Origin of the sequence: Pseudomonas sp. 2725 (assembly GCF_050434585.1) — a bacterium.
In the GTDB taxonomy this organism is placed as follows: domain Bacteria; phylum Pseudomonadota; class Gammaproteobacteria; order Pseudomonadales; family Pseudomonadaceae; genus Aquipseudomonas; species Aquipseudomonas jessenii.
On the sequence record NZ_JBNDIV010000007.1, the window covers coordinates 171,518 to 402,203 of the forward strand.

The following is a 230,686-nucleotide window of genomic DNA, read 5'->3' on the forward strand; positions in this document are numbered from 1 at the left end:
GTCCCCCGCCGTCATCGACCAATGCCTGACTCAGCGCCCGACCCGGGCCATCAACCTGCTGCAAGGCGCATTCGCCCTACGGGGCAAGCGTCTGCCCTGGCGTGCCGGCGGGTGGGCGCTGTTGATGCTGGCGCTGTTGACCTGGGGTGCCAGCGAAACGCGGATTCGCTTCCTCGACAGCGAAGCCAGCCGCCTCGCAATCCAGAATGAACTGCGATTCAAGACGCTCTACCCGGAGCAAAGCCGCATCGTCGACATGGCCGCGCAACTCAAGGCCCTGCAAAGCCAGCCTGTCGAATCGCAAAACACCCGCATTGCAGGGCTGGTCCAGTTGATCGAACAGGTGATCGGCGCCAGTCCGGTCGAGGTCCGACGCATTGAGTTTCGAGCAGGCGAAGGCTGGAAAATCCAGCTGACCGCCAGCGGCTTTACCGAGCTGGAGCAGTTGCGGGAACGCGGGCGACAACAAGGCACGCCCGTGAGGCTCGACAGCGCGAACAAAGCCGCTGACCGGGTGCACGCCACCCTCACCGTGGAGGACGAGGCATGAAGCAGGCATGGCGGCGCATTTCCGTGCGAGAACAGCGGCTGTTGCAGGTATCGGGGGCTTTTTTGTTGGCGGTTGTGGCTTTCAGCCTGATCTGGCAACCGACCCGGCAGCGGTTGGAAACAGTCGAGCGACAGTATCAACAGCAGGCGGTGCTGGCCGCGCAACTGCAACGGGCGTTACCGCGCAGCCATGTCCCCGTCGACAGCGAAAAACCGCTATCGCTGCGCATCAGCGAAAGTGCCACGGCGGCGGGGCTGGAAATCCGTCAGATGGAGAGTGAAATCGATCTGCTTCGCGTGACCCTCAATGGCAACGCGCAACCCTTGATGCAGTGGCTCGATGGGATCGAGCGCGATGGCGTCGCGCTACAAACCCTGACGCTGGAGAAGCGTGACGATGCCCTGGAGGCGCGGGTGGTGCTCAAGTAGCCGAGGTGTTCTGCGGCAACAACGGTAACTTCGCCAGCTTCAACGCGATCAGCAGCGCAATCACCAGCAGCGTGCCGATGAACAACCCGATCCCGTTCCAGCCGCCCAGGTGCCAGAACACGCCACCCACCGTACCGGCGATGCTTCCCCCGGCGTAGTAGCTGAACAGGTACAAGGACGATGCTTGCCCCTTGGCCCTGGTGGCGCGGCGACCGATCCAGCTGCTGGCCACCGAGTGGGCGCCGAAGAAGCCGAAGGTAAAGATCAGCATGCCGATGATCACCAGCGGCAATGGCGTAAACATCGTCAGGGCGAGACCACCGATCATCAGCGCGATGGTGCTCCAGAGCACTTTGCGGCGGCCGAGTTGGTCGGCCAGCGAGCCGATTTTCGCTGAACTGTAGATGCCGGACAGGTACACCACCGACAGCAACCCGACGAAGGCCTGTTCCATGTGGTACGGCGCGGCCAGCAGGCGGTAGCCGATGTAGTTGAACAGCGTGACGAACGCGCCCATCAGCACAAAGGCTTCTAGAAACAGTAGCGGCAGGCCAGCGTCGCGAAAGTGCATGGTGAAACCGTCGAGCAGGCTGCGCGGATGCAGCGAGCGGGCGCGGAAGTTGCGCGATTCGGGGAGGATTTTCCAGAACACCGCCGCGGCAATCAGCGCCAGGCCACCGATCACCAGCATCGCCGTGTGCCAGCTGACGAAGTCGATCAATACCCCGGTGATCAAGCGTCCGCTCATCCCGCCAATCGCGTTGCCACCGATGTACAAACCCATGGCAAGGCCGATGTGCTGTGGGTGGATCTCTTCGCTCAGGTAGGTCATGGCGACCGCCGCCAGACCGCTCAACGACAATCCAATCAGCGCACGCATCAGCAGCACACCGTGCCAGCTCGGCATCATTGCACTGGCCATGGTGCACAGCGCAGCGGCGAACAGTGCTGCCACCATCACCGGTTTACGTCCGATACGGTCGGAAATCGGGCCAGTGATCAGCAGGCCGATGGCAAGCATGCCGGTGGCGATAGACAGGATCAGGCTGCTTTGCGCCGCGTTGATGGAGTACTCGTCGGACAGCAGCGGCATCATCGGCTGCACGCAGTAGAGCAGGGCGAAAGTCGCGAAGCCGCCGCAGAACAACGCCAGCACCGTGCGCATGAACGCCGGGGTGCCTTTTTCGATGTAGATCTCCGCCAGCTCAGCGGCGATAGCGTCCGGCGCTGAAGGTGAAACTTCATGGGCGAGTGGGGCGACAGCAGTTTTCACGTGGGACCTCGGAGGGCGCAGCCGGTCAGGCAGTGAAAAAAGCATATAGCTGGCTAATGATTCAATCCAATATATTGTTCGACCTGTTTGATAGCTTTTACGACCTAATGGGGTTTCCATGGAATTGCGTCATCTGCGCTACTTCATCGCCGTCGCCGAAGAACTGCATTTCGGCCGCGCCGCACAAGTGCTGGGTATCTCCCAGCCACCGCTGAGCCAGCAAATTCAGGCGCTGGAACAGGAAGTCGGCGCCCGGTTGTTCGAGCGAACCAATCGTCGGGTCGAGCTGAGCGAGGCCGGTCGGCTGTTCCTGGAAGAGGCGCGGCTGGTGCTGGCGCAGGTCGACAAAGCGGCGGATGTCGCGCGACGGGCGCAACTGGGCGAGTTGGGTGAGCTGAAAATCGGCTTCACCTCGTCGGCACCCTTCAACTCGACCATTCCCCAAGCGATTTTCTCTTTCCGCCAGCGCTTCCCGGCGGTGCACCTGAACCTGCGGGAAATGAGCAGCACCCAGGTGGCCGATGCGCTGGTGGACGAGTCGATTGAAGTCGGGATCATGCGCCCGCTCGGGCTGCCGGATTGCCTCAGCGTGGTCGAACTGATGCGCGAGCCGCTGGTCGCGGTGCTCAGTTCCAAGCATCCGCTGGTCGAGGGCAGCGAGGAGGGCTTGTTCCTGTCTGCCCTGGCGCTTGAGCCCTTTGTGTTTTTTCCACGCAGCTACGGCAGTGGCCTGTATGCGCAGCTGCTCAGCCTGGCCCGGGACTCCGGCTTCAGCCCGCACTTCGCCCAGGAGGCCGGCGAGGCGATGACCATCATCGGGCTGGTGGCGGCGGGGCTTGGTGTGTCGGTGCTGCCGGCGTCTTATCAGCGGATGCGCATTGATGGCGTGGTCTATCGACCGCTGCTGGATCCGGCGGCGGTGTCAGCGGTGTGGCTGGTGCAGCGCAAGGATCAGAAGTCGGCGATGGCCAAGGCGTTTGTGGAGTTGTTGACGCGGAAAGTTGAGCCGTTGGAGGTGTGACTGCTTTGCAGTGAATTGATTTGTCTGCCGGGCGTCGACACATCAGAAAGACTGGTTGAGCGGGTGTAGCTCAACGGCTACACTCGGTGCATGACGGAGATCCTTCGAAGTTCAACATTCTCTGGCTGGCTGTTAAAGCTGGCCGATAGTCGCGCCAGGATGCGTATTCAGGTGCGAATTGACCGCATGGCCGATGGGAATTTCGGTGATGTAAAAGCCATCGGAGAAGGGTTGAGTGAAGCACGTATCGACTATGGTCCCGGTTATCGGATCTATTTCATGCAGCAAGGCAGCCAGTTGGTCATTCTCCTTTGTGGCGGAGACAAAAGCAGCCAACCCCGTGACATCAAACAAGCCAGGCTCATTGCGAAATCCTGGCAGGAGCAAAACCCATGACCGAACAATTCACTCGCTGGGACTCTGCCGAGTACCTCAAGACCGAAGAGGACATGGCTAATTACCTGGATGCTTGCATGGAAGAGGCGGGAGATGACCCTGCGTTCATCGCCAAAGCACTAGGGACTATTGCACGTGCTCGCGGCATGACTCAGGTCGCACGGGATGCGGGGCTTTCTCGGGAAAGTCTTTATCGTGCATTGTCAGGTGAGGGGAATCCGGAGTTCGGCACCATCCTGAAAGTCGTTAAGGCATTGGGCTTGAAATTACACGCCAGCACCTGAATTACTGCCAATGTTCCCGAAAGGGGCTTGTGAGACTCTGAGGATCCTGGGCAACCAGCTATCGCAGAGCCAGGCAGGTACAGGGCGATGACAAGCCGACCTGTCTGTGAAGGGGCGCCGAAAGGCGCCCTTTGTCGTTTCTGGGTTTTTGACTGTAGGAGCGAGCCTGCTCGCGATGAACTAAAGAACGCCGCGTTAATCCAGGAAACACGCGTCATCGTTAACGACCATCGCGAGCAGGCTCGCTCCTACAGAAGATCAGAAGCTTCACCACTGTTTGTGGGACTTTTCTGAAGTGCTTCCGACAGGCTACAGCGCCTTGCGGCGTTACCTACAACTACTCCAGAATCCGCCGGCTTGTGCGCTTTGAGGGGCATCGCTAACTTGATTCGCGTCACTGATTGTCAGTGGTCGGGTTTAGTAGCCCGCTTTCCATATCTAGCGCATTGGCGCTCCTGATAGGCAGGTATCTCTATACCTGCCCTTGACGGTAGCTGTGCGCAGGGCGCCTTCGGGTGCGCCGGATTGATGTGGACCGGTCTACTAACCTGCGTACAGCTGCCACCCTTCTTTTTCAGGACGCTGAATCATGACCCATACGCCAAAGCCACCGGATACCGATCCAGACGCGCCACGCCAACCCGGCACGATCTTCCTCATTGCCCCCGACATCGACAACCACACCTTGCTGGAATACGCCTGTATGTCGCTGGCATCAGCCAATGTCATGGCCAGTGACTTCGCCAGAGGCCTGAAGGGATCACAGGGCCACACACTGTTGGGGATTCAGCAGTCGATCATGTTGGGGGAGCTGGCGGTGAATCGGGTGCTGGATAACCTCGACCCACCGTAAACCTCTGTAGGAGCGAGCCTGCTCGCGATGGACGTCAACGATAACGCGGGCAGCCTGAATGAACGCGTTGCCCGGACGTTTTTCGCGAGCAAGCTCGCTCCCACAGGGAAAATATTTCAGGTTATGGCCAGCGCTTGAAGATCAGCGACGTATTCACCCCGCCAAACGCAAAGTTATTGTTCATCACGTACTGGTTGCTCATCTGCCGAAACTCGCCGCGCAGGTAATCGAGCTTGCCGCAGTGCGGGTCGACTTCGTCGAGGTTGAAGGTGTGGGCGTACAGGTCGCGGTTCATCATTTCGATGCTGAACCACGATTCCAGCGCACCACAGGCGCCGAGGGTGTGGCCGAGAAAGCTTTTCTGCGAGCTGATCGGCATGTGTTCGCCGAACAGGCTGCTGGTGGCCAGGGTTTCGGCGATGTCGCCCTGTTCGGTGGCGGTGCCGTGGCCGTTGACGTAGCCGATGTCCGAAGGTTCCAGCCCGGCGTCCTCCAGGGCCAATTCCATGGCCCGGCGCATGGTGATTTGTTCGGGACGGGTGGTGTGCTGGCCGTCGGCGTTGCTGCCGAAACCGACGATCTCGGCATGGATGCGGGCGCCACGGGCCAGGGCGTGTTCCAGTTCCTCGAGCACCAGCATGCCGCCGCCTTCGCCGATCACCAGGCCGTCGCGTGCGGTGTCGTAAGGGCGCGGGCTGCGTTGTGGGGTGTCGTTTTTCAGGCTGGTGGCGTAGAGCGCGTCGAAGACCATGGCTTCGGTCGGGCACAGTTCCTCGGCACCGCCGGCGAGCATCAGCGGCAGGCGCCCGAACTTGATCGCCTCGTAGGCATAGCCGATGCCCTGGCTGCCGCTGGTGCAGGCGCTGGACGTCGGGATCAAGCGACCGGTGAGGCCGAAGAAGATGCTGATATTGGCCGCGGTGGTGTGCGGCATCATCCGCACGTAGGAGTTGGCGTTCAGGCCTTCGGCCACTGAGTTGAGCAGCATGTTGCCGAACGCCTTGATCTCGTCGGTGCTGCCGGTGGAGGAGCCGCAGGCGACGCCCATGCGCCCGTCCTTGATCGATTCGTCGCCCAACAGCCCGGCGTCGGCCAGCGCCATCTCCGCCGCACCCACGGCAAGCCGCGAAACCCGGCCCATGCTGCGCAGTTGCTTGCGGGTCCAGTGGCTTGGCACCTTGAAGTCATCGATGGGGCCAGCCAGGCGCGTGTTGAGTTCGGTAAAACGATCCCACTCGTCCATCCGGCGGATGCCGCTGCGGTTGGCCGCGAAGTTGCCGGCGATGGTGTCCCAGTCGCTGCCCAGTGAGGTGATACCGGCCATGCCGGTGACGACGACGCGCTTCATCAGCACAGGCCTCCGTTGACGGCCAGAACCTGCCGGGTGATGTACGAGGCTTCCGCCGACATCAGGAAATTCACCGCGCCGGCCACCTCTTCAGGGGTGCCCATGCGTTGTGCGGGGATCATTTTCATCAGTTCTTCCACCGGCACATTCTCGTCGAGCATGGCTGTGTCGATCAGGCCGGGTGCGACACAGTTAACGGTGATTTTGCGCTTGCCCAACTCGATCGCCAATGCCTTGGCCGCGCCGATCAACCCGGCCTTGGAGGCACTGTAGTTGACCTGGCCACGGTTGCCGATCAAACCCGACACCGAGGTGATGCAGACAATCCGCCCGGCGGCGCGACGACGGATCATCGGCATCATCACCGGGTGCAGCACGTTGTAGAAACCGTCGAGATTGGTGCGCATCACCACATCCCAATCCTCCTCGCTAAGGGCCGGAAAGGCACCGTCACGGGTCAGGCCGGCATTGAGTACCACACCGTAATAGGCGCCGTGGGCCTCCACGTCGGCTTCGAGAATTTCCTTGCAACGGGCGCGGTCGGCCACGTCGAACTGCAGGATGCGCGCACGACGGCCCAAGGCCTCGACTTCGGCCTTGACGGCTTCGGCGTCCGCCAGGCCGCTGCGGCAATGCAACACGATGTCGTGCCCGGCCTGGGCCAGGCGCAAGGCGATGGCGCGGCCGATGCCACGGCTGGAACCGGTGACCAGTACGGATTCAGTCATCACTGGACTCCTTCGGGTTCATGGAGATATTGAGCGGCCTGGGGTGGGCGGAATACATTCAGACGGGCGGTAACGTGAATGCCGGGGGCGTTGATGTGGCATTCGAACACGCCCATGCCGTTATCGTCTTCCAGGGAGCGAATGCCGTGGATGGTCAACTCGGTGCCGGCCGGAAAGCTTTCGACGTTGCATTCGAATTTTCGGCTGCCGAGCAGGAAGCCCAATTCCACCTCATCACCGCGCTGGCGCGCATGGCAACCGGCGAAGGCGGCCACGCTCTGGGCCATCAGTTCGATGCCGACCCAGGCCGGCAGGCTGCCGTCGGGGAGATTGAACAGGCCATCGGGCTTGACGGTCAGGCGCGTGTGAATCTGCTCTTCATCGAACGCCAGGATCTGATCGATAAGAATCATGTCACCCGCGTGGGGCAGCAGTTCGGCGATCGGCCAGTCAATCATGGGGCGTCTCCGATAATCAGGCTGACGTTGTTGCCACCGAAGGCAAAGGAGTTGCTCATCAGGTAGCGGGGTGCAATGGACGTCAGGCGAGTGGCCGGGGTCACCCATTGCAGCGGCGGCAATTCGGGATCGGGCTGTCCGTCCCAGACGTGGGGCGGCAGGGCATGCTCGCGATTGTCCGGGCTCAGGCTCAACCAGCAGAACGCCGCCTCCAGCGCCCCGGCGGCACCGAGGGTGTGACCGGTCATGGGTTTGCTCGATGAACAGGGTACGCCAGCCGGGAACAGGGTCGCCACGGCCTGGCTTTCCATGGCGTCGTTGTGCTGGGTGGCGGTGCCGTGCAGGTTCAGATAAGCGATCTGCTCCGGTTGCAGGTTGGCGCGGCCCAGGGCTTTGCGCATCGCTTGCAGGGCGCCACGACCAGTCGGCTCTGGGGCGGAGATGTGATGCGCATCGGAACTGGCGCCGCTGCCGAGCAAGGCAATCGCCTGGCTGTCGGCTGCACGTCTGGTCATCAGGAACAGCACCGCCGCTTCGCCAATGTTGATGCCATTGCGGTTCACCGAAAACGGATTGCAGCGTTGTTCCGAGACCGCTTCGAGCGCCGAGAAACCGTTGAGTGTCAGCTTGCACAAGGTGTCGACACCGCCACACAGCACCGCGTCGCACATGCCCAGGTCCAACAGGCGCTGGGCGCTCATCAAGGCCCGGGCGCTGGAGGTGCAGGCCGTGGAAATGACATAGGTCGGCCCGCTCAATTGCAGCCACTCGGCGAGGAAGTTCGCCGGCGCCCCGAGTTCCTGTTGCTGATAGTCGTACTCGGCAGGGAACTGCTTTTCACGCAGGTAATGCGCCAGGCCCTGGCTGGCCTCGTCGATACCCGAGGTGCTGGTGCCCAGCACGACACCGATGCGGTCGCGGCCGTAGGTCTGGATCGCGCTGTCGATGTCCGCGCGGATTTGCAGCGTGGCCTCCAGCAACAACTGATTGTTGCGACTGTGATGGCGCGACATGTCGGCCGGAATGCTTGCCAGTTTGCCCAGGACCGCACCGACCGGCAGTGTGCGTTGCGGCACCCACCCGGTTTGTTCGCGCATGCCGCCGCAGTCGCCGGCAAACAGGTTGCGGGCGACTTCCTGCCTGTCACGGCCCAGCGCGCAGACCAATCCTAGGGCATTGAGGTAAGCCGTCATGGCGTTTCACCGCTCAGGGGCGTGACTTGATAGCTCGGACCATGCGGTAGCTTCAATTCAAAATTCTGCGGTTGTGCGTAGCGAATGTCCCAGCGCTCGGGCAGGGACCGTTGTCTGCCGTACTGCCAGGCGCCGGGATAGTTGGCCGCCAGTTCCTCTTGCGGCGTCAGCGCAAACAGCAGCGCCGCGAACAGTTCCCGGGCTTGCGGATTGGGCGGCAGGAAACCATCGGACTCCCAGGTTTTATCGATCAATTTCTGGCGGGCCTGGGGAATGCCCAACAGGTCCATCATCGACCAGCGAATACCCGTCTCTTCACGCTGGATCACCAGCACCCAGTCCTGGCGTTCTTCGGCCAGCCCGCGCTGGATGTGCAATTGCAGCGGCAACGGCAGATCCGGATTGTGCTCGGGCAGCGGCGCCCGGCCGGCGCAGGCGCTCAGCAGCAGGGCTACGGCAAGCAACAGAAATCGCATAACGCCGGTTACCCCTGTGGGAGCGAGCTTGCTCGCGATGGCGGCGATACATTCAACATTGATATTGACTGACCCACCGCTATCGCGAGCGATCTCGCTCCCACAGGTTTGGTGTTTCAAGCGGTTGGCAATGAACATCACACAGTTCCTTCAAACGGTTTGCGCGCCACCACATTGACCAGGGTTTCTTCCCGTTGGCCAAAGGGTTTTGGCTTGCACACACCCAAGTATTCGAGCAGGCCGAAATCCTTGGCGCGACTCCACCACAGGTACGGATAAGACACGTTTTGCGCGGTAAATTCGAAGCCCTGCTGGCGAATCATTTGCAGGTACTGCGCAGCGCTTTTCTGCACGTGCATGGGGTGGCGAAACAACCAGCGGATCACCCAAGTATCAATGTAAGCCTCGGTGGATTCGGCGAACAGCAGATAACCGCCGGGTTTGAGTACGCGGTAGAACTCGGCCAGTGCCTGTTCCTGCTCCACCAGGTGATGGAAGGTCTGGTGACAGAACAGCAGGTCGATACTGGCGTCCGGCAGGTTCAGGCTGGCGCAGTCGCCGCCGATCAACTCCACTTCCATGCCCTGGCGGGCCGCTTCTTCGCGGCTCTGGATCAGGCTTTGTGGATCAGCATCGACGCCAATCAGACGACCGGGCGCAAAGGCCTGGCGCAGCAGCGGGAATGACTTGCCCTGGCCGCAACCGGCATCCAGCAGCACCGGGCTGACAGGCAGCGCTTCGCTGAACAGGTTGTGCAAGTCGTTGATCGCCAACCGCAGCACATAGTGTTGCCAGATCTGGCTGCGCAGGAACCACAAACCGAAACGGGTTTCTTCGACGTAGTTGTCGCTCAAGTAGTTCATGACGCATCCCTTGCACAGAACTCCGAAATCGCCTTCAACCGGCGCCTGGCTGCGCTGACGAACGGATTGCGTCGGTCCCAGGCATATCCGGCAAGAATGGAACTGATCATCCCGCGGATTTCCGGTGAGCTGCTCTCATGGAAAATCACGTCCTGGAATGTCCCCGCGTACCAGCCTTCGACATAGCAGCGGAACGTGTCGACGCCGCGCTTGAGCGGTTCGGCGAACTCGGTTTGCCAGTCGACGGCTTCGCCTTGCAGCTGACGGTGCAATACCCCAGCGGCCATGCTCGCCGAACGCATGGCGATGGTCACGCCGGAGGAAAACACCGGGTCGAGGAATTCCGCGGCATTGCCCAGCAGCGCGAAGCCCGGGCCGTGCAGGGTTTTGACGTTGGCCGAGTAACCGCCGATGGTTCGGGCCTCGGTGTCCCACTGCGCATTTTGCAACACGCGGGCCAGGCTTGGCGTCTCGGCGATAAAGCCGCGCAGGCACTCGTCCAGATTGTCGCTGCGGCCTGCGAAACGCTCCTCTGCGGCGACCACGCCGACCGAGCAGCGCCCGTTGCTGAACGGGATGGTCCAGAACCACACATCGCGCTGGGTCGGATGAGTGGTCACCAGGATCTTGCTGCGGTCGAAGGCCGGGAGGTCGATACGGTCTTCGACGTGAGTGAACACGGCTCGGCGCACCGGGAAGTTCGACGGCGCCTCGAGGTCGAGCAAGCGCGGCAGCACGCGGCCGTAACCGCTCGCATCGAGCAGGAAGTCAGCCTCGATGCGGTACTCGCTACCGTCTTCGCGGCGCACGCCGAGCTGCGGTTTCCCCGGGGCAACGTCGACGCTGACGATGGTTTCGCCATAGCGGATCTCCACGCCTTGCAGCACGGCCTGATCGGCCAGCAGCTTATCGAAATCGGCGCGCTGGACCTGAAACGTCGTCGATTTGCCGTGGCTGAACGTCTCGCCGAAATCGAAGGCGCTGTAGCGCTCGCCCCAGGCAAACGCGGCACCGGTTTTCAGCTGGAAGCCGGCGGCGTTGACGGCGTCGAGCATGCCCGCTTCTTCGACGAAATCCAGGCAATGGGCCAACAGGCTTTCGCCGATGGAAAACCGTGGAAAATGCTGCCGCTCGATCACCAGCACATCGTGTCCCTTGCGCGTGAGCAACGCGGCGGCGATGGCGCCGGAAGGTCCGGCGCCGATGATCACGACCTGGCGGCATTCCATCTCAACGGTTGGCATGGGGGCTCCTTGCGGGGACAGCGGCTTTCAGGGGGATTCGGTGCATACCGGTCAGGGCTGGCAGCAGTGTAGCGATCAGGCCCATCAGCATCAGGGCAAAGTACAGCGGCGGGCTGATGAGTTGCTGTTGCAGCAGCAGGTTGAGAAAAACGATCTCGCTCAAGCCACGGATGTTCAGCAGCACACTTTCCCGCCAGCGGCTGGCACCCTGGAACGAGGCCCCGGCCCAGCCGAGGCCGAGCCAGTTGCCCAGCAGTTTGCTCAGCATCGGCAACAGCAGCAGGGCGACCAGTTGCATCCAGCCGAGGCTGTCCATTGCGCTGTGCACGTTGATCTGCACGATGCCGAACGTGAGGATCAGCGGGATGGCGATGTACGTCTGCAAGCGGCTCATCCACATGGCCGGCAACGGCAGGACCAGCGGGGCTTTCAGCGCGGCCATGATCAACACATAGCCGATACCGAAAATCAGCGCATTGAGCTTGAAGTGTTCGGCGACGACCAGCAGGGCGAAAAAGCTCAGGCTGTAGAGCCACGTCTGGCGCAGGCCCAGCAGCCGCAGCAGCACCGGGAGGCACGCGCCGGCCAGGGGCAGCAACAGGCTGCTCAGGTGCAGGCTGCCCTGGGCGATACCGAACAGGGTCCAGCAGGCGAGGTCGATGAGGATCGCGGTTTGCACCAGTCGCCGGGTGGCGGCGGGCGGGTAATCGATGTGCCGCAGGTACAGGTACAACACCGGAATCGCGGTGATGGCGAACAACAGGCCGACGGCCAGCGAGCTGATCCACGGTTGCGGCGGCAACAGCCAGATGGCCGTGGCCAGACCGCAGGCAAACGGAATGCAAAAGCTGGGAAGGGCGATTTTCAGGCTTTGGCGATCCAGTTGCAGGTCGATCACATCGCTGAGGATGTAGCCCAGCAACAGGGCAAAGCTCAGGCTGTAGAGGTTCTTCAGCCAGCCCGGCGACACCAGCTGCGCACCGCTCAATTGCCATTGGGGCTCGATCCAGAAATACATCAACAGCGGCAAGCCGAGGGTCGCCAGCAACAACTGGCTGACGATGGGGATCAGGCCGAAATGCCGGCCGACACGGGTCGCCAAGGCGAACAACACCAGTGCCATCGCCCAGAACAGAACGACCATCATGTTGCCCGCTCCACGGCCGTGGGCTCATGCACCTGGCGACCGGCCCACGGTGCGAGCAGGAAGCTGAAGATCAGGCCCAGGCTCACCGACAGTCCGAAGTTGCTCACCGCCGGGGTGCTCGATACCGCCAGCAGGCCGAACGACAGCCAGGTGGTCAATGCCGCCAGCAGGGTGCCCAGCAGGCTCACGGCTGCGCCGCCGACCTGTTCGCGCATCAGGATCGCGTAATCGACGCTGATCGCCGTCACCAGCAGCAGGCCGAACAGGCTGAACAGGGTCAGCGGCTGCCCTAGCCAGCCGAGGCTGGCCAGGCTGCACAACGCCGCGAGCAGGGGCAGGGACACGATGCGCAACGCACCGCCCAGGCCGAATGGCAGGATCAGCACCAGCACGATCAACACGCAGGAGGCGAGTTTCAGTTCCGCGGCACTGATTTGGGTGGCCGCGAAGACGTTGTTCAACTCACCCAGTCGATCCACCAGTGTCACGCCGGGCAGATCCTCGCCCTGGAGCCGCAGCAGGGCCGTGTTGTTGATGCCTTGCAGGCTGACCATTGCCGCCACGCCGTCTTCGGTCGGCCCCAGCCACAGGGCTCGGTAGGGTTCTGCCAACGGGCCGCTGAGCGCTGCTTCGATGTCCACGGTCGGCAATGCCTGAAGCTTCGTCAGCTCGGCTTGCAGCGCCTCGACCGGTACGCCGACTTCGAGCAAGGGTTGCCAGAACGAAGACAGTTTGCTCAACGCTGCGCGCACCTGTTGCTGTTCGTTCGGCGGGCTGACCAGTTGATTGAGCGACAGATAACCCTGGAGCTTTTCCAGGCCTGTCAATTGATCCAGTCGTTCGCGCAGTGCGTTCTGGCGTTCGAGCAGTTGCTGCTGATTGGCGGCGCGTATCAGGAAGAACTGGCTGGTGGGTTGATAGCCGGTGATTCGGGCAATGGCCTGGGCTTCGTCGGTCAATTGTTGCGGTGCGCTGATCCACTGGCGGATGTCGTTTTTGCTGCTCAGCTGCAACAGGCCGCCCACGCAAAAGGCGACCAGCAGCGCCAGCAAGACTGGCGTTTTCAGCTGTTTGAGCAGCGCTTCACGGCAACCCAGCAAAAACTCGCAAACGCGCAATGGCCAGTGCGCCGGGCGCAGGTCTACGCCCTTGAGCAATGCCGGCAGCAGGCACACGGCGGACAAATAGGCGCCGAGCAACCCTGCGGCAGAGAACGCGGCAATCTGGGTCAGCGCCGGGAAGGGTGTCCAGGCCAGGGCCAGGTAACCGATGCCGCTGGTGATCAGGCTCAGGGTCAAGCCCGGCAGGGTCAGGCGCAGGGCTGGCCAGCTGCGCCAGGGTTTGAGGCTCCAGCTCTTGGACAGGTAATGCAGGGGGTAGTCGACCGCGACACCAATCAGGCTCGAACCCAGCACCAGGGTCATCACGTGCATATGGCCGAACAACGCAACGCAGGCCACCGCACCGAAGAGCATGCCCACCAGCACCGGCACGAAGGCCAGCAAAACGCGCCAGCGCCGGAAGGCCAACAGCAGCAGCAACAAAATCCCCACGGTGGCACCGCCGCCGACCCAGGTCATCTCCCGGGCGGCCTGCTGCTGCCCGCTGGCTGCGTACAACAGGCCGCTGGCGGCGAGCAGTTGCACGTCGTGCCGGGCGGCTTCTTCGCGGCTGTGCTTGAGCAGGTCGGCCACTTGCAGCGGCAGGTTCATGTCGAAGGCGTTGCCGGTGGTGCGCGCGCGCAGCAGCACCCAGCTCTTGCCATCGGCATCGGCGACCAGAGCGCCGCTGCCGATGTCCAGTTGCACCGAACCACGTTGCGGCTGGCTGTTCTGGATGCGCCCGGTCAGGCCCAGCCAGTCGTCCTGGCTCGGCACCAGGCTGTAACCGTTGAACGGGTCGAACAACGCCTGCACCCGCTGCTGGATAAAAGTGTCGGGGTGCTCGATCAGAAGTTGTCGGTCCGCCGCCTGGAGCATCGCCAGGCGACCTTGCAGCAACTGCGTGCGCAGCGCCGGCAAGTCGGCTTGCAGGGTCCATTGGACCTTTTCGAACAAGCCGCTGGCCTGCCATTGTTCGCCGAGTGTCTGCGCCATGGCGACGGCCCGCTGGCGATCGCTGTGGCCGACCAGCACCAGCATTTCGCGGTTCAGCGGTTCTTGCATGCGTTGTTCGGCGCGCAGTTCCAGGGCATCGGGCGCTGTGCCGGGCACCAGATCCATCAGGTTGGCCGACAGCGGCGCGCCGTCACGCCATTGCCAACCGGCGAGCGCCAGTACTGCCAGCAGCAGGATCAGAAACAGCCGTGGCAACCACCGTTCACTCGGCAAAGTCATGCTGCTCCGCGTCGCTCAACGGTTGGGTGCTGGTGCTGTCCTGCATGCGCAACAACGTGCTGTCGCCCTGAGTCTCGAGCAGTTCGATGCTGTGTACCAGTTCCGCGCCGGTAATGTTGATCTGGTTGAACACCTGCTTGAGCAGCATCGAGCGTGGCAGCAGCGTGAGCTTCCAGTTCTGCGCGTCGCCGCTCAGGGAAAGCTCGAAATCCCGTTGCAAGCCACTGCTATCGCCTTGCAGCACGGCGAGGAACAAACGGTTCTGCTCGGCACCGGCGCTTTTGCCCGGCAGCATTTGCCAAACACTGCCGTCACGTCGGGCAATGCCTTTGGCGGTGATGCGGTAGTCCTGTTGCAAGGGCGTTTTCAACAGCCATAACAGGCCGTGGTTTTTTGCCAGCACGAACGTGCCCTTGCTGGTCAGCGGCTGGGGCAGGGCGCGCAGGTGTTTTTCCTGGATGAAACTGCCGTGGATCACCTCGGGTCTGGCCAGTTGATCGCTGAGCTGTTGCAGATCGAAGGCGCTGGCCAGCCCAGGAATACCCAGTAACACGCAGAACACTGTAGGAGCGAGCTTGCTCGCGAAAAACCTGAGAGCGCCACGGTGTGTCAGATACCCGGCGTTATCGTTAACGACCATCGCGAGCAGGCTCGCTCCTACAGGGGAACGGGGATGGCAGAACATCATGGCAGGGCCTTCTCAACAGCATCGGTGAAGACCTTCGGCGAGGCCAGTTGCATCTCGCGGCTGGCAATGTCGACGGCGACCTGTACCGACATGGCCCGGGTCAGGCGCTCACCGGTTTGCAGGTCGCTGATCAGGTAGTTGATCTTCAAGCGGTTCTCCCACTCCACCAGGTTGGCGCGCACGTTGAGTTTCTGACCGAACACCGCCCCGCGCACGTAGCGCAATTGCAGGTCGATCACCGGCCACGCATAGCCGGATTCGTTCATCGCCGTGTAGTTGTGGCCGATCTTGTCCAGCAGCGCACAGCGGGCGACTTCCAGGTATTTGACGTAATGGCCGTGCCAGACCACGTGCATGCTGTCGACGTCAAAGAACGGTACGACGATTTCCGTGTCGGTGTAGAGAAATCCCTTGCTACGCATGCAGCCTCCAGTGTTGTTCGGCGATGCGTTGCAGGCACAGGCGCAATTCGCCTTCCAGTGCGCGGTCTTCGATGACCGGTGGGAAGTCCTTGGCCAAGGCTTCATGCATGGCGGCCAACGCGGGTGGCAGGGGGCGTGCATCTTCGACCTGGCCGCGCAGCCAGACGCCCTGATTGGCCGCCAGCAGCGTAGCGGCCGCCACCTGTTCGGTGAGTTCCAGCACGCGGATCGCATCCCGGGCGGCGATGGTGCCCATGCTCACTTTGTCCTGGTTGTGGCATTCGGTGGAACGCGAGAAGACGCTGGCCGGCATGGTGTTCTTCAGCGCTTCGGCGGTCCAGGCGCTGGTGCCGATTTGCACCGCCTTGAAGCCGTGGTTGAGCATGGCGCGGTCGGCCGTGGCGCCCGACAGGTTGCTCGGCAAGCCATGGTTGTAGCGCTCGTCCACCAGCAGCGCGAGTTGCCGATCCAGCAGGTCGGCGACGTTGGCCACGAGGTTTTTCAGGCTGTCCATGGCGAAGGCGATGTGCCCGCCGTAGAAGTGCCCACCGTGCAGTACGCGCTCGGCCTCGGCGTCGATGATCGGGTTGTCGTTGGCGCTGTTGAGCTCGATCTCGATGAACGAGCGCAGCCAGTTCAGGCTGTCGGCCAGTACGCCCAGCACATGGGGCGCGCAGCGCAGGGAATAACGGTCTTGCAGGCGATGCAGTGGTGCGGTTGGCGCGTCGATGGCCAGGTCCTGGCGCAACCACGCGGCGACCTGCATCTGCCCCGGGTGTGGCTTGGTCGCGAACAGGCGCTCGTCGAAGTGCTCCGGGTTGCCTTGCAGGGCGACCACGTTCAGCGCGGTGATGCGCGTGGCCAGATGCAGCAGGTAATCGGCGCGGGCGTACGCCAGGCAGGCCAGACCGGTCATCACCGCGGTGCCGTTCATCAGCGCCAGGGCTTCTTTCGGACGCAACACCAGTGGCTGCCAGCCGAGTTCGCGGTGCACATCGGCAGCCTGCCGGCGCTCGCCGCGGAACATCACTTCGCGTTCGCCGGACAGCGTGGCGGCAACGTACGAAAGCGGCGTCAGGTCACCACTGGCGCCCACCGAACCTTCCTCCGGAATCAGCGGCAGGATGTCGTGTTCAAGGAACGCCTGCAGGCGCTCCAGCAGCTCCACGCGCACCCCGGAAACACCGTGGCACAACGACTGCAAACGCGCCGCCAGTACCGCGCGGGTGGCCTGGGCGTCGAGCAGTTTGCCCAGGCCGCAGCCGTGGAAGGTGTACAGGTGACGGGGCAGCGCCTCGACGTGATGCAGCGGCACCGCGACCACGCAGGAATCGCCATAGCCGGTGGTTACGCCGTAGATCACGCCTTCCTTGTCCAGCAGAGAGTCCAGAAAACGCGCGCCCTTGGCGATGCGCTCGCGGTAGGCAGGGTCGCTTTGCAACTGCGTCGGCACCTTGCGGTTGGCCAGTGCCAGCACATCTTCAATGCGCAAAGGGCGTTCGCCGAAGGTTACCGGCTCAAGCGTTGGCGTCGTCATCGGTCTTCCAGAAAGGGTAAAAGTTGAACCATTGTTGGGGCGCTTCGAGGCAATAGTGACCCAAGCGTTCGGCGTAGCGGGAGGCCCACTGATGAATGACCTGTTCACGGTCGCTGCGCTTCCAGGTGATTGCGTCAGCGAAGGGTTCAATGGTCAGTCGATAGTCGCCGTCGGGCTTTTTCAAACACAGCAGCAGGTTGACCGGGCATTTCAGCAGGCCGGCCAGCAGCCACGGGCCCTGGGGGAACCTGGCCGGATGATCGAGGAAGTCCACGGTCACGCAGCGCCCGCCATGCAGCGGCACTCGGTCGCCGGCAATCGCCAGCCACTCGCCGCGTTCCAGGCGCTCGCTCAGTTGCAGCATGATCCCGGGGTCCAGTTCGCTGACCTGGATCAGGCGCAAATTGGTCGCCCCGGCTTCGCCCAGCAAACGGTTGAACTGTTCGGCGTGCTTGGTGTGCACCAGCACGTTCATCGTGACTTTCTCGCCGAGCTCCGCCAGTGCGCGGCAGACTTCCAGATTACCCAGGTGCGCGCCCACCAGCATTTGCCCGCGGGCGCCGCGCAACTGGTCGCGCAGCAGCGCCGGGTCGATGATTTCGATCTGTTCGATGCTCAGCTTGCCGTTCCATACGTCGAGTTTGTCGAGCATGGAATCGGCGAAAGCCATGAACTGGCCGAACACTCGCCAGTGGCTCGGGCGCAGTTCGCTGCGACCGCTCCAGTCGGCCAGGCGTTGCTGGTATTGCCAGGCGCTGTGTCGGGCGCTGCGGCCGAACAGGAAAAAGTACAACACGATGCCGTACAACACTGGGCTCAGTACTCGACGGCCCAGCACTTTGGCACCGAACGCGGTGAGCTTCATCAGCCAGAAACTGCCCCGTTCTTCGCGGTCGGCCCAATGCTGCTTGTCTGAACTCATGCCCGCCACCGTCGCCAGAGGATCACTGGCGCGCGCAGCAACATGCCGAAGAACAGCCGCGTGTGCATGCTGGAAATCAGGACGTTGTCGTGGAACATCCGAAAATGCGAAACGCCGTCCAGCGGGTAATGGACTTTGGTTTGCAGCCATTGCATCGGCTGATTGCGCCAGGTCAGGCGCACCAGGATGTCCGAGTCGAAGTCCATGCGCTTGCCGATTTTCGCTGACTCGATCACCGCCAGGACCGGCGGCAATGGGTAAACCCGGAAACCGCACATGGAGTCGCGAATCTGCAATGACAGGGTGTTGATCCAGACCATGACGTGAGTCAGGTAGCGCGCATACAAACGGCCTTTCGGCACGCTGGCGTCATATTGCGGATAGCCGCAAATCAACGCTCGTGGGTAGCGGCGTGATTGTTCGATGAAACGCCTGACGTCCTGCAAATCGTGCTGGCCATCTGCATCCACCTGCAAGGCATGGCTGAAACCCAGGCGCGAAGCTTCGCGCAAACCGGTCATGACCGCGCCACCCTTGCCCTGGTTTTCGGCCAGCCGGATCAGGTAAACCATTTCACGCTGGGCCAGGCGATCCAGCACCCGGGCGCAGCTCGGGCTGCTGGCATCGTCCACCAGAATGCACGGCAGGTTGCTGGCGATCAGGGCATCGACCACCGTGGTGATGGCGCTTTCGTGGTTGTACACGGGGACGACGGCGCAGGGGCTATGCATGCTCCGCCTCCAGCAAGATCCGCCCGCTGGAACACGTGGCGGTTTCGTTGCGATAGGCGAAATACAATTTGCCGCGCGCCGGGTCGTAGCGCAGGTGCAGCTGGATTTCGTCGCCCGGGCGCACCAGTTGCTGGAACTTCAAGACTTCCATGCCGGCGAATTTTTTCGGCAGGTTCATCAGTTGCCGGCCCAGGCTCAGCGCCCAGTCCACCTGCACCACGCCAGGCAACACAGGCGCCTTGGGGAAATGACCGCTGAAATAGGCCAGGTCCGGTGGCACGGCCAGTTGCAGGCTCCACTCGCCATTGCTTTCGACTTGCTCCAGCACCTCGGGCGCTTTGGGGCGTGGCGCCAACAGCAGGGCGTCGACGTCGGCCTGGGGCAGTTTGCCCTGAGCGTTCAGTGGCAGTTGTCGCAGCAGGCGCCAGCGTCTTGGCAGGGCCAGGGCTTCGCAGTGTTGGCTCAGGTGCTGGCGCAATTGCTCGGTGAGGCTGCGTCGACCGTGATTGCGCAGCACATGCAAACCGGCCTCGCTCAGCACCAACAGCGCCCCCAGGGAGGCGCGGTTTTCCTGAACGACGCCGAGCCGAGCTTCGATGACCCATTCATGGGTCGTCAGCGCCTGTTCCAGCATCGGCAGCGAGATGCGTTTTTCTTCCAGTTTGACGATCCGGTCCAGTCGCCCGAGCAATTCGAAGCGACCATCGATGGCGATGCGTGCTGAATCGGCCGTGTGTTCGATTTGACCGACGGGTAAGTAGGGCGAAGCGATCAGCAGCGCACCTTCACTGTCTTGTGTCAGCGTGACATCGGCAAAGGGGCGCCACAGTTCCGCGCCCTGACGCCAGGCGATGCCGCCGGTTTCCGAGCTGCCGAAGATTTCCGTTGGCCATTGCCCCAGACGCTCATGCAGGCTCTGTGCGGCCTCGACCGGCAATGCGCCGCCGGAGGAAAACACCCGGCGTACGGCGCTCAAGGCCGGCCAGTCGAGGTTGTCGCCCATGCGCTTGAGCAGCGCCGGGCTGGCCACCCAGGTGAAGGCCGGGTATTCGCGGCTGGCGCGTTGCAGGTCTTCCGGAAAGGCCAACTGCCGACGCAGGAACGGGCGCCCGGCGCACAGTGGCCAAAGCACCCGAAACAGCAGGCCGTAGATGTGCTGGGTGGCGACGCTGCCAATGATGCACGCCGGGCCCAGGTCGGCGCCCCACAGCTGCTCCAGGGCTTCGACTTCATTGGCCAGTTGGCGCAGGTTTTTTTCGATGCGCTTGGGTTCGCCGCTGGAGCCGGATGTGCACAGGCTGAGTCGGCAGTTATCCAGGTCCAGCGCGGCGGCACTAAGCGGCGGCTGTTGGAGGTCGCCAAGGTGCGCATCGTCGGGCTGATCGCTCAGCCACAGATCAACATCACCCGACCAGCGTTGGCGGGTCTGCGGTTGCAGGTCGGACGGCAGCAGCACACTGACCCCGGCACGCCAGGCGCCGAACAGGGCAATCGCCAGGTCGGCGGCATCCTCAAGGTGCACTGCCATCTGCCGGACACCCCGGGCTTGCAGGCCGGCGGCCAGGCGCAGCGCCTGTTCGCACAGTCGGGCGTGATCCAGTGCCGGAGCGGTGGTTACGGCGCGCTCCGGCTGAGCCTTGAGCAGCAGGTGCTCAAGTTTTATCCAAATCATGGGTGGCCTCGTACCCTTATTCGTATGAGCCATTCAATGGCAAACATCAGGCCTATCAATCCGTAGGAAATCAGGCCGGTGTACAACGTCCACCAGCTCAGCGGCGCCCAGAGGGTCAGGGCGGCGGCACACAAACCGTTGCAAAGAAAAAAAACGCTCCAGGCGATGGTCACCTGACGGGTATAGCGAATGCCCTCGGCCGGCAATTGCGGCTCGCGTACCCGGGCCAGGCGTTCAACGATCGGTGGGCCGAATGTCAGGCTCGATCCGAACAGCACCAGCATGAAGCTGCTGATCAACACCGGATACCAGCGCAACAGCGCCGGGCTGTCGAACAGTGCCAGCAACAGGCAGAACACAATGGCCACCGTGGCCATCCACAGGCTGCCAGGCCGTCGTTTGCCGGTCAGCGCCCGGGCCAGCCACAGCCCGCCCAGCAGCAGCCCGAACTGCCACGGGGCGAAATGCTCCATGCCGAAATACACCGCAAAGGGATACAAAAGGCCTGCCAGCAGCAGGCCGAGGCCAATCAGTCGATTCATGCGGCGGGTTGAACCAGACGGTAGACCGCCTCGACCACGTCACTGACGGTACGCACCGATTTGAATTCTTCGGCGGCGATTTTCTTGCCGGTCTGACGTTTGATGTGATCAATCAGGTCGACCGCGTCGATGCTGTCGATTTCCAGGTCCTGATACAGGTTGGATTCCAGGCTCACACGCTCAGGGTCCAGTTCGAAAAGCTCGACCAAGGCATCGCGCAGGGTGTTGAAAATGTCGTCACGAGTTTGCATGGTCCGGTCTCAAGCTGCCTGTTTTGCGCTGACGAACGCCGCAAGGCTCGCCACGTTACTGAAGTGGTTGCGTGTGTCCTTGGCATCGGCGTCGATTTTGATGCCGTACTTTTTCTGGATGGCCAGGCCCAGTTCCAGGGCGTCCACCGAGTCCAGGCCCAGGCCTTCGCCGAACAGCGTCTGCTCGTTGCCGATGTCTTGGGCGCTGATGTCTTCGAGGCCCAGGGCGTCGATGATCAGTTCTTTGATTTCCAGCACCAGGCTAGGGGTGTTCAGATCGCTCATCTTCGGCGAGCTCCTTGATGAAGTAAGAATGCAAATAATCGTTGAGCTTGCGCGAGGCCTGCGGAGCCGGCCCCTGCGTGGCGAAGGTCTTTGGGTCTATATCGGCCCCGACCCGGAAACTGAAGTGCACGCGCCGCTTGGGGATGCGATACCAGGGTTCGGCCTTGGTCAATGTGGTCGGGCTGACCTTGATAATGACCGGGGTGAGGATTTTCGCACCACGCAGGGCGATTGCCGCGCCGCCCCGATGAAAGGCCGGCGGCTGGCCGGGCTGAGTGCGCGTACCTTCCGGGAAAATGATCAGGGTCTGACCGTCTTTCAGCGCGTCGGCAGCCGCGTCGAGCATGTCCATGCTGCCGTCGTTGCTGATGTATTCGGTGCAGCGCAGCGGCCCGCGGGTGAAAGGGTTTTCCCAGAGGCTTTGCTTGACCACGCAGTTGGCGTGACGCACCAGGCCGATCAGAAACACCACGTCGATCAGCGATGGGTGATTGGCAATGATCATTTGCCCGGGGCGACCGAGTTTTTCCGCACCCTCGATGTTATAGGTCAGTACCCCGGTACGGGCCATGAAACGCACAAAAATCCAGAAACAGCGGCTGACCGTTTGCCGGGCCCGCAGCCGATGGGTTCGGGCGTCGCCCGGCAGCCAGTTCAGTACAGGGAAAATCACCAGGCGCAGGCACAGCCCGCCCAGCCCGAACAGGGCGAAGCTCGCGGCGGTGGCCAGCAAACGCCAGTAATAGGCGTCGCGGTTTTTCTCGGTCATGGGTTGCGTTGCCAGGTCCATACACGATTTTTCCAGGCATGTTGGCAGGTGGTTTGCTGGCCGAGCAGCGCACACAGCAGATTCAGCGCGTGAGGCCAGCGGGGTTTGGACAACGCATCCGAGGGGCTGTTCAGGGACAACTGCCAGTCGGTACCGGGTGTGATCAGCAATCCGACGGCATAAGGGAACGGCACGTCGTCGATCCAGGTCGAGTAAGCCTCGGGTGGCTTCTCTTCGGTGACCACCAGCAGTACCGCGCGAGCGCCTTCAGCCAGCAGCGCGGCAGCTTCAAGCATGCCGTGTTCCAGGCCATCGCCTGCGGCGGCCAGGGCGGTCATTTCGCTGGTTTCACCCCGCATGATCGACCACAAGCCAATGATCGCGTTATGCACCGACAAGCTGAACCGGGTCGGCGACAGCGGCTGGTCGGCGGCCAGATCACTGAGAATATCGACGGTGCGGGGCGTTTCGCCGTGACGGGAAACAAAGACCAATGGCAGATCCTGCCGACCTTCGGCCAAAGGCCAGCCGACACTGAATGCCATGCGCGCCAGACGGCTGAGCCGTCGACGCTGCATGGCCGGCAGAAAGGAAACGTCGGGAGCGGCATCGCTGTCCGGCAGCACGACCGGTTGTCGGCACCAGGCCTGCCAATCGGACACGCTATCAAGCCCCGGGGCCCAGGCGCGCCATTGGGCGATGTTGAAGTTGATCACAGACATTCATCCCACCCTCACGGGCTTACTTGACGCGGGGGAGTGGCCGAGGGCCGAGACTTACCCTGCGTGGCGTTTGGCGCCGAGTGGCGCGCATTATCCCGGTGCCGGGAACGTGTAGCAAATGCTGGTTACATTTTGCTCAGAAGATGAAGCGGCTGGTTCGCAAAAATTGAATGATTGGCAACTATTCACAGAATTATTACCCCGTCTGTCGGTTCTGGCGTCGAACCGCCGGGCCGCTCAGGGCTTTTCATGCAAGAGAAGGCAACTGACTGTGTAGTCCTTGCACTGGTGAGGTAGCGTAGCCATACCGTGGACCACTACACTCGGTCATTCTTTGATACACGGAGGTTTTGACATGCGGCGCGTGGTGTTCAATCAGAAAGGTGGCGTTGGCAAATCCAGCATTGCCTGCAATCTGGCGGCAGTCAGTGCCAGCGAGGGTTTTCGCACCTTGTTGGTGGACCTCGATGCCCAGGCCAACTCCACTCAGTACCTGACGGGGCTCACCGGTAGCGATATCCCGATGGGCATCGCCGATTTCTTCAAGCAGACGCTGTCTTCCGGGCCGTTCTCCAAAAAGAATCAGGTCGACATCTACGAAACCCCGTTCGATAACCTCCATGTCATTACCGCCACCGCCGAGCTGGCGGACTTGCAGCCAAAGCTTGAAGCCAAGCACAAGATCAACAAGCTGCGTAAGTTGCTTGAAGAGCTGAGCGAAGACTACGACCGGATTTACCTCGATACCCCGCCCGCACTGAATTTTTATGCGGTTTCAGCGTTGATTGCCGCCGATCGTGTGTTGATCCCCTTCGATTGCGACAGTTTTTCACGCCAGGCACTGTACGGCCTGATGGCGGAAATCGAAGAGTTGAAGGACGACCATAACGAAGGCCTGGAAGTCGAAGGCATCGTCGTCAACCAGTTCCAGGCCCGCGCCAGCCTGCCCCAGCAAATTCTCGATGAGCTGATCGCCGAAGGCCTGCCGGTGCTGCCGGTGTACCTGGCCAGCTCGGTACGCATGCGTGAATCCCACCAGGCCAATACGCCGCTGATCCATCTCGACCCGCGGCACAAGCTGACCCAGCAGTTTGTCGAGCTGCACAACCTGCTGGAAAACGCCTGATTCTGGCGGATAACACAGAACCCCTGTGGGAGCGGGCTTGCTCGCGAAAGCGGTGTATCAGGCGACACCTCTTTTGAATGTCAGCCCGCCTTCGCGAGCAAGCTCGCTCCCACATGGTTCCGTGTTGTTTCAGATGCCTTGACTACGCAACCAGCTCATCAGTTGCTGTAACGGGAACGCCCCGCTCTGCCGGGCGACTTCCCGGCCGTTCTTGAACAGGATCAGGCTCGGAATCGAGCGAATCCCCAACTGCGCCGACAACTGCTGGTTCGCCTCGCTGTCCAGCTTGGCCAGGCGACACTTGCCCGCCAGTTGCCCGGCTGCCTGCTCGAACACCGGTGCGAACGACTTGCACGGCCCGCACCAGTCCGCCCACACATCCACCAGCAGCGGCAGATCGCCCTTGATCTGGCTGGTGTAGTCGCCTTGCTTCAATTCAAACGGTTTGCTCAACAGGACTTCGGCCTTGCAGCGCCCGCATTTCGGGTGGTCGTTGAGGCGCTCGGCCGGGATGCGGTTGAGGCCGTTGCAGTGAGGGCAGGGGATGAGGAGTGGGTCGGTCATGACAAATCGTCCAATCGAAAGCGAATGATCCATATCTGGAGACATGACTCCAGATTTTCAATCGTGCAGTGCCTCACGACGAACAACTGATCTCCAGATGCTTGCCCCATTCCGGCGGCCGCTCGGCGTAGCTTTCCATCCCCGGTTGTTCCTCGAACGGATTGCTCAGCACCGAGTGCAGTCGACGGACTTCCGAGTAGTCGCCGTTCTGCGCTGCATCGATGGCGTTTTGCGCCAGGTAGTTGCGCAGGATGTACAACGGGTTGACCGCGTGCATCCGCTGGCGGCGCTGCTCTTGATCAAGCGTGCCTTCACGGGAAACCCTGGCGACGTAGAGCTCGCCCCAGGCGTCAAAGCCCTTGAGGTCGACGAAGTCATCACGCAAGCGGGTGATGGCCTGTTCCGGCGTTTGATCACCCAAACGGCGGAAAAACAGGCTGTAGTCGACGCCGCTGTTTTGCATCAGTTGTAGCAGGTTCTCCAGCAGTTTCTGGTCGTCATCCTCGGCGGTGGTCAGGCCGAGGCGGCGGCGCATCAGGTCCAGGTAATGGGCCTGGAACAGTGGCAGGTACAGGCCGAGGGTTTCGCGCAGGGCCTCGACGCTGATGAACGGTGTCAGGGCCTGGGCCAGGGCGCTGAGGTTCCACTGGCCAATCGGCACCTGGTTGCTGAAGGAGTAACGGCCCTGGTCATCTGAGTGATTGCAGATGAAATTGGCGTCGAAGTCATCGAGGAACGCGAATGGGCCGAAATCGAAGGTGATGCCCAGGATCGACATGTTGTCGGTGTTCATCACCCCGTGGCAGAAGCCATAGGCCTGCCATTTGGCGATCAGTTCGGCGTTGCGCTCCACCACTTCGCGGAACATCGCCAGGTACGGCTCCGGTTGTTCCAGGCACTGCGGGAAGTGCATGGCCAACACGTGATCACCCAACTCTTTCTGTTGCTCGGGGCGCTTGGTGTAGTAGAAATATTCGAAGTGGCCGAAGCGCACATGGCTCGGCGCCAGGCGCAGGATCATGGCTGCGCGTTCCTGCTTTTCGCGCCACACCGGGGTGTCGGAGCCGATTACGCACAAGGCGCGGGTGGTCGGGATATTCAGTGCGTTCAGGGCTTCGGAGGCGAGGAATTCGCGGATCGACGAGCGCAGTACCGCCCGGCCATCACCCATGCGTGAAAATGGCGTCTGGCCGGCACCCTTGAGGTGCAGGTCCCAGTGTTCGCCGGCCTCGTTGTACACCTCGCCGAGCAACAGGCCGCGACCGTCGCCCAATTGCGGGTTGTAGGAACCGAACTGATGCCCGGAATAGACCATCGCCCTTGGGATTGCGTCGGCCCAGAGCTTGTGGCCGCTGAACAGTTCGGCGAACTCCGGGGTTTCGGCCACGCTCGGGTCGAGGTCCAGCAGCGCCATGGCGGCGGGGCTGGCCACGACCAGGCGTGGATTATCGATGGGCTCGGGCAGCACATGGGCGGAAAACGCATCGCCCAGGCGGTCGAAGCGGTTATCGAAGGTGAGTTCGTCGAGGGCTTTCAAGGGCCGGCTCCAGCAGAATGTCCGAGCATTCTGCTGGGGAAAGGCCGGTTAGTCGAGTTTGGCGGCGGGCGGTTCTTGCGCGGGCCTGCCGTCGACGATCGGCACGATGGTTTTCGCTTCCGGCTCGATCGGCACCATCTTGTATTCCTGGCCGTGCAGGTTCTTGAGGTAGACCTCCATCTGCCGGAACGAGATGTTGATGTGCTGCTTCTTGAACTCGCGGTTGATGAAGCGGTTGACCTCGTCGAGCACCGGGTTGCGGTCGCCGAGGTCGCGCACGTGCATGCGCAACTCGTGGTCGAGGGTGCTTTCGCCGAAATTCAGGAAGTACACGTGGGGCTCCGGGTCTTTCAGCACGCGCGGGTTTTCGCGCGCGGCCTTGAGCAACAGCTCTTTCACCAGGTCCAGGTCCGAGCCGTAGTCGACGCCGAGCTTGAGGGTCACCCGGGTGATGGTGTCGGTCAGCGACCAGTTGATCAGTTGCCCGGTAATGAACGTCTTGTTCGGGACGATGATGTCCTTGCGATCGAAGTCGGTGATGGTCGTGGCGCGGATGCGGATCTTGCTCACGGTGCCCGACAGGTTGCCGATGGTGATGGTGTCACCGATCCGCACCGGACGTTCGAACAGGATCATGATGCCGGAAATGAAGTTGGCGAAGATCTCCTGCATGCCGAAACCGAGGCCGACCGACAGCGCCGCCACCAGCCATTGCAACTTGTCCCAGCTCACGCCGAGGGTCGATAGCGTCGAGACGAAACCGACGCCGGCGATCACGTAGGACAGCAACGTGGTGGTCGCGTAGGCGCTGCCCTGGGCAAGGTTGAGCTTCGACAGCACGAACACTTCGAGCAAGCCCGGCAGGTTGCGCGCCAGGGCGAAGGTGATGCCGATGATGATCAGTGCGCCGAGCATGTCGCCGATGCTGATCGGCACCATGCTCATGTTGGCGCCGGTACCGCTGGTGTATTCGTAGAGGGTGACGTTGTCCAGATACGAGAACACCGTGATCAGGTCGGCCCAGACCCAATACAGTGCCGCCATGAAGCCGCCGAGCAGCGCCAGGCGGATCAGGCGCAGGGACTGTTCGTTGACCTTCTCGATGTCCATGCTCGGCTCTTCGATCACCGCTTCGCCGTCTCCGGCCTCTTTGGCGGCCAGCCGTTTGGCCAGGGCGCGCTGGTAGGCCAGGCGCCGGGCCGCCACACTGAGGCCGCGCACGAAGGTGGCTTCGATTACCAGCCAGAACATCAGCAGGTACAGGGTGTTGATCAAACGGTCGCTGAGTTTCAGCGCGGTGTAGTAGTAGCCGAAGCACACCGCCACGAACAACGCGATGGGCAGGGCGGTGAACAGGATCCCCACCAGTTTGCGGAACAGCGAAGCGTTTTCGTGGGTCGGGCTGCTGATGAGCAGGCGGCTGAGCAGCAAGGTCATCAAGGCGTAGCAGATCAGCACCACCGGCATGCCGAGCACGTCATCGGCCAGTGCCGCCGGTTGCAGTTCGGCAACGGCGACTACGGTCACCAGTGCCATGACCACGATGCCGAGGCGGCGGATCCATCTGCGCAGGAATTCCACCTGGGGCTTTTCCCAGCGGAAATGCAGTTCTGCCACGCCACCCGGCGCGAGGATCCGGTACGCGGTGTAGAACACCAGCCAGGCCCCGGCCATTTGCAGCAGCGCCGCGCCCATATTGGCGTTCTGCCCACGGGCGTCGATTTGCAGGGCCAGCCCGCACAATGCGAGGCCCAGTGAAACCGGCATCGCCAGGAGAATGTTGATCAGAATTGCCTGCGGCGTATGCCACTGGCTGTCGCGTTTGAAGTGACCGATGTCCTGGTGAACCTTGTTCAGTCGCGCGTATAGACTCTTGCGCCGCCACAGCAGTGCGCCGATCAGCAAGGCCAGTGGCAGGAACAGCAGCGGGCGCTGGGTCAGGCCGTCGGTCAGTTCGCTCAGGCTTGAAAGTACCGGCAGCGTATCGAGTTGCCGCTGGAGACGGTCCGGCACACTGTGAATCCACTCCAGGTCCAGCGGCTTGTTGCTGGGAATCCAGAACATCTGTTCATCGAGGGTCGCCCGCAGGCTTTGCGCGGTGCTGAGCAATTGCTTCTGGTTCAGTTGCAGGGTGATGGATTCATTGAGCACCGCGCTCAGTTCGCGGTTCAGTCGCTCCAGCAGGTCGGCGCGGGTGATGGCCAGTTCCATCAGGCTTTTGCGCAGCTGCGCCGTGACTTGCTCGGGGGGTTGGGTCGACAGCAGGTTTTCGACGTAGGTGGTCGGATTGCTCAGCAATTCCCGTTGCTGGCTGACTTCGAACTGATAAAGGCGAATGTCGGCGATCTGATCGGCCAGGTTGCGGTCGAGCCGCAGGCGCGGCAGCGCCTGTTTCTGTTTGTAGAGAATCTTCGAGAGCAGCAGGCTGCCTTTGAGCACGTTGATTTGCTCGTCCAGGGCCGCATCGCTCTGGGTCAGGCTGTCCAGCTGCTGCTTGGTCTGCAGGTTCTGCTGGGTGACTTCGTTGAGGCGGTCGGTGCTTTTGAGCAGGTAGTCCGAGAGCTTCAGGTTGGCCGCGCTTTCGGTGGCCAAAAGGCTGCTGCCGCCGGCCTTCTGCGCTTCGATGGATTGCTGGGTGACCGTTTCCTGGGACAGCGCCAGACGCTTCTGGTTGATCAGGGTTTGCAGTTCCTGGATTTCCTTATCCAGGCGGTCGGATCGCTCCGACAACAGGTCATGCTGGCTGTTGCCGAGGTCTTGCAATTGGGTATTGCCGGCCAGTTCCTGGCGCCGCAGCGGGATCAGGGCGTTCAGCGCCGCCAACTCGGCATTGAGCTGGTCGCGCTGCTCGGCGCTCAGGGTCTTGCCAGCGTCCTTGCCGTTCTTGAGGGTGGTATTTATCTGCTGAATGCGCGTCTGGCTGCTGGATATCTCCGCCTGGGCGCGCTCGGGGCGGGTCTGGGCGGTGATGATCAGGCTGTTGGCATCGGCCAGGGCCTTTTGCAGGTCGCTTTGCTGGGTGGAGCGCTCGGTGAGCAATTGTTCAAGCTGCTGGATCGGTTCCTTGGCGAAACGCTGCGCCACCGGCACCACGGCACTGGCCTTGAGGCGGGTCAGTTCACGCTGGTTCTCGATGGTCTGTTTGGGCGCATTGCTCAATTGCTGCTTGAGCGCGACCAGCTTCTGCTCGTAGTCACGCTTGTTGTTGAGCTGGCTCAGCGTACCTTGCAGGACCGATTGCAGGGCCTTCAGATCGGCTTCCGGCAGTTTGCGGTCGGCGATCTTGTCCAGGCTCGCTTGCACGGCTTCGCTGGAAGGCGGTTCGGCCGCTTGCGCCGCTTGCGATAAACCAAGGGTGCTGACAGAGAGACTCAAGCCCAGGAGGGCGACGGCGAAAATGGAGCGCAGATTAGGCATAAAGACCGGTCAAGCAAGTGATAGTGGAAGCAGTTTAGAGGAAGAGTCCGGGACCCGGGCGACTTCCTTCGGGGAATCTGACGCCCACTTTACCGATCTTGTTCCCGTCCATGACGGCCACGGTCCAAATGGTGTTGTTCCATTCCACCTGGTCACCCACCACCGGCGCGCCGCCAACCTTCTGGGCAATGAAGTGGCCCAGGGACATGTCCGGATCGATGCCTTCGACCTTCAGGCCATAGAGGGCCGCAACCGCGGCCAGCTGGGCGTCTCCTTCAAGTACGAAGTCGCCGAAGAAGCGCAGATCGAGGCCCCGTTGTGGCGCCTGGCTGAAGAGTTTTCCGAGGGCCGGCAGGTTGTGTTCATGGCCGATAACACACAACAAATCATCGACTTCCAGCACTGTACTACCCGACGGATGGAGCAATTGCTGGCCACGAAACAGGGCGGCGATACGGGTGCCTTCGGGCATATTCAGCTCGCGAAGGGGCGAACCGATGCACCATTTTTCCGCGCCCAGGCGATAGACGAACAGTTCCCACTCGCTGGTGACGTGCACTTCCAAGGCCGAGCGGGAGATGGGTGCAGGCTCCGGGGGCACCGTCACCTTCAGCAGCTTGGCGACCCACGGCAGGCTCGTGCCCTGAACCAGCAGCGACACCAGCACGATAAAGAACGCGAGGTTGAAGTAGAGCTGAGCGTTGGGCAGGCCGGCCATCAGCGGGAACACCGCGAGAATGATCGGAACCGCGCCGCGCAAGCCGACCCAGGAGATGAATGCCTTCTCGCGACCATGGAACGCCTTGAACGGCAGCAGGCCAACTATCACCGACAGTGGCCGGGCAAACAGAATCATCCACAGCGCCAGGGCCAGTGCCGGCAAGGCGATAGGCAGCAGGTCGTGGGGCGTCACCAGCAGCCCCAGCACCAGGAACATGCCGATCTGCGCCAGCCAGGCCATGCCGTCGAGCATGTGCAGGATGCCGTGGCGGCTGCGCACCGGACGGTTGCCGATCACCAGGCCGCAGATGTATACCGCCAGGAAGCCACTGCCGTGCAGGGCGTTGGTCAGCGCAAACACCACCAGGCCGCCGGCAATCACCAGGATCGGATACAGGCCGGTGGCCAGGTTGATGCGATTGACCAGTTGCAGCATGAGCCAGCCACCGCCCAGGCCGATGACTCCGCCGATGCCGAATTCGCGCAGCAAGTGGGTCAGCAGGCTCCAGTGCAGGCCGGTCTGGCCGCTGGCAAGCATGTCGATCAGGGTGACGGTGAGAAACACTGCCATCGGGTCGTTGCTGCCGGATTCGATCTCGAGGCTGGCGGTTACCCGTTCGTTCAGGCCCTTGCCGCCAAGCAGCGAGAACACTGCGGCGGCGTCGGTAGAACCGACGATGGCGCCGATCAGCAGGCCTTGAATCAGGTTCAAGTCGAACAGCCACGCGGCCGCCATGCCGGTCAGCCCGGTGGTAATCAACACCCCGACCGTCGCCAGCGACAGCGCCGGCCATAACGCCACGCGGAAACTCGACACCCGGGTGCGCAGGCCGCCGTCGAGCAGGATCACCGCCAACGCGAGGTTGCCCACCAGATAAGCCGTGGGGTAGTTATCAAAAAGAATGCCGGCGCCATCGACACCGGCCGCCATGCCGACGGCCAGGATGATCACCAGAATCGGGATGCCGAGACGGGACGAAAGTGAGCTCACCAGAATGCTCGCACCTACCAGCAACGCGCCGATCAAGAACAGGCTGTTGATGGTCGTCGCATTCAAAGGCAGTACTCCAGAAAGCTGAAAGGCGGGCGCAAACTGACCATGCAGTCTGCGTGCCAGCGATTCTAACCTGTTGAAATGTGATGCTGTCAAAAAGCTTTTTGCAGGCGATTCTTCACGCCGGGTGAAATCATTGTGGCGAAGGGGCTTGCCCCCGTTCGGCTGCGAAGCAGTCGTAAATCCGGTAGATGCTATTTAATGGATGTACGCGGTTAACAGGGAAGGGGCCGCTGCGCAGCCCAACGGGGGCAAGCCCCCTCGCCACAGAGTCAGCGGTGCTCGTTAAAGGCTAAACCGCCCAACCAGGGTGTTCAGGTCTACCGCCAGGCGCGACAGTTCATTGCTCGCCGCACTCGTCTGATTCGCCCCGGTGGCCGACTGCACCGACAGGTCACGGATGTTAACCAGGTTGCGATCCACTTCACGGGCCACCTGTGCCTGTTCTTCAGCGGCGCTGGCGATCACGAGGTTGCGTTCGTTGATTTCGACGATGGCGCTGTTGATGGTGTCCAGCGACATCCCGGCGCCGCGGGCGATGTTCAGGGTCGATTCGGCGCGTTCGGTGCTGTTGCGCATCGAATCCACCGCGTGCTCGGTGCCGCTCTGGATGCTGCCGATCATGCGTTCGATCTCGCTGGTCGACTGCTGGGTGCGGTGAGCCAGGGCTCGTACCTCGTCGGCCACCACCGCAAAACCACGACCGGCCTCACCGGCGCGCGCGGCCTCGATGGCGGCGTTCAAGGCCAGCAGGTTGGTCTGGTCGGCCAGGCCACGGATCACATCCAGCACCTTGCCGATGTCACGGGACTCGTTGGCCAGGTCGCCGATCAGGGTCGCGGTGCTCTGCACGTCGGCGCTCATGCGTTCGATGGCGCTGACGGTTTCCTGCACCAGGTCACGGCCGTCACCGGCAGATGTGGTGGCGTTCTTCGAGGCCTCGGATGTGCTGACCGCGTTACGCGCGACTTCTTCCACGGCGCTGGTCATTTCGTTGACTGCGGTGGCAGCCTGTTCGATTTCGTTGTTCTGCCGGGTCAGGCCACGGGCGCTTTCGTCGGTGACGCTGTTGAGTTCTTCGGCAGCGGATGCAAGTTGCGTGGCCGAGCCGGAAATGCGCTGCAGTGTGTCGCGCAGTTTTTCCTGCATCTTCGACATGGCCAGCAGCAAACGGCCGGCTTCATCCTGGCCGTCAACGGTGATCGGGCGCGTCAGGTTGCCTTCGGCAATCTGTTCGGCGGCGCCCAGGGCATTGGCGATCGGTTGGGTGATGCTGTTGGTCAGCAACCAGGCGAGCAGCAGCGTCAAGGCGGTGGCGATCACCAACAGGGTGATTACCAGGTTGAACGCCGAATCGTATTGATCCGCCGACTGCTGGTTGGTGTCGTGGCTCTGCTGGGTGTTGATCTCCAGCAGGCGGTTCAACACGGTGTTGACCGCTTCGGAGTTGTTGAGCAAATCGGTGTTGAGCAGGCTGCGCAATTCATCGACCTGATTGTTGCGCGACAGGGTCTTCATCCGGTCTTCGATCTGGCGGTATTGACCCAGCAGCTGTACGTATTGATCGTAGGCCGCACGTTCCTGCGGGCTGGCGATCAGCTTTTCGTAGGTTGCCTGGGCGGTGCGAATCTGCTGGTTGCGCGTCTCCAGCAGCTCCATGGTTTTCTGCTGCACATCAGGCTCGCGGTTCACCAGCAAGCGATAGGACAGCACGCGCAGGCGCAAGGTGAGCTGTGTGAAGTCGTCCAGGCTCTTGATGCTCGGCACACTGTTGTTGGTGATGTTCTCGGCCGCGCCGCGGATCTTGCTCATCTGATTCAAGGCAAACACCCCCAGAACCATCATCAAGCCGCCAATCAGGGCAAAGCTGAGGAACGCCCGAGGGGCGATATTCATATTACGAAGGGACATGGCAATCACCGAAAAGAGCGCATCCGCGCCGGGCTGAGGCTGCTGTATGGATGGCTTATCGGTCGCCTGGCTGAAGTCTTGAGTCCTTGCGCGTTTTTACTGCGACCGGGTGGTTACCTTGTAGGAGTGAGCCCGCTCGCGAAAAACGCATGGACAACGCAATCATTCAGACAGGGCGCGATATCGTTCGCGTCCATCGCGAACAAGCTCGCTCCTGCATAGGCGGGCGACGAAGTGCAGGAACCAGATCGGGGTATCACAGTCTCTACAGTTTGCGAGAAAGGTCACTCGTCAGCAAAATCAAGGCTTTGCGCCTGTATAACCCTGGCATCCAGGGTGACTTTTCTTTATCGTACGCGCCCTTTGAAAAAGCCCGGAAAATCAAAATGTTGGAAGCATCCCTAAGCCAATTGGAACAACTGGTCAGTGACCTGGTGCAACAGAACCAGACGTTGCTCGGCACCAACCAGACCCTGACCGCAGAACTGGCCCAGGCCAAGGATGAAAACGAAAGCCTGCAACTGAACCTGATGGAGCAGGAAGAGAAGCAAGGCGCCACGGCGGCTCGCATCCAGGCCCTGGTTGAGCGCGTCAGCGCAGGCCCTGTCAGCGCATGAGTTACAACGCCGCAGGGGTAAAAGTCGTCTCGATCCTGGGGGAGGACTATTCGATCAAGGCACCGGCCGGGGAAGAACAGACCCTGCTGGACGCCGCGATGATGTTGAAGGCAGCCCTGGCCGAAACCAAGAGGAAGTACCCGACGCTGATCGGTGACCGACTGCTGGTGCTGGCGGCGATGAATCTGTGTTCCCAGCAGATCGAAATGCAGAAGCAGCACAAGCTCGACCTTGACCGTTACCAAGAGCAAGTCAGCGCCACGGTTGAAGTGATTTCCAAGACGATCAATCAGGCCTGATCGGCTTTGCGCACAACCAAAGAATAGATTGTCGGTTGGCTTGTATACAATCGGCACGGCTGTTGCAGTGTTTCAGCCTCTTATTCTTTGGGGGTGCTCCATGCAGTTCTGGCGACGCAGTATTCAATGGCAGTTGATCCTGAGCATGGGCACCGCCCTGCTGGTCAGTATCCTGATCGTGGTTGGCATTTATACCCTGGTGGTCAACCGCCTCGCCCAGAGCTATCTGGTCGAGCAAGCCTTGCCGTCGAGCATCGAAGCGATGCGCAACGACATCGAGCGGATCCTCGTCCAACCCCTTACCGCCGCCAAGGACATCGCCAGCAACAGCATGGTGCGCGACTGGCTGGCCGGGGGTGAGGACAGCGCCAAGACCGCCAGCTTCGCGCAGTATCTGGAAGGCATTCGCGCCGAGCACAAAGCCTTTACCGCGCTGATCATCGGCACCGCGTCCAGCCATTACATTACCGAAAAAGGCCTGGACCGCACCCTCAGTCGTTCCAATCCCAAAGACGCCTGGTTCTACTCGTTCCTCGACAGCAACCAGCCGCGCACCCTCAATATCGACATCGACACGGCCACCGGAGAATTGGCGCTGTTCATCGACCTCAAGGTCGAGCAGGCCGGTAAAGTCGTGGGCGTTGCCGGGCTTGGCCTGAGCATGAAAGAGCTGTCGGAGCTGATCCACAACTTCAGCTTCGGTGAGCGCGGCAAGGTCTATCTCGTGCGTTCCGACGGTTTGATCCAGGTTCACCCAGAGGCGCAATTCAGCGGTAAGCGCACCTTGGCCGAACAGATTGGCGAGTCAGCCGCGCAAGCGGTCATGGGTCAAAAAACTGCCACCAACAGCAGCTTCCAGCGTGATGGCGAAGACTTTCTCGCGTTGAGTCTGCCTTTGCGCGATCTCGGCTGGACGCTGGTGGCCGAAGTGCCGCAATCGCAGATCTACGCCGAAGCCCGGCGCGCCATGTGGATGAGCAGCGGTATCGGCCTGGCGGTGGCGATTGTGTGTCTGTTGCTGGTGGTGCTGCTGGCCCGTGGGTTGGTGCGGCCGATTCGTCAGGTAACAGCGGCACTGGTTGCCATCGGTAGCGGTGGTGGAGATTTGACCCAGCGGTTAGATTCCAGTCGCGCCGATGAGCTGGGCGATCTGGCGCGTGGCTTCAATCGCTTTCTCGACAGCCAGCGCGACATGATCGGTGAAGTGCTTACCACCAGCGAACAGTTGCGCGCTGCTGTCGGGCAGGTGGCGCGGGTGGTGGACAACACCGCCGAACGCTCCGGGCGCCAGCAGGAAATGACCGACATGGTCGCCACCGCGGTGCATGAAATGGGCCTGACTGTGCAGGACATCGCGCAGAACGCCGGCAACGCGGCATTCGCTTCACAAACCGCCCGTGACGAAGCGCTGCAGGCGCGGGATGTGGTGGGTGGTTCGATCCGCCACATTGAAAGCATGTCCCGGGAAATCGGCGTCGCGGCCACAGCGGTGGGTGAACTGGCCCATCAAGTGGCGTCGATCGACCAGGTGCTGGCGGTGATTCGGGGGATTTCCGAGCAGACCAACCTGCTGGCGCTCAACGCCGCTATCGAAGCTGCGCGAGCCGGGGACATGGGGCGCGGGTTTGCCGTGGTGGCCGATGAAGTGCGGACTTTGGCGCGGCGTACGCAGGCATCTACCGATGAAATCCAGCAGATGATCGGCAGCCTCAAGCAGGGTGCGGAGAATGCGGTGTCGTCGATGCATTCCGGGCAAGCCGCGACCGGCACGGGTGTCGAGTCCAGCCAGCGTACCGGGGCTTCGTTGACCGCGATTACCGGGCAAGTGGAGCGCATCAGCGACATGAACCATCAGGTGGCGACGGCGACGGAAGAGCAATCGGCGGTGACCGAGGAGATCAACCGGAACGTTCAGGGCATCTCCGACCTGGCGCGGGCGACGGCGGGGGAGGTCAGGGCCTGTCGGGAGGATTGTCAGACGTTGCAGCGGTTGGCGGATGATTTGGCGCGGCAGATGGGGGGGTTCAAGCTGAGTTGATGTATTGATAGTGCTGACGCCATCGCGAGCAAGCTCGCTCCCACAGGGTTTGTGTGTTGAACACAAGATTTGTGGCCAACAGGGATTCCTGTGGGAGCGAGCTTGCTCGCGATTGGTTTTCAGCTACACCACAAAGGTTGGATCAGAACCACTCATCCTGCATGCCCAGGCACACATCATCCCGAGCCTCAAGAATCGCCAGCTCATGGTGGCAGCCCGGCACTTCCCATGTCAGGAAATAACGCGCCGCCTGCAGCTTGCCTTTATAGAAGGCCACATCCGCCGCATTACCCTTGGCCAAACCTTCCTCGGCACGGATCGCCTGTTCCAGCCAGCGCCAGCCGATCACCGTGTGACCAAACACTTTCAGGTACAGCGCCGAGTTCGCCAGGCTGCTGTTGACCTTGCCTTGGGCCAGATCAGTCAGGAGGCCGATGGTCACGGTTTGCAGGCGTGCCACCAGTTTTTCCAGCGGCTCGCGCAGCGGCGTCAATGAATCAAACGCCTGTGCTCGCTCGCCAGTGTCGGCGATCAGGCGGATCAGTTGCTTGAGCCCCGCGCCACCGTTCTGCGCCAGTTTGCGGCCCAAAAGGTCTAGCGACTGAATACCGTGGGTGCCTTCGTGGATCGGGTTCAGGCGGTTGTCGCGGTAGTACTGCTCCACCGGGTACTCACGGGTATAACCGTGGCCGCCGAGGATCTGGATCGCCAGTTCGTTGGCCTTCAGGCAGAACTCCGATGGCCAGGATTTGACGATCGGTGTCAGTAAATCCAGCAGTTCATGGGCCTGTTTGCGTTCGGCTTCGGTCGCAAGCGTGGTGGTGTCATCGAACAGTCGCGCCGCATACAGACCCAAGTCAAACGAACCTTCGACGTAAGCCTTTTGCGTCAACAGCATGCGTTTGACGTCGGCGTGCTGAATGATCGCCACCGGCGCGGTGTTCGGGTCCTTGCTGTCCGGCACGCGTCCCTGCGGACGTTCGCGGGCGTATTTTAGCGAGTACAGATAGCCGGCGTAACCAAGCATCACCGCACCCATGCCGACGCCGATCCGGGCCTCGTTCATCATCTGGAACATGTAACTCAAGCCATGGTGCGGCTTGCCCACCAGATAGCCGACGCACTCGCCGTTATCGCCGAAATTCAGTGCGGTGGAGGTGGTGCCGCGCCAGCCCATCTTGTGGAACAGCCCGGCCAGCAACACGTCGTTGCGTTGGCCGAGGCTGCCATCGTCGTTGACCAGGAACTTGGGCACGATAAACAGCGAAATGCCCTTCACCCCGGCCGGTGCGTCCGGCAGCTTGGCCAGCACCATGTGCACGATGTTTTCCGACAGCGGGTGATCGCCACCGGAGATGAAAATCTTGTTGCCCTTGAGGCGATAGGTGCCGTCAGACGCAGGTTCTGCGCGTGTACGAATATCCGACAGCGACGAACCCGCGTGGGGTTCGGTCAGGGCCATGGTGCCGAAGAAACGGCCATCGATCATCGGTTGCAGGAAGCGGCGCTTCTGCTCTTCAGTGCCGAAGCTCTCGATCAGGTTCGCCGCGCCCATGGTCAGGAACGGATAGGACGTCGAAGCAGCATTGGCCGATTGAAAGTGCGCGAAGCAGGCCTGGGACAGCAGCGTAGGAAGCTGCATGCCGCCAGCGTCGAAACTGCGCGCGGCGTTGAGGAAGCCGGCTTCGAGGAAGGCGTCTACCGCCGGTTTCACTTCCGGAATCAGAATCGCCTGACCGTTCTCGTAGCGCGGCTCGTTCTCGTCGCCCTTGCGGTTGTGCGGGGCGAAGAACTTCTCGGCGATGCTGCGGGCGGTGCCAATGGCGGCATCGAAGGTTTCGCGGTTGTGCTCGGCGAAACGCTCACGCTGGGTCAGGCCCTCGGCATCAAGGACTTCATACAGCTCGAAAGCCAGATTACGGGAACTGAGCAACGTCTCGGACATGGCGGCCTACCTTTTGTTGGAGTGGGCCGAGTCTAGGCTTGTGAATTTATGCTGAATAGCATGATTGATGAGCGTGATGGTGGGGCAGAGCAGAGCCTTAGCAGGAACTACAAAACAACTGTGGGAGCGAGCTTGCTCGCGATGGCGGCAGATCAGTCAATATGGAAGGTGACTGATGGATCGCTATCGCGAGCAAGCTCGCTCCCACAGGGGGATTGCATACCGGGCGGCCAATGCGGCAGCCCGGCTTATCGGTTTTAGCCGATGGTCATCAAACTGGCATTACCACCCGCAGCAGCGGTGTTGACGCTCAACGCACGCTCGATCACCAGACGCTCCAGCGCAATGTTGGTTTCGCCCTGGGACAGACCCTGCACACCGACGATGGCGCCGGCACGCTTGGCAACCTGCTGGCACACCGCACGCAACTGGTCGGAATGGCCGTGATGCAGAACCGCATCAAACACCACTTCGTCCTTGTTCCAGTCGGAAACCAGCTTGATGCGCGCCTGAATGTCCTTCGGCAGGCGTGCGAACAAGGCTTTGGTCATGTCAGCTTCCGGCCATACCGCCGAACCGCCGACAGCCAATACCGCCGCCAGTTGCGTCAGCAGGTCGCCTTCGACTTCCGCCAGGCACAGCACGTGTTCCCGTGGCAGGATCGCATAGCTGTTGCGTTCGCCGGTCGGGCCGGCCAGGAGGCGGGTGATACCGCTTTGCGATTGCGCGGCGAACTGCACGCACAGGGTGCTCAGGTCGGCGAACTTGTGGTTGTCGGCCCAGGCTTTCAAGGCGGTCAGCGGCTTGCTCATGGCATCGCGCAGACGAACGTCCGGTGCCGCGGCAGCATCGCCACGAGCGAAGGATTGTTCGATCGCATCCGCAGGGCGCGTCGACAGCAGGCGGTACAGGTACAGCGGGCCGCCGGCTTTCGGGCCGGTACCCGACAGGCCTTCGCCGCCGAATGGCTGCACGCCTACTACTGCACCAACAATGTTGCGGTTGACGTAGACGTTACCGGCGTTGACGTTGTCGATCACCTTGGCAATGGTCTCGTCGATGCGGGTGTGCACGCCCAGGGTCAGGCCGTAACCGGAAGCGTTGATCTGGCCGATCAGTTGATCGATGTCCTTGCGCTTGTAGCGAACCACGTGCAGCACCGGGCCGAAGATCTCCCGCTGCAGTTCGTCGAAGCTTTCCAGTTCGATCAGTGTCGGCATCACGAAGGTGCCGCGTTTGACTTCTTCGGCGTCGGCGATGGCCACCTGGTACACGCTGCGACCTTTGTCGCGCATGGCCTGGATGTGCTTCTCGATGCCAGCCTTGGCTTCGGCGTCGATCACCGGGCCGATGTCCACGGACAGACGCTCAGGGTTGCCGAGACGGCTTTCAGCCATGGCACCTTTGAGCATTTCGATGACGCGGTCGGCGGAATCTTCCTGCAAGCACAGTACACGCAGAGCCGAGCAACGCTGACCGGCGCTGTCGAAGGCCGAGGACACCACGTCGATCACAACCTGTTCGGTCAGTGCCGAGGAGTCGACGATCATCGCGTTCTGGCCACCGGTTTCGGCGATCAGCGGGATTGGACGACCCTGGCTGTCCAGGCGGCCGGCGATGTTGCGTTGCAGCAAGCGAGCGACTTCGGTGGAACCGGTGAACATCACGCCTTTGACGCGATCGTCGCCGACCAGGCCGGCACCGACGGTTTCACCGCGACCCGGCAGCAGTTGCAGCACGCCTTCCGGGATGCCGGCTTCGAGCATCAGGCGCACGGCCTGAGCGGCGACCAGCGGCGTTTGTTCCGCAGGCTTGGCCAATACCGGGTTACCAGCGGCCAATGCAGCAGCCACCTGACCACTGAAGATCGCCAGCGGGAAGTTCCACGGGCTGATGCATACGACTGGGCCCAACGGACGGTGAGCGTCATTGGTGAAATCGTTGCGTGCCTGCACCGCGTAATAACGCAGGAAATCCACGGCTTCACGCACTTCGGCGATGGCGTTGGCGAAGGTCTTGCCGGCTTCGCGGGCCAGCAGGCCCATCAGCGGCTGGATTTCGGCTTCCATCAGATCGGCGGCACGTTCCAGGATCGCGGCGCGCTCGGCGGGCGGCGTGGCCTGCCAGATCGGTGCAGCGTTGAGGGCGCACTGGATCGCGTTGTCGACGTCTTCGACGGTCGCTTCCTGTACATGGCCGACCACGTCACGCAGATCGGACGGGTTCAAGACCGGTGCCGGGGCTTCGCTGCTGGAAGCGCAACCGAGCATCGGCGCCGCTTTCCAGTGGTTGTGTGCGGTAGCGAGAAGCGCGCAGGACAGGGATGCCAAACGATGTTCGTTGGCCATGTCGATGCCGCTGGAGTTGGCGCGCTCGGAACCATACAGGTCACGCGGCAGCGGAATGCGCGGGTGCGGCAGGCCGAAACCACCTTCCACGGTCGCCATTTGCTCGATGCTGGCTACCGGATCGGCCACCAGTTCCTGGATCGAAATCGACTGGTCGGCAATACGGTTGACGAACGAAGTGTTCGCGCCGTTTTCCAGCAGGCGACGCACCAGGTAGGCCAGCAGGGTTTCGTGGGTGCCGACTGGAGCGTACACGCGGCACGGACGGTTCAGCTTGCCTTCGGAAACTTTGCCTACAACCTGTTCGTACAGCGGTTCACCCATGCCGTGCAGGCACTGGAATTCGTACTGGCCCGGGTAATAGTTCTGACCGGCGATGTGATAAATGGCCGACAGGGTGTGGGCGTTGTGCGTGGCGAACTGCGGGTAGATGACTTCCGGCACCGACAGCAGCTTGCGGGCGCAAGCGATGTAGGACACGTCGGTGTACACCTTGCGGGTGTAGACCGGGTAGCCTTCCAGGCCTTCGACCTGGGCGCGCTTGATTTCGCTGTCCCAGTACGCGCCTTTTACCAGGCGGATCATCAGGCGATGACGGCTGCGGCGAGCCAGGTCGATCACGTAGTCGATCACGTACGGGCAACGCTTCTGGTAAGCCTGGATCACGAAACCGATGCCGTTCCAGCCAGTCAGTTGCGGCTCGAAGCACAGGCGCTCGAGCAGATCCAGTGACAGCTCCAGGCGATCGGCCTCTTCGGCGTCGATGTTCAGGCCGATGTCATATTGCTTGGCCAGCAGGGTCAGCGACAGCAGGCGCGGGTACAGCTCGTCCATCACGCGCTCGTACTGGGCGCGGCTGTAACGCGGGTGCAGGGCGGACAGCTTGATCGAGATGCCCGGGCCTTCATAAATCCCGCGACCGTGGGAGGCTTTGCCGATCGAGTGGATGGCTTGTTCGTACGAGGCCAGGTACTTCTGTGCGTCGTGCTCGGTGAGTGCGGCTTCACCCAGCATGTCGTAGGAATAGCGGAAACCTTTGGTTTCGAACTTGCTGGCGTTGGCCAGGGCTTCGGCGATGGTTTCGCCGGTCACGAACTGCTCGCCCATCAGGCGCATGGCCATGTCGACGCCCTTGCGGATCATCGGCTCGCCGCTCTTGCCGATGATGCGGCTCAGGGACGAAGTCAGGCCGGCTTCGTTGTGGGTCGACACCAGTTTGCCGGTCAGCAGCAAACCCCAGGTGGCGGCGTTGACGAACAGCGACGGGCTGTTGCCCAGGTGCGGCTGCCAGTTGCCGGTGCTGATCTTGTCGCGGATCAGGGCGTCGCGGGTGCCTTTGTCCGGGATGCGCAGCAGCGCTTCGGCCAGGCACATCAGCGCCACGCCTTCCTGGGACGACAGGGAGAACTCCTGCAACAGGCCTTGGACGATGCCGGCACGGCCGCCGGCGCTCTTCTGGTTGCGCAGTTTTTCAGCAATCGAGGCGGCGAGTTTGTTGGTGGCTTCGGCCATCGGTGCCGGCAGGCGAGCCTGCTCGATCAGCATCGGCACGACTTCCGGCTCAGGGCGACGGTAGGCGGCGGTGATCGACGCGCGCAGTACCGATTGCGGCAGGATGCTTTCGGCGAATTCGAGGAAACACTGGTGGGCGTGATCCAGAGGCGCGTCGACGGAGTCGTCGGAATCCTTGGTCGAACCGTTCAGCTCGGACAGGGTTGCACCACCCTCGAGTTTTTCCAGGTAATTGAAGATTGCCTGCTTGATCAGCCAGTGCGGCGTGCGATCAATCGAGGTCGCGGCGGCCTTGAGGCGTTCGCGGGTCGGGTCGTCAAGTTTGACCCCAAGGGTGGTGGTAGCCATGTTTTTATCCTCATGTTTGCCACGACTGCGTGGCATCAGCTGGCGGCAAGATTAGCCGTGCGACTGTTGAGGTGCAACCGGGTGCAACCCTTTTTTTGTCGGAATATTACGCAGCTCGTCAGGAAATAAATTCTGGTACGGCGGTGCTGCCTTTGCTTGGTGCTTTTTAGGGTGGTTGGCCCGAGTTCTTGCTCCGAAAAGGAGCAAAAAACCGGGTTTGAAATTTATTTCCGACTGGGTGCAACTTATTCTCAAGAAACTGGTTGCACCTTATTTGCTTTGTTGAATAGCATTCGCGCCCAAGGTGCAACCCGGTCGAAACCCGGGTGCTCCGGCTGATGGCTTTCCTGGGGAAACATCAGTCATAAATGCGCGGGAATCCGGATCGTCTGTCAAACGTATGCGTTTGCGAGCGGTTCACCAGCCGCAGCTACATAAAAACAAAGCCAGGGCGTAACTTAATGAGCGTAAGCAATCCAACCCTGATCACGTTCGTGATCTACATCGCAGCAATGGTGCTGATCGGCTTGATGGCCTATCGCTCCACCAACAACCTTTCCGACTACATTCTGGGCGGTCGTAGCCTGGGCAGCGTCGTGACCGCACTGTCCGCCGGTGCCTCCGACATGAGCGGCTGGTTGTTGATGGGCTTGCCCGGCGCGATCTACATGTCCGGTCTGTCCGAAAGCTGGATCGCCATCGGCCTGATCGTCGGCGCCTACCTGAACTGGCTGTTCGTCGCCGGCCGTCTGCGTGTGCAGACCGAGCACAACGGTGATGCACTGACCCTGCCGGACTACTTCGCCAGCCGTTTCGAAGACAAAAGCGGCCTGCTGCGGATCATCTCCGCGGTCGTGATCCTGGTGTTCTTCACCATCTACTGTGCTTCCGGCATCGTGGCCGGCGCCCGTCTGTTCGAAAGCACCTTCGGCATGTCCTACGAGACTGCGCTGTGGGCCGGTGCTGCGGCGACGATTGCCTACACCTTTATCGGTGGTTTCCTGGCCGTGAGCTGGACCGATACCGTACAAGCCACCCTGATGATCTTCGCGTTGATCCTGACGCCGGTTATCGTGTTGCTGGCCACCGGCGGCGTCGACACCACTTTCCTGGCCATCGAAGCGCAAGATCCAAGCAACTTCGACATGCTCAAGGGCACCACTTTCATCGGCATCATCTCGCTGATGGGCTGGGGTCTGGGCTACTTCGGCCAGCCGCATATCCTGGCGCGTTTCATGGCTGCCGATTCGGTTAAATCGATCGCCAACGCCCGCCGCATTTCCATGACCTGGATGATCCTGTGCCTGGGCGGCACCGTGGCAGTCGGCTTCTTCGGTATCGCCTACTTCTCGGCGCACCCGGACGTGGCTGGCGCAGTCACCGAGAACCACGAGCGTGTGTTCATCGAACTGGCCAAGATCCTGTTCAACCCATGGATCGCGGGTATCCTGCTGTCGGCCATTCTGGCTGCCGTCATGAGCACCCTGAGCTGCCAGTTGCTGGTGTGCTCGAGCGCCCTGACCGAAGACTTCTACAAGACCTTCCTGCGTAAATCCGCTTCGCAGCTGGAACTGGTGTGGGTCGGCCGTGCCATGGTGTTGTTGGTTGCCCTGGTGGCGATCGCCCTGGCGTCCAACCCGGAAAACCGTGTACTGGGTCTGGTGAGCTACGCCTGGGCCGGTTTCGGTGCCGCATTCGGTCCGGTGGTGCTGATCTCCGTGATCTGGAAAGACATGACCCGCAACGGCGCACTGGCCGGTATCCTGGTCGGCGCGATCACCGTGATCGTCTGGAAGCACTTCGAACTGCTGGGCCTGTACGAAATCATCCCTGGTTTCATCTTCGCCAGCCTGGCGATCTACTTCGTCAGCAAAATGGGCACGCCGACTGCCGGCATGTTCCAGCGTTTTGCTGCTGCTGAGGCGGACTATCGTTTGAACAAGTGATGAGTGATGGGTTGAACTCTTCCCGTCCCTGATAAAAGAACGGCTCGCAGCTTTAACAGTGCGGGCCGTTTTTTTTGCTTCTCCGATATCCGTGGTGCGAATTTTCCGGGCAGGGTCCTCGGACGTTTCCTTCAAAACGTAGCGGTTTTCATGAACTGGTACGACGCGAGTTCCGTCGATAGTCTTTGGCGGTCACTGACAATTCAGTGGTGGGGTGTAGGAACCTGTTAAGACCATGAGACACGCTTGGCATCGACACCTGATTTGCGGCCACTAACTTGCGCCCGTAAGATCTGTTTCGGCGGCTGTGCGCGGGCACGCTTCGGCGTGGTCGAGTTCTCTGGTCTCGATATTCCTACCCCGCGTATGGCTGCCACCCAAGCCTGTAGGAAGGCCGATGGTAGCCCCACTTCTACCAGAGGTTAAAAAGTGAAAACAATTCACCCCGACCCACCCTACGTAAAGCCAATCCCCCATCCCGACAACCGCTTCATGGCATTGACCAGCAACTGCACCGATACGCCCACCCTGTTCGTCGACACCCACGCGCCACTCGACATCCTCACCGACGCCGCCAACTACAGACTCCGCGCAGTAACCCAAGTGCTTGAGAACCTGTCCATGCGCGGTTCTATCGAGTGTGAGTCCTTCATCCTCAGCGATTTCGCCTTGCTCTGCGCAATTACGTTGCGCGATGGCTGTGATGTGCTGGATGTGGTTGGGCGGCGGTTGCGGGCACGGCCTTCGGCGTAGCGCCGGGTGGCTTTTGTGGTGAGGGGGGCTTGCCCCCGTTGGGTTGCGCAGCAACCCTGAGTTCAGCGACCCGGTGTTATCAGGCACACCGCAGTACTTGGGGTTGGCGACTGCTTTGCAGTCGAACGGGGGCAAGCCCCCTCGCCACAGGGCTTCGTAGTGCCTCACCGGCCGCTTGGCTGCCAACTCCTGACTTGCCGCCCGGTAAAAGGTAAACTTCCCGGCCTTCGCAGGAGCAGCCATGAATTATCGTCACGCCTTCCATGCCGGCAATCACGCCGATGTGTTCAAACACCTGACCTTGACCCGCCTCATCGCCCTGATGTCGCGCAAGGAGCAGCCGTTTGCCTATCTCGATACCCACGCCGGCATCGGTCTGTATGACCTTCAGGGTGATCAGGCCAATCGTACCGGTGAGTACCTGGAAGGCATTGCGCGTTTGTGGGATCAGCCGGATCTGCCGATCCTGACCGCTGATTACATGCAGGTGCTGCACGAGATGAACCCGGATGGCCAGTTGCGCTATTACCCGGGGTCGCCGGAGTTGGCGCGGCGTCTGACCCGCCCTCAGGACCGTGTGTTGCTCAACGAGAAACATCCGGAAGACGGCGTTTTGCTCAAGGACAACATGGCCGGTGATCGTCGGGTCAAGGTTCACTTGGGTGAGGGCTGGCATGTGTCGCGGGCCTTGCTGCCGGTGCCGGAGAAGCGTGCGGTGATGTTGATCGATCCGCCGTTCGAGAAGCTCGACGAGATGCAGCGCTGTGCCGCGTCATTGAAGGAAGCGATTGGCCGGATGCGTCAGACCGTGGCGGCAATCTGGTACCCGGTGAAGGATCAGCGCGCGCTGCGCCGCTTCTATCAGGACCTGGCCGGTACCGGTGCGCCGAAGTTGTTGCGGGTGGAGTTGCTGGTGCATCCATTGGATACGCCCAACAGCCTGAACGGTTCCGGGCTGGCGATCGCCAATCCGCCGTGGGGGCTGGAAGAGGAATTGCGTGAGCTGCTGCCGTGGTTGTCCGAGAAGCTTGGGCAGACCCAGGGTGGGTGGCGGATGGACTGGTTGATTGCCGAGAGTTGATCTGTAGGAGCGAGCTTGCTCGCGAAGGTCGTGAACGTTAACGCGTAAAACCGGATGCCCAGCGGCGTCCTTTGGTTTTTCGCGAGCGGGCTCGCTTCTACAGTCAGTTGTCAGATCGGGCAGGTCACGCCGGTACCGCCGATGCCGCAATAGCCTTCCGGGTTTTTCGCCAGGTACTGCTGGTGATACGTCTCGGCAAAGTAGACGGTTGGGGCCTGGTCGATTTCGGTGCTGATTTCACCGAGACCGGCCTTGGACAGCTCGGCCTGGTAGGTTTCCTTGCTCTTGAGCGCCGCGTCCAGTTGTTCCGGGCTAGTGGCGTAGATCACCGAACGGTATTGGGTGCCGATGTCGTTGCCCTGGCGCATGCCCTGCGTCGGGTTGTGCAGTTCCCAGAACATCGCCAGCAGTCCTTCGTAGCTGACCTTGGCCTTGTCATACACCACCAGCACCACTTCGGCGTGACCGGTCAGGCCCGAGCAGACTTCTTCGTAGGTCGGGTTCGGCGTGAAACCGCCGGCGTAGCCGACCACGGTGCTGACCACGCCTTCACGCTGCCAGAAGCGGCGTTCCGCGCCCCAGAAGCAGCCGAGGCCGAAGATCGCGAAGTCGACATCTTCGAAGAACGGGCCGAGCAAGGGGGTGTCTTTAAACACAAAGTGCTTTTCAGGCAGGGTCATCGCGGTTTCGCGGCCAGGCAGAGCTTGTTCTTTAGTAGGGAGCACGTTTTTGTTCACCAGAATTTCCGAGCGCAGAACCATGATCAGTCCTCTCAGTCAGGTTGGGTTGTAAATAAACAGACTGTCAGTGTGCCCAATACCTGCCCGATACGCACTACCCCTGTAGGGGTGAGCCTGCTCCTGATAGCGGTGTGTCGGTGTCATGGGTGCTGACTGGTCCACCGCTATCGCGAGCAAGCTCGCTCCCACAGGTTTTTTGCCTGCCACAGAGTTTATGTCTGCCACAGGTTCTGTGTTTGTCAGGCGATTGGGCCACGCGGGTAGCGTTTGAGCTTGTCGATCAGCTCATTGCCCGGGATCGGACGGTCGAACAGGTAGCCCTGGCCGACGTCGCAGCGGTGACGGCGCAGGAACGACAACTGCTCGGCGGTTTCGATGCCTTCAGCCACGACCTTGAGTTTCAGGTTGTGGGCCATGGCGATCACCGCGGAGGTGATTTCCATGTCGTCCTGGTTGTCCGGGATTTCGTGGATAAAGCTTCGATCGATCTTGATGATGTCGATGGGGAATTTTTTCAAGTAACTGAGCGACGAGTAACCGGTGCCGAAGTCGTCCATGGCCAGGGTCAGGCCCAGGCGCTTGAGCTGGTCGAGCTGCAAGTGGGTGTCTTCGGTAGCCTCCAGCAGCAGGCCTTCGGTCAGCTCCAGCTCCAGTAAATGCGCCGGCAGGGCTTCTTCCTTGAGGATGTTGGCAATGGAGGCCACCAGGTCTGGGTCGGAAAACTGCTTGGGCGACAGGTTGATCGCCACTTGCAGGTTGCCCAGGCCGGCGGCGGTCAGCGCTTTGCTCATGCGGCAGGCCTGGCGGGCGATCCATTTTCCGATCGGAATGATCAGCCCGGTTTCCTCGGCGACGCTGATGAACTGATCCGGGCGGATCATGCCTTTTTCCGGATGGTCCCAGCGCAGCAGGGCTTCCATCCCCAGCAGGCGACCGCTGCGCAGGCACAGCTTGGGCTGGTAGAACACGTCGAGTTCGTTCTGGGTCAGGGCGCGGCGCAGGTTGTTTTCGACGAACAGCTTGTAGCTGGCCTCGGCGTTCAGCGCTTCGGTGAACACCTGCACCTGATGTTTGCCGTTGGCCTTGGCCTTGTGCAGCGCCAGCCCGGCATTGCGCATCAGGGTTTGCGGGTCGCGCCCGTGCAGTGGCGCACAGGCCAGGCCCACGGAGCCGGTGACGCTGATCAACTGGTTGTCGACGAACATCGGTTTGTCGAGGGTCGCCAGCAACTGGTTGGCCACTTGCTGGCCCGTCGTGAGGTCGCTGTTGTCCAGCAACACGGCGAATTCGTTACTGGCGAATCGCGCCAGGCTGCCGCTCGGGATCAGGCTGTTGCGCAGGCGCCGGGCCAGGCTGATCAGCAGTTTGTCGCCGGTCTGGTGGCCGAGGCTGTCGTTGATCCGCTTGAAGTTGTCGATGTCCACCAGCAACAGGCTGATCGGCGCGTCGCTGTCCCGGGCGAAGCGTTCATCGAGGTTGCGGATGAACGCCGGGCGGTTGCCAAGGTTGGTCAGGTTGTCGGTGTAGGCCAGGCGCTCGATACGTTGTTGGGCGAGCTTGGTCTGGGTGATGTCTTCGTAGATGCCGATGTAGTGGGTCAGCTCGCGGTTGTCGCCGTAAACCTTGGAGATCGACAATTGGCCCCAGTAGGGTTCGAGGTTTTTCCGGCGGCTCTTGAATTCACCTTGCCAACTGTTGCTCTTGGCCAGCGCCGAAGGTGCATCGAACAGCAGTTCGCTGAGGTTCTCCAGGGCCGGTAGTTCTGACAGCCGCTGACCGTGCACTTCTTCGGTGGAATATTGGGTGATCGCGGTGAAGCTCGGGTTGACGTATTCCACCACGCCATCGCAGTTGACCAGCAAAAAGGCGTTGGCACTTTGTTCGACCGCGCGCTGGAACAGGTGCAGGGCGCTGGTGGCGGTTCGCCGGTTGTGGTTGCTGATGACCTGGGCAAACTGGTCCGCCAGTTCTCCGGCGAACGCGATTTCATCCGACTGCCAGGCGCGGGTTGCCCCGGTTTGCTCCAGGCACAAAACGCCGACCACCTGGCCATCGACGCGGATACTGGCGTCGAGCATTGCGTTGACATCCCGCGGGCGCAGGCTTTCGGCCATCTCCCGGGTGCGTGGGTCGCGCATGGCGTTATGGGCGTCGATGGCACGGCCGGTGTGCAGGGCGTCGAGGTAATCGGGGAAAAGACTGACGTCGATCGGTTGCGGCAGCAGGTATTCCTGATTCGTGCGGTGATAGGCCGAGATCGGCACCAGCATCGAGCCTTCGAGGTGCCACAGGCTGGCACTGTCGATTTCGTAGATGTCGCAGGCACTGCGGGTGATCAGCTCGGCGGCTTCGCGCAAGGAGTTGCTGCTGCTGTAGCGTTGACGGGTGAGCAGCAGGATCAGATCCTGCTGGGCTCGCACCCGCTCCAGATGCAGCAGTTGCTCCTGCTGGGTACGTTGATTGAGTTCCAGGGCGATTTGCAGGCGCGAGTTCTGGGTTTCAAGGTCCATGGCCGGTTGCAGCGGGTCATCCTCGAACAGGCCGTCGATGACCAGCAGGTAGCCGCGCAACAGGTGTCGATTGTGTTGTTTGTAGGCTTCGCCCAGCTCCAGCAGAGTCAGGGAGCCAGCGGCGGTATGCAGGGTATAGCGGATCAGGTAGTGCGGGCTTTCAGTCAGCTGTTGCTGGACTGCGTCGTGCAGTTGATAGCGTGCTAGCGGCTCCATCAGGCTGGCGTAGGGCGAGCCCACCAGCGCACACAGTTCCACGGCTGGCAGGCCGAACTGGCGTTCGCAATTGGGATCGAGAAACAGCAGCGCCCAGCTGGGTTCATTAAGCCGTTCGAAACGCAGCATGCCGAGCCGCGAGGGCACAGGCAACTGCGTCACTACCTCGGCCACCATACGGCTGGCGGCATCGGGCTGGCTTTTCATGGAGGGAAACTCGCTTCGAATATGCTGAACGCGCTGGGCTCTCGCCCTCTTTACTGTTGCCTGCGGCAAGGTTGCATCATTGCGACACCGACTGACAAGAGAGATGAAGGCCAAGTGCTATAAGAATATGTCGGCAGACGACAAGTTTTCTTCAGTCGGTGGCAAAAAGTATTGCCAGTCACTGAAAAATCGCAGTTTTGCAAGTATTGCCAGTGACTGCGATCTGTTTCCGGGTCAGCGAATCGGGATGCCAATGGACTGCAAATGCTTGCCCTCCCGGTCGTGGAAATTCACCTGAAGCTGCCCGGCATCGACGACCAGGTGTGCAAAATTATCCTGGCTGATCACCTTGCTGCTCAGTTCATGTCGATAGTCGCCTGCGGTGGTGCGGACCAGGGGGTGATCGAGGACGAATGTGGCGGTCGTGGCATAGGGCAGCATTTTGCTGTTGCACAGCGGTGACGAGACGATGGTGTGGACCTCGAAGTCCGCATCCTCGCTGTGGCTCAGCCGACTGGTCAGCGAGCCGTGGACATCGCCGGAAATGAAGAAGACATTCTTGATGCGGTGTGTGCGGATGGTCTCCAGCAACCGTAGCCGTTGCTCTGGAAAGGCCTGCCAGGCGTCATCATCCGTGCGTTTGCGGTCAGGGTAGAACATGACACTGGTGACCACGAATTTGACCCGTGCCGGGCTGTGGATCAGCCAGTCGCACAAGGCTTGTTCCTGGGCTGCGTCGAGAATGCGTCGGTCAGTGGCCGACAGATTGCGTCGGGTCCGACTGTCGGTAACAAACCATTCGATATCACCTTCAGTAAATTGATACCAGTATTTGTCCAGTCGTTTATTTGTCAGTCCATCATCAGTTAGTGCATGGGCAGGACTATGACTGGCCTGATACAACTCATAGGCCCTGATTGCGTTTGCATATAAGTACTCATCGGACTTGCTCTTGTTGGCGGGCCAGTTGTCCTCTATTTCATGGTCGTCAAGGATCATGTAAGTGGGCAGATTGGACATTAACCTTGCGATATTTATCTGCGAAAACGCCACGCGATATTTATGGAGGATTTCCTTGAGTTCCCGATCAGGGGCAATAATGTTCAAGTCATCGACATAGATTTGGTCTCCCGTCATCACCAGCGCGCTGACGGGAGGATTGGCTTGCTCCACCAAACGTGAAATCGAAGCAAAGACTCTGTCGCCCAGGTGAGGGGCGGATGCTATGCCTGCGGTCATGCGCAGGTATCGGCAAGAGCCGACAATGTAGGCCCTTGGCAGGCTGGACTGGCTGGAACGGGTACGCAAGTGATAAACCTGCCGTGACCATTGCAGCGGCAGTTCCTTCACCGTGTCGACGGTGTGCGCCGGGCTGGTCAGGCTGAACCACCCGGCCTGATATTCATAGTCGGAGTCGGCGGACAGGTTGTTCAGCACGATGACTTCGCACATGTCGTGCTCGGGTTCGAGTTTCGCAAAGTTACCTTTTGACCAGTGATCTTCACCTTGTCGTCTATAGCGAATGCCAGCAAATACCAAGGTGTCTTTATTGTGTTCGCCGCGTAAGAAAATACGGGCGTGATTAGTTGTGGTGTGACCAATAATCGGGCCGACAGTTGGTTTGAACATGTTTGAGTCCATTCGGCTGCTAATGAATTAGTCTGATGGTTGTTTCGGATGTAATAAGTAGTCTTCCAGCCAAGACTAGTTATTTGACCCGAAAAAATATCTGGCAGAAATGGACTCGAGTTGTGGGCGGTATCAGCCACAAATGTAGGAAGACGTTTTAAGTAATAACTTCAGGCAAAAAAAAGCCCCGCCAAATTGGCGGGGTTGAGGTACGAGCGTGGCGCTCGGAAACGTGGAACGCAACAGGCCCTCCGGAGAAGGAGGGCCGGTCGGTATTACAGGAGCATGGTGCGGATGTCGCCCAGCAGATCGCTCAGACGCTTGGTGAAGCGTGCAGCAGCGGCGCCGTTGATCACACGGTGATCGTAGGACAGCGACAGCGGCAGCATCAGTTTCGGCTGGAAGGCTTTGCCGTCCCAGACTGGCTGGATGGTTGCCTTGGAAACACCGAGGATCGCCACTTCCGGCGCGTTGACGATCGGCGTGAAGCCGGTGCCGCCAATGTGGCCGAGGCTGGAAATGGTGAAGCAGGCGCCTTGCATCTCGTCCGACGAGAGCTTCTTGGTCCGGGCTTTTTCAGCCAGGGAAGCAGCCTCGGCGGCCAATTGCAGCAGGCTCTTCTGGTCGACGTTCTTGATGACCGGTACCAGCAGGCCATCCGGGGTGTCGACGGCGAAGCCGATGTTCACGTATTTCTTGCGGATGATCGCTTTGCCGCTTGGCGCCAGCGAGCTGTTGAAGTCCGGCAGTTCCTTGAGCAGGTGCGCGCAGGTCTTGAGCAGCAACGGCAGGATGGTCAGCTTGACGCCGGCCTTCTCTGCAACGGCCTTCTGGGCAACACGGAACGCTTCGAGCTCGGTGATATCCGCCGAGTCGAATTGCGTCACGTGCGGTACGTTCAGCCAGCTGCGGTGCAGGTTGGCGGCGCCGACCTGCATCAGGCGGGTCATCGGCACTTCTTCGATTTCACCGAAGCGGCTGAAGTCCACGACCGGAATCGGCGGGATGCCCGCGCCACCGGTTGCGCCAGCCGCAGCGGCCGGTGCTTCCTTGGCCTTCTGCATCATGGCTTTGACGTAGACCTGCACGTCTTCTTTCAGGATGCGACCGTGCGGACCGCTGGCGCCTACAGCGCTCAGCTCGACGCCGAATTCGCGGGCCAGTTGACGCACGGCAGGGCCGGCGTGAACTTTGGCGCCTGGCTTGGCTGGAGCAGCAACCGGGGCAGCAGGAGCAGCGGCAGCCGGAGCAGCAGCGGCTGGAGCTGGAGCGCTCGGAGCAGCAGCGGCAGGTGCGGTCGCAGCAACAGGTGCAGCAGGAGCGGCGCCTTTGACTTTCAGTTTCAGGATCAGGTCGCCGGTTCCGACTTCGTCGTCGAGCTTGATGGAAACGCTTTCCACCACGCCAGCGGCTGGCGACGGGATTTCCATGCTCGCCTTGTCGGATTCCAGGGTGATCAGCGACTGGTCGGCCACAACGGTGTCGCCTGCCTTGACCAGGACTTCGATGATCTTGGCCTTGCCCGCCGAACCGATGTCCGGAACATGGATGTCCTGAACGCTGTCGGCCACTGGAGCGGCCGGGGCTGCGGCAGCAGCAGGTGCAGCGGCGGGTGCCGGAGCGGCAGCCTGGGCCGGAGCAGCAGCCGGAGCAGCAGCACCCGCCACTTCCAGATCCAGGATCAGGTCGCCGGTGCCGACTTCGTCGTTGAGCTTGACGCTGATGGCCTTGACCACGCCAGCGGCAGGCGACGGGATTTCCATGCTCGCCTTGTCGGACTCCAGGGTGATCAGCGACTGATCAGCCGTAACGGTGTCGCCGACCTTGACCTGGATCTCGATGATCTGGGCCTTGCCCGACGAACCGATGTCCGGCACATGCACTTGCTGAACGCTGGCAGCAGCCGGCGCAGCAGGAGCAGGAGCGGCGGCAGGTGCAGCAGCCGGTTTGGCTTCAGCCTTGGCCGCCGGTGCGGCAGCCGCAGGAGCCGCAGCAGCGGCACCTTCGACTTCCAGCTCCAGCAGTTCGTCACCTTCTTTCAGGCGATCGCCCAGCTTCACTTTCAGGCTCTTGATGATACCGGCCTTCGGCGCAGGCACTTCCATGCTCGCCTTGTCCGACTCAAGTGTCAGGATGCTCTGGTCGGCTTCGATACGGTCGCCGACCTTCACAAACAGTTCAATTACTTCACCTTCACCGCTGCCGATGTCAGGTACGCGAATGAGTTCGCTCACAGAATCTCTCCTCAGCAGTCCAGTGGGTTGCGTTTTTCCGGGTCGATCCCGAACTTGGCGATGGCTTCAGCCACCACTTTAGGTTCGATATCGCCACGGTCAGCCAGTGCTTCCAGGGCTGCCAACACCACGAAATGACGGTCGACTTCGAAGAAATGACGCAGTTTCTTGCGGCTGTCGCTGCGGCCGAAACCGTCGGTGCCCAGGACTTTGAATTCCTTGGACGGTACCCACTGACGGATCTGCTCGGCGAACAGTTTCATGTAGTCGGTAGAGGCAATGACCGGACCTTGACGGCCGTTCAGGCACTCTTCCACATAGCTCAGCTTAGGCTTCTGGCCAGGGTGCAGACGGTTGGTGCGCTCAACGGCCAGGCCGTCGCGACGCAGTTCATTGAAGCTGGTAACGCTCCACACGTCGGCGCCGACGTTGAACTGTTCACGCAGGATCTTCGCTGCTTCACGGACTTCACGCAGGATGGTGCCGGAGCCCATCAGCTGAACGTGGTGCGCCGCTTCGCGGTTGTCTTCTTCGAGCAGGTACATGCCTTTCTTGATGCCTTCTTCGGCACCGGCCGGCATGGCTGGCTGCTGGTACGACTCGTTCATCACGGTGATGTAGTAGAAGACGTCCTGTTGCTCTTCGGTCATCTTCTTCATGCCGTCCTGAATGATCACCGCCAGCTCGTAGCCGTAGGTTGGATCGTAGGTGCGGCAGTTCGGGATGGTCGCGGCCAGCAGGTGGCTGTGACCGTCTTCGTGTTGCAGGCCTTCACCGTTCAGGGTGGTACGGCCGGCGGTGCCGCCGATCAGGAAGCCACGGGTGCGGCTGTCGCCAGCGGCCCAGGCCAGGTCGCCGATACGCTGGAAGCCGAACATCGAGTAGAAGATGTAGAACGGCAGCATCGGCTGGTTGTGGCTGGAGTACGAAGTACCGGCAGCGATGAAGGAGCTCATGGCGCCCGCTTCGTTGATGCCTTCTTCGAGGATCTGGCCCTTCTGGTCTTCCTTGTAGAACATCACCTGGTCTTTATCGACTGGCTCGTAGAGCTGGCCGACGGAGGAGTAGATGCCCAGCTGACGGAACATGCCTTCCATACCGAAGGTACGGGCTTCGTCCGGGATGATCGGTACGATGCGTGGACCGATTTCCTTGTCCTTGACCAGTTGCGCGAGGATCCGCACGAAGGCCATGGTGGTGGAGATTTCGCGGTCGCCCGAGCCGTCCAGGATCGCCTTGAGGGTTTCCAGTGGCGGGGTCGGGATGTTGAAGCTCTTGGCGCGACGCTGAGGTACGAAGCCGCCCAGTGCGGTACGGCGCTCGCTCAGGTAACGGGCTTCGGCGCTGCCTTCTTCCGGTTTGAAGAATGGCAGGTTTTCCAGTTCATCGTCCTTGACCGGGATGTCGAAGCGGTCGCGGAACAACTTCAGGCTGTCGACGTCGACTTTCTTGGTGTTGTGCGCAGTGTTCTTCGCTTCGCCGGCACCGGTGCCATAACCCTTGATGGTCTTGGCCAGGATGACGGTCGGTTGTTCTTTGTGGTTGACCGCTTCGTGGTACGCCGCGTAGACCTTGTACGGGTCGTGGCCGCCACGGTTGAGTTTCCAGATCTCGTCGTCGGACAGATCTTCGACCATCGCCTTGAGTTCTGGCGTGTTGAAGAAGTGTTCACGTACGAACGCGCCGTCTTTGGCTTTGTAGTTCTGGTACTCGCCGTCGATGACTTCGTCCATGCGGCGTTGCAGGATGCCGTCGACGTCCTTGGCCAGCAGTGGGTCCCAGAAACGGCCCCAGATGACTTTGGTCACGTTCCACTGAGCACCGCGGAACACGCCTTCGAGTTCCTGAATGATCTTGCCGTTGCCGCGAACCGGGCCGTCGAGGCGCTGCAGGTTGCAGTTGATGACGAAGATCAGGTTGTCCAGCTTCTCGCGGCCGGCCAGGGAGATAGCGCCCAGGGATTCCGGCTCGTCGCACTCGCCGTCGCCCAGGAAGCACCAGACTTTCTGTTTGCCTGGCTGGATGAAACCACGGTGTTCCAGGTACTTCATGAAGCGTGCCTGGTAGATCGCCTGGATCGGGCCCAGACCCATGGATACGGTCGGGAACTGCCAGAAGTCAGGCATCAGCCAAGGGTGCGGGTAGGACGACAGGCCCTGACCGTCGACTTCCTGGCGGAAGTTGTTCATCTGGTCTTCGGTGATGCGGCCTTCCATGAATGCGCGGGCGTAAACGCCTGGCGAGGTGTGGCCCTGGAAGTAGATCAGGTCGCCGCCGTGTTCTTCGGTCGGGGCCTGGAAGAAGTAGTTGAAGCCGATGTCATACAGGGTCGCACTGGAGGCGAAGCTGGAGATGTGACCGCCGAGGTCAGAATCCTTCAGGTTCGTACGCATTACCATGGCCATCGCGTTCCAGCGTACCAGCGAGCGAATGCGGCGTTCCATGAACAGGTCGCCAGGCATGCGTGCTTCGTGGGTTACCGGGATGGTGTTGCGGTAAGGCGTGGTGATGGCGTAAGGCAACTGCGAACCGCTGCGGGTCGCCAGTTCACCCATACGGGTCATCAAATAGTGAGCACGGTCTTCGCCTTCTTTGTCGAGAACCGATTCCAGGGCGTCCAGCCATTCCTGGGTTTCGACGGGATCGAGGTCTTGCATGGCTTGCTCCAGGGCGGAAAGGCTACCAGAATCGGTTGCCTGAGTTAGCGACTGGCCTTGTGGGCAGACGTTATGAATTCTTGGATTGCCGACAGGTTGTTCCGGCGGCGTGTAGTTTTACTACAAATCATCCGGCATTTCAGCCCGTCTAATGTATATACGAGTAGTAAAACTACAGAAGAGCGGCTTGTGGCCCCCGGCTGCGTTGTGAGAATAATCGTTAAGGTTGGTCTTTTTCCAACTACAAAAGGTAAAAGCTTGATGCTGGCTGCCAAAATAAAAGAAATTTCAGCTATTTCTAACTTTTGTTCGACACTCCCTCAGGTAGTGGGTTTTCGAAAACCACTACATGCAGCCCGTTGCACGCCGATCAAGGATAGACCATGAGCCTCCCCTCGCTTGCCGAACTGCCCGCCATTCTCCTGCCGTTTGTCACCCGTGCCGAGCAGTCGTTCCGGGCTGCCGTCGCCGCTCTGGACGATGACCACGGGCTGTCTGCCTGGACGCCGGAACGCTGGGCGCAATTTGCCCGCGTCACCGCCGCCAGCGATTTCGTGATTGAACAGTGTGTTCGTGACCCTTTGATGTTGCTGGGGTTGGTGCAGTCCGGCGAACTGGACCGCGGCTTCGCTCCCGGTGAGTTGTGCGGGCAGATCGCGGCCGCCGCGAACGTGGCCGAGACCGATGATCAGCTTGGCCGCGCCTTGCGCCGCCAGCGTGCACGCCATCAGGTGCGGATCATCTGGCGCGACCTGACCCGCCAGGCCGATTTGATCCAGACCTGCCGCGACCTTTCGGACATGGCCGATGCCAGCATCGATCAGGCCTATCAATGGTTGTACGTGCGGCATTGCCAGCAGTTCGGCGTGCCGACCGGGCGGCGCAGCGGCGAACCGCAGCAGATGGTCATTCTCGGCATGGGCAAGCTCGGTGCCGTGGAGCTGAACCTGTCATCGGACATCGACCTGATATTTGCCTATCCCGAGGGTGGCGAAACAGTTGGCGTCAAACGCCCGCTGGATAACCAGGAGTTTTTCATCCGTCTGGGCCAGCGGCTGATCAAGGCTCTGGACCCGATGACCGTCGACGGCTTTGTATTTCGCGTCGACATGCGTTTGCGTCCCTACGGTTCGGCGGGCGCGCTGGTGCTGAGCTTCAACGCGCTGGAGCAGTATTACCAGGACCAGGGGCGCGACTGGGAACGCTACGCGATGATCAAGTCGCGGGTGGTGGCCGGGGATCAAGTAGCCGGCGCGCAACTGCAAGAGATGCTGCGGCCATTCGTTTACCGGCGTTACCTCGACTTTTCCGCCATCGAAGCGCTGCGCACCATGAAGCAGCTGATCCAGCAGGAAGTGCGGCGCAAGGGCATGGCCGACAACATCAAGCTCGGTTCCGGCGGTATTCGCGAAGTCGAGTTTATTGCCCAGGCGTTCCAGTTGATCCACGGCGGCCGCGATCTGAGCTTGCAGCAGCGCCCACTATTAAAGGTGCTGAGCACGCTGGAAGGTCAGGGGTACCTGCCGCCGAACGTGATCAGCGAGCTGCGTGAAGGTTACGAATTCCTGCGTTACACCGAACACGCGATTCAGGCGATTGCCGATCGCCAGACGCAAATGTTGCCCGATGGCGAGCAGGATCAGGCGCGCATTGCCTTTATGCTGGGCTTCGCGAACTGGACGGCGTTCCACGAACAACTGATGTATTGGCGCGGCCGAGTGGCCTGGCACTTCGGGCAGGTGATCGCCGATCCCGATGAAGAACAGGGCGCCGAAAGCGAAGTGGTGGTCGGCGGTGAGTGGTTGCCGCTGTGGGAGGAGGCCCAGGACGATGAGGCCGCCTGCCGTCAACTGGAAGAGGGTGGTTTCAAGGATGCCCCAAAAGCCTTGAAAGCCCTGGCTGGCTTGCGCGGCAGCCCGCAATTGAGGGCGATGCAGCGTCTGGGTCGCGAACGTCTCGATGCTTTTATTCCGCGTTTGCTGGCACAGGCCGTGGAACATGACAATCCGGACTTGGTACTGGAACGGGTGCTGCCGCTGGTCGAAGCCGTGGCTCGTCGTTCCGCGTACTTGGTGCTGTTGACCGAGAACCCCAGTGCGTTGCGGCGTTTGCTGACGCTGTGCGCGGCGAGCCCGTGGATCGCCGAGCAAATCACCCGCTTCCCGCTGCTGCTCGACGAATTGCTCAACGAAGGCCGGCTGTTCAAGCCGCCACTGGCGCCAGAACTGGCGGCAGAGTTGCGCGAGCGCCTGACGCGGATTCCCGAGGACGACCTCGAACAGCAAATGGAAGCTCTGCGCCATTTCAAGCTGGCGCACCGCTTGCGAGTGGCCGCCTCGGAAATCGCCGGCAGCCTGCCGCTGATGAAAGTCAGCGATTACCTGACCTGGCTCGCCGAGGCAATCCTGGAGCAAGTGCTGGCACTGGCCTGGCGGCAAACCGTGGCCAAGTACGGCACGCCGCTGCGCACCGATGGCACCTTGTGCGATCCCGGCTTCATCATTGTCGGTTATGGGAAAGTCGGCGGCCTGGAACTAGGGCATGGTTCGGACCTGGACCTGGTATTCATCCACGATGGCGATCCACAGGCTGAAACCGATGGAGCCAAACCCATCGATGGCGCGCAATTTTTCACCCGATTGGGGCAGCGGATCATTCACTTGCTGACGGCGCAGACCAACTCCGGGCAGTTGTATGAAGTGGACATGCGTCTGCGACCGTCCGGGGCGTCGGGCTTGCTGGTGAGTTCCCTGGGCGCGTTTGCCCGCTATCAGGAAAACGAGGCCTGGACCTGGGAGCATCAGGCATTGGTGCGCGCGCGGGTGTTGGTGGGCAGTCAGGATGTCGGCCAGGCCTTCGAGAAAGTCCGTGCCGCGATATTGGGTAAAACACGTGATCTGCCGACCCTGCGCCAGGAAGTCAGCGAGATGCGTGCCAAGATGCGCGATAACCTCGGCAGCAAGAGCACCGCGGCCGGCACCGGGGCAAATGCCTTCGAAGCCACGGCGCCGTTCGATATCAAGCAGGACGCCGGAGGTATCGTCGATATTGAATTTATGGTGCAATACGCGGCCCTGGCGTGGTCCGAAACACACCCGCCATTGCTACGCTGGACGGACAACATCCGCATTCTGGAAGAGCTGGAGCATGAAGGGCTGATGCCCGTCGAAGATGCCAGCCTGTTGCGTGAAGCGTATAAAGCGTACCGTTCCGCCGCCCACCGGCAGGCCTTGCAGAAGGACCCCGGGGTGATTCCGGGCGATCAGTTCGCGGACGAACGGCGGCAGGTCATGCGGATCTGGCGTGAGCTGGGGCTAAGCTGAAACGGGATATTTGATACGCCAATATTCCCTGTAGGAGCGAGCTTGCTCGCGATGGTCGTTAACGATAACGCGGCGAGCCTGACACCCCGCGGAGTTTTCAGGTTCATCGCGAGCAAGCTCGCTCCTACAGTAGTAGATTTGCGTTGTTCTGTAGAATTTTCGAGGCGGGGAGGCGTAGGCCTCCCCGGTTCGTTTATGGAAACCACATGAAAATTCTGATCGTTGGGCCCAGTTGGGTCGGTGACATGGTGATGGCGCAGACACTTTTCCAGTGTCTGAAACAACGCCACCCGCAATGCGAAATCGACGTGCTGGCCCCCGAGTGGAGCCGGCCGATTCTTGAGCGCATGCCCGAAGTTCGCCAGGCCTTGAGCTTTCCGCTCGGTCACGGTGTCCTGGAACTGGCAACGCGTCGGCGCATCGGCAAATCCCTGGCTGGCCAGTACGACCAGGCGATCCTGTTACCCAATTCCCTGAAGTCGGCGCTGGTGCCGTTCTTTGCCGGCATCCCGAAGCGCACCGGCTGGCGTGGCGAGTTTCGCTATGGCCTGCTCAATGACGTGCGCACGCTGGACAAGGATCGTTATCCGCTGATGATCGAGCGCTTCATGGCCCTGGCTTACGAGCCGGGCTTTGAGTTGCCAAAGCCGTATCCACGTCCGAGCCTGCAGATCGACCCGGTTACCCGCGAAGCGGCGCTTGCCAAGTTCGGCCTGACCCTCGACCGCCCAGTGTTGGCCCTGTGCCCCGGCGCCGAGTTTGGTGAGTCCAAGCGTTGGCCGTCCGAGCATTACGCCAAGGTTGCCGAAGCGAAGATCCGCGAAGGCTGGCAAGTCTGGCTGTTCGGTTCGAAAAACGACCACGCCGTGGGCGAAGACATCCGCGCGCGGCTGATTCCCGGCCTGCGTGAAGAATCGGTCAACCTCAGCGGCGGCACCTCGCTGGCCGAAGCCATCGACCTGATGTCCTGCTCCGATGCGGTGGTGTCCAACGACTCCGGCCTGATGCACGTTGCCGCCGCCCTGAATCGCCCATTGGTGGCGGTCTACGGCTCGACGTCGCCAGGTTTCACGCCACCGTTGGCCGAGCACGTCGAAGTCGTTCGTCTGGGCATCGAGTGCAGCCCATGCTTCGACCGCACCTGCCGTTTCGGCCATTACAACTGCTTGCGCCAACTCATGCCGCAAGCGGTGAACGAAGCCCTGCAGCGGTTGCAAGGCACTCCGGTCGAGGTCAAATAGCTTGCGGGTTCTGTTGATCAAGACTTCTTCGCTGGGGGACGTCATTCATGCGTTGCCGGCGTTGACCGACGCGGCGCGGGCGATCCCCGGCATCAAATTCGACTGGGTGGTGGAAGAAGGCTTTGCCGAGATCCCGAGCTGGCATCCGGCGGTGGGCAAGGTGATTCCGGTGGCGATACGTCGCTGGCGCAAAAACATCTGGCAGACCATCAAGAGCGGTGAGTGGAAGCGCTTCAAGCAAAGCGTTCGCGCCACGAAATATGACTTGGTGATCGACGCCCAGGGCCTGCTGAAAAGCGCCTGGCTGACCCGTTACGTCAAGGCGCCGGTGGCCGGCCTCGATAAAAACTCTGCACGCGAACCCATCGCTGCGCGCTTTTACGATCGACGCCTGGCCGTTGCCCGTGGGCAGCACGCGGTGGAGCGAGTGCGTCAGTTGTTCGCCATCGCGTTGGGCTATGACTTGCCCAAAGGCCTGGGTGACTACGGCCTGAATATCGAGCGCCTGGTGGAATTGCCGCGCAAGAATCCGTACGTGGTGTTTCTGCACGGCACCACCTGGGACACCAAGCACTGGCCCGAAGCCTATTGGCGTGAGCTGACCGAGCGGGTCGGCTACCTGGGCGTAGGGGTGAAACTGCCGTGGGGCAATGCGCTGGAGAAAGCCCGGGCCGAGCGCATCGCAGCCGGTTTCAAACACGCCGAAGTGTTGCCCAAACTGAACCTGGCCGGTGTCGGCAAGGTACTGGCGGGCGCACAGGCCTGCGTGGCGGTGGACACCGGTCTGGGTCATCTGGCCGCCGCGCTGGATGTGCCGACGCTGTCGCTGTTCGGCCCGACCAATCCGGGCCTGACCGGCGCCTATGGCAAGGTGCAGATTCACCTGGCCAGCGACTTCCCTTGTGCGCCGTGCCTGCAAAAGAAATGCACTTATCAACCGACGGCTGAAGATGCCCGTCAGTTTGACCTGAAACGCGAGTGGCCGTTGTGCTTCACGCGTCTGAATCCCGAGCGTGTCGCGAGCCGACTGAGCACGTTGTTAATGGCTGAGGAGCTGCGCTGATGCAATTGGCATTTGTCTTGTACAAGTATTTTCCATTTGGCGGCTTGCAGCGCGATTTCATGCGAATCGCCCTGGAGTGCCAGAAGCGCGGCCATCAGATTCGCGTCTACACGCTGATTTGGGAAGGCGACGTACCGCCGGGTTTCGAAGTGCTGGTGGCGCCGGTCAAGGCGTTCTTCAACCATCGGCGCAACGAAAAGCTCAGCGAATGGATGGAAGCGGACTTGGCCAAGCGCCCGGTCGACCGCCTGATCGGCTTCAACAAGATGCCGGGCCTGGACGTCTACTACGCCGCCGACGGCTGTTTCGAAGACAAGGCGCAGAACCTGCGTAACTCGCTGTATCGCCGTTGGGGCCGCTATCGCCACTTCGCCGAATACGAGCGGGCGGTGTTTGCCAAAGAGGCGAAGACCGAAGTGCTGATGATTTCCGAGGTCCAGCAACCGCTGTTCATCAAGCATTACGACACGCCGCTGGAGCGCTTTCACCTGCTGCCACCGGGTATCGCCCAGGATCGTCGTCGGCCGGCCGATGCCGATGAAATTCGTGCCGGGTTCCGCGCTGAATTCAATCTCAAGGACGATGAACTGCTGCTGGTGCAGATCGGCTCCGGGTTCAAGACCAAGGGTGTCGATCGCAGCCTCAAGGCACTGGCGGCATTACCTGCCGATTTGAGGAAGCGCACCCGGCTGTTTGTAATTGGCCAGGATGACCCCAAGTTATTCCAGATGCAGAGCGCGACCTTGGGGCTGAGTGACAACGTCACGTTCCTCAAAGGGCGCAGTGACATTCCGCGTTTCCTGTTGGGTGCCGATCTGTTGATCCACCCGGCGTACAACGAAAATACCGGCACCGTGCTGCTCGAAGCCCTGGTGGCCGGCTTGCCGGTGCTGGTGAGCGCGGTGTGCGGTTACGCCCATTACATCGCCGAGGCCGATGCTGGCCTGGTGCTGGACGAACCTTTCGATCAGGCACAGCTGACGCAGTACCTGACCGGCATGTTGAACGACGCTCAAGCAAGGGCGGCCTGGAGCCGCAATGGTCTGGCCTTCGCCGAAACGGCCGACCTCTACAGCATGCCGCAGCACGCGGCGGATGTGATTCTGGCGGAGCACGCTTAAATGAAGTTGATGCTGGCTGAACCGTTCAAGAGCCTCTGGGCCGGACGCGACCCGTTCGTCGAAGTCGAGGGGCTCAAGGGCGAGGTGTACCGCGAGCTGGAAGCACGCCGGACATTACGCACGGAAGTCGACGGCAACGGGTTTTTCGTGAAAATCCACCGTGGCATCGGCTGGGGCGAAATATTCAAGAACCTGCTGACTGCCAAGCTTCCTGTACTGGGTGCCGGTCAGGAGTGGAAGGCGATTCAGCGCCTGCAGGAAGTCGGCGTGCCGACCATGACCGCTGTCGCGTATGGCGAGAAGGGCCGTAACCCGGCCGATCAACATTCGTTCATCGTCACCGAAGAGCTGGCGCCGACGGTCAGCCTGGAAGATTTCAGCATCAACTGGACCCGGCAGCCACCGGAGCCAAAACTCAAGCGCGCACTGATCGCCGAAGTTGCGCGCATGACCGGCATGATGCACCGCGCCGGGGTCAACCACCGCGACTGCTACATCTGCCATTTCCTGCTGCACACCGACAAACCGGTGACCGCCGACGACTTCAAGCTTTCGGTGATCGACCTGCACCGTGCCCAGACTCGCCCGGCGATCACCTTGCGCTGGCGCAACAAGGACCTGGCTGCCCTGTACTTTTCCGCGCTGGACATCGGCCTGACCCGCCGCGACAAGCTGCGTTTCCTCAAAGGCTATTTCCAGCAGCCGCTACGACAGATCCTGTGTGACGAGGCAGCTTTGCTGGCATGGCTCGATGGCAAGGCCAACAAGCTCTACGAGCGTAAACAGCGATACGGGGATGCGCTCTGATGTCGGGTTGGAAGCTGGAACCGGCCTACAGCGAGCTGGCCGATGACTTCGGCAGCCTCGAGGCTGTGTTTGCGCTGCAAGGCGAGCGTTTGACCCGTGACGCGCTCTCGGAGGTCATCCGTGTCGAGCGCAATGGCGTCAACTATTACGTCAAACGGTATGTGGGCGCCGGCAAAGGCTTGCGGCGTTACCTGGGCAAGCCTCGGGTGAAGATGGAATGGCAGAACCTCAAGCGCTTTGCCAAGTGGGGTATCCCCACTGCCGAAGTGGTGGCCTGGGGGCTGGAGCGGCGCGGTGCGGCCTACGCTCGCGGCGCGATGATTACCCGGGAGCTGCCGGGTACCGAGGACTTGTCGGCACTGGCCGAGCGCCGCGACCCGAAGCTGTCGGACCGCGCCTGGGTCGATGCCGTCAGTCGTCAGCTGGCCCAATACACCCGGACCATGCACGACCACCGCTTCACCCATAATGATTTGAAGTGGCGCAACCTGCTGATCGACGATCAGGCTCGAGTGTTTTTGATCGATTGCCCCAACGGCGATTTCTGGCGCGGTTTCTGGCTCAAGTACCGTATTACCAAGGATCTGGCGTGCCTGGACAAGGTCGCCAAATATCAATTGTCGGCTACACAGCGCCTGCGCTTTTACCTGCAATACCGCAACCGGACCCGGCTCAACGCTGCGGACAAAAAACGCATCCGGCACGTGGTGAGATTTTTCGAGGGACGCGAATGACTGACTTTCTGGCCGCTGAAGACCGTGCGCTGCTTGAGCGCCATGGCCTCGGCACGTTCGAGGCACTCTGGACCAAACAGCTCGATGCGGTGGACGAACCCAACACCGGTGGCGGCGGCTGGAGCAGCGTGTTTCGGCTGGACCTGGAAGGTCATGGTTTCTACCTCAAGCGTCAAAGCAACTACCTGACCCGCACCTTGCGCGCACCGTTCGGCGAGCCGAGTTTCGCTCGCGAGTTTCGCAACATCTCCCGTTACCGGAAGATGGGCATTCCGGCGCTCGAAGCGGTGTTCTACGGGGAGCGCAAGGTCAATGGCGAGGTCCGTGCGATCCTGCTGACCCGTGCGCTGGACGGTTGGGACGACCTCGACTCGCTGTTGCAGCGCTGGACTCAATTGAGCCCTGAGCAGCACTCGGAAATCCTCAAGGCCAGTGGCGAACTGGCCCGGCAGCTGCACGCCGCACGCCAGGTGCATGGGTGCTTCTATCCCAAGCACATTTTCATGCGCGCCACCGGCAACGGCTATCAGGCTCAATTGATCGACCTGGAAAAGACCCGGCCGCTGCTGTACGGGCAGCGTGACCGAATCAAGGATCTGGAGCCGCTGACGCGCCGTGCGCCCGAGTGGGGCGAGTCGCAACTGCGGCAATTGCTGGCCGCCTATCTGGATCAGCCGCAGGACAGCTCGCTGATCGATAGCTGGCTGCAGCGATTGACTGCGCGGCGTAGCCAAAAGAGGCCGCGCTGATGCGTTTATCCGAACTGAAGACCGCAGGCCGCACTCCCGTTTTGCCGCTGAGCGTTTCGCTGGCCGACGCCGCCGGCCCCGCCGAACTGCAACTGCTGAGCCTGTTGCGGGTGTTGCCGGGGCAGCGTTATGTCGGTGCCGGCGTCTGGCGTGGCCGGCCGGTGTTGGCCAAATTGCTGGTCGGCAGCAAGGCTGCACGGCATTTTCAGCGTGAACTGGATGGCGTGCGCCTGCTCTCTGCCCAGGGGCTGACCACGCCGCAGCTGTTGGCCGATGGCCTGAAGGACGGCGAGGGTGGCTGGCTGCTGTTTGATTTCCTTGAGCATGCCGAAAGCCTGGGCGACATCTGGAAGCAGGTGGAGCAGCAGCCCGTACTGTCCGATGGGCAAGGGGCGGTGCTGGCCGAGGCGTTGGGCGCGATCGGCCAGATGCATCGCAAGGGCCTGTGGCAGGAAGACCTGCACCTGGACAATTTGCTGCGTCAGGGCGGTCGCCTGTACCTGATCGATGGCGCAGGTATCTGCTGCGAGACACCTGGCCAGCCGCTGTCCCGGCAGAAGGTCCTGGAAAACCTCGGGGTGTTCTTCGCCCAGTTGCCGAAGTCGATTGAACCCTTCATTGAAGAGTTGCTGGTGTATTACCTGCTTAGCAACGGCGAACACGCCTTACCCATGGAGGCGTTGCAGAAGCAGATCGACAAGGTCCGCAGTTGGCGCCTCAAGGACTTCCTGATCAAGGTCGGCCGCGAGTGCACGCTGTTCAGCGTCCAGCGCGGAGCCTTCGGGTTACGGGCGATTCGCCGCGAGGAAGTGCCGTCGATGGTGCCTGTGCTGGAGCAGGCCGATGCCTTGCTCGATCAGGGGCACCTGTACAAGACCGGCGGTGCGGCGAGCGTCGGCAAGGTCGAGGTGGATGGCCGCACGCTGGTGATCAAACGCTACAACATCAAGGGTTTTGCCCACTGGCTCAAGCGCTTCTGGCGCCCGAGCCGGGCCTGGCATTCATGGCGCGAAGGCAACCGCCTGGCGTTCCTCGGGATTGCCACGCCCAAGCCGCTGGCGTTGCTGGAAAAGCGTTTCCTGTGGCTGCGTAGCCGGGCTTACCTGATCACCGAGTACCTGCCGGGGCCGGACATCATCGAGCGTTTTGCGCCGTATGTGGAGCGTGGTGATGCGCCGGAAGCCGAGCTGGCGGCACTGGATCATCTGTTCGCCGAGTTGATTCGTCTACGCATCAGCCATGGCGACTTCAAGGGGCATAACCTGTTCTGGCAGCAGGATCGCTGGGCGTTGATCGACCTCGATTCGATGTGCCAGCACGGCTCCCTCGGCAGTTTCTCCCCGGCGTATGCAAGGGATCGCGCGCGGTTCATGCGCAATTGGCCTGAAGGCAGTGCCCTTTATCAGGTCATCGATCAGCGTCTTCCCAAAGACATCTCCAGCGCTGCTTAAACCGCTATCGCGAGCAAGCTCGCTCCCACACTGAATCTTTGTCGGGCACATATTTTGTGTGCGGCCGAGAACCACTGTGGGAGCGAGCTTGCTCGCGATGAGGCCGGTACTGCCACCGAGAAAGCAGACAAGTTCTTGTGAACCGTCCTACGCGATCTTGGGAAGTCATGAACTGTGGCCCAAATCGCCCGGATGCTAGTTTGCCTGACGTTCTCGGAGGGCAGGCAGTGACGATCAAAATGGCAGTTTCAGCGGGTGTTTTATCAGTGTCGCTAACGGGGTGCGGGACCGCCGCCACCGTCCTGCAGGATGAAGCCCAAGCCGCGCAGGGGCTGCGTCGGCAAAAGACCTATTGCCAATCCATTCCACGGGTCTACAGCGGCCTTGCCTACGACTTCTGTGTCTTGAATGCACCGCCAGACCCTACGGGTATCCTTGTGCCGCTCGTATTGGTGGACCTGGCCGTGTCTGGCGCGCTGGATACCGTTGTCTTGCCGTACACGATTTACCGGCAAAGCGTGGACGGCAGTATCTCCATCTATTGGCGGCCTGCGCGCGGATAAAAAATGCCGTGAGGTCCCGGCCGTGGTTGCATGCCGCTTGCTGCTAGAGGTTTGCCGCCGCTTTTACGCTATAATCCCGCCCTTTAGCTGTCTCTCGCTCATTGCGAGGGCACATTAATTTTTGAGGCGCTTGCGCCTGCATGCAGACTAAAGAGGCTAGACCCCTGTGGCATTGACGATTCTTGGCCTGTCCGGCGCCCTTAGCCATGATCCTTCCGCAGCCCTGTATATCGACGGCAAGCTGGTCGCGGCGGCTGAAGAGGAGCGCTTCGTACGCGATAAACATGCAAAGAACCGCATGCCCTACGAATCGGCGAAATTCTGCCTGGAACAGGCCGGTATCAAGCCGTCCGACGTTGACGTGGTCGCGATCCCATTCGCACCGATCAGTCTGTTCGGCAAGGCCCGCTGGCAGTACGCCAAGCGTTACTGGTACGCCCCGGACCGTGCACTCGACGCGATCCTGATGGGCAATCGTCGCTACAAGCGCTATCGCAACAAGATCGTCTGGTGCCTGGAACAGCTGGGTTTTGATCCGAAGAAGATCAAGATCGAGCCGGTCGAGCACCACCTTGCCCACGCCTCCAGCGCTTATCACTGTTCCGGTTTCAAAGAGAAAACCGCGATCCTGGGCATCGACGGCAAGGGCGAGTACGCCACGACCTTCTTCGGTTACGGCGAAAACGGCAAGATCCACAAGATCAAGGAATTCTTCGATCCGGACTCCCTCGGCGGCCTGTATGGCGCGATCACCGAGTTCCTCGGTTTCGATATGCTCGACGGTGAGTTCAAGGTCATGGGCATGGCGCCGTACGGCGACGCCAGCAAATACGATTTCTCGCGCCTGGCTTCGTTCGAAAACGGCGAACTGGTGATCAACACCGACTACGCCAACGTCATCGGCCTGCGTCGCTACAAAGAGAAGGGCAAGGGTTACTACTTCTCGCCGAAGCTGATCGAGTGGCTGGGTCCCAAGCGCGAAGGCGACATCGCCGACGAGCCTTACATCCACTACGCCGCCAGCATTCAAGCGCTGTTCGAAAAGATTGCGCTGCAGATGATCGACCATTACCTGGGCGACGTGCTCAAGGAAACCGGCAAACTGGCCTATGCCGGTGGCTGTGCGTTGAACGTCAAGCTGAACCAGAAAATCATCGCCCGCGACGACGTCAAAGAGCTGTTCGTACAGCCGGCGTCCGGTGATGCCGGTACCGCAGTCGGCGCGGCAGCCTATGTGTCCCACGCCCGCGGCGTGCCGGTCGAGAAGATGGAACACGTCTACCTCGGCCCGTCGTACAGCAACGAAGACGTGATCGCAGCCTGCGCCCGTCACGCCGACAAGCCAACGTGGCGCAAGCTCGACAACATGCCGGAGCAGATCGCCAAAATCATGGTCGATGGCAACCCGGTGGCCTGGTTCCAGGGCCGCATGGAGTTCGGTCCGCGTGCACTGGGCGGGCGTTCGATCATCGGTTGCCCAAGCGTGCCGGGCGTGGCCGATCGCATCAACCACCAGATCAAGTTCCGCGAGCGCTGGAGGCCTTTCTGCCCGTCGATGCTCGACACTGTGGCGCCGCAGATGATCAAGATCGATCACCCGGCTCCGTTCATGACCTTCACCTTCGAAGTGGCTGAAGAGTGGAAAACCCGCGTGCCGGAAGTCGTCCACGAAGACGGCACCTCCCGCGCCCAGGTGCTCAAGCGCGAATACAACCCGCGCTACTACGACATGATGAAAGCGCTGGAAGTGCTCACCGGCAACGGCGTGTCGCTCAACACTTCGCTCAACCGTCGCGGCGAACCGATGATCTGCTCGCCGACCGATGCATTGAATATGTTCTTCGGCTCCGATCTGCAGTACCTGATCATGGAAGACATCCTGGTGGTCAAAGAGGGCGCAAACGCTTATGACTCGCTCGGCTGAACGCCATGTGCTGCAGTTCTGCCACGGCTATGACGGGCCGTTCCTGGACTGCGCACGGCAGTACGCCAGCCTGTTCGCGGGCACCGGTTATCGGGTGACCACGGTCTTTCTGACCGGGGCTGCCGATAGCGAGGTGGCCGCAGCGTGTGCTTCCGATGAAGTGTTGTTCATGGAATACAGCTCCAAGGCCATTCGTGGCCTGAAGCTGGGTGCCATCGGCGATCTGCGCAAGATCGCCGCGTCGCGCAACTTCAGTTTCTGTATCGCCCATCGCTTCAAGCCGATCTACATCGCCTTGCTCGGCACTTCGTTGCCGGTGATTGGCGTGCACCACGCGTTTGACGATTACAAGCGCGGCACGCGCAAACTGTTCGCGCATATTTTCCGCAAGCGTCTGAGCCTGCTCGGGGTGTCCGATGCGGTGCGCGACGACATGCGCCAATGCCTGCCGAAATGGCCGGCGACGCGTATTCAAACCCTTTACAACCGCATTGACGTGCCTGCGCTGCAAGCCAGTCAGGTTTCCGCTCGAGAAGCTCGGGAAACCCTCGGTCTCTCGGCTGATGCGTGGATTGTCGGCAACGTTGGCCGACTGCACCCGGACAAGGATCAGGCTACGCTGCTGCACGGTTTTGCTGCGGCGTTACCGAGGCTTCCGGGCAACAGCCAACTGGTGATTCTCGGCAAGGGGCGTCTGGAGCAGGATCTCAAGGAGCTGGCTCGGGAGCTGGGTATCGGTGATCGGGTGCTGTTCCTCGGTCAGGTGCCGGACGCGCGCAATTATTTCCGCGCCTTTGATGTATTTGCCCTGAGTTCCGATCACGAACCGTTCGGCATGGTGCTGCTGGAGGCAATGGCCGCTGGCGTACCCTTGCTCGCCACAGCGTGTGGCGGGGCGAAGGAAGTGGTCGAAGGCGTGGGCATTCTGTTCCCGCTCGGCGATGCTGAACACCTTGCACAAGGCCTGCAACATTTGGCGGGTATGGATGATCAACAGCGCCGTCAATGCGCCGAGATGATGCTCGATCGCTTGCGTGAGCGTTTCTCCGACCGTGCGGTGCGCGACACCTTCTGGCGTCTGCCGCAAGTTACCGATCTGGCACCGAGGGGCTGATGCTCAACCGATTCCAAGGCTGGCGTGAACGTGGCTGGTCGCCCGTTGACGCCTCTACCTACGCAAAAGCCTGGCAGCAATTTGGCGGAAGCGTCGCGACTCACCCTCTGGTGGTCGAACGACTGGCGGATCTTGCCGGCATCCCGGTGCGATACCTGGCCTGGGAGCAACAGGGCGAAGTCAAGGCCGCGATCCCGACCTGGGGCCGCGATGTGGCGCTGTCCAAGGATGTGCTCAAGCGCAACGGCAAAAAAGGCCTGTTCGATCTCGGCAATGCCGAGCTGATTTTGCCGGCCGCCGCTGATGTTCAGGCTCCTCTGCGCCATCGTGCACGCTACTTGTCGGCACTCAACGAAACCCGCTTCAGCGGCATGAAGTTGCAGACAGAACAACTGGCCATGGCCCGTACCCCGGAAGAACTGTCGAAGAAGTTTCGCTACAACCAGCGCCGCGAATTGCGTCTGCTGGAAGAGGCGGGCGGTGTGGTGCGTCCGGTCGGCGAATTTTCCAGCGCTGAATTGGCGGCGATCTACTGTGATCTGTTCCAGCGTCGTTGGGGGTTCCCGGCCACCGGCGCTGCGCGCATGGCCGAAGTCCTCGAACTGCTGCGCGAGTTGCTGATCGGTTCGGTGATCTTCCTCAACGATGCGCCGATTGCGATTCAACTGGTGTACCGCGTCGAAGCGCCGGAATGGATCAGCGTCGAGTACATCAACGGCGGCGTTGATCCCGAAACCCGCGAATTCAGCCCCGGTAGCGTATTGAGCTTCATCAATACGCAAAGCGCCTGGGAGCATGCCCGGGCGCAGGACAAACCGTTGCGCTTTTCCTTCGGTCGCGCCGACCGTGAATACAAGGATCGCTGGTGCAACCCCGTGCCGGTCTTCACCGTATGAGCCAAACCATGAGCCGCAAACAGCAACTGCTCAAGCGCCATCGGCGCAATAAACGTATCGGCCTGCTGATTGCGCTGGTGCTGTTGATCGTCATGGGTGTACTGGTGGCCTGGTGGTTGCCGCTGGTGCTGGCGGTTCTGGGTTGGGTTGCCCACGAAGCCTGGTTTGCCGACCACCTGTTCTACTCACCGAAAGACGATTACCAGTACAGCTTTCCCCCCTACACGCCCCAGCCCAAGGTGCACCTGAACGGTGAACATTTGCGGCTGGACGAGGGCGTGATGCTGGTCGACGATGCGACGCTGGTGCTGGCCCTGCGGGTGAAAAGCACCTGGCTGGGACGTTTTATCGATCCAGTGGTCGAGTTGGCGGGGGGCGAAAACCCTGACCGACAAACCTTCGAACGAGGCGTAAACGGCCTGCGTTACCTCAATCTCAGTGGTCAGGCTCAGGCGCTGTCGCGTGGTGAGCTGCGCTTGCGCGGGCGTTTCTGTCGTGTGTTCGGTGAGCCTGTGCTGTGGGCACTGGAGCATCCGGATTATCGGCGTCAACGGGTGATGGTCATCGCGCCCCACGCCGATGATGCCGAGCTGGCAGCCTACGGTTTGTACAGCCAGGCTGACGAAACCTGGATCGTCACGCTGACAGCGGGCGAAATCGAAGCCGAACACTACCGGCAGATGGGACTGAACAAGGTCGATGCGGCCCGCTTGAAAGGCCGCCTGCGCACCTGGGACAGCATCACCGTGCCACGTTGGGCCGGTGTACCCGAGGCCCGCTGCGTACAACTGGGTTATTTCTGTCTGCAACTGGCGAGCATGCAGGCCGCGCCTGCGGTGGCCGCGGGATCGCGGGAAGCGGACCTGGGCGATACCCGGCTGTTCCGTCAGTTGAATCCTTTCACGCTGCCGGGCGATGCCGATGGCGCGCCGACCTGGAACAATCTGCTGGCGGATCTGCGTGAGTTGCTGCTGCGGGCCCGCCCCGAGGTCATCGTCCTGCCGCATCCGACCCTCGATCCGCATCCCGACCATGTCTGCGCCCAGGCGGCAGTTCTCGAAGCCTTGCAAGGCCTGGACTGGCAGCCGACCACGCTATTGGGCTATGCCAATCACCTGCACGACAACGACCGCTGGCCGATGGGCGATACCGGTGATGGCATCGCCTTGCCGCCTGCCTTCGATCCGGCCCTGCCGATGCAGCCTTATTGCCTGCCCTTGCCGCTGGAGCAGCAGCGAGACAAGGCCATGGCGTTGGGCATGATGCACGACCTGCAATCGGCGATGCCGTTCAAGCGTCGCTTGCGTCGGTTGATACAACGTTTGTTGGCCGGCCGGTTGCCGTCCACCTATGGCCAGAACGAATTCTTTCGCAAGGCCGTCCGGCGCCACGAGCTTTTGTGGTCCATCAAGCACACACCAGGCAATGTTTCTCAGCGGGGAGAGTTATGAGTCAGCGGTCAAAGGTCCTGCAGCTGCAGCCTGACTACAACGTCAAAGCCCATGATTTCGCCGACCTCGCGGAGCAAATCGTCAAGGCCCTACCCGGTGATCGCTATGAAGTGACCGCCGCGTTTCTGCGCGGCAAACCCGGGCCGGGCGAAGCAGTGAGCCGAGCCGACCGTTCGGTGTACTTCGAATTTTCCGACAAATCCCTCAAGGGCATGCGCCTGCGGGCCATGTGGCAGCTGTACAAGTTCTGCCGTCGGGAAAAATTCGATGTAGTGATCTGCAACCGCTTCAAGCCGGTGAACATGATGCTGGCGCTCAACCGCTGGTTGAAAGTGCCGTTGTGCATCGGCATTTCCCACGGCTTTGGCGAGTACGACCGTTTTTACCGGCGCCGCCAGACCCAGCGCCTGATCGATCGTCACTGGCGCTTCGTCGGTGTGTCGCCAGCGGTGAAACAGTATCTGCTGGACTGTGACTGCGGCTTCACCGATCAGAATACCTATGCCATCACCAATGCCATCGACATCGAGCAGGCCGAAGGTCTGCAACACAGTCGTGAAAAGGCCCGTGAAATGCTGGGCATCGATCCGTCGGTGCGGCTGATCGGTGCGTTGGGGCGACTGGTGCCGGTCAAGGGCCATATCTATTTGCTGCAGGCCTTCGCGGCACTCAAGGACAAATACCCCAATACCCAATTGGCGATCATTGGTGCCGGCCGCGAAGAGTCGCGCCTGGCCGCGGAAATCGACCGCCTCGGCCTCAGCGGTCGCGCCCATTTGCTGGGGTTCAAGGAAATTGCCCTGCAGTACATTCGAGCTTTCGACATCTGGACCATGCCTTCCTTGGCCGAAGGCCTCGGGCTGGCGCTGCTCGAAGGCATGAGCGGGCATTTGCCGGTGATCGCCTCGAACGTGCCGGCCATGTTGCCGCTCATCGAGGGGGCCGGTGGCCTGGCGATTACGCCGAAGGATGTGCCGACGCTGCAGGCGGCGCTGGACACTTACCTTGGCCTTTCGGATGACGAGCTCAGGGCCAAGGGCGAGCAATCCTTCCGTTATCTGCAGCAACACCATGACATTGAGGAGTTCCGTCGCGAATACCTCAATCTGATCGATTCCGGCCTGGAACAGGCCCGCAAGGAGCAGCCATGAACGACGCGCAACCCATCGTCACGGTCATCATCGCGTCGTACAACCACGCTCCTTACATCGAGGAAAGCATTCTCAGCGTCCTCAACCAGACCTATCGGAACATCGAGTTGCTGGTGGTCGACGACGGCTCGAAGGATGACAGCGTCGCGCGGATCAAGGCATTGCAGGCCATCCATGGCTTCGACTTCCGGGTTCAGGAAAACCAGGGGCTGACCAACACCCTCAACGGTGCAATTGCCCGGGCCAAGGGCAGCCTGATCGTGCCGTTCGGTTCGGATGACATCATGCTGCCGGAGCGAATCGCCACTCAGGTCGCGCATATGGAGGGCAAGCCCGAGGTCGGCATTTGCGCCGGTAACATCGAACTGATCGATGCCGACGGCAATCTCTACCCCGAGAAGCGCCAGCGTCGGGATGTGCCGTTCCGTCGTCTGGATTTCGACGACATGTTCCTCGAGCGCAAGCCCTATCCTCCGGCACCCACCCTGATGATCCGCCGCGAAGCGCTGGATAAGGTGGGCGGTTTCGACCCGACCATTCGCCTGGAAGACTTGCTGATCGAGCTGAAGGTGACCCATGCCGGTTACTTCATCGATGGTCTGAATGTGTTGATGGCGCGCTATCGCAAGCACGCCACCAACTCCTACAAGAACCACCGCTTCATGATCGACAGTATCCTGCGCACCTACGCGCTCTTCAGCGATCACCCGCTGTATGACGAGGTGCGCTACAAGTTTCTCAATTCCATGTTCCTCAAGACCGCCAACCGTGATCGCAAGCTGGCGCGGGAGTTGCTGGCGCAGATTCCATTCAAGGCCTGGAACAAGAAAACCTGGCGTGGGCTGGGCCGGATGTATTTCTCACGGCTGGAGAAAGACTGAGCCAGAGGCTGGATTCAAGGAGGGGAAGGCGGGCATTGTCCTCGGTGACATGCCCTGGCAATGGCTCAACGTTGTTGAGCCGTTTCCTCCGGAAGTTCTTTCCTCGGCTTCCTGTTCTGGCGCAACCAGTGCAGGGTTTTCTTGCCGGCATTGATACCGGGCTTTTCGATGTACAGGTAAGTCAGGCTGCTGATGATGATCAGCAGGCAACTGCACACGGCCAGCAACGGCAGGAAGACCCAGGCTTGCCGGACGTCAAGGTGCAATATCGGCGGCAGCCGCTGCACCAGTACCCAGAGCACGAAACCGTGCAGCAGATACGTGCTGTAGCTGATTTCCCCCAGCCAGCGGATGCTGCGTGGTCTCAGGGCGCCGAACAAGGTATTGCCGGACGCCACGATCACAAAGAACAGTGAAAGCAGCAGCAGCGCTCCCAGGTTGAATGCCCGGTTGAACGCCGTAAAGGCGATCGCCAATGCGAGCAGGGCGATGATGCCCGCCAGCGGAGACAGGCTCCAGGCGACGCATTGTGGACGGCGAATCCAGTACGCCGCAGCGATGCCGCCGAGGAAGCTGGCCAGGAAGTGCTTCTTCAGCGAGTGTTCCCAGCCGACCACCTGGTACAGGGTATAGATGCCGATCAGGCACAGCACCGTCTGCATCCAGCCGCCGCGATAAATGAACACCATGGCGGCCAGTGGCAGGGCCAGATAGAAAAACAACTCGTATCCCAGCGTCCAGGTGACGTTGGAGATCAGCATGCCGGTCTGGTGGTACTGGTTGACGTCTGGCCGGTCGAAGATCAGCCAGGCCAGGGTCTGGCCAATGAGTTGGGTGCCGGAGTCCTTGAGTTCCCAGTCCTGCAAATAGAACACACAGACAAACACGATCAACATCAGCGGCAGGTAGAGCGGGTAGAGGCGAAACAGCCTGGATACCGCAAATGCCAGCCAGTCGTGTTGCCGTCCGTGGGTGAGCAAGCGGTTCCAGAACAGAAAGCCGGTGATCATGAAAAAGAGGGCGACGCTACCCTGGCCGAGCTGCGAGTAGAAGTTGCTCGGTGGAAAATCCATCACGCCGGTTTGCAGAAAGATCCAGGTAATGATCGAGTGGTGCACGAACACGCCGAAGGCCAGATACCCGCGTAAGCCGTCGATGCCGGCAAAGCGGCTTTCGCCGCAATGCTCCAGCTCTCGGGGGATTCTCGGCACGCTGCGCAACAGTAGCGCAGCGGTCGCGATGGCGAGCAGGTAGGCCGTCATCGCGATAAGCGGGTTGGTTTCTGTCATCAGTGAGCCTGGGCCGGAGGACTCCCGGCCAGCACGTGCCTGTGCAAATTATCCACGTCGGCTTTCGAGGCCGTCGCGGCGTATCCCAGCAGCAGTGCTTCGAAGTGATCCTCGAACAACCAATGCCGATCAGATGCGTAGCGCTGCATGTGGCGCAGATTACGCCGACGCAGGGAAGGGCTCAATGCCGAGGGGTAAATTCGCAGGTCGGCCAGGTCGATCAGGCCGAACTCGCCGTCCTCCAGCACCAGCACATTGCCCAGGTGCAGGGAGCGGAAGTAGACCCCTTGCTGGTGCAGTTGAGCCATGAATTTGCCGAAGCGCTCCACCAGTGCCTGGCGCACTGCCGGGGCGGTGATGCCTTGCAGGATCTGGCGCAGCGTGTTGCCCGGCAACGGGGAGTAATGCACGGCGGTGCTGCCGTCTTCGAACCGGTAAAGGTCGAGGATGTGCGGTGTCGGGATGCCCATGCCGCGCAGTTGCACGCTATTGACGGCAAAACGATCGGAGTAGGGCGTGAAACTGCCCGAGGTATACCAGCGACGGCGACGGAACAGCTTGAGAAAACTGCCATCGGTCAGGCGCAGGACCTTGGGGCCCAGACCATCCTCTTCAATGACCCTGGCATCGGCAGTCAGCTGTTGCAGGGCGCTTGGTGTCACCGTCTTGATCGGTGTGTCCAGCAGGCGCCGGGCCCGCTGATTGATGCTCAATGCGGCAATCAACGCCAAGGGGATCCACAGCAGGAACCAGTGTTCCTTGGGGCGAGAGATGATCCCGCCACCCTCGGTCAGGCCTGCACCGATACCGAAGGCCAGCCAGGCTGAGGCAATGATGAACAGCGGTTGCACGCGATGACGTCGGCTGCTGATGAAGCCCCATGCGAGAAAGAACAGCCATGGCAGCAGGCCGATAATGCCGACGTAGTAGAGCACGCCCAGGGCAAAGCTATGGGGTTCTTGAAGGCTGTAGCCGACGCCGGGGTCCAGTCTCAGTGCGGCGTTGTAGCCGTGCCCGATCCATGGGTGCTCAGCGATCCTGTTCAGGGTCAATTGCCAGAGCTCGATGCGGAAGGAACTGCCTCTTTCGAAGATTTTGTCCGCAAACAACGCGAAAGTCGCCGTACCGGCGAAGAACATGGCGCCAAGCATGAAGACCGAGCGTCGATTCCAGCAGATGAAACACAGCCAAAGCGCAGCCAGCGTCAGTGCAACCAGTGGGGTCCTGGAACCGGTGGCCAGCACTGCGGCGAACATGATCGCCATCGCCGGTACGCTCAGCCAAAGTACCTGGCGTCGCTTGCACGTCATGCTCAGGCTCAGCCAATAGGTACAAAAAAAGCCGAAAACGTGGGAGCTGAGCAGTGGATTGTCAAATGCGCCTACACCGATCAGGCGCATTTCCGGTTGGTAGATCTGGTCGAACCTGTACAGGTTGTAGGCAGAGATGACCAGTGCCACCGTCGCGGCGCAGAACAGCAGGGGCTGGATGATTTCACTGCGAAAGCGCACCAGCAGGTAGCAGCCAACGAACAGTAACAAGGTGTGCAATGGCGGTTTGAACTGGCCAAAGTCGATGTCGTCGTCTGGCCTCCAGCTCAGGCTGAGCAGTGCCCACGCCATAAATAGCAGGACTGCAATGACGATCGGCTCGCGCAGCAACTCTTTGCCGAGCCGCGGCCGCAGGCACAGTGCAAAGAGTGCCGGAATGCTGAACAGGCCATAATAAAGCTTGTGATGCACACTGCGCCCCGGCAGGAAAAACAGCGCACAAAGCAGCAACAAATAACCGAGCGGAAGGATCCACAAACAAATGAAATCGAAGATTCTGTTGGACGTGCTGTTCAAAACGTTTAATTGCATGCTGGGTAACTTATTCCTGAATTGAGCGACCATACCAAGGCAGGGACATCTGGTGGCTATGTGACGCGCCACAATACACAGACTGTATGCGATTGCCAGAACCCTGGGGAAGCTGTGGTAAAGTCAGCGTCCTTTTCATCGACATTCGCGTGATATGACCGACTCCAGTCTCTGCGCAAGCCCATCGAGCTTGAAAATCTACTTCCGCCTGCTCGGCTATGTCCGGCCGTATATCAGCCTGTTTCTGATCAGCATCGTCGGTTTTCTGATTTTCGCTTCGACACAGCCAATGCTGGGCTACATTCTCAAGTACTTCGTCGACGGTCTATCCAATCCTGAAGCGGTTCTGTTTCCAACAGTGCCCTACCTGCGGGATCTGCAACTGCTGCAGGCGGTGCCATTGTTGATCATCCTGATCGCCGCGTGGCAGGGGTTGGGGTCGTACCTGGGCAACTACTTCCTGGCCAAGGTTTCCCTGGGCCTGGTCCATGACTTGCGGGTCCAGTTGTTCAACAACCTGCTGGTGTTGCCAAACCGGTATTTCGACAAGCATAACTCGGGGCACCTGATTTCACGTATCACCTTCAACGTGACCATGGTCACGGGGGCGGCAACAGATGCGATCAAGGTCGTAATCCGTGAAGGCATGACGGTGATCTTCCTGTTTGCCTCGCTGTTGTACATGAACTGGCGCCTGACGCTGGTCATGGTCGCCATCCTGCCGTTGATCGCCCTGATGGTGCGCACGGCCAGCAAGAAATTCCGCAAGCAGAGCAAGAAAATCCAGCTGGCAATGGGGGACGTGACGCATGTGGCGTCCGAAACAATCCAGGGTTATCGCGTGGTGCGCAGCTTCGGCGGTGAAAAGTACGAAGAGAAACGCTTCTTCGATGCCAGCCAGGGCAACACCGACAAGCAATTGCGCATGACCCGCACCGGCGCCATCTACACGCCGTTGCTGCAACTGGTGATCTACACCGCCATGGCCGTGCTGATGTTCCTGGTGCTGTTCCTGCGGGGCGATGCGTCGGCCGGCGACATGGTGGCCTACATCACCCTGGCTGGCCTGCTGCCCAAGCCGATTCGCCAGCTGTCCGAAGTCAGCTCGACCATCCAGAAGGGCGTGGCCGGCGCTGAAAGTATCTTCGAGCAACTGGATGTCCAGCCTGAAGTCGATACCGGCACCGTCGAGCGTGATGTGGTCAGCGGTCGCCTGGATGTGCGCAACCTCAGCTTTACCTACCCTGACACCGAGCGTCAGGTGCTCAATGACATCAGTTTCTCGGTCGAGCCCGGGCAAATGGTGGCGTTGGTGGGACGTTCGGGCAGCGGCAAGTCGACCCTGGCCAACCTGATTCCGCGTTTCTATCACCACGACAAGGGCGAAATCCTGATCGATGGCGTCGAAGTGGAGCAGTACAAGCTGTTGAACCTGCGTCGGCATATCGCCCAGGTGACTCAGCACGTGACCCTGTTCAGCGATACCGTGGCCAACAACATCGCCTATGGCGACCTGGCTGGCGCACCCCGTGAAGACATTGAAAAGGCGGCCAAGGATGCCTACGCGATGGACTTCATCGCTCAATTGCCTGAAGGCCTGGACACCCAGGTCGGGGAAAACGGCGTGCTGCTGTCCGGTGGCCAGCGCCAGCGCCTGGCGATTGCCCGGGCACTGTTGAAGAACGCTCCGCTGCTGATCCTCGATGAGGCGACTTCGGCGCTCGATACCGAGTCCGAGCGGCATATTCAGGCAGCCCTGGACCAGGTCATGAAAGGTCGCACCACGCTGGTGATCGCTCACCGCCTGTCGACCATCGAGAAGGCCGATCTGATCCTGGTCATGGATCAGGGGAAAATCGTCGAGCGCGGCACCCATGAACAACTGCTGGCGCAAAACGGCTACTACTCGCGCCTCAACGCGATGGGCCTCGACGCCCCGGCCGAAGACATCGCCTGACCCCGAAAGGGCGAGCCTGGCTCGCCCTTTCGCACTCCCGTCGAAACCGGCCAGCCACTACCGTGACTTTGATGATTTCGCCTAGCGGGTTTATTGCTCAAAAAATGAGCAAAAAATGCTGGTGAATCATCCCGTTGCAGCCACCGCACTAGCCGACACCAACCCTGTGTTAATATCGCGCCCCTGTTCATTCTGTATGTGGGTTGCACCATGAAGTTGTCCATGCCGCGATTCGATCAAGCCCCTGTCTTGGTAGTCGGCGATGTCATGCTCGACCGTTACTGGCATGGTGGTACCTCACGGATTTCTCCTGAGGCACCGGTGCCGGTGGTCAAGGTCGATCACATCGAAGACCGCCCGGGCGGTGCTGCCAACGTTGCCTTGAACATTGCCGCCCTGGGGGCTCCGGCTTCGCTGGTCGGTGTCACCGGCGACGATGAAGCCGCCAACAGCCTGGTCAACAGCCTCAAGGGCGCCGGCGTGCGGGCTATCTTCCAGCGCATTGCGCACCAGCCGACCATCGTCAAGCTGCGGGTCATGAGCCGTCACCAGCAATTGCTGCGTATCGACTTCGAAGAACCCTTCGCCACCGACGCACTGGCGCTGGCCGCGCAGGTCGATGAGTTGCTCGAAGGCATCAAGGTGCTGGTGCTGTCCGACTACGGCAAAGGCGCGCTGAAAAACCATCAGACGCTGATCCAGGCTGCCCGTGCCCGAGGCATTCCGGTGCTGGCCGATCCCAAGGGCAAGGATTTCTCGATCTACCGTGGTGCGAGCCTGATCACGCCAAACCTCAACGAATTCGAAACCATCGTCGGTGGTTGCGCCGATGAGCACGAATTGGTGAGCAAGGGCGCGCAACTGATGCACGACCTGGACCTCGGTGCCTTGCTGGTGACCCGTGGCGAGCACGGCATGACCTTGCTGCGCCCGGATCATCCAGCGCTGCACTTGCCGGCCCGGGCCCGTGAAGTGTTTGACGTGACCGGTGCCGGCGACACAGTAATTTCCACCCTGGCGGCCGCGATTGCTGCGGGTGAGGAGTTGCCCCACGCGGTGGCCCTGGCCAACCTGGCGGCCGGAATTGTGGTCGGCAAGCTCGGTACGGCGGCCATCAGTGCGCCTGAACTGCGTCGTGCAATTCAGCGTGAGGAAGGTTCCGAGCGTGGAGTGCTGGGTCTTGAGCAGTTGTTGCTGGCGGTCGATGATGCCCGCGCGCACAACGAGCGGATCGTGTTCACCAACGGTTGCTTCGACATCCTGCACGCCGGTCATGTGACCTATCTGGAGCAGGCGCGGGCCCAGGGCGATCGCCTGATCGTGGCGATCAACGACGATGCATCGGTCAGCCGTCTGAAAGGGCCTGGCCGTCCGATCAACAGTGTCGACCGGCGCATGGCCGTACTGGCCGGCCTGGGTGCGGTGGACTGGGTGATCAGCTTCTCGGAAGGCACCCCGGAAAACCTGCTGAGCGCGGTCAAGCCGGACGTGCTGGTCAAGGGCGGCGACTACGGCATCGACCAGGTGGTCGGCGCGGACATCGTGACGGCCTATGGCGGTACCGTGAAAGTGCTGGGGCTGGTGGAAAACAGCTCGACCACCGCGATTGTCGAGAAGATCCGCAAGTCTGAATAATCTGCGGCCACCTGTGGCGAGGGGGCTTGCCCCCGTTGGGTTGCGAAGCGACCCTAAAACCTGCAACTGCGGGGTATCAGGTACACCGCATGCACGGGTTCTCCGACTGCTTCGCAGCCGAACGGGGGCAAGCCCCCTCGCCACAAGAATCCACGTGATCTTCCTATCGTGCCGCTTTACGCGGCACTATTTTCTTCAGCAACAGCTTGGCCTTCCCGCGTAACCGCGCCAGACCTGAATCCTTCCCCGGCGGGGTCAGGCCCTGCTGCCTCACCCAGTCCTTCCAGCGAATTCGCTCGTCGCGAACCAGCCAGCCTTCCTGTCGGGCAAAACTCTCGGCCAAGTACAGTCCGCGCGTGCTGGCGGGACACAGCTGATCCTTTTTCAAGGTGTAGAGCTCAGCCATCGGGTGGCCGTCCTGCAGGGGCATCAAGTACAGATCGGGGCGCTTGCGATCGAGGCGGGCGACGAGTTGATCGCCTTCCAGTCGTTCATCGACATGGAACAGGCTCAGGGATTTGGCTTCCTTGGGAACGTCCAGGCGCAAGTCGTAGATCAGTTGCAGTGACGCCGTTGGCAAATGCACGTAAGCCCGCGGACGCTCCATCAGCATCAGGTTGGCGCAACGTACCGGTCGCGCCGAGCCAGACAGTGGCGACAAGCGAAACGGCAGGGCTTCACGGTAATGCAGGGCGGCCGAGTAGGGCGCTGGCAGCCAGGTGTCGTTGAACCGCCCACCGAGCCAGCCTTCCGGGGTTTCCAGCAGGCATTCTTCGGCTATCTCCTGGATCGCCGTGTGCAAGGGCAGATTCAGTTCATGGGCGGGCACGTAACCGGAGATCAGCTTGAGCACCACATCGCCACGGTCCTGCCGGCGTTGGCGCACCAGCACCCAATAGTCGCGATTCTGCCAATGCAGGGTCAGGCGCACCGAAACCCCGAGGTTGGCCAGCTCCAGGGCAAACCGTTCGCTGTCGCCAACCGTCACCGGCCGACGACGTTGCAGAGTCTGGGAAAAATTCAGCGGCCTGCCGACACTCTGATAAGCCAGGCCTTCGGGGGTCGCTTCGACGAATAACGGCAGGGTCTTGAAGTTGCTCGGGTTCTTTCTGATGAGCGTACGCGACATGTCGGCTCCTGCTTAAGGCCGCGTGGGCGGCGTCAGTGGCTACGTAGGACCTGGGCAACGGTCGCGACATTGTGGGCGAGGTGCAGCGGATTGATGGTCCCGACAATAGCACTGGCAACACCCGGATGTTCAAACAACAACTCGAAACTGGCGCGCACCGGATCCACGCCCGGACTCAGGCAGACATGACCACTGGCGAGGGCTTTCTTGACCAGAATGGCTTTGCCGTGTGCAGCAGCATAGTCAATGACGGCCTTCTCGTTTTGTTCGTTCAGATTGTAGGTGACCATCGCGCAATCGCCTTGCTCCAGTGCCTTGAGGCCACCGTCGACGGTTTTGCCGGAAAACCCGAAACCGCGAATCTTGCCTTCGGCCTTGAGCGCGGCGAGGGTGTCGTAGACTTCGCAGTCATTGAGGATCGCCAGGTCATTACCATCGGAGTGCACCAGCACCAGGTCGATGAAGTCCGTTTCCAGGCGGTGCAGGCTGCGTTCCACCGACATTCGAGTGTGTGCGGCGCTGAAATCGTGACGGGACTGGCCGTCGGCAAACTCCTCGCCGACCTTGCTGACAATCACCCAATCCTGACGCTGACCGCGCAGCAACGGGCCGAGGCGTTCTTCGCTGCGACCATAGGCCGGGGCGGTGTCGATCAGGTTGATGCCCAGGTCGCGGGCGAGTTTGAGCAGCCTGCGTGCTTCATCGTCATCGGGAATCTGAAAGCCGTTGGGGTACTTCACCCCTTGGTCGCGGCCCAGTTTCACGGTGCCCAGGCCCAGGGGTGAAACCAGCAGGCCGGTGCTGCCCAACGGGCGATGCAGGTCGTGCAGGGTCGGTTGGCTCATGGCAGCAGTTGCTCCCAGGCCGGTACGCCCATCGGCGGCTTCGGCAGTTCAGGCAGTGCTGCCGGGTGGCTTGGCTGGATACCGTCGCGGGTCAGGCTGGCGATCACCCGGTCGGCGAAGTCCGGCGCCAGGGCGAGTTTGGTCGGCCAGCCCACCAGCAGTCGGCCTTCCTCGGCCACAAAGGCGTTGTCGGGACGGGTCAGGCCTGATTGCAGCGGTTCGGCGCGATCCACGCGCAAGGTGGCCCATTGCACTGTGCTCAGGTCGATCCATGGCAGCAATTGACCTAGTTCTTTCTGTGCGGTGGCGATCTGCTCGGCGGGCTCACGGGTCACGCCTTCGGATTCCGCGATATCGCCGCCCAGGTACCAGACCCATTGGCCATCCGCCGCCGGGTGCGTGGTCACGGTGATGCGCGGTTTGGTGCCACCACCCAGGCAGTGGGCGTACAGCGGTTTGAGGCTTGGCCCCTTGGCGATGATCATGTGCAACGGGCGGCGCTGCATGGCGGGCTGGCTCAGGCCCAGCGTTTCAAGCAATGCCGCGGTTCCGGCGCCGGCGCTCAGGACGATGCGTTGGGCACGGATCTCGCGCTCGTCCACCTTCAGGCCGACCAGCACGCCGCCTTCGAGCAGCGGCTCGATCTTCTTCCCGGCGAGCAAGCCATCTCCGGCCAGGTCGGCCAGGCGCTGGATCAGGCTTGGCACGTCGACCACCAGTTCCGCCAGGCGATAGACCTTGCCCTTGAAACGTTTGTCTTGCAGGGCTGGCGGCAATTGCTCGCCCTTGACCTGATCGACGCGGCCGCGCACGGCTTTGCTGGCGAAGAAACTGGTGAGGTTGCCGGCGAGGGTGCCAGGGGACCAGAGGTAATGGGCTTCGGACAACAGGCGCACCCCGGACAGGTCCAGTTCGCCGTCGCCAGCCAAGGCTTCACGCCAGCGGCGCGGCATGTCGGCGATGGCTTCCGAGGCACCGGTCAGGGCGCCATGCAGCGCGTATTTGGCGCCCCCGTGGATGATGCCCTGGGACTTTACACTCTGCCCGCCGCCGAGGCTGGCGCTTTCCACCAGCACGGTCGAAAAACCCTGGCGACGCAGGCGCGCATTCAGCCAGAGGCCGGCGACACCAGCGCCGACAATCAGCACGTCGGTGGAAATAACGGATGGCATTCGGCGACCTCTGTGTTCAAGACGAGGGCGCAGTATACAGACTCGAAGATTGGAGGGGCTGACGCCAGTACTCTCGAGTCAACGAGTAACCCTGTGGGAGCGAGCTTGCTCGCGATAGCGGTGGGTCAGTCAACATTGATGCTGAATGCCATGCCGTCATCGCGAGCAAGCTCGCTCCCACAGGGGGTCGTGTTTCGAGCTCTAGTGCCCGGCAGTCTTGGAGAAGAGCTGGATGACCACAACACCCAGCACAATCAGCGCCATCCCCATCATCGCCGGCACGTCCAGCTTCTGCCCATAGATAAACAGCGCTGCGATGCTGACCATCACGATCCCCATGCCGGCCCACACGGCGTACGCCACGCCCACCGGAACGCTGCGCACCACCAGGGTCAGCATCCAGAAGGCGATCCCGTACCCGACGATGACCAGCACCAGTGGCAGCGGGGTGCTGAAGCCTTTGACCGCTTTCATCGAAACAGTGGCAATCACTTCGGCGCAGATGGCAATGGCCAGGAAGTAGTAAGCGGTCATGGGTCAATCCTCGTGTGAAGTGTTGCTCTCTGAGGTCGGCATTCTAGAGATTCGCCAGATGCGGTAAAGTCATTACCTATCTGTTTGAGAGATGGGTTGAGCCATGAGCATGCAATGGAATCTGGAGCAGCTGCGGTTGTTTGTGAGCGTAGCGGAGCAGCGTTCGTTTTCTGCGGTGGCGCGCGATCAGCGCAAGGCGCAGTCGGCGGTCAGCAGTTCGATAGCGTTGCTGGAAGAAGACCTGGGCGTCAGCCTGTTCGACCGCAGCAGCGGCCGTCAGCCGAAACTCACTGAAGCCGGCACGGCTTTGCTGGACGAAGCGCGGGAAGTGTTGCGCCAGTGCGAACGGCTCAATGGCCGGGCGCTGGCGATGATGCGCGGGCAGGAAGCTCGACTGCGTGTGGCGCAGGATGAGGCGATGCCTTATCAGCCGATCATCGAAAGCTTCGAAGCCCTGGCGGAAAAATTCCCCAGCCTTGAAGTGCAACTGACCAGCGCCGCCCAAGGCGATGTCGCGCGCAAGCTGGTGGAGCGGCGCGCCGATCTGGGGCTGCTGTTCTTTCACGATCAGATTCCCGAGGCACTTGAGCGGCGGGTGCTGGGCAGCGTGGAAATGGTCACGGTGTGCGGCAAGGATCATCCGTTGGCGCGCAAGGGCGTAGTGGACGGCCAGCAACTGGCGCAACATCGGCAGTTGCTGATGTCCACAGAGTCGAGCATTTATCCCGGCAGTGATCCGGCCAGCCCGCAGGTCTGGCGCGCCGACAGCTTCTATGTGATGGCCGAATGGCTGGTGCGCGGCCTCGGCTGGGCCTGGTTGCCACGCCACGTGGTGCAGTACCCGACCTATCAGAACCAGATGGTCGAACTGGTCAGCGAATGGACCCCGCCGGCCCTGGTGGTGGAACTGGTATGGCGCCGGGATGAACCGCTCGGTCCGGCCGCGCGCTGGCTCGCCGAACGTTTTGCCGTGCACTTGCAGACGATAGGCGAAAAAAGCCGATAAACTCCGCCGCCATGAATAGAACTCTCTACACCGCGCTGTTTTATCTGGGGCTGCCATTGGTAGCGATTCGGCTTTGGCTGCGCGCGCGCAAGGCGCCGGCGTATGCTAGGCGCATCGGCGAGCGCTTTTCCTACGGGATGCCGACGATGAAACCGGGCGGCATCTGGGTGCACGCCGTGTCGGTGGGCGAAAGCATTGCGGCCGCACCGATGATTCGCGCCTTGCTGGCGCGTTATCCGAATCTGCCGATCACCGTGACCTGCATGACCCCGACCGGTTCGGAACGCATCCATGCACTGTTCGCCAATGAGCCGCGCATCCAGCACTGCTATCTGCCCTATGACCTGCCTTGCGCTGCCCGGCGCTTCCTTGATCGGGTCCAGCCGAAACTGGCGGTGATCATGGAAACCGAGCTGTGGCCCAACCACATCCATCAATGTGCCAAACGCGGGATCCCCGTCGCGTTGGCCAATGCGCGGCTGTCCGAGCGTTCGGCCAGAGGTTACGGCCGGTTCCCCAGGCTGACCCAGCCGATGCTGGCCGAGATGAGTCTGTTCGCGGTGCAGACCGAAGCCGAGGCCCAGCGCTTGCGCGACCTGGGCGCGCGGACGGAAACCGTCGAAGTGACCGGTTCGATCAAGTTCGACCTGACCATCGACCCGCAACTGCTGGAGCGCGCCGTTGAGTTGCGCGGGCAATGGCAGGCGCTGGAACGACCGGTGTGGATCGCGGCCAGTACCCATGACGGCGAAGACGAGGTGGTGCTGGCGGCTCACCGTCAGTTGTTGGCCAGTCACCCCGATGCCCTGCTGATTTTGGTGCCGCGTCATCCTGAGCGCTTCAATTCGGTGTTCGGGTTGTGCCAGCAACAAGGGTTTGCCACGGTCCGGCGCTCCAGCGGCGATGCGGTCAGTGCGAATACTTCAGTGCTGCTGGGCGACACCATGGGCGAGTTGCTGTTTCTCTACGCTCTGGCGGACAGCGCATTTGTCGGTGGCAGCCTGGTGCCGAATGGCGGGCATAACCTGCTGGAGCCGGCGGCCCTGGCTAAACCGGTGTTGAGCGGTCCGCATCTTTTCAACTTCCTCGAAATCGCCGCGCAGTTGCGCAGTGCCGGGGCGTTGCAGGAAGTGGAAGATGCCGAAGGGCTGGCGGTGGCGGTGCAGCGACTGTTCGAACTGCCGCGAGATGCGCAGCGCATGGCTAAGGCCGGGTTGACGGTGATGCGCACCAATCAGGGGGCGTTGCAGCGGTTGCTGGATGGGTTGGGGCGGTTGATCGACAAGTCTTCAATTCGCCGCTGATCCTGTGGGAGCGAGCTTGCTCGCGATGGCGGCTGTACATCCAACACCTAAGTTGCCTGTCAGTCAGCTATCGCGAGCAAGCTCGCTCCCACAAGGTTTGTGCTGCCTTGAACTCTGATGGTCAAGGTCGCGCTTTCAACTGCTCCTCTGCCGCCTTGGCCAGATCCGGAGGCAGGAAGTCCTTGTCCGGGTTGTAGTTCGGGTTGAGCCAGCGAGCCAGGGTTTGCAGGTCCCCCGGATTCAACGTACCGGCCTGTTGCTTCAAGCGCAGGTTGTCGAGGATGTAGTCGTAGCGGGTGTTGTTGTAGTCGCGCACCGAGGTGTAGAGCGAGCGCTGCGCATCCAGCACGTCGACGATGTTTCGCGTACCCACCTGATAGCCGATTTCAGTCGCTTCCACCGCGCTCTGGTTGGAGATGATCGATTGCTTGCGCGCCTGTACCTGCTCGACATCGGTGTTCACCGCGCGGTGCAGGTCGCGGGTGTTTTCCACGATGCTGCGGCGCAGGGATTCGCGTTGCTGTTCGGTCTGGTCCAGTTGTGCATAGGACTGACGCACCTGGGAGTTGATCAGGCCACCGCTGTAGATCGGGATGTTCAGTTGCAGGCCCACGGTCGTTTGCTCGACGTTGCCGCCATACGCCTGGGGCAGGTTGTTCGGGTTGCTGAAGCCCAGTGCGTCGTTGTCGCCTTTCTCGTACTTGGCGATCGCGTCAACCGTTGGCAAGTGCCCGGACCTGCGTTGCTTGAGGGTTTGCTCGGCGGCGCTGACGGCATAGTTGCTGGCCAACAGATTGAGGTTCTGCCTGCCCGCGGTTTCGACCCAGGCCTTGGCGTCGTTCGGTACTGGCGGCAGGATCGGCAAGTCATGCCTGATGCCCCAGATCGAGTTGTACTGACGGTTGGTCAGGGTAATCAATGCTTCAAAGGCGTCGTCCACCTGGCGCTGCGCAACGATGCGGTTGGCGCGAGCGGTGTCGTAGCTGGCCTGTGAGTTCAATACGTCGGTCTTGTCCGAGAGGCCGACATCGAAACGCTCATTGGATTGATCGAGCTGGCGTTTGAACGCCGCTTCTTCGGCCTTGGTCGAAGCCAGGTTGTCCTGGCTGCGCAGCACGTTGAAATAGCTGTCAGCGGTTTGCAGGATCAGGTTTTGCTCGGTCGCCGAGAGTTGCAGGGCGGCCTGTTCGTTGACTTCCTTGGCGGCCTGGAACTGGAACCAGCGATCGGCGCGGAACAACGGCTGCGCCAAAGTGGCCTGGTAGGAATGAGCGTCGCGGTTGGTCGTGCCCGAAGGTTGATCGAGCGACGTACGCACCTCGGAAACATTGGCGCCGCCCGAGAGGTTCGGCAGCAGCCCGGCGCGAGCCTGGGGCACGACTTCTTTCTGCGCGCCATATTGGGCGATGGCAGCCGCCAGGTCGGCGTTGTTGTTGACGGCTTCTTGATAAACGCTGACCAGGTCCGTCTTGGCCGATAAGGGCACATCTGCTGCCCAGGCCATTCCGTTGGACGCACAAGACACGGCGAGGGCCAGTGAGAGTTTGCGCAGCATAGACGATCCCTAGAATTGATATTACAGAGGTAATTTGAGCGCCAAGGCTAAGGCCCTGCTTTGACAGCGTCAATGCGCGGCTCAGCGTAGCGAGTGTAGTTGTGCATTCGGACGGCAACAATCCTGATACTGCGTGTAATTACGCCATTCATCATGGTGTTTGCCGTGGGGTTGGCGTTCTTTGCCAGTTGTGTCTAGACTGGCCGGGTTCTTGTCGGGGTGCCTTGCTTTGAGGCTGAGATCGAATAATTTCGGATCCCGTTGAACCTGATCAGGTTAGCGCCTGCGTAGGGAACAAGATTTCTCGTCACCCGGCGAGTCCTCTTGTGCTTCGTCCGGGATGTTGTTCGACAATCGAACACCCCTCGAGCACTGAGCACAGCACAGCTGGTTTTCCCAGCGCCCGTGCGTCCATTCGTTTACAGGTTCGCTCCGACAAAAATCCACTGCCTGGATGTGTGTCTGGAGAGCCCGTGATGACTACAAAAGCAAAAATCGCCACCAACCTGAGTGATTCGGCCAAGGTCGATCAGCAATCGGTTCAGCCGTTTACCCGCTCGCAAAAAATCTATGTTCAGGGCACTCGCCCGGACATCCTCGTGCCGATGCGCGAAATCAGCCTGGACGTGACGCCGACCGACTTCGGTGGCGAGGTCAACGCACCGGTGGTGGTGTATGACACCTCGGGTCCGTACACCGACCCCAATGTCATCATCGATGTGCGCAAAGGCCTGGCCGATGTGCGTTCGCCGTGGATCGAATCCCGTGGCGACACCGAGCGCCTGAGCGGTCTGAGTTCGAATTTTGGCCAGGAGCGACTTGCCGATCCGGAGCTGACCAAGCTGCGCTTCGCCCACGTCAACAACCCGCGCCGCGCCAAGCCGGGCGCCAACGTCAGCCAGATGCACTATGCGCGCAAAGGCATCATCACCGCCGAGATGGAATACGTCGCCATCCGCGAAAACATGAAGCTGGAAGTGGCCCGTGCCGCCGGCCTGCTGGACCAGCAACACGCCGGCCACAGCTTCGGCGCCAGTGTGCCGAAAATCATCACCCCGGAATTCGTCCGTGACGAAATTGCCCGTGGCCGCGCGATCATTCCGGCCAACATCAACCACACCGAACTGGAACCGATGATCATCGGCCGTAACTTCCTGGTGAAGATCAACGGCAACATCGGCAACAGTGCACTGGGTTCGTCCATCGAAGAAGAAGTGGCGAAACTGACCTGGGGCATTCGCTGGGGTTCGGACACGGTCATGGACCTGTCCACGGGCAAGCACATCCACGAAACCCGCGAGTGGATCATCCGTAACTCGCCGGTGCCGATCGGTACGGTGCCGATCTACCAGGCCCTGGAAAAAGTCGGCGGCGTGGCCGAAGACCTGACCTGGGAGCTGTTCCGCGACACGCTGATCGAGCAGGCCGAGCAGGGCGTCGACTACTTCACCATCCACGCCGGCGTGCTGTTGCGCTACGTGCCGATGACCGCCAAGCGCGTGACCGGCATCGTCTCCCGTGGCGGTTCGATCATGGCCAAGTGGTGCCTGGCGCACCACAAAGAGAACTTCCTCTACACCCATTTCGAAGACATCTGCGAAATCATGAAGGCCTACGACGTCAGCTTCTCGCTGGGCGATGGCCTGCGTCCGGGCTCGATTGCCGACGCTAACGACGAAGCGCAGTTCGGCGAACTGGAGACCCTCGGCGAGCTGACCAAGATTGCCTGGAAACACGACGTGCAGTGCATGATCGAAGGCCCGGGCCACGTGCCGATGCAGTTGATCAAAGAGAACATGGACAAGCAGCTCGAATGCTGCGACGAGGCGCCGTTCTACACCCTAGGCCCGCTGACCACCGACATTGCGCCGGGCTACGACCACATCACCTCCGGTATCGGTGCGGCGATGATCGGCTGGTTTGGTTGCGCGATGCTCTGCTACGTGACGCCGAAGGAGCACCTGGGCCTGCCGAACAAGGATGACGTGAAGACCGGGATCATCACCTATAAGATCGCCGCGCATGCCGCCGATCTGGCGAAGGGGCATCCGGGCGCACAGATCCGCGACAATGCCTTGAGCAAGGCGCGCTTCGAATTCCGTTGGGAGGACCAGTTCAACCTGGGGCTCGATCCGGACACCGCGCGTTCGTATCACGATGAAACCCTGCCGAAGGATTCGGCCAAGGTGGCGCACTTCTGCTCCATGTGCGGGCCAAAATTCTGCTCGATGAAGATCACCCAGGAAGTCCGCGAGTATGCGGCCAACCAGCGGATCGAAGCGGTCGACGTGGACGTCGCCCAAGGCATGGCCGAACAGGCCGAGCGCTTCAAGCAGGAAGGCAGTCAGCTGTATCAGAAAGTTTGATCTGAGCTGAGGTCGGCGGTGTTTTCACCGCCGCCATCGCGAGCAAGCTCGCTCCCACAAGGGATTTGTGAGCGCCGCAAGTCCCCTGTGGGAGCGAGCTTGCTCGCGATGACGATCATACAAACAACAAATGTCCCTCTGAGATAACACCCTTGAGCATTCAACCCAGCACTTACTCCCCCGATATCGCGGTGCCGACCGACAAACGTGTATTCGGCGGCCGCGATCTGTTTTCCCTGTGGTTCTCCCTCGGCATCGGCCTGATGGTGTTGCAGACCGGTGCCTTGCTTGCCCCAGGCCTTGGCCTGTCCGGTTCGTTGCTGGCGATTTTTCTCGGCACCCTGGTCGGCGTTCTGCTGCTGGCGGCGGTCGGCGTGATCGGTAGCGACACCGGCCTGTCGTCGATGGCTGCGCTCAAGCTCAGCCTCGGCGCCAAAGGCGCAAGCCTGCCGGCGGTACTGAACCTGCTGCAATTGATCGGCTGGGGTTCGTTCGAAATCATCGTCATGCGCGATGCTGCCAGCCTGCTGGGCGCGAAGGCCTTCAACGAAGGTAGCCTGCTGTCCAATCCCGTGCTGTGGACGCTGTTCTTCGGCGCACTGGCGACCTTGCTCGCGGTCAGTGGTCCATTGACGTTCGTGCGCCAGATCCTGCGCAAATGGGGTATCTGGCTGCTACTGGCCGCGTGTGTCTGGCTGACCTGGAACCTGTTCGCCAAGGCTGACCTGGCCGCGTTGTGGGCGCAGGCCGGTGACGGTTCGATGCCGTTCGCCGTGGGTTTCGACATCGCCATTGCCATGCCGCTCTCTTGGTTGCCGCTGATCGCCGACTACTCGCGCTTCGGCAAACGGGCGAAAAACGTCTTCGGCGGCACCGCCATCGGTTTCTTCATCGGCAATTTCTGGCTGATGAGCCTGGGCGTGGCCTACACCCTGGCGTTCGCGCCGAGCGGTGAAGTCAATGCCTTGCTGCTGGCGCTGGCCGGCGCCGGCCTGGGGATTCCGCTGTTGCTGATTCTGCTGGATGAATCGGAAAACGCCTTTGCCGATATTCACTCGGCGGCGGTGTCCAGCGGGATTCTGTTGCGCGCCAAAGTCGAGCACCTGGCGTTGGCCATCGGCGTTATCTGCACGCTGATTGCCCTGCTGGCGCCGTTGGCCCAGTACCAGAACTTCCTGCTGCTGATCGGTTCGGTGTTTGCGCCGTTGTTCGGCGTGGTGCTGGTGGATCACTTCATCCTGCGCAAACGCAGTGGCCAGGTGGCGTCAGCCGCGTTGCGCTGGCCGGCGCTGCTCGCCTGGCTGGGCGGGGTCAGCACCTATCACTTGTTGGCCAACCTGTATCCGGATGTCGGCGCAACCCTGCCGGCACTGGTAGTGGCAGGGTTGCTCCAGCTAGTACTGGGCCGGGCCTTCAGTTACGGCCGGGAAACAGCTCGGGCTTGATGATGCCGTTCAGGCGAGGGTAGGGGATCTTCAGCTCGACATGGCCCAGCGCGTAAGGCGCGATGGTGCTGGTTTCGTATTTGAGGATTACCCCGCCGTAGGTCAGCGCCACGTTCTGGGTTTTCTGGAACGGCCAGCTCTTCACGAACTCCGGTTCCTGATCGAGCTTGGTGCTGATCAGCCAGCTGTTGTGCGCCACTTGCGCGGCTTTCCAGAACGCGTCTTCCTGCCCAGGCACCAGCATGTCCGACAGCGTCAGCACTTTATGCTGTTGGCGTGAATAGTTGATGAAACCTCGACCTGGGGTGCCATGGGCACCGCCGGTGTCCAGGTAGCTGGACAATTCGACGATCACCAAGCCGTCATGCTGCTCACGTACCTTTGCCTGCAGATAGCTGCTGAAGCGCGGGCCGGCGGTGCGCAAAAACTCTTCGCGATAGGCCGCCAGGGTCGGGGCGACCGGCGCGTCGGGCGAGGTGCGGGTCATTTGCAGCAGGCGCTTTTCGATGATGCCGTCCAGTGCAGGCTCGTCCGGGAAGTGCAGGGTGTCGATGTTGACCAGCGGGCAATCCGGGTTGCTGCAACCGGGCTTGAGTTGCTCGGAGGCGTCGCGGGTGGTTTCCAGCGGCGTCCGGTAGTTGGGCTGGAACAGGCTCGCGCAAGCGCCCAGGGTCAGGGCGATAGCGGCCACGGAGGCGATTTTGAAAAGCGACATGAGCGTCCTTTCTGAAACAGGGAAGGCAAAAAGTTACCGGCTTCGACTCTCAACAAAGCAGTCAGTTCGCCACTAAGCTAATTAGAGTGGGTTTCGCCCTCACCGTCCATCCCGCTGACGGGAAAGGGGCTGCATCAAACGTCACGGGCGCGTTAGGATGGCGCGAAGTCGAGGCCCAGGAAAAAAGCAGCCTCGAACAGGATTTGCAGTAAAAGAGGATAGTCATGACGGATTTTGCCAACGCCATTCCGACCGCCGTTGATATCGTGCGGCGCGAAAAGTGCTACGAGGGCTTCTACAAACTCGAACGCGTGCACTTGCGCCACGAATTGTTCGCCGGGGGCATGAGTCGCGAGATCAATCGTGAAGTGTTCGTTCGCCATGACGCGGTATGCATGCTGCCTTACGATCCACAACGCGATGAAGTGGTGCTGATCGAGCAGTTTCGCGTCGGCGCCATGGGCAAGACCGACAACCCGTGGCTGATCGAACTGGTCGCTGGTCTGATCGACAAGGATGAAGTGCCGGAAGCAGTTGCTCACCGCGAAGCGCAGGAGGAAGCTGGGCTTGAAATCGGGGCGCTCTGGCCGATGACCAAATACTTTCCATCGCCGGGCGGCAGCAACGAATTCGTGCATCTGTACCTGGGGCGTTGCGACACTACCGGGGTTGGCGGCCTGCATGGGCTGGAGGAAGAGGCAGAAGACATCCGCGTCACGGTCTGGGCTTTCGAAGATGCCCTGCAAGCCGTGCGCGACGGGCGTATTGCCAACGCGGCGAGCATCATTGCCTTGCAATGGCTGGCTTTGAACCGCGTTGAAGTGAGGGGGTTATGGTCGTAAACAAGCTGCGCGATCGCTATCGGGTGGACCTGGTGGGGCTGCAAGCGTCCTGCGAGGCGAACTACGCGCGCTTGATGCGACTGCTGCCGGACATGCGCAGCGAGCCCGCCGCGCGGCGCATCGCCGTGACCCATGGCGACCAGATGCTCGGTGTGCTGGCCCTGGAAGTCCTGCTGACCTGCCCCTACACCACGACCCTGCAAGTGCGTCAGGAACACAGCCTGCCCTGGCTGCCGGTGCCGCAACTGGAAGTGCAGGTCTATCACGACGCGCGCATGGCCGAAGTGGTCAGCGCCGAACATGCACGACGCTTTCGCGGCATCTATCCTTACCCGAACGCCTCGATGCACCAGCCGGACGAAAAGGCCCAGCTGAACATGTTTCTGGGCGAGTGGCTGAGCCATTGTCTGGCGCTGGGGCATGAGTACGAAGTTGTCCGTTAAACGAGCAACGCAGTTGTGAACTGTGTCAGGTTCAACAGTTTCCCCTTTCGGTCATCCCCCAGCATAATTGCGGCACTTACCAATCCCCGTGATCACGCCCTGGGAGAACGCCTTGCCGAGCGTATCCACATTGACCACCGCCGATCCGGCGTTGCTGGTGCAACTCTCCGACAGTCACCTGTTTGCCGAAGCGGACCGCGCGTTGCTGGGCATGAACACCCGCGACAGCCTGCAAAAGGTCATCGAACTGGTGCGCGCGCAACAGCCGCGGATTGACTTGATCCTGGCCACGGGTGATCTGTCCCAGGACGGGACGCTGGAGTCCTACCAACAATTTCGCGACATGACGCGTCAGCTCGATGCGCCGGCGCGCTGGATTCCCGGCAATCACGATGAGCCGCAGATCATGGCCGAGGCGGCGGTGCAGAGCGCTTTGCTCGAACCGGTGGTGGATATCGGCAACTGGCGGGTCACGTTGCTCGATTCGGCGGTGCCAGGCTCGGTGCCTGGTTATTTGCAGGATGAACAGCTGCAGTTGCTCGCCCGCTCGTTGAGTGAAGCACCGGAACGCCATCATCTGGTGTGCTTCCACCATCACCCGGTGTCCATCGGTTGTGCATGGATGGAGCCGATAGGCTTGCGCAATCCCGAGGCGCTGTTCGCCGTGCTGGATCGCTTCGAGCAGGTACGTGCGGTGTTGTGGGGGCATGTGCACCAGGAAATCGACCGGATGCGCAACGGCGTACGTTTGATCGCCTCGCCCTCGACCTGCATCCAGTTCGAGCCCGGCAGTGAGGATTTCAAGGTCGGGGAACAGGCCCCCGGATATCGCTGGCTGCGGTTGCTGCCCGATGGGCGGCTGGAAACGGGTGTCGAGCGGGTCACCGGGTTTGATTTCACCGTGGATTACGGTTCCAACGGCTACTGATTTTTTCTTTTTTTCTGGAAAACCTAGTCGCGCCCTTCGCGAGCAAGCCCGCTCCCACAGGGGGAGCTTGTGACCGACGCAGGTCCAGTGTGGGAGCGGGCTTGCTCGCGAAGGCGTCTACACAGACACCGTGGATTCTGTGGATATCCCCGATTCCCCGAGTCCCTGTAAACTCCGCCTCTTTAGCCGACGCACAGGGAGCTCAAATGTCCGGTTCGATCCTTTATATCCACGGCTTCAACAGCTCGCCGTTGTCGAAGAAGGCCTGTCAGTTGGTCGAGGTGATGGAGCGTCTGGGCCTGAGCGAACACTTGCGCGTTCCGGCATTGCACCATCACCCGCGCCAGGCTATCGAGCAGCTGGAGCAGGCGATTGCCGAGCTGGGGCGGCCACTGCTGGTCGGCAGCTCGCTCGGCGGCTACTATGCCACTCACCTGGCCGAGCGCCATGGCTTGAAAGCCCTGTTGATCAACCCTGCCGTCAGCCCGCACCGGATGTTCGACGGCTATCTGGGGACGCAGAAAAACCTGTATACCGAAGAGACCTGGGAAATGACCCACGACCACGTGGTAGTCCTGGCCGAACTGGAAGTGCCGGCGCCCCGGGATCCACAGCGTTATCAGGTATGGTTGCAGACGGCTGACGAAACGCTGGACTATCGCCTCGCCCAGCAGTATTACCGGGCATGCGCCTTGCGTATCCAGGCCGGCGGCGACCACAGTTTCCAGGGTTTTGCCACGCAACTGCCGGCCATGTTGAGTTTTGCCGGCATTGGCGCCGATTTGTATCAGGCGATCGATTTCACCGCACTGTGAGCGATAGCCCCATGAATTCTTTTTTCACCGAACACTGACGACGAGACCCCATGGCCACTCCCAGCGCTAGCTCTTATAACGCAGACGCCATCGAAGTCCTCTCGGGCCTCGACCCGGTGCGCAAACGCCCCGGCATGTACACCGACACCAGTCGGCCGAACCACCTTGCCCAGGAAGTCATCGACAACAGTGTCGACGAAGCCTTGGCCGGGCATGCCACATCGGTGCAGGTGATCCTGCATGCCGACCATTCCCTGGAGGTCAGCGATGACGGCCGAGGCATGCCGGTGGACATTCACCCCGAGGAAGGTGTTTCGGGCGTCGAGTTGATCCTCACCAAGCTGCATGCCGGTGGCAAGTTTTCCAACAAGAACTACCAGTTCTCCGGCGGCTTGCACGGGGTGGGTATTTCCGTGGTCAACGCTTTGTCCACCGAAGTGCGGGTGCGTGTAAAACGTGACGGCAACGAATACCAGATGACCTTCAAGGATGGCTACAAGGCCACCGAGCTTGAAGTCGTCGGTACTGTCGGCAAGCGCAATACCGGGACCAGCGTGTTCTTTGCGCCGGACCCGAAATACTTCGACTCACCAAAATTCTCCATCAGCCGCCTCAAGCACGTGCTCAAGGCCAAGGCCGTTCTGTGCCCGGGCCTGCTGGTCAGTTTTGAAGACAAGGCCACCGGCGAAAAAGTCGAATGGCATTACGAAGACGGCCTGCGTTCCTATCTGGTGGACGCGGTCAGCGAATTCGAGCGCCTGCCGAACGAACCGTTCTGCGGCGCTTTTGCCGGTAACAAGGAAGCCGTGGATTGGGCGCTGCTGTGGCTGCCGGAAGGCGGCGATGCGGTGCAGGAAAGCTACGTCAACCTGATCCCGACGGCCCAGGGCGGTACCCATGTCAACGGTCTGCGTCAGGGCCTGCTCGACGCCATGCGCGAGTTCTGCGAATTCCGCAGCCTGCTGCCGCGCGGCGTGAAGCTGGCACCGGAAGACGTCTGGGAACGCATCGCCTTTGTTCTGTCGATGAAGATGCAGGAACCGCAATTCTCCGGGCAGACCAAGGAGCGCCTGTCGTCCCGTGAAGCGGCGGCGTTCGTCTCCGGTGTGGTCAAGGATGCGTTCAGCCTGTGGCTCAATGCCAACCCGGAAACCGGCATGTTGCTGGCGGAACTGGCGATCAACAACGCCGGCCGTCGCCTCAAGGCCAGCAAGAAGGTCGAGCGCAAACGCGTTACCCAAGGCCCGGCGCTGCCGGGCAAACTGGCCGACTGTGCCGGACAGGACCCGATGCGTTCCGAGCTGTTCCTGGTCGAAGGTGATTCCGCCGGCGGTTCGGCCAAGCAGGCGCGGGACAAGGAGTTCCAGGCGATCCTGCCGTTGCGCGGCAAGATCCTCAATACCTGGGAAGTCGACGGCAGCGAAGTGCTGGCCAGCCAGGAAGTGCACAACATCGCCGTGGCCATCGGTGTCGATCCGGGCGCGGCGGACATGAGCCAGCTGCGCTACGGCAAGATCTGCATCCTCGCCGACGCCGACTCCGACGGTCTGCACATCGCGACCTTGCTGTGCGCCTTGTTCGTCCAGCATTTCCGCCCGTTGGTCGATGCCGGTCACGTCTACGTCGCGATGCCGCCGTTGTACCGCATCGACCTGGGCAAAGAGATCTACTACGCCCTCGATGAAGCCGAGCGCGACGGGATTCTCGATCGCCTGGTAGCCGAGAAGAAGCGCGGCAAGCCGCAGGTCACCCGATTCAAGGGTCTGGGCGAAATGAACCCGCCGCAGTTGCGCGAGACCACCATGGACCCGAACACCCGGCGTCTGGTGCAGTTGACCCTGGAGGATTTCGAGGCTACCTCGGAAATGATGGACATGCTGCTGGCGAAGAAGCGTGCCGGTGACCGCAAGACCTGGCTGGAGTCCAAGGGCAACCTGGCCGAGGTGCTGGGCTGATGCGCTTGGGCTTTGCCCTGGCGTGTGCGTTGCTGCTGACCTCAATGACGGTGTCTGGCGAACCGACACCGCAACTGCGTCTGTTGTCCGAGCATGCCGTCGATGGCATGCGCGGCGGCAACCTGTCCGGGCTGGCCCAGTGCGGCAAGGAGCTGTGGACGGTCTCCGACCGTGACGATGATCAGATCTATCGTCTCGATACCCGGGCCAACGTCTGGCGCGCAGAGGCCGTGGGCATCGGCGTACCTGAAGTACCTGACAGCGGGTTGCCCTGGGGATTGCGTTCGCGGACCTGGGCCGCTTCGTTCGTGCGTGGCGGCAATCTGGATTTCGAAGGCATCACCTGTGACCGCGCCGGCAATCGTTACGTGGTCAGCGAATCCCATGCAGCGGTGTTGCAAATACCGCCAACCGGGCCGACGTCCTGGCTGAAGATTTCGCCGCTCATGGCGCGTGAAGCCCGGGCCAGCGGCATGTTGTTGCGTTTCAATGCACTGTTCGAAGGCTTGGCGATCAATCCTGAAGGTGACCAGTTGTGGTTGGCTGCCGAGCGCGAGAGCCGCGGGTTGCTGCTGATCAAGCGCAAGCAATTGGTGTGGGACTGCGATGGTGGATGCGTGCTGCTGAGTGAAGCCGGGAAAGAAATGCAACCCGCACAGTTTCCCAACGCCAGAGCGATGCCTCGGGATTTTGCCGATCTGTCATTGTTCAACGGCAAGCTGTTTACCCTGGAGCGCAATGCGTTCGAGGTCTGCCGCCGAGATGCGCTGACCGCCAAAGTCGAGCGTTGCTGGTCGTTTGCCGAAGAGGCATTGCAGGAAAATCGGCGTTATCCACAGGATTATGGCCTCGCGGAAGCGCTGGTAGTGGACGCTGACGGTGCCTGGATCGGTATCGACAACAACAACGGTGCTCGCGCCGATGGCGAAGTCCGTCCGGTAGTCTGGCGTTTTGCTGCACCGGAAGGTGGCTGGAGTGCCAAGTCATGAGACAACGAAGCCCGGGGCAGCGCATCGGCCGGGTGTTTATGGTACTGGCCTGGTGTGCCGCGTTGTTTCTGGCCACGCGTTTTTTCGGCCAGTGGGAAGCGCGTCAGCAAAATCCGAACGTGGTGGTCAGCTCGGAGCTGGGCGAGGGTTTCATTGAGGTGAAACTGGTGAGCAATGCGCAGGGGCATTTTGTCGCCAGCGGTCAGATCAACGGCCATCCGGTGGACTTCATGCTCGATACCGGGGCGACCGATGTGTCGATTCCGGCGGACCTGGCCAAGCGTTTGAAGCTCGAAGAAGGATTCGGCGTGACCCTGAGCACGGCCAATGGCCTGAGCCAGGGCTATCGCACCCGTATCGAGCGCCTGCAGCTGGGCGACATCGTGCTGCGGGATGTACGCGCACTGGTGGCCCCGGGGCTGCATGGCGATCAAGTGTTGCTCGGCATGAGCGCACTGAACAAACTTGAATTTACCCAGCGCGGTGGCACCATGCTGCTGCGCCAGACAACGAACCGATGAGGCCCGCATGAGCGACTCCCTTGATCTCAGCCTGGACGGTGTAGAACGCCGGTCACTGGCTGACTTCACCGAAAATGCCTACCTCAACTACTCCATGTACGTGATCATGGACCGTGCCCTGCCGCATATCGGCGACGGCCTGAAACCGGTACAGCGGCGTATCGTCTATGCCATGAGCGAGCTGGGGCTGGACGCTGATTCCAAGCACAAGAAGTCGGCACGTACCGTCGGTGACGTGCTCGGTAAATTCCACCCCCACGGCGACTCGGCCTGCTACGAAGCCATGGTGCTGATGGCCCAGCCGTTCAGCTATCGCTATACGCTGGTCGACGGCCAGGGCAACTGGGGTGCGCCGGATGATCCCAAGTCCTTCGCCGCCATGCGTTACACCGAAGCGCGGCTGTCGCGTTATTCCGAAGTGCTGCTCAGCGAACTGGGCCAGGGCACGGCGGATTGGGGCCCGAACTTCGACGGTACGCTGGACGAGCCGCTGGTGTTGCCGGCCCGCCTGCCGAACATCCTGCTCAACGGCACCACCGGTATCGCTGTGGGCATGGCCACCGACGTGCCGCCGCATAACCTGCGGGAAGTCGCCACGGCGTGCGTGCGTTTGCTCGATGAGCCCAAGGCCACGGTCGAACAGCTCTGTGAACACATCCAGGGCCCGGACTACCCGACCGAAGCGGAAATCATCACCCCGCGCGCCGACCTGCTGAAAATCTACGAAACCGGTCGCGGTTCTGTGCGCATGCGCGCCGTGTATCACATCGAAGACGGCGACATCATCGTCACCGCGCTGCCGCATCAGGTCTCGGGCGCCAAGGTGCTGGAACAGATCGCCGCGATGATGCAGGCCAAGCCGTCCAAGGCGCCGCAAATTGCCGACCTGCGTGACGAATCCGACCATGAAAACCCGTGCCGGATCGTGATCATTCCGGGCGCACGGAAAAACTTCGACCACGATGCGCTGATGCAGCACCTGTTCGCCAGCACCGAGCTGGAGTCGAGCTACCGGGTCAACATCAACATCATCGGCCTGGACGGCAAGCCGCAGCTGAAAAACCTGCGGGCGCTGCTGGTCGAATGGCTGGAGTTCCGGGTGCAGACCGTGCGTCGTCGCCTGCAATTCCGCCTCGACAAGGTCGAGCGTCGCCTGCATCTGTTGGACGGTTTGCTGATTGCCTACCTCAACCTGGATGAAGTGATCCACATCATCCGCACCGAGGAGCAGCCACGGGCCAGGCTGATCGAACGCTTCGCCCTGAGCGAAATCCAGGCCGACTACATCCTCGACACCCGTCTGCGTCAGTTGGCGCGACTGGAAGAGATGAAACTGCGTGCCGAGCAGGATGAACTGCTCAAGGAACAAGCCAAGCTGCAAGCCCTGCTGAGCAGCGAAGCCAAGTTGAAAAAACTGGTGCGCAGCGAACTGATCAAGGACGCTGAAACCTACGGTGATGACCGCCGGTCGCCTATTGTCGAGCGCGCCGAAGCCAAGGCCCTGACCGAGCACGATCTGCTGCCGAACGAGAAAGTGACGGTCGTGCTGTCGGAAAAAGGCTGGATTCGCTCCGCCAAAGGCCACGAAATCGACGCCACCGGGCTTTCCTACAAGGCCGGGGACGGCTTCAAGGCACTGGCAGCCGGGCGCTCCAACCAGTTTGCCGTGTTTATCGACTCCACGGGCCGCAGTTATTCGGTGGCCGCCCATACCTTGCCGTCGGCCCGTGGCCAGGGCGAGCCGCTGACGGGTCGCCTGACGCCGCCGCCAGGGGCGAGTTTCGAGTGCGTGCTGATGCCGGAAGACGATGCGCTGTACGTGATCGCCTCCGACGCCGGCTACGGCTTCGTGGTCAAGGGTGAAGACCTGCAGGCCAAGAACAAGGCGGGCAAGGCCCTGTTGAGCCTGCCGAACAACGCCAAGGTCATGCTGCCGCGCCCTGTGGCCGATCGTGAACAGAACTGGCTGGCGTCGGTGACGACCGAAGGTCGCCTGCTGATCTTCAAAATCAGCGACCTGCCACAATTAGGTAAAGGCAAAGGCAACAAGATCATCGGGATTCCCGGTGAGCGAGTGGCCAGTCGCGAAGAGTATGTGACGGACATCGCCGTATTGCCGGACGGTGCAACACTGGTGTTGCAGGCCGGGAAACGTACCTTGTCACTGAAAGCGGACGATCTTGAACACTACAAGGGTGAACGTGGTCGTCGTGGCAACAAGTTGCCGCGTGGCTTCCAGAGGGTCGATGCGCTGCTCGTCGAAAACCTCAATTAGGCGACTTAGAAGCGCCGAACTACGAATTAACCCGTAGTTCGGCGCTTTACGCTGGAGTCGGAACGCATATTCACGGATGATATGGCCTTTCAAGCGCCGGCGTTGCCGCGCGTTCTTCATATTTATTGAGTATTTTCACTGTGGTCAGCCTTTTAGCGACCACCTGGATGGGACGATGACTGCTCTGCGCCTTCCTTTTATTCTTTTGCTCGCCGGCGTTCTTGGCCTGGCGGGTTGCAGCGTTCACCAGCCGGTGTCGTTGTATCAACTGGACGCTGGTAGTCCGGTTCAGCCCGCACAGAACGCGGGCATGGCGGTATTGTTGGGGCCGGTCACCGTGGCCGACTACCTGCAACGCGAAACCCTGTTGCAGCGTCAGCCCGATGGCAGCCTGCAAGCCTCGACCGACGGTCGTTGGGCTGGCAGCCTTTCGTCGGATATCGATCAGCTGCTGCTGCGCCAGGTCGCAGGTCGCCTGGACAGCCAGCGCGTTGTGCTGGCCCCGGCGACATTGGGCTTCACCCCGGACGTTCAGGTGCTGCTGACCATCACGCGCCTGGATTCGGGTGAAAAACAACCGGCGATCCTCGACGCGCAATGGCGCCTGATCGACCGTCGCGGGCAGGTCCGCGACAACCGCATCATCCATTTGCAGGAACAGCATGCCGGTACCACGGCGGCTCAGGTCCAGGCACAGGGTGTGTTGTTGCAGCGCCTGGCCGAACAACTGTCGGTGGCGCTCAAGCCCCTGGCCAATCAGCCTCCGATCGCCGAAGCCCCACGCAAGCCGGCAGCCAAGGCGGCAGCACCTGCGGTAGAACAGGAAAAGCAGCCGAAGATCCCGATGGCCGCGCCTATTCGTACGGATATGGAAGTGTTCCGCTTCTAAGTCTGGACTGAATCCATACAAAGCCCGCATTGATGCGGGCTTTGTTGTTTTTACAGGTTGGAGATATCTAGCGCCTGTTCTGGCCTCTTCGCGAGCAAGCTCGCTCCCACAGGGGATCTGAAGTGAGCACACCCTTGGGCTAACCCGGATCAAGTGTGGGAGCGAGCTTGCTCGCGATGAGGCCAGAACAGGCAACAAAAAAGCCCGCAGACGATCACTCATCTGCGGGCTTCTTCATATCGAGGTTAAGGCTTAAGCGCGACGCTCATGCATCCGTGCCAGTTGCCGTTCCAGCATCGACGGATATGGCTCCATCAACCGCTCTACGCAGCACGCGCCCTCAGGGCTGGCGATCGGGCGGATCCGTGCACGTTGGCGGATCAACGCGTCGTCACTGATCTTGCGCTCCACCAGCAGCAGGTTGCGGCTGTGTTGCGACAGGGCCAGGGCGTCCTGGGCAGGGTCGGTCAGCAGCAAGTCGATCTGGCTCAGGCCAAACAGTTCGTCGCCCAGGGTCAGCCCCAGCTGCAATTGCAGGGTGATGCCACTGTCCGCGACTTCGATCTGCAACTGGTGGCCCAGGGCCCGCAGCAGCTCGCCACAGCAAATGGCGTTGGTCAGGTAATCGTCGCCGCTGTCTTCGGTGTGGAACAGCATCAGCGTGCTGCCATCGTTCAAGGTCTCTACTTCGCCCTGATACAGGGAAGCTGCCTGGTCGAGGCAATCGCGATAGCGCTCGAGCAGTTCTTCAAGACGCGCCCGCGGCAGGCGTCGCAGTTGCTCCTGGGAGCCCAGTTGCACCGCCAGCACCGCGCTGTGTTGCGGCACGCTCGGCGTGGCTTTGCGAATCACCGGTTGAGGGGTGCTGTCCAGCGACTCGTCGCGCAGATCGGCGAACGGGTCTTCGTCATCGTCGTCTTCAACGGTGCTGACGATCTGTCGTGGCGCTGGTTTGAGCGCCGCTACCGGGCGGCTCTCGTCGAAACTCGGATCGCGCAGGTTACGGACTTCGAAGGCCGCGTCGGCCTCGTCATCCATGTCGTCGAACTCCGGTTCCGGTTCTGGCACAGGGGCGGGCTCCGGGGCGAAGTTGGCGTGCAGCTGACGCGCCAGGTCGCCGATTTCGTCCTGGCGGTCGGTGGCCGGGGTGAATTCATCGATATTGCGCAGCCACACCCGCAATTGCAGCAGCGGCGTGGAGAGATAACGCCCCATGCGCAGGCTCAGGGCCAAAGACAGGGCGAGCAGGATTGCACTCAGAATGCCCATGCTTTGCAGGCTGATGGTCATCGGCTGCTGGAACTGGTCCATGTCCAGGCTGATGCGCAATTGCCCGGCAGTCACGTCCTGGAAGGTGATCTTGCTTTGGTACATGCCCTCGGCTTCGCCCAGCAGGCCATGCTTGGGGCGCTGGCCGGATTCGGCGAGGATGCGGTTGTCCGGGCTGTAGATGGCGGCGTGGGCCACCAGCTTGTTCTTGGTCAGGTTGTTGAGCAGCACGTTCAGGCTGAGGATGTCGTTGGACACCAACAGCTCGGTGGCCGAGGTGGCCGTCTGCGTAGTCAGGCTTTCGCCCAGCGCATCCGCCTGCTCGTGCATGGCCTGCTTGAACTGCAGGCCCATCACACCGGCATAGATGACCAGGGCCAGGGCGACCAGGATCACGTTATGGCTGGCGATGCGCAATGCAATCGGTACACGGCGGTGGCGCAGTGCCCGGAAGATCAGCAGGAAGAAGTTGTCGGTTTTTACTGGCGTGGGCCGGTTCACTTGAGCTCGGCTCTTTTGTCCGTGAAGTTGACGCGCAGTATAGCGACAGGCCCTAGACCGTCAAAGCGCTCACGGTGCCCGATGGTCACTGAAAGTGGGTAGAATGCGGTTTTTTTCCACTTGCGGGGGTGCGCCTTGCGCGAAATCGTCCTGATAAACATCACGGGAGTCGACCGTCCGGGTCTGACTGCGGCCATTACCGGCGTTCTGGCCCAGGGTGGTGTGAACATTCTCGACATCGGTCAGGCGGTGATCCACGACACTTTGTCGTTCGGCATCCTGGTTGAAATTCCCGACACCGAGCAAGGCAAGTCCGTGCTCAAGGACATCTTGTTCAAGGGCTATGAACTCGATCAACAAGTGCGTTTCACGCCGGTGTCCGAACAGGATTACCAGCAGTGGGTCGGCAATCAGGGCAAAAAGCGCCACATTGTGACCCTGTTGACCCGCAAGGTGACAGCCGGGCAGTTGCAGGCCGTGAGCTCGATCACTGCCAAATATGGCCTGAACATCGACCACATCGATCGCCTGTCCGGGCGCATGCCGCTGGACACCCCGGCCGACAAGGGCAAGGGCTGCATCGAGTTTTCCGTGCGTGGCGAGGCGGCTGATCCGCAGGCGCTGCGTGCCGAATTCCTCAGCGTCGCCCAGGAACTGAACGTCGACATCGCCTTCCAGGAAGATTCGCTGTTCCGTCGCAACCGTCGCCTGGCGGTGTTCGACATGGATTCAACGCTGATCGAAGCCGAAGTGATCGATGAGCTGGCCAAGGCGGCCGGCGTCGGCGACAAAGTGTCGGAAATCACCGAGCGGGCAATGGCCGGTGAGCTGGATTTCCGCGCCAGCTTCAAGGAGCGCCTGGCCTTGCTCAAAGGTCTGGACGTCAATGTGCTGGACTCCATCGGTGCCTCGCTGCGCCTGACCGAAGGCGCCGAAACCCTGTTCGCCGAACTCAAGCGCCTGGGCTACAAGACCGCGATTCTGTCGGGCGGCTTCACCTACTTCGCCAAGCAATTGCAGGCCAAACTGGGTATCGACTACGTGTTCGCCAACGAACTTGAAGTGGTCGACGGCAAAGTCACCGGCGTGGCGGTCGAGCCGATTGTCGATGCACAGCGCAAGGCGGATTTGCTGAAGGAACTGGCACACAAGGAAGGCTTGCGCCTGGAGCAGACCATTGCGGTCGGCGATGGTGCGAATGACTTGCCGATGCTGGCGATTGCCGGGTTGGGCGTGGCGTTCCGGGCCAAGCCGCTGGTCAAACAGTCGGCCAAGCAGGCGATTTCCACCTTGGGGCTGGATGGTGTGCTCTACCTGCTGGGTTTCCGCGATCGCGACGGCCAGCTGTAACACCGCAAAACAACTGTAGGAGCGAGCTCGCTCGCGATGAGCGGCGAGGCGACGCGGGCATTCAGATTGCCCGCGTCATCGTTAACGCCCATCGCGAGCAGGCTCGCTCCTACACGTATGTGCGTTGATCAGGCCTTCGGTGCGCCCATGCCCTGACCCATCTGCACCGCTGTGCCAGCGGTCATTTCTTCAGCCCACTTCACCTGATCCGGCCCGAACAGCACGATGGCGGTCGAACCCAGTTTGAAGCGACCCAGTTCCGCACCTTTTTCCAGGTGGATCGGCGCGCGTGCGGCTTCGTCGTAACGGAAGGTTTTCAGCTCGCGCTTCGGCGGTGTCACCAGACCGGCCCACACGGTTTCAATCGAAGCCACAATCATCGCACCCACCAGTACCACAGCCATCGGGCCGCGTTCGGTGTCGAAAATGCACGCCACGCGCTCGTTGCGGGCAAACAATTCCGGAACGTTTTCAGCAGTGGTCTGGTTGACCGAGAACAGACGGCCCGGGATGTAGACCATCTCGCGCAGGGTGCCGGCCAGCGGCATGTGCACGCGGTGGTAGTCCTTCGGCGACAGGTAGATGGTCGCGAAGTCGCCACCCATGAACGGCGCAGCGTTTGCCGCATCGCCACCCAACAGTTCCAGCACGCTGAAGCTGTGGCCCTTGGCCTGGAACACGCGGCCGTGCTCGATCGGGCCGAGCTGGCTGATCGCGCCGTCGGCGGGGCTGAGGATCGCGCCCGGGGTTTCGTCCAGCGGACGGGCACCGTCTTTCAGTGCGCGGGTAAAGAACGCGTTGAAGTGCTCGTAGGCGGTCAGGTCTTCGACCAGCGCCTGGGACATGTCCACCTGATAACGCTTGGCGAACCAGGCGGTGAAGGCATTCTTGAACCAGCGCACGCGGCATTCGGCGATGCAGCCGGCCAGACGCGAGAGCAAGTTGTGGGGCAGCAGGTACTGGCCGAGGAGAAACAGACGCTTGTTCATTAACGGTCCTTAAAAATCTTAAATTTCTACCGGGGTATCGGGATGATTGCCCCATTCGCCCCAGGAGCCGGCGTAGCCTTTGACCCGCGGATAACCGAGAGCCTTGGCCACCAGATAGGTGAAACCAGAACGATGATGTGTCTGGCAGTGGGTAATCACTTCTTTGTCTTTGCTGATCCCGAGTTGCTCGAGGATCTGCGGCATGTCGGTGCGGATGCGCAGCTGGCGTGCCCGATCCATGCCAGCGGTCCATTCGAAATTGATCGCGCCGGGAATGTGTCCGCCCTTGGCTGCCAGGACTTTCTCGCCGGAGTACTCCAGCGGCCCGCGCGCATCCCAGATTGCCAGGTCGGCGGCGCCGAGACGGCTTTGCAGGTATTCGCGGGTGGCGGTGGGTTCATCGTGCAAGGTCAGTGGAACCGGGCCGCCCACCGGTGGCGGGACCTGGATCGACATGGGCGAACCTTCCGCCAGCCAGGCCGGCAGGCCGCCATCTATATAGTGGTACTTGCTGTGGCCGATGACATCCAGCAGCCAGATGAAGCGTCCGGCCCAACCGCCGCCTTCGTCGTCATACACCACGTAGACCGCATCGGGGTTGTGCCCCAGCTCACCAAACAGCGTTTCGAGTGCTGCCTGCGGGGGCATCAGCCCCGGGGCGGGGGCCTGGCCGAGCTGCGTACGCTTTGGATCGACAAAGCGCGCGCCGGGAATGTGCCCTTCGGTGTAGCGGGCGGCACTGGTCAAGTCCACCAGAATCAGTTCGCGGGCGTCGAGGCGAGGGAGCAAGTCGCTCGGCTCGATCACCAGCGGCAAGCCAGAGAAGTCAGACATGTGAGGTCTCCAGAGCACAAAAGGGAGGATTGTAACGCAGCTTATTGGCCACGGTGGCTAAAGCTGTGCAGGGCTTTCTCGATGCACTGTGCGGTTTTGCCGAAGGCCTGTACGGAAATTTCCGAAAACGGCCCGCCGCCTTGATCCGCCACGACGATCATGATCACCCGGCCATTGTTGATCAGCGAACGCAGCAGCAAGTGTTCACCGCTGAACTGCGAGCGCAGGCTATTGGGCAACATGGCCGAGAATTGCGCGTTGTTGGCAGGCGTCAGGCGCACCTGGGCCTGCTGCGCGAGCAGGCGTTGCAACACGTTGCTCTGGCTGACCACGAAATTCAACCCGGCCGCTTCCTTCGGCAGGCCAGCCGTCTGGTGCACTCGCAGGTTGGCGTGGGTGCGATCGGCCATCAGGATCATCACCCGGCGCATGCCGCAGGCCACGAGGGCGTCACGGGCGGCGATGGTCAGGTGCATGGCGTTGGTGAAACGGCTCGGCTCGACCAGCAACTCGGCGCATTGCTTGCGCCACTTCGCCAGGTCTTCGGCGGTAGGTGCCGCTGCCGGCAGCAAGCCTGCGTGGACACGGTTCATGCCCCACGGCCAGATCAGCGACTCGGCAGGGTGCCAGAGGTCGGGCATGGCGTGTTGGCGTGCGCTGTTGGCGGCTTGCTGGTGCAATTGCTGCTGCAGTTCGTCCATCGGCATTTGCAGGTAAAGGCTGGTCAGGTACTGCCAGCGCTCGCTGTGGGGGCTGTCCCAGGCGTGTTGCGCCGACAGCGCCAGCCCATTGGCCAGCAGCACTGTATTGGCCGGTTGATTGAGCCAGCGGCGCAGGGTCGGATCGTCGTCAAGGCGATTCTGCTGGCGCAGTGGATGGTCGCTGTCACGGGCGATGCGCAGGACTTTCACCAGTTCCCGCTGCTCGGTGAGCAGCAATCGATAGCCTTGCTGCACCCAGATCGGCAAGCGCCAGACCTCCACCAGCGCCTGGCCGATATCCAGCAGGCGTACGCCAAACAGTTGCTGCTCGACTTTGCGTGCCGACTCGCCTTTATGGATGACCCGCAGCTCCCACTCTTCGAGCAGTTTCGGATGGGTCAGTGCCAGCGGCCACAGGGGCGAAAGAAACAGCAGGCTGCCCCAGTGGATGTCCTGCCACAGGCGCGCCAGGCGACTGGCAAAAAAACCGTTGGCCTGTTGCGTGGCGTGCTGGCTGATCATCTGCAACTGACGCAGGGCTTTGGGAATCTCGAGCTCGGGTTCGGCGGGTAGCCGCGCGAGCAGCTCCTCGGTGCGCTTCAAGCCGAGGCGGTTGATTGCAATTTCAAGGTTTTCCGCAGGCTCGGTCATGCTGCCATGGGTATGCCGGTTGGCTTCGCGAATCACGCTCAAGGCCAGGGCCGGGCTGCCTTGCATGAGGTCGGCGATGTCGCGCAGCGAGCTGCGATTATCGCGGATGGCCTTGCAGACACGGTCATGGCTGGCTTGCGGGACGGGAAGACGTACGCCATCGAGCAGCTTGACCCAGCCTTCGAGGGTCGTTGGTTTTGGCGTTGGAACGTTCGTTTCGTTAACCATGGTGGGAGGCGATCATCGTCAACATTACCTGTGCCCGGATGGGGTCAAATTAGCTTTTCGCCTGAACGGGCTATAGTCTGGCGCAGTTTTGCCGATAAGTAGAAGAAGAGATTTTTTAACTTCCGAATATGACCTTGAACCCGACTCAGTAAGTGCTCTCCTAACCTATGGCTAAAATTATCGGCATCATCGTCGTATTCGCGAGCGTGCTCGGCGGATACGTGCTTTCCCACGGCAAGATTGCCGCCCTGATACAACCTTTCGAGGTCATGATCATTGGCGGTGCTGCCCTCGGCGCCTTCTTGCAGGCCAACCCCGGCTACATGACGATGCACGTGCTCAAGAAGTCCCTGAGCATGTTCAGTTCGCGCTTCAACCACGGCTTCTATCTTGAAGTACTGGGTCTGATCTACGAGATCCTCAACAAGAGCCGCCGCGAAGGCATGATGGCCATCGAAGGCGATATCGAAGATGCCGCTGCGAGTCCGATCTTCGCGAAGTACCCGACGGTACTCAAGGACGAGCGCATGACCGCGTTCATCTGCGATTACCTGCGCATCATGTCTTCCGGCAACATGGCTCCCCACGAGCTGGAAGGCCTGTTCGACATGGAGCTGTTCAGCCTCAAGGAAGACCTCGAACACCCATCCCACGCGGTCAACGGCATCGCCGACGCCATGCCCGGTTTCGGTATCGTCGCGGCGGTACTGGGTATCGTGGTGACCATGGCTTCGCTGGGTGAAGGCGACCAGAAGTCCATCGGCCTGCACGTAGGTGCGGCACTGGTGGGTACCTTCTTCGGTATTCTCGCCGCCTACGGCTTCTTCGGCCCGCTGGCCCATTCCCTGGCCCATGATGCCAAGGAAGAGCTGAACGTCTACGAGGCCATCAAGGCCTCGCTGGTGGCTTCGGCTTCCGGCATGCCGCCATCGCTGGCCGTGGAGTTCGGGCGCAAGGTCCTGTATCCGGCGCACCGTCCAAGCTTCGCCGAGCTGGAACAAGCGGTTCGCGGTCGTTAAGCCATGGAAAATAACCAGCCGATAATCATCAAGCGCGTCAAGCGCATCGCCGGCGGGCATCACGGGGGCGCGTGGAAAATCGCCTTCGCCGACTTCGCCACGGCGATGATGGCGTTCTTCCTGGTGTTGTGGCTGCTGTCCACCGCCACGCCGGAACAGAAAATTGCCATCGCCGGTTACTTCAAGGATCCGATCGGCTTTTCCGAAAGTGGCACGCCCTACATCATCGATCTGGGCGGCACGCCGACCCTGGCACCGGAAAACACTCTCAACCCCGAGGTGAAGTCCCAGCCGCAGCCGGACAAGGTCACCATCGATACCGATCAGGTCGAAGGCATGGCCGAGCAGGTCGAAAAAGAGCGCCTCGAGCTGTTGCTGCAAGAACTGCAGAACAAGGTCGAAGAAAACCCGCAGATGCAGAAGTTCAAGGATCAGATCCTGTTCGAAATCACGCCGGACGGCCTGCGAATCCAGATCATGGACGCGGAAAACCGCCCGATGTTCGATTCAGGTTCAGCACGCTTGAAGCCGTATTTCGAAGACATCCTGCTGGCCATGGCCGACACCATCAAGGCGGTGCCGAACAAGATCAGTATCAGCGGCCACACCGATGCCAAGCCATACACCGGCACCGGTGATTTCGGTAACTGGGAACTGTCTGCCAACCGTGCCAACGCCGCACGGCGTGCGCTGGTGGCGGGCAGCTATCCGGATGCGCAGGTGGCGCGCGTGGTCGGTTATGCCTCGTCGGCCCTGTTCGATCGCGAGCATCCGTTCAACCCGGTCAACCGCCGTATCGACATCGTGGTGCTGACCAAGAAAGCCCAGCGTGCCATCGAAGGTTCGCAAGGTGCTGAACCTGCTCCCGATGCACCGCAAGGTTCGACTGCGCCGGGAGCCGCACCGGCTGCACCGGTTGACCCGAACGCGTTGCCGGCGGACAAGGAACCGCTGCCGGCGCACGAACTGCGCGAGCGTCTGAATCTGTTCGATGATCCGGCACCGAAGCCGGGTGAGCCAGCCAAACCGGCTGAACCGCCCAAGCAGTGACCGACAAAAAAGCCGACAGCGATGTCGGCTTTTTTGTGTCTCGTGCCAGTGCTTCCGAGTTTTGTGTTTGCTTAGTAGTTGTAGGAATGATCTGAAATTTCGTACCAAGGTTTTCAGTCGTGCACGCATCTATTTATAGTTCAGCCGTTGCTGCTCACGTGGTGACCGATCTTAGCCGGTCGAAACAAAGATGGAACCTCACCCACATGATCGGAGTTAGACCTATGGCTAAGTACCACCCTCTACAAGGCAACTTCAGTGTCGGCACGACGTTGTACATCGACACCGAAGCCAAAGTTTCGGATCTTCTCGAAACCGCCACTCACCGCATCAAAGCCGCACGTAATCTGCTCAATAGCGTCACCTGCCTATGCGTCAAAGAAGCAGAAGGACATGACCTGGAGCATTTTGCCAACGCTGCGCATATGTTGATCCAGGACGGCTGTGACGCCTTGGATGTGCTGGGGTGGAAGCTGGAAAAAGCAGCAAATGGTATTTAGTCCTGGACTAGAGACCCCCGATCATCTTCGTGACGTCACGAAGATGATCGGGGGCTGTGAGTCGATTTCAGGACTAGACACGACAAAAAATCTGCTTACCGCAGTCCTGTAGGAGCCAGCAATTCGGCTCCTACAGATGTTGTGTGAGAGAAAACCCGGCCGGTCAAGAGGATGGATCTGGGAGCGAAGTGGCGTCAGAAACCGCGGATGATTCGCGACTTGAGGTCGGCGTGAAAGCGATCCGCATTGGATTTGTTAACTCTGCGCACCGACTCGCTACCGGTCACCGAATCCAGTGACATCGAGCGCTTGAGCATCGACTCGTTGCGATAGGCATCGATGAAGAACTCGATGTCCCGGTCGCTGGTCAGCTTCGGCCATTTGTCGAGGTACAGCGGCAGCTCTGTCGGGCCGGTCTTGAACGAGCAGATGCGCCGGTTGGTGATGGTCGCTTCGCCGATTTCGAACGGCACCCACCAGGACAGTGCGGTTTTCTCCGACACCACCGCCAGCAGGTGTGTGCATTCGCTGATGTTGCGGGTGATCACCCCGGTGATGTCGTCGGTGGTCTGGGATTCGGCATCCAGTACGTCGAGGTAGGTCTTGATGTTGGCCTGCATCAGGCGCGTGTTGATGTTGATCGCGTGGGCGCGGTCCATGTGGCGGTAGCTGATAAACACTGGCATCAGAAATGTCCCTTGATCGCGAGTTCGCGGTAATAGGCGCCGAGGGCGGTGAGGCGGCAGCCGGTGGAGTGGATGGCGGCGTAATACATGTGTTCGGCGTCCACCGGTTCGACCAGGCTGTGGCGGTTGCACTTTTGCAACTGGGCGAAGACCTCGCCCTGTTCCGGGTTGAACTCGGGCTCGGTGGGCTCAAAGCTGGGGGCGAGGGGGTACACCGACTCGGCTTCGGCAAACCATTCGGGGAGTTTGCGCAGGATTTCCTTGGGGATCAGCGGGGACACTTCGCGCAGGGAAATGAACTGCGAGACATTGGTCTTGAACACCGGACGCTGTTCCCAGGCATCAAGGGCATTGTCGACAAACGAATAGAGGCTGCCGGGGGTGATCTTGCCCAGGATGTTCGCGGCTCCGCCGTGCAGGGCCTGGAGCAGCAACCCGGTGAACACGCCGTGCTGCATGCCCTCCATCGCCGGCTCTTCCTTTTTACAGGCGGTCAGAATGGTCATGCCTTCGCCGACCACGCTGCCTTCGCTGCGCAAGGCGCGCAGTTCGCCGGCCGAGCCGCTCTGGCAACAATCGAGAATGATCACTTTGTTTTTGATCTTGGTGGCCTTGCTCGCCCAGTTGAGGATGTCGCTGAGGCGAATCCCGTCCTTGGCGCTTTTGTAATCCTGCGGGATCAACATGCCTTCGTCGGTGTCGGTATCGAAGCTGCCGTGGCCGGCGAAGTACAGCAGCGCGACGTTGCAGTCACCGGAAAACAGCTCGCGGATCTGGTCTTCGAGTTTTTCCCTGCTCAGGAAGTCCTCGGCGGAAGTCAGCACGATGTTCTTGAAGTTCGGATCGCCATTGGCGTCGGTTTTCAGCACGGAGGCCATGGCCATGGCGTCATTGCTGCAACCGCTCAGGCGCGACACATGGGTGTAGTCGTTGATGCCGATAAACAGTCCCTTGCGCATGGTTACACCGCCGTATGCTGGCGAATCGCGCTGATGATGCTGTTGGTGTTCCACGCACATTCGGCATGTGCCGCGTCACGTACCACCGTGGAAATGCGCTCGGCACCGAACGGCTTGATCGCAATGATCACCTTGCCCATGCGCTTGGCGATTTCGATTTCCTTGTTGATCCACTTGCTGTAGGTGGAGTACATCCCGGCCATGATCAATACCGCCGAACACGGGCGAATCTTGTTTTCGATGGCCTCCTCAAGTTGTTTGTCGGTTTTCGCGCCGACAATCGGGTTGTCCGGTGGAACCGAAAAATTCTTGTACGTGAAACCAGGCTTGGCGTTGAGCAGGCGCACGAGATTGTCGTGGGCGTCGGAGTAGTTCCACGAGTGGCTGATGAACAGGTGGTAGGTTTGCATAGGTGTCCCTCGGAGTCGCTGGAGTGCGAAGAGGGCTAGAACTTAGGCGAATACAGGGCGGCTACAAGGGGATGGTGCGGAAAGAGAAATGCCCTACAAGCGAGCGTGCACAGGTCTTACAGAAAGGTCTGATGTTTAAGCGGGGGGAAGATCCAGCCGCCGGCCACCCCGCTGAGGGCAGGGTGGTCGGCACGTCTGTTTAGTAGCCGTTTTCCGGCAGACTGGCGATGATCGAGCGGTAGCTGTTCATCCGCTGTTGCTGCACGCGGCCGTCTTCAAGGGCCTTGAGCAGGGCGCAACCGGGTTCGCGGTCATGCTTGCAATCACGGAAACGGCAGGTGCCAAGCAGGTCGTTGAACTCGATGAAGCCGGCTTCGACGTCGGCACGGCTGACGTGGCCCAGGCCGAATTCGCGGATACCCGGGGAGTCGATCAACTCACCGCCACCGGGGAAGTGGAACAACCGCGCGGTAGTGGTGGTGTGGGTGCCCTGGCCGGACAGTTCGGACAACGGGCCGACGCGGGTTTCGACATCCGGCAGCAGGCTGTTGACCAGCGACGACTTGCCGACGCCGGACTGGCCGACGAATACGCTGATGCGTCCGTCCAGCTGTGTCTGCAATTGCTCCATGCCGTTGCCGTGGTGCGCCGACACTTCCAGCACCGGATAGCCCAGGGTGCGGTATACGGCGAGCAAGGCATTCAGTGCCGGAGCGTTGTTTTCGTCGATCAGGTCGAATTTGTTCAGCAGCAACAGTGGCTTGATGCCTGCATGCTCGGCCGCCACCAGGTAGCGGTCGATCAGGTTGGCATGGGGCTCGGGCAGCGGTGCAAACACGATGACGATCATGTCGACGTTGGCCGCAACCGGCTTGAGCTGACCACGGCTGTCCGGGCGACACAGCTCGGTGTTGCGCGGCAGTTGCGCCACGATCACGCCGATACCCTGGTTGCCGGCACGCCAGACCACCTGATCGCCGGTCACCAGCGCCGGCAGGTTGGCGCGCAGGTGGCAACGGAATACCTGGCCGGCCAGTTCGCCGTCGCGGGCCTCGACCTCGACCTGCACACCGAAGTGCGCGATCACCAGGCCGTGCTGTTCCGGGCCCAGATCGCCGCCCTCAAGTGCCTCGACGGCCGAGGACTCGCGTTTGGCGGCGCGGGCAGCGCGTTCGCCCTGAATCTTTTCGATGCGCCAGTTTTGACGACGATTGAGTTGGCGTTTGGCCATGGGTGTTCCGTATCAAGAATGCAGCGATTAGGTAAAACGGCCGCGAGTTTAGCACGCCCGGCCACCGGCCTAGGCTAAACTGCGCAGCATTGCCTAGGAGCCGACACATGCAAAACCCACAGAACCTGATCTGGATCGACCTGGAAATGACCGGTCTGAACCCGGACACCGACGTCATCATCGAAATGGCCACCATCGTCACCGACAGTGACCTGAACACCCTGGCCGAAGGCCCGGTGATCGCCATTCACCACAGCGACGAAATCCTTGCCGGCATGGACGAGTGGAACACCCGTCAGCATGGCGGTTCCGGGCTGACCCAGCGGGTTCGCGACAGCCGCATCAGCATGGCCGAAGCCGAAGCCGAAACCATCGCCTTCCTGGAGAAGTGGGTGCCGAAGGGCAAGTCGCCGATCTGCGGCAACAGCATCTGCCAGGATCGTCGCTTCCTTTATACCCACATGAAATCCCTGGAAAGCTTCTTCCACTACCGCAACCTCGACGTGTCGACCCTCAAAGAGCTGGCTGCGCGCTGGGCACCGGATGTGCGTGACAGCTTCAAGAAGGGCAGCACGCACCTGGCCCTGGACGACATCCGCGAATCGATCGCTGAGCTGCAGCACTACCGCAAGCATTTCATCAAATTCTGATTCACGGTCGTCCGTTCCGGCCCCATCGCGAGCAAGCTCGCTCCCACAGGTGCAACGCCGCCCCTGTGGGAGCGAGCTTGCTCGCGATGGCGTCAGTTCAGTCACCTTAGATGGTTGGAGCGAATCTCAGGCGCCCTCTTTTGGTGCCAGGGTGAACTGAGTAGACTGCGCGCCTTTCTGCAAGGACCGCCACTATGCTGCTGATGCTCTACCTGATCGCCATCACCGCCGAAGCCATGACTGGCGCCCTCTCTGCCGGCCGACGGGGCATGGACTGGTTTGGTGTGGTGCTGATCGCTTGCGTCACGGCGCTGGGTGGCGGGTCGGTGCGCGATGTGCTGCTCGGGCATTACCCTCTGACGTGGGTCAAACACCCGGAATATCTGGTGCTGACCACGGCAGCCGCGATGATCACAGTGTTTACGGCCCGCTGGATGCGGCATTTGCGCTCATTGTTCCTGGTGCTCGACGCCATGGGCCTGGTGGCGTTCACCCTGATCGGCTGCATCACCGCCCTGGAAATGGGCCATGGCATGTTGGTCGCCTCCGTTAGCGGCGTGATCACCGGCGTCTTCGGCGGCATCCTGCGGGACATTTTCTGCAACGATATTCCGCTGATCTTCCGGCGTGAGCTTTATGCCAGCGTTTCGTTCGCCGCGGCGTGGTGCTACATGCTCTGCATCTATCTGCAATTACCCGACGAACAATCGATTCTGATCACCTTGTTCGGCGGTTTTCTGCTGCGCTTGCTGGCGATCCGTTTTCATTGGGAAATGCCCAAGTTCGTCTATAACGACGAAGCCTGACGTTCGGCGTGTTGCCGCAACGCCCACGCGACATGTTCACGTACCAGTTCCGAAGGATGTTCCCGTCGCGCCTTCAGCGCCTCCAGCACGGGGATCGTTGAAGGCGCATTGCCCAGGCCTACCGCCAGGTTGCGCAACCAGTTTTCATAGCCCGTCCGGCGCAGCGGCGAGCCTTCGGTGCTGCTCAGGAATTTCTCTTCATCCCACATGAACAGTTCCGCCAGCCCGGCATTGTCCAGATTGTGCCGCGGCTTGAAGTCGCTTTCACCGGAGGGGCGGGCGAAGCGGTTCCACGGGCAGACAATCTGGCAGTCATCGCAACCGAACACCCGGTTGCCGATCAGTGGCCGCAGGTCTTCAGGGATCGCGCCTTTGAGTTCGATGGTCAGGTAGGAAATGCAGCGTCGGGCATCCAGCACATAGGGGCCGACGAAGGCGTTGGTCGGGCAGATGTCGAGGCAGGCACTGCAGCGCCCGCAGTGTTCGGTGGCATGGGGCGGGTCGACCGGCAGCGGCAGGTCGACGAACAGTTCGGCGAGAAAAAAGTAACTGCCGGCCTTGCGGTTCAAGACCAGGGTATTTTTGCCGATCCATCCAAGCCCCGCCTGTTCGGCGATGGCTTTTTCCAGCACCGGGGCACTGTCGACGAAGGCGCGGTAGCCAAACGGGCCGATCTGCGCCTGAATTTTTTCCGCCAGTTGTTGCACGCGTTTGCGGATCAGCTTGTGGTAATCGCGACCCAGGGCATAACGCGAGACGTAGGCTTTTTCCGGTTGGGCGAGCATTTTTGCCATCTGCGTGTCGCCGGACAAGTAATCCATGCGCAGGGACACCACGCGCAAAGTGCCCGGCACCAGCTCTTCGGGGTGCGAGCGTTTGCTGCCGTGGGCGCCCATGTAATCCATTTCGCCGTGGTAGCCGGCTTCGAGCCAGCGCTCCAGGTGCTGCTCATGCTCGGCCAGGTCGAGGCCGCTGATGCCGACTTGCTGAAAGCCCAGCTCGCGGCCCCAGTCCTTGATGGATTGGGCGAGGGCGGGCAGATCTGTGGTAATAGCGGGCATGAGACGAGAGAAACCGGGGCTGAGATGCGTATAATTCTGCCAGACATCGGAGCCCGAAGACGCATGCCGCACACTAAAGATGAATTACCCGACGCGCTGTATAGCGCCGCCCAGGTGCGAGCACTCGACGCGAGCCTGATCGCCGCCGGCACGGCGGGCTTCGAATTGATGCAGCGCGCGGCGCGGGCGACGTGGCGGGCGCTGGTGCGGCAGTGGCCGACAGCAAACGAGCTGAGCGTGCTGGCCGGACATGGCAACAACGCAGGCGACGGGTACCTGGTGGCCGTACTGGCCCAGCGTGCCGGTTGGTCGGTGCGGGTGCTGGCGGTGGGCGATCCGCAGCGCTTGCAGGGTGATGCGGCGTCGGCCCATGCCAAGGCGGTGTCTGAACAGGTGCTCATCGAGCCCTGGACGGCACAATCCGGATTGCGCGGCATTGTACTGGATGCTTTGCTTGGCACCGGTCTGAGCGGTGACGTGCGTGATCCCTATGTCAGCGCCATCGCCGCGATCAATGCCAGCGGACTGCCGGTAGTGGCGGTGGATATTCCGTCAGGGTTGTGCGCGGATACGGGCCGTTTCCTTGGTCATGCAGTGCATGCCGACCTGACGGTCACGTTCATTGGCTTGAAGGTGGGGTTGTTCACCGGTGATGCCGCGGATGTGACGGGTGAGTTGGTGTTCAACGATCTGCAGGCTGATCCGCAGTTGCTGAACGGTACTGCGTTCACGGCTCGGCGCTTGTGTATCGCTAACCTGCCGCGTCTGGTGTCCCGGGCACCGGCATCCCACAAAGGCAAGTTCGGCCATGTGCTGCTCATTGGCGGTGATCGCGGTTACGGTGGGGCAATTTTGCTGAGTGCACAAAGTGCTCTGCGCAGCGGTGCGGGCATGGTTTCGCTGTCCACCCGTCCGGAACATGTTTCGCCAGCGCTTTCTCGAATTCCGGAAGCCATGGTGCTGGGCACGTCGTCGGCCAATCAACTGATGGGGTTGCTTGAGAAGGTATCGGTGCTGGTGGTCGGGCCGGGCCTGGGTCAGGCAGGGTGGGGGCGCAGCCTGCTGTCGGCTGCGGCCAATGCGCCTTTGCCGCAAGTCTGGGATGCCGATGCCTTGAATCTGTTGGCGGGTGGACAGGTCGATCTGCCCAGGGGTTGCGTGATCACCCCGCATCCAGGAGAGGCTGCGCGACTGCTTGGGGTGAGCACTGCCGACGTTCAGTCTGACCGTCCCGCCGCAGCCCATGCATTGAGTAAAAAATATACAGCTGTCGTCGTCCTGAAAGGTGCCGGCAGCCTGATCGCCCATCCCGATGGACGTCTGGCGCTGTGTCATCAGGGGCACCCCGCCATGGCCACCGCCGGTTTGGGCGACGTGCTGGCCGGTTTGCTCGGCGCATTGCTGGCCCAGGGCATGGAGCCGTTCGACGCGGCCTGCCTGGCGGTCTGGCTGCACGCCAATGCCGGCGAGCAACAAGGAAAATTGGGCCGTGGGCTGGCGGCCAGTGATCTGATCCCAGCCATTCGTCAGTTGTTGGAGGAGCAAGCACCGTGTCTGAAGTAACCCTGTACCTGGCCGATGAACAGGCCATGAGCGACTTTGGCGCACGCATTGCCCGAATCACCCAAGGCCATGGCCTGATCTTCCTTGAGGGCAACCTGGGGATGGGCAAAACCACGTTGTCCCGAGGCATCATTCGCGGTCTGGGACATGTCGGGGCAGTCAAAAGCCCGACCTTCACCCTGGTCGAACCCTACGAGATCGGCGACATTCGCGCCTTCCATTTTGATTTGTACCGTCTGGTCGATCCGGAAGAGCTAGAGTTCCTCGGTATCCGCGACTACTTCGAAGACGATGCCCTGTGTCTGATCGAATGGCCCGATAAAGGTGCAGGCTTTTTGCCAAAGCCTGACCTGACCATTACCATTAGCCCGCAAGACAGCGGGCGTTCGCTGAAAATTTTATCCCAGGGCTCGCGTGGCAAGGCCTGGTGTGCCGCTTTGGCATTGGAATCCAAATAGATGATGGGGTTAGGTATGCGCTTTCGCGCGTTGGTGGCTGCCGTAGGGGTGTTGTTCTTGGCGGTGACCGTCGACGCTGTGGCCGATTCGAAGGTCAACAGTGTTCGTCTGTGGCGGGCACCGGACAACACGCGACTGGTGTTTGACCTGACCGGCCCGGTGCAACACAGCGTCTTTACCCTGACGGCTCCGGACCGCCTGGTCATCGACATCAATGGCGCGACCCTCGGTGCGCCACTCAACGTCAACACCTCGAACACCCCGATTACCGCCATGCGCTCGGCCCAGCGCACGCCGACGGACCTGCGGGTGGTCATCGACCTGAAAAAGGCCGTGACGCCGAAAAGCTTCTCCCTGGCGCCGAACGCTCAGTACGGTAACCGATTGGTGGTCGACCTGTTCGATAACGCCGCCGACGCCGCGCCACCGCCTGCGCCGACACCGTCGGTCGCCACGGTGCCTGCCGTGCCGGTCACGCCTGCGGAACCGGCGATCAAGCTGCCACCGGCTCCGGCCGGCAAACGCGACATCATTGTGGTGATCGACGCCGGTCACGGTGGCGAAGATCCGGGGGCTTCCGGCTCCCGAGGCCAGCGCGAGAAAGACGTGGTGCTGCAGATTGCCCGCGAAACCCAACGCCAGGTCAACGGCATGAAAGGCTTCCGTGCCGAACTGACCCGTACCGGTGACTACTTCATTCCGTTGCGCGGCCGTACCGAAATCGCCCGCAAGAAAGGCGCCGACCTGTTCGTCTCAATCCACGCCGACGCCGCGCCTTCTGCCGCCGCTTTCGGTGCCTCGGTATTTGCCCTGTCCGATCGCGGCGCAACTTCCGAGACCGCCCGTTGGCTGGCCGACAGCGAAAACCGCTCCGACCTGATCGGTGGTGCCGGCAACGTCAGCCTCGATGACAAAGACCGCATGCTCGCCGGCGTGCTGCTCGACTTGTCGATGACGGCATCCCTGACCTCCAGTCTGAACGTTGGCCAGAAAGTCTTGAGCAACATCGGTCGGGTCACGCCACTGCACAAGCAGCGGGTTGAGCAGGCCGGGTTCATGGTACTGAAGTCGCCGGATATTCCGTCGATCCTGGTGGAAACCGGGTTCATCTCCAACGCCAACGAAGCCTCGAAGCTTGCAGCATCGAGCCACCAGCAGGCGCTGGCGCGTTCGATCAGCAGCGGCGTGCGCCAGTTCTTCCAGCAGAACCCGCCGCCAGGCACTTACATTGCCTGGCTGCGTGATTCCGGAAAAATCGCCCAAGGTCCACGTGACCATCGGGTAAACCCTGGCGAGACGCTGGCGATGATCGCCGTTCGTTATCAGGTTACGCCGGCCACCCTGCGCAGCGCCAACAACCTGTCGAGCGATGAACTCAAGGTTGGTCAACACTTGACCATTCCGGGCACTGAACTGGCGGCCAAAGAATGAATCAGGTTGTGAACAACAGCGCTCGCATCGAGCTGCTCAGCCCGCGGCTGGCGAACCAGATTGCCGCGGGTGAGGTGGTCGAGCGCCCGGCTTCGGTGATCAAGGAACTGCTGGAAAACAGCCTCGACTCCGGCGCCAAACGCATCGACGTCGATGTGGAGCAGGGCGGCGTCAAGCTGCTGCGGGTGCGCGACGATGGCAGTGGCATTTCCGCCGATGACCTGCCGTTGGCCCTGGCCCGTCACGCCACCAGCAAGATCCGCAACCTGGAAGACCTCGAGCAGGTCATGAGCCTGGGGTTTCGCGGCGAGGCCCTGGCATCGATCAGCTCCGTCGCGCGCCTGACCTTGACCTCCCGCACCCGCGACGCCGATCAGGCGTGGCAGGTCGAGACCGAGGGCCGTGACATGGCGCCCCGTGTGCAACCTGCGGCCCACCCGGTGGGCACTTCGGTTGAAGTGCGCGACCTGTTCTTCAACACGCCGGCGCGGCGCAAGTTTCTCAAGACCGAAAAAACCGAATTCGATCACCTGCAAGAAGTGATCAGGCGCTTGGCCCTGGCGCGCTTCGATGTGGCGTTCCATCTGCGCCATAACGGCAAGACCATCCTCAGCCTGCACGAGGCCCATGATGATGCGGCCCGTGCCCGGCGCGTGGCGGCGATCTGCGGGCCGGGTTTCCTGGAGCAGGCACTGCCGATCGAAATCGAGCGCAACGGCCTGCATCTATGGGGCTGGGTCGGCCTGCCGACCTTCAACCGCAGCCAGGCCGACTTGCAGTATTTCTTCGTCAATGGCCGTGCCGTGCGCGACAAACTGGTGGCCCACGCGGTACGCCAGGCCTATCGCGACGTGCTGTTCAATGGTCGGCACCCGACCTTCGTGCTGTTTTTCGAAGTCGATCCGACCGGCGTCGATGTCAACGTGCACCCGACCAAGCACGAAGTGCGCTTCCGTGAAGGGCGCATGGTCCACGATTTCCTCTACGGCACCTTGCACCGCGCCTTGGGCGATGTGCGCCCCGACGATCAACTGGCGGCGCCGGTTGCCACGGCCATCGTCCGGCCTACCGGCCTCGAAGCCGGTGAATTCGGACCCCAGGGCGAAATGCGCCTGGCCGCCAATGCGCTGCTGGAACAGCCTCAGGCTCAGCCGTCGTTCAATGCGCCGGCGGGTTCGGGGGCTGGCGCGGGTTATCAATATCAATACACACCGCGACCGCAGTCCGGTGCACCTGTCGCCGAAGCGCAGGCCGCCTATCGCGAGTTTTTTGCACCGCTGCCCGAGGCCAATGCCGTCGCGCTGCCGGCCGGGCAGGACGACATCCCTCCGCTCGGTTATGCGCTGGCACAACTCAAGGGCATCTACATTCTTTCGGAAAACGCTCAGGGCCTGGTGCTGGTGGACATGCACGCCGCCCACGAGCGGATCATGTATGAGCGTCTGAAGGTGGCGATGGCCAGTGAGGGCCTGAGCGGCCAGCCGTTGCTGGTGCCGGAGTCCCTGGCCGTCAGTCAGCGTGAAGCCGATTGCGCCGAGGAGCATGTCGCCTGGTTCCAGCGCCTGGGTTTTGAATTGCAGCGTCTGGGCCCGGAAACCCTGGTGATACGGCAGATTCCGGCACTGCTCAAGCAGGCCGAAGCCAACCGGCTGGTCGCTGACGTCCTGGCTGATCTGATGGAGTTCGGCACCAGCGACCGCATTCAGGCGCACCTGAACGAATTGCTCGGGACCATGGCCTGCCACGGCGCGGTTCGTGCGAATCGGCGGTTGGCCCTGCCGGAAATGAACGGTCTTCTGCGTGACATGGAAAACACCGAGCGCAGTGGTCAATGCAACCATGGCCGACCGACCTGGACCCAACTGGGCCTGGACGATCTGGACAAACTGTTCTTGCGCGGTCGTTGATGAGCCAGTTCCCACCTGCGATTTTCCTGATGGGCCCGACCGCCGCCGGCAAGACCGACCTGGCCATCGAGCTCACCAAGGTCCTGCCTTGCGAGTTGATCAGTGTCGATTCGGCGCTGGTCTACCGTGGCATGGACATTGGCACCGCCAAGCCTTCCAAAGAGCTGCTGGCGCAATTTCCGCATCGTCTGATCGATATTCTCGACCCGGCCGAGAGCTATTCGGCTGCGGATTTCCGCCGTGACGCCCTGGAAGCCATGGCCGATATCACCGCACGGGGAAAAATTCCGCTGCTGGTGGGCGGCACCATGCTCTATTACAAGGCTTTGGTTGAAGGTCTGGCAGATATGCCGGCCGCCGATCCCGAGGTCCGTGCGCAAATCGAAGAAGAGGCTGCGCGCCTTGGCTGGCAAGCCTTGCACGAACAATTGGCGGTGATCGATCCGGAGTCCGCGGCGCGAATACATCCGAACGATCCCCAGCGATTGAGTCGAGCGCTGGAAGTTTATCGTGTCAGCGGTCAAAGCATGACCGCCCTGCGTTTGCAACAATCTGCGCAAAGTACTGAAGCAGCCGCTTCGGGACTGCAACAATTGCCCTATACTGTCGCGAACTTGGCCATTGCTCCGGCAAATCGCCAGGTACTGCACGAGCGAATTAAACAAAGATTCACTTTAATGTTGGAACAGGGATTCATTGACGAGGTCGTAGCCCTGCGTAATAGAGGAGACCTGCATACCGGGTTGCCGTCTATACGTGCAGTAGGCTATCGCCAAGTCTGGGACTACCTGGATGGCAAGCTGACGTCAGCCGAGATGCAGGAGCGTGGGATCATTGCCACGCGCCAATTGGCGAAACGCCAGTTCACCTGGCTGCGCAGTTGGACTGATCTGCATTGGCTGGACAGTCTGGATTGCGACAATCTGCCGCGCGCCTTGAAATACCTTGGGACCATCTCCATATTGAGCTGAGTCCTTGCAATTGCCGTCTATCCTTGGGGGTGTGACGGCCAAAGCCATCTGATTACCTATTTTTTATATTGAATCCTTAAAGGAGTGCGGCACATGTCAAAAGGGCATTCGCTACAAGACCCTTACTTGAATACTTTACGTAAAGAGAAAGTTGGGGTGTCCATCTACCTGGTCAACGGTATCAAGCTGCAAGGCACGATCGAGTCTTTCGACCAGTTCGTTATCCTGCTGAAAAACACCGTCAGCCAGATGGTCTACAAACACGCCATCTCTACAGTGGTGCCGGTTCGTCCAATTCGTCTGCCTAGCGCAACCGAATCCGATGCAGGTGATGCTGAGCCAGGTAACGCCTGATAGGAGTCTCCTTTGTTCTTTGAGCGCCACGGTGGTGGTGAACGAGCCATTCTCGTTCACTTGGATGGTCAGGACCCTGAGGCGCGCGAAGATCCGCAGGAGTTTCAGGAGTTGGCAATTTCGGCTGGCGCCGAGACCGTCGCGTTCTTCAACGTGCCGCGTCATCGGCCAACCGCCAAAACCCTGATCAGCAGCGGCAAGGTCGAAGAGTTGCGCGACCTGGTCCAGGCCGAACAGGTCGATCTGGTGATTTTCAATCACATCCTCACGCCCAGTCAGGAACGTAACCTCGAACGTATTTTCGAGTGTCGCGTGATCGACCGCACGGGTTTGATTCTCGATATTTTCGCCCAACGCGCCCGCACCCATGAAGGCAAGCTCCAGGTCGAACTGGCCCAGCTTGAGCACATGAGTACGCGGCTGGTTCGCGGCTGGACTCACCTTGAACGGCAGAAAGGCGGTATCGGCCTGCGCGGTCCGGGTGAAACCCAGCTGGAAACCGACCGGCGCCTGTTGCGGGTTCGCCTGCGGCAGATCAAGGGGCGCCTGGAAAAGGTCCGCAGCCAGCGTGAGCAATCGCGCCGTGGCCGCAAACGGGCTGACATTCCGACGGTTTCGCTGGTGGGTTATACCAACGCCGGCAAATCGACGCTGTTCAACTCGGTGACCGACTCCGACGTCTTTGCGGCTGACCAGTTGTTCGCCACCCTCGACCCGACCTTGCGCCGGCTCGAGCTCGATGACCTCGGCCCGATCGTGCTGGCTGACACCGTGGGCTTCATTCGTCACTTGCCGCACAAGCTGGTCGAGGCATTTCGGGCTACGCTCGAAGAGTCGAGCAACTCCGATCTGTTGCTGCACGTGATCGACTCCCATGAGCCTGAGCGCATGGCCCAGATTGAACAGGTCATGGTGGTGCTCGGAGAGATCGGGGCTCAAGACTTGCCGATCCTGGAGGTCTATAACAAACTCGATTTGCTCGAGGGCGTGGAGCCGCAGATCCAGCGCGATGCCGATGGCAAACCGCAGCGGGTCTGGCTTTCGGCGAAAGATGGCACAGGTCTTGATCTGCTCAAGCAGGCCGTGGCCGAGTTGCTTGGCGATGAATTGTTTGTTGGCACCTTGCGCTTGCCGAACCGATTTGCTCGACTGCGTGCGCAGTTTTTCGAACTCGGTGCGGTACAAAAGGAAGAACACGATGACGAAGGCATCAGCTTGCTGGCCGTTCGTTTGCCACGGGCCGAATTGAATCGGCTGGTGAGTCGCGAAGGTTTGCAACCGATGGAGTTCATCGAGCAACACACTTTGCAATAAAAGCCTGAGAAAGCGGTTGTGCCGTGGTGACAGGCATTCTGTAGCATTGGTCGGCGCGCCGTGGGTGCGTCTTTGCTTTATCAGATGGAGAGCGCTATGGCTTGGAATGAGCCGGGTGGCAACTCGAATAATCAGGATCCTTGGGGTGGCAAGCGTCGTAACAACGGCGACCGCAAGGGGCCACCGGATCTCGACGAGGCCTTCCGAAAGCTGCAGGAAAGCCTGAACGGTTTGTTCGGTGGTGGTAAGAAACGTGGTGGCGACGACGGCGGTGGTCCGGGCAAGAGTGGCGGCTTTGGCGGCCTGCTCGGCATCGGTCTGGTCGTGTTGGCGGCCGTTTGGCTGTACAGCGCGGTCTATGTCGTCGACGAGCAGGAGCAAGCTGTGGTGCTGCGCTTCGGCAAGTACTACGAGACCGTGGGTCCGGGCCTGAACATCTACTTCCCGCCGATCGACAAGAAGTACATGGAGAACGTCACGCGTGAGCGTGCCTACACCAAGCAGGGCCAGATGCTGACCGAAGACGAGAACATCGTCGAAGTGCCGCTGACCGTGCAGTACAAGATCAGCAACCTGCAGGATTTCGTGCTGAGCGTCGATCAGCCGGAAATCAGCCTGCAGCACGCGACCGACAGCGCCTTGCGCCATGTGGTGGGTTCCACCGCGATGGACCAGGTACTGACCGAAGGTCGTGAGTTGATGGCCAGCGAGATCAAGGAGCGTCTGCAACGCTTCATGGACACGTATCGCACCGGTATCACCGTCACCCAGGTCAACGTTCAGAGCGCAGCGGCACCGCGCGAAGTCCAGGAAGCCTTCGATGACGTGATCCGTGCCCGGGAAGACGAGCAGCGTTCGCGCAACCAGGCCGAAACCTATGCCAACGGCGTCGTGCCGGAAGCTCGTGGTCAGGCCCAGCGCATCCTTGAGGATGCCAATGGTTACCGTGACGAGACCGTCTCGCGCGCCAAGGGTGAGGCCGATCGCTTCACCAAGCTGGTCGCCGAGTACCGCAAGGCCCCTGAAGTCACCCGCCAGCGTCTGTATCTGGACACCATGCAGGAAGTCTTCACCAACACCAGCAAGGTTCTCGTGACCGGCAACAAGAACGGCCAGAACAACCTGTTGTACCTGCCTCTGGACAAGATGGTCGAAAGTGGTCGCAGCACCAGCACCCAGGTGAGCAGTGCGGCAGCCACCAGCAATGAAGCGAATGCGCGTGCGGCAGCTGATCTGCAGCAACAGCCAGCACGTACCAGGGAGAGTCGCTGATGAGCAATAAATCGCTGATCGCCCTTATTGTCGGCGTCGTCGTGGCGATCGCTGCCTGGAACTGCTTCTACATCGTGGCTCAGACCGAGCGTGCGGTGTTGCTGCAGTTCGGTCGCGTGGTCCAGGCCGATGTTCAGCCAGGCCTGCACGTGAAAGTGCCCTACGTCAACCAGGTGCGCAAATTCGACGCACGCCTGATGACGCTGGATGCACCGACACAACGCTTCCTGACGCTGGAAAAGAAAGCCGTGATGGTCGATGCCTTCGCCAAGTGGCGCGTGAAGGACGCGGAGCGTTACTACACCGCGACTTCCGGCCTCAAGCAGATCGCCGACGAGCGTCTTTCCCGTCGTCTGGAATCGGGCCTGCGTGACCAGTTCGGTAAGCGCACCCTGCACGAAGTTGTGTCGGGTGAGCGTGATGCGCTGATGGCGGATATCACGGCATCGCTGAACAAGATGGCCGAGAAAGAGCTGGGCATCGAAGTGGTCGATGTTCGGGTCAAGACCATCGACCTGCCGAAAGAAGTGAACCGCAGTGTGTTCGAGCGTATGAGCACCGAGCGTGAGCGTGAAGCTCGCGAGCACCGCGCCAAGGGTAACGAACTGGCCGAAGGCATCCGTGCCGACGCCGATCGTCAACGCCGCGTGCTGCTGGCTGAAGCCTATCGTGAATCCGAAGAGGTTCGCGGTGATGGCGATGCCCAGGCTGCTGCGATCTACTCCAAGGCCTACGGTCAGGATCAGGAGTTCTACGCGTTCTACCGTAGCCTGCGCGCCTACCGTGAAAGCTTCGCGAACAAATCCGACGTCATGGTCCTCGACCCAAGCAGCGACTTCTTCCATTACCTGGAAAAAGCCAAGCCTTGATACGGCGTTGACCTGAATTATCCCCCGCCGGGCGGCTAAAACCTCTGGCGGGGTGATCCTTTGGGAAAACGTGTGTATGATGCGGCAGCCGGGAAATTCCCGGCTTTTTTGCGTCTGCATGTTTGATTGCTGTGTTCAAGCAGATGCCGGGCCGATTGGCTCGACAGTTTTTCGAGGAAAGTGGTTGGCGAAGCCGGTAGAAGGGCTTTTCGCTCCGTCGCTCATGCGCGTGGTTTGTGCGCAAGCCGACCATTTTCTGCTTCACTCAAGGCTCGCCGACAGGCTGGTCGCCCGGAGATAGGGGAAGGCGTAATGGCAACGGTAGACCGCTGGCTTCTGCCAGATGGCATCGAAGAAGTACTGCCACCGGAAGCTGCGCGTATTGAAGTCGCGCGTCGTCAGGTGTTGGATCTGTTCCAGAGCTGGGGTTACGAGTTTGTCGTGACTCCCCATATCGAGTACCTGGAATCCCTGCTGACCGGCGCGGGCCAGGACCTGGATCTGCGCACCTTCAAGGTCATCGACCCGCAATCGGGCCGTCAGATGGGTTTCCGCGCCGACATCACGCCGCAAGTGGCGCGCATCGATGCGCACACCCTGCGTCGTGAAGGCCCAAGCCGCCTGTGCTATGCCGGTAGTGTCCTGCACGCTCAGCCTCGCGCCCTGTCGTCCTCGCGCAGCCCGATTCAACTGGGTGCCGAGTTGTACGGCGACGGCAGTCCGAGCAGCGACGTCGAAGTCATCAGCCTGATGCTGGCCATGCTGCAACTGGCCGATGTGCCGGATGTGCACATGGACCTCGGTCATGTTGGCATCTATCGCGGCCTGGCCCGTGCGGCCGGGTTGTCCGGTGAAGTCGAGCAGCAGTTGTTCGATGCCTTGCAACGTAAGGCCATCGACGAGGTCATTACCTTGACCGAAGGCTTGCCTGCCGATCTGTCGGGCATGCTGCGGGCGTTGGTCGACCTGTGTGGCGGTCGTGAAGTGCTGGCTGCGGCCCGCGAGCGTTTGGCCAAGGCGCCGGCCCCTGTTCTGGCAGCGCTGGACGACTTGCTGGCGATTGCCGAGCGGCTGTCCGTGCGTTTCCCTGAGCTGCCGCTGTATTTCGACCTGGGCGAGCTGCGTGGCTACCACTACCACACCGGTGTGGTGTTCGCTGTGTTCGTACCGGGTGTTGGCCAGTCCATTGCCCAGGGCGGTCGTTACGACGACATCGGCGCCGACTTCGGTCGCGCCCGTCCGGCGACCGGCTTCTCCACCGATTTGAAAACCCTGGTGACCCTGGGGCGTGCTGAGATCGAGCTACCGTCTGGCGGTATCTGGATGCCTGACAGTACGGATGCGGCACTCTGGCAGCAGGTTTGCCAGTTGCGCAGTGAGGGTCAGCGTGTCGTTCAGGCATTGCCTGGACAACCTTTGGCCGCCGCCCGTGAAGCGGACTGCGACCGGCAATTGATTCAGCAGAACGGGCTTTGGCAAGTATCGCCACTGGCTTCTTGAGTTTTCCTGCCGGCTGCCGCCGGCACCAAGTTTGCGCGAATGAGGACAAGTGTTATGGGTAAGAATGTCGTAGTCCTGGGCACCCAATGGGGTGATGAGGGCAAAGGCAAGATCGTTGATCTGCTGACCGAACATGCTGCCGCCGTAGTGCGCTACCAGGGTGGCCACAACGCTGGCCACACCCTGGTGATCGACGGTGAGAAGACCGTCTTGCACCTGATTCCGTCGGGCGTGCTGCGCGAAGGCGTGCAGTGCCTGATCGGCAACGGCGTGGTGGTTGCACCCGACGCTCTGCTGCGGGAAATCACCAAGCTGGAAGAGAAAGGCGTACCGGTGCGCGAGCGCCTGCGTATCAGCCCATCCTGCCCGCTGATCCTGTCCTTCCACGTTGCGCTGGACCAGGCCCGTGAAAAGGCCCGTGGCGAGCTGAAGATCGGTACTACCGGTCGTGGCATCGGCCCGGCATACGAAGACAAGGTTGCACGTCGTGGCCTGCGTGTTGGCGACCTGCTCAACATGCCGCGCTTTGAAGACAAGTTGCGTGAACTGGTGGATTACCACAACTTCATGCTGGTTGGTTACTACAAAGAGCCAGCCATCGACTTCGACAAGACCCTGGCCGAGTGCAAAGACTACGCTGAGCTGCTCAAGCCGCTGATGCTGGACGTGACTGCCGAGCTGCACGACCTGCGTCGTGCTGGCAAAGACATCATGTTTGAAGGCGCCCAAGGTTCGTTGCTGGACATCGACCACGGTACCTACCCGTACGTGACCAGTTCCAACACCACCGCTGGCGGCGTTGCTACCGGTTCGGGTGTCGGCCCTATGTTCCTGGACTACATCCTGGGCATCACCAAGGCTTACACCACCCGTGTAGGTTCGGGTCCATTCCCGACGGAGCTGTTCGACGAAGTCGGCGCGCACCTGGCTAAACAAGGTCACGAGTTCGGCGCGACTACCGGCCGTGCCCGTCGTTGTGGCTGGTTCGACGCCGTTATCCTGCGTCGCGCTATCGATGTGAACAGCATCTCGGGCATCTGCCTGACCAAGCTGGACGTACTCGACGGTCTGGAAACCATCAACATCTGCGTCGGCTACAAAGATGCAGAAGGCAAGGCCGTTGCCCCGACTGATGCTGACAGCTACGTGGGCCTGCAGCCTGTGTACGAAGAAGTGCCGGGCTGGACCGAATCGACCGTGGGTGCCAAAACCCTGGAAGAGCTGCCAGCTAACGCCCGTGCTTACATCAAGCGCGTTGAAGAGCTGATCGGCGCGCCGATCGACATTATTTCGACGGGCCCGGACCGCAACGAAACCATCGTCCTGCGCCATCCGTTTGCTTGATAAGTCGTTGATGTAAAACACAAAGGCCCCTTAATTGGGGCCTTTGTCGTTTATGCCTGCTGGACGGCATGACCTTTGCTATTAGCTTTGCCTAAAACGTCACTTTTGGCGTGCCATCAATTTAATGGCGCTTTTGCAGAGGGATATCAAGTGTCGGCCGTTCTCTCATTGTTACAGAGCCGTTTGTTGCGGCCCGTGTTCGTTACCCTTGGTATCGCCCTTTTGGTGCAGGTACTGGTAGCTGTCGCTCTGACCCGGAGCACGGTGACCGCGCTGGAAGCCGATCTGGGCCTGCGCCTGGGCGCGGACAGTCAAAAGCTTTCCGCTGAGCTTGAGCAGGCGGGACGCGAAGTCACGTCGAGCCTCGACAGTCTCTCTACCAGTACGCGTCAGCGCCTGACCGCCGGTTTGTCCTCGCGTCTTGAGCAGGAGCAGGCGCAATTGCGTTCGGCCCTGGAAAAGGACCTGAAGGACTCCGCCAGCGACATGGCACAGCTTCTGGCTTCCGTCGCGCCTCGCGCCATGTGGGACAACGACATTCCGACACTTTCCGAGTTCGCCCGCCGGGCCCAGCGCAATCCCAATGTGCTGTTCGTGGTGTATGACGACGCCACCGGCCAGCACCTGACGCGCTACCTCAATCGGGAAAATCCGATCAACAAGGCACTGCTGGAAAAAGGCCAGGGCGAGCGTGCGCTGGACAAGGTGCTGGATGCGGCGAAGAACGATCCTTCGGTGTTCTACATCGAGGCCCCGATCAATCCTAACGGCGTAGAAATCGGCAAGGTCCTGATGGGGGTCTCGACGGCTTCCGTGGAGACTGATCTGGCGGCCCTCGACAAGCGCTTCTCGGCGTTGATCGCCAGCAGCGATCAACTGGTGGGCGACAGCCTCAAGGGTGCGGCTGCTGACAGCGCAACGGCCATGCGCTCGCGTCTGCAGTCGGCGCAGTCCACGGCGGCGGAAATGAAGGCCAATACCACCAGCACCGTGCAGGAGGCTGCTACGACATTGCGCTGGCGCATCGGCGTGTGTCTGGCGGTGGTGGGCTTCGGTGTCCTGCTGTTGTTGGCGGTGGTGCTCGGTCGCCGAGTGGTCAATCGCCTGAAAATGCTGATCGTTGCCATGGATGACCTGGCGGCGGGCGAGGGTGATCTGACCAAGCGTGTGCAGATCAACAGCAAGGATGAAATCGGCGACATGGCCTCGGCGGTCAATCGCTTTGTGGATAAGTTGCAGCCGATCGTGCGTGAGGCGGGGGATGTCGCCCAGCGTACCGGCGTGGAGATCGGCGCCATGACCTTGCGCAACGCCGGTGCGGACGCGGCGGCTGGCATGCAGCGCGACGAGGTGGCGGAGAGTTTGCGCGCCTTGTCGCAAATGGCTGATGAGGCGCAGTCGGAAAGCCATGCCATGCAGGCGGCGCTGAAGCAGGTGGTGGACATTCGTCAGGCCACCGATGAAAACACCCGGACCTCGGCGAAAGTCGGCAGCCTGATCGAGGAGCTGGCGGGTCAGGTCAACACTGGCGCGCAAGTGATCGAACGCCTGGCGCAGCAAAGTGAGCAGATTGAAGTGGTGCTGACGGTGATTCACGGCATCGCCGAACAAACCAACCTGCTGGCGCTGAACGCAGCGATTGAGGCGGCGCGTGCCGGCGAGACCGGGCGCGGGTTTGCCGTGGTGGCCGATGAGGTGCGGGCGCTGGCGAGCAAGACGCAAAGCTCCACCGGCGATATTCAGGCGCACATCGTGGCCTTGCAGCAAGGTGCGCGTGAGGCGGTGGCGGCGATTGGTCAGGCCGGGCGCCAGGCCAGTGAGGGTTTACTGGTGCTGCGTGACAGTGCGCGGTTGCAGCAGTCGGTGCAGGCATCCGTCGAGCAGGTCCATGCGGCGATCGGTTTGGCTACCCAGGCTGCAGCGCATCAGGCGCAGGGCGCGCAGGCAGTTCGGGGGCGGGTGCAGACCATTCATGCCCAGGCCGAGAAAGCGGCGCAAGCTGTCGTGGAGACTACGGCGAGCGGCAAGGTGCTCGATGGTCTGGCGGCGCAGTTGAAGGCGAGCCTGGGGCAGTTCAGGGCTTAATACTGTTTCAGGGATGGCCTCATCGCGAGCACGCTCGCTCCCACATTTGATCCGGGGTGTTCACAAACTTTGTGTCCACCATCGAAACCTGTGGGAGCGAGCTTGCTCGCGATGACGGTCTTAGCGACTCAGATACATCCGGGTCGTCAGCAAATAGACCGGCAACCCCGACACCAATATCAACAACGCCGCATAAGGCGCCGCCGCCGCAAACTCCACATTCGCGGTATGCGCCCAGACTTCCGTCGCCAGCGTATTGAGCCCGGTGGGGCTCAGCAGCAAGGTCGCCGTCAGCTCCTTCATTGCATCCAGGAACACCAGGGCAAAAGCCGCCCCCAGCGCCGGGAAAATAATCGGCAGTGTCACTCGGCAGAAGGCACTGAATGACGAGGCTCCCAGCGTGCGCGCCGCCTCCTCAAGCTGCGGTGCCGCCTTGTTCAGGGCGGTGCGGATCGGCGCCTGGGCCAGCGGCAGAAACAGCAGGGCATAGGCGATCAGCAGCAATGCCGAAGTCTGGTAAAGCATCGGCACGTAGTGCAGGGCGAAATACACCAGGGTCAGGGCAATGACCAGGCCCGGCAGCGCATGCAGCAGATAGGGCAGGCGCTCGGCCCAGATCGCCAGTTGGCCTTTGTAGCGCACGACCAGCAGGCCGACCGGCACCGCCAGCACCAGGCACAGAGCGGCACCACCCAGCGACAGAGCGAGGGACGACAGCAATGCTTCGCCGATTGCCACTACGGGAAAGGCTGCCGATGTTCCTACCGACAACCAGTAGACCAGCATCCCCAGCGGAATCCCGCTGCCAATGATTGCCAGCAACAGGCAATAAAGCTGTCCCGCCACAGCCCAGGGTCCCAGTTGAACCTGTTCCGCGCGTCGCGCCGCACCCTGTCCGGTACGCACGTGTCGGCCCTTGCCGCGCACGCGCAGCTCCAGCCACAGCAGCGCCAGGCACAACATCAGCAGTACGGCGGAGAGCATCGCCGCGTTGGCATTGCTGAACTCCAGCTCGAATTGCTGATAGATCGCCGTGGTGAAGGTTTGCAGGCCGATGATCGACAAGGCGCCGAACTCCACCAGCATGTGCAGGGCAATCAGCAACGAACCCGCCAGCAGCGAAGGCCAGAGCAGGGGCAGGGTGACGCGAAAGAACACGCCCCAGCGATTTTGCCCCAATGTGCGAGCCGACTCTTCCAGGGACGGATCGAGATTGCGCAAGGTTGCCGCCACGGGCAGAAAGATCAACGGATACTTGGACAGGCTCATCACCAGGATCGCCCCGCCGAGCCCTTCGAAATGAGCGCTGAGGGAAACCCATGTGAAGCTGCTGACAAAGGCCGGTACGGCAAACGGCAGGCAGAGAATCACGCCCCACAATCGTCGCCCCGGCAGATTGCTGCGCTCGAGCAGCCAGGCCAGCGACAAGCCGATCACCCCGCAAACAATGGTGACGCCAATCATCAGTGCGAGTGTGTTGCGCAGCAAGCCGAACACATAAGGTCGCCATAGCAAATGCAGTGCTTCTGCCCAGCCTGCTTGCCAGGCTTTGAGTCCGACATAGGCCAGCGGCAGGAGGCTGAGGACGACCAACAGCAAGACCGGCAACACCAACCCTATGGGAGGACGCTTGCGGCGGGGCACGTTGTTACTGCGCAGGCTGGTGGCAGATAGCGATGCGCTCATCAGTTCAAGCCAACGTCACGTTCCAGGTCCAGGGCTTCTTCGGCATTGCCGAGGTCGGCTGGCGTGACTTTCGGCGCTTGCAACTCGCTGAATGGCTTGAGTCCGCGATCAGACTCCATGCCTTTGTGCAGCGGGTATTCGGCGGTGGTCTGGGTGATCACGCGCTGGCCTTCCTCGCTGGCCATGTAGGCGAGCAACTGCTGTGCTTCCTTGGGGTGTTTGCTGGATTTGAGCACCGCAGCACTGGAAACCGTGATCAGTCCGCCGACATCGCCACCGCTGAAGTAATGCAGTTTCGAGTCGAGCTGGCCTTTTTCACGCTGCAGGGCGAACCAGTAGTAATTGTTGACGAGTACGGTGGCGACTTCGCCATTTTCTACCGCTTTCAATGCAACCATGTTGTTGCTGTAGGTCTTGCCGAATGCTCGCAGACCGGTCAGCCACTCTTCGGCTGCGTCCATGCCGTGCACCTTGATGATCGCGACCGCTTGCTCCTGGAAGGCGCCGCTGGTGGGTACGAAGCCGACCTTGCCTTGCCATTTCGGGTCGGAAAATTCCATCACCGAGGTCGGCAAGTCTTTTTCATCGATCAGCTTGGGGTTGAACGCAACGACGCGCACCCGGGCGGTCACGCCAATCCAGGTGCCGTTGCCGGCGACGTATTCCTTGGGCAGAACGGCCAGTGTGGCGTCATCAGTCTTGGCCAGCAGGCCTTGTTCGCCGAGTTTGTTCAGGGGTGGCGATTCTTCGGTGTAGATCACGTCGGCGGGGGAGCGATCGCCTTCTTCGACGATCTGGCTGGCGAGCTGGTTGCTGCTGCCTTTGCGCACATTGACGTGGATCCCGGTCTTGGCTTCGAAGGCTTTGGCGACCGCATCGCCGACTTCTTTGTGCTGGCCGTTGTAGAGGGTCAGGGCAACCGGATCGGCGGCTTGGGTGAGGGGAGTGGCGAGTGCCAGGCCGAGGAGGGTGGTGATCAGGCCGCGGCGCAGGGTATTTCGAAACATCATTCGCAGGGTTCCTCACTGTCACATTGCAAAAACTTGTAACAATGATAAACGATATTGTTTCTCAAATGCGCCGATAAATCCTGTAGGAGCGAGCTTGCTCGCGATGGGCGTGAACGAAAACGAGGGGTGTCTGGAGAAATGCGTTGCCTGTGCATCCATCGCGAGCAAGCTCGCTCCTACAAGGGAGAGGGGATGTTTTCAAATGCCAGAAACGCAAAAACCCGCTTTCGCGGGTTTTTGTGAAATCCAAGGTCGTAACCTTGAATTTGAATTGGTGCCCAGAAGAAGACTCGAACTTCCACGACCGTAAGGTCACCAGCACCTGAAGCTGGCGTGTCTACCAATTTCACCATCTGGGCATTCATCTTCAGCGTTGCCGCTGTTGATGTGGCGCACTATACGGAGAGCGTTTTGATCTGTAAACCCCTGATTTTAAAATTAATAAATCAGTGGTCAAAAATGCAAAAACCCGCTTTCGCGGGTTTTTGTGTGAGCCTTGAAATTGAACTAATCTCAAGCTCGAAATTGGTGCCCAGAAGAAGACTCGAACTTCCACGACCTTGCGGTCACCAGCACCTGAAGCTGGCGTGTCTACCAATTTCACCATCTGGGCAGTATCGGCAACGTTGTCCGTCGTCGATGGCGCGCACTATACGGAGCGTCTTTTTAACTGTAAACCCCCGGCCACAAAAAAACCTGAAAAAATTCACCAGCGGTCTGCAATTCAGCTTTGATGTGTCGATACAGGGCTTTAGATGGGTCGTCTTAGCTTGAAATTTCCCGTTTCATTACGCCTATGCCAAACTAACCCGCATATAGACAAGGTGAAAACTCTCTAATGGCCGATTGGCAGTCCCTCGATCCCGAGGCCGCTCGTGAAGCGGAAAAATATGAAAACCCTATTCCTAGCCGCGAACTGATCCTTCAGCACCTTGCTGATCGAGGTTCGCCTGCTAACCGCGAGCAACTGGTCGAAGAGTTTGGTCTGACCACAGAAGACCAGATCGAAGCCCTGCGCCGCCGTCTGCGCGCCATGGAGCGCGATGCTCAACTCATCTATACCCGTCGCGGCACTTATGCACCGGTGGACAAGCTTGACCTGATCCTGGGTCGCATCAGCGGTCACCGCGACGGCTTCGGCTTCCTGGTGCCGGACGACGGCAGTGACGACCTGTTCATGAGCCCGGCGCAGATGCGTCTGGTGTTCGATGGTGACCGTGCCCTGGCCCGGGTGTCCGGCCTGGACCGTCGTGGTCGCCGCGAAGGCATGATCGTCGAAGTGGTGTCCCGCGCTCACGAAACCATCGTCGGCCGCTACTTCGAAGAGGGTGGCATCGGTTTCGTGGTTGCGGACAATCCGAAGATCCAGCAGGAAGTGCTGGTGACGCCGGGTCGTAACGCCAACGCGCAGATCGGTCAGTTCGTCGAAGTGAAGATCACTCACTGGCCGACGCCACGCTTCCAGCCGCAAGGCGACGTGGTTGAGGTCGTGGGCAACTACATGGCGCCGGGCATGGAAATCGATGTTGCCCTGCGTACCTACGACATTCCTCACGTCTGGCCTGACGCCGTGCTCAAGGAAGCCGGCAAGCTCAAGCCGGAAGTCGAAGAGAAAGACAAAGAGAAGCGCATCGACCTGCGCCATCTGCCGTTCGTCACCATCGACGGCGAAGATGCCCGCGACTTCGACGATGCGGTCTATTGCGAAGCCCGTCCGGGCAAGCTGCGCCTGTTCTCGGGCGGCTGGAAGCTGTACGTGGCGATTGCCGACGTATCCAGCTACGTGAAACTCGGTTCGGCGCTGGATGCCGAAGCGCAGGTTCGCGGCAACTCGGTGTACTTCCCTGAGCGCGTGATTCCGATGCTGCCTGAGCAGCTGTCCAACGGATTGTGCTCGCTGAACCCGCAAGTCGATCGCCTGGCCATGGTTTGCGAGATGACCATCTCCAAGTCCGGTGAAATGACCGACTACTGCTTCTACGAAGCGGTGATTCACTCCCATGCGCGCCTGACCTACAACAAGGTCAGCGCGATGCTGGAAACGCCGAAAGCCACCGAAGGGCGCAAGCTGCGCGGTGAATACACCGACGTGGTGCCGCACCTCAAGCAGCTGTACTCGCTGTACAAGGTGTTGCTGGCGGCCCGTCACGTACGTGGCGCGATCGATTTCGAAACCCAGGAAACCCGGATCATCTTCGGTTCCGAGCGCAAGATCGCCGAAATTCGTCCAACCGTGCGCAACGATGCGCACAAGCTGATCGAGGAGTGCATGCTGGCGGCCAACGTGGCCACCGCCGAATTCCTGAAGAAGCACGAAATTCCGGCGCTGTATCGCGTTCACGATGGCCCGCCACCGGAGCGCCTGGAAAAGCTGCGCGCGTTCCTCGGCGAGCTCGGCCTGTCCCTGCACAAAGGCAAGGACGGTCCGTCGCCGAAGGATTACCAGGCACTGCTGGCCGGCATCAAGGATCGTCCGGATTTCCACCTGATCCAGACTGTCATGCTGCGTTCGTTGAGCCAGGCGGTGTACAGCGCCGATAACCAGGGCCACTTCGGCCTGAATTACGAGGCGTACACCCACTTCACTTCGCCGATCCGCCGCTACCCGGACTTGCTCACGCACCGGGCGATTCGCAGCGTGATCCATTCGAAGCAGAACACCCCGCACGTTCGCCGTGCCGGTGCGATGACCATTCCGAAAGCGCGCATCTATCCGTACGACGAGGCGGCCCTGGAGCAACTCGGCGAGCAGTGCTCGATGAGCGAGCGCCGTGCCGACGAAGCGACCCGCGACGTAGTGAACTGGCTCAAGTGCGAGTTCATGAAAGATCGCGTTGGCGAGTCGTTCCCGGGTGTGATCACCGCCGTGACCGGTTTTGGTCTGTTTGTCGAACTGACCGATATCTACGTCGAAGGCCTGGTGCACGTCACCGCGCTGCCGGGCGATTACTACCACTTCGATCCTGTGCACCACCGCCTGGCCGGTGAGCGTACCGGTCGCAGCTTCCGCTTGGGCGATACCGTGGAAGTGCGCGTCATGCGCGTCGACCTCGACGAACGCAAGATCGACTTCGAGATGGCCGAGAAAACCATCAGCGCGCCGATCGGCCGCAAGAAGCGTGGTGCCGAAAGCACGGCGCCCGCTGCGAAAGTCGAAGCAGAACCGGCCCCGGCGAAAACCGGTCGTCGTCCTGCCAAGGAAAAGGCTGTAGAGGCCTATCGCCCGAGCGATGCAGCGGCGAAAAACGCCGAAGTGCGCAAAAGTCGTGAAATGAAGCAGGCGTTGCTCGCCGGTGCGAAAAGCGGCGGTAAAGCGGCGTCTGGGGGAAAGACCAGTCGGTCGACGCCTGACAAGGCCGTCGGCGGCAAGCCAGCCAAACCGAGCAAACATCGTAAAGGCCCGCCAAAAGCGGGCTCGACTCCAGCCAAGAGTGGCGGGGCGCGTAAACCTAAGGCCAAGCCATGAGTCAGTTGGAAAAGATCTACGGCGTACATGCTGTAGAAGCGTTGTTGCGTCACCACCCGAAACGCGTCAAGCAGATCTGGTTGGCCGAAGGTCGCAATGACCCTCGGGTCCAGACGCTGATTGAGTTGGCCAACGAAAACCGGGTCCAGGTCGGCCAGGCCGAGCGCCGTGAAATGGACGCCTGGGTTGAAGGCGTGCACCAGGGTGTGGTCGCGGACGTGAGTCCGAGCCAGGTCTGGGGTGAAGCGATGCTCGACGAGCTGCTCGATCGCACCGACGGCGCACCGTTGTTGCTGGTGCTCGACGGCGTGACCGATCCGCACAACCTCGGCGCGTGCCTGCGTTCGGCCGATGCGGCGGGCGCGCTGGCAGTGATCGTGCCGAAGGACAAGTCAGCGACCCTGACTCCGGTTGTACGAAAAATCGCCTGCGGTGCGGCGGAAGTGATTCCGCTGGTTGCCGTGACCAACCTGGCGCGCACCCTGGAAAAGCTCCAGCAGCGCGGCTTGTGGGTTGTCGGCACGGCCGGTGAAGCTGAGGTCAGCCTGTATGACCAGGATCTGACCGGCCCGACCATCCTGATCATGGGTGCCGAAGGCAAGGGCATGCGTCGCCTGACTCGAGAGCATTGCGACTACCTGGTCAACCTGCCGATGGCCGGTAGCGTCAGCAGTCTCAACGTTTCCGTGGCGACGGGTGTCTGCCTGTTCGAAGCGCAGCGTCAGCGCAGTGTCAAAGCCAAGGCTGCTGCCAAGAAGTCCTAAGCTCGACGCAATCAAAATGTGGGAGCGGGCTTGCTCGCGAAAGCGGAGTAACATTCAGCAAAGATGTTGGATGTAGTACCGCATTCGCGAGCAAGCCCGCTCCCACATTGTTTATGCGTTATGTTGAAGATTGGTGGTTCGAACGGACTGTTCAAATAATCGCCAATTACCTTGCGCCTCCCTCGCCCCTTCTCTACAATTGCGCCCCTTGCTGTGATGGCAGGCACCAACGTGTCTAGCGTCCGCAAGTCCATAAGTGTCATTCACTCCTTGTCTGACCGCTTTTGAGCGGCAGGCTACAACCCGTAAGGAGCATTCATGCGTCATTACGAAATCATCTTTTTGGTCCACCCGGATCAAAGCGAGCAAGTCGGCGGCATGGTTGAGCGTTACACCAAGCTGATCGAAGAAGACGGCGGCAAAATCCACCGTCTGGAAGATTGGGGCCGTCGTCAACTGGCCTACGCAATCAACAATGTTCACAAGGCTCACTACGTGATGCTGAACGTTGAGTGCACCGGCAAGGCCCTGGCCGAGCTGGAAGACAACTTCCGCTACAACGATGCAGTGATCCGTAACCTGGTCATCCGTCGCGACGAAGCCGTTACCGGCCAGTCCGAGATGCTCAAGGCTGAAGAAAACCGCAGTGAGCGCCGTGAGCGTCGCGACCGTCCTGAGCACGAAGGCGCTGAAAGCGCTGATAGTGATGACAGCGACAACAGCGATAACGCTGACGAGTAATCCACGGACCTTTTAAGGAGCCAATTACATGGCACGTTTCTTCCGTCGTCGTAAATTCTGCCGCTTCACCGCTGAAGACGTGAAAGAGATCGATTACAAAGATCTCAACACTCTGAAAGCCTACGTATCCGAGACCGGCAAAATCGTTCCAAGCCGCATCACCGGTACCAAAGCTCGTTATCAGCGTCAGCTGGCCACCGCTATCAAGCGCGCCCGCTTCCTGGCCCTGCTGGCCTACACCGACAGCCACGGCCGCTGAGACCAGGCAGTCGACACGTAGCAAAGGATTGAATGCATGCGGGCCATAGCTGAGTTCATCATGCGCGGCCGTATGCAGGCCACTCTGGTAGTGGCTGGATGCGCGGCATTGCCGTTGTTGTATTGGTTGGGTGCTGCCGCCGGATGCCTTGTGCTCCTGCGGCGCGGATTGAGGGACGCCCTGGGCGTTCTTGCTCTGGGACTGCTGCCGGCATTGGCCTGGTGGCTATACTCCGACGACCCACGGGCACTTCTGGTGCTGCTGGGGTCTGCGAGCCTTGCGTTGGTTTTGCGCGCAAGCGAGTCCTGGAACCGCGTGCTGCTGGTCAGCATAGCGATGGGAGTGGTGTTTTCAGTGGTGTTGGGGACAGCTTTTGCTCCCCAGATCGAGATGCTGGCGCAGGCTTTGATCAAAGTCATGCCGTCGCTACTCGGTGATGTCTACCAGAAGTTGTCGGTAGACGAACAAGCGCGTTTCGCGTCCCTGATTGCACCGGTCCTGACCGGCCTGATTGCGGCGTTGTTGCAAATCGTCAGCTTGCTGAGCCTGCTTGTCGGGCGTTACTGGCAGGCGTTGTTGTACAACCCGGGCGGTTTTGGTCGCGAGTTTCGCGCCATCCGCATCCCGCTGTTGCCGGCGATGTTGCTGCTGGCGTGCATGCTTCTGGGGCCGAATCTCGGTTCACAGATGGCCATGTTGACGCCGTTGTGCAGCGTACCGCTGGTGTTCGCCGGGCTGGCCCTGATTCACGGGCTGGTGGCGCAGAAGCGACTGGCCAGGTTCTGGCTGGTGGGGTTGTACGTGACGCTGTTGCTGTTCATGCAACTGATCTATCCGTTGCTGGTGGTCCTGGCCATCGTCGACAGCCTGATTGATTTTCGCGGTCGTTCGGCACCGAAAGATGCCGATAACGCGAACGGTGAAGGTTAAAAGTTAAGAGGATTTTCACATGCAACTGATCCTTCTGGAAAAAGTCACCAACCTGGGCAACCTGGGTGACAAAGTGAACGTTAAGGCTGGTTACGGTCGTAACTACCTGCTGCCTTACGGCAAAGCTACCGCTGCGACCCCAGCCAACCTGGCTGCGTTCGAAGAGCGTCGCGCTGAGCTGGAAAAAGCTGCAGCAGATCGCAAAGCATCGGCTGAAAGCCGCGCTGCCCAACTGGCCGAGCTGGAAGTGACCATCACTGCCACCGCTGGCGACGAAGGCAAGCTGTTCGGTTCGATCGGTACTCACGACATCGCTGACGCACTGACCGCCTCCGGCGTTGAAGTGCAGAAGAGCGAAGTTCGTCTGCCGAACGGCACCATCCGCAACGTAGGCGAATTCGACGTAGCCGTGCACCTGCACGCCGAAGTTGAAGCCACCGTACGCGTTGTCGTGGTAGCAGCTTAAGCAGCACTTGTCGGCTGGCACCCTCGGGTGCTTGCCGGTAACATCGGGCACGATCCTGTTTACAGGTCGTGCCCTTTGTCTTTCTGAAACCTCTGCTTTTTATCACCAAGAACCAAGTGGCCATGAACGATATCTCCGCTCCTGAGCAATACGATCTGCAAACCGCCGCGCTGAAAGTGCCGCCGCATTCCATCGAAGCCGAACAGGCTGTACTCGGTGGTCTGATGCTGGACAACAACGCCTGGGAGCGTGTGCTCGATCAAGTCTCCGACGGCGATTTCTATCGACATGACCACCGCCTGATTTTCCGTGCGATCGCCAAGCTGGCCGATCAGAACATGCCGATCGATGTCGTGACCCTGTCCGAGCAACTGGACAAGGAAGGTCAGACTTCGCAAGTCGGTGGCCTCGGTTACCTCGGTGAACTGGCGAAAAACACCCCGTCCGTCGCCAACATCAAGGCCTATGCGCAGATCGTTCGCGAGCGGGCGACGTTGCGCCAGCTGATCGGTATCAGTACCGAAATCGCCGACAGCGCGTTCAACCCTGAAGGTCGCACTGCCGCCGAGATTCTCGATGAGGCTGAACGGCAGATCTTCCAGATCGCCGAGGCCCGACCGAAAACCGGTGGCCCGGTGGGCGTCAACGACCTGCTGACCAAAGCCATCGACCGCATCGACACCCTGTTCAACACCGACAACGCCATCACCGGCCTGTCCACCGGCTACACCGACCTCGACGAGAAAACCAGCGGCCTGCAACCGTCCGACCTGATTATCGTCGCTGGCCGTCCGTCCATGGGTAAAACGACCTTTGCGATGAACCTGGTGGAAAACGCCGTGTTGCGCAGCGAGAAGGCCGTCCTGGTTTACTCCCTCGAGATGCCAGGTGAATCGCTGATCATGCGTATGTTGTCTTCCCTGGGGCGTATCGACCAGACCAAGGTCCGTTCCGGCCAGCTGGAAGATGACGACTGGCCGCGCCTGACCTCGGCGGTCAACCTGCTCAACGACCGCAAGCTGTTCATCGACGATACCGCCGGCATCAGTCCGTCGGAAATGCGCGCCCGGACCCGCCGTCTGGTGCGTGAACACGGCGATGTTGGCCTGATCATGATCGACTACCTGCAACTGATGCAGATCCCGGGCTCCAGCGGTGACAACCGGACCAACGAGATTTCCGAGATCTCCCGATCCCTGAAAGCCCTGGCCAAGGAATTCAACTGCCCGGTGGTGGCGCTCTCGCAGCTCAACCGTTCCCTGGAGCAACGGCCAAACAAACGCCCGGTGAACTCCGACTTGCGGGAATCCGGAGCGATCGAGCAGGACGCCGACGTGATCATGTTCGTTTACCGCGACGAGGTGTATCACCCGGAGACCGAGCACAAGGGCATCGCCGAAATCATCATCGGCAAGCAGCGTAACGGGCCGATCGGCTTTATCCGCCTGGCCTTCATCGGCAAGTACACCCGCTTCGAGAACCTGGCGCCGGGTAGCTACAATTTCGATGATGACGAATAATTTGTAGCGTCTGATCGGTCCTCATCGCGAGCAAGCTCGCTCCCACAAGGATCACGCCGAACTTGTGGGAGCGAGCTTGCTCACGATGGGGTCACCGCAATTTCCGACCATGGCCGTCGGAATTGGTCAAAATTTGTGCTATATTCCGCGCCCGCGAAATTCAATGAAAGCCAACACCGGTTATCGACATGCAAGCAGCCAAGCCGTTATTTGACTATCCCAAGTACTGGGCCGAATGTTTCGGGCCAGCGCCGTTCCTGCCCATGAGCAGGGAGGAGATGGATCAGCTCGGCTGGGATTCCTGCGACATCATCATCGTCACCGGTGATGCCTACGTCGACCACCCGTCGTTCGGCATGGCGATCATCGGCCGGCTGCTGGAGTCCCAGGGCTTCCGCGTCGGGATCATTGCCCAGCCGAACTGGCAGTCCAAAGACGATTTCATGAAGCTCGGCGAGCCGAACCTGTTCTTCGGTGTCGCGGCCGGCAACATGGACTCCATGATCAACCGCTACACAGCGGACAAGAAAATCCGTTCCGACGACGCGTACACGCCGGGTGGCCTGGCCGGCAAGCGTCCGGACCGCGCCAGCCTGGTCTACAGCCAGCGCTGCAAGGAAGCCTACAAGCACGTGCCGATCGTGCTCGGCGGCATCGAAGCGTCCCTGCGCCGCATCGCTCACTACGACTACTGGCAGGACCGTGTGCGCAACTCGATCCTGATCGACGCCAGCGCCGACATCCTGCTCTACGGTAACGCCGAGCGTGCGATTGTCGAAGTCGCCCAGCGCCTGTCCTACGGTCACAAGATCGAAGACATCACCGACGTGCGCGGCACCGCGTTCATCCGTCGTGACACACCGCAAGGCTGGTACGAAGTCGACTCCACGCGCATCGACCGTCCGGGCAAGATCGACAAGATCATCAACCCGTACGTCAACACCCAGGACACCCAGGCCTGCGCCATCGAGCAGGAAAAAGGTCCGGTTGAAGATCCGCAGGAAGCCAAGGTCGTGCAGATCCTGGCCAGCCCGCGCATGACCCGCGACAAGACCGTGATTCGTCTGCCGTCGGTGGAAAAGGTCCGTAATGACGCAGTGCTCTACGCCCACGCCAACCGCGTGTTGCACCTGGAAACCAACCCGGGCAACGCCCGTGCGCTGGTGCAGAAGCACGGCGAAGTCGACGTCTGGTTCAACCCGCCACCGATTCCGATGACCACCGAAGAAATGGACTACGTGTTCGGCATGCCTTATGCGCGCATTCCGCACCCGGCGTATGGCAAGGAAAAAATCCCGGCCTACGACATGATCCGTTTCTCGGTGAACATCATGCGTGGCTGCTTCGGCGGCTGCACCTTCTGCTCGATCACCGAGCACGAAGGCCGGATCATCCAGAACCGTTCCCACGAGTCGATCATTCGCGAAATCGAAGAAATTCGTGACAAGGTTCCGGGCTTTACCGGCGTGATCTCCGACCTCGGCGGCCCGACCGCGAACATGTACCGCATTGCCTGCAAGAGCCCGGAAATCGAATCCGCGTGCCGCAAGCCATCGTGCGTGTTCCCTGGCATCTGCCCGAACCTGAACACCGACCACTCGGCGCTGATCCAGTTGTACCGCAGTGCCCGTGAATTGCCGGGTGTGAAGAAGATCCTGATCGCTTCCGGCCTGCGCTATGACCTCGCGGTCGAATCGCCGGAGTACGTTAAAGAGTTGGTGACCCACCACGTCGGTGGCTACCTGAAGATCGCCCCGGAACACACCGAGGAAGGTCCGCTCAACCAGATGATGAAACCGGGCATCGGCAGCTATGACAAGTTCAAGCGCATGTTCGAGAAGTACTCCAAGGAAGCGGGCAAGGAGCAGTACCTGATTCCGTACTTCATCGCCGCCCACCCGGGCACCACCGATGAAGACATGATGAACCTGGCCCTGTGGCTCAAGGGCAACGGCTTCCGTGCCGACCAGGTGCAGGCGTTCTACCCGTCGCCGATGGCCACCGCCACCGCGATGTACCACTCGGGCAAGAACCCGCTGCGCAAGGTCACCTACAAGAGTGACGCGGTGACCATCGTCAAGAGCGAGGAGCAGCGCCGACTGCACAAGGCGTTCTTGCGTTATCACGACCCGAAAGGCTGGCCGATGCTGCGTGAGGCACTGACCCGCATGGGCCGCGCCGACCTGATCGGGCCGGGCAAGAACCAGTTGATTCCTTTGCATCAGCCGTCGACTGACAGCTACCAGAGCGCCCGTCGCAAGAACTCGACGCCGGCGGGCAGCCATAAGGTTGCAGGGGAAAAGACCACCAAGATCCTGACCCAGCACACCGGCCTGCCACCACGTGCCAGCGATGGCGGCAACCCGTGGGACAAGCGTGAACAGGCCAAGGCTGCGGCGTTCGCCCGCAACCAGCAGGCGGCCAAGGAACGCAAGGATGCGGCCAAAGGCAAGGGGCCAAAGCCGACCCGCAAGCCGGTCGTGCCGCGCTAAGCCTCGCTTGAACTGAACAGAACGCCAACCTTCGGGTTGGCGTTTTGCGTTTCAGGGTTCAACCATTTGTGCTGGAACCAATGGCCTCTTCGCGGGCAAGCCCGCTCCCACAGGTTATTGGGGTTGTCCGCAGTTTTGTGTTCACAGCAAAACCCTGTGGGAGCGGGCTTGCCCGCGAAGAGGCCGGAATTGCCAACCAATTTCTGGCTGGTTGCCACATTTACGTGCACCTGTGCCAAACCATTTTCCCGCATCGCCCGATTTTGGTGCTGTACTGCCTCAGGCAACCGAAGAAAGCGCCAGCGCTGCTGGATGGCATAAGTCTTGCGCGCTTTCCAATACGCTCAAGGCTCGCAGGAGGCACGCCGTGTCGATTCATGTCGCATTGCACCACGTCACGCATTACCGCTATGACCGCGCTGTCGAACTCGGCCCGCAGATCGTTCGCCTGCGTCCCGCCGCCCACAGCCGCACGCGGATTCTGTCCTATGCGTTGAAAGTCTCCCCCGAACAGCACTTCATCAACTGGCAGCAGGACCCTCAGGGCAATTACCTGGCGCGGCTGGTGTTCCCGGAAAAAACCGAAGAGTTGCGAATCGAAGTCGATCTGCTGGCCGAAATGGCGATCTTCAATCCGTTCGACTTCTTCCTCGAACCCTACGCGGAAAAAATCCCCTTCACCTATGCCGCGGATGAGCGCAAGGAGCTGGCGCCGTACCTGGAAACCCTGCCCCTGACGCCGAAGTTCAAGGCCTACCTGGACGGCATCGACCGCACACCGTTACCCGCCGTGGACTTTCTCGTCGCGCTCAACCAGCGTTTGAGCGAAGACATCGACTACCTGATCCGCATGGAGCCCGGCGTACAAACACCTGAGCACACCCTCGACCAGGCCTCCGGTTCGTGCCGCGACTCCGCCTGGTTGCTGGTGCAACTGCTGCGCAACCTGGGGCTGGCGGCGCGTTTCGTGTCGGGCTACCTGATCCAGCTGACCGCCGACGTCAAAAGTCTCGACGGTCCGTCCGGCACCGACGTGGATTTCACCGACCTGCACGCCTGGTGCGAGGTGTACCTGCCCGGCGCCGGCTGGATCGGCCTGGATGCGACCTCCGGACTGTTTGCCGGTGAAGGACATATTCCATTGGCCTGTAGTCCCGATCCGTCCTCTGCGGCGCCGATCAGTGGTTTGGTGGAACCCTGCGAGTGCGAATTCAGCCACGAAATGTCCGTGGAGCGGATTTGGGAAGCACCACGGGTCACCAAGCCCTACAGCGACGATCAGTGGCTGGCGATCCAGGCCCTGGGCCGACGGATCGATGCCGACTTGCTGGAAGACGATGTACGCCTGACCATGGGCGGCGAGCCGACCTTTGTGTCCATTGATGACCCGGACGGCGCCGAGTGGAATACCGCGGCACTGGGGCCGGATAAACGACGGTTGTCCGCCGAACTGTTCCAGCGCATGCGCAAGCACTACGCGCCCCAGGGGCTGGTGCATTTCGGGCAGGGCAAGTGGTATCCCGGCGAGCAACTGCCGCGCTGGTCGCTCAATTGCTACTGGCGCCGTGACGGCGTGCCGATCTGGCACAACAGCGCGCTGATCGCCGACGAGCAGGAGGATTATGGCGCCGACGGTGCGCTGGCCGGGCGTTTTCTGGCGAGTGTCGCCGAACGCTTGAAGATTCCGACACGCTTTGTGTTCCCAGCCTACGAAGACAATTTCTATTACCTCTGGCGCGAAGGCATGTTGCCGCAAAACGTCAGCGCCGAAGACTCACGCCTGGAAGAGCCATTGGAGCGTGCGCGTCTGCGCAAGGTCTTCAGTCAAGGCCTGGACAAGGTCATCGGCCAGGTTCTGCCGCTGGCGCGCACCGCCAAGGGCGACCAGTGGCAGAGCGGGCGCTGGTATCTGCGCGATGAGCACTGCCGTCTGGTGCCGGGGGATTCTCCACTCGGTTATCGCTTGCCGCTGGGTTCGCAGCCTTGGGTGAAGGCGGCGGAGTATCCGTTCATTTATCCGCAGGACCCGAATCAGGATTTCCCGACGCTGCCCGACACAGGGCAGCTTCAGAGCCAAGGCGCAGCCGTCGCAGTAGACCGTGCGCCAAACATCGACGAATCCGCCGACTGGCTGACCCGCACGGCGTTCTGTGCCGAGGCGCGGGAAGGCCGGTTGTACCTGTTCATGCCGCCGCTGGAACGGGTCGAGGATTACCTCGAGCTGGTCGCTGCCATCGAAGCCACCGCCGAAGAGCTGATGTGCCCGGTGTTGCTGGAGGGGTATGAACCGCCGAGCGATCCACGCCTGAGCAACTTGCGCATCACCCCGGACCCGGGGGTGATCGAGGTCAACGTGCAGCCGTCCGCGACCTGGGATGAGCTGGTCGAACGCACCGAATTTCTCTACGAACAAGCGCGCCAGACTCGGCTGACCACCGAGAAATTCATGATCGACGGCCGGCATACCGGCACGGGCGGTGGTAATCATTTCGTGCTGGGTGGCGCGACACCGGGGGACTCGCCGTTTCTGCGTCGCCCGGATCTGCTGCGCAGCCTGATCAGCTACTGGCATAACCATCCGTCGCTGTCCTACCTGTTTTCCGGATTGTTCATCGGCCCGACGTCCCAGGCGCCGCGGGTCGATGAGGCGCGCAACGATGCCTTGTACGAGCTGGAAATCGCCTTTGCGCAGATGCCTGAAGCGGGTGAGGAGTGCCCGCCATGGCTGGTGGATCGACTGCTGCGCAACCTGCTGATCGATGTAACCGGCAACACCCACCGCGCCGAGTTCTGCATCGACAAACTCTATTCGCCGGACGGTGCCACCGGGCGCCTCGGATTGCTGGAGCTACGTGCGTTCGAGATGCCGCCCCATGCGCGCATGAGCCTGGTGCAACAATTGTTGCTGCGGGCGCTGGTTGCGCGGTTCTGGCGCGAGCCCTATGCGCCGCCGAAACTGGCGCGCTGGGGCACGGAGCTGCACGATCGCTTCCTGTTGCCGCACTTTATCGAACAAGACTTCGCCGATGTCATCGTCGACCTCAACGCCGCCGGTTATCCGGTGCGGGCCGAATGGTTCGCCGCGCATCTGGAATTCCGTTTCCCCAAGGTTGGCGACTACGCCGTCAGCGGCATTGCGCTGGAACTGCGCCAGGCGCTCGAGCCCTGGCACGTGCTGGGCGAAGAGGGCGCCATGGGCGGTACGGTGCGCTACGTGGATTCGTCACTGGAGCGTTTGCAGGTCAAGCTCAGCGGCTTGCCGCCCCAGCGATATCTGCTGACCTGCAACGGCATTCCGGTGCCATTGCAGCCCACCGGGCGTGTAGGCGAATTCGTCGCGGGCGTGAGATTCCGTGCCTGGCAACCGGCTAACTGCCTGCAACCGACCATTGCGGTCCACGCGCCCCTGGTGTTCGACCTGCTCGACATCTGGATGCAGCGCTCGCTGGGCGGTTGTCAGTACCACGTCGCCCATCCGGGCGGGCGCAACTACGACAGTTTGCCGGTGAATGCCAACGAAGCGGAAAGCCGGCGAATGGCGCGTTTCTTCCGCATCGGACACACGCCGGGAAAGTTTCCTGTACCCAATCTGGAAATCAGCGACGAGTTGCCGATGACACTCGATTTGCGACGTTTCTAAACCGTACGCGACGCTCGGATTTTTCGTATATCCGGGCGTCACGAGCCTGCGTTAGTCTGACCGTTCATTGCTGTCTGCCGAGCTTTCCATGCCTGACCTGCTAGACCGCTACCCGCTGACGGCGGGCACCTATCACGAACTGCTCGACGACAGTGGCGCCGTGCGCCCGCACTGGCGCCGGCTGTTCGAACAGTTGCAACGCAGCACGCCGGCACAACTGGTGCAGCGTCAGGCCCTGCTGACCCGGCAGATTCAGGAAAACGGCGTTACCTATAACGTCTATGCCGACCCCAAGGGCGCGGACCGGCCGTGGGAGCTGGACCTGCTGCCCCATGTCATCGCGGCTGAGGAGTGGCAACAGTTGTCGGCCGGCATCGCTCAGAGGGCGCGGTTGCTCAATGTCGTGCTGGCTGACCTTTACGGTCCGCAACGGCTGATCGCCGAAGGTCTGCTGCCCGCCGAGCTGGTGTTCGGTCACAACAACTTCCTTTGGCCCTGTCAGGGCATCAGTCCGCCTGACGGAGCCTTTCTGCATCTGTATGCCGTGGATCTGGCGCGCACACCCGATGGCCGTTGGTGGGTGACGGCGGATCGTACCCAGGCGCCTTCAGGAGCCGGGTATGCGCTGGAAAACCGCACGATTGTGTCCCGGGCCTTTCCCGAGCTGTACCGTGATCTGAAAGTGCAGCACCTGGCCGGTTTCTTCCGCACCTTGCAGGAAACCCTGGTCCGTCAGGCCCCGAGTGACGGAGACGCACCGTTGGTGGTGCTGCTGACACCGGGGCGTTTCAACGAAAGCTATTTTGAACATCTGTATCTGGCTCGTCAGCTCGGTTATCCGCTGGTGGAGGGCGGTGACCTGACGGTGCGCGATGCCACGGTCTACCTGAAGACCCTGAGTGGCCTGCGTCGGGTCCACGCGATCATGCGCCGGCTCGACGATGACTTCTGCGATCCGCTGGAGCTGCGAACCGACTCCGCCCTCGGCGTGCCTGGCCTGCTTGAGGCTGTGCGGCAGGGGCGGGTTCTGGTGGCCAACGCCCTCGGCAGCGGTGTGCTGGAATCGCCGGGTTTGTTGGGTTTTCTGCCGAAGATCAATCAATTCCTGTTTGGCGAAGAACTGATCCTGCCGTCCATCGCCACCTGGTGGTGCGGTGAAGCGCCGGTTCTGGCCCAGGCCCTGGAGAAACTTCCAGAGTTGCTGATCAAGCCGGCGTTTCCGTCCCAGAGCTTTGCACCGGTATTTGGCCGTGATTTGAGTGATAAACAGCGCAAGGAGCTCGCAGAGCGCATGCAGGCGCGTCCTTATGCCTATGTGGCGCAAGAGCTTGCGCAATTGTCCCAGGCGCCGATCTGGCAAGCCGAAGACGGTCAACTGCAACCCCGTGCCATCGGCATGCGCGTGTATGCAGTGGCCAGCCGCGAGGGATATCGGGTACTGCCCGGTGGCTTGACCCGGGTCGCCGCCCAAGCCGATGCCGAAGTGGTGTCGATGCAGCGCGGCGGCGCCAGTAAAGACACCTGGGTGTTGGGTGAGCGTGCGCCTAGCGGCGAACAATGGAAGGCCCAACGCAACATCGGTGTGCATGACCTGGTGCGGCGCGATCCGTACCTGCCATCGCGGGTGGTGGAAAACCTGTTCTGGTTCGGTCGTTATTGCGAGCGTTGCGACGACAGCGCCCGTTTGCTGCGCATCATGCTGGCGCGCTATGTCGACGGCGACGACCCGCAAGCCCTGCAGGCAGCGGTGGACCTCGGCGAGCGGCTGATGCTGTTGCCCGATGAGGGCGAGTTGCCGGAACGCCTGTTGGCGGCGCTGCTCGGCGATGACTGGCCGTTCAGTCTGCGTTCCAACTTGCAACGCTTGCAGTGGGCTGCTTCGCAGGTGCGCGGCAAGCTCTCGCGGGAAAACTGGCAGGCGCTGGTGGAGTTGCAGCGCGAAGCCATGGAGCTGGAAACCGAAGAGCCGGATTTCGGTGAGTTGCTGGATTTTCTCAATCGTCTGGTGATGTCCCTGGCGGCGCTGTCCGGCTTTGCCCTGGACGACATGACCCGGGATGAAGGCTGGCGTTTCCTGATGATTGGTCGGCGAATCGAACGCCTGCAATTTCTCAGCGGCAGCCTGGCGGCGTTCCTGCGGGGTGCCGGGGCTTTCGATCAGGCCGGGCTGGAGTGGTTGCTGGAACTGGGCAACAGCAGCATCACTTACCGTTCTCGATACCTGGCGGTGGCGCAGCTGATCCCGGTGCTCGACCTGCTATTGCTCGATGAGCAGAACCCTCACGCCGTGTTGTTCCAATTGAAACTGGTGACCCGCACACTCAAACGCCTCAACGATGACTTTGGTGCGCCGCGTGAAGCAGCGCTGCCGCAATTGGTCGAGCGTCTGGCGCGATTCGATCTGGGCTGCCTGGAAAACCCGCTGTTCGGCGACGCGAGTGTTCGCGCTGCCATCGAGGGGCTGGCCGCGCTGCTGCAAGAGATCGCCGACGCCAGCGGGCAGGTTTCCGATCGCCTGGCGCTGCGGCATTTCGCTCATGTCGATGATGTCAGCCAGCGCACGGTGTCCGTCTGATGAGCGCTCACTACCAGATTTTCCACGACACCCATTATCACTACGACAGCCCGGTGTCCCTGGCCCAGCAATTGGCGCATTTGTGGCCGCGGCCTTGTGCCTGGCAGCGCTGCACCGACCGGCAATTGCAGATCAGTCCGCAGCCGACCTCGCGCCGCGATGAACTGGATGTATTCGGCAATCCGCTGACCCGGCTGGCGTTTGAACGTCCTCATGATGAGCTGCTGGTCAATGCCAGCCTCACGATCGAGGTACTTCCCCGGCCCGTGCTGGACTTCAATCTTTCACCCGCATGGGAAGACACCCGTAGCGCGCTGACTTACAGCAGTCAGCCGCTGTCGCCCGAATTGCTTGAAGCCTGCCGTTACCGCTTCGAATCACCTTACGTGCATCTAAAGCGCAACTTCGTCGAATTTTCCGAGAGCTGCTTCCCGACGGGGCGGCCGCTGTTGCTCGGCGTTCAGGCTTTGATGGAGAAAATCTTCAGCGAATTTACCTTCGACGCCGAAGCGACCCAAGTCGCGACGCCGCTGGTAGAAGTGTTGGAGCGTCGGCGCGGGGTATGTCAGGACTTTGCCCACCTGATGCTCGCCTGCGTACGCTCCCGGGGCTTGGCCGCGCGCTACATCAGCGGCTACCTGCTGACCCAGCCACCGCCGGGCCAGCCACGACTGATCGGCGCCGACGCCTCCCATGCCTGGGTGTCAGTGTTTTGCCCGGTGCTGGGGTGGGTGGATTTCGATCCGACCAACAATGTGCAACCGGCACTGGAGCACATCACCCTGGCCTGGGGTCGGGATTTTTCCGATGTGTCGCCGTTGCGGGGGGTGATTCTGGGGGGAGGGAACCACGACCCGGAAGTTCGGGTAACGGTGATGCCACTGGATTAACGAAGATCAACTGTGGGAGCGAGCTTGCTCGCGATAGCGGTGTGTCAGTCAATTTGATATTGGATGTGCGGACGTCATCGCGAGCAAGCTCGCTCCCACAGGGAATTACGGTGTGTTTGGGTCATTCGATTGGCCTGTGTGGGTCGGCAGCAAAGCTGCCAACCCTTTACACAGATCCGGTGGGCCGGATCAGATCAACCGGCCCGGAGGTTCTCAGGCGTCGGGCGCCGAGTCTTTCGGTGCATCAACATCGTCTTCTGCCGCCACTTCACCCTCAGGGTTCAGTGTCGCTTCTTCAGCTGTAGCTTTCTTGCGCTGAAGCTTTTCCTCTTTCTTCTGCTCCTTGGCCAAGTCTCTCTGACGTTTGGCGAAGGAATAATTAGGTTTAGCCATGGGCGATCCTCTGGGGTCGAAGGTGAGGTTGAGCGGCGCATATTCTGCCCTGTATCGGTGCCGAGCCGTTAGCTGGGTTTTTGCTCGGCCCATTTTGGCGCTATGGACGGTTGCCAGGCATCCAGAGCATCGAGCAGGGTTTGCGACGATTTGCTCACTTGCAGCATGTCACGGTGCTGCCCGCGAACGAAGCCTTCGCCGACGATGTGATCAAGAAAAGACGTCAATTTGCTGTAGAAACCATTCACTTCCAGCAAACCCAGCGGTTTGCCGTGGTAGCCGAGCTGGCCCCAGGTCCAGACTTCGAACAGCTCTTCGAGGGTGCCAAGGCCGCCGGGTAGTGCGATAAAGGCATCGCTGAGCTCGGCCATCCGCGCCTTGCGCGCGTGCATGCCATCGACGACTTCCAGGCGAGTCAGGCCGCTGTGGCCGATTTCCTTGTCCTTGAGGCTTTGCGGGATGATGCCGATCACTTCACCGCCGGCCGCCAGGGCCGCATCGGCGACGATGCCCATCAAGCCCACGGCGCCACCACCATACACCAGGGTCAGCTTGCGCTCGGCCAACGCCCGGCCAAGGGCCACGGCTGCTTCGCGGTAAGCCGGGTTGGTGCCGGTGCTGGCACCACAAAATACACAAACGGATGTTAAAGACATGCCTTGCTCCTTGGTCGATCAGGGCCACAGAGTAAAGGCAGGCGCACGGCACTCCAAGGGCTAGACTTGGTGTTCTGGGGTTTCGTACGTGCCGCTGGCGCCGCAGGCGTAGGCGGCCAGCAAACTGCACAACAAGCTGTTGATCGACATGACAGACATTCCATTTGAAGGGGGACGGCCTGATGATAGGCCCGGACCAGACACTTGGCCGGTAGATATTTCGCATCGGTGCCATAGCGCGAAAGTTGTATACAATTTTTGATTCAAGTCATATGAACTTGCGAAGTTTTCAGGCAGTCTTCTGTTTATTCGCGATTTCCTTAACCCTGCCTTGGAGATTCACCATGTTTGCCAAACTTGTTGCGGTATCCCTGTTGACACTGGCCAGCAGCCAATTGATGGCTGCAGAGTGCAAAGTCACCGTCGACTCCACCGACCAGATGTCTTTCGACACGAAGGCTATTGAAATCGACAAGAGCTGCAAGACGTTTACCGTGGAACTCAAGCATTCCGGCAGCTTGCCGAAGAACGTCATGGGCCATAACTGGGTGCTGAGTAAAGAAGCCGACATGCAGCCGATCGCCACCGACGGCCTGAGCGCCGGCATCGACAAGAACTACCTGAAGGAAGGCGATGCCCGCGTGATCGCCCACACCAAGATCATCGGCGCCAAGGAAACCGATTCGGTGACCTTCGACGTGTCGAAGCTCGACGCCAATGAAAAATACGGTTTCTTCTGCTCGTTCCCGGGCCACATCTCGATGATGAAAGGCACCGTGACCCTGAAGTAAGACTGACCACCGCGTTATCGTTCATCGCGGGCAAGCCACGCTCCCACAGGCCCACCACCGTACCTGTGGGAGCGGGCTTGCTTGCGAAGTGGCCAGAAGCATCAACGCATGTTTTGGCCAAAGAAAAGCCCGCTGGGGATCACTCCTCAGCGGGCTTTTTCATTCACTCACGCCTCAAGGCGCAAACGGCATCACCCGCTTGTGATGGGTCTTGTTGTAGGTATCAACAATGATCTTGAACGCCTCTTCACGCACCGGGTTGCCGTGCAGGAACGCATCGATCTCGGCATAGGTCACGCCGTGTGACGCTTCGTCCGGTTTGCCGGGCGACAGGTCCTCCAGATCGGCGGTCGGGACTTTCTCCACCAGCGACTCCGGCGCGCCGAAGCTGCGGGCGATGGCGCGGACCTGATTTTTCACCAGGCCACTCAGTGGCGCCAGGTCGCAGGCGCCGTCACCGAACTTGGTGAAGAAACCCATCACCGCTTCCGCCGCGTGATCGGTGCCGATCACCAGGCCATGGGCCGCGCCGGCGATGGTGTACTGGGCGACCATGCGCATGCGCGCCTTGGTGTTGCCGAGCACGAAGTCCACCGACACCGCATGTTTGCCTTCGAAGGCCGCCACTTCATTGGCCAGGGATTTGACCGCCGGACCGATGTTCACGGTATGGCGCTCGTCCGGCTTGATGAAATCCACTGAAGCCTGGGCGTCGTGTTCATCGAACTGGGTTTCGTATGGCAGGCGCACGGCGATGAATTTGTAGGCGGCATCACCGCTGCGCTGGCGCAGTTCACGGACGGCCCGTTGGGCCAGCAGGCCGGCGGTGAGGGAGTCGACACCACCACTGATGCCCAGTACCAGGGTCTTGAGCCCGGAATTGACCAGGCAGTCCTGAATGAAGGTCACCCGCCGGGCGACTTCGGCCTCAAGGGCGGCTTCGTCGGCGAATGGCGGCTGGACCTTGAGCTGTTCAGCAATCTCACGCTGTACGGCTTGCATGAATTCACTCCTTGCTTGATGTACTTGAAAGGGCGGCAGGAACCTGGAAAACGTGTCGCAGGTAAGCGACGAAATTCGGGTCTTTACAGTGCGTCTTGCCTGGCTCGTCGGAGATCTTCGCCACCGGCTGGCCGTTGCAGGCGGTCATTTTAAGCACGATGCTCATCGGTTCGACACCCGGAATATCACACGTCAGGTTGGTACCGATGCCGAAGCTGACATTGATCCGACCGCGCAGCGCCCGGAATATCTCCAGAGCCTTGGGCAGGGTCAGGCTGTCGGAGAAAGTCAGCGTCTTGCTCATCGGGTCGATGCCGAGCCTGTGATAGTGGGCGATGGCTTTTTCCGCCCAAACCACCGGATCGCCTGAGTCGTGGCGCAAACCGTCGAAAAGCTTGGCGAAAAACAGATCGAAATCGCCGAGGAAGGCATCAATGGTGATGCAGTCGGTCAGGGCAATCCCCAGCAGGCCACGGTATTCACGGACCCAGCAATCGAGTGCGGCGATCTGGCTGTCGATCAGCCGCGGGCCAAGTTGCTGGTGCGCCATGATCCATTCGTGGGCCATGGTGCCCAGGGGTTTCATGTCCAGCTCCCGGGACAGGTGAACGTTGCTGGTGCCGACGAAGCGTCCGGGGAAATCGTGCTTGAGCACATTCACCACTTCTTCCTGCACGCGGTAGGAAAAGCGACGACGGGTGCCGAAATCGGCCACCTGCAATTCGGACAATTCGTCGCTGCTGGCGTTGGCGCTCAGCCAGTCGAACTTGCGGTAGAGCTGCTCGCGGGCCTGTTCCAGCACGACTTCGCGGTAGCGATAGCGGTTGCGCACTTCGCTGACTAGCGCCAGCAGCGGCACTTCGAACAGGATCACATGCAGCCAGGGGCCCCGCAGGCGGATAAACAGTTCACCGTTTTCGAGGCCGGTGTGGATGTAACGCAGGTTGAAGCGAAACAACCCGAGAAAGCGCAGGAAGTCCGGCTTCAGGAAGCTGATGCGTTCCAGAAAGCTCAACTGGTCGGCGCTCAGGCTCAGTTCGGCCAGACGCTCGATCTGGAATCGGATTTCCGCCAGGTACGGGCGCAAGTCCTCGCTGTTACGGCAACGAAACTCCCATTCGACTTCGACGTTCGGGTAGTTGTGCAGCACCGCCTGCATCATCGTCAGCTTGTAGAAGTCGGTGTCGAGCAGGTTCTGCACGATGCGATCGGCAAACACACTCTCGCTCATAACGGGAATCTCCGGCGTTGCAGCGGTATTGATCAGTGGCGCTAGTGGCGCATATCAGAGGGCAGAATTGCCAGCAGTTTTTTGACCGCAGCAGATCCCTGTAGGTGTGAGCTTTTGTGGCGAGGGGGCTTGCCCCCGTTCGGCTGCGCAGCAGTCGCAATAGCTCTAGCTCTAGCTACGGAGTTACAAAAGTTTTGGGGTTGCTGCGCAACCCAACGGGGGCAAGCCCCCTCGCCACAGGGAAAGTGCAAGACGTTAGTGCTGTACCGCCTCCGGGCTATCGATCTGCTCCAGCATCCACTTCACAAAGTCCCGCACCTTGGGCACTTCCGCCGAGTGCTCCGGGTACGCAAGGTAATAGGCATCGCTGCTGGGCATTGCATGCTGCCAGGGAATGACCAGCTTGCCGTCGGCCAGTTCCTCTTCCACCAGAAAACGGGGTAACAGCGCCACGCCGCAGCCGACCTGGGCGGCGCGGATGCACATGTAAAAGGTTTCGAAGCGCGGTCCGTGGTAGCTGTGCTCGGTGTGGTAGCCCTGATGGTCGAACCAGTCATGCCAGGCCTGGGGGCGGGAGGCGTTTTGCAGCAGGACCAGGTCCGTCAGCTGTGTCGGATCGGTAAACGGTGCGTCCGGCAGGCTGCCCGGGGCGCACACCGGCACCAGCTCTTCGCCGAACAGCTTCAGGCATTCGGTGCCGGGCCGTGAGCCCTGGCCGAAGTAGAACGCCAGGTCGCTGCGACCTTGCAGCAGGTCGTCGGCTTCCTGCTCGCTGCACAGGTCCAGATGGATCGACGGATGCCGCAGGCGCCAGCCTTTCAGGCGCGGCACCAGCCAGCGCGCACCGAAAGTGGGGGGCGTCGAAACCCGCAGGACTTCCGTTTCGCCACCGTAGGAGCGCAGGTAATGGGTCGACATCTCGACCTGCGTGAGGATTTTTCGCACCTCAACCAGGTACAGATCGCCAGCCGGCGTCATCTGCAGGCGGCGGCGCACCCGGCGAAACAGCAGGTGCTGCAACAGCTCTTCGAGTTGCGCGACCTGTTTGCTCACGGCGCTTTGGGTCAGGTTCAACTCTTCGGCGGCCCGGGTGAAGCTCAAATGCCGGGTGACGGCCTCGAAGCACTGCAATGCAGCGATCGATGGCAAGTAGCGTTTATTCAGCATGGGCGGTCCTTGGTTCTTGTTTCTTATTGCCAGCAATGCACAGCATGAATAAACGGAATGATATCTCTCTTAAAGGTCGTTTGTTGAGTAACCTCCGGGCAGCTAAAACTACAGGTCTGATCAGCCGTGATTTTCCGGCTGCACGTGTTCTGTCTTTTGCTTGAGGAGTGACCCATGGTTGCCGCATTGCTTGATCGTCTAGGTGTGAACCCGGCCCTGTACCAGAACGGCAAAGTGCCGGTGCATTCGCCGATCGATGGCAGCAGGATCGCCGCCGTCAACTGGGAAGGCGCTGCTGAAGTCGAGCAACACATCAGTCGCGCAGATCATGCGTTCGAACTGTGGCGCAAGGTTCCGGCACCGCGCCGTGGCGAGCTGGTGCGGCAACTGGGTGACATCCTGCGTGAATACAAGGCCGACCTCGGCGAGCTGGTGTCCTGGGAGGCCGGCAAGATCACCCAGGAAGGCCTGGGTGAAGTTCAGGAAATGATCGACATCTGCGACTTCGCCGTCGGCCTGTCCCGTCAGTTGTACGGCCTGACCATCGCCTCCGAGCGTCCTGGCCACCACATGCGCGAAACCTGGCACCCGCTGGGCGTTGTCGGGGTGATCAGTGCGTTCAACTTCCCGGTGGCGGTCTGGGCCTGGAACGCCACGCTGGCGCTGGTCTGCGGCAACCCGGTGATCTGGAAGCCGTCGGAAAAGACGCCACTGACCGCACTGGCTTGCCAGGCGCTGTTCGATCGCGTGCTGAAGAACTTCAGCGATGCACCACCGCACCTGAGCCAGGTGATTATTGGTGGTCGCGATGCCGGCGAAGCCCTGGTCGATGATCCGCGTGTCGCGCTGGTCAGCGCCACTGGCAGCACCCGCATGGGCCGTGAAGTGGCGCCGAAAATCGCCGCGCGTTTTGCCCGCAGCATCCTCGAACTGGGTGGCAACAACGCGATGATCCTCGGCCCAAGCGCCGATCTGGACATGGCCGTTCGCGCGATTCTGTTCAGCGCCGTCGGCACCGCCGGTCAGCGCTGCACCACCCTGCGTCGCCTGATCGCCCATGAGTCGGTGAAAGAAGAAATCGTCACCCGCTTGAAAGCCGCGTACTCGAAAGTGCGTATCGGCCATCCGCTGGAAGGCAACCTGATCGGCCCGCTGATCGACAAACAAAGCTTCGACAATATGCAGGATGCGCTGGAGCAGGCCTTGAGTGAGGGCGGCCGGGTGTTTGGCGGTGAGCGTCAGCTGCAAGACAAGTTCCCGAATGCCTATTACGTGTCGCCGGCTATCGTCGAAATGCCGGAGCAAAGCGATGTGGTCTGCCACGAAACCTTCGCTCCAATCCTGTACGTGGTCGGCTACAGCGATTTCCAGGAAGCCCTGCGCCTGAACAACGCCGTGCCACAAGGCCTGTCCTCCTGCATCTTCACCACCGACGTGCGTGAAGCCGAGCAGTTCATGTCGGCGGTAGGCAGCGACTGCGGCATTGCCAACGTCAACATCGGCCCGAGCGGCGCGGAAATCGGCGGCGCGTTTGGTGGCGAGAAAGAAACCGGCGGCGGTCGTGAGTCCGGCTCCGACGCATGGCGCGGCTACATGCGCCGCCAGACCAACACCGTGAACTATTCGCTGGAGTTGCCGTTGGCGCAGGGCATCACGTTCGATTGACAGGTGCCTTCCTGTAGGAGCGAGCTTGCTCGCGATGGACGTCAACGATAACGCGTGTTTGCTGCATAACCGTGTTGCCCTGACGTTTTTCGCGAGCAAGCCCGCTCCCACATTTGAAGTATGTGTTTGTTAGGTTTCTGCTTGGAGTCTGGCAATGCCGTTACGCGAAGAGTGTCTGTGGGAAAAACTGACGCCGCAAAGGCCGGACAATTCGGCCCTCAAGGGTGAGGTCACGGTGGATGTCTGCGTCATCGGCGCCGGGTTTACCGGTTTGTCGGCGGCGGTGCATCTGCTGGAGCAAGGCAAGACTGTTTGCGTGCTGGAGGCCCATCGCGCCGGTCACGGTGGCTCAGGGCGCAACGTCGGGTTGGTCAACGCCGGGATGTGGATTCCCCCGGACGAGATCGAAGCCGGGTTTGGCGAGGCGGTTGGCAGCCAGCTCAACCGCATGCTGGGGGCGGCGCCTTCCCTGGTGTTCAGCCTTGTGGACAAGTACAACATCGATTGCCAGTTGCGCCGCGAAGGTACGCTGCACATGGCGCATAACGCCCGTGGCGAGGCCGACTTGCGCAGTCGTGAAGAACAATGGAAACGTCGCGGTGCGCCCGTAGAGCTGCTCACCGGTCAGGCCTGCGAGCAAGCCACCGGCACGAAAAAGATCGCCGCGGCATTGCTCGATCGCCGCGCCGGCACACTCAACCCGATGGCCTACACCACGGGGCTGGCCAAAGCGGCCATCGGCCTGGGCGGTCAATTGTTCGATCATTCCCCGGTCACCCGACTCGAACGTCAGGGGCAGCGCTGGTCAGTACAGACTGCCCAGGGCTCGGTCATGGCCGAGAAAGTGGTGATTGCCTCCAATGCCTACACCGAAGGCGACTGGACGGAGCTGCGGCGCAATTTCTTCCCCGGTTATTACTATCAGGTGGCCTCGGTGCCGCTGACCGAAGAAGCCGCCCGACAAATTCTGCCCGGTGGCCAGGGTTCCTGGGACACCCGCCAAGTGCTCAGCAGTATCCGTCGAGACAAAGACGGTCGCCTGCTGCTTGGCAGTCTCGGTAATGGCAATCAGAAACCGGCCTGGTTCCTCAAGGCCTGGGCCGACCGCGTGCAGCAACACTATTTCCCGTACCTCAAACCGGTGGAATGGGAGTGCACCTGGACCGGTTGCATCGCCTTCACCCCCGATCATTTGATGCGCCTGTTCGAACCGGCGCCCGGTTTGGTGGCAGTCACCGGTTACAACGGCCGGGGCGTGACCACGGGTACGGTGGTCGGCAAGGCCTTTGCCGATTACCTGTGTAACGGAAATCCTCAAGCGCTACCGATTCCCTTTGCACCCATGCAGCCATTGGCCGGGGTGGGGTTGCGCAGCTATCTGTATGAGGCGGGATTCTCGCTGTATCACGCGGGCCAGTGCCTGCGGATCGTGATCTGAATGTTGATTTTTGCAGTGGGAGGCGGCGCTTTTTCGATCTGCAGCTAGCCTGTAGTGGTGCGGGTTGTAGCAGTTCCGCACCAGCAGTGTGCACTTCGGTGACGCACGTTGTTACAGGCTGGTTGCACGTTGTTTAAAGCCGCGGTTGCAATGATGGCGCAGTCGGGTTGCGCCTCAAATAAAAAATGGTTTTACCTTCCGCGGTTTAGACGGTTGCACGCCCAATGAAAATGGGACCGAAACAGTCGAAATAACAAGAAAGCAGCGACTTTTTTCAGAATAAAAAACCGATGGCACGGCCCTTGCTCTGAGCATTCAGTGAAGTCGCAGTGCCAATTAAAAAAACCATGGAGCACCACCTCATGTCCCAGACGTTTTACAAGAAAGGCTTTCTGGCCCTCGCAGTGGCAACTGCGCTGGGTGTTTCTGCGTTTGCTCAGGCTGACATCAAGATCGGCGTAGCGGGACCAATGACGGGCGCCAACGCGGCATTTGGCGAACAGTACATGAAGGGTGCACAGGCCGCGGCCGATGCGGTCAACGCGGCTGGCGGGGTTAACGGGGAAAAAATCGTACTGGTCAAGGGCGATGACGCCTGCGAGCCGAAACAGGCTGTGACGGTCGCCAAGGACCTGACCAACCAGAAAGTCGCCGGCGTAGTCGGTCACTTCTGTTCCTCCTCGACCATTCCGGCCTCCGAGATCTACGACGAGGCGGGCATCATCGCCATCACCCCGGGTTCCACCAACCCAGCCGTTACCGAGCGCGGCCTGAGCGCCATGTTCCGTATGTGCGGGCGTGACGACCAGCAAGGCATCGTGGCCGGCGACTACATCGTCGACGTGCTCAAGGGCAAGAAAGTTGTCGTGCTGCACGACAAGGACACCTACGGCCAGGGCCTGGCGGATGCTACCAAGGCTCAACTGGTCAAGCGCGGCGTAACGCCTGTGCTGTATGAAGGCCTGACCCGTGGCGAGAAAGACTTCAGCACCATCGTGACCAAGATCCGCGGTGCCGGCGCTGACGTCGTCTACTTCGGTGGTCTGCACCCGGAAGCCGGTCCTCTGGTGCGTCAACTGCGTGAACAAGGCCTCAAGGACGTCAAGTTCATGTCCGACGACGGCATCGTGACCGACGAACTGGTGACCACCGCTGGCGGCCCGCAATTCGTTGACGGCGTGCTGATGACCTTCGGCGCCGACCCACGCCTGCTGCCAGACAGCAAGACCGTGGTCGACGCCTTCCGCAAGGCCGGTACCGAGCCTGAAGGCTACACCCTGTACGCCTACGCTTCGGTCCAGACCCTGGCAGCAGCCTTCAACGGCGCCAAGTCCAACAAGGGCGAAGAAGCGGCTGCATGGCTGAAGAAGAACCCGGTCAAGACCGTCATGGGCGAGAAGACCTGGGACAGCAAGGGCGACCTGAAAATCTCCGACTACGTGGTTTACCAGTGGGACAAGGATGGCAAATACCACCAGCTGGAAAAACAGAAGTAAGGGCTGACTCAATTGGGTGAACCCCACGGTTCCCCTGTGGGAGCGAGCTTGCTCGCGATGACGGACTGGCAGGCAACTCATTCGTTGAATGTTAAACCGCAATCGCGAGCAAGCTCGCTCCTACAGGGGGCCGTGGTGGCCTGCCTGATCGTGGCTGACATTGCTCCGACGTATATCTGTATTTTCCTTAGAGGAACCGCACAGCCACATGTGCAGGTTCTCATTGCGTGAGATTGCGTTATGGATGGTATTTTCCTGCAGCAACTGGTCAACGGCCTGACCCTCGGGTCGGTCTATGGCCTGATCGCCATCGGCTACACAATGGTCTATGGCATCATCGGCATGATCAACTTCGCCCACGGCGAGGTTTACATGATTTCCGCTTACCTCGCGGCAATCAGTCTGGCTCTGCTGGCTTACTTCGGTATCGAATCTTTCCCGCTGCTGATGCTTGGCACACTGATCTTCACCATCGTCGTCACGGCGGTGTATGGCTGGGTCATCGAGCGTGTCGCCTACAAACCCCTGCGTAACTCCACTCGACTCGCCCCGCTGATCAGTGCGATCGGTATCTCTCTGATCCTGCAAAACTACGCACAGATCTCCCAGGGCGCGAAGCAACAAGGCGTTCCGACTTTGCTCTCGGGTGCCTGGCGCGTTGATATCGGTACCGGTTTCGTTCAGTTGACCTACACCAAGGTCTTCATTCTGGTCGCAGCGTTCGTCGGGATGGGCCTGCTGACCTACGTCATCAAGTACACCAAGCTCGGCCGCATGTGCCGTGCAACCCAGCAAGACCGCAAGATGGCTTCGATCCTGGGGATCAACACCGATCGGGTGATTTCCTATGTGTTCATCATCGGTGCAGCGATGGCGGCCCTGGCCGGCGTGCTGATCACCATGAACTACGGCACATTCGACTTCTATGCCGGCTTCATCATCGGGATCAAGGCGTTCACTGCCGCGGTGCTCGGCGGGATTGGTTCACTGCCCGGCGCGATGCTCGGCGGGATCATTCTCGGGATTTCCGAGTCGCTGTTTTCCGGTCTGGTGAACTCGGACTACAAAGACGTTTTCAGCTTCTCGCTGCTCGTTCTCGTTCTGGTCTTTCGGCCCCAAGGCCTGCTCGGCCGTCCTCTTGTGTCGAAGGTGTAAGCGATGTCTTCAACCACTAAAAAAACCATTGATCTCAAAAGAAGCCTGGTTGACGCGATTCTTGCCGGCCTGGTGGCCCTGATTGTATTCGGCCCGATTGTCGGCGTAGTCCTCGATGGCTATGGCTTCAATATGGAAACGAGCCGGGTGGCCTGGATTGTCGCCATCGTCATGGCCGGTCGCTTTGCCCTTAGCCTGTTCCTGCAAACCCCCAAGGGCCTGAGAATCCTCGAGGGTTTTGAAACCACCGGGTCCGGGGTCCATGTACTGCCGCCTGATTACAAATCCCGGCTGCGCTGGATCATCCCGCTGATGATTGTTATCGCGGTGGTGTTCCCGTTTTTCTCCAACTCGTACCTGTTGGGCGTGGTCATCCTCGGGCTGATCTACGTGCTGCTGGGGCTGGGGCTGAACATCGTGGTCGGCCTGGCCGGCCTGCTCGACCTTGGTTACGTGGCGTTCTACGCCATCGGTGCCTATGGCCTGGCGCTCGGTTATCAATATCTTGGGCTGGGCTTCTGGACGGTGTTGCCGTTGGCGGCGATTACCGCCGGACTGGCCGGTTGCATCCTCGGTTTCCCGGTGCTGCGCCTGCACGGTGACTACCTGGCGATCGTGACCCTGGGCTTCGGTGAAATCATTCGGTTGATCCTCAATAACTGGCTGTCCCTGACCGGCGGCCCGAATGGCATGGCAGCGCCGTTGCCCACTTTCTTCGGCATCGAGTTCGGAAAAAGGGCGAAAGAGGGCGGGGTGCCGTTCCATGAGTTCTTCGGCATCGCCTACAACCCTGACGTGAAGTACTACTTCATCTACGCCGTGTTGTTCCTGGTGGTCCTGGCCGTGCTGCACATCAAGCATCGCCTGACCCGCATGCCGGTCGGCCGCGCCTGGGAAGCCCTGCGCGAAGACGAAATCGCCTGCCGCTCCATGGGTCTGAACCACGTGCTGGTCAAGCTCTCGGCGTTCACCATCGGCGCCTCGACGGCCGGTCTGGCCGGGGTGTTCTTCGCCACCTACCAGGGCTTCGTCAACCCGACCTCGTTCACCTTCTTCGAATCGGCGCTGATCCTCGCCATCGTGGTACTCGGTGGCATGGGTTCGACCATAGGCGTGGTGATTGCAGCGTTCGTGCTGACCGTCGCCCCGGAACTGCTGCGTGGCTTCGCCGAGTACCGCGTGCTGCTGTTCGGCATCCTGATGGTGTTGATGATGATCTGGCGACCGCGCGGCCTGATTCGGATCAGCCGTACCGGTGTGACCCCGCGTAAAGGAGTAGCGCCATGAGCGAAGTCGTACTCAGTGTAGAAAAGCTGATGATGCACTTCGGCGGCATCAAGGCGTTGAGCGATGTCAGCCTGAAAGTACACCGCAACTCGATCTTCGCCCTGATCGGTCCTAACGGCGCCGGCAAGACCACGGTGTTCAACTGCCTGACCGGTTTCTACAAAGCCTCCGGCGGCAAGATCGAACTCAACATTCGTGGGCAACAGACCAACGTCATCAAGTTGCTGGGTGAGTCGTTCAAGCCAACCGATTTCGTTTCGCCGAAATCCTTCGCCAGTCGGCTGTTCTACAAGGCGTTCGGCGGCACTCACCTGGTGAACCGCGCCGGCCTGGCGCGGACCTTCCAGAACATTCGCCTGTTCAAGGAAATGTCGGTGCTGGAAAACCTGCTGGTGGCTCAGCACATGTGGGTCAATCGCAGCATGCTCGCCGGCATCCTCAACACCAAGGGCTATCGCAAGGCCGAAAGCGATGCGCTGGACCACGCGTTCTACTGGCTGGAAGTGGTGGATCTGGTGGACTGCGCCAACCGCCTGGCCGGTGAGCTGTCCTACGGTCAGCAACGCCGCCTGGAAATCGCCCGGGCCATGTGCACCCGTCCGCAGATCATCTGCCTCGACGAACCGGCCGCCGGCCTCAACCCTCAGGAAACCGAAGCGCTGAGCGCGATGATCCGGCTGCTGCGCGACGAGCACGATCTGACCGTGGTGCTGATCGAACACGACATGGGCATGGTTATGAGTATCTCCGACCACATTGTGGTGCTGGACCACGGCATCGTCATCGCCGAGGGTGGCCCCGACGACATCCGCAACGACCCGAAAGTGATTGCCGCTTATCTGGGCGCGGAAGAAGAGGAGGTGGTATGAGTAAACCCATCCTCGAGCTCAAGGAACTGGACGTGTTTTACGGGCCGATCCAGGCCCTTAAAGGTGTCTCGCTGCACATCAACGAAGGGGAAACCGTCAGCCTGATCGGCTCCAATGGTGCCGGCAAGTCGACCCTGCTGATGTCGATCTTCGGCCAGCCAAGGGCGGCGGACGGGCAGATCCTCTATCAGGGCGTGGACATTACCCACAAGTCGTCCCACTACATCGCCTCCAACGGCATTGCGCAATCGCCGGAAGGGCGGCGGGTGTTCCCCGACATGACTGTCGAGGAGAACCTGCTGATGGGCACCATCCCTATCGGTGACAAGTACGCCAAGGAGGATATGCAGCGCATGTTCGAGCTGTTCCCCAGGCTTGAAGAGCGGCGTACCCAGCGGGCGATGACCATGTCCGGCGGCGAGCAGCAGATGCTCGCCATCGCCCGGGCTCTGATGAGCCGGCCCAAGTTGTTGCTGCTCGATGAGCCAAGCCTGGGCCTGGCGCCGATCGTGGTGAAGCAGATCTTCGCCACCCTGCGTGAACTGGCCAAGACCGGCATGACCATCTTCCTGGTGGAGCAAAACGCCAACCACGCCCTGCGGTTGTCTGACCGGGCTTACGTGATGGTCAACGGCGAAATCCGCATGACCGGCACCGGCAAGGAGTTGTTGGTCAACGAGGATGTGCGTAGCGCCTATCTCGGCGGGCACTGAGTCTGCTTTGTTATGCACAAGCCCCGGCGCGCAATCGCCGGGGCTTTTTTACATCTTCAAAACACCACTGAACCCTGTGGGAGCGAGCTTGCGCGCGATAGAGGTGTGTCAGTCTCCACGATGCAAGTTGTGCCGCAGTCATCGCGAGCAAGCTCGCTCCCACAGGTTTTTGGCATGCCTCTGGGAAATTGTGGAAAACAATATTCCAAAGCTCGCAAAGCGCGACATAAAGACGCTGCAAATAGTTGTTTTGCCACGGTTTTGACTTGTCCCCGTTTGCTGTGGAACCGGCTGTGAATAACGTGGGAGTAGCTGGCTGCAGGCCTTTTAAACCGTGGCTTGCAGAGGTGTGGTTGTTTTTTGATCAGGTGTTTTTGCGCAGCTTGCAGGCGTCTTTGTCAACCTTTTTGTTCGGGATGAAAATGCATGGAATCGGCGTGGACAAGCCTGTGGATAAGTCTGTGACTAAACTCTGGAAAGACTCGGCTGAAGGCCGTGGTTACTGGCTTGGCGCCATCGCCGGTTTGACCCGTCAGTCATGAAAATGGCCAAGGGCTACACAGCAGGCGGTTGAGGGTCAAGCAAAAAAGTTTCAAAACTCCGCGCAAAGCCTTGTGGATAGCGGCTTGCAGCTTTTCCACTTGCCCCCAAAGACTGTGGACCGGCCTGTGGATAACGTGCGCGCACATGGCTGTAGGCCACGCTGTTCAAGGGGTTGCCGGGATTGAGCGTTTTTTGAACAGATTGAACGGTGGTTGCCGCTGTGAACAAGGCCGGGCATGCTGCCTGCTGATTTTCTATTCCAATGGCTGGCGATCAGCCGAAGCAAGGAGAACACGATGTCCAACACCCTGTTTATTACCGGCGCGACCTCCGGTTTTGGTGAAGCCTGTGCCCGTCGTTTTGCCGAGGCCGGCTGGAAACTGGTGCTGACTGGCCGTCGTGAAGAGCGCCTCAATGCGTTGTGCGCCGAGCTGTCGAAGCAGACCGAAGTCCATGGCCTGGTGCTCGATGTGCGTGATCGCAAGGCCATGGAGGAGGCGATTGCCAATCTGCCGCCATCCTTTGCAAAACTGCGCGGGTTGATCAACAACGCCGGGCTGGCCCTGGGGGTTGATCCGGCGCCCAAGTGCGACCTGGACGATTGGGACACCATGGTCGATACCAACGTCAAAGGCCTGATGTACAGCACCCGTCTGCTGTTGCCGCGCCTGATTGCCCACGGTCGAGGTGCCGGTATCGTCAACCTGGGGTCCATCGCCGGCAACTACCCGTACCCGGGCAGCCATGTGTATGGCGCGACCAAGGCGTTCGTCAAACAGTTCTCCGTGAACCTGCGCTGCGACCTGCAAGGCACGGGCGTGCGGGTCAGCAACATCGAGCCGGGCCTGTGCGAGAGCGAGTTCTCGCTGGTGCGTTTTGCCGGTGACCAGGAGCGCTACAACGCCACTTACGCTGGCGCCGAGCCGATTCAGCCGCAAGACATCGCCGAGACAATCTTCTGGGTGCTCAATGCCCCGGCGCACATCAACATCAACAGCCTGGAGCTGATGCCGGTGAGCCAGACCTGGGCTGGGTTTGCTATTGATCGCAGTGGTGGCAAGGCTTAATACCGAGTCATCGTTCTTCGCGAGCAAGCCCGCTCCCACATTAGACCGCGATCCAATGTGGGAGCGGGCTTGCTCGCGAAGGGGCCGGAGCGGATAAATCCGGACATCAGCTAGACTCCTCCCTCAAGCAATCCGCCGCACCCGGCGGTCTAGAGGTATCCGAGGAGATCAAGTGAGTAATCGAGGCGAGCAGGCGCTGCTCAAACAATCGACCTTCCTGATGCTCGCCGTGACATTCGCCGGGATCATCACCGGTTTTGTTTCGGGCGCCCAATCCATCCTGTTCGATGGCTTCTTTTCGTTGATCGCGGCCTTCATCAAGGTCCTGATGCTGATCACCGCCCGCCTGATCGCCAAGGAAAGCAACCAGCGCTTTCAGTTCGGTTCCTGGCACCTGGAGCCCATGGTGCTGGTGATCGAAGGCAGTTTCATATTCCTGGTGGCCGTTTATGCCTTTCTCAACGGAGTGTTCGGCATCATCAGTGGTGGCCGCGAAGTCGAACTCGGCCTGGTGATTTTCTACGCGGCCTTCTTCACTGTCGTTGAGCTCATTTATTTCTTCTACGTCCGCCAACGCAATCGCACGCTCAACTCATCGCTGATCCAGTTCGACAACATCAGTTGGCTGGTGGACGCGATGCTGTCGGCGGGACTGCTGGTGAGTTTCCTGATCGCACTGCTGCTCAAGACTCAGGGGTACGACAAGTGGGCGGTGTATGTCGACCCGATGATCCTGATTCTGCTGGCCTTGGGCATGCTCCCCCCAGCGTTCAAAATCCTCGGGCCGGCCTTGCGCGATGTGCTGGGGATCGTCCCGGATCAACTGGACGACAAGGTGCGTCAGGTGATGGAAGTGGCGAAGGCCGAGCATGGTTTCGACGATTACATTTCCTACGTGCAGAAACACGGCAGGGCCTGTTTTATCGAGATTCACATCGTATTGCCGAAGGATTACTGGCTGGACGGTGTGGGGCAACTGGACAGTTTGCGCGAGGAAATCTCCACGAAGCTTGGCGAGCCGGATGCCGCACGATGGCTGACCATCAGCTTTACCGGGGACCGCAAGTGGATTGAGTGATTGGATTTCCTCTTGCCACTCAGTCAGCCGAGATACTGCGCCAACCCGCGATAACAGGTCGCCAGGTGATAAGGCGTGGTCGACGGCATGTCGCGGCGGCTGACTTCTCCGTGCTCGTCACGGCACTCGTACCAGCCGCCGTCATGCAGCGAGCGCTGCTGCAATGCCTGCAATTGACGCAGTACAGCCGCTTCGCTGTCCGGGCGCAGCGTTAATGCACGTAGGTACTCGGCCTGGGCCCAGATGCGTTGCGTGGCGTCCCGGGTACCGCCATCGGCTGCGAAATCGAGCATCGCCCGCACGGCGCCAGTCTGCTGATCAACGCCCACTTGCTCGGTAAAGGCGAAGGCCCGCTCCAGATCGGCATGCAGCGTCGAATTGCGCAACAGTGCCGAAGATTCCAACAGGAAATACCACTCGAACTGATGCCCCGGTTCAAACCAGTTATCTACAGACCCCAGCGGTTTTTCCATCAACACGCCGTGCTGCGGATCGATAAAGCGCGCGTGCATGGCTGTGCATAACCCGACGAGCGCCTGTTGCACGTCGAGGTCTTCACGCACCGACAGGGTGGCGAGGAAAGCTTCGGCCAGGTGCATCAGCGGGTTTTGCAAAGGGCCGCTGTCCAGCGATGCCCAGTCGCGGTCGAGCGTGGCTTCGTACAGACCGTCGTCCGTGGCGAAACGCTGCGCGACCACTTCCAGCGAGGCATTGAGCACCGACTCCACCAGCGGCTCGCGGACCTTGTCCCAGTAATGGGCGCAGGCGAACAGGATGAAGGCGTGGGTGTAGAGATCCTTGCGCTGATCCAGCGGCGCACCTTGTGCATCGACACTGTAGAACCAGCCGCCGTGCTCGGCATCGTGGAAGTGCCGCTGCAAGGAGCGGAACAACGCGGCGGCACGCTCTTCGGCGCCCGGTATCTGACCGATCAGGCTGGCAAACAGATACAACTGCCGCGCACAGGCCATGGCCCGGTAGCGTTGCGGTGGCAGCGGTTGGTGTTTGGCATCCAGCGCCTCATAAGGCAACGCCATATCGGCGTTCCAGCCCGGACCTTGCCAGAGCGGCACGATGACGTTCAGGAAATGCTGTTGCACCGAGGCGAACAGGGCGGTCAATTCAGGCTGAGAGGCAGAGCGGGAAACAGGCGGCATTGGCTGGCGTCGTCACGGCAGGGGCGATTGCGCGACATGTTAGCAGAGAGGCTGGCCTGAGAGAGGCTGTGTCTGTCAGGCCGCCTTCGTCGGAACGCCGCCCGGGGCAAGCCCGCTCCCACAGGTGTACGCATTCCAATGTGGGAGCGGGCTTGCCCGCGAAGAGGCCGGGTCAGACACCAGAGAGTCAACCTGCCAGCAACCACACGCCAGTCGCCGCCGAAGCCGCGCCCGCCAGTCGCACCAGGGGCGCTGCGGCCTGCGGCAACACCCGCACCAGCGCATAACCCGCCGCGTGCAACACCGCCGTCGCCGCAACAAAGCCTGCGGCGTAGGTCCAGGGGCTCGACATTTCCGGCAGTTCCAGCCCGTGCGCGACACCATGAAACAGCGCAAACAACGCAGTCGCACCCACCGCCATCACCAACGGTGGACGCACTGCCAGGGCAACCGCCAGCCCCAAAGCCAACACGGAAGCGGCAATCCCGCTCTCCAGTGCCGGCAGGTTCAATCCTTCAAAACCCAACAGCCCGCCAATCAACATAGTGCCGACAAAGGCACATGGCAGCGCCCAGCGTGCGGCGCCTTGCTGCTGTGCTGCCCACAGGCCGACCGCGAGCATTGCCAGCAAGTGATCGAGACCGCCAAGTGGGTGGCTGATACCGGCAATCAAGCCGTTGTCGCCGTGTCCCGGATGGGCGAAGGCGAGGGCCGGAGTCAGCAGCAGGGCCAGGGCGGCGAGAATGCGTTTGAGTGTCATGGATAAGCTTCCTTGTTGATAAGTCGTGATCAGGCCGCGGTCAGCAAACCCTGGCGTTCGATGAAGGCAATGATCTCTTCCAGGCCCAGGCCGGTTTTCTGATTGCTGAAGACAAAGGGTTTGCCGTTGCGCATGCGTTGGGTGTCGCTGTTCATCATCTCCAGCGAGGCGCCGACCAGAGGTGCCAGGTCGATCTTGTTGATCACCAGCAGGTCGGATTTGCAGATTCCCGGCCCGCCCTTGCGTGGCAGCTTGTCGCCGGCCGAGACGTCGATCACGTAGATGGTCAGGTCGGACAGTTCCGGGCTGAAGGTCGCGGAGAGGTTGTCGCCACCGGACTCCACGAGAATCAGGTCCAGCCCCGGAAAACGGCGGTTGAGCTGATCCACGGCTTCGAGGTTGATCGAGGCGTCTTCGCGGATGGCCGTGTGCGGGCAGCCACCGGTTTCCACGCCGATGATGCGCTCCGGTGCCAGGGCTTCGTTGCGCACCAGAAAATCTGCGTCTTCGCGGGTGTAGATGTCGTTGGTCACGACGGCCAGGTTGTAACGCTCGCGCAGGGCCAGGCACAGGGCCAGGGTCAGGGCGGTTTTGCCGGAGCCGACCGGGCCGCCGATACCGACGCGCAGGGGTTGTGCGTTCATGTGATTCTCCAAAGTAAATGGCCCTAGGAACGGAACAGACGGCTGTACTGGCGCTCGTGGGCCATACACGCCAGGGACAGGCCGAAAGCGGCGCTGCCGTAATGATCGGGATCGATTCGAGTGGCGTTCTGTTGAGCTTGTTGAAGCAGCGGCAACAGTTCGCTGGTCAGGCGTTGAGCGGCTTGCTGACCCAGGGGCAAGGTCTTCATCAGCACCGCCAACTGGTTTTCCAGCCAGCTCCAGAGCCATGCGGCCAGGGCGTCCTGCGGGCTGATCTGCCAGGCGCGCGCGGCCAACGCCCAACCCAGGGCTAGATGTGGCTCGCTGCGCTGTTCGAGGAAGGCGCGGGCGGGGGCGTCGAGCTCCGGCAAGCCATTGAGCAATTGCTGCAACGAGTAGCCCATCTGCCGGCTCTCCTGATGCAGCTCGCGGGTTTCGCGGCTGGTGCGGTGTTCCTCGCAGCGTTGCAGCAATTCGTCCCAGTTTTCCTCGCTGGCGGCCACGCAATGGGCGAGCAGCAAGGGTGCTTCGAAGCGTGCCAGATTCAGCAGCAACTGATCGCTGATCCAGCGTCGCGCACTGTCGGGGTCGTGAACACGGCCGTTATCCACAGCCATTTCAAGGCCCTGGGAGTAGCTGTAGCCGCCAATCGGCAATTGCGGACTGGCCAGGCGCAACAGCGCCCAGGCCGGGTTCATGTGCGTACGCCGAACTGGTGCAGTTTCGGCGCGTAGTTGAAGTCTTCATCGCCGTGACGCGAGTGGTGATGGCCACCGCCATAGGCGCCATGTTCCGGCTGGAATGGCGCCTCGATGTTCACGGCAACGGCACCGAGTTGTTCGAGCATGGCCTTGAGCACGTAGTCGTCGAGCAGGCGCAACCAGCCGTCGCCGACTTGCAGGGCGACATGGCGGTTGCCCAGGTGATAGGCCGCGCGGGTCAGTTCGAAGGCATTGGCGCAGGTGACATGCAGCAGTTGTTCGGGACGGGCGCAGACGCGCACGATTCGCCCGTCTTCGGCTTGCAGGCATTCGCCGTCACGCAACGGCGGCTGGCCGCGCTCCAAAAACAACCCGACGTCTTCACCCTCGGCACTGAAACAGCGCAATCGGCTTTTGCTGCGGGCTTCGAACGTCAGGTGCAGTTCGGCGGCCCAAACGGGTTGAGGGTCGATTCTGCGATGAATCACCAGCATCGGAAGGCTTCCAGCAATGGACAATGTTCAGGCTAGAGCAAGGGGCTTGCCAATCGACATGATGTGTAGGAAATGCCTGACGGAGGCGTAGGACTGGTATCGATGGAGTGAGTATTTTGGTTGAAGTTGGTGCGTTGTTTTTGGTTTGCGCACCAAGTTAAAGCGGCGAGGTTTAATGTGGGAGCGAGCTTGCTCGCGATGGCGGTGGAACTGTCACATCGATGGTGGATGTCATGCCCTCATCGCGAGCAAGCTCGCTCCCACAGGGATTTCATCCACAGAAAGTTACTCAGTGCTGCCGAGCCCTTGCCAATGCTTGAGGCCGATAAAGATAAACCGCAACTGCTGGGTGATTTTCGCCTGGGGCGTGAGGTGCTCTGGCAAGGCTTCGGCTGGCGGATCGATGATGTCCGGCAGGGTGGCGAACACGCTCTTGACGATCAGATCCGCCATGACGCTCAGGTCGGCGATGTCCAGATGCTGCAGTTTCGGCATCAGTGACAAATCCGCCGCCAGGTCCGAGCTGATGTTTTCACGCAAACGGCCGATGGCCTGGCGCACCGGCACTGAACCGCCGTACTGCTCACGGGCAAGAAACAGGAACTGCGAACGGTTGGCGCTAACCACGTCGAGAAAGATCCGCACCGAGGCATCGATGATGCCGCCCATCACGAATTCGTTGTGTCGTACCAGGCGAATGGTTTCGCGGAATGTCTGGCCGACTTCGCTGACCAGTACCAGGCCCAATTCATCCATATCGGCAAAATGGCGGTAGAAACCGGTCGGTACGATGCCGGCGGTTTTCGCGACTTCGCGCAGGCTCAGGCTGCCGAATCCTCGGCCGCCATCCATCAGGCGCCGGGCAGCGTCCATCAGGGCGTTACGGGTTTGTTGTTTCTGTTCGGCGCGGGGCAGCATCGCAAGGGCGTTTTCTGGACAGGGACGCGGCGCACTCTAGCAAATCGGCTTTGCCGGCGTCGAACGACTGTGGGGGGATCACGCGGGGATGTGTGGAATCTATCAAGCGGGCCTATGAAAATTCAAAAGCCCAATCCGGGGATTGGGCTTTTTTTCAAGGCGGCCATGGAGCTTAGCTCACGGCGCTGTTGCGTTCGATCACGCGGTCACCACCGCCTTCAGCAAGGGTTTGACCTTGTGGAGTGCGATCCGAACCGTCGGCGGCAAGGGTCTGGCCTTGTGGAGTACGGTCGGAACCATCAGCAGCCAGGGTTTGACCTTGTGGGGTGCGATCCGAACCGTCAGCGGCAAGGGTCTGGCCTTGTGGGGTACGATCGGAACCATCGGCAGCCAGGGTTTGGCCCTGTGGAGTACGGTCCGAGCCATCCTGAGTAATCAGGCCTTTTTCTTTCAGGCGATCATTACCGCCTTCGGCAAGGGTCTGGCCTTGTGGGGTGCGGTCGGAACCATCGGCGGCGACGGTCTGGCTGAACACCGAGTGGTCTTGTTTCACTTGTGGGGTGGCCTGGTCAGCTGCTGGCAGGGCAAAGGCAGTGCTGGCCAGCATCGAAAGTGTAAGGCTAAGCAGTAGTTGGCGTTTCATGATTGTTTTGCTCCGTGGGGGTGCGAATAAGTGGGTACGAGAGCAATGCTACTCTCGATAAATCGATATGAAAGTTCATAAACGCAATGGTAATAATCAACGGAATTGATTGTTTGCTGCGGAGGCCCTAGGCCGGGCGTTTCCGGCGAGTTGTCTTGCACTTTTGTGGGTGTTTTCGACCCACCTGTGTTGTGCAAAAGTGCAGGTCCGGTAACGCAGGTCGACCGACTGGTCAGTATTGGACTGGGCGAAATCGGCGAAATCGGTCTACCGATTAAACCTGTCGGGTTTTTATCAGTCGTAGTTTGCATGGCGAGCCGTTTGCGGCTCACCGTTTCACATGTGCGTCGCAGTCGGGGCGCTCGGTCGTATCAGGAGCCCTGTGCAATGACGCGCACTCAAAAGACGTTGGTCTGGACCATTTCCACTTTCCTTACCTTGTTGGTGATGCTGGTGCTGATCATCGTGTTCTTCGACTGGAACCGGATCAAAGCGCCGCTCAACGCCAAAGTTTCCGAAGAGCTGCACCGCGCTTTCGCCATCAACGGCAATCTGTCGGTGGTCTGGCAACCCGAGCCCGATGAAGGCGGCTGGCGCGCCTGGGTACCGTGGCCTCATGTGGTGGCCGAAGACTTGAGCCTGGGCAATCCCGACTGGTCGAAACAGCCGCAGATGGTCACCCTCAAACGGGTGGAGCTGCGTATTTCACCCTTGGCATTGCTGGCGCAGCGGGTGGTGATCCCGCGTATCGATCTCACCGAGCCCAATGCCCACCTGCAACGCCTGGCTGACGGGCGCGCCAACTGGACCTTCAAACTCGACCCAAAGGACCCGGACGCCGAGCCTTCGAGCTGGGTGGTGGATATCGGAGCGATCGGCTTTGACAAGGGGCATGTCACCCTCGACGACCAGAACCTGAAGACCCAACTCGACGTACTGATCGATCCATTGGGCAAGCCGATTCCGTTCAGCGATATCGTCGGCGACAAAGCGGCGAAAGCAGCGCAGGAGAAGGGTTCGTCACCCCAGGACTATGCATTCGCCCTCAAGGTCAACGGCCAGTACCACGGCCAGAAACTCGCGGGCCAGGGCAAGATTGGCGGGCTGTTGGCGTTGCAGGACGCGGCACGGCCGTTTCCGCTTCAGGCACAGGTAAAAATCGCCGATTCCAGCGTCGAACTGGCCGGCACCCTGACCGATCCGCTGAACCTCGGCGCCCTGGACCTGCGCCTGAAACTGGCCGGTACCAGTCTGGGCAATCTCTACCCGCTGACCGGCGTGATCCTGCCGGACACGCCACCCTATGCCACCGACGGCCATCTGATCGCCAAGTTACACGAGCCGGGTGGCGCGGTATTCCACTATGAAGAATTCAACGGCAAGATCGGTGAAAGTGACATCCATGGCAACCTGACCTACGTGGCCAGCCAGCCACGGCCAAAGCTCAGCGGTTCGCTGTTGTCCAATCAATTGCTGTTCGCTGACCTGGCACCGCTGATTGGTGCCGACTCCAACGCCGAGCAGAAGGCCCGAGGCGGTGACAGCAAACAACCGGCGGACAAAGTGCTGCCGGTCGAAGAGTTCAAGACCGATCGCTGGCGCGATATGGACGCCGATGTCGAGTTCACCGGCAAGCGCATCGTGCACAGCGAAAAACTGCCGTTCAACGATCTCTATACCCATCTGGTACTCACCGATGGCGTGCTCAGCCTCGAGCCGCTGCGTTTCGGCGTAGCCGGCGGCAAGCTGGATGCGCAGATTCGCCTGAACGGCCACACCGATCCGCTGGAGGGCCATGCCAGACTCACGGCGCGAGGCTTCAAGCTCAAGCAGTTGTTCCCCGGCTTTGAACCGATGAAAACCAGTTTCGGCGAACTCAACGGCGACGGTGATATCAGCGGGCACGGCAATTCGGTGGCTAAACTGCTGGGCAGCGCCAATGGCAATCTGAAAATGCTGATCAACGATGGCGCTATCAGTCGCGAATTGATGGAGTTGGCCGGGCTGAACGTCGGCAACTACGTGGTCGGCAAGATCTTTGGCGACAAGGAAGTGAAGATCAACTGCGCCGCCGCCGACTTCGGCATCCAGTCCGGCCTGGCGAGTACCCGCTTGTTTGTGTTCGACACCGAGAACGCCATTGTTTACATCGATGGCACGGCGAACATGGCGACCGAACAACTGGACCTGACCATCACCCCGGAATCAAAGGGCTGGCGTTTGATTTCGTTGCGTTCGCCACTGTACGTGCGGGGCAAGTTCATCAAGCCCGATGCCGGGGTCAAGGCCGTGCCGTTGATGTTGCGTGGAGCCGGGATGGTCGCGTTGGGCGTGATCGCCGCACCGGCGGCAGGGTTGTTGGCGCTGATAGCGCCGAGTGGCGGCGAGCCGAACCAGTGCGCGCCGTTGCTGGAGCAGATGAAGGCGGGCAAGGCGCCGAAGACTGTAAAAAACTGAATATGTTGGTGAGCAGTGTTCAAGCGCCCCCGACTCCGGGTCGCTTGAACGTCCGGCGAGGCTAGATTATTCAACTCAAGCCGGTGGGCGCATGGATTTGCAATAACTCCGTTTCCATCCTGTTACCCAGTTTCTTGAGGACGTCATCTCTTACGCGATTGTATTGGCGCCCATCCAGCAAACTGCTCATTAGCCAAATGTTGGTCTTGTGTTCGTTGGTGCTATTCAAAACCGGCTGGTCGAGAATATCTATTGCAATCTTTTGGGCTGTTTCGAACGCCACTTGCAGAGTTACCACGGTTTTATCGTTGCGAACAATCGTCAGCAGAACAGCCGTTGAAACCAATATGTCCGTGGTGGTGTTGCTCATAATAGCGTTTCTTTGAAGTTGCTCGACGATTACCCTGATCGCCGGTGAGTCAGGCTGGAGTTTTGCCAGTTGAGCAAATGCAATAGCGAGCGCTTGCCGTTCATCTTGTGGCAGGGCACTCCCGGCGCTTTGCTCAATAATATTAAATAGGCTGCTGTGTTTAAATTCGAATTGCTGGGTCGCCCGGCTATTGACCGTCCAGCCAATTTTTTGAACGGTATCTGTATAGGTTGGCCAAGAAGTTTCACGGTTTCTGCTTTTTTGTGCTGCCACCAGTTCGCCTAGCAGGCTAGACGCTAGAATATCTTTTTTAAAGCTGTCAGTGTGCAGGCCGTAGAAGATCGTTATGTTGCCATTAACCAACCAGGTATCAATTGTTGTTTTTTTCATATTTTTACCTACGCGCAGGTGGGCGCAAGAAGTTGTTTAAATCGGCCTGCTATGGCCGATTTAAACATGTCATTGGTTGTTAGAAATCAGGCAGTTCATCGATGAATTTTTTACCGCTTTCGCTAAATTTCCTGTACAGGTCGCCACGCAGGCCTGAAAACGTTTTAGTGTCCAGGTAAGTGCGCACAGCACCCGTTTTCATCGTGGTGGACTGGCGGGTCGATTTCCAGAACAGAATACCGCGGGTGCTCTCCCTTGCATCCAGGGAGATGCAGTTGAGGACCATGTTTGGTTGCCCACCGTTATCAAGCCAGATCGGTGCGATATCGAATTTTGCCTGGGTGCCCAGCTTAGAGTTACGATCAAAAATCTTAATGGCATCGGGACTTTTCTGCACCGCCTCAACGGCCTTTTTCGCAACATCAGCCAGGATTTTAGCCGCATTACTACCAATCAATCCTGCAGCCACTTCCAGGGCAACCTGATCCATTGTCAGGCCAACTCTCTTGACTGTGACCTCCTGGATGTTCCGGTTTTGAGTCACCCAGCCCAGTTTGCTCAGGCCGTCAACATAGTAGCGATACCATTCGAAGAGTTGCTCATCTTTGGGGAAGAGTTTGGTGGCGGCGTTTTGCATGACCAGTTTGCACAAATTGACGTCGTCGATGATTTCCTGCGAAACGCCGGGCAGGAAGGCATTGATAGTATCAGGCATGACGCTGGCGGTTGGCTTGTCGATATCATGTTCAGGTTTGTTCGAGAGCGTAGAAAATACAGGTGCCGAGCGCTGCGTGATGATAGGTAATGCTGGCAGGGAATCAATAAATTCGAGTCGTTGTTCAAGTAGCATGAAAGTAATCCTTTACTTATTGGTGTGAGCAGCCGGCTGGCTGTGGTTGTTAGAGTAGGTTTATAGATTTAAAAGTCTAGTTTTGGTTTGTAACTTCAGGTTTTAGTTGTGTTTGTTATTCGGCGTTTGTGATTGTTCTAATTCGTAGTGGTGAACTTAAGCAGTCGTTAAACTTGAAACACTTGAACTGTTGTCGAGGCGCTGATCAGCGCACCGCATGCCCGGACAACAATGCCTCCTCACGCAACCACGCAAAAAAAGCCCGAACCGGTGGATGTCGCTCACGCCCCGGCACGCACAGTGCGCTGTAGCCGGCTCCATCGACCTGGATTTCCCCCCGGTACGGCAACAACAGACCACTGGCCACACTTTCCGACACCAGAATATTGCTTGCCAGCACCAGGCCTTGGCCGGCAATCGCCGCTTGCAGGGCGTAATGCTCTTCGTCGTATTCGCGCACGGCCGGCCGACCGCCCAGCCAGGTTTCGCCGGAGCGAGCGCACCAGGCCTCCCATCCGTGGGCATAGAGTTTGGAGTTGTGCCAGCGCACGCTGATCAGCGTCGGAGCGCGACTCGACGCCAGGGCCACTTGTTCAGGCGAACCGTAGACACTAAAGGACTCATCGAACAGGCACTGGCCGTAAAGGTTGGGGTAATCATCGAGGCTGTAGCGCAGCACCAGGTCGACACTGGCGTCCTGATGCAGATCGATGACTTCGCAGTGAGTATCGAGGCGCACGTTGATGTTCGGGTGTCGGGCGTAGAAACGTCCCAACCGTGGCACCAGCCACAGGGCGGCGAAGGCGGCGGTGGTGGAGACCGTCAGGCTGGCGCCACTGCGTTGCGGACGTAGTGTATCGACACTTTGCGCCACTTCCAGAAAAGCCCCATGCAGGCTCTGGAACAGCCGTTCGCCGCATTCGGTCAGGCGCACCTGGCGTGGCAGACGCTCGAACAATGGCACGCCGAGCCAACTTTCCAGTGAGCGGATCTGGTGGGACACCGCCGTCGGCGTCACCGAGAGTTCTTCGGCAGCAGCCTTGAAGCTCAGCAGGCGTGAGGCTGATTCAAAAGCGCGCAGGGCGGTCAGCGGCAACGAGGCGAACATTGAACACTCCATGGATGAAATGGATTCATCCAGACTGATTTCTGCTCATTTGAGCGAGGACGGTAGTGAGCCTCAAGCTGCAAACCACAGGCCGTTTGAGTTTAGCCCTGAGGAGAGACAGATGAGTAGAATTCTTGCTGTTCACGCCAGCCCCCGTGGTGATCGTTCGCACTCCCGGCGTTTGGCCGAAGTGTTTCTGGCGGCCTGGCAGGCCCGTCATCCACACGCGCAACTGACCCGACGCGAAGTCGGTCGGGCGCTGATTCCGCCGGTCAACGAGGCATTCGTGGCCGCCGCGTTTTACCCCGAGCCCGCCGCTCGGCCGCTGTCGATGCAGGCCGATCTGGCGTTCAGCGACGAACTGGTCGGCGAACTGCTTGGCCATGATGTGCTGGTGATTTCCACGCCGATGCACAACTTCAGCGTCCCCAGCGGCTTGAAAGCCTGGATCGATCAGATCGTGCGGGTGGGGGTGACCTTCGATCACACCCTGGACAATGGCGTGGCCCAGTACGAGCCGTTGGTGCTGGGTAAAAAGGCCCTGATCATCACCAGCCGTGGCGGCTTCGGTTTTGGCCCGGGCGGCGAGCTGGAAGCCATGAACCATGCCGACACGCTACTGCGTACGGTGCTTGGATTCATTGGCATCACGGACGTCACCGTGGTGGCTGCCGAGGGCGAGGAGTCCGCCGAGCGCAGCTTTCAAATCTCTGCCGCCGAGGCTGAGCAGCGCTTGTTGGCGCTGGCCGGAGAGTTCTAGATGGCCTGGCTGTTTCTGCTGGTCGCCGCCGGGTTCGAAGTCACCTTCGCCATGGGCATGAAGTACGCCGAGGGCTTCACCCGGCTCTGGCCTTCGCTGGTCACCGTAGTGGCCGCTGTGGGCGGGATCTATTTTCTGACCCTGGCCATGCGCGAGCTGCCGGTGAGCATTGCGTACCCGATCTGGACCGCCATCGGTTCGCTGGGCACGGTGTTTCTCGGTTTCGCGCTGCTGGGTGAAAGCCTGACCGTGATCAAACTGGTCTCGGTCGGGCTGATCGTGGCGGGCGTGGTAGGGTTGAAGTAGGGCGGATGACATAGACTTGTCATCTTCGCTGGTGATGCTTGGCGGATGTCTTGCATCCAGCCTTGCGTCACCGCCCGACCACAAGGATGTCCGCCCATGTCGCAAGGTTCTGCCCCGCGCTACCCGCTGGTGTTGGTCCCGGGGATGCTCGGGTTCATCCGGTTGGTGCTTTATCCGTATTGGTACGGGATCGTCGAGGCGTTGCGCCATGGCGGTGCGGTGGTGTTCGCGGTGCAGGTCTCGCCGCTTAACTCGAACGAAGTGCGGGGCGAGCAATTACTGGCGCGTATCGAAGAAATCCTGCGGGAAACCGGGGCCGACAAGGTCAACCTGATCGGTCATAGCCAGGGCTCGCTGACTGCCCGTTATGCAGCGGCCAAGCGCCCGGACCTGGTGGCATCGGTGACCTCGGTGGCGGGGCCGAACCACGGTTCGGAGCTCGCCGATTACCTGCACGAACATTATCCCCACGAGAGCGTCCGTGGTCGTCTGCTGTGCTTTTTGCTGCGGATCGTCGGCGCGCTGATAGGGTGGCTGGATACCGGTTACCGCGGGCCGAAGCTGCCGGTGGATATCCATGCGTCCCATCACTCCCTCACCAGCGCTGGCGTCGCGCTGTTCAACCAGCGTTATCCACAGGGGCTGCCCGACACCTGGGGCGGTCATGGGCCGGAAGAGGTCAACGGCGTGCGCTATTACTCCTGGTCCGGCACCTTGCAACCGGGCATTACCGATCGCGGGCGCAACCTGCTGGACGGCACCAACCGCAGTTGCCGGCTGTTCGCTAAAACCTTCGTCCGCGAAGCCGGGCATTGCGACGGCATGGTCGGGCGCTACAGCTCGCACCTGGGCACGGTGATTGGCGATGAGTATCCGCTGGATCACTTCGATATCGTCAACCAGTCGCTGGGGCTGGTGGGCAAGGGGGCTGAGCCGATCCGGTTATTTGTCGAGCATGCGGCGCGGTTGAGTGCGGCGGGGCTTTAGACCGAGTTATCGTTCATCGCGGGCAAGCCCGCTCCCACAGGTTTTCGGTCGTTCGCAACAGACGGGTTCGACACAACACCTGTGGGAGCGAGCTTGCTCGCGATGGCGTCAGATCAGGCAACACTGACCTTGCGCCCCAACACCGTCGTCCAACGCTCGGAAACGATCACCCCGCCCAAGGTCAACACCCCGCCCACCAGGTGATACATCGCCAGTTGCTCATGCAGCACCACCGCCGCAATCAATGCGGTAATCAGCGGCAGCAAATTGAAAAACTGCGTGGTCCGGCTCGGTCCCAAACGCACCACGGCCTGCATCCACGCCAGCGGCGCGACCATCGAAGCCAGCAGGCAGGCGTACAGCACCAGTGGAATGTTCTGCAGGGTCGGGCCGACTTTCGGTGAGGCGATGAACAGCGGGAACAGCACCACCACGGCCACCAGCACCTGCAGATACAGAAGCACCAGCGGCGGCAGTTTCAGTTGCCACTTTTTCAACAGGGTGCTGTAGACCGCGTAGGCCAGGGTGGCGATCAGCATCATCGCATCGCCCAGGTTGACCCCGTGTTCGAGCAGTGCGCCAAGGCTGCCGGACGACACCACCACCAGGACACCTGCAAACGACAGCACCGCACCGGCCAGGGCACCCATGGTCAGGCGCTGGCCGAGGCTGATGATCGCCATGGCGAGCGACATCAGTGGCATCAGCGACAGGATGATGCCCATGTTGGTGGCCGAGGTCAGGCTCGCGGCGAAGTACGCCAGGCTTTGATAGACCGCCATGCCGAGCACACCGAGGACAAAGATCTTGCCCAGTTTCGGGCGGATCTGCGACCAATGGGCGAGCACCGGTTTGAGCATGAAGGGCGTGAACAGCAACCCGGCCAGCAGCCAGCGGTAGAAACCGATCTCGGCGGGGAAGATCGCCCCGGCCGACATTTTGGTGATCACGGTGTTGCCGGCCCAGATAAAAATGGCCAGCAGGGGATAAGCGTATTGCATCGGGAAAAACCAGAACGTTAATGAAGGGCAATTATCCGCTTGTCTGGATGCAAGCCTATACTTCGATCCAGACAACCGGCCCCTGATGACGGACAGCATGCGCAGTAAACACATCGATCTGCTGGATTTCAGCGAATTGCCTTCGGCGGTGTACTTCCGCTACGCCGATTTCAATACCCACGAATTCGCCGCTGCGCACCGTCATCCCTGGGGCACTCTGGAGTATGCGGCCCACGGGGTGTTGCACATGGATGTCGACGGCAGCCGTTTCCTCTCGCCGCCGCAATACGCGGTGTGGGTGCCCCCCGAAATCGAGCACAGTTTCTACAGCCACCAGCCGATCAACTACCGTGCCGTTTGCCTGGCGCCGGCGGTCTGCGAGGATCTGCCACAACAGGCCTGCACGCTCGCCATCAGTGACATCCTCAAGGCGATCCTCAAGGACTTCGCCGTCCGTGACGTCAAGATTCCCGAGCAGGCCGCGGATAAACGCCTGGCTCAGGTTCTGGTGGATCAGTTGCAACAGGCGCCGGTGCATGAGTGTTACCTGCCCTATGCCAGCACACCGGGACTGCTGGGCATATGCGAGGCCCTGCAAGCCGAACCCGGTGACAACCGGCCCTTGGCGCATTGGGCGGCGCAGGTTCACGTCAGTGAACGGACCCTGGCGCGGCAGTTTGTCCGCGAGTTGGGCATGAGTTTTGGTGAGTGGCGTCAGCGTCTGCGATTCCTGGCCGCGATTGAAGCACTGGACAGCCATCGCAGCATTCAGGAAATCGCCTTCGACATGGGCTACAGCACCGGTTCGGCGTTTATCGCGATGTTCCAGCGTCAGGCCGGGTGCACGCCCGACTACTATCGACGCAACAAGAAGTTTTAACGCACTCGTTAAGAATTTTCATACAGCATTATCCGAAACAAACTTCATGGGAACAGAATTGGGGCGCTGTAGGCTTCGATCCTCTCTCTAAGTTTGCGAGTAATGATTGTGAAAAATTTGTTGTTGAAGTCTGCGAGTAGCCAAGATTATTTCGATATAAACCAAGAGCACAGTACTCACTACAACTTTATCAAAAGCGCCATTCCCGACTGGATTGTCGATTCTTCGCTTCAGCGGGTGGGTGATTTACGCAACACACCCAAAGTTATTCCCGCCTGGAGCAAAGCGGCGTCCCATACGGAACATGTGGCAGCGAAAGAAGCCACAAAGGTCAGTTGGCAGGCGCAGAACCAGGTCGACCGGATGCTCGGGAAGCTGCAAGATGCCGAATCCTTTGCCCAGCCACTGCTGACCAATGCCCTCAAGAAGCAATTCGGTGTAGTGGTCGATGTTCGTGAAATTTTTCTGCGGTTGTATTTTTCGGCTAAAACATCCGCTTGGGCATTCAATGTCACCGGCGGTGTCGGCAGTCGAACTGTCTCGTTACTTAACGCGTCTCTGCAAAATTTTGCCGAGGGCGAAGTATTTACCAGCGACTCTGCATTTATCACCAGGCCCGACGACATCGGGCGGTTTGAAATAAAGAAGTTGGGAATAACGATCGAACAGTTCAAGACGCTGTGCCGAACTCTGGATATTGGGTCCCAATATAAAAAGTATCTGGAAAGTTATCTGGCTCCCGAAGGTGCCATGGTCCGGGAGGCGGTGCAGCACCGCATCGTCGCCAGTCAGAAAAGCGCCATGAAAGCTGCAGCACATCTGGCATTGATGAAGAAGGACATCGGGGCAGCGGCCTACCTGACCGTGTTGAACATGGTCCTGGGTAAAAAGGGACTGGTGTGGGATGGCGGTCCCGTGCGTTTCTACCACTTGAGCATGCTCGACACCCGTCTGACCGGGATTGTACTGATCGCCGCCGATCTCGATACCCCCGGTGCGAATGTCCGGCGCGTCATTGCCTACGTACCGCACGATCCCGAGCATCCGCTGAAAGAGTATGCCTCGACGGCCGAGTTCGCGCTCGAACTGACTCACCAGCTACGGGACAACGATCAGGCATCCGGCGCTACCCGGCGCAGCTATCAGGCGTTTTTCAGTCGATTCGTGGATCATTACCAGCGTGGTCATTTCTTCGCCGCGCTCAACGCGAAACTGTGGGAAATCACTTACCACGGCACACAACCGGGCTCCAATCTGCCTGCCTGGCGCGAAACTCAAGTAGATCGCCCCGATTTGCGGATAGCCGCGGTATCGTTCGAAAACGATACCGTCAGCCGTTATAACGGCGATCCGTGGGTTTATCTCTATCAGCAGCAAGTTGACAAGATTTTTGCCGACGGGCGCGCGCTGGCCGTGACCACCGCCGATGCGGACAGTGCCGCACGTTGGGCGTGGATCGAAAACCTGGAAAAAATGCTCTCCGACATCATGCAGGTTGCCTTGCTCGTCGCGACCCCCTTTGTCCCGGTGCTCGGGGAGCTCATGCTGGGGTATATCGCTTATCAACTAGTAGACGGGGTCGTGGAAGGTGTCGTTGAACTCACCCAGGGCGAGTACGTTGAAGCGGCGGAGCATCTGGTCGGCGTCGCTGAAAACCTGGTTCAGTTGGGCACGTTTGCCGTGGGCGGTGCTATCGCCACTCAAGTGGTGAAGCCCAGGCTGTCGTCCTTCCTCGAAGGCGCCCGTCAAGTCACGCTCCGAAACGGTGAGCAGCGGCTATGGGGGAAAAACCTGCAGCCGTACCTGCAACAAAACCTGCGTCTGGCGACGGATTCCAAACCTGACCTTTACGGTCTGCATCAGCATCAGGGCCGGCAGATTCTGTCTTTGGACGATGATCATTTCGAACTCAAGTTCGATTCGCAAACCGGCAAACACCGGGTTCAGCATCCGACCCGTCCCGAGGCCTATCAGCCGGTGGCGGAGAGTAACGGTACTGGCGCTTTTGTAATCGAGGGTGAAACACCTCACACCTGGGATGCCGATGCGCTGATCAAGCGACTCGGTCCGTCGGTGGAGGGGTTGACCGACAAGTTCGGCGACATTCGCACTGTCAGCCGTGCCGATGTCGGTGCGCTGGTACGCATGTACGCCGATAACGAGCGGGCGATCCCTTTGCTCAGCGATACGGTGACCCGGTTCCGGATCGACCGGGATATCCACACCTTCATCCAAAACATCGGCAGCGCCCGTGCACAGGATTATTTGCAGGCCGACCCGCTCTGGCAGTTTCAATTGCTGGACGGCTTGTGGCCTGGCAGAGCGATTGAGCTCAAGGGGGCCGATGGACGAGTGCTGTACACCATCGGGGTCGATGACGAACCTGTCTCTTTCTCTGTGAACCAACTGGCGGATACCGACCTGATCGACACCTTGCTGTTGTTTCTCGATGATGCCGAGACCCGGCAACTGCTGGGTGATGAGCCAGATGTACCGGTCGGCAGCCGCACACAAAATGCCACGCGTTTGAGGGGGCAACTCGCGCAATTGGCAGAACGGCGCAAGGCCTCGTTGTTCGACAAACGTTACCGGGATGTCGGGCAAGCCGCCAGTGCCGAGGCAAGGTTCATCCAGGGCGAGGTTCCAGGAATGCCCGGTGTCGTTGCACAAGAGCTGGTCGCGCTGGCGCGCCCGGAGGAGTTGCAGGAGCTCAAGCTGCGCAGGCTTCCCAAACGCCTTGAAGGGTTCGCCGATTGGGCGCTCAGGGACGTGCGGATCAGCCGTGCGTACGAGGGTTTTTATCTGGAGTCGGTCGACAATCCGGACTTCGACGCCCTGGCGTTGCATTCCCTGGAAAACCTGCCGGGCTGGAATGCCAATGTGAGGATCGAGCTGCGTCACTACCGTTTCGATGGCCAACAACTGGACAGCATCGGCCCCGAGGATGCCGCCATCCGGCGTACGCTCGTCTTAAGCGAAAACGGGGTGTTTCAGGCTTGCGACGAGCAAGGCAATGCCCTGCATTCGGGCGGTGATTTGTTTACCTCAATCCTGCAGGCGTTACCCGATGCCGAGCGTGATGCGTTGCAGATTCATATCGGTCAGGGACCGGTCCTGAAGGCGGCATTGCGCGACCATGCGCTGAAGCCCTACAGGCTGTTAAGTGTTCTTTCCGGTCTGCCGGAGCTGAAAATTCCGACATTCGATCCGGCAATCATGCGCCTGCGCGGAGGTGCTCCCACCGTGACCGGTGAGATTGCGCAACTGCAGGACGTCGAGCGACGCGGCGTGGTTTTTGTCGATGGTGCGTTCCATCCGAGCGTCCCCTCGTTCGAACGATACAACTATCTGCGCGGGCTCAAGTTGATGGAAGAAAGCTTGCCCGACGATTGCTGGAAATTACTCTGGAATGGACTCAACAAGGCGAATACCGATGGCTCCGAGGCCAATCTGCGAACGGTACAAAGTATTGAAGTATTGCCCGATCTGCAAAAGCTGATGTCGCCTGAGCAGTTCAATGCAGTGGTCGAACGGTTGTTCACCAAACAGGGCCTGGTGGAGCTCACGGAGTCCGAGCGCAATCTGGGCGCCCGCGCGCGCGATCTCGAGCAAACCGGGCGTCTCGATGAATATCAGGCGCTGCAACGCGCCGTGAGGGAAAACCTCCCGGTGTCCAGCGACCGATGGGTGCCATTGCAGAAGTATGCCGCTGACCTTGAAAGCGACGTCACGACGGCTGCGCAGCCAATCGAAGTGACACCCCAGGTCATGGCCAATCTGCGACAGGCACAGCGTGCCATCCATCGATCCAAGGAGCTGTTGCCTCTGTCGGGCAACCAGCTGCCGAGCATCTGGGAAAACGGCGGTTCAGCGATCGCGAAAATCAAGGGGCTGCGAGGACTGGATTTGCAGCAAGGTCAATTCACTGCACGGATGTCTCTCGCCGAACATGCGCGTAAAGCCATTGAAATCAAGGGCGGCAATTGTTCGGAAAACTCCAAGGTGACCTTCGCGCTGCTGGCCAGCCAACCGAGAACCTCGCGGATCCACCTCGTCAAAGCCACCGCATTCGATCATCAGTACGTGGTCATTGGCGATGACTTGACTGATCTCAAGCAACTGGTGGTTGCCGATTCGTGGCCGGAGTTTCCAGCCGCCCATACGGCGGACAAGGGCTATTTCGAGTTCGAACTGCCGGCCATTGCAACACTTGAACCCGGCCCCGCCAGCGCAGACTTTGCCTTTATCAACGACGTGCCGGCGGGACGGGCGGCGTTGCCGGAGGTCTCCCGGGACAACACCTTCAGGCAAATAAAAATGAATAAACTGTACAAGTCGGGGGCTTATGCCCAATTCACGTCATTGAAGCTATTGGGAACACAATTTTGTTTGTCGGGGGAAGTCGGAGTGTCGTTCGAGCGATTGCCCGTATCCGTGATCGAAAAACGGATTTCAGCCTTGGCGGGCTATAAGCAGGCATTCAAGGATGTGTTGGCTGAAGAGTCTGCGGCTACGTCCCCGGCGCAATGATCGTTTATGTCTGGAGGAAGGTGTAACAAGGTTTGACTACACTCCTCGTGGAGGCCGCATCTCTCGATGCGGCGACACGGAGAAAACTCCATGAAGATAATGCGTGCCCCTTTGTTGATGATCGGTTTGCTGCTCTGTTCCCAAAGCTTCGCCGCCACAGACCAACAGAACAAGATGACCACCTGCAACGCCGAGGCGACTGCAAAAACCCTCAAGGGCGATGAGCGCAAAGCCTTCATGAGCAATTGCCTCAAGGCCACCCCGGCGGCCAACGATGCCGGCAAAGCCTTGACCCCACAGCAAGAGAAGATGAGGACCTGCAACGCCGACGCCGCCACCAAAGCCCTCAAGGGTGACGAGCGCAAGGCGTTCATGAGTGATTGCCTGAAGAAGAAATAAGATCGGTTCAAGGGCAGTGGTGGCTGTGCTGGCTCCATCGCGAGCAGGCTCGCTCCCACATTTGTCCGGTGTACTCAGTTCCACTGTGGGAGCGAGCTTGCTCCGGGCGGCGCTCCGACGATGGGGCCGCAGAAGGCGCTGCAAGAAATCCTGAACCACCACTAAGGTCGCCCCACACAATCCCTAGTGCTCGCACCGGATCGCTGGCAGACTGCCAATCCTTTTTACGCCGTTCGTTTTTGAGGCTGTATGCCAACGTTTTCTCAGCGTCAAGTCTTGCTGGTCATCAGCTGGGTCATCATTTTTGGCGGACTGCTGCTGGTCTTGCCGCTGCGGTTGCTGCCCAGCCTGCTCGCCGGGTTGCTCGTGTTCGAACTGGTCAACATGCTCACCCCGCAACTGCAACGGCTGATCGAAGGCCGGCGTGCGCGCTGGCTGGCGGTGGCGTTGCTGGGGACTCTGATTGTCAGCGTGCTGTCGCTGATCTTTGCCGGTGCCTTCAGCTTCCTGCTGCACGAGGCGGAAAACCCCGGCGCGTCCCTCGACAAGTTCATGGGAGTGGTCGACCGCGCGCGCGGGCAATTGCCGCCGTTCATCGACGCCTATCTGCCGGCCAGTGCCGCGGAGTTCCGCGTGGCGATTGGCGAATGGGTCAGCAAACACCTCAGTGATTTGCAACTGGTGGGCAAGGACGCGGCACACATGTTCGTGACCTTGCTGATCGGCATGGTGCTGGGGGCGATCATTGCCTTGCAGCGCGTTCCGGACCTGACCAAGCGCAAACCACTGGCCGCGGCGTTGTTCGAACGTCTGCACCTGCTGGTTCAGGCGTTTCGCAACATCGTGTTCGCTCAGATCAAGATTTCCCTGCTCAACACCGTCTTCACCGGGATTTTCCTGGCGGTAATCTTGCCGATGTTCGGTATCAAGCTGCCGCTGACCAAAACCCTGATCGTGCTGACGTTCCTGCTCGGCCTGCTGCCGGTGATCGGCAACCTGATGTCGAACACCCTGATCACCATCGTCGGTTTGTCGTTGTCGATCTGGGTCGCTGTGGCGGCGCTGGGTTACCTGATTGTTATCCACAAGCTCGAATACTTCCTCAACGCGCGCATCGTCGGCGGGCAGATCAGTGCCAAGTCGTGGGAGTTGCTGCTGGCGATGCTGGTGTTCGAGGCCGCGTTCGGCCTGCCGGGGGTGGTGGCGGGGCCGATTTACTACGCGTATCTGAAGAGTGAGTTGAAGCAGGTGGGGATGGTTTGATCCGCTGGATCTTTGTTGGCTGATCTGGCCCCATCGCGAGCAAGCTCGCTCCCACAATGGACCTGTGCTCGCAGGACTAATGTGGGAGCGAGCTTGCTCGCGATAGAGGCGCCTCGGTTCTGGATCAGTCCATAGAGCCGTAACGCTTGGCCGCTTCAATCGCCAGACCGCTACCGATACTGCCAAAGATGTTCCCTTCCACATGCCGCGCCTTCGGCAACATCGCCGAAACACTGTTGCGCAGCGCCGGAATCCCGCTCGAGCCACCGGTGAAAAACACCGTATCGACCTGATCGACCCGCACATCGGCGTCTGCCAGCAGTTGGGTGACGCTGTTGCGCACCCGCTCCAGCAGGCTCTCGATGGCTGACTCGAACAGCGCACGGCTCAGGTCCACGCTCAAGCCCGCTTCAATGCGATCCAGCGGCACGTGGCGATTGTCGGCGTGGGTCAGCTGGATCTTGGTTTCTTCCACTTCCATGGCCAGCCAGTGTCCGGCGCGCTGTTCGATCAACTTGAACAGGCGATCGATGCCGCCGGTGTCCTCGATGTCATAGCGCATGCTGCCCAGGGCCAGTTGCGACTTTTGCGAGTACACCGAGTTGATGGTGTGCCAGGTCGCCAGGTTCATGTGGTGACTGGTCGGCATGTAGGCGCCGCTCTTCATGCGGCTGCCGTAGCCGAACAGCGGCATCAGGCCTTGCAGGCTGAGCTGTTTGTCGAAGTCGGTTCCGCCGATGTGCACACCGCCGGTGGCGAGGATGTCCTCGTGGCGGTTATCCACACCCCGACGCTCCGGCGACAGACGCACCAGCGAGAAGTCTGATGTACCACCGCCGATGTCCACAATCAGGACAAGCTCTTCTTTCTCGATGGTCGACTCGTAGTCGAACGCGGCGGCAATCGGTTCGTACTGGAACGAGACTTCCTTGAAGCCGATCTTGCGCGCCACGTCTACCAGGGTGTCTTCGGCTTCCTTGTCGGCCATCGGGTCATCGTCGACGAAGAACACTGGCCGACCCAGTACCACCTCTTCGAATTCCCGACCAGCGGCGGCTTCGGCGCGGCTCTTGAGTTGACCGATGAACAGCCCGAGCAGGTCCTTGAACGGCATCGCCGTGCCCAGGACGCTGGTGTCGTGCTTGATCAGCTTGGAACCCAGCAGGCTCTTGAGCGAGCGCATCAGGCGGCCTTCGTAGCCTTCCAGGTACTCGTGCAGCGCCATCCGGCCGTACACCGGGCGACGTTCTTCGATATTGAAGAAGACCACCGACGGCAGGGTGATCTTGTCGTCCTCCAGCGCGATCAGCGTTTCCACGCCGGGGCGCAGCCAGCCGACAGTGGAGTTGGACGTGCCAAAGTCGATACCCAAGGCACGGGCTGGAGATGCGTTGTTCATGTCTTTCAGGTTCCGGTTAAAAAACGGCCGCGCAGTGTATGTCAGAGCGCGCCAGATTCGAAGGCCGGTTATCTGCTAATTCTTCGCAGACAATGCCTTGAAAGATGGGGCATCCCCCCCAAACTACCCTGCATCAACCGGACAGCCGCGGGAGTGCTCGCAAGAAGCCCCGCCTGCTGCCGATAAACTTCTGCTGCGCCGCCCGGTCACAAACTTGAGATCGGTCAAACCAATGGCTGCAAACAAGCGCATGCTGTGGCCTGTGGCGCGATTCTGATAACGGATGGTGATTCCCTCGATGGACTTCAAAGACTATTACAAGATTCTCGGTGTGGAGCCGACCGCAGACGACAAGGCGATCAAGGCCGCCTATCGCAAGCTGGCGCGCAAATACCACCCCGACGTCAGCAAGGAAAAGGATGCCGAGTCCAGGTTCAAGGATGCCTCGGAAGCCTATGAAGCGCTGAAAAGCGCCGACAAACGTGCCGAATATGATGACTTGCGTCGCTATGGCCAGCACGGCCAACCGTTCCAGGGACCTCCGGGCTGGCAGAGCCGTGGTGGCTTCGGTGGCGGTGGCCAGGACACGGGCGATTTCTCGGACTTCTTCAGTTCGATCTTCGGTAGCCGTGGGCCAGGTTTTGGTGGTGGTGGACAGTCGCGTCGCAGCACCGGACGTCGAGGGCAGGACGTGGAAATGGAGCTTGGGGTTTTTCTCGAAGAAACGCTGTCGACCGAGTCGAAGAAGGTGACCTTCCAGGTACCTCAGTACAACGCGGCCGGCCAGCATGTGAGCAACACCAGCAAAAGCCTGAACGTGAAGATTCCGGCCGGTGTGAGCGACGGTGAGCGCATTCGCCTCAAGGGGCAGGGTGCTCCGGGCGTGGGTGGCGGGGCCAATGGCGACCTGTACCTGACGATCCGTTTTGCGCCGCACCCGAAGTTCGACGTCGAAGGCGAGAACCTGATCATCACCTTGCCACTGGCACCTTGGGAGCTGGCGCTGGGCGCTGAAGTCGCCGTGCCGACCCTGACCGGCAAGATCAACCTCAAGGTCCCGGCCGGCAGCCAGAACGGCCAGCGCATGCGCGCCAAGGGCCATGGCCTGATGAACAAGGCCGGTGATCGCGGTTACCTGTTCGTGCAGTTGAAGGCCGTGATGCCGAAGAAATCCGACGATGACATCAAGGCCCTGTGGCAGGAGCTGGCGAAAAAAGCCGCGTTCGACCCGCGAGAGCATTTCTGATCCCTTGGAACCGAGGAGTCACTGACTATGAGCAGTCCCCTGATCGTTCAACTGGACATGGCCGAATTCTGTGAGGCGACCGAGTTGTCGGACGTCTACGTGATCGAAATCGTCGAGCACGGCATCCTCGAACCTCAGGGCGCTCAGCCCAAGGACTGGGTTTTCAACGACTACGAGCTGACCCTGGCCAAGCGCGCCGCCAAGCTGCGGCGCGATCTGGACCTGGAATGGGAAGGCGTCGCCCTGGCGTTGGACCTGCTTGAAGAAGTCCAGCAATTGCGGGCCGAGAACCGCATGCTCAAGCAGCGATTGGGGCGGTTGGTGGTGGAGTAGGCCAAGGTTGAAGTACGCCCAGCTCAAAGAGTGAAGCTAGCGAGCCACGCGTGATGCCGTTTGTTGCCTAAGTTCCTGCCCTGATGTGTCCGTGGTAAGTGTTCAAATCCACTCGTACTTCACCGGTTGAGTCAGTACTAAAGCCCATTTCAATTTCATCGGGAGCAAGAGGTAAAGAGCGTGAGGCAGGTTTTCTCGGCTTAGTGGATCTATCCACGGGTGGGCCAGAGTATCGTTGGCTTGCTGAGCTCGACTTCGAACCCCTTTCAGTGAAGCTTTCTCGTTGAGCCATTTCTTCATAAGTCATCATCCCTTTTTGCCGGGAGGATGTAGGCCGCGGAGTCCAGTTTCGCCGTCCGAGAGGTAAAGGTTCGTAGATCGGTTCGCCAGTGCTCGGGTCCAGTGGCTGCTTGATACCTTCAGAACTCACCATGGCCGGCAGTTCGCTGCCGGTGTCGCGATGCGTACTAGCCCTTGTCGGTTGGGGAGATTTTCTTTGAGGGATCAGTGGGTTCTGGCTGGACGTACTGGATTTTCGGCTTGCAGGTTTGCTCGACATTCCAGGAAATTTGGGAAACTTGAAAGGCATATGCCCCGTCGGATCCGAAAAAGTCACCGGATCCCCCACACAATACACATACGCATTCAACCCGCCCTTCCCAAACGGACTCAAACTGTCCGGGCTATGAAAACGCATCAACACCGGATTGTAAGCCCTGTAGCCATTACCCAGCAGATACCAGCCCAATCGCCCCTCACGCAGCTCCCCGTTGAAACCCAGTCGCCCGCTGATTTCCAGCCGTTCGTACTGATAGCCATAAACTGAATAAGCGACTGGATTGAGCTTGCCGCCTGCGACTTCGACCAGCACCGAGTTTTTACTGTCGATGGCCAGCAGAAGGGTGTGTGACTGGCGTGAGGGGCGATCACTGTTTGCGGAGCCGGTCATGTCGAGTCCTGCCTGGGACGTTGAATAAGTACTCCCTGTTTTACTCGGACGGCCAAAAGTTGGGAACTATCAGAACTGATAGTCAGGCGCCGACCTGATGCTGAAGTAACACAATCTAACTACAACCCTGTAGCTGCCGAAGGCTGCGATCTTTTGATCTTGATTTTTTGTGTGCTCGGTATCATAGGCAAGATCAAAAGTTCGTAGCCTTCGGCAGCTCCTACATTGAGTTGCGTGGCAACATCACCGTAAACAACGTGCCGTCCTCTTCGTTCGAGGTGACTTCAATCGTCCCCTGATGCGCATCCACCACTTCCTTGACGATAAACAACCCCAGCCCGAGGCTGGTGGAAGGCTGGCCCAGTTCTTCATCGGCGCTGCGCACCAGCGGATCGAAAATCGTGGCGATGGCGTCCTCGGGAATCGGCACGCCGAAGTTATGCACAGTCAGGCGCACCGCATCCGGCTGGCCCTTGAGGGTCACAGTCACGTCGCGTTTGTTCGAACCGTGCTGCAAGGCGTTGCCAATCAGGTTCTGCAATAGCTGAGCGAGTCGACCTGCGTCCCAAACACCTTGAGTGTCTCCGTGTATTTCCAGGGTCGGATCGCATGCAGGGTTGCCGGCGCACGCTTCGGCAATCGCCGCATGGGCCACTTCGGCCAAATCCATGGGCGTGGGCTCGATAGGCAGGCTCTTGCCAAGGCGGCTGCGCACCAGTTCCAGCAAGTCGCCGACCATCACCGCCATATGTCGCGTGCCCCGCTGGATGTGGGTCGCGCAGGTCAGGGCGTCGCCCTCCAGTGTTGTTTTGCGCAGCAACAGTTCGATGGACATGCTGACCGCTTGCAGGGGCGCGCGCAGGTCGTGGCCGAGAATCGCCAGGAAGATGTCCCGCGAGCGGTTGACCTGATCGGCATAGGCGGCTGTGGATTCGGCCAGAGCTTCGTCGATGGCTTCATTGAAGCGGATCATCTCCTGGAAGTAAGCCATGTCCGGGGATTCGAGGCTATCGACCCAAAGGCGAATCACGCAGGCGCGCAGATGGCGGAATTCGCTGGTCATCTGCACCAGATCAAACCCCACGTTATGGCGCAGTTCGCCGTGGCTGGCACCGGCTTCGTCCAGGCTCGGGGTTTTTTCCGGGCCTTCGCCGCGGGCTTTGGCTGCCTGTTCATCGGGGCTTTGCGGTTTGGTCATGTCCCGCGAGGCGGCCAGCAGGATTGACTTGGCGTGGTCGCGCAGCGCGACGCGGTCCATAGTTTCGGCGGCCGGGGTGATGGTTATGGCGAACTGCTCCCACTCATCGACGATGCGATCAACATGTAACACGATGAATTCGGAAAGACGCATGGCGGTTACCTGGGCATGAATCGGGGACAGCGATTCGAATAGTAGTCCCTTTGCCGGAAAAAACACGACCGCTCATGCCGCGGCATAACCGGAGGCATTTCTGGTGGTACATATCTATCGATGGCTCCTTGATTTTCGAACCTTGCGGGCCTTTTTTCAGACTTGGCCCAACAGTAATTTGGACTTTTGTTTCAGGCGCGGGTGGATAAGTCTGTTAGCTCCAACCCAGCCATCAAGGTGAAAAAACAGTGTCTGATTTGCATGGAAGCAACTCGCTGGAAACGCCCGCCCCAAACAACGGCGTTCATTACGAGCGTGTACTGGGCGCCATACCCGACGCGATAAAAAAGGCGTCGATGTCGAGAATGAAAACCCTCGAAACACTAAGGCCCAAGATCCCCGAGTGGTACAGCGCTGCACGGGAAATCGACCGTCAATACCTGAAGGAGTTGATTGAAGAGCAGGGACGCCTGCAAGGCACTCTGGACAAGACCCTGGGCAACTTGCAACACGACATCAATGCCTTCGCCAAACCGCTGCTCAGTGCGTCGATGCAGGCGAACTTCAATACTGTGGAGACCTTCGACGCACTCAGCGTGCAACTTGAAGTACCCAGTAAAATTGCCTTTGTCATTGATACCGGGGCCAGTCGCGTTCGGCAGTCCACGTTGCTGGAAGCGGCGTTGCACAATTTCGAGGAGGCAGAAACTACCGAAGACGCCTGGCGCAGCAGCTCCGGTATCTATCGCAAGGATGAGCGCGGCAGCCTTGCGCTTGAGCCCGCGATTTCCTTGCCAAGGTTTACATCGATGTGCCGCAGCCTCGACATTGGCGGACAGTACCAGCGGCATATCAAATCCATCCTGCTGCCGACCACAGCTGAAGCGCGACGCGCCTTGCAGGACGAGTCGGTGGCCAGTGAAAAAGCCGCTTTCCAGGTGGCGTCACTGGTCGCCCGATTGAAAGGCGATATCAGCGACCATGCCTACGGCAAACTCGGGCAGATGCGCGAAAGCCAGGCCAATAACACGTTGTACGACCGGCCGCTGCATGGCCACCGATTGTCGCTGATGGGCTTTCGCTTGACGGGCATCGTGCTGTTCAGTGCCGTCAGCGATCCGTCGCAGATCAAGCAGGCGATCGATGCCTTGACCCCCGACTCAGTGAAGTTCTGGAGCGAATGGTCGCAGCGCCTCTCGATATTGCCTGGTGCGGAGTACGAGCGGTTCAAATTGCTGCAGGCGTTTTTCGCCAATGGGCCGCAGGGGCTCAACGATGAGCTTTTGCGCCGCGACGACATCTACCATCAGAGTCGTTTGTCCGGCCACGTGATCGCCTATGTACCGGATGATCCGCAACATCCGCTCAAGGAATACCCCTCGCTGGCCGCGTTCATGAAAACCCTGATCGGTCAGCTGCGAGACACGCAATACCAGGCGTTTTTCAGCCGATTCGTGGCGCAAAAGGACAAGGGGCTGTTTTTCAGCCGGGTCAACGAACGTCTGAAGACGTTTACCTGGCAGCGACGCGAGCCATTGGACATGGGGCTATGGTGGCGTGAAACGGCGGTCGAGAATCCTGATGCAGAACCCATTACCAATCAGATCACGGGCGACCTGTGGGTGACATTGTTCGTTGAACGCCGCGACAAGGCCATCGTCGATGCCCGACGCATCGCGGTGCCGACCGGCGACGAGGACGCCAGCGCCCGCTTCAAGCGCCTGACCAGTTACCTGAACATTGGCTGGAACCTGTTCAATTTCGCCGCGATGCTGGTGCCCGGTCTGGGCGAAGCGATGCTGGGCATCATGATTGCGCAGATGCTCGCCGAGGTTGCCGAAGGCATCGAAGACTGGAGCAAAGGCGACAAGGAAGAGGCCTCTGCCTATTTCAATGGCGTGCTGATCAACTTTGCGCAGTTGGCGCTCATGGGCGCCGGTCACGGGTTGCCAGGCGGCCAGCTGGCGCCGATCAAGGTCTCGCCCTTTGTCGAAGGGCTCAAGCCTGTGGAGGTCGCCGGCAAGCAGCGTTTGTGGAATCCGGACCTGACGTCATATCAACAATCTGTCACCTTGCCCAGGGATGGCGTCGTCGGTGAAAAAGGCTTGTACCGGCACCAGGATCAGGACCTGCTGCATCTCGACGACAAATGCTACGAAGTCAAACAGGACCCGAACACTGGCCAGCATCGCCTGCAACACCCCTCGCGAGCCGATGCCTATCAGCCCTTGCTGGAGCACAACGGCACCGGCCTGTGGAAAACTGAACTCGATCAACCGCTGGAATGGGATCGGCGTCAATTGCTCCAGCGTCTGGGCGCCTCGGTGGATGGGTTCAGCGATGAAACACTGGAGCAGATCCTGACCGTCAGTGGCGTTAACGAAAATGCGTTGCGCCGGCTCCACGTGGAGCACGAAACCCCACCCGCGCTGCTGACCGATACCCTCAAGCGCTTCAAGGCGTACGCCGACGCCGAAGCTTGCGCAGAGCAGATCCTGGCCGACCGGGTCGGCCAGGAGTGGGCCGATCTTGCCGTGCGCTTCATGACTGAGTTGCCGGGCTGGCCCGAGGGCAAGGCCATCGAAGTGTTCCAGGGGCCGGGCCTGTCGGGGGCGGCGTTCAAGGAGGGCTATGCCGGCGCGTTGCCCGCCTATACCTTGCAGATGACCTGGCAGGATTTGCTCGCCGGTGCGCTGCCTGCACGTGTGGTCGGGTTCCTGGATGAACAGGCCCTTCGCGAGATGCTGGGGCAGTGGTTTTCCGGAGACAAAACGGCGCGCACCAAGGCCTTGCGCGATCGCCTGGCCGAGCAGGCGCGGGGCAGCAAAAGGCGTTTGTTCGACAAGTTGTACGAGCGTCGGGAGCGTGCAGACGATCCCCGTGTGAGCTTGCTCAAGGGGCACGAGTCGTCGCTTTCGACCAGTGTGGCGCAAGCGCTTGTGGAACACGCACACCCCTCGGACCTGCAACATTGGGCCGAGAAACAGCGCGTGCCCTTGAGGTTGTCCCAACAGGCCTGGGAAGCGGCGCACCAGCTGCGAGTGGCGCGAGCGTATGAAGGCCTGTACCTCGGCGAGCTGCACAACACCGACACCGAGCGCCTGGAGCTGCACTCACTGGCAGCCCTGCCGGGCTGGCCCTCGGACCTGCGCCTGGAAATCCGTGAACGTTCTTTTTCAGGGACGCTGCTAGACAGCCTCGGCCCGCAGGACGCGCCCATCCGCAGAGTGTTGATCCAGAGTTCGGATCTCCGATATGAAGCACGGGACGCGGACGATCAACACCTGCACGGGTTGGACAATCTGTATGCCGCCGTGCTGCACGCATTGCCCGACTCCCAGCGTGTCGCCCTGGGTTTTGAAATTCATGACGCGGCAGGCCTTGAGCAGGCAGTAAAGACAAAGCCACTGGATCGAGCTGTGCTCGAGCCGATCCTGCGCGACAATCCGGTGCTCAAACCGTCCTACGACCCGACCGTCATGCGCTTGCGCGGCGGCATGCCGGGTTATGCGCAACAGGTCCCGCGCGGCATGGGGTTGCGCCGGCGGGCTCGCTCGCTGTATCCGGCCTTCACCCCGGAGGAAATCGAAACGCTGTTGACCGGGTTCAGCCAGAACGGTGGTTCGGTCCATGAAGGCCTGGCCGCGCTGGAGGCCGAGCTCAATCAGTTGAACCGCGCCATGCAACGCTGGATGAACTCGCCGACCGAGTCCTTTCGTTTTAGTCCGGCGGGCGTGGCGCAGTGGCATGCGCGAAACAACATCTACAAAGCGCTCAGGCAATGCTGGCAGCGCACCGGGCCGGAGGGCATCGAGGCTTCCGGCATCGTGCGGCCCCAAGCGTTGAAACTGGACAATATTCCCAAGTTGAGCCAGCTGCTTGAAACCCTGCCGAGCCTCGAGGCCAACTTCGATCATGTCACCAGCCTGAGCCTGCGCGGTGGGCAGTTGCGTTCCGGGCACATGTCGTTCCTCGACTCGTTCCATCAGGTGCGCTACCTCAATCTGCAAGACAATCTGCTGACGGCCGTTCCGCAAGCGCTGAAGGACATGCGTCATCTCACCGACCTGTTCCTCAACGACAACCGCATTGAGATGGATGTGCTGGCGGTGGATCGCCTGAAGAATCTGACACGCTTGAGGTCGTTGGGGCTGCGCGGCAACCCGCTGAAGCTCATTCCTGATGTCAGCCGGATGCCGAATTTGCAGGTGCTGATGCTGAGTGACGCCGGTCTGGACAGTTGGCCTGTCGGACTGTTTTCCCAATCGCGGCCTCGCAGTATTTTCATTGATCTGAGCCGCAATCCGATCAGCCGGATACCGGAAGTCGCACCCGGATCGTTTCGCGCCGAGTTGCTGGCGCGCACGGTGATCAGTCGGGGGCCGCACTGGATCTCGCCGGAAAACCTCGACACCCTCAAGTTTTACATCGAGTCGGTCGGCATGGACCCGGACCGCCCTTACCCACCCCGTGGCCTGCTCGACAGCTCGGAATGGGCGGCGGGCATGACCGAGCGGCAATGGCAGGAAAAACAGGAAGTCTGGAACGCGGTCGAGGATGAATTCGATTCGGTGCCGTTTTTCAACGAAGTCCGCAAACTCACCCAATCCGCCGACTTCAAGGCCGGCGATACCTATCAGACGGAACTGACGGCCAAGGTCTGGCGCATGCTTGAGGCCATGGCCAGCGACACTGAACTGCGCATCAAGTTGTTCAACGAAGCCGCAACCCCCACCGAATGCGTGGATGGCGGGACGCAACTGTTCAATGCCATGGGCGTGCAGGTGATGGTTCACGAGGCCTACGCCCTCGTGCGCGCGGATCTGATCGAGACGCAATTGCTTGAGCTGGCCCTGGGTAAATCCCGGCTCGATGAACTCGGCGCCATCGCCCGTCACCGGGTGTCTGAGCGATTGGCGAAGGGAGAACAGTTCCGTCGGACCGGTGCCGATGGCGAAGTGACCGGCACTATCGATGAAGTGGAAGTACACCTGGCCTACATGACCGATCTGGCGCAGCGCCTGGATTTGCCGTGGCAGGCACGGGGCATGCAGTTTCGCAGCATCGCCGAGGTCAGCAAAGAGATGATCGAGGCAGCGCTCCAGCGGATCAAGGCGCTGGAGGAGGGTGATCTGCTGATCGACCGGGTCTTTGAGCAACCGCTCTGGAAGTCCTGGCTGGAGTCGACTTACCGCGAGGAATTGAATGGCTTGAAACGCCGGATCGACGCCACCACCGATTTGCAGGACGCGTTGCAGCGCAGGGCTGAAGGTACGCGGCTCACCACCGAGGAAAAGGCTGCAGTGGAGTTGGAAATCAAGGGGCTGTGCAGCGAATTGGACAAACCTGAAACTGACTTTGCGGATGGCCGGCTGATGACTGAAGAGGCGTATGGTCAAGCCTTGAATGACATCGACCGACAGATCACGCAGCAGCTGAAAAACCTGACCCGAGAAGCGATGACGCGGGCCAGGCTGGACCGGCTGCGGATTGGGGCCGATCAATAATCACGGAAAAAACAAAGGCCTCGACACACTGGGTGCGAGGCCTTTGTGTGGGGTGCAACAAACGGCTCAGAACAGGAAATACCGCTGCGCCATCGGCAAGGTTTGCGCTGGCTCACACCACAGCAACACGCCATCGGCCTTGACCTGATAGGTCTGCGGATCGACGTCGATGTTCGGCAGGTAGTCGTTGTGGATCAGGTCGGTTTTCTGCACGTCGCGGCAACCTTTGACCACTGCGATTTTCTTTTTCAAACCCAGGGCTTCGGGCAAGCCTGCATCCTGCGCCGTCTGGCTGATGAAGGTCAGGCTGGTGGCGTGCAGCGAACCTCCGTAGCTGGCGAACATCGGGCGGTAGTGCACCGGTTGTGGCGTCGGGATCGAGGCATTGGCGTCGCCCATCAGGCTGGCCGCGATGGCACCACCCTTGAGAATCAGCGTCGGTTTCACGCCAAAAAACGCCGGGCGCCAGAGCACCAGGTCGGCCCATTTACCCACTTCGACCGAGCCCACTTCATGGCTGATGCCGTGGGTGATCGCCGGGTTGATGGTGTACTTGGCGATGTAGCGTTTGGCGCGGAAGTTGTCGTTGCCTGCACCATCGCCGGGTAGCGGCCCGCGTTGTCTTTTCATCTTGTCGGCAGTCTGCCAGGTGCGGGTGATGACTTCGCCGACCCGCCCCATGGCCTGGCTGTCTGAGCTGATCATCGAGAACGCACCGAGGTCGTGGAGGATGTCTTCGGCGGCAATCGTCTCGCGGCGAATGCGGCTTTCGGCGAAGGCCACATCCTCGGCAATGCTCGGGTCAAGGTGATGGCAGACCATCAGCATGTCGAGGTGTTCATCAATGGTATTGCGGGTGAACGGCCGGGTCGGGTTGGTGGAGCTTGGCAGCACGTTGGCAAGACCGCAGGCCTTGATGATGTCCGGCGCGTGACCGCCACCGGCACCTTCGGTGTGATAGGTGTGAATGGTGCGGCCCTTGAAGGCGGCAATGGTGGTCTCGACGAAGCCGGATTCGTTGAGGGTGTCGGTGTGGATCGCCACCTGCACGTCGAACCGGTCGGCCACGCTCAGGCAGTTGTCGATACTCGCCGGCGTGGTGCCCCAGTCCTCATGCAACTTGAGGCCGATGGCGCCGGCCTTGACCTGTTCGATTAACGGCTCGGGCAGGCTGGCGTTACCTTTGCCGGTGAGGCCGATGTTCATTGGGAAGGCATCGGCGGCCTGGAGCATGCGCGCCAGGTGCCACGGTCCGGAGGTGCATGTGGTCGCATTGGTGCCGGTGGCCGGTCCGGTGCCGCCACCGATCATGGTGGTGACGCCGCTCATCAATGCCTCTTCGATCTGCTGCGGGCAAATGAAGTGGATATGGGTGTCGATGCCGCCGGCGGTGAGGATCATGCCTTCGCCAGCGATGACTTCGGTGCTGGCGCCAATGGCGATGGTCACGTTCGGTTGCACGTCCGGATTGCCCGCCTTGCCTATGCCGGCGACCCGTCCGTCCTTGAGGCCGATGTCAGCTTTGACGATGCCCCAGTGATCGATGATCAGTGCGTTGGTAATCACCGTGTCGACCACTTCGGCGGCGAGCAGCTGGCTTTGGCCCTGGCCGTCGCGGATGACTTTGCCGCCGCCAAATTTCACTTCTTCGCCGTAGGTGGTGAAGTCCTGTTCCACTTCGATCCACAACTCGGTGTCGGCCAGGCGCACCTTGTCGCCGACGGTGGGACCGAACATGTCGGCGTAGGCTTGACGGGAAATCTTCATGTGTTCGCCTTGAGATTCAATTGAATTTGAAACCGTTCGCTGCGCTCACATCGCGAGCAAGCTCGCTCCCACAGTTGATCGCGTTCCCCTGTGGGAGCGAGCTTGTTCGCGATGGGGGCGGTACTGACAACGCATTAATCAGAGATCGCCCATGATCCGCCCGGCAAACCCGAACACCCGACGATGCCCCGCCATATCGACCAGTTCGACCTGGCGACTCTGCCCCGGCTCGAAACGCACGGCGGTGCCGGCGGGGATGTTCAGGCGCATGCCGCGGCTGGCGGCGCGGTCGAAGTTCAGGGCGTCATTGGTTTCGAAAAAGTGGTAATGCGAACCGACCTGGATCGGCCGGTCACCGCTGTTGGCCACCGTCAGGCTGATCGTGCGGCGGCCGACGTTAAGTTCGATGTCGCCGGGCTGGATCTGGTATTCACCGGGAATCATCAATGGGCTCCTTGGAGAATCTTGTAGAAGAAGGCAGTGGGCTTGTAGCGGCCGCTCGGGTCGCAGGCGTAATCGGGAATTTCCCCGGCGCGGGTGTAACCCAGGGCTTTGTAGAAATCTTCGGCGGGCGAGCCTGCTTCAGTATCGAGGAAGAGCATGCCGCGCTTGTGTTGCAGGGCGGCCTGTTCCAGCGCACTCATCAACTGTTGGCCTAGACCACGCCGCCGGGCATGCTCGCGCACCAGCAGTTTCTGCACTTCGGCGCGGTTCAAACCGTTGGCTTTGCGGCACAACCCCAATTGCACGCTGGCTTGCACCTGTTCGTCCTTGACCACTACCCACAGCAACACATTGCCCTTGATCAGATTGTCCTGAACCTCATCGAAATAGGCGTGTGCCTGCGTCGCATCGAGATCGGCCATGAAGCCAACGCTAGCGCCATAGCCGACGGCGTCGAGTAGCAGATCAATCAGGCCCTGACGGTAGTGCGCGAAACTTTCTACATTGACGCGTCGCAGTTGGGCGGGGTTCATGGGCAATCACTCCTTGTTGGCGGCAGGTGGCTGTGCGCCAGGATTGAGGGTCAGTTGCATGAAGGTCAGGTCCAGCCAGCGACCGAACTTGGTGCCCACCTGTGGCATCTGCCCGGTGGTAATAAAACCGATGCGCTCATGCAGGCGAATCGAGGCGGCGTTGCCACTTTCGATGGCCGCGACCATGACGTGTTTGCCACAGTCTCTGGCGCGCTCGATCAGTGCTTCCATCAGTTGCGGACCGAGGCCGTTGCCGCGCTGGTCGCTGCGCACGTAGACCGAGTGCTCGACGGTGTGACGGAAACCGTCGAAAGGTCGCCAGTCGCCGAACGAGGCGTACCCGAGCACTGTGTCGTCGGCATCGACAATCACCAGAATCGGATAAGCCTGGGATTGCCGGGCGCTGAACCAGGCCTGGCGGTTGCCGAGGTCGACCGCCTGCTCGTTCCAGATCGCCGTGGTGTTGAGTACCGCGTCGTTGTAAATGTCACGGATGGCTGGCAGGTCGGCATGCACGGCATCACGGATGTGGTAGGTCATGGCGCGGCCTCAGGCGATGGGTTGGTGGACGGTGACCAGTTTGGTGCCGTCGGGGAACGTGGCCTCGACCTGGATTTCCGGGATCATTTCCGGGATGCCTTCCATCACTTGTTCGCGGCTCAGCAGGGTGGTGCCCAGGTGCATCAGGTCGGCCACGGTCTGGCCATCGCGGGCGCCTTCAAGCAGCGCGGCGGAAATGTAGGCCATGGCCTCCGGGTAATTGAGTTTCACGCCGCGAGCCAAACGCCGCTCGGCCACCAGGCCGGCGGTGAAGATCAGCAGCTTGTCTTTTTCGCGTGGGGTCAGGTCCATCGTAGACATCCATCCGGGCAGATTAAAAAGAGTGGGATCTGCTTGCACAGAACCCCTGTAGGAGCGAGCCTGCTCGCGATGGCGTCGGCACATTCAACATAAATGGCGCCTGATACACCGCTATCGCGAGCAGGCTCGCTCCTACAGAAAAGCAATTCAGGTGTTCCATATTCTGGGTGGCAAGGCTTCACGGCCAAGCAAGACTGGGCGCAACAACTTCCAGAGTTCAATCAACCACCCTCGCGCCAACAGCGCCTCACTGGCCAGGCATCGGGCAACCAACAACCCCGGCAACTGCGTCAGATCCCCGCGCACGTCATGGCTCAGCGAGCGGCAGCGCTCCAGCAGTTCGCTATCAATTTCACCCGTCACCAGCAATGTCGCAAACACCGGTTGCCCATCCAGCCCAATCGGCGAATCGAGCAAACCGTCCGCCCCGACAATGCGCTGGCGTTCGTGCCAGAGCAACTGGCCGTCGCGGCGGATATCCAGTTGTGCCTGAAAATGCCCGAGGTCGAAGCGTTCGCCACTGGCCGGACGGCCCAGGGCCACGACGTCCCAGTAGAACAAACGGGCATCGCCTTCAAGCTCAATCCCGGTGCTGAGTTCAGCCTGCGCCGCACTGAAAATGATCGTCTCCTGGGGCAACCATTCCAGTGTCGCACCGGCCGCCACCTTCAACTTCAGCTGCTGATAGGCGGGGCCAGCGGCGCGATACCACTTGGCCGCGCCGGGGCTGGTGATTTGTGCCCAGGCATCACGCTCGACGCTGGCCGAAATGTCCAGCCGATCACCGCCGGCTATTCCGCCGGGAGGGTGGACGATGATGTGCTGGCAGACCTCTGGCCCCTCTGCATACAGGTGCTTTTGCACCCGCAACGGACCTTTGTGACGGCGCTGGACCGGGCGAGTGGTGTTGTCGAATCGGGCGTAGCCCAGTTCCAGTTCGGCATGCCAACTGGGGGTAAACAAAACGCCGGATGCAGGAAGAGTCATGGTCAGTGCTTATCGAGAGGTCCTCAGGAGGGTTGCAAAGGCTGTGCCGCAGGGCATCACTGGAAGGAGAGCGCTGTTGAACGTCGCCGCGCACCAGTTGAGGGCGCGGCGTGGAAGATGGTGCGACAAAATGGTGCTTCGAGCCCGCTGTGGACAGAAGCTCAGATCGTGACCAGCCCGCGCACCCCTTCAGCTTCCATATTCTCGCCGCGACCCTGTTGCACGATTTCGCCCCGGGACATCACCAGGTATTGATCGGCCAGTTCGGCGGCGAAATCGTAGAACTGCTCGACCAGTAGAATAGCCATGTCGCCCCGGGCCGCGAGTTTTTTGATCACGGCACCGATCTCCTTGATCACCGAGGGTTGGATGCCTTCGGTGGGCTCATCGAGGATCAGCAGGCGAGGGCGGCTGGCCAGTGCACGGCCGATGGCCAGTTGTTGTTGCTGGCCTCCGGACAGGTCACCCCCTCGGCGTTGTTTCATTTGCAGCAGTACCGGGAACAGCTCATATATGAACGCCGGGACTTCTTTCGCCTCGCTGCCGGGAAACCGCGACAGGCCCATCAGCAGGTTCTCTTCCACGGTGAGGCGGCCGAAGATCTCCCGGCCCTGTGGCACGTAGGCGATGCCGGCATGCACACGCTGGTGTGGCTTGAACGTGGTGATCGGCTTGCCTTCCCAGTTCACGGAGCCTTCCTTCGCTGGCAGCAGACCCATCAGGCATTTGAGCAGGGTGGTCTTGCCCACGCCATTTCGGCCGAGCAGGCAGGTGACTTCGCCGACCTTCACGTCAAACGTCAGGCCGCGCAGGATGTGGCTTCCGCCGTAGTACTGGTGCAGCTTTTCGACTTGCAGCATTTCCAGATTCTCCTCAGATCCCCTGTGGGAGCGAGCTTGCTCGCGATGGCGTCGGCACACTCAATATTGTTGTTGACTGATACACCGCTATCGCGAGCAAGCTCGCTCCCACAGTTGGATAGGTGTTTGCAGGTTTAGCGACCGAGATACACCTCGATCACCCGCTCGTTGTCCTGCACCTGCTCCAGCGACCCTTCGGCCAGCACGCTGCCCTGATGCAACACCGTGACGTGGTCGGCAATCGAGCCGACGAAGCCCATGTCGTGTTCCACCACCATCAGCGAGTGCTTGCCGGCCAGGCTCTTGAACAGCTCGGCGGTGAATTCGGTTTCGGCGTCGGTCATGCCCGCGACCGGTTCGTCGAGCAGCAGCAATTGCGGGTCTTGCATCAGCAGCATGCCGATCTCCAGGAATTGTTTCTGGCCGTGGGACAACAGGCCGGCCGGACGATTGACCGACGAGGTCAGGCCAATGGTGTCCAGCACTTGGGCGATGCGGTCTTTCTGCTCGCCGCTCAAGCGCGCCCGCAGGCTGGCCCAAACGGATTTGTCGGTTTTCTGCGCCAGCTCAAGGTTTTCAAACACGCTCAAGGCTTCGAACACCGTGGGCTTCTGGAACTTGCGGCCGATACCGGCCTGGGCGATCTGCACTTCGCTCATTTGCGTCAGGTCCAGGGTTTCGCCGAACCAGGCCTTGCCGTGACTGGGGCGGGTCTTGCCGGTGATCACGTCCATCAGGGTGGTCTTGCCCGCGCCGTTGGGGCCGATGATGCAGCGCAGTTCGCCGACGCCGATGTACAGGTTCAGATTGTTCAACGCGCGGAAGCCATCGAAGCTGACGCTGATGTCTTCCAGGGTCAGGATGGTGCCGTGGCGCGTGTTCAGCCCTTTGCCGGCACGTTGGCCGAGGCCGATGGCATCGCGGCTGCTGCCGGCGTCGCGGTTGGGTTCCAGTGGCGGAAAGAACGCCGGTTCGAGCATGAATTCAGCCGTTGCAGTGACTCTCATGATTCACCTCTTTTTTTCAGCAGACCGATCACGCCCTTGGGCAGGTACAGGGTCACGACGATGAACAGCGCACCAAGGAAGAACAACCAGTACTCGGGGAACGCGACGGTGAACCAGCTCTTCATGCCGTTGACCACACCGGCACCGAGCAACGGACCGATCAAGGTGCCGCGACCGCCAAGGGCCACCCACACCGCTGCTTCGATAGAATTGGTCGGCGACATCTCACTCGGGTTGATGATCCCCACTTGCGGCACGTACAGCGCACCGGCCAGGCCACACAACACCGCGCTCAATACCCAGACAAACAACTTGAACCCGCGCGGGTCGTAGCCGCAGAACATCAGGCGATTTTCTGCATCGCGCAGCGCAGTCAGTACCCGTCCGAATTTGCTTTGCGCCAGGCGCCAGCCGATAAACAGGCTCGCCACCAGCAACAGCACCGTGGCGAAAAACAGCACCGCGCGGGTGCCCGGCTCGGTGATGCCGAAGCCGAGAATCGTGCGGAAGTTGGTGAAGCCGTTGTTGCCGCCGAAGCCGGTTTCGTTGCGGAAAAACAGCAGCATCCCGGCGAAGGTCAGGGCCTGGGTCATGATCGAGAAATACACGCCCTTGATCCGCGAGCGGAAGGCAAAGAAGCCGAACACCAAGGCCAGCAACCCCGGCGCCAAAACCACCAGGCACAGGGTCCAGAGGAAGCTGCTGGTACCGGTCCAGAACCACGGCATTTCGGTCCATGACAGGAACGTCATGAAGGCCGGCAAGCCATCACCCGCAGCCTGGCGCATCAGGTACATACCCATGGCATAGCCGCCGAGGGCGAAGAACAGGCCGTGCCCCAAGGACAGCAGGCCGGCGTAACCCCACACCAGATCCAGCGCCAGTGCGACGATGGCGTAGCAAAGAATCTTGCCCACCAGGGTCAGCGTATAGGCTGAAACATGCAGTGTGCTGTCCACCGGTAACAACGACAGGAGCGGCAGCGCCAACAGTAGAGCGAGGATCACTGCACCGACGGCAATCGAGGCTTTAGGGCCGGCTTTTTGGGTCGCGGTAACGAGCAGGGGCTGGTTCATCAGTCGATCACCCGTCCTTTGAGTGCGAAGAGGCCTTGCGGACGTTTCTGGATGAACAGAATGATCAGCGCGAGGATGAGGATCTTGCCGAGCACGGCACCGATCTGCGGTTCGAGAATCTTGTTGGCAACCCCTAAGCCGAATGCGGCCAGCACGCTACCGGCCAACTGGCCGACACCACCGAGCACCACCACCAGGAACGAGTCGATGATGTAGCTCTGGCCGAGGTCCGGGCCGACGTTGCCGATCTGGCTCAGAGCTACGCCGCCGAGACCGGCGATGCCCGAACCGAGACCGAAGGCGAGCATGTCCACGCGTCCGGTGGGCACGCCGCAGCAGGCGGCCATGTTGCGGTTCTGGGTGACGGCGCGAACATTCAGGCCCAGGCGAGTCTTGTTCAGCAGCAGCCAGGTCAGCACCACCACAAACAGCGCAAAGGCAATGATGACGATGCGGTTGTACGGCAGCACCAGGTTCGGCAGCACTTGAATGCCGCCCGACAGCCACGCGGGGTTGGCCACTTCGACGTTCTGCGCGCCGAACACCAGACGAACCAGTTGAATCAGCATGAGGCTGATGCCCCAGGTGGCGAGCAGGGTTTCCAGTGGGCGGCCATAGAGGTGGCGAATCACCGTGCGCTCCAGCGCCATGCCGATGGCCGCGGTGACGAAAAACGCCACCGGTAGCGCGATCAGCGGATAGAACTCGATGGCCTGCGCGGCGAAGCGCTGGAACATCAGTTGCACGACGTAGGTCGAGTAGGCGCCGAGCATCAGCATCTCGCCGTGGGCCATGTTGATCACGCCGAGCAGGCCGAAGGTGATCGCAAGTCCCAGGGCCGCGAGCAGCAGAATCGAGCCCAGGGACATGCCGCTGAATGCCTGGCCGAGCATCTCGCCGACCAGCAGTTTGCGTTTGACTTGAGCGAGGCTGGTTTCGGCCGCAGTGCGTACGGTGGCATCGGCTTCAACGCCAGGCTCGAGCAAGCCTTCGAGACGGGTGCGGGCCAGCGGGTCACCGGTTTCACCGAGCAGGCGGACGGCTGCGAGGCGCACGGCCGGGTCGCTGTCGACCAATTGCAGGTTGGCCAGGGCGAGACTCAGGGCACTGTGGACGCCTTCGTCCTTTTCGCCCGCCAGCTGCTGGTCGAGGAATTTCAACTGCGCCGGTTTGGCACTTTTCTGTAGTTGCTGCGCAGCGGCCAGACGCAATTTGGCGTCGGCGGCGAGCAGTTGGTGGCTGGCCAGGGCGGTGTCGATCAAGCCCCGCAAGCGGTTGTTCAGACGCAAGGTTTTCGGCTGGCCGTCGACGGTCAGTTCGCCTTGTTGCAGGGCGTTGATCAATTCGATGCGGGCCGGATCGGGCTGCGCGGCCCAGGCTTCCAGCAGCCTGGCTTGCTGCACGGGATTGGCGGCGACGAAGTCTTCGGCGTCGCCGGCGAAAGTGGCCATCGGCAGCAAGAGTGCAATGGCAAAAATGATGCGGTAAAGGGCGGTGGGCATAGAGAGTCGCCTTGACGCGGACATTGTGGGAGCGGGCTTGCTCGCGATAGCGGTGGCCCAGTCAAAGAGATGTCGAATGTGCCGACCTCATCGCGAGCAAGCTCGCTCCCACAGGGAGTTGTGTCGGCCTCAGGCACTGAGCCTGGCGCCGACATCCAGTGGCTTAGTTGCTCTTCATCGCGTAGTCCGGTTTCTTGTCGTTACCCGGGATGAACGGGCTCCACGGCTGGGCGCGGATCGGGCCTTCGGTCTGCCACACCACATTGAACTGACCGTCGGCCTGGATCTCGCCGATCATCACCGGCTTGTGCAGGTGGTGGTTGGTCTTGTCCATGGTCAGGGTGTATCCGGACGGCGCGGCAAAGGTCTGGCCGCCCAAGGCTTCGCGAACTTTGTCGACGTCGGTGGACTTGGCTTTTTCAGCCGCTTGCGCCCACATGTGGATGCCGACGTAGGTGGCTTCCATCGGATCGTTGGTCACCGCTTTGTCGGCGCCCGGCAGGTTGTGTTTCTTCGCGTAGGCTTTCCAGTCGGCGACGAATTTCTTGTTCGCCGGGTTCTCAACCGACTCGAAGTAGTTCCACGCCGCGAGGTTGCCCACCAATGGCTTGGTGTCGATGCCACGTAGTTCTTCTTCGCCCACCGAGAACGCCACGACCGGCACGTCGGTAGCTTTCAGACCCTGGTTGGCCAGTTCTTTATAGAACGGTACGTTGGAGTCGCCGTTGACAGTGGAGATGACCGCCGTCTTGCCGCCTGCCGAGAACTTCTTGATGTTGGCGACGATGGTCTGGTAGTCGCTGTGACCGAACGGGGTATAGACCTCTTCGATGTCCTTGTCGGCCACGCCTTTGGAGTGCAGGAACGAACGCAGGATCTTGTTGGTGGTTCGCGGGTAGACGTAGTCGGTGCCGAGCAGGAAGTAGCGCTTGGCGCTGCCGCCTTCTTCGCTCATCAGGTATTCAACGGCAGGGATCGCCTGCTGGTTCGGCGCAGCGCCGGTGTAGAAGACGTTCGGCGACATCTCTTCGCCTTCGTATTGCACCGGGTAGAACAGCAAGCCGTTGAGTTCTTCGAACACCGGCAGTACCGATTTACGCGATACGGAAGTCCAGCAACCAAACACCACGGCGACCTTGTCCTGGGTCAGCAATTGACGACCCTTCTCGGCGAACAGCGGCCAGTTCGAGGCAGGGTCGACCACCACCGGCTCGAGCATCTTGCCGTTCACGCCGCCCTTGGCGTTGATCTCGTCGATGGTCATCAGCGCCATGTCTTTCAACGACGTTTCGGAGATCGCCATGGTTCCGGACAACGAATGCAGAATACCGACCTTGATGGTCTCGGCGGCCTGGACAGTCCAGGTCATGCCCATCGCGGCAATGGATGCCGAGAGTGTGAAAGCCTTGATCAAACTGCGACGCTTCATTGTGCGATCTCCATGAACTTATGAGTTTTCTTGGTTGGCAGATGCGGACTACTGAAGGTGTGTTTTGCAAGGGCTGTGCCCGGTCGGCAAAGGCAGGGAAATGTCGGTTTAGAGCGGTCGTGCGGTTTGATGGCGCACCATGAAGGATCGCGACAGGCGTGTTGGTGCGAAGAGGTGCGCCAGATTGGAGCGCAGATCTTGTGGGCAACCCCAATCAACTGTGGGAGCGAGCTTGCTCGCGATAGCGGTGGGTCAGACACCGTCATGTTGGATGTGCCGCCGCCATCGCGAGCAAGCTCGCTCCCACAGGGATCAGCGACGGCGCATCAGGCCGATGAAGAACAGTCCGCCAATCGCGGCGGTAGCGACGCCAATGGGAAGATCTTCAGGAGCAATCATGGTCCGGGCGGCGACATCCACCCAAACCAGAAACACGCTGCCAAGCAGCACGCACACCGGCAGCAATCGTCGGTGTTCAGCCCCGACCAGGCGCCGCGCAATATGCGGCACCATCAACCCGACAAAACCAATCGAGCCGCTGATCGACACCAGCACTCCGGTCATCAACGAGGCAATCAAAAACACCCGCAGGCGCACGGTGCGTGCATTCAGGCCCAGGGTCACCGCTGTCTGTTCACCGGCCATCAGTGCATTCAGCGGTCGCGCCATACCCAGCAGCAATATCAGCCCGAACAACACACTGGCTGTCGGTACCGCCAGCAATTCCCAGCGTGCCAACCCGAGCCCGCCGAGCATCCAGAACATCACCGCCGAACTGGCTCGATGGTCGCCCATGAACAGCAGCAAATTGGCAATCGCCATCATCACGAACGACACCGCCACGCCGCAAAGCAGCAAGCGGTCACTGTCCAGGCGCCCATGACGACTGGCAATCATCAGCACCACCAGCATGCTCAGCAATGCCCCGATGAATGCCGCGATCGGCAAGGTCAGCAGACCAACGATTTCACCGACATGCAGCACCACGATCACCGCGCCAAGTGTGGCACCGGAAGTCACGCCGAGCAGGTGCGGGTCAGCCAACGGGTTGCGCGTGACTGCTTGCAGCACCGCGCCGATCAACGCCAGGCCCGCGCCCACCAGCGCGCCGAGCAGCATGCGCGGGACGCGGATCAGCCAGACGATATGTTCCTGTCCGGGGTTCCAGTCCGTCACACCGAAACCGAACAGTTTATGCAACAGGATGCGCCACACCACATCCAGCGGCACCCGCGCCGGGCCGAAACCCAGGGACACCACGCACGACACCAGCAACAGGGCACCGAGTGCGATCAGCATCAGGGCGTAGCGACGGTTGGTCATTCGCCGTGGAAACCCTTGGCCAGGGTTGCGACCGCCAGCACGTTATCGATCCCCGGCGTGGCCTGCACGTAAGGGATGACGATGAAGCGCTGGTGCCTGATCGCGTCCACCGATTGCAGGGCCTTGTTGCTCAGCAGGAATTGAATCTTCTGATCGGCAGTGACTTCGCTGTAGTCGACGATCACGATCACCTGCGGGTTGCGCTCGACCACGGTTTCCCAATTGACCCGGGTCCAGCTTGCGTCGACATCCTCCAGAACATTGCGCCCGCCAGCGGCGTCGATCAGCGCTTGCGGCATACCCAGGCTTCCTGAGGTCATGGCGCGATCTTCGCCGCTGTCGTACAGGAAGACCCGCGGTTTTTCCGCGGGCAGGTCTTTGCCAATGTCTGCCACTTGCGCCTGCATGTGGGTGATCAGGGCATTGGCGCGGTCCTGCACGTCAAAGATTCTGCCGAGGTTGCGCAGGTCGTTGTAGGTGTCTTCGAGGCTGGCCGGCGGGCGCTTCATCACGAAGGCGCAGGACTCGCTCAGCTCATACACATTGATGCCCAGCGGTAGCAGGGTTTGCGGCGTGAGATCGCCGCCGATACGCATGCCGTAGTCCCAGCCGGCGAAGAAGAAATCGACGTTGGCATTGAGCAGGGTTTCCACCGACGGGTACTTGGCCGCCAGTTCCGGCAGGCCTTCGAGAATGCCCTGCATCTCGGGCGTCACGGCCTTCCAGCCACTGATGCCGCTGTAACCGGCCATCCGTGGTTTGAGGCCGAGGGCGAGCATCATCTGGGTCATGTTGATGTCGTGGCTGAGCGCGTGTTTTGGTGCCTGCTTGAAGGTCACTTCGCGGTTGCAGCTTTTGATTGTCAGCGGGTAACGGGTGGCTTCGGCCAATGCCTGGACGCTGCCCAGCAGCATCACGAGAGAGAGGCAGGAGCGCAGCAGGGAACGCAAAGTCATGGTTGGGTTATCCAGGTGATTCGTGGGTAGCCGTGCAGTGGATGTTCATCGATCAGTGCTTGGACGCCGAACACATTGCGCAGCAGCGCAGCGGTCAGGACTTCTTTCGGCGTGCCGCTGGCGACGATACGACCATGGTTGATCACGTACAGTCGATCACAAAAAGCCGCCGCCAGATTGAGGTCGTGGATGCTCGCCAGGGTGCCGATATTCAAGCGCTTGACCAACTTCAAAAGCTCAAGCTGATAACGCGGGTCGAGGTGGTTGGTCGGCTCGTCAAGGATCAGCAGTTGTGGTTGCTGGGCCAGAGCGCGGGCGAGGATGACCCGCTGTTTTTCACCACCGGAGAGAGTGGCGAACCCGTGGTCTTCGAAGCCCTTGAGGCCGACGGATTCCAGGGCCTGATTGACCAGGTCGCGGTCTTCAAGGGTGTCGCCGTCGAACAAGCCTTTGTGCGGCGTGCGGCCCATGGCGACCACCTCCTCGACGGTCAGGCCGAAGGCATCAGGGAACTCCTGCAACACCACGGCGATGCGTTGCGCGCACCAGCGCGAGGAGTGCTTCCAGACGTTCTGGTGATCGAGTCTGACCTCGCCACTTTCCGGTTGATTGAAGCGCCAGGCACACCGCAACAGGCTGGTCTTGCCACTGCCGTTGGGGCCGATCAGCCCGACGAACTCACCGGCGGCCACGTGTAGCGAGGCGTCACGCAGCTGGAATTGGTGGTGGCAATGGCCGTGACCCAGTGGGGACCAGGCAAGGTTTGTCAGATTCAGCGAGGTCATGCAGTGACTCTTGAGGTGATGCTGATGGCCCCTTCGCGGGCAAGCTCGCTCCCACAGGTCTTACGCAATCCCTGTGGGAGCGAGCTTGCTCGCGATGGGGCTGAGGTGATGCGCGGGGAGTTTACAGTGCCTTTCGCCCGGCGCATCTCGCCTGTTTCAAGATGAAGATGAAGCCGACTCAGTTTGCCGGGTAAAGCGCGACAGCAGCACGCGATCGAGCACCCACACCGCCACCAGAGAAGCACCCACCAACGGGAAGGCCACTGCCAGGGCGAACATGATCACCATCGCGGTTTTCCATTTTGGCAGGTCATGGCGCAGCGGCGGCACGCCGAGTTTTCCTTGCGGACGGCGCTTCCACCAGATCACCACGCCGCTGACCGCGCTGAGCAAAATCATCAGGCAGATCAGCAATACGACGATCTGGTTGAACACGCCGAACATCTTGCCCTCGTGCAGCATCACGCCGATTTCCGTGGCGCGGGCGACGGTGCCGTACTGCTCGAAGCGTACATCGGCCAGGACTTTGCCGGTGTACTGATCGATGTGCAGCGTGGCGTCATTGCGCGGGTCGTCGGCGAATACGGCGATGGTGAACACGCCGGTCGCGGTGGTCGGCAGGGTGATGCTGTAACCCGGTTCGACCTTGCGCTCGCTGGCGATGTTTTGTACGTCCTGCAGGCGGATGGTCGGCGATGCCGGACCGGCCGCTGCGTCGTCGTGGGCCATGTGCTCGGCATGGTCGCCGGACATCGGCATCGGGGTGTTTTCCATGGCCCACGGCACGGTCTGGCGGGTGGCGGTGTTGAGGCTGCGTGCCTCGACGTCGGACTTCGGCACGTCATCCCACATGGCCGCCGGGAACACGTTCCACACTTCGGCGTATTGCTTGCCCCAGAAACCGGTCCAGGTCATGCCGCTGAGCAGCATCACCAGCAGCAGGGACGCGCCCCAGAACCCGGTGACCGCGTGCAGGTCGCGCCACAATACGCGACCTCGACTGTTCAGGCGTGGCCACAAAATGCCTGCCGCCTGACCGCGCGGCCACCACAGGAAAATGCCGGACACCACCAGCACCACGCCCCACCCGGCGGCCAGTTCGATCAGCCGATCGCCAACGGTGCCGATCATCAGCTCGCCGTGAATCGACCGGGCGATGGCTTGCAGGTTCTTCTTGGCATCTTGTTCACCGAGGATGTCACCGTGGTACGGATCAACGAAAACGTTCAGCTCCTTTTCATCGTTGAGCACGACAAACTGCGCGCTGCGCTCGGCAGTGACCGGCGGCAGGTACTGGGTGACCTGACCTTGTGGGTAAGCCGTTTTCACCCGTGTCAGCAGGTCGTCGGCCGGGACGGTGTGATGACCGGCCGGGACGTTGAGCAGGCTGCTGTACATCAGCGAGTCGAGCTGCGGTTTGAACAGGTAGACGGTGCCGGTCAACGCCAGCATCACCATGAATGGCGCAACGAACAATCCGGCATAGAAATGCCAGCGCCAGGCCAGGTTGTAGAAGTTCACTTTGGGCTGTTTCATCACGTGTGCTCCGCTTGGCTGGATCTTTTAGTTGTTTGTTTTGGCGGTTGCTGTGCAACCGATCGCGAGCAGGCTCGCTCCCCTGTAGGAGCGAGCCTGCTCGCGAAGCTTTTAGAAACTCATGTCCACCTTGGTCCAGAGCGTTCGCCCCGGTTCCTTGATGGCTTGCGGGTCATTGGCCGGGTAGCCGAAACCGGCGTTGCCGGCCAGGTTCAAGTGCTCGGCGTAAGCCTTGCCGAACAGGTTGTCGACGCCGCTGCTGACCTTCCAGTTGCTGTTGATCCGATAGGCACCGTTGAGGGAGAACACTCCGAAGCCCGGCGTCTTGTCGAAGTCCTTGCCGACCACGTTGCCCTTGTTCTGGTCGATGCGGTTTTGTGCGGCAACCACTCTCCACAGTGCGCCGGCGCTCCAGTTGTCTTCGCTGTAGGTCAGGCCGAAACGGGCATCCAGCGGCGGCATCTGCGGCAATGCACTGCCATCGCTGCTGTTCTTGCCCCAGGCGTAGGCCAGGGTCGCGTCGGCTTTCCAGTTGTCGGTGAAGTTGTAAGCGGCGCCCAGTTCGCCGCCCATGATTCGCGCGTCGATGTTTTCGGCTTGCGAGGTCGTACCCATCATGGTTGGGGTGTAGTTGAACAGGATGTAATCGCGCACCTGTCCGACGTAAGCCGAGGCCCAGGCTTCGAGGTCTTCGGTCTTGTATTGCAGGCCGAAATCGAGCTGGGTGGTTTTTTCCGGTTTGATCGAGTCGAAGGCATTCACCGAACCGGCGGGGCCGGACTTGGGAGAGAAAAGCTCCCAGTAATCCGGGAATCGCTGGGAGTGACCGAGGCCGGCATACAGGGTGGTCGGGCTGTCGGCCAGGTCATGCTCATAGCGGATGAAACCACTCGGCAGGGTGTCGGCGCGGGTGTCGTCGGCGGTCGGATTGGGGCGGGTCATCATGCCCGAGCCGGTGGTCTGCCGATAATCCTTGGCCGAGGCGCGGTCCAGGCGCGCGCCGCTGATCAGGCGGTCACGGTCGGCGGCGTACCAGGTCAATTCGCCGAAGACTCCGTAGTTATGGAAGTCGGCATCCTTGGTGTACGGCAGGTCCTTGTAGGTGTCGACGCCCATGGCGCCGCGCTGGCGATGTTCGTTGGTCTGCGCGTCGATGCCGCTGATCAGTTGCACATCAGTCCAGCGCCAGGTGGCCTTGACCCGGGCGCCGAGGGTGCGGCGGTCGACGTTGGAGGCCATGGGGCCGGCCATCATCCCGGTGCCGGACGGCGTGCGCAGGGTGTAGTTGTCCATCACGTGATCGGCGTAGTTGTAGTAGACCTGCGCCTCGACCTTATCCAGTACCTCGCCGATGTTGGATTGCTCGAAGCGCAGGCCAAGGCTTTCGCGCAGGAACTGCGAGCCGTCCATGCCGCGCCCGGCGTAGCGGGCTTCACCATCGCCACGGCCGGCGGTCAGCTCCAGCAAGGTGTCGGTGTTCGGCGTCCAGCCGACGGCCACGTCGCCGTTCCATTTGTCATAGCGCGACGCCACGGTGTCGTTGTTGCCGTCCTGGTAGTCGTCGGAGTGCGCGGTGTTGCCGATGACCCGCACATAACCCGATTGTCCACCGGCGGCAGCGTCCACCAGTTTGTCGAAGCGGCCGTTGGAACCGGCCAGCACGCTGGCGTTGACCCGGGTGCCGAGTGCGCCGAAGTGCTCCGGCTCGCGGTCGAACAGGATAGTGCCAGCCGAGGAACCCGGTCCCCACAGCACGGTTTGCGGGCCTTTGATCACGGTGAGCTTGTCGTAGGTTTCCGGCGAGATGTATGAGGTTGGGGCGTCCATCCGGCCCGGGCAGGCACCGAGCATCATGCTGCCGTTGGTGAGGATGTTCAGCCGCGAGCCGAACATGCCGCGTAGCACCGGGTCACCATTGGTGCCGCCATTGCGCACCATGGCAAAGCCGGGGATGGTCTTCAGGTAATCGGCGCCATCGCTGGCGGGCACCGGTTGTCGCGGGTCCTTGGGGTTGGTGACGATGGTCAGGGGCGAGCTGGGCGCAACGGCGGTAATCACCGTCGGGCTCAGTTCTTCGGTGTGACCGGCATGGTCATCGGCCAGCACAGAAGGCGCCAGCAATGCACCGCACAGGATAGCGGTGGCGTGTCTGAAACGAACGCCGGATTCGTTCAGGGCATAAGAGGCTTGGGCAGGGCTCAAGCACGGGACAGCGGAAAACCTGGACATGACAATTTCCATCGAACAGTCGTAAACGACACGGCCGGCAGCCTGAAGCTGTCCCTGTGGGAGCGGGCTTGCTCGCGAAAGCGGTGTGCCAGACGACATCAACGTTGACTGACACTTCCTCTTCGCGAGCAAGCTCGCTCCCACAGGTTGCTTTGGCTGTCTTGCGGACCGTGTGAAATCAGAAGTGAGTGTTTACGCGACGACGGGCGGGGCGCGGGTGCGGGCGCCGGGGAAGAAGGTTGGCCGGGCATGGCCCTGGCGCGCAGAGGGTGTGGTGAAGGTATTGATGGGCGGGATGACGAAGTTGGCGAAAGACACGCCACCTGTCAGCGCCGGGCAATTGAACAACAGGCTGCAATAGCCACACTTTTCCCACAGCACATGGTGCCCGGGGGCTGGCGGGCAATGCTCGGTGGTGGCTTGCGTGGCTTGCGTGGCATGGTCGGCATGCTCCATCGCCGACATGTCCATGCTCATACCCGTAGGCATGTTCATCGACATGGCGCGCGAATCCATCGGCATCGACTGAGAAATCAGCGGACCGATAAAGATCATCAGCATGGCGAACAGGCTGATCCAGCTGCCACGTGTCAGGCTCAATGCCTGATTGCGTGACCTGGATGACCTGGCGCTAAGCGGGCGCATGGGCGGATTCAGCGCGGGTGGTTATTGCGCGTGCTTGTGTTCATGCATGGCGTCCGGCGCCTGCTTCTGCACCGCGACTTCGACCGTCACGTCACCGGACTTTTCGAAGTGCAGCGTCATGGGGAAGCGCTTGCCGTCAGTGAGCAGGCTGCGGTCCTTGAGGCCCAGCAACATCACGTGATAGGCCATGGGTGCGAAAGTGACCTCGCCACCGGCGGGCACTTCCACGCTCGGTACGTGCTGCATTTTCATCATGTCGCCTTGCATCACGTGCTCATGCAATTGCGCTTCGCCCGCAATGGGGGTGTCGACGCTGAGCAGGCGGTCGGCGGTCTTGCCTTGATTGTTGATCACGAAATACGCCGCAACGGTGGGCGCATTGGGTGGCAACTCCTGGGACCACGGATGAGCGATTTCCAGTGTGCCGACCTTGTATTCGTGGGCATTGGCAAAGCAGGCAGGCAGCAGCAACGCAGCCAGAACGATGAGTTTGTTCAACATGGCAATTCTCCGGAACGATTTAAAACGCAGTCAATTGCGAGAAAAAATCACACCAGAGGGGACGCGCGGGGGTTGAGACTCGGCCATTGCTGGCGCGGTGACGGGCTTTCCAGAGAGGTGGCAGGCAGGCTTCGGTTGGACTCGAAGTGCGCGAAATACAGTTGTGGCGTATGCCCCGGCAACGCCACCAATGGCGCGGAACCCGAGCAGCACCAGCAATGCTGCATGTTGGAATGATCGTCGCTTTGCGGGGCTTTCTGTTCAAGGTCGCCGATGGAAATCGCCACCATCCTGGTGCCACTGGAGCTGCAGAAGCTGCCCCACAACAACTGTTCGGCGGATGACTTCGCCGTTTGCGCCATCGCTCCGGACATCGGCATGGCGAGCATGTTGAACAGCACTGCGAAGCAGGCTATCCAGGCAATTGCGAGCCGGTGTCGGGACATGGGACAAAATCCGTTTGGGTGGGCGATCAGGCGCGGGCTATTTAGCCTGATCAGGGCCGATAAGTAAAAAGGCGGCGTGCGGTGTGGTGTCGCAGCATCAGACAGCGATGGCGTGCAAACGCAGACCCAAGGCTTTCATAACCTTCATGATAGTCGCGAATTCCGGATTGCCACTACTGCTTAGTGCCTTGTACAGACTCTCGCGCCCCAAGCCGGCATCACGGGCTATTTGTGTCATGCCCTTTGCCCGGGCGATATCGTTGAGCGCTGCACGTATCAGCACGCCGTCTCCAGCATCCTCTTCAAAGCAGGCATCCAGATAAGCCGCCATTTCTTCCGGTGTCTTGAGAAACTCGGCGGCATCAAAACGGGTAAATTGTTCGGCCATGATTTACTCCTCATTACCGATATTGTGTGCCATTTGAATAGCACGTTTGATATCTCGTTTTTGAGTCGACTTGTCACCCCCAATCAACAGCAAGTAAATCACCTCATCTCTGCGAGTGAAGTACAACCTGTAGCCTGGGCCGTAGTGAACGCGCATCTCATACACCGCAGCACCTACAGATTCACAATCACCAAAATTTCCATACTCGGCTGCCCGGAGTCTCGCGATTATTCGAGCTTTGCCAATGGTGTCCCTCAGCGAGTTGAGCCAGTCAGCAAATACTCGGGATCGCTCAAATTCGACCATATTTAATCGTATTCCTTGGGATACAGGGTGGCAAGCGTCACTTTCTTTTGGGCGAGGCCATTCATCCCCGTGGATGTCGGGTGCGCTTGATCGGTTCAGGAGGAGGCGAACTATAGGAATGCGGTCGTAGAGTAGATAGCCAGCTGCGTCTGAGTTTATTGCCAGCGCAATCGCTGGATTTAGCAACTCTCAGGAACAGTCCTACATCGATAGGATATCCAGCATATCCGCCACCGAGAGGAATTCACGATCCACGTCGGGCAACACCGGCCGCTTCAAGACAATCACCGGCACCCCACGTTCACGTGCGACTTCCAGTTTCGGTTCGGTCGCCGTGCTGCCGCTGTTCTTGCTGATCAGCACGTCGATGTTTCGCCGTTCGAACAACTCACGTTCATCGTCGATCTGGAAGGGTCCACGTGCGCCAATCACTTCGCAGCGCTCGTTGCCCGGATACACATCCAGTGCGCGCAGGGTCCAGAATTGCTCTGCAGGAATTTCGTCCAGGTGTTGCAGAGGCTCGCGACCGAGGGTGAACAGCGGTCGACGGAAGGGCTTCAGGGCGTCGATCAGTCCGGCCCAATCGCTGACTTCCCGCCAGTCATCACCCGCCTGGGCTTGCCAGGCCGGACGCCGTAGCGCCCAGCAGGGAATGCCGCTCAAGCGCGCGGCGGTCGCGGCGTTCTGGCTGATCCGGGCGGCGTAGGGGTGAGTGGCGTCGAGCAGCAGATCGATGCCTTCATCGCGAATAAATTGCGCCAGACCCTCGGCGCCACCGTAGCCGCCGACGCGCACCTGGCAATGCAGATCGGTCGGCACCCGACCGACACCGGCCAGGCTGTAGATATGCTGCGGTCCCAGCGTGCGGGCAATGGCCATGGCTTCGGTCACGCCGCCGAGTAACAGGATGCGCTTCATTGAAAGGCTCCCGCATGGCCAACGATCCCGCCCTGGCGATCGATGGCGAAGACTTCCACCTGAACCTGCGCCGGCACCACGCTGCGGGCAAAATCCAGGGCGTGCTGACAGACTGCATCACCCAGGGCGACCCCGGCTGCGGCGGCCATGGCCAGTGCCTGCTGGCTGGTGTTGGCCTCGCGGATGCTCTGCTGCAACGCCGCATCGGCGCCGACCTGCGCCGCCCATAACGCCAGTTGCGGCAGGTCAATGCTCGAATGGCGACTGTGCAAATCCATGTGCCCGGCCGCCAGTTTGCTGATCTTGCCGAAACCACCGCACAGGCTGAGTTTATCCACAGGTACTTTGCGCAGGTGCTTGAGCACGGCGCCAACGAAGTCGCCCATTTCGATCAGGGCGATTTCCGGCAGGTTGTAGACCCGGCGCATGGTGTCTTCGCTGGCGTTGCCAGTGCAGGCGGCGATGTGCAGGTAACCGTTGGTTTTCGCCACGTCGATGCCCTGGTGGATCGAGGCGATGTAGGCCGCACAGGAAAACGGTCGGACGATACCGCTGGTGCCGAGGATCGACAGTCCGCCAAGAATGCCCAGGCGCGGATTCATGGTTTTCAGTGCCAGTGCCTCGCCGTTCTCGACATTGACCGTGACCTCGAAACCACCGCTGTAGCCAAGCTCGTCAGCCAGTCGGGCCAGGTGTTCGCTGATCATTTTGCGCGGCACCGGGTTGATCGCGGGCTCGCCGACTCCGAGCACCAGCCCGGGCCGGGTCACGGTGCCGACACCGCGACCGGCCTTGAAGCGCGTCCCCGGTTCGCTGCTCAGGCGCACCTGGGAGTAGAGCAGGGCACCGTGGGTCACGTCCGGATCGTCACCGGCGTCCTTGAGGGTTCCCGATTCGGCGCCGTTCTCGGTGAGGCGGCAGAACTCCAGGCGCATCTGCACCTGTTTGCCCTTGGGTAACACGATTTCCACCGCATCGGCCGATGTGCCAGCCAGCAGCAGACGCGCGGCGGCGAGGCTGGTGGCCGTGGCGCAACTGCCGGTGGTCAGGCCGCTGCGCAGAGGGGCGGGGTGTTCGGCGGTTTCGTCACGCATCGAAGGGTTTCGTCACGTCCAGCAAGGTAATCGGCAAGGCCTGGCGCCAGGTGTCGAAGTCGCCCAGTGGTTGGGCCTGGGCGATATGAATTCGCGTCAGCTCCCCGCCGTGTTGCTCGCGCCAGGCCATCAGGGTCATTTCACTTTGCAGTGTGACTGCGTTGGCAATCAACCGGCCACCGGGTTTGAGTTCGGCCCAGCAGGTATCGAGCACGCCCTCGCGGGTGACGCCGCCGCCGATGAAAATCGCATCCGGCCGCTCCAGCCCGGTCAGTGCCTGCGGCGCGCTGCCGCGAACCAGTTGCAGGCCGGGAACGCCGAGGGCATCGCGGTTGTGTTCGATCAACGCTTGTCGGCCCGCATCTGCCTCGATGGCCAGTGCGCGGCAACCGGGGTGGGCGCGCATCCATTCGATGCCGATCGAGCCACTGCCGGCGCCGACATCCCACAACAGTTCGCCGGGGATCGGGGCCAGGCGCGCGAGGGTGATGGCGCGCACATCGCGCTTGGTCAGTTGGCCGTCGTGCTTGAAGGCGGAGTCCGGCAGGCCGGCCAGTCGCGACAGGCGTAGCGTGTTCGGTTCGGCGATGCACTCGATAGCGATCAGGTTCAGGTCGGCGATCACAGGATCGGTCCATTCATTGGCGATGCCGTCGACACGTCGCTCGGCTTCACCGCCCAAATGTTCGAGCACCGTTATCCGGCTCGGGCCGAAACCACGTTCACGCAGCAGTGCGGCGATGGCGGCGGGGCTGCTGCCGTCGTTACTCAACACCAGCAAGCGCACGCCACTGGACAATTGCGCGTTGAGTGCGGCGACGGGGCGGGCAACCACCGACAACGTGACCACTTCCTGCAAAGGCCAGCCCATTCGCGCCGCGGCGAGCGAGCAGGAAGAGGGAGCGGGCAGAACAAGCATTTCATCGCTGGATAAACGTCGGGAGAGACTGGCTCCCACCCCGAAAAACATCGGATCACCGCTGGCGAGGACGCAAACGGGTTCTCCCTGTTTCGCCAAAACCGGTTCAAGGGCGAAAGGACTGGGCCACAATTGCCGTACACCGCAGATGCAGGCTGGCAACAGGTCCAGTTGCCGTTGACCGCCAATGATCCGCGTAGCGTTCAGCAGAGCGTGTCGGGCATTTTTGCCAAGCCCCTTGAAGCCTTCTTCTCCAATGCCTACCACTGTCAGCCAGGGGGTCATGCTGTTCCTCTTCTATCAATCGAAGCCAAATCATCGCGCTGCCGGTCTGTGTCGACCTGTGCGGTGGTGCATCATAGCGCGGTGTGGATTGAGTTCGCCTGTCGCTGGTGTCTGTAAACGTGATCAGGGCTTATCCAGTTAATGGTTCTTTTTCAGGTCGAATCTCTTCATTCTGATTTCGAGCCGCTTGCGTTCGATGAGCGATCTTTTGCTTTCGAGTATGTTTTTGTCCAGTTTAAGATAAGCACGTTGCTGGATGATTTTTGCAGCGTGATCTTCCATGTTCCAAAATAGAAAACCACTTTTTTTGATCGTGGTAACTAACTCAAGATTAAAGACTGCAATTTCAAGAAACCCCTTTGAGTCGTAGCGTGTGGGTATTACTTGAAAGCGCTCTCCCAGGGAGCTTTGTTGGTCCAGTGAATAAAGCGCCGGCTGGTTGGGTTTCAATGCGTCGAGTGTGTCAATCATAGCGTTCCCTTGCCGGCTATCCGGCATGGTTTGAGCGCTTTGGACCAGAAACTCGGCAATGCTTTTCGAAACGGAGTGTTGAGTGCGAGTGAAGATGGCATCCTGAAAGACAGACCAGCCGAAAAAATGCAACGTCGCAACGTATTCATTCAGCCACGTTGTCGAGTCGGCGAAGCGACTGCCAACCATGTCGGCGGACTGGGTGGCTATCTGAGTGCAATGAGTGAAGTCATCGTAATCTTGCAGCGAAAGTTGCTCGATGCATGAAATGAGATTGTGGGCGGTCAATGCTCCAGCCGGTGTTTCCGTGTTCATGTACTACTCCTTGAATATATCTATGTTCCGGTGTTGTTTGTTTTGTATGTTGGGTAAAAGTACAAGAGTGGCCGTGTGGTTTGAATAAGATTGATGGGTGAAGTTGATTCTTGCTGTTTGCAAGCGAAGCAACTTTATGTCTGGATCGAGAGTATTTCGTCGTCAAGCCGCTTGGGCTTTTCATCAGACCGCCCAAAGCAGGCATAATGCTGTCCTTCGTCTTGTACCGGTCGTCCTGTGAAGTCACGTCAGATACCCAACCGCTTGCGCCCTTCCGCCTGTCCCGGGTTGTTGCGTGTCGTCCAGGCATTGGACGGTGGTATTTGCCGGATCAAACTCGACGGTGGCGCCATCCGTGCGCACCAGGCAATCGCTGTGGCCGATGCCGCCGAGCGATATGCCAGCGGAGCGATCGAGGCGACCAACCGGGCCAACCTGCAGATCCGCGGCATTGGCAACGAGCAAGCGGCGTTGATCGACAGCCTGCTGGCCGCCGATCTGGGGCCGCGTACGGCGGCTGGCGACGATGTGCGCAACCTGATGCTCAGCCCCGGTGCCGGGATCGATCGGCGCATGCTGTTCGACACCCGCCCGCTGGCCGGGCAGATCCTCGCCACACTGCAAAACCACGAAGCGTTCCACGACCTCAGTGCCAAGTTCGCCGTGCAGCTTGATGGCGGTGAAGACCTGACGATGCTCGAGCATCCCCATGACCTGTGGCTCTCGGCGTTTGAACAAGACGGCGAGCGACGGCTGGCGTTCGGTCTGGCGGGATGTCCGACGGACAGCCCCGCCGGTTCGGTTGCACTGGCTGACGGGCACGCGCTGGTAGTCGCGGTCCTTGAGTTGTTCCTTGAACTGGCGCGCCCCGAGCAGACGCGAATGCGCCATTTGCTGGCCGAGTACCCGATCGGGGGCATTGTGCTTCGACTGGCTGAGCGAGTGCCGCTGCAGGCCGTTATCGGTTGGCAACGGGTTTCGGGCTCCAGTGATTTGCACATGGGTGCCCATCCCCAGGCCGAGTCCGGTGTTGTCTATGTGGGAGCCGTCCCGCCGCTGGGGCGACTCGATCCGGCGATGCTGCGGGGTGTGGCACAACTGGCGCGGGAGTTCGGTGATTCCAGTCTGCGCTTCACGCCTTGGCAAAGCCTGCTGTTGCCCAATGTCCGCACGGAAAACGCCGCTGAGGTCATTCGGCAATTGCAATGTCTGGGCTTGCAGTGCGAAGCCGATCTGCCATTGTCCCGGTTGATCGCCTGCACCGGCTCAAACGGCTGCGGTAAAAGCCTGGCCGAGACCAAGGGTGATGCCTTGCAACTGGCGACATTGCTGCAACGTCACGGACAAACGCCGAGTGTCCATTTGAGCGGGTGCGCGCGCTCCTGCGCCGCCGCGCATACGGCGCCCGTCACATTACTGGCCGTCGCCCACGGTCACTACGACCTCTATTTTCGCGATGCAGCGCTGCCGGGTTTCGGCGCGCTGCACGCACGCAACCTTACTATTGAAGCGGTCGCGGCCCTGCTCGACGCCCGCTCACGGAGCCCCCTTGATGCTTGATTACATCCGCGACGGTCAGGAGATCTATCGCAACTCCTTCGCGATCATTCGCGCCGAGGCCAACCTCGACCGAATCCCGGACGATCTGGAGAAACTCGCGGTCCGTGTCATTCACGCCTGCGGCATGGTCGAGGCCATCGACGGCCTGCAGTTTTCCGAAGGTGCGGGCAAGGCCGGGCGTGATGCGCTGGCGGCCGGCGCGCCGATTTTGTGCGATGCGCGGATGGTCTCCGAAGGCGTGACCCGTGCGCGGTTGCCGGCGAACAATCCGGTGATCTGCACCTTGCGCGACGAGAGTGTTCCGGAACTGGCTCGTGATTTGGGTAACACCCGCTCAGCCGCTGCGCTGGAACTGTGGCGCCCGCATCTGGAAGGCAGCGTGGTGGTCATCGGCAACGCTCCGACGGCACTGTTTTACTTGCTGGAAATGCTTGACGCCGGTGCGCCAAAACCGGCGCTGATCCTCGGTTTTCCGGTGGGCTTCGTCGGCGCCGCCGAATCCAAGGCCGCGCTGGCGGCTGACAGCCGTGGAGTGCCTTTTGTCATCATGCAGGGTCGCCTGGGCGGTAGCGCCATGGCCGCCGCCGCCGTCAATGCCCTCGCCACGGAGATCGAATGATGCAGCAACCTGGACGTTTGATCGGCCTCGGCGTCGGTCCCGGTGATCCGGAACTGATTACCGTCAAGGCCCTGCGCTTGCTGCGCGAATCCCCAGTGGTGGCGTACTTCGTGGCCAAGGGCAAGAAAGGCAACGCCTTCGGTATCATCGAGGCGCATCTGCAGGAAGCGCAGAATTTGTTGCCGCTGGTGTACCCGGTGACCACCGAAGCCTTGCCGGCACCGTTGTCCTACGAGCAAGTGATCAGCGACTTCTACGATGACGCAGCCGACGAATTGGCGACGCATCTCGATGCCGGTCGCGACGTGGCGGTGATCTGCGAGGGCGATCCGTTCTTCTACGGCTCCTACATGTACCTGCACGACCGGCTCGCCGAGCGTTATCAGGCCGAAGTCGTGCCCGGTGTGTGCTCGATGCTCGGCGGGGCCTCGGTGCTCGGTGCGCCGCTGGTGTATCGCAATCAGAGTCTGTCGGTGTTGTCCGGTGTGTTGCCGCACGACGAACTCAAGCGTCGCCTGGCCGATGCCGATGCGGCGGTGATCATGAAGCTTGGGCGCAACTTTCCCAAGGTTCGCCAAGTGCTGGAAGAACTCGGCTTGGCCGAGCGCGCGTTGTACGTCGAGCGCGCGACCATGGCCAATCAGAAGATCGTGCCGCTGGATCAGGTCGAGCCGATGTCCTCGCCGTACTTCTCGTTGATCATCGTTCCTGGTGAAAGGTGGCAAGGCTGATGCCCCGTCCAGTTCCGGCGATTGTCATTCTTGGCAATGGCAGCCTCGCCACCGCGCGTAGTATTCAGCAGGTGTATCCCGGCGCCCTGATCCATGGCTTGGCCGAACGGGTCGAAGGCGCGGATCGGGCCTATCACGAGTTCGGTGCGACCCTGCGCGAACTCTATCAACAGGGCACGCCGATCATTGCCCTGTGCGCGGCCGGGATCGTGATCCGCACGCTGGCGCCCTTGTTGCTGGAAAAAGGCGCCGAACCACCGGTGTTGGCGGTAGCCGAAGACGGTAGCGCAGTGGTTCCACTGCTGGGTGGTCTTGGTGGGGTAAATGTGATGGCGCGGGAGATTGCCGCCGCGCTGGAAGTCGCGGCGGCGATCACCACCAGCGGCGAGTTGCGTTTCGGCACGTGCCTGCTCAACCCGCCCAGTGGCTATGCCCTTGGTGATCTGGAGTTGGGCAAGCGTTTCGTTTCCGATTTGCTCGCCGGCGAAACGGTTCGCATTGAGGGTGAGGCTCCGTGGCTGGCACACGTGCAGTTGCCTGAGAATGAGCAGGCGCGGCTGACCGTTCACGTCGGCCATACCGAGCGCGAGCCAGCCGCCAACGAATTGCTGATCTATCCACGCAACGTGCTGGTTGCCGTCACGGGCGAATCGAGCAATGTGTCGGGGACCATTCGCGAGGCTTTGCATCAGGCCGGAATCGCCGTGCAATCGATGGCTTGCCTGTTGGCCGCCGACACCGAAATGGCCAGCTCCGCGCTGCGCGAAGTTGCGCTTGAGCTGGGTGTGCCATTGCGTTTTGTCAGTGCTGCAGGTGCGGCCAGTGAACTGCTGCGGCATGCCATAGCGCAGCCTGTCTCCATCGTTGGTGATGACACTATTGCCATTGCGGTCGCCGAGCAGCCGCTGGACCCCTTGCAGATCGGCCGCCCTCGCGGGCGCCTGGCGGTGATTGGTCTCGGGCCGGGCGCTGCCGAATTGATGGTGCCGGCGGTGAAGGCGGAACTGGCTCGTGCCAGCGATGTTCTCGGCTACGAGACCTACGTGCGCATGGCCGGGCCGTTCCGGGCTGATCAGATCCTGCACTGCACCGATAACCGTGAAGAAATGCAGCGCGCCCGTCACGCCTTTGAACTGGCTGCCCAAGGTCGGTCGGTGGTGGTGGTGTCGTCTGGCGATCCGGGTGTCTTCGCCATGGCAGCCGCTGTGCTTGAGGCGCTTCACGAGTCTAGCGATGCCATCTGGCACAGCGTCGATCTTGAGATTTTGCCGGGTGTCTCTGCTTCGTTGGCAACGGCTGCCCAGGCCGGTGCGCCCTTGGGGCATGACTTCTGTGTGCTGTCGCTGTCGGACAACCTCAAGCCTTGGTCGATCATTGAAAAACGCCTGGATCTGGCCGCTCAAGCCGATCTCGCTCTGGCCTTTTACAACCCGATCTCACGTTCGCGGCCGTGGCAATTAGGGCGGGCGCTGGAGATTGTTGGCCAGCATCGTGAACCGGCCACTCCGGTTGTGTTGGGGCGGGACATCGGCCGTCCGGGTCAGACCTTGCGGGTGACAACACTCGGTCAACTGAGTGTCGATCAGGTGGACATGCGGACCATGGTACTCATCGGCTCTTCGACAACGCGCGTGATTCCTCGCCTCGATGGCAGTACGTGGGTTTACACGCCGCGCAGCTATGGCGATAAGCTCACCCCCCTATAACAGTCAGTATTTTTTATTTATTGGATAAAACCGGATCGTCATAGGTTAATGGCGGTCCGGTTGTCTTGCGTGCTTTATTTGTATGAGTTGTATGTGCTCTTAGTAAATATTGATTGAGGTACATATGTTGTATTTAGTCGCTGTTGATAGTCTGGATAGGGCGGGTTAGATTCAGGGCGCTCCCGGATGGGGCGCTTATTAATATATAAAGGAGTATTGTTTGTGGATAATTTTGAGAGTGCGGTAAGTGTTTCGCAACGCGTTGACTTTGTAAGAAAGTGCATTCAGAAGCGTAAAGTTGCCTTGGCTGGCAGGCCGCGTGTAAGGTCCTTGGCTTTGTCGATTGCATCGAGCCCTACAAAGGAGCTCAACGCGGTGGTACTTGGCAACAGTCTAGTCGGGTACGGAGACAAAATAAGTCTCGAGAACATGGCGATTATTGAAAACTTGATCACCATGTCGAAGATGGAAGCAACTTACGAGGTTTCTGATAGTAAGGATCCCAAGGCTTGGTACCATGCGTTTACAAAGTGCATGGAGGAACTTGGATGTTTCGTGCCGGATAAAGGCTATTCAAAATACAGCGCCACTTCGCTTAAGGTAACGATGGATAATGTCATGGTCGATATTATTCAGGCGGCCG

General features: G+C 60.6%; 195 protein-coding genes, 2 tRNA genes, 2 pseudogenes and 1 riboswitch (2 of these 200 cut by a window edge). Of the genes and pseudogenes, 100 read left to right on the plus strand and 99 right to left on the minus strand.

Features of this window, described 5'->3' with window-relative positions:
- Together gspL and gspM are read left to right on the plus strand one after the other, a co-directional pair.
- A protein-coding gene (gene gspL / locus ABIE16_RS20895) for a type II secretion system protein GspL (RefSeq protein WP_429521845.1) crosses the window boundary here: on the plus strand, positions 1–550 show its 3' end. Its footprint begins 557 nt before the window's first position; only the last 550 of its 1,107 coding nucleotides appear in the window; the start codon falls outside the window, past its left edge; it ends in the stop codon at positions 548–550.
- Entirely contained in the window at positions 547–978 is a 432-nt protein-coding gene (gene gspM, locus ABIE16_RS20900) for a type II secretion system protein GspM (protein WP_429521846.1), read from the plus strand. Before gspL ends, gspM begins: the two co-directional genes overlap by 4 nt.
- Here gspM and ABIE16_RS20905 read toward each other — a convergent pair.
- Entirely contained in the window at positions 971–2,251 is a 1,281-nt protein-coding gene (locus ABIE16_RS20905; protein ID WP_057712332.1) for an MFS transporter, read from the minus strand. The two genes, gspM and ABIE16_RS20905, sit on opposite strands and share 8 nt — an antisense overlap.
- 118 nt (positions 2,252–2,369) lie before the next feature.
- On the opposite strand from ABIE16_RS20905, the gene ABIE16_RS20910 reads away from it, so the two are divergent.
- The 4 genes from ABIE16_RS20910 (at position 2,370) to ABIE16_RS20925 (ending at position 4,805) form a co-directional block, all read left to right on the plus strand.
- Positions 2,370–3,272 carry a LysR substrate-binding domain-containing protein gene (locus tag ABIE16_RS20910; protein ID WP_429521847.1) on the plus strand — a complete coding sequence of 301 codons (903 nt, stop codon included), beginning with the start codon at positions 2,370–2,372 and terminating at the stop codon, positions 3,270–3,272.
- Positions 3,273–3,362: 90 nt separating this feature from the next.
- Positions 3,363–3,668: a type II toxin-antitoxin system RelE/ParE family toxin gene (locus tag ABIE16_RS20915; RefSeq protein ID WP_090452714.1), complete on the plus strand. Its 306-nt coding sequence runs from the start codon at positions 3,363–3,365 to the stop codon at positions 3,666–3,668.
- A complete protein-coding gene (locus tag ABIE16_RS20920; protein WP_007943750.1) occupies positions 3,665–3,952 on the plus strand; it encodes an addiction module antidote protein in 288 nt (95 codons plus the stop codon). Before ABIE16_RS20915 ends, ABIE16_RS20920 begins: the two co-directional genes overlap by 4 nt.
- A gap of 589 nt (positions 3,953–4,541) precedes the next feature.
- Positions 4,542–4,805 (plus strand): DUF6124 family protein, encoded by a 264-nt coding sequence (locus ABIE16_RS20925; protein WP_090452716.1) that lies wholly within the window; start codon positions 4,542–4,544, stop codon positions 4,803–4,805.
- 121 nt (positions 4,806–4,926) lie between these two features.
- Here the strand turns inward: ABIE16_RS20925 and ABIE16_RS20930 are convergent, their stop codons facing one another.
- From ABIE16_RS20930 to ABIE16_RS21025, 20 genes are read right to left on the minus strand one after another with little or no spacing between them, the layout of a single operon-like run.
- Positions 4,927–6,153 carry a beta-ketoacyl-ACP synthase gene (locus ABIE16_RS20930; RefSeq protein ID WP_154861171.1) on the minus strand — a complete coding sequence of 409 codons (1,227 nt, stop codon included), beginning with the start codon at positions 6,151–6,153 and terminating at the stop codon, positions 4,927–4,929.
- A complete protein-coding gene (gene fabG, locus ABIE16_RS20935) occupies positions 6,153–6,881 on the minus strand; it encodes a 3-oxoacyl-ACP reductase FabG (RefSeq protein ID WP_057712327.1) in 729 nt (242 codons plus the stop codon). The genes ABIE16_RS20930 and fabG overlap by 1 nt, the downstream gene beginning before the upstream one ends.
- Positions 6,881–7,339, minus strand: a complete 459-nt coding sequence (locus tag ABIE16_RS20940; protein WP_057712326.1) for a hotdog family protein — start codon at positions 7,337–7,339, stop codon at positions 6,881–6,883. Before ABIE16_RS20940 ends, fabG begins: the two co-directional genes overlap by 1 nt.
- Positions 7,336–8,532 (minus strand): beta-ketoacyl-[acyl-carrier-protein] synthase family protein, encoded by a 1,197-nt coding sequence (locus ABIE16_RS20945; protein ID WP_349734620.1) that lies wholly within the window; start codon positions 8,530–8,532, stop codon positions 7,336–7,338. Before ABIE16_RS20945 ends, ABIE16_RS20940 begins: the two co-directional genes overlap by 4 nt.
- On the minus strand, positions 8,529–9,146 hold the full coding sequence (locus ABIE16_RS20950) for a hypothetical protein (protein ID WP_429521848.1): 618 nt from the start codon (positions 9,144–9,146) through the stop codon (positions 8,529–8,531). The genes ABIE16_RS20945 and ABIE16_RS20950 overlap by 4 nt, the downstream gene beginning before the upstream one ends.
- A complete protein-coding gene (locus ABIE16_RS20955) occupies positions 9,146–9,871 on the minus strand; it encodes a class I SAM-dependent methyltransferase (RefSeq protein ID WP_429521849.1) in 726 nt (241 codons plus the stop codon). The genes ABIE16_RS20950 and ABIE16_RS20955 overlap by 1 nt, the downstream gene beginning before the upstream one ends.
- A complete protein-coding gene (locus tag ABIE16_RS20960) occupies positions 9,868–11,115 on the minus strand; it encodes an NAD(P)/FAD-dependent oxidoreductase (protein ID WP_429521850.1) in 1,248 nt (415 codons plus the stop codon). The genes ABIE16_RS20955 and ABIE16_RS20960 overlap by 4 nt, the downstream gene beginning before the upstream one ends.
- Positions 11,102–12,262, minus strand: coding sequence for a sodium:proton antiporter (locus ABIE16_RS20965; RefSeq protein ID WP_429521851.1), 1,161 nt, complete (start codon positions 12,260–12,262; stop codon positions 11,102–11,104). Before ABIE16_RS20965 ends, ABIE16_RS20960 begins: the two co-directional genes overlap by 14 nt.
- Complete coding sequence (locus ABIE16_RS20970) at positions 12,259–14,598, minus strand: MMPL family transporter (RefSeq protein WP_429521852.1); 2,340 nt, start codon at positions 14,596–14,598, stop codon at positions 12,259–12,261. Before ABIE16_RS20970 ends, ABIE16_RS20965 begins: the two co-directional genes overlap by 4 nt.
- A complete protein-coding gene (locus ABIE16_RS20975; protein WP_429521853.1) occupies positions 14,582–15,286 on the minus strand; it encodes an outer membrane lipoprotein carrier protein LolA in 705 nt (234 codons plus the stop codon). Before ABIE16_RS20975 ends, ABIE16_RS20970 begins: the two co-directional genes overlap by 17 nt.
- The gene (locus ABIE16_RS20980; protein ID WP_057712319.1) at positions 15,283–15,708 is read right to left on the minus strand and encodes an acyl-CoA thioesterase; all 426 of its coding nucleotides are present in this window, start codon (positions 15,706–15,708) and stop codon (positions 15,283–15,285) included. The genes ABIE16_RS20975 and ABIE16_RS20980 overlap by 4 nt, the downstream gene beginning before the upstream one ends.
- Complete coding sequence (locus ABIE16_RS20985) at positions 15,701–17,245, minus strand: HAL/PAL/TAL family ammonia-lyase (protein ID WP_218495225.1); 1,545 nt, start codon at positions 17,243–17,245, stop codon at positions 15,701–15,703. The genes ABIE16_RS20980 and ABIE16_RS20985 overlap by 8 nt, the downstream gene beginning before the upstream one ends.
- Complete coding sequence (locus ABIE16_RS20990; protein WP_340312377.1) at positions 17,226–18,167, minus strand: glycosyl transferase; 942 nt, start codon at positions 18,165–18,167, stop codon at positions 17,226–17,228. Before ABIE16_RS20990 ends, ABIE16_RS20985 begins: the two co-directional genes overlap by 20 nt.
- Positions 18,164–18,898 carry a glycosyltransferase family 2 protein gene (locus ABIE16_RS20995; protein WP_057712316.1) on the minus strand — a complete coding sequence of 245 codons (735 nt, stop codon included), beginning with the start codon at positions 18,896–18,898 and terminating at the stop codon, positions 18,164–18,166. The genes ABIE16_RS20990 and ABIE16_RS20995 overlap by 4 nt, the downstream gene beginning before the upstream one ends.
- Positions 18,891–20,570 carry an AMP-binding protein gene (locus ABIE16_RS21000; RefSeq protein WP_429521854.1) on the minus strand — a complete coding sequence of 560 codons (1,680 nt, stop codon included), beginning with the start codon at positions 20,568–20,570 and terminating at the stop codon, positions 18,891–18,893. Before ABIE16_RS21000 ends, ABIE16_RS20995 begins: the two co-directional genes overlap by 8 nt.
- Positions 20,567–21,112 carry a hypothetical protein gene (locus ABIE16_RS21005; RefSeq protein ID WP_090452738.1) on the minus strand — a complete coding sequence of 182 codons (546 nt, stop codon included), beginning with the start codon at positions 21,110–21,112 and terminating at the stop codon, positions 20,567–20,569. The genes ABIE16_RS21000 and ABIE16_RS21005 overlap by 4 nt, the downstream gene beginning before the upstream one ends.
- A complete protein-coding gene (locus tag ABIE16_RS21010) occupies positions 21,109–21,363 on the minus strand; it encodes an acyl carrier protein (protein WP_007992314.1) in 255 nt (84 codons plus the stop codon). Before ABIE16_RS21010 ends, ABIE16_RS21005 begins: the two co-directional genes overlap by 4 nt.
- 9 nt (positions 21,364–21,372) lie before the next feature.
- Positions 21,373–21,648: a phosphopantetheine-binding protein gene (locus tag ABIE16_RS21015; protein ID WP_057712313.1), complete on the minus strand. Its 276-nt coding sequence runs from the start codon at positions 21,646–21,648 to the stop codon at positions 21,373–21,375.
- Positions 21,626–22,438 carry a lysophospholipid acyltransferase family protein gene (locus ABIE16_RS21020; protein WP_057712312.1) on the minus strand — a complete coding sequence of 271 codons (813 nt, stop codon included), beginning with the start codon at positions 22,436–22,438 and terminating at the stop codon, positions 21,626–21,628. Before ABIE16_RS21020 ends, ABIE16_RS21015 begins: the two co-directional genes overlap by 23 nt.
- Positions 22,414–23,139 carry a beta-ketoacyl synthase chain length factor gene (locus tag ABIE16_RS21025; protein ID WP_090452742.1) on the minus strand — a complete coding sequence of 242 codons (726 nt, stop codon included), beginning with the start codon at positions 23,137–23,139 and terminating at the stop codon, positions 22,414–22,416. The genes ABIE16_RS21020 and ABIE16_RS21025 overlap by 25 nt, the downstream gene beginning before the upstream one ends.
- Positions 23,140–23,494: 355 nt before the next feature.
- Between ABIE16_RS21025 and ABIE16_RS21030 the strand changes: the two genes are divergently transcribed.
- Positions 23,495–24,265 carry a ParA family protein gene (locus ABIE16_RS21030; protein ID WP_015093167.1) on the plus strand — a complete coding sequence of 257 codons (771 nt, stop codon included), beginning with the start codon at positions 23,495–23,497 and terminating at the stop codon, positions 24,263–24,265.
- A gap of 129 nt (positions 24,266–24,394) precedes the next feature.
- Here the strand turns inward: ABIE16_RS21030 and trxC are convergent, their stop codons facing one another.
- The 6 genes and pseudogenes from trxC to ABIE16_RS21060 all read right to left on the minus strand — a co-directional run.
- Entirely contained in the window at positions 24,395–24,829 is a 435-nt protein-coding gene (gene trxC / locus ABIE16_RS21035; protein WP_057712310.1) for a thioredoxin TrxC, read from the minus strand.
- Between the two features lie 73 nt (positions 24,830–24,902).
- Positions 24,903–26,366 carry a protein adenylyltransferase SelO gene (gene selO, locus ABIE16_RS21040; RefSeq protein ID WP_429521855.1) on the minus strand — a complete coding sequence of 488 codons (1,464 nt, stop codon included), beginning with the start codon at positions 26,364–26,366 and terminating at the stop codon, positions 24,903–24,905.
- Positions 26,367–26,414: 48 nt separating this feature from the next.
- Positions 26,415–29,783 carry a mechanosensitive channel MscK gene (gene mscK, locus ABIE16_RS21045; RefSeq protein ID WP_429521856.1) on the minus strand — a complete coding sequence of 1,123 codons (3,369 nt, stop codon included), beginning with the start codon at positions 29,781–29,783 and terminating at the stop codon, positions 26,415–26,417.
- 34 nt (positions 29,784–29,817) lie between these two features.
- Positions 29,818–31,560, minus strand: a complete 1,743-nt coding sequence (locus tag ABIE16_RS21050; protein ID WP_057712307.1) for a potassium/proton antiporter — start codon at positions 31,558–31,560, stop codon at positions 29,818–29,820.
- A gap of 282 nt (positions 31,561–31,842) precedes the next feature.
- On the minus strand, positions 31,843–32,715 hold the full coding sequence (locus ABIE16_RS21055; RefSeq protein WP_371319461.1) for a methyl-accepting chemotaxis protein: 873 nt from the start codon (positions 32,713–32,715) through the stop codon (positions 31,843–31,845).
- Positions 32,698–33,468, minus strand: a pseudogene (locus ABIE16_RS21060) (MCP four helix bundle domain-containing protein); the annotation flags it as partial. The gene ABIE16_RS21055 and the pseudogene ABIE16_RS21060, both read right to left, overlap by 18 nt.
- A 386-nt stretch (positions 33,469–33,854) precedes the next feature.
- Here ABIE16_RS21060 and ABIE16_RS21065 point away from each other — a divergent pair.
- The 4 genes and pseudogenes from ABIE16_RS21065 (at position 33,855) to ABIE16_RS21080 (ending at position 36,422) form a co-directional block, all read left to right on the plus strand.
- Positions 33,855–34,085, plus strand: coding sequence for a hypothetical protein (locus tag ABIE16_RS21065; RefSeq protein WP_090452750.1), 231 nt, complete (start codon positions 33,855–33,857; stop codon positions 34,083–34,085).
- Entirely contained in the window at positions 34,082–34,384 is a 303-nt protein-coding gene (locus tag ABIE16_RS21070; protein ID WP_057712304.1) for a cell division protein ZapA, read from the plus strand. The genes ABIE16_RS21065 and ABIE16_RS21070 overlap by 4 nt, the downstream gene beginning before the upstream one ends.
- Positions 34,385–34,529: 145 nt before the next feature.
- A pseudogene (locus ABIE16_RS21075) lies at positions 34,530–35,558 on the plus strand (HAMP domain-containing protein); the annotation flags it as partial.
- Positions 35,559–35,690: 132 nt separating this feature from the next.
- Complete coding sequence (locus ABIE16_RS21080; RefSeq protein ID WP_429521935.1) at positions 35,691–36,422, plus strand: methyl-accepting chemotaxis protein; 732 nt, start codon at positions 35,691–35,693, stop codon at positions 36,420–36,422.
- Positions 36,423–36,564: 142 nt separating this feature from the next.
- Here the strand turns inward: ABIE16_RS21080 and ABIE16_RS21085 are convergent, their stop codons facing one another.
- Positions 36,565–38,367: an acyl-CoA dehydrogenase gene (locus ABIE16_RS21085; protein WP_429521857.1), complete on the minus strand. Its 1,803-nt coding sequence runs from the start codon at positions 38,365–38,367 to the stop codon at positions 36,565–36,567.
- A 257-nt stretch (positions 38,368–38,624) separates the two neighbouring features.
- A complete protein-coding gene (putA, locus tag ABIE16_RS21090; RefSeq protein ID WP_429521858.1) occupies positions 38,625–42,575 on the minus strand; it encodes a trifunctional transcriptional regulator/proline dehydrogenase/L-glutamate gamma-semialdehyde dehydrogenase in 3,951 nt (1,316 codons plus the stop codon).
- A gap of 461 nt (positions 42,576–43,036) precedes the next feature.
- Between putA and putP the strand changes: the two genes are divergently transcribed.
- The 3 genes from putP (at position 43,037) to ABIE16_RS21105 (ending at position 46,355) form a co-directional block, all read left to right on the plus strand.
- Positions 43,037–44,521, plus strand: coding sequence for a sodium/proline symporter PutP (putP, locus tag ABIE16_RS21095; RefSeq protein WP_057712300.1), 1,485 nt, complete (start codon positions 43,037–43,039; stop codon positions 44,519–44,521).
- 429 nt (positions 44,522–44,950) lie between these two features.
- Entirely contained in the window at positions 44,951–45,274 is a 324-nt protein-coding gene (locus ABIE16_RS21100; protein ID WP_429521859.1) for a hypothetical protein, read from the plus strand.
- A 241-nt stretch (positions 45,275–45,515) separates the two neighbouring features.
- Positions 45,516–46,355, plus strand: coding sequence for a 23S rRNA (adenine(2030)-N(6))-methyltransferase RlmJ (locus ABIE16_RS21105; RefSeq protein ID WP_057712298.1), 840 nt, complete (start codon positions 45,516–45,518; stop codon positions 46,353–46,355).
- Positions 46,356–46,465: 110 nt separating this feature from the next.
- Here the strand turns inward: ABIE16_RS21105 and msrA are convergent, their stop codons facing one another.
- The 5 genes from msrA to aceE form a co-directional block, all read right to left on the minus strand.
- Entirely contained in the window at positions 46,466–47,116 is a 651-nt protein-coding gene (gene msrA, locus ABIE16_RS21110; protein ID WP_090452759.1) for a peptide-methionine (S)-S-oxide reductase MsrA, read from the minus strand.
- 218 nt (positions 47,117–47,334) lie between these two features.
- Positions 47,335–50,028 (minus strand): putative bifunctional diguanylate cyclase/phosphodiesterase, encoded by a 2,694-nt coding sequence (locus tag ABIE16_RS21115; protein ID WP_429521860.1) that lies wholly within the window; start codon positions 50,026–50,028, stop codon positions 47,335–47,337.
- Positions 50,029–50,262: 234 nt separating this feature from the next.
- Positions 50,263–51,657, minus strand: coding sequence for an alkaline phosphatase D family protein (locus ABIE16_RS21120; protein ID WP_429521861.1), 1,395 nt, complete (start codon positions 51,655–51,657; stop codon positions 50,263–50,265).
- A gap of 275 nt (positions 51,658–51,932) precedes the next feature.
- On the minus strand, positions 51,933–53,891 hold the full coding sequence (gene aceF / locus ABIE16_RS21125) for a dihydrolipoyllysine-residue acetyltransferase (protein ID WP_429521862.1): 1,959 nt from the start codon (positions 53,889–53,891) through the stop codon (positions 51,933–51,935).
- An 11-nt stretch (positions 53,892–53,902) separates the two neighbouring features.
- Entirely contained in the window at positions 53,903–56,548 is a 2,646-nt protein-coding gene (gene aceE / locus ABIE16_RS21130) for a pyruvate dehydrogenase (acetyl-transferring), homodimeric type (RefSeq protein WP_057712293.1), read from the minus strand.
- Positions 56,549–56,931: 383 nt separating this feature from the next.
- Between aceE and glnE the strand changes: the two genes are divergently transcribed.
- The 15 genes from glnE to ABIE16_RS21205 all read left to right on the plus strand — a co-directional run bounded on the left by glnE (position 56,932) and on the right by ABIE16_RS21205 (position 75,017).
- Positions 56,932–59,871 carry a bifunctional [glutamate--ammonia ligase]-adenylyl-L-tyrosine phosphorylase/[glutamate--ammonia-ligase] adenylyltransferase gene (gene glnE / locus ABIE16_RS21135; protein ID WP_429521863.1) on the plus strand — a complete coding sequence of 980 codons (2,940 nt, stop codon included), beginning with the start codon at positions 56,932–56,934 and terminating at the stop codon, positions 59,869–59,871.
- A 206-nt stretch (positions 59,872–60,077) separates the two neighbouring features.
- Positions 60,078–61,112, plus strand: a complete 1,035-nt coding sequence (waaF, locus tag ABIE16_RS21140; protein ID WP_057712291.1) for a lipopolysaccharide heptosyltransferase II — start codon at positions 60,078–60,080, stop codon at positions 61,110–61,112.
- Position 61,113: 1 nt separating this feature from the next.
- Positions 61,114–62,175, plus strand: a complete 1,062-nt coding sequence (gene waaC / locus ABIE16_RS21145; RefSeq protein ID WP_429521864.1) for a lipopolysaccharide heptosyltransferase I — start codon at positions 61,114–61,116, stop codon at positions 62,173–62,175.
- The gene (locus ABIE16_RS21150; RefSeq protein WP_429521865.1) at positions 62,175–63,296 is read left to right on the plus strand and encodes a glycosyltransferase family 4 protein; all 1,122 of its coding nucleotides are present in this window, start codon (positions 62,175–62,177) and stop codon (positions 63,294–63,296) included. Before waaC ends, ABIE16_RS21150 begins: the two co-directional genes overlap by 1 nt.
- Positions 63,297–64,103, plus strand: coding sequence for a lipopolysaccharide core heptose(I) kinase RfaP (gene rfaP / locus ABIE16_RS21155; protein ID WP_429521866.1), 807 nt, complete (start codon positions 63,297–63,299; stop codon positions 64,101–64,103). It begins immediately after the preceding gene.
- The gene (locus ABIE16_RS21160; RefSeq protein ID WP_429521867.1) at positions 64,103–64,837 is read left to right on the plus strand and encodes a lipopolysaccharide kinase InaA family protein; all 735 of its coding nucleotides are present in this window, start codon (positions 64,103–64,105) and stop codon (positions 64,835–64,837) included. The genes rfaP and ABIE16_RS21160 overlap by 1 nt, the downstream gene beginning before the upstream one ends.
- On the plus strand, positions 64,834–65,586 hold the full coding sequence (locus tag ABIE16_RS21165; RefSeq protein WP_090452769.1) for a lipopolysaccharide kinase InaA family protein: 753 nt from the start codon (positions 64,834–64,836) through the stop codon (positions 65,584–65,586). The genes ABIE16_RS21160 and ABIE16_RS21165 overlap by 4 nt, the downstream gene beginning before the upstream one ends.
- Positions 65,586–67,037, plus strand: coding sequence for a lipopolysaccharide kinase InaA family protein (locus tag ABIE16_RS21170; protein ID WP_429521868.1), 1,452 nt, complete (start codon positions 65,586–65,588; stop codon positions 67,035–67,037). Before ABIE16_RS21165 ends, ABIE16_RS21170 begins: the two co-directional genes overlap by 1 nt.
- Before the next feature lie 227 nt (positions 67,038–67,264).
- Entirely contained in the window at positions 67,265–67,600 is a 336-nt protein-coding gene (locus tag ABIE16_RS21175; protein WP_079246814.1) for a YceK/YidQ family lipoprotein, read from the plus strand.
- A gap of 166 nt (positions 67,601–67,766) precedes the next feature.
- Positions 67,767–69,524 (plus strand): carbamoyltransferase family protein, encoded by a 1,758-nt coding sequence (locus tag ABIE16_RS21180; RefSeq protein ID WP_090452771.1) that lies wholly within the window; start codon positions 67,767–67,769, stop codon positions 69,522–69,524.
- Positions 69,508–70,638, plus strand: a complete 1,131-nt coding sequence (locus ABIE16_RS21185; protein ID WP_429521869.1) for a glycosyltransferase — start codon at positions 69,508–69,510, stop codon at positions 70,636–70,638. The genes ABIE16_RS21180 and ABIE16_RS21185 overlap by 17 nt, the downstream gene beginning before the upstream one ends.
- On the plus strand, positions 70,638–71,534 hold the full coding sequence (locus tag ABIE16_RS21190) for an antimicrobial resistance protein Mig-14 (protein WP_154910345.1): 897 nt from the start codon (positions 70,638–70,640) through the stop codon (positions 71,532–71,534). Before ABIE16_RS21185 ends, ABIE16_RS21190 begins: the two co-directional genes overlap by 1 nt.
- 8 nt (positions 71,535–71,542) lie before the next feature.
- Positions 71,543–72,985: a PIG-L family deacetylase gene (locus tag ABIE16_RS21195; RefSeq protein WP_429521870.1), complete on the plus strand. Its 1,443-nt coding sequence runs from the start codon at positions 71,543–71,545 to the stop codon at positions 72,983–72,985.
- On the plus strand, positions 72,982–74,136 hold the full coding sequence (locus tag ABIE16_RS21200) for a glycosyltransferase family 4 protein (RefSeq protein WP_429521871.1): 1,155 nt from the start codon (positions 72,982–72,984) through the stop codon (positions 74,134–74,136). Before ABIE16_RS21195 ends, ABIE16_RS21200 begins: the two co-directional genes overlap by 4 nt.
- Positions 74,133–75,017: a glycosyltransferase gene (locus ABIE16_RS21205; RefSeq protein ID WP_218495199.1), complete on the plus strand. Its 885-nt coding sequence runs from the start codon at positions 74,133–74,135 to the stop codon at positions 75,015–75,017. Before ABIE16_RS21200 ends, ABIE16_RS21205 begins: the two co-directional genes overlap by 4 nt.
- Positions 75,018–75,082: 65 nt before the next feature.
- Here ABIE16_RS21205 and ABIE16_RS21210 read toward each other — a convergent pair whose 3' ends face one another.
- Together ABIE16_RS21210 and ABIE16_RS21215 are read right to left on the minus strand one after the other, a co-directional pair.
- Positions 75,083–76,306 (minus strand): acyltransferase family protein, encoded by a 1,224-nt coding sequence (locus ABIE16_RS21210; protein ID WP_429521872.1) that lies wholly within the window; start codon positions 76,304–76,306, stop codon positions 75,083–75,085.
- Positions 76,306–78,168, minus strand: coding sequence for an O-antigen ligase family protein (locus tag ABIE16_RS21215; protein WP_429521873.1), 1,863 nt, complete (start codon positions 78,166–78,168; stop codon positions 76,306–76,308). The genes ABIE16_RS21210 and ABIE16_RS21215 overlap by 1 nt, the downstream gene beginning before the upstream one ends.
- 154 nt (positions 78,169–78,322) lie before the next feature.
- On the opposite strand from ABIE16_RS21215, the gene msbA reads away from it, so the two are divergent.
- Both msbA and hldE read left to right on the plus strand, forming a co-directional pair.
- Positions 78,323–80,125 (plus strand): lipid A export permease/ATP-binding protein MsbA, encoded by a 1,803-nt coding sequence (gene msbA / locus ABIE16_RS21220; RefSeq protein ID WP_057712276.1) that lies wholly within the window; start codon positions 78,323–78,325, stop codon positions 80,123–80,125.
- A gap of 210 nt (positions 80,126–80,335) precedes the next feature.
- Entirely contained in the window at positions 80,336–81,760 is a 1,425-nt protein-coding gene (hldE, locus tag ABIE16_RS21225; RefSeq protein WP_057712275.1) for a bifunctional D-glycero-beta-D-manno-heptose-7-phosphate kinase/D-glycero-beta-D-manno-heptose 1-phosphate adenylyltransferase HldE, read from the plus strand.
- 163 nt (positions 81,761–81,923) lie between these two features.
- On the opposite strand, the gene ABIE16_RS21230 is transcribed toward hldE, so the two are convergent.
- From ABIE16_RS21230 to ABIE16_RS21245, 4 genes are all read right to left on the minus strand, one after another.
- Positions 81,924–82,889 carry a hypothetical protein gene (locus tag ABIE16_RS21230; RefSeq protein WP_057712274.1) on the minus strand — a complete coding sequence of 322 codons (966 nt, stop codon included), beginning with the start codon at positions 82,887–82,889 and terminating at the stop codon, positions 81,924–81,926.
- Between the two features lie 32 nt (positions 82,890–82,921).
- A complete protein-coding gene (locus ABIE16_RS21235; protein WP_057712273.1) occupies positions 82,922–83,734 on the minus strand; it encodes an aldo/keto reductase in 813 nt (270 codons plus the stop codon).
- Positions 83,731–84,906, minus strand: coding sequence for an NAD(P)/FAD-dependent oxidoreductase (locus ABIE16_RS21240; protein ID WP_429521874.1), 1,176 nt, complete (start codon positions 84,904–84,906; stop codon positions 83,731–83,733). The genes ABIE16_RS21235 and ABIE16_RS21240 overlap by 4 nt, the downstream gene beginning before the upstream one ends.
- 201 nt (positions 84,907–85,107) lie before the next feature.
- On the minus strand, positions 85,108–85,440 hold the full coding sequence (locus ABIE16_RS21245) for a DMT family transporter (RefSeq protein ID WP_090452780.1): 333 nt from the start codon (positions 85,438–85,440) through the stop codon (positions 85,108–85,110).
- 103 nt (positions 85,441–85,543) lie between these two features.
- Here ABIE16_RS21245 and ABIE16_RS21250 point away from each other — a divergent pair, with 103 nt between their 5' ends.
- Positions 85,544–86,446 (plus strand): LysR family transcriptional regulator, encoded by a 903-nt coding sequence (locus tag ABIE16_RS21250; RefSeq protein ID WP_218495196.1) that lies wholly within the window; start codon positions 85,544–85,546, stop codon positions 86,444–86,446.
- Between the two features lie 11 nt (positions 86,447–86,457).
- Entirely contained in the window at positions 86,458–87,750 is a 1,293-nt protein-coding gene (waaA, locus tag ABIE16_RS21255) for a lipid IV(A) 3-deoxy-D-manno-octulosonic acid transferase (RefSeq protein ID WP_218495195.1), read from the plus strand.
- 121 nt (positions 87,751–87,871) lie between these two features.
- Here waaA and ABIE16_RS21260 read toward each other — a convergent pair whose 3' ends face one another.
- Positions 87,872–89,305, minus strand: a complete 1,434-nt coding sequence (locus ABIE16_RS21260) for a TolC family outer membrane protein (protein ID WP_090452786.1) — start codon at positions 89,303–89,305, stop codon at positions 87,872–87,874.
- Positions 89,306–89,510: 205 nt separating this feature from the next.
- A riboswitch (TPP riboswitch) is annotated at positions 89,511–89,616 on the plus strand.
- Positions 89,617–89,781: 165 nt separating this feature from the next.
- Here ABIE16_RS21260 and thiC point away from each other — a divergent pair.
- Together thiC and cytX are read left to right on the plus strand one after the other, a co-directional pair.
- Positions 89,782–91,671, plus strand: a complete 1,890-nt coding sequence (gene thiC, locus ABIE16_RS21265; protein ID WP_008063536.1) for a phosphomethylpyrimidine synthase ThiC — start codon at positions 89,782–89,784, stop codon at positions 91,669–91,671.
- A gap of 152 nt (positions 91,672–91,823) precedes the next feature.
- Entirely contained in the window at positions 91,824–93,116 is a 1,293-nt protein-coding gene (cytX, locus tag ABIE16_RS21270) for a putative hydroxymethylpyrimidine transporter CytX (RefSeq protein ID WP_154861136.1), read from the plus strand.
- On the opposite strand, the gene ABIE16_RS21275 is transcribed toward cytX, so the two are convergent.
- Positions 93,085–93,831 carry an RsiV family protein gene (locus ABIE16_RS21275; protein ID WP_102669298.1) on the minus strand — a complete coding sequence of 249 codons (747 nt, stop codon included), beginning with the start codon at positions 93,829–93,831 and terminating at the stop codon, positions 93,085–93,087. The genes cytX and ABIE16_RS21275 overlap by 32 nt on opposite strands.
- A 224-nt stretch (positions 93,832–94,055) precedes the next feature.
- Between ABIE16_RS21275 and ABIE16_RS21280 the strand changes: the two genes are divergently transcribed.
- The 9 genes from ABIE16_RS21280 to ABIE16_RS21320 all read left to right on the plus strand — a co-directional run bounded on the left by ABIE16_RS21280 (position 94,056) and on the right by ABIE16_RS21320 (position 103,488).
- Complete coding sequence (locus ABIE16_RS21280) at positions 94,056–94,673, plus strand: NUDIX domain-containing protein (protein WP_057712264.1); 618 nt, start codon at positions 94,056–94,058, stop codon at positions 94,671–94,673.
- On the plus strand, positions 94,664–95,116 hold the full coding sequence (locus ABIE16_RS21285; RefSeq protein WP_007977461.1) for a DUF1249 domain-containing protein: 453 nt from the start codon (positions 94,664–94,666) through the stop codon (positions 95,114–95,116). Before ABIE16_RS21280 ends, ABIE16_RS21285 begins: the two co-directional genes overlap by 10 nt.
- A 112-nt stretch (positions 95,117–95,228) precedes the next feature.
- On the plus strand, positions 95,229–96,044 hold the full coding sequence (cpdA, locus tag ABIE16_RS21290; RefSeq protein WP_057712263.1) for a 3',5'-cyclic-AMP phosphodiesterase: 816 nt from the start codon (positions 95,229–95,231) through the stop codon (positions 96,042–96,044).
- Positions 96,045–96,250: 206 nt separating this feature from the next.
- Complete coding sequence (locus ABIE16_RS21295) at positions 96,251–96,859, plus strand: YqiA/YcfP family alpha/beta fold hydrolase (RefSeq protein WP_429521875.1); 609 nt, start codon at positions 96,251–96,253, stop codon at positions 96,857–96,859.
- A gap of 50 nt (positions 96,860–96,909) precedes the next feature.
- Positions 96,910–98,814 (plus strand): DNA topoisomerase IV subunit B, encoded by a 1,905-nt coding sequence (parE, locus tag ABIE16_RS21300; protein WP_090452794.1) that lies wholly within the window; start codon positions 96,910–96,912, stop codon positions 98,812–98,814.
- On the plus strand, positions 98,814–99,803 hold the full coding sequence (locus ABIE16_RS21305; protein ID WP_340312324.1) for an esterase-like activity of phytase family protein: 990 nt from the start codon (positions 98,814–98,816) through the stop codon (positions 99,801–99,803). Before parE ends, ABIE16_RS21305 begins: the two co-directional genes overlap by 1 nt.
- The gene (locus tag ABIE16_RS21310) at positions 99,800–100,324 is read left to right on the plus strand and encodes a retropepsin-like aspartic protease family protein (RefSeq protein ID WP_429521876.1); all 525 of its coding nucleotides are present in this window, start codon (positions 99,800–99,802) and stop codon (positions 100,322–100,324) included. The genes ABIE16_RS21305 and ABIE16_RS21310 overlap by 4 nt, the downstream gene beginning before the upstream one ends.
- A 7-nt stretch (positions 100,325–100,331) precedes the next feature.
- Positions 100,332–102,599: a DNA topoisomerase IV subunit A gene (parC, locus tag ABIE16_RS21315; RefSeq protein ID WP_057396215.1), complete on the plus strand. Its 2,268-nt coding sequence runs from the start codon at positions 100,332–100,334 to the stop codon at positions 102,597–102,599.
- Positions 102,600–102,774: 175 nt separating this feature from the next.
- Positions 102,775–103,488: a PqiC family protein gene (locus tag ABIE16_RS21320; protein ID WP_102669292.1), complete on the plus strand. Its 714-nt coding sequence runs from the start codon at positions 102,775–102,777 to the stop codon at positions 103,486–103,488.
- A gap of 252 nt (positions 103,489–103,740) precedes the next feature.
- Here the strand turns inward: ABIE16_RS21320 and ABIE16_RS21325 are convergent, their stop codons facing one another.
- Positions 103,741–105,258 carry an AhpA/YtjB family protein gene (locus ABIE16_RS21325; RefSeq protein WP_340312323.1) on the minus strand — a complete coding sequence of 506 codons (1,518 nt, stop codon included), beginning with the start codon at positions 105,256–105,258 and terminating at the stop codon, positions 103,741–103,743.
- Positions 105,259–105,393: 135 nt separating this feature from the next.
- Here ABIE16_RS21325 and serB point away from each other — a divergent pair, with 135 nt between their 5' ends.
- Complete coding sequence (gene serB / locus ABIE16_RS21330; protein WP_057395688.1) at positions 105,394–106,608, plus strand: phosphoserine phosphatase SerB; 1,215 nt, start codon at positions 105,394–105,396, stop codon at positions 106,606–106,608.
- A 128-nt stretch (positions 106,609–106,736) separates the two neighbouring features.
- Here the strand turns inward: serB and asd are convergent, their stop codons facing one another.
- The 3 genes from asd to ABIE16_RS21345 are packed head-to-tail and all read right to left on the minus strand — an operon-like array spanning position 106,737 to position 110,011.
- On the minus strand, positions 106,737–107,597 hold the full coding sequence (gene asd, locus ABIE16_RS21335; protein WP_429521877.1) for an archaetidylserine decarboxylase: 861 nt from the start codon (positions 107,595–107,597) through the stop codon (positions 106,737–106,739).
- 18 nt (positions 107,598–107,615) lie between these two features.
- Positions 107,616–108,431 (minus strand): thiosulfate sulfurtransferase, encoded by an 816-nt coding sequence (rhdA, locus tag ABIE16_RS21340; RefSeq protein WP_057712254.1) that lies wholly within the window; start codon positions 108,429–108,431, stop codon positions 107,616–107,618.
- 41 nt (positions 108,432–108,472) lie between these two features.
- On the minus strand, positions 108,473–110,011 hold the full coding sequence (locus ABIE16_RS21345; protein ID WP_429521878.1) for an HDOD domain-containing protein: 1,539 nt from the start codon (positions 110,009–110,011) through the stop codon (positions 108,473–108,475).
- Positions 110,012–110,178: 167 nt separating this feature from the next.
- On the opposite strand from ABIE16_RS21345, the gene motA reads away from it, so the two are divergent.
- The 3 genes from motA to ABIE16_RS21360 all read left to right on the plus strand — a co-directional run bounded on the left by motA (position 110,179) and on the right by ABIE16_RS21360 (position 112,580).
- Entirely contained in the window at positions 110,179–111,030 is an 852-nt protein-coding gene (gene motA, locus ABIE16_RS21350; RefSeq protein WP_008048039.1) for a flagellar motor stator protein MotA, read from the plus strand.
- A 3-nt stretch (positions 111,031–111,033) separates the two neighbouring features.
- Entirely contained in the window at positions 111,034–112,080 is a 1,047-nt protein-coding gene (motB, locus tag ABIE16_RS21355; RefSeq protein ID WP_090452803.1) for a flagellar motor protein MotB, read from the plus strand.
- Between the two features lie 224 nt (positions 112,081–112,304).
- Positions 112,305–112,580, plus strand: a complete 276-nt coding sequence (locus ABIE16_RS21360; protein WP_090452805.1) for a hypothetical protein — start codon at positions 112,305–112,307, stop codon at positions 112,578–112,580.
- Positions 112,581–112,774: 194 nt separating this feature from the next.
- Here the strand turns inward: ABIE16_RS21360 and ABIE16_RS21365 are convergent, their stop codons facing one another.
- The 4 genes from ABIE16_RS21365 to rsgA form a co-directional block, all read right to left on the minus strand.
- Positions 112,775–113,266: a toll/interleukin-1 receptor domain-containing protein gene (locus ABIE16_RS21365; protein ID WP_057712251.1), complete on the minus strand. Its 492-nt coding sequence runs from the start codon at positions 113,264–113,266 to the stop codon at positions 112,775–112,777.
- Entirely contained in the window at positions 113,266–114,225 is a 960-nt protein-coding gene (locus ABIE16_RS21370) for a caspase family protein (RefSeq protein WP_057712250.1), read from the minus strand. Before ABIE16_RS21370 ends, ABIE16_RS21365 begins: the two co-directional genes overlap by 1 nt.
- A 2-nt stretch (positions 114,226–114,227) precedes the next feature.
- A complete protein-coding gene (locus ABIE16_RS21375; RefSeq protein WP_057712249.1) occupies positions 114,228–114,635 on the minus strand; it encodes a TIR domain-containing protein in 408 nt (135 codons plus the stop codon).
- A 199-nt stretch (positions 114,636–114,834) separates the two neighbouring features.
- Positions 114,835–115,866 carry a small ribosomal subunit biogenesis GTPase RsgA gene (gene rsgA / locus ABIE16_RS21380; RefSeq protein WP_007978809.1) on the minus strand — a complete coding sequence of 344 codons (1,032 nt, stop codon included), beginning with the start codon at positions 115,864–115,866 and terminating at the stop codon, positions 114,835–114,837.
- A gap of 107 nt (positions 115,867–115,973) precedes the next feature.
- On the opposite strand from rsgA, the gene orn reads away from it, so the two are divergent.
- Complete coding sequence (orn, locus tag ABIE16_RS21385) at positions 115,974–116,516, plus strand: oligoribonuclease (RefSeq protein ID WP_008035288.1); 543 nt, start codon at positions 115,974–115,976, stop codon at positions 116,514–116,516.
- Between the two features lie 194 nt (positions 116,517–116,710).
- Positions 116,711–117,322: a trimeric intracellular cation channel family protein gene (locus ABIE16_RS21390; protein ID WP_090452809.1), complete on the plus strand. Its 612-nt coding sequence runs from the start codon at positions 116,711–116,713 to the stop codon at positions 117,320–117,322.
- Here the strand turns inward: ABIE16_RS21390 and queG are convergent.
- Positions 117,304–118,383, minus strand: a complete 1,080-nt coding sequence (gene queG, locus ABIE16_RS21395) for a tRNA epoxyqueuosine(34) reductase QueG (protein WP_057712246.1) — start codon at positions 118,381–118,383, stop codon at positions 117,304–117,306. The two genes, ABIE16_RS21390 and queG, sit on opposite strands and share 19 nt — an antisense overlap.
- 63 nt (positions 118,384–118,446) lie before the next feature.
- Between queG and ABIE16_RS21400 the strand changes: the two genes are divergently transcribed.
- From ABIE16_RS21400 to ABIE16_RS21455, 12 genes are all read left to right on the plus strand, one after another.
- Positions 118,447–119,946: an NAD(P)H-hydrate dehydratase gene (locus ABIE16_RS21400; RefSeq protein WP_429521879.1), complete on the plus strand. Its 1,500-nt coding sequence runs from the start codon at positions 118,447–118,449 to the stop codon at positions 119,944–119,946.
- Positions 119,934–120,404: a tRNA (adenosine(37)-N6)-threonylcarbamoyltransferase complex ATPase subunit type 1 TsaE gene (gene tsaE, locus ABIE16_RS21405; RefSeq protein ID WP_095964695.1), complete on the plus strand. Its 471-nt coding sequence runs from the start codon at positions 119,934–119,936 to the stop codon at positions 120,402–120,404. Before ABIE16_RS21400 ends, tsaE begins: the two co-directional genes overlap by 13 nt.
- On the plus strand, positions 120,405–121,835 hold the full coding sequence (locus tag ABIE16_RS21410) for an N-acetylmuramoyl-L-alanine amidase (protein WP_057712244.1): 1,431 nt from the start codon (positions 120,405–120,407) through the stop codon (positions 121,833–121,835).
- Complete coding sequence (gene mutL / locus ABIE16_RS21415; protein ID WP_429521880.1) at positions 121,832–123,742, plus strand: DNA mismatch repair endonuclease MutL; 1,911 nt, start codon at positions 121,832–121,834, stop codon at positions 123,740–123,742. The genes ABIE16_RS21410 and mutL overlap by 4 nt, the downstream gene beginning before the upstream one ends.
- Positions 123,742–124,713 (plus strand): tRNA (adenosine(37)-N6)-dimethylallyltransferase MiaA, encoded by a 972-nt coding sequence (miaA, locus tag ABIE16_RS21420; protein WP_057712242.1) that lies wholly within the window; start codon positions 123,742–123,744, stop codon positions 124,711–124,713. Before mutL ends, miaA begins: the two co-directional genes overlap by 1 nt.
- A 93-nt stretch (positions 124,714–124,806) precedes the next feature.
- Positions 124,807–125,067 carry an RNA chaperone Hfq gene (hfq, locus tag ABIE16_RS21425; RefSeq protein ID WP_003221112.1) on the plus strand — a complete coding sequence of 87 codons (261 nt, stop codon included), beginning with the start codon at positions 124,807–124,809 and terminating at the stop codon, positions 125,065–125,067.
- 12 nt (positions 125,068–125,079) lie between these two features.
- The gene (gene hflX, locus ABIE16_RS21430) at positions 125,080–126,381 is read left to right on the plus strand and encodes a ribosome rescue GTPase HflX (RefSeq protein ID WP_057712241.1); all 1,302 of its coding nucleotides are present in this window, start codon (positions 125,080–125,082) and stop codon (positions 126,379–126,381) included.
- Between the two features lie 96 nt (positions 126,382–126,477).
- Complete coding sequence (gene hflK / locus ABIE16_RS21435) at positions 126,478–127,653, plus strand: FtsH protease activity modulator HflK (protein ID WP_057712240.1); 1,176 nt, start codon at positions 126,478–126,480, stop codon at positions 127,651–127,653.
- Positions 127,653–128,522: a protease modulator HflC gene (gene hflC, locus ABIE16_RS21440; protein ID WP_007995015.1), complete on the plus strand. Its 870-nt coding sequence runs from the start codon at positions 127,653–127,655 to the stop codon at positions 128,520–128,522. The genes hflK and hflC overlap by 1 nt, the downstream gene beginning before the upstream one ends.
- Positions 128,523–128,834: 312 nt before the next feature.
- Positions 128,835–130,022 carry an ATP phosphoribosyltransferase regulatory subunit gene (locus ABIE16_RS21445; protein WP_007973265.1) on the plus strand — a complete coding sequence of 396 codons (1,188 nt, stop codon included), beginning with the start codon at positions 128,835–128,837 and terminating at the stop codon, positions 130,020–130,022.
- Between the two features lie 54 nt (positions 130,023–130,076).
- Positions 130,077–131,366: an adenylosuccinate synthase gene (locus ABIE16_RS21450; RefSeq protein WP_057712238.1), complete on the plus strand. Its 1,290-nt coding sequence runs from the start codon at positions 130,077–130,079 to the stop codon at positions 131,364–131,366.
- 150 nt (positions 131,367–131,516) lie between these two features.
- The gene (locus ABIE16_RS21455; protein WP_150811890.1) at positions 131,517–133,451 is read left to right on the plus strand and encodes a methyl-accepting chemotaxis protein; all 1,935 of its coding nucleotides are present in this window, start codon (positions 131,517–131,519) and stop codon (positions 133,449–133,451) included.
- Between the two features lie 120 nt (positions 133,452–133,571).
- Here the strand turns inward: ABIE16_RS21455 and ABIE16_RS21460 are convergent, their stop codons facing one another.
- From ABIE16_RS21460 to ABIE16_RS21475, 4 genes are all read right to left on the minus strand, one after another.
- A complete protein-coding gene (locus ABIE16_RS21460) occupies positions 133,572–135,137 on the minus strand; it encodes an ABC transporter permease (protein ID WP_429521881.1) in 1,566 nt (521 codons plus the stop codon).
- Positions 135,137–136,147, minus strand: coding sequence for an extracellular solute-binding protein (locus ABIE16_RS21465; RefSeq protein WP_090452819.1), 1,011 nt, complete (start codon positions 136,145–136,147; stop codon positions 135,137–135,139). Before ABIE16_RS21465 ends, ABIE16_RS21460 begins: the two co-directional genes overlap by 1 nt.
- 272 nt (positions 136,148–136,419) lie before the next feature.
- Positions 136,420–136,506, minus strand: a tRNA-Leu gene (locus ABIE16_RS21470).
- A 167-nt stretch (positions 136,507–136,673) separates the two neighbouring features.
- Positions 136,674–136,760, minus strand: a tRNA-Leu gene (locus ABIE16_RS21475).
- Between the two features lie 225 nt (positions 136,761–136,985).
- On the opposite strand from ABIE16_RS21475, the gene rnr reads away from it, so the two are divergent.
- The 11 genes from rnr (at position 136,986) to ABIE16_RS21530 (ending at position 153,890) form a co-directional block, all read left to right on the plus strand.
- Positions 136,986–139,613, plus strand: coding sequence for a ribonuclease R (rnr, locus tag ABIE16_RS21480; protein WP_429521882.1), 2,628 nt, complete (start codon positions 136,986–136,988; stop codon positions 139,611–139,613).
- The gene (gene rlmB, locus ABIE16_RS21485; protein WP_007973273.1) at positions 139,610–140,377 is read left to right on the plus strand and encodes a 23S rRNA (guanosine(2251)-2'-O)-methyltransferase RlmB; all 768 of its coding nucleotides are present in this window, start codon (positions 139,610–139,612) and stop codon (positions 140,375–140,377) included. Before rnr ends, rlmB begins: the two co-directional genes overlap by 4 nt.
- 318 nt (positions 140,378–140,695) lie before the next feature.
- Positions 140,696–141,118 (plus strand): 30S ribosomal protein S6, encoded by a 423-nt coding sequence (gene rpsF / locus ABIE16_RS21490; protein ID WP_008048087.1) that lies wholly within the window; start codon positions 140,696–140,698, stop codon positions 141,116–141,118.
- Between the two features lie 28 nt (positions 141,119–141,146).
- The gene (gene rpsR, locus ABIE16_RS21495) at positions 141,147–141,377 is read left to right on the plus strand and encodes a 30S ribosomal protein S18 (protein WP_002551829.1); all 231 of its coding nucleotides are present in this window, start codon (positions 141,147–141,149) and stop codon (positions 141,375–141,377) included.
- Between the two features lie 36 nt (positions 141,378–141,413).
- Entirely contained in the window at positions 141,414–142,307 is an 894-nt protein-coding gene (locus ABIE16_RS21500) for a hypothetical protein (protein ID WP_056725445.1), read from the plus strand.
- Between the two features lie 19 nt (positions 142,308–142,326).
- Entirely contained in the window at positions 142,327–142,773 is a 447-nt protein-coding gene (rplI, locus tag ABIE16_RS21505) for a 50S ribosomal protein L9 (RefSeq protein WP_007973276.1), read from the plus strand.
- Positions 142,774–142,895: 122 nt separating this feature from the next.
- Positions 142,896–144,293: a replicative DNA helicase gene (gene dnaB / locus ABIE16_RS21510; protein ID WP_007915846.1), complete on the plus strand. Its 1,398-nt coding sequence runs from the start codon at positions 142,896–142,898 to the stop codon at positions 144,291–144,293.
- Between the two features lie 188 nt (positions 144,294–144,481).
- Positions 144,482–146,785, plus strand: a complete 2,304-nt coding sequence (locus ABIE16_RS21515; RefSeq protein WP_007994999.1) for a YgiQ family radical SAM protein — start codon at positions 144,482–144,484, stop codon at positions 146,783–146,785.
- Positions 146,786–147,152: 367 nt separating this feature from the next.
- Complete coding sequence (locus tag ABIE16_RS21520; RefSeq protein WP_429521883.1) at positions 147,153–150,425, plus strand: DUF2126 domain-containing protein; 3,273 nt, start codon at positions 147,153–147,155, stop codon at positions 150,423–150,425.
- Positions 150,426–150,513: 88 nt separating this feature from the next.
- Entirely contained in the window at positions 150,514–153,000 is a 2,487-nt protein-coding gene (locus ABIE16_RS21525) for a circularly permuted type 2 ATP-grasp protein (RefSeq protein WP_429521884.1), read from the plus strand.
- Positions 153,000–153,890 carry a transglutaminase family protein gene (locus ABIE16_RS21530; RefSeq protein WP_102669263.1) on the plus strand — a complete coding sequence of 297 codons (891 nt, stop codon included), beginning with the start codon at positions 153,000–153,002 and terminating at the stop codon, positions 153,888–153,890. The genes ABIE16_RS21525 and ABIE16_RS21530 overlap by 1 nt, the downstream gene beginning before the upstream one ends.
- A gap of 213 nt (positions 153,891–154,103) precedes the next feature.
- Here ABIE16_RS21530 and ABIE16_RS21535 read toward each other — a convergent pair whose 3' ends face one another.
- Both ABIE16_RS21535 and ABIE16_RS21540 read right to left on the minus strand, forming a co-directional pair.
- A complete protein-coding gene (locus tag ABIE16_RS21535) occupies positions 154,104–154,283 on the minus strand; it encodes a hypothetical protein (RefSeq protein WP_057712230.1) in 180 nt (59 codons plus the stop codon).
- Between the two features lie 68 nt (positions 154,284–154,351).
- Positions 154,352–154,939 carry a TIGR00730 family Rossman fold protein gene (locus tag ABIE16_RS21540; RefSeq protein ID WP_429521885.1) on the minus strand — a complete coding sequence of 196 codons (588 nt, stop codon included), beginning with the start codon at positions 154,937–154,939 and terminating at the stop codon, positions 154,352–154,354.
- 344 nt (positions 154,940–155,283) lie between these two features.
- On the opposite strand from ABIE16_RS21540, the gene azu reads away from it, so the two are divergent.
- Positions 155,284–155,730 carry an azurin gene (gene azu, locus ABIE16_RS21545; protein ID WP_057712228.1) on the plus strand — a complete coding sequence of 149 codons (447 nt, stop codon included), beginning with the start codon at positions 155,284–155,286 and terminating at the stop codon, positions 155,728–155,730.
- Between the two features lie 174 nt (positions 155,731–155,904).
- On the opposite strand, the gene nadE is transcribed toward azu, so the two are convergent.
- The 3 genes from nadE to ABIE16_RS21560 all read right to left on the minus strand — a co-directional run bounded on the left by nadE (position 155,905) and on the right by ABIE16_RS21560 (position 159,130).
- A complete protein-coding gene (nadE, locus tag ABIE16_RS21550; protein WP_090452833.1) occupies positions 155,905–156,732 on the minus strand; it encodes an ammonia-dependent NAD(+) synthetase in 828 nt (275 codons plus the stop codon).
- Positions 156,733–156,736: 4 nt separating this feature from the next.
- A complete protein-coding gene (gene pncB / locus ABIE16_RS21555; protein WP_057712226.1) occupies positions 156,737–157,963 on the minus strand; it encodes a nicotinate phosphoribosyltransferase in 1,227 nt (408 codons plus the stop codon).
- A gap of 255 nt (positions 157,964–158,218) precedes the next feature.
- A complete protein-coding gene (locus ABIE16_RS21560; protein ID WP_429521886.1) occupies positions 158,219–159,130 on the minus strand; it encodes a LysR family transcriptional regulator in 912 nt (303 codons plus the stop codon).
- 174 nt (positions 159,131–159,304) lie between these two features.
- On the opposite strand from ABIE16_RS21560, the gene amaB reads away from it, so the two are divergent.
- The 10 genes from amaB to ABIE16_RS21610 all read left to right on the plus strand — a co-directional run bounded on the left by amaB (position 159,305) and on the right by ABIE16_RS21610 (position 170,441).
- Complete coding sequence (gene amaB / locus ABIE16_RS21565; RefSeq protein ID WP_102669255.1) at positions 159,305–160,795, plus strand: L-piperidine-6-carboxylate dehydrogenase; 1,491 nt, start codon at positions 159,305–159,307, stop codon at positions 160,793–160,795.
- A 154-nt stretch (positions 160,796–160,949) separates the two neighbouring features.
- Positions 160,950–162,233, plus strand: a complete 1,284-nt coding sequence (amaA, locus tag ABIE16_RS21570) for an L-pipecolate oxidase (RefSeq protein ID WP_429521887.1) — start codon at positions 160,950–160,952, stop codon at positions 162,231–162,233.
- A gap of 362 nt (positions 162,234–162,595) precedes the next feature.
- Positions 162,596–163,729 (plus strand): ABC transporter substrate-binding protein, encoded by a 1,134-nt coding sequence (locus ABIE16_RS21575; RefSeq protein WP_008048115.1) that lies wholly within the window; start codon positions 162,596–162,598, stop codon positions 163,727–163,729.
- Positions 163,730–163,969: 240 nt separating this feature from the next.
- Complete coding sequence (locus tag ABIE16_RS21580) at positions 163,970–164,884, plus strand: ABC transporter permease subunit (protein WP_007979705.1); 915 nt, start codon at positions 163,970–163,972, stop codon at positions 164,882–164,884.
- 3 nt (positions 164,885–164,887) lie between these two features.
- A complete protein-coding gene (gene livM / locus ABIE16_RS21585) occupies positions 164,888–166,171 on the plus strand; it encodes a high-affinity branched-chain amino acid ABC transporter permease LivM (RefSeq protein WP_218495179.1) in 1,284 nt (427 codons plus the stop codon).
- Positions 166,168–167,040, plus strand: coding sequence for an ABC transporter ATP-binding protein (locus tag ABIE16_RS21590; protein WP_095945441.1), 873 nt, complete (start codon positions 166,168–166,170; stop codon positions 167,038–167,040). The genes livM and ABIE16_RS21590 overlap by 4 nt, the downstream gene beginning before the upstream one ends.
- Positions 167,037–167,753 carry an ABC transporter ATP-binding protein gene (locus ABIE16_RS21595; RefSeq protein WP_057712220.1) on the plus strand — a complete coding sequence of 239 codons (717 nt, stop codon included), beginning with the start codon at positions 167,037–167,039 and terminating at the stop codon, positions 167,751–167,753. The genes ABIE16_RS21590 and ABIE16_RS21595 overlap by 4 nt, the downstream gene beginning before the upstream one ends.
- 293 nt (positions 167,754–168,046) lie before the next feature.
- Positions 168,047–168,295: a hypothetical protein gene (locus tag ABIE16_RS21600; protein ID WP_057712219.1), complete on the plus strand. Its 249-nt coding sequence runs from the start codon at positions 168,047–168,049 to the stop codon at positions 168,293–168,295.
- A 297-nt stretch (positions 168,296–168,592) separates the two neighbouring features.
- Positions 168,593–169,363, plus strand: coding sequence for an SDR family oxidoreductase (locus tag ABIE16_RS21605; protein WP_150813602.1), 771 nt, complete (start codon positions 168,593–168,595; stop codon positions 169,361–169,363).
- A 172-nt stretch (positions 169,364–169,535) separates the two neighbouring features.
- Positions 169,536–170,441 (plus strand): cation diffusion facilitator family transporter, encoded by a 906-nt coding sequence (locus ABIE16_RS21610; RefSeq protein ID WP_154861115.1) that lies wholly within the window; start codon positions 169,536–169,538, stop codon positions 170,439–170,441.
- A gap of 23 nt (positions 170,442–170,464) precedes the next feature.
- Here the strand turns inward: ABIE16_RS21610 and ABIE16_RS21615 are convergent, their stop codons facing one another.
- The 7 genes from ABIE16_RS21615 to ABIE16_RS21645 all read right to left on the minus strand — a co-directional run bounded on the left by ABIE16_RS21615 (position 170,465) and on the right by ABIE16_RS21645 (position 175,758).
- Positions 170,465–171,598 carry an AGE family epimerase/isomerase gene (locus ABIE16_RS21615; protein ID WP_429521888.1) on the minus strand — a complete coding sequence of 378 codons (1,134 nt, stop codon included), beginning with the start codon at positions 171,596–171,598 and terminating at the stop codon, positions 170,465–170,467.
- Between the two features lie 187 nt (positions 171,599–171,785).
- The gene (locus ABIE16_RS21620; RefSeq protein ID WP_150813599.1) at positions 171,786–172,358 is read right to left on the minus strand and encodes a HupE/UreJ family protein; all 573 of its coding nucleotides are present in this window, start codon (positions 172,356–172,358) and stop codon (positions 171,786–171,788) included.
- A 29-nt stretch (positions 172,359–172,387) separates the two neighbouring features.
- Positions 172,388–173,002 carry an urease accessory protein UreG gene (gene ureG / locus ABIE16_RS21625; RefSeq protein ID WP_090452850.1) on the minus strand — a complete coding sequence of 205 codons (615 nt, stop codon included), beginning with the start codon at positions 173,000–173,002 and terminating at the stop codon, positions 172,388–172,390.
- 23 nt (positions 173,003–173,025) lie between these two features.
- On the minus strand, positions 173,026–173,700 hold the full coding sequence (locus ABIE16_RS21630) for an urease accessory protein UreF (protein WP_429521889.1): 675 nt from the start codon (positions 173,698–173,700) through the stop codon (positions 173,026–173,028).
- The gene (gene ureE, locus ABIE16_RS21635; protein ID WP_057712213.1) at positions 173,697–174,197 is read right to left on the minus strand and encodes an urease accessory protein UreE; all 501 of its coding nucleotides are present in this window, start codon (positions 174,195–174,197) and stop codon (positions 173,697–173,699) included. The genes ABIE16_RS21630 and ureE overlap by 4 nt, the downstream gene beginning before the upstream one ends.
- Before the next feature lie 285 nt (positions 174,198–174,482).
- Positions 174,483–175,115: a TetR family transcriptional regulator gene (locus ABIE16_RS21640; RefSeq protein ID WP_057712212.1), complete on the minus strand. Its 633-nt coding sequence runs from the start codon at positions 175,113–175,115 to the stop codon at positions 174,483–174,485.
- Positions 175,116–175,287: 172 nt separating this feature from the next.
- Positions 175,288–175,758, minus strand: coding sequence for a hypothetical protein (locus ABIE16_RS21645; protein ID WP_057712211.1), 471 nt, complete (start codon positions 175,756–175,758; stop codon positions 175,288–175,290).
- A 387-nt stretch (positions 175,759–176,145) separates the two neighbouring features.
- On the opposite strand from ABIE16_RS21645, the gene ABIE16_RS21650 reads away from it, so the two are divergent.
- Complete coding sequence (locus ABIE16_RS21650) at positions 176,146–178,215, plus strand: AsmA family protein (protein ID WP_429521890.1); 2,070 nt, start codon at positions 176,146–176,148, stop codon at positions 178,213–178,215.
- Between the two features lie 70 nt (positions 178,216–178,285).
- Here ABIE16_RS21650 and ABIE16_RS21655 read toward each other — a convergent pair whose 3' ends face one another.
- The 3 genes from ABIE16_RS21655 to ABIE16_RS21665 form a co-directional block, all read right to left on the minus strand.
- Positions 178,286–178,975 carry a hypothetical protein gene (locus tag ABIE16_RS21655; RefSeq protein ID WP_429521891.1) on the minus strand — a complete coding sequence of 230 codons (690 nt, stop codon included), beginning with the start codon at positions 178,973–178,975 and terminating at the stop codon, positions 178,286–178,288.
- 79 nt (positions 178,976–179,054) lie between these two features.
- Positions 179,055–179,825, minus strand: a complete 771-nt coding sequence (locus ABIE16_RS21660; RefSeq protein ID WP_223502837.1) for a hypothetical protein — start codon at positions 179,823–179,825, stop codon at positions 179,055–179,057.
- A 205-nt stretch (positions 179,826–180,030) separates the two neighbouring features.
- Positions 180,031–180,945, minus strand: a complete 915-nt coding sequence (locus tag ABIE16_RS21665; protein WP_429521892.1) for a LysR substrate-binding domain-containing protein — start codon at positions 180,943–180,945, stop codon at positions 180,031–180,033.
- Between the two features lie 109 nt (positions 180,946–181,054).
- On the opposite strand from ABIE16_RS21665, the gene ABIE16_RS21670 reads away from it, so the two are divergent.
- The 3 genes from ABIE16_RS21670 (at position 181,055) to ABIE16_RS21680 (ending at position 182,986) form a co-directional block, all read left to right on the plus strand.
- A complete protein-coding gene (locus tag ABIE16_RS21670; protein WP_057712206.1) occupies positions 181,055–181,693 on the plus strand; it encodes an FMN-dependent NADH-azoreductase in 639 nt (212 codons plus the stop codon).
- The gene (locus ABIE16_RS21675) at positions 181,694–181,999 is read left to right on the plus strand and encodes a DMT family transporter (protein WP_046039891.1); all 306 of its coding nucleotides are present in this window, start codon (positions 181,694–181,696) and stop codon (positions 181,997–181,999) included. It abuts the gene before it with no gap.
- A gap of 96 nt (positions 182,000–182,095) precedes the next feature.
- Positions 182,096–182,986, plus strand: a complete 891-nt coding sequence (locus tag ABIE16_RS21680; RefSeq protein ID WP_429521893.1) for an alpha/beta fold hydrolase — start codon at positions 182,096–182,098, stop codon at positions 182,984–182,986.
- Positions 182,987–183,099: 113 nt separating this feature from the next.
- Here ABIE16_RS21680 and ABIE16_RS21685 read toward each other — a convergent pair whose 3' ends face one another.
- A complete protein-coding gene (locus ABIE16_RS21685; RefSeq protein ID WP_218495171.1) occupies positions 183,100–183,987 on the minus strand; it encodes a DMT family transporter in 888 nt (295 codons plus the stop codon).
- A 97-nt stretch (positions 183,988–184,084) separates the two neighbouring features.
- On the opposite strand from ABIE16_RS21685, the gene ABIE16_RS21690 reads away from it, so the two are divergent.
- The 4 genes from ABIE16_RS21690 (at position 184,085) to ABIE16_RS21705 (ending at position 191,059) form a co-directional block, all read left to right on the plus strand.
- On the plus strand, positions 184,085–184,867 hold the full coding sequence (locus ABIE16_RS21690) for an AraC family transcriptional regulator (RefSeq protein WP_057712203.1): 783 nt from the start codon (positions 184,085–184,087) through the stop codon (positions 184,865–184,867).
- A 102-nt stretch (positions 184,868–184,969) separates the two neighbouring features.
- The gene (locus tag ABIE16_RS21695) at positions 184,970–189,397 is read left to right on the plus strand and encodes a dermonecrotic toxin domain-containing protein (protein WP_429521894.1); all 4,428 of its coding nucleotides are present in this window, start codon (positions 184,970–184,972) and stop codon (positions 189,395–189,397) included.
- A 90-nt stretch (positions 189,398–189,487) separates the two neighbouring features.
- Positions 189,488–189,796 (plus strand): PsiF family protein, encoded by a 309-nt coding sequence (locus tag ABIE16_RS21700; protein WP_429521895.1) that lies wholly within the window; start codon positions 189,488–189,490, stop codon positions 189,794–189,796.
- Between the two features lie 249 nt (positions 189,797–190,045).
- Entirely contained in the window at positions 190,046–191,059 is a 1,014-nt protein-coding gene (locus tag ABIE16_RS21705) for an AI-2E family transporter (RefSeq protein WP_056725372.1), read from the plus strand.
- Positions 191,060–191,183: 124 nt separating this feature from the next.
- Here ABIE16_RS21705 and ABIE16_RS21710 read toward each other — a convergent pair whose 3' ends face one another.
- The gene (locus ABIE16_RS21710; protein WP_429521896.1) at positions 191,184–192,458 is read right to left on the minus strand and encodes an Hsp70 family protein; all 1,275 of its coding nucleotides are present in this window, start codon (positions 192,456–192,458) and stop codon (positions 191,184–191,186) included.
- A gap of 298 nt (positions 192,459–192,756) precedes the next feature.
- Between ABIE16_RS21710 and ABIE16_RS21715 the strand changes: the two genes are divergently transcribed.
- Both ABIE16_RS21715 and ABIE16_RS21720 read left to right on the plus strand, forming a co-directional pair.
- Positions 192,757–193,704, plus strand: a complete 948-nt coding sequence (locus tag ABIE16_RS21715; protein WP_429521897.1) for a DnaJ C-terminal domain-containing protein — start codon at positions 192,757–192,759, stop codon at positions 193,702–193,704.
- A gap of 27 nt (positions 193,705–193,731) precedes the next feature.
- On the plus strand, positions 193,732–194,037 hold the full coding sequence (locus tag ABIE16_RS21720) for a chaperone modulator CbpM (protein WP_057712199.1): 306 nt from the start codon (positions 193,732–193,734) through the stop codon (positions 194,035–194,037).
- A gap of 67 nt (positions 194,038–194,104) precedes the next feature.
- Here the strand turns inward: ABIE16_RS21720 and ABIE16_RS21725 are convergent, their stop codons facing one another.
- Together ABIE16_RS21725 and ABIE16_RS21730 are read right to left on the minus strand one after the other, a co-directional pair.
- Positions 194,105–194,986 (minus strand): RHS repeat-associated core domain-containing protein, encoded by an 882-nt coding sequence (locus ABIE16_RS21725; protein WP_429521898.1) that lies wholly within the window; start codon positions 194,984–194,986, stop codon positions 194,105–194,107.
- Positions 194,987–195,206: 220 nt separating this feature from the next.
- A complete protein-coding gene (locus tag ABIE16_RS21730) occupies positions 195,207–196,337 on the minus strand; it encodes a sensor histidine kinase (RefSeq protein WP_349734514.1) in 1,131 nt (376 codons plus the stop codon).
- A 248-nt stretch (positions 196,338–196,585) separates the two neighbouring features.
- On the opposite strand from ABIE16_RS21730, the gene ABIE16_RS21735 reads away from it, so the two are divergent.
- A complete protein-coding gene (locus ABIE16_RS21735) occupies positions 196,586–201,844 on the plus strand; it encodes an NEL-type E3 ubiquitin ligase domain-containing protein (RefSeq protein ID WP_429521899.1) in 5,259 nt (1,752 codons plus the stop codon).
- Between the two features lie 66 nt (positions 201,845–201,910).
- Here the strand turns inward: ABIE16_RS21735 and ureC are convergent, their stop codons facing one another.
- From ureC to ABIE16_RS21860, 25 genes are all read right to left on the minus strand, one after another.
- The gene (gene ureC / locus ABIE16_RS21740) at positions 201,911–203,611 is read right to left on the minus strand and encodes an urease subunit alpha (RefSeq protein WP_429521900.1); all 1,701 of its coding nucleotides are present in this window, start codon (positions 203,609–203,611) and stop codon (positions 201,911–201,913) included.
- A 138-nt stretch (positions 203,612–203,749) separates the two neighbouring features.
- The gene (locus ABIE16_RS21745; RefSeq protein WP_429521901.1) at positions 203,750–204,055 is read right to left on the minus strand and encodes an urease subunit beta; all 306 of its coding nucleotides are present in this window, start codon (positions 204,053–204,055) and stop codon (positions 203,750–203,752) included.
- Positions 204,055–204,588 carry a GNAT family N-acetyltransferase gene (locus ABIE16_RS21750; RefSeq protein ID WP_090452874.1) on the minus strand — a complete coding sequence of 178 codons (534 nt, stop codon included), beginning with the start codon at positions 204,586–204,588 and terminating at the stop codon, positions 204,055–204,057. Before ABIE16_RS21750 ends, ABIE16_RS21745 begins: the two co-directional genes overlap by 1 nt.
- A 6-nt stretch (positions 204,589–204,594) precedes the next feature.
- On the minus strand, positions 204,595–205,128 hold the full coding sequence (locus ABIE16_RS21755) for an N-acetyltransferase family protein (RefSeq protein WP_429521902.1): 534 nt from the start codon (positions 205,126–205,128) through the stop codon (positions 204,595–204,597).
- A 9-nt stretch (positions 205,129–205,137) separates the two neighbouring features.
- A complete protein-coding gene (locus tag ABIE16_RS21760; protein WP_057712192.1) occupies positions 205,138–205,440 on the minus strand; it encodes an urease subunit gamma in 303 nt (100 codons plus the stop codon).
- 156 nt (positions 205,441–205,596) lie between these two features.
- Entirely contained in the window at positions 205,597–206,436 is an 840-nt protein-coding gene (locus ABIE16_RS21765; protein WP_057712191.1) for an urease accessory protein UreD, read from the minus strand.
- Positions 206,437–206,597: 161 nt separating this feature from the next.
- Positions 206,598–207,296 (minus strand): urea ABC transporter ATP-binding subunit UrtE, encoded by a 699-nt coding sequence (gene urtE / locus ABIE16_RS21770; protein ID WP_090452880.1) that lies wholly within the window; start codon positions 207,294–207,296, stop codon positions 206,598–206,600.
- Between the two features lie 134 nt (positions 207,297–207,430).
- Positions 207,431–208,303, minus strand: a complete 873-nt coding sequence (urtD, locus tag ABIE16_RS21775; protein WP_223502827.1) for an urea ABC transporter ATP-binding protein UrtD — start codon at positions 208,301–208,303, stop codon at positions 207,431–207,433.
- Positions 208,300–209,379, minus strand: coding sequence for an urea ABC transporter permease subunit UrtC (gene urtC / locus ABIE16_RS21780; protein WP_429521903.1), 1,080 nt, complete (start codon positions 209,377–209,379; stop codon positions 208,300–208,302). Before urtC ends, urtD begins: the two co-directional genes overlap by 4 nt.
- A complete protein-coding gene (gene urtB, locus ABIE16_RS21785) occupies positions 209,379–210,881 on the minus strand; it encodes an urea ABC transporter permease subunit UrtB (RefSeq protein WP_429521904.1) in 1,503 nt (500 codons plus the stop codon). Before urtB ends, urtC begins: the two co-directional genes overlap by 1 nt.
- A gap of 163 nt (positions 210,882–211,044) precedes the next feature.
- Positions 211,045–212,310, minus strand: a complete 1,266-nt coding sequence (gene urtA, locus ABIE16_RS21790) for an urea ABC transporter substrate-binding protein (RefSeq protein WP_057712186.1) — start codon at positions 212,308–212,310, stop codon at positions 211,045–211,047.
- Positions 212,311–212,622: 312 nt separating this feature from the next.
- The gene (locus tag ABIE16_RS21795) at positions 212,623–213,633 is read right to left on the minus strand and encodes a FecCD family ABC transporter permease (protein WP_057712185.1); all 1,011 of its coding nucleotides are present in this window, start codon (positions 213,631–213,633) and stop codon (positions 212,623–212,625) included.
- A complete protein-coding gene (locus ABIE16_RS21800; protein WP_429521905.1) occupies positions 213,630–214,589 on the minus strand; it encodes an ABC transporter substrate-binding protein in 960 nt (319 codons plus the stop codon). The genes ABIE16_RS21795 and ABIE16_RS21800 overlap by 4 nt, the downstream gene beginning before the upstream one ends.
- Positions 214,586–215,374, minus strand: a complete 789-nt coding sequence (locus ABIE16_RS21805; RefSeq protein ID WP_154861093.1) for an ABC transporter ATP-binding protein — start codon at positions 215,372–215,374, stop codon at positions 214,586–214,588. The genes ABIE16_RS21800 and ABIE16_RS21805 overlap by 4 nt, the downstream gene beginning before the upstream one ends.
- Positions 215,375–215,530: 156 nt before the next feature.
- Positions 215,531–216,910 carry a PepSY-associated TM helix domain-containing protein gene (locus ABIE16_RS21810; RefSeq protein ID WP_429521906.1) on the minus strand — a complete coding sequence of 460 codons (1,380 nt, stop codon included), beginning with the start codon at positions 216,908–216,910 and terminating at the stop codon, positions 215,531–215,533.
- Between the two features lie 111 nt (positions 216,911–217,021).
- Complete coding sequence (locus ABIE16_RS21815; RefSeq protein WP_429521907.1) at positions 217,022–219,139, minus strand: TonB-dependent copper receptor; 2,118 nt, start codon at positions 219,137–219,139, stop codon at positions 217,022–217,024.
- A gap of 192 nt (positions 219,140–219,331) precedes the next feature.
- Positions 219,332–219,784 (minus strand): DUF2946 domain-containing protein, encoded by a 453-nt coding sequence (locus tag ABIE16_RS21820; RefSeq protein ID WP_429521908.1) that lies wholly within the window; start codon positions 219,782–219,784, stop codon positions 219,332–219,334.
- Between the two features lie 21 nt (positions 219,785–219,805).
- Entirely contained in the window at positions 219,806–220,285 is a 480-nt protein-coding gene (locus tag ABIE16_RS21825) for a copper chaperone PCu(A)C (RefSeq protein WP_429521909.1), read from the minus strand.
- 47 nt (positions 220,286–220,332) lie between these two features.
- Positions 220,333–220,731 (minus strand): DUF2946 domain-containing protein, encoded by a 399-nt coding sequence (locus ABIE16_RS21830; RefSeq protein WP_154910377.1) that lies wholly within the window; start codon positions 220,729–220,731, stop codon positions 220,333–220,335.
- A 97-nt stretch (positions 220,732–220,828) separates the two neighbouring features.
- A complete protein-coding gene (locus ABIE16_RS21835) occupies positions 220,829–221,119 on the minus strand; it encodes an addiction module antidote protein (protein WP_057397803.1) in 291 nt (96 codons plus the stop codon).
- 3 nt (positions 221,120–221,122) lie between these two features.
- Positions 221,123–221,425 (minus strand): type II toxin-antitoxin system RelE/ParE family toxin, encoded by a 303-nt coding sequence (locus tag ABIE16_RS21840; RefSeq protein WP_150813566.1) that lies wholly within the window; start codon positions 221,423–221,425, stop codon positions 221,123–221,125.
- A 201-nt stretch (positions 221,426–221,626) separates the two neighbouring features.
- Positions 221,627–222,343 carry a cobalt-precorrin-6A reductase gene (locus ABIE16_RS21845; protein WP_429521910.1) on the minus strand — a complete coding sequence of 239 codons (717 nt, stop codon included), beginning with the start codon at positions 222,341–222,343 and terminating at the stop codon, positions 221,627–221,629.
- Positions 222,340–223,437, minus strand: coding sequence for a cobalt-precorrin-5B (C(1))-methyltransferase (locus ABIE16_RS21850; RefSeq protein ID WP_429521911.1), 1,098 nt, complete (start codon positions 223,435–223,437; stop codon positions 222,340–222,342). Before ABIE16_RS21850 ends, ABIE16_RS21845 begins: the two co-directional genes overlap by 4 nt.
- Entirely contained in the window at positions 223,430–224,641 is a 1,212-nt protein-coding gene (gene cbiE, locus ABIE16_RS21855; protein ID WP_429521912.1) for a precorrin-6y C5,15-methyltransferase (decarboxylating) subunit CbiE, read from the minus strand. The genes ABIE16_RS21850 and cbiE overlap by 8 nt, the downstream gene beginning before the upstream one ends.
- Before the next feature lie 138 nt (positions 224,642–224,779).
- Positions 224,780–225,427: a hypothetical protein gene (locus ABIE16_RS21860; RefSeq protein ID WP_429521913.1), complete on the minus strand. Its 648-nt coding sequence runs from the start codon at positions 225,425–225,427 to the stop codon at positions 224,780–224,782.
- 252 nt (positions 225,428–225,679) lie between these two features.
- Here ABIE16_RS21860 and cobG point away from each other — a divergent pair, with 252 nt between their 5' ends.
- The 5 genes from cobG to ABIE16_RS21885 all read left to right on the plus strand — a co-directional run.
- Positions 225,680–226,987: a precorrin-3B synthase gene (cobG, locus tag ABIE16_RS21865; protein WP_429521936.1), complete on the plus strand. Its 1,308-nt coding sequence runs from the start codon at positions 225,680–225,682 to the stop codon at positions 226,985–226,987.
- Positions 226,980–227,606 (plus strand): precorrin-8X methylmutase, encoded by a 627-nt coding sequence (locus ABIE16_RS21870; protein WP_057712171.1) that lies wholly within the window; start codon positions 226,980–226,982, stop codon positions 227,604–227,606. The genes cobG and ABIE16_RS21870 overlap by 8 nt, the downstream gene beginning before the upstream one ends.
- A complete protein-coding gene (locus ABIE16_RS21875) occupies positions 227,606–228,337 on the plus strand; it encodes a precorrin-2 C(20)-methyltransferase (RefSeq protein WP_033063580.1) in 732 nt (243 codons plus the stop codon). Before ABIE16_RS21870 ends, ABIE16_RS21875 begins: the two co-directional genes overlap by 1 nt.
- A complete protein-coding gene (gene cobJ, locus ABIE16_RS21880; RefSeq protein ID WP_429521914.1) occupies positions 228,337–230,043 on the plus strand; it encodes a precorrin-3B C(17)-methyltransferase in 1,707 nt (568 codons plus the stop codon). Before ABIE16_RS21875 ends, cobJ begins: the two co-directional genes overlap by 1 nt.
- A gap of 222 nt (positions 230,044–230,265) precedes the next feature.
- Positions 230,266–230,686, plus strand: the 5' portion of a protein-coding gene (locus ABIE16_RS21885) for a hypothetical protein (protein WP_057712169.1). It continues 395 nt past the right edge of the window; 421 of the gene's 816 nt are visible here — the first part of the coding sequence; the start codon lies at positions 230,266–230,268; its stop codon lies beyond the right edge, outside the window.

Excerpts from the sequence above, each read along its gene's own strand:
- gspM (WP_429521846.1), top strand. The coding sequence starts at position 547 with ATGAAGCAGGCATGGCGGCGCATTTCCGTGCGAGAACAGCGGCTGTTG.
- ABIE16_RS20910 (WP_429521847.1), top strand. The coding sequence starts at position 2,370 with ATGGAATTGCGTCATCTGCGCTACTTCATCGCCGTCGCCGAAGAACTG.
- ABIE16_RS20915 (WP_090452714.1), top strand. The coding sequence starts at position 3,363 with ATGACGGAGATCCTTCGAAGTTCAACATTCTCTGGCTGGCTGTTAAAG.
- ABIE16_RS20920 (WP_007943750.1), top strand. The coding sequence starts at position 3,665 with ATGACCGAACAATTCACTCGCTGGGACTCTGCCGAGTACCTCAAGACC.
- ABIE16_RS20925 (WP_090452716.1), top strand. The coding sequence starts at position 4,542 with ATGACCCATACGCCAAAGCCACCGGATACCGATCCAGACGCGCCACGC.
- ABIE16_RS20930 (WP_154861171.1), bottom strand. The coding sequence starts at position 6,153 with ATGAAGCGCGTCGTCGTCACCGGCATGGCCGGTATCACCTCACTGGGC.
- fabG (WP_057712327.1), bottom strand. The coding sequence starts at position 6,881 with ATGACTGAATCCGTACTGGTCACCGGTTCCAGCCGTGGCATCGGCCGC.
- ABIE16_RS20940 (WP_057712326.1), bottom strand. The coding sequence starts at position 7,339 with ATGATTGACTGGCCGATCGCCGAACTGCTGCCCCACGCGGGTGACATG.
- ABIE16_RS20945 (WP_349734620.1), bottom strand. The coding sequence starts at position 8,532 with ATGACGGCTTACCTCAATGCCCTAGGATTGGTCTGCGCGCTGGGCCGT.
- ABIE16_RS20950 (WP_429521848.1), bottom strand. The coding sequence starts at position 9,146 with ATGTTCATTGCCAACCGCTTGAAACACCAAACCTGTGGGAGCGAGATC.
- ABIE16_RS20955 (WP_429521849.1), bottom strand. The coding sequence starts at position 9,871 with ATGAACTACTTGAGCGACAACTACGTCGAAGAAACCCGTTTCGGTTTG.
- ABIE16_RS20960 (WP_429521850.1), bottom strand. The coding sequence starts at position 11,115 with ATGCCAACCGTTGAGATGGAATGCCGCCAGGTCGTGATCATCGGCGCC.
- ABIE16_RS20965 (WP_429521851.1), bottom strand. The coding sequence starts at position 12,262 with ATGATGGTCGTTCTGTTCTGGGCGATGGCACTGGTGTTGTTCGCCTTG.
- ABIE16_RS20970 (WP_429521852.1), bottom strand. The coding sequence starts at position 14,598 with ATGACTTTGCCGAGTGAACGGTGGTTGCCACGGCTGTTTCTGATCCTG.
- ABIE16_RS20975 (WP_429521853.1), bottom strand. The coding sequence starts at position 15,286 with ATGATGTTCTGCCATCCCCGTTCCCCTGTAGGAGCGAGCCTGCTCGCG.
- ABIE16_RS20980 (WP_057712319.1), bottom strand. The coding sequence starts at position 15,708 with ATGCGTAGCAAGGGATTTCTCTACACCGACACGGAAATCGTCGTACCG.
- ABIE16_RS20985 (WP_218495225.1), bottom strand. The coding sequence starts at position 17,245 with ATGACGACGCCAACGCTTGAGCCGGTAACCTTCGGCGAACGCCCTTTG.
- ABIE16_RS20990 (WP_340312377.1), bottom strand. The coding sequence starts at position 18,167 with ATGAGTTCAGACAAGCAGCATTGGGCCGACCGCGAAGAACGGGGCAGT.
- ABIE16_RS20995 (WP_057712316.1), bottom strand. The coding sequence starts at position 18,898 with ATGCATAGCCCCTGCGCCGTCGTCCCCGTGTACAACCACGAAAGCGCC.
- ABIE16_RS21000 (WP_429521854.1), bottom strand. The coding sequence starts at position 20,570 with ATGATTTGGATAAAACTTGAGCACCTGCTGCTCAAGGCTCAGCCGGAG.
- ABIE16_RS21005 (WP_090452738.1), bottom strand. The coding sequence starts at position 21,112 with ATGAATCGACTGATTGGCCTCGGCCTGCTGCTGGCAGGCCTTTTGTAT.
- ABIE16_RS21010 (WP_007992314.1), bottom strand. The coding sequence starts at position 21,363 with ATGCAAACTCGTGACGACATTTTCAACACCCTGCGCGATGCCTTGGTC.
- ABIE16_RS21015 (WP_057712313.1), bottom strand. The coding sequence starts at position 21,648 with ATGAGCGATCTGAACACCCCTAGCCTGGTGCTGGAAATCAAAGAACTG.
- ABIE16_RS21020 (WP_057712312.1), bottom strand. The coding sequence starts at position 22,438 with ATGGACCTGGCAACGCAACCCATGACCGAGAAAAACCGCGACGCCTAT.
- ABIE16_RS21025 (WP_090452742.1), bottom strand. The coding sequence starts at position 23,139 with ATGTCTGTGATCAACTTCAACATCGCCCAATGGCGCGCCTGGGCCCCG.
- ABIE16_RS21030 (WP_015093167.1), top strand. The coding sequence starts at position 23,495 with ATGCGGCGCGTGGTGTTCAATCAGAAAGGTGGCGTTGGCAAATCCAGC.
- trxC (WP_057712310.1), bottom strand. The coding sequence starts at position 24,829 with ATGACCGACCCACTCCTCATCCCCTGCCCTCACTGCAACGGCCTCAAC.
- mscK (WP_429521856.1), bottom strand. The coding sequence starts at position 29,783 with ATGCCTAATCTGCGCTCCATTTTCGCCGTCGCCCTCCTGGGCTTGAGT.
- ABIE16_RS21055 (WP_371319461.1), bottom strand. The coding sequence starts at position 32,715 with ATGTCGAAGATGCAGGAAAAACTGCGCGACACACTGCAGCGCATTTCC.
- ABIE16_RS21065 (WP_090452750.1), top strand. The coding sequence starts at position 33,855 with ATGTTGGAAGCATCCCTAAGCCAATTGGAACAACTGGTCAGTGACCTG.
- ABIE16_RS21070 (WP_057712304.1), top strand. The coding sequence starts at position 34,082 with ATGAGTTACAACGCCGCAGGGGTAAAAGTCGTCTCGATCCTGGGGGAG.
- ABIE16_RS21080 (WP_429521935.1), top strand. The coding sequence starts at position 35,691 with ATGGTCGCCACCGCGGTGCATGAAATGGGCCTGACTGTGCAGGACATC.
- ABIE16_RS21085 (WP_429521857.1), bottom strand. The coding sequence starts at position 38,367 with ATGTCCGAGACGTTGCTCAGTTCCCGTAATCTGGCTTTCGAGCTGTAT.
- putA (WP_429521858.1), bottom strand. The coding sequence starts at position 42,575 with ATGGCTACCACCACCCTTGGGGTCAAACTTGACGACCCGACCCGCGAA.
- putP (WP_057712300.1), top strand. The coding sequence starts at position 43,037 with ATGAGCGTAAGCAATCCAACCCTGATCACGTTCGTGATCTACATCGCA.
- ABIE16_RS21105 (WP_057712298.1), top strand. The coding sequence starts at position 45,516 with ATGAATTATCGTCACGCCTTCCATGCCGGCAATCACGCCGATGTGTTC.
- msrA (WP_090452759.1), bottom strand. The coding sequence starts at position 47,116 with ATGGTTCTGCGCTCGGAAATTCTGGTGAACAAAAACGTGCTCCCTACT.
- ABIE16_RS21115 (WP_429521860.1), bottom strand. The coding sequence starts at position 50,028 with ATGAAAAGCCAGCCCGATGCCGCCAGCCGTATGGTGGCCGAGGTAGTG.
- ABIE16_RS21120 (WP_429521861.1), bottom strand. The coding sequence starts at position 51,657 with ATGTTCAAACCAACTGTCGGCCCGATTATTGGTCACACCACAACTAAT.
- aceE (WP_057712293.1), bottom strand. The coding sequence starts at position 56,548 with ATGCAAGACCTCGATCCCGTCGAAACCCAGGAATGGCTGGACGCCCTG.
- glnE (WP_429521863.1), top strand. The coding sequence starts at position 56,932 with ATGAGCCTCCCCTCGCTTGCCGAACTGCCCGCCATTCTCCTGCCGTTT.
- waaF (WP_057712291.1), top strand. The coding sequence starts at position 60,078 with ATGAAAATTCTGATCGTTGGGCCCAGTTGGGTCGGTGACATGGTGATG.
- ABIE16_RS21150 (WP_429521865.1), top strand. The coding sequence starts at position 62,175 with ATGCAATTGGCATTTGTCTTGTACAAGTATTTTCCATTTGGCGGCTTG.
- rfaP (WP_429521866.1), top strand. The coding sequence starts at position 63,297 with ATGAAGTTGATGCTGGCTGAACCGTTCAAGAGCCTCTGGGCCGGACGC.
- ABIE16_RS21160 (WP_429521867.1), top strand. The coding sequence starts at position 64,103 with ATGTCGGGTTGGAAGCTGGAACCGGCCTACAGCGAGCTGGCCGATGAC.
- ABIE16_RS21165 (WP_090452769.1), top strand. The coding sequence starts at position 64,834 with ATGACTGACTTTCTGGCCGCTGAAGACCGTGCGCTGCTTGAGCGCCAT.
- ABIE16_RS21170 (WP_429521868.1), top strand. The coding sequence starts at position 65,586 with ATGCGTTTATCCGAACTGAAGACCGCAGGCCGCACTCCCGTTTTGCCG.
- ABIE16_RS21185 (WP_429521869.1), top strand. The coding sequence starts at position 69,508 with ATGACTCGCTCGGCTGAACGCCATGTGCTGCAGTTCTGCCACGGCTAT.
- ABIE16_RS21190 (WP_154910345.1), top strand. The coding sequence starts at position 70,638 with ATGCTCAACCGATTCCAAGGCTGGCGTGAACGTGGCTGGTCGCCCGTT.
- ABIE16_RS21195 (WP_429521870.1), top strand. The coding sequence starts at position 71,543 with ATGAGCCGCAAACAGCAACTGCTCAAGCGCCATCGGCGCAATAAACGT.
- ABIE16_RS21200 (WP_429521871.1), top strand. The coding sequence starts at position 72,982 with ATGAGTCAGCGGTCAAAGGTCCTGCAGCTGCAGCCTGACTACAACGTC.
- ABIE16_RS21205 (WP_218495199.1), top strand. The coding sequence starts at position 74,133 with ATGAACGACGCGCAACCCATCGTCACGGTCATCATCGCGTCGTACAAC.
- ABIE16_RS21210 (WP_429521872.1), bottom strand. The coding sequence starts at position 76,306 with ATGACAGAAACCAACCCGCTTATCGCGATGACGGCCTACCTGCTCGCC.
- ABIE16_RS21215 (WP_429521873.1), bottom strand. The coding sequence starts at position 78,168 with ATGCAATTAAACGTTTTGAACAGCACGTCCAACAGAATCTTCGATTTC.
- msbA (WP_057712276.1), top strand. The coding sequence starts at position 78,323 with ATGACCGACTCCAGTCTCTGCGCAAGCCCATCGAGCTTGAAAATCTAC.
- hldE (WP_057712275.1), top strand. The coding sequence starts at position 80,336 with ATGAAGTTGTCCATGCCGCGATTCGATCAAGCCCCTGTCTTGGTAGTC.
- ABIE16_RS21230 (WP_057712274.1), bottom strand. The coding sequence starts at position 82,889 with ATGTCGCGTACGCTCATCAGAAAGAACCCGAGCAACTTCAAGACCCTG.
- ABIE16_RS21235 (WP_057712273.1), bottom strand. The coding sequence starts at position 83,734 with ATGAGCCAACCGACCCTGCACGACCTGCATCGCCCGTTGGGCAGCACC.
- ABIE16_RS21240 (WP_429521874.1), bottom strand. The coding sequence starts at position 84,906 with ATGCCATCCGTTATTTCCACCGACGTGCTGATTGTCGGCGCTGGTGTC.
- ABIE16_RS21245 (WP_090452780.1), bottom strand. The coding sequence starts at position 85,440 with ATGACCGCTTACTACTTCCTGGCCATTGCCATCTGCGCCGAAGTGATT.
- ABIE16_RS21250 (WP_218495196.1), top strand. The coding sequence starts at position 85,544 with ATGAGCATGCAATGGAATCTGGAGCAGCTGCGGTTGTTTGTGAGCGTA.
- waaA (WP_218495195.1), top strand. The coding sequence starts at position 86,458 with ATGAATAGAACTCTCTACACCGCGCTGTTTTATCTGGGGCTGCCATTG.
- ABIE16_RS21260 (WP_090452786.1), bottom strand. The coding sequence starts at position 89,305 with ATGCTGCGCAAACTCTCACTGGCCCTCGCCGTGTCTTGTGCGTCCAAC.
- thiC (WP_008063536.1), top strand. The coding sequence starts at position 89,782 with ATGACTACAAAAGCAAAAATCGCCACCAACCTGAGTGATTCGGCCAAG.
- ABIE16_RS21275 (WP_102669298.1), bottom strand. The coding sequence starts at position 93,831 with ATGTCGCTTTTCAAAATCGCCTCCGTGGCCGCTATCGCCCTGACCCTG.
- ABIE16_RS21280 (WP_057712264.1), top strand. The coding sequence starts at position 94,056 with ATGACGGATTTTGCCAACGCCATTCCGACCGCCGTTGATATCGTGCGG.
- ABIE16_RS21285 (WP_007977461.1), top strand. The coding sequence starts at position 94,664 with ATGGTCGTAAACAAGCTGCGCGATCGCTATCGGGTGGACCTGGTGGGG.
- ABIE16_RS21295 (WP_429521875.1), top strand. The coding sequence starts at position 96,251 with ATGTCCGGTTCGATCCTTTATATCCACGGCTTCAACAGCTCGCCGTTG.
- parE (WP_090452794.1), top strand. The coding sequence starts at position 96,910 with ATGGCCACTCCCAGCGCTAGCTCTTATAACGCAGACGCCATCGAAGTC.
- ABIE16_RS21305 (WP_340312324.1), top strand. The coding sequence starts at position 98,814 with ATGCGCTTGGGCTTTGCCCTGGCGTGTGCGTTGCTGCTGACCTCAATG.
- ABIE16_RS21310 (WP_429521876.1), top strand. The coding sequence starts at position 99,800 with ATGAGACAACGAAGCCCGGGGCAGCGCATCGGCCGGGTGTTTATGGTA.
- parC (WP_057396215.1), top strand. The coding sequence starts at position 100,332 with ATGAGCGACTCCCTTGATCTCAGCCTGGACGGTGTAGAACGCCGGTCA.
- ABIE16_RS21320 (WP_102669292.1), top strand. The coding sequence starts at position 102,775 with ATGACTGCTCTGCGCCTTCCTTTTATTCTTTTGCTCGCCGGCGTTCTT.
- asd (WP_429521877.1), bottom strand. The coding sequence starts at position 107,597 with ATGAACAAGCGTCTGTTTCTCCTCGGCCAGTACCTGCTGCCCCACAAC.
- rhdA (WP_057712254.1), bottom strand. The coding sequence starts at position 108,431 with ATGTCTGACTTCTCTGGCTTGCCGCTGGTGATCGAGCCGAGCGACTTG.
- ABIE16_RS21345 (WP_429521878.1), bottom strand. The coding sequence starts at position 110,011 with ATGGTTAACGAAACGAACGTTCCAACGCCAAAACCAACGACCCTCGAA.
- motA (WP_008048039.1), top strand. The coding sequence starts at position 110,179 with ATGGCTAAAATTATCGGCATCATCGTCGTATTCGCGAGCGTGCTCGGC.
- motB (WP_090452803.1), top strand. The coding sequence starts at position 111,034 with ATGGAAAATAACCAGCCGATAATCATCAAGCGCGTCAAGCGCATCGCC.
- ABIE16_RS21360 (WP_090452805.1), top strand. The coding sequence starts at position 112,305 with ATGGCTAAGTACCACCCTCTACAAGGCAACTTCAGTGTCGGCACGACG.
- ABIE16_RS21365 (WP_057712251.1), bottom strand. The coding sequence starts at position 113,266 with ATGCCAGTGTTTATCAGCTACCGCCACATGGACCGCGCCCACGCGATC.
- ABIE16_RS21370 (WP_057712250.1), bottom strand. The coding sequence starts at position 114,225 with ATGCGCAAGGGACTGTTTATCGGCATCAACGACTACACCCATGTGTCG.
- ABIE16_RS21375 (WP_057712249.1), bottom strand. The coding sequence starts at position 114,635 with ATGCAAACCTACCACCTGTTCATCAGCCACTCGTGGAACTACTCCGAC.
- rsgA (WP_007978809.1), bottom strand. The coding sequence starts at position 115,866 with ATGGCCAAACGCCAACTCAATCGTCGTCAAAACTGGCGCATCGAAAAG.
- orn (WP_008035288.1), top strand. The coding sequence starts at position 115,974 with ATGCAAAACCCACAGAACCTGATCTGGATCGACCTGGAAATGACCGGT.
- ABIE16_RS21390 (WP_090452809.1), top strand. The coding sequence starts at position 116,711 with ATGCTGCTGATGCTCTACCTGATCGCCATCACCGCCGAAGCCATGACT.
- queG (WP_057712246.1), bottom strand. The coding sequence starts at position 118,383 with ATGCCCGCTATTACCACAGATCTGCCCGCCCTCGCCCAATCCATCAAG.
- ABIE16_RS21400 (WP_429521879.1), top strand. The coding sequence starts at position 118,447 with ATGCCGCACACTAAAGATGAATTACCCGACGCGCTGTATAGCGCCGCC.
- ABIE16_RS21410 (WP_057712244.1), top strand. The coding sequence starts at position 120,405 with ATGATGGGGTTAGGTATGCGCTTTCGCGCGTTGGTGGCTGCCGTAGGG.
- mutL (WP_429521880.1), top strand. The coding sequence starts at position 121,832 with ATGAATCAGGTTGTGAACAACAGCGCTCGCATCGAGCTGCTCAGCCCG.
- miaA (WP_057712242.1), top strand. The coding sequence starts at position 123,742 with ATGAGCCAGTTCCCACCTGCGATTTTCCTGATGGGCCCGACCGCCGCC.
- hfq (WP_003221112.1), top strand. The coding sequence starts at position 124,807 with ATGTCAAAAGGGCATTCGCTACAAGACCCTTACTTGAATACTTTACGT.
- hflK (WP_057712240.1), top strand. The coding sequence starts at position 126,478 with ATGGCTTGGAATGAGCCGGGTGGCAACTCGAATAATCAGGATCCTTGG.
- hflC (WP_007995015.1), top strand. The coding sequence starts at position 127,653 with ATGAGCAATAAATCGCTGATCGCCCTTATTGTCGGCGTCGTCGTGGCG.
- ABIE16_RS21445 (WP_007973265.1), top strand. The coding sequence starts at position 128,835 with ATGGCAACGGTAGACCGCTGGCTTCTGCCAGATGGCATCGAAGAAGTA.
- ABIE16_RS21450 (WP_057712238.1), top strand. The coding sequence starts at position 130,077 with ATGGGTAAGAATGTCGTAGTCCTGGGCACCCAATGGGGTGATGAGGGC.
- ABIE16_RS21460 (WP_429521881.1), bottom strand. The coding sequence starts at position 135,137 with ATGAGCGCATCGCTATCTGCCACCAGCCTGCGCAGTAACAACGTGCCC.
- ABIE16_RS21465 (WP_090452819.1), bottom strand. The coding sequence starts at position 136,147 with ATGATGTTTCGAAATACCCTGCGCCGCGGCCTGATCACCACCCTCCTC.
- rnr (WP_429521882.1), top strand. The coding sequence starts at position 136,986 with ATGGCCGATTGGCAGTCCCTCGATCCCGAGGCCGCTCGTGAAGCGGAA.
- rlmB (WP_007973273.1), top strand. The coding sequence starts at position 139,610 with ATGAGTCAGTTGGAAAAGATCTACGGCGTACATGCTGTAGAAGCGTTG.
- rpsF (WP_008048087.1), top strand. The coding sequence starts at position 140,696 with ATGCGTCATTACGAAATCATCTTTTTGGTCCACCCGGATCAAAGCGAG.
- rpsR (WP_002551829.1), top strand. The coding sequence starts at position 141,147 with ATGGCACGTTTCTTCCGTCGTCGTAAATTCTGCCGCTTCACCGCTGAA.
- ABIE16_RS21500 (WP_056725445.1), top strand. The coding sequence starts at position 141,414 with ATGCGGGCCATAGCTGAGTTCATCATGCGCGGCCGTATGCAGGCCACT.
- rplI (WP_007973276.1), top strand. The coding sequence starts at position 142,327 with ATGCAACTGATCCTTCTGGAAAAAGTCACCAACCTGGGCAACCTGGGT.
- dnaB (WP_007915846.1), top strand. The coding sequence starts at position 142,896 with ATGAACGATATCTCCGCTCCTGAGCAATACGATCTGCAAACCGCCGCG.
- ABIE16_RS21515 (WP_007994999.1), top strand. The coding sequence starts at position 144,482 with ATGCAAGCAGCCAAGCCGTTATTTGACTATCCCAAGTACTGGGCCGAA.
- ABIE16_RS21525 (WP_429521884.1), top strand. The coding sequence starts at position 150,514 with ATGCCTGACCTGCTAGACCGCTACCCGCTGACGGCGGGCACCTATCAC.
- ABIE16_RS21530 (WP_102669263.1), top strand. The coding sequence starts at position 153,000 with ATGAGCGCTCACTACCAGATTTTCCACGACACCCATTATCACTACGAC.
- ABIE16_RS21535 (WP_057712230.1), bottom strand. The coding sequence starts at position 154,283 with ATGGCTAAACCTAATTATTCCTTCGCCAAACGTCAGAGAGACTTGGCC.
- ABIE16_RS21540 (WP_429521885.1), bottom strand. The coding sequence starts at position 154,939 with ATGTCTTTAACATCCGTTTGTGTATTTTGTGGTGCCAGCACCGGCACC.
- azu (WP_057712228.1), top strand. The coding sequence starts at position 155,284 with ATGTTTGCCAAACTTGTTGCGGTATCCCTGTTGACACTGGCCAGCAGC.
- nadE (WP_090452833.1), bottom strand. The coding sequence starts at position 156,732 with ATGCAAGCCGTACAGCGTGAGATTGCTGAACAGCTCAAGGTCCAGCCG.
- pncB (WP_057712226.1), bottom strand. The coding sequence starts at position 157,963 with ATGAGCGAGAGTGTGTTTGCCGATCGCATCGTGCAGAACCTGCTCGAC.
- ABIE16_RS21560 (WP_429521886.1), bottom strand. The coding sequence starts at position 159,130 with ATGCTGAATAAACGCTACTTGCCATCGATCGCTGCATTGCAGTGCTTC.
- amaB (WP_102669255.1), top strand. The coding sequence starts at position 159,305 with ATGGTTGCCGCATTGCTTGATCGTCTAGGTGTGAACCCGGCCCTGTAC.
- amaA (WP_429521887.1), top strand. The coding sequence starts at position 160,950 with ATGCCGTTACGCGAAGAGTGTCTGTGGGAAAAACTGACGCCGCAAAGG.
- ABIE16_RS21575 (WP_008048115.1), top strand. The coding sequence starts at position 162,596 with ATGTCCCAGACGTTTTACAAGAAAGGCTTTCTGGCCCTCGCAGTGGCA.
- ABIE16_RS21580 (WP_007979705.1), top strand. The coding sequence starts at position 163,970 with ATGGATGGTATTTTCCTGCAGCAACTGGTCAACGGCCTGACCCTCGGG.
- livM (WP_218495179.1), top strand. The coding sequence starts at position 164,888 with ATGTCTTCAACCACTAAAAAAACCATTGATCTCAAAAGAAGCCTGGTT.
- ABIE16_RS21590 (WP_095945441.1), top strand. The coding sequence starts at position 166,168 with ATGAGCGAAGTCGTACTCAGTGTAGAAAAGCTGATGATGCACTTCGGC.
- ABIE16_RS21595 (WP_057712220.1), top strand. The coding sequence starts at position 167,037 with ATGAGTAAACCCATCCTCGAGCTCAAGGAACTGGACGTGTTTTACGGG.
- ABIE16_RS21605 (WP_150813602.1), top strand. The coding sequence starts at position 168,593 with ATGTCCAACACCCTGTTTATTACCGGCGCGACCTCCGGTTTTGGTGAA.
- ABIE16_RS21615 (WP_429521888.1), bottom strand. The coding sequence starts at position 171,598 with ATGCCGCCTGTTTCCCGCTCTGCCTCTCAGCCTGAATTGACCGCCCTG.
- ABIE16_RS21620 (WP_150813599.1), bottom strand. The coding sequence starts at position 172,358 with ATGACACTCAAACGCATTCTCGCCGCCCTGGCCCTGCTGCTGACTCCG.
- ureG (WP_090452850.1), bottom strand. The coding sequence starts at position 173,002 with ATGAACGCACAACCCCTGCGCGTCGGTATCGGCGGCCCGGTCGGCTCC.
- ABIE16_RS21630 (WP_429521889.1), bottom strand. The coding sequence starts at position 173,700 with ATGAACCCGGCCTGGGCGCTGTTGCGCCTGGCCAGTCCGCAATTGCCG.
- ureE (WP_057712213.1), bottom strand. The coding sequence starts at position 174,197 with ATGCTGGTGATTCATCGCAGAATCGACCCTCAACCCGTTTGGGCCGCC.
- ABIE16_RS21640 (WP_057712212.1), bottom strand. The coding sequence starts at position 175,115 with ATGCTGCCCCGCGCCGAACAGAAACAACAAACCCGTAACGCCCTGATG.
- ABIE16_RS21645 (WP_057712211.1), bottom strand. The coding sequence starts at position 175,758 with ATGAAACGCCAACTACTGCTTAGCCTTACACTTTCGATGCTGGCCAGC.
- ABIE16_RS21650 (WP_429521890.1), top strand. The coding sequence starts at position 176,146 with ATGACGCGCACTCAAAAGACGTTGGTCTGGACCATTTCCACTTTCCTT.
- ABIE16_RS21655 (WP_429521891.1), bottom strand. The coding sequence starts at position 178,975 with ATGAAAAAAACAACAATTGATACCTGGTTGGTTAATGGCAACATAACG.
- ABIE16_RS21660 (WP_223502837.1), bottom strand. The coding sequence starts at position 179,825 with ATGCTACTTGAACAACGACTCGAATTTATTGATTCCCTGCCAGCATTA.
- ABIE16_RS21665 (WP_429521892.1), bottom strand. The coding sequence starts at position 180,945 with ATGGAGTGTTCAATGTTCGCCTCGTTGCCGCTGACCGCCCTGCGCGCT.
- ABIE16_RS21670 (WP_057712206.1), top strand. The coding sequence starts at position 181,055 with ATGAGTAGAATTCTTGCTGTTCACGCCAGCCCCCGTGGTGATCGTTCG.
- ABIE16_RS21675 (WP_046039891.1), top strand. The coding sequence starts at position 181,694 with ATGGCCTGGCTGTTTCTGCTGGTCGCCGCCGGGTTCGAAGTCACCTTC.
- ABIE16_RS21680 (WP_429521893.1), top strand. The coding sequence starts at position 182,096 with ATGTCGCAAGGTTCTGCCCCGCGCTACCCGCTGGTGTTGGTCCCGGGG.
- ABIE16_RS21685 (WP_218495171.1), bottom strand. The coding sequence starts at position 183,987 with ATGCAATACGCTTATCCCCTGCTGGCCATTTTTATCTGGGCCGGCAAC.
- ABIE16_RS21690 (WP_057712203.1), top strand. The coding sequence starts at position 184,085 with ATGCGCAGTAAACACATCGATCTGCTGGATTTCAGCGAATTGCCTTCG.
- ABIE16_RS21695 (WP_429521894.1), top strand. The coding sequence starts at position 184,970 with ATGATTGTGAAAAATTTGTTGTTGAAGTCTGCGAGTAGCCAAGATTAT.
- ABIE16_RS21700 (WP_429521895.1), top strand. The coding sequence starts at position 189,488 with ATGAAGATAATGCGTGCCCCTTTGTTGATGATCGGTTTGCTGCTCTGT.
- ABIE16_RS21705 (WP_056725372.1), top strand. The coding sequence starts at position 190,046 with ATGCCAACGTTTTCTCAGCGTCAAGTCTTGCTGGTCATCAGCTGGGTC.
- ABIE16_RS21710 (WP_429521896.1), bottom strand. The coding sequence starts at position 192,458 with ATGAACAACGCATCTCCAGCCCGTGCCTTGGGTATCGACTTTGGCACG.
- ABIE16_RS21715 (WP_429521897.1), top strand. The coding sequence starts at position 192,757 with ATGGACTTCAAAGACTATTACAAGATTCTCGGTGTGGAGCCGACCGCA.
- ABIE16_RS21720 (WP_057712199.1), top strand. The coding sequence starts at position 193,732 with ATGAGCAGTCCCCTGATCGTTCAACTGGACATGGCCGAATTCTGTGAG.
- ABIE16_RS21725 (WP_429521898.1), bottom strand. The coding sequence starts at position 194,986 with ATGACCGGCTCCGCAAACAGTGATCGCCCCTCACGCCAGTCACACACC.
- ABIE16_RS21730 (WP_349734514.1), bottom strand. The coding sequence starts at position 196,337 with ATGCGTCTTTCCGAATTCATCGTGTTACATGTTGATCGCATCGTCGAT.
- ureC (WP_429521900.1), bottom strand. The coding sequence starts at position 203,611 with ATGAAGATTTCCCGTCAAGCCTACGCCGACATGTTCGGTCCCACCGTC.
- ABIE16_RS21745 (WP_429521901.1), bottom strand. The coding sequence starts at position 204,055 with ATGATTCCCGGTGAATACCAGATCCAGCCCGGCGACATCGAACTTAAC.
- ABIE16_RS21750 (WP_090452874.1), bottom strand. The coding sequence starts at position 204,588 with ATGAACCCCGCCCAACTGCGACGCGTCAATGTAGAAAGTTTCGCGCAC.
- ABIE16_RS21755 (WP_429521902.1), bottom strand. The coding sequence starts at position 205,128 with ATGACCTACCACATCCGTGATGCCGTGCATGCCGACCTGCCAGCCATC.
- ABIE16_RS21760 (WP_057712192.1), bottom strand. The coding sequence starts at position 205,440 with ATGGACCTGACCCCACGCGAAAAAGACAAGCTGCTGATCTTCACCGCC.
- ABIE16_RS21765 (WP_057712191.1), bottom strand. The coding sequence starts at position 206,436 with ATGACTCTTCCTGCATCCGGCGTTTTGTTTACCCCCAGTTGGCATGCC.
- urtE (WP_090452880.1), bottom strand. The coding sequence starts at position 207,296 with ATGCTGCAAGTCGAAAAGCTGCACCAGTACTACGGCGGAAGCCACATC.
- urtD (WP_223502827.1), bottom strand. The coding sequence starts at position 208,303 with ATGAGAGTCACTGCAACGGCTGAATTCATGCTCGAACCGGCGTTCTTT.
- urtC (WP_429521903.1), bottom strand. The coding sequence starts at position 209,379 with ATGAACCAGCCCCTGCTCGTTACCGCGACCCAAAAAGCCGGCCCTAAA.
- urtB (WP_429521904.1), bottom strand. The coding sequence starts at position 210,881 with ATGCCCACCGCCCTTTACCGCATCATTTTTGCCATTGCACTCTTGCTG.
- urtA (WP_057712186.1), bottom strand. The coding sequence starts at position 212,310 with ATGAAGCGTCGCAGTTTGATCAAGGCTTTCACACTCTCGGCATCCATT.
- ABIE16_RS21795 (WP_057712185.1), bottom strand. The coding sequence starts at position 213,633 with ATGACCAACCGTCGCTACGCCCTGATGCTGATCGCACTCGGTGCCCTG.
- ABIE16_RS21800 (WP_429521905.1), bottom strand. The coding sequence starts at position 214,589 with ATGACTTTGCGTTCCCTGCTGCGCTCCTGCCTCTCTCTCGTGATGCTG.
- ABIE16_RS21805 (WP_154861093.1), bottom strand. The coding sequence starts at position 215,374 with ATGACCTCGCTGAATCTGACAAACCTTGCCTGGTCCCCACTGGGTCAC.
- ABIE16_RS21810 (WP_429521906.1), bottom strand. The coding sequence starts at position 216,910 with ATGAAACAGCCCAAAGTGAACTTCTACAACCTGGCCTGGCGCTGGCAT.
- ABIE16_RS21815 (WP_429521907.1), bottom strand. The coding sequence starts at position 219,139 with ATGTCCAGGTTTTCCGCTGTCCCGTGCTTGAGCCCTGCCCAAGCCTCT.
- ABIE16_RS21820 (WP_429521908.1), bottom strand. The coding sequence starts at position 219,784 with ATGCGCCCGCTTAGCGCCAGGTCATCCAGGTCACGCAATCAGGCATTG.
- ABIE16_RS21825 (WP_429521909.1), bottom strand. The coding sequence starts at position 220,285 with ATGTTGAACAAACTCATCGTTCTGGCTGCGTTGCTGCTGCCTGCCTGC.
- ABIE16_RS21830 (WP_154910377.1), bottom strand. The coding sequence starts at position 220,731 with ATGTCCCGACACCGGCTCGCAATTGCCTGGATAGCCTGCTTCGCAGTG.
- ABIE16_RS21835 (WP_057397803.1), bottom strand. The coding sequence starts at position 221,119 with ATGGCCGAACAATTTACCCGTTTTGATGCCGCCGAGTTTCTCAAGACA.
- ABIE16_RS21840 (WP_150813566.1), bottom strand. The coding sequence starts at position 221,425 with ATGGTCGAATTTGAGCGATCCCGAGTATTTGCTGACTGGCTCAACTCG.
- ABIE16_RS21845 (WP_429521910.1), bottom strand. The coding sequence starts at position 222,343 with ATGAAGCGCATCCTGTTACTCGGCGGCGTGACCGAAGCCATGGCCATT.
- ABIE16_RS21850 (WP_429521911.1), bottom strand. The coding sequence starts at position 223,437 with ATGCGTGACGAAACCGCCGAACACCCCGCCCCTCTGCGCAGCGGCCTG.
- cbiE (WP_429521912.1), bottom strand. The coding sequence starts at position 224,641 with ATGACCCCCTGGCTGACAGTGGTAGGCATTGGAGAAGAAGGCTTCAAG.
- ABIE16_RS21860 (WP_429521913.1), bottom strand. The coding sequence starts at position 225,427 with ATGAACACGGAAACACCGGCTGGAGCATTGACCGCCCACAATCTCATT.
- ABIE16_RS21870 (WP_057712171.1), top strand. The coding sequence starts at position 226,980 with ATGCTTGATTACATCCGCGACGGTCAGGAGATCTATCGCAACTCCTTC.
- ABIE16_RS21875 (WP_033063580.1), top strand. The coding sequence starts at position 227,606 with ATGCAGCAACCTGGACGTTTGATCGGCCTCGGCGTCGGTCCCGGTGAT.
- cobJ (WP_429521914.1), top strand. The coding sequence starts at position 228,337 with ATGCCCCGTCCAGTTCCGGCGATTGTCATTCTTGGCAATGGCAGCCTC.